At 40.0% G+C, this 230,686-nt stretch carries 218 protein-coding genes and 2 tRNA genes (1 of these 220 cut by a window edge); 107 read left to right on the top strand and 113 right to left on the bottom strand.

Annotated elements, in window-relative coordinates; all coding sequences use genetic code 11:
* The 6 genes from AACZ73_RS13810 to AACZ73_RS13785 all read right to left on the bottom strand — a co-directional run.
* Positions 1-272 carry the beginning of a sodium:solute symporter family protein gene (locus AACZ73_RS13810; RefSeq protein ID WP_339878686.1) on the bottom strand. 1,165 nt of this gene lie to the left of the window's left edge, so only the first 272 of its 1,437 coding nucleotides appear in the window; the start codon lies at positions 270-272; the stop codon falls past the left edge of the window.
* Positions 273-616: 344 nt separating this feature from the next.
* Entirely contained in the window at positions 617-925 is a 309-nt protein-coding gene (locus AACZ73_RS13805) for a hypothetical protein (RefSeq protein WP_339878684.1), read from the bottom strand.
* A 62-nt stretch (positions 926-987) separates the two neighbouring features.
* On the bottom strand, positions 988-1,782 hold the full coding sequence (locus AACZ73_RS13800; RefSeq protein ID WP_339878683.1) for an alpha/beta hydrolase: 795 nt from the start codon (positions 1,780-1,782) through the stop codon (positions 988-990).
* A 390-nt stretch (positions 1,783-2,172) separates the two neighbouring features.
* Positions 2,173-2,922: a succinate dehydrogenase/fumarate reductase iron-sulfur subunit gene (locus AACZ73_RS13795; RefSeq protein WP_339878681.1), complete on the bottom strand. Its 750-nt coding sequence runs from the start codon at positions 2,920-2,922 to the stop codon at positions 2,173-2,175.
* Positions 2,923-2,952: 30 nt separating this feature from the next.
* On the bottom strand, positions 2,953-4,887 hold the full coding sequence (locus AACZ73_RS13790) for a fumarate reductase/succinate dehydrogenase flavoprotein subunit (protein ID WP_339878679.1): 1,935 nt from the start codon (positions 4,885-4,887) through the stop codon (positions 2,953-2,955).
* A 13-nt stretch (positions 4,888-4,900) separates the two neighbouring features.
* Positions 4,901-5,581 (bottom strand): succinate dehydrogenase cytochrome b subunit, encoded by a 681-nt coding sequence (locus AACZ73_RS13785; RefSeq protein WP_339878677.1) that lies wholly within the window; start codon positions 5,579-5,581, stop codon positions 4,901-4,903.
* Between the two features lie 300 nt (positions 5,582-5,881).
* Here AACZ73_RS13785 and AACZ73_RS13780 point away from each other — a divergent pair, with 300 nt between their 5' ends.
* The 3 genes from AACZ73_RS13780 (at position 5,882) to fabD (ending at position 10,043) form a co-directional block, all read left to right on the top strand.
* The gene (locus AACZ73_RS13780) at positions 5,882-8,662 is read left to right on the top strand and encodes a gliding motility-associated C-terminal domain-containing protein (protein WP_339878675.1); all 2,781 of its coding nucleotides are present in this window, start codon (positions 5,882-5,884) and stop codon (positions 8,660-8,662) included.
* Entirely contained in the window at positions 8,659-9,102 is a 444-nt protein-coding gene (locus tag AACZ73_RS13775) for a DCC1-like thiol-disulfide oxidoreductase family protein (RefSeq protein ID WP_339878673.1), read from the top strand. The genes AACZ73_RS13780 and AACZ73_RS13775 overlap by 4 nt, the downstream gene beginning before the upstream one ends.
* Before the next feature lie 65 nt (positions 9,103-9,167).
* Positions 9,168-10,043, top strand: coding sequence for an ACP S-malonyltransferase (gene fabD / locus AACZ73_RS13770; RefSeq protein WP_339878671.1), 876 nt, complete (start codon positions 9,168-9,170; stop codon positions 10,041-10,043).
* Between the two features lie 68 nt (positions 10,044-10,111).
* Here fabD and folK read toward each other — a convergent pair whose 3' ends face one another.
* On the bottom strand, positions 10,112-10,606 hold the full coding sequence (folK, locus tag AACZ73_RS13765; protein WP_339878669.1) for a 2-amino-4-hydroxy-6-hydroxymethyldihydropteridine diphosphokinase: 495 nt from the start codon (positions 10,604-10,606) through the stop codon (positions 10,112-10,114).
* Positions 10,607-10,667: 61 nt separating this feature from the next.
* Here folK and sppA point away from each other — a divergent pair, with 61 nt between their 5' ends.
* The gene (gene sppA, locus AACZ73_RS13760; protein WP_339878668.1) at positions 10,668-12,437 is read left to right on the top strand and encodes a signal peptide peptidase SppA; all 1,770 of its coding nucleotides are present in this window, start codon (positions 10,668-10,670) and stop codon (positions 12,435-12,437) included.
* A gap of 24 nt (positions 12,438-12,461) precedes the next feature.
* Here sppA and AACZ73_RS13755 read toward each other — a convergent pair whose 3' ends face one another.
* Positions 12,462-13,355 (bottom strand): flavin reductase family protein, encoded by an 894-nt coding sequence (locus tag AACZ73_RS13755; protein WP_339878667.1) that lies wholly within the window; start codon positions 13,353-13,355, stop codon positions 12,462-12,464.
* Positions 13,356-13,531: 176 nt separating this feature from the next.
* Between AACZ73_RS13755 and AACZ73_RS13750 the strand changes: the two genes are divergently transcribed.
* Positions 13,532-14,389, top strand: a complete 858-nt coding sequence (locus AACZ73_RS13750) for an endonuclease/exonuclease/phosphatase family protein (RefSeq protein ID WP_339878666.1) — start codon at positions 13,532-13,534, stop codon at positions 14,387-14,389.
* Positions 14,390-14,544: 155 nt separating this feature from the next.
* On the opposite strand, the gene AACZ73_RS13745 is transcribed toward AACZ73_RS13750, so the two are convergent.
* The 12 genes from AACZ73_RS13745 to AACZ73_RS13690 all read right to left on the bottom strand — a co-directional run bounded on the left by AACZ73_RS13745 (position 14,545) and on the right by AACZ73_RS13690 (position 26,131).
* On the bottom strand, positions 14,545-15,744 hold the full coding sequence (locus AACZ73_RS13745) for a phosphoglycerate kinase (RefSeq protein WP_339878664.1): 1,200 nt from the start codon (positions 15,742-15,744) through the stop codon (positions 14,545-14,547).
* Between the two features lie 122 nt (positions 15,745-15,866).
* Positions 15,867-16,832 carry an L-threonylcarbamoyladenylate synthase gene (locus tag AACZ73_RS13740; protein WP_339878662.1) on the bottom strand — a complete coding sequence of 322 codons (966 nt, stop codon included), beginning with the start codon at positions 16,830-16,832 and terminating at the stop codon, positions 15,867-15,869.
* A 1-nt stretch (position 16,833) separates the two neighbouring features.
* Positions 16,834-17,505, bottom strand: coding sequence for a tetratricopeptide repeat protein (locus AACZ73_RS13735; protein WP_339878748.1), 672 nt, complete (start codon positions 17,503-17,505; stop codon positions 16,834-16,836).
* An 83-nt stretch (positions 17,506-17,588) separates the two neighbouring features.
* Positions 17,589-18,026, bottom strand: a complete 438-nt coding sequence (locus AACZ73_RS13730; RefSeq protein ID WP_339878660.1) for a thioesterase family protein — start codon at positions 18,024-18,026, stop codon at positions 17,589-17,591.
* On the bottom strand, positions 18,026-18,577 hold the full coding sequence (locus tag AACZ73_RS13725) for an NUDIX hydrolase (RefSeq protein WP_339878746.1): 552 nt from the start codon (positions 18,575-18,577) through the stop codon (positions 18,026-18,028). Before AACZ73_RS13725 ends, AACZ73_RS13730 begins: the two co-directional genes overlap by 1 nt.
* A complete protein-coding gene (locus AACZ73_RS13720) occupies positions 18,564-19,172 on the bottom strand; it encodes a hypothetical protein (protein WP_339878658.1) in 609 nt (202 codons plus the stop codon). The genes AACZ73_RS13725 and AACZ73_RS13720 overlap by 14 nt, the downstream gene beginning before the upstream one ends.
* Entirely contained in the window at positions 19,165-21,087 is a 1,923-nt protein-coding gene (locus AACZ73_RS13715; protein WP_339878656.1) for an ATP-dependent DNA helicase RecQ, read from the bottom strand. Before AACZ73_RS13715 ends, AACZ73_RS13720 begins: the two co-directional genes overlap by 8 nt.
* Entirely contained in the window at positions 21,088-21,861 is a 774-nt protein-coding gene (locus AACZ73_RS13710; protein WP_339878654.1) for an enoyl-CoA hydratase-related protein, read from the bottom strand. It abuts the gene before it with no gap.
* A gap of 62 nt (positions 21,862-21,923) precedes the next feature.
* Positions 21,924-23,858: a ComEC/Rec2 family competence protein gene (locus tag AACZ73_RS13705; protein WP_339878653.1), complete on the bottom strand. Its 1,935-nt coding sequence runs from the start codon at positions 23,856-23,858 to the stop codon at positions 21,924-21,926.
* A 272-nt stretch (positions 23,859-24,130) separates the two neighbouring features.
* Entirely contained in the window at positions 24,131-24,703 is a 573-nt protein-coding gene (locus AACZ73_RS13700) for a DUF3575 domain-containing protein (protein ID WP_339878652.1), read from the bottom strand.
* A gap of 35 nt (positions 24,704-24,738) precedes the next feature.
* On the bottom strand, positions 24,739-25,173 hold the full coding sequence (locus AACZ73_RS13695) for a GNAT family N-acetyltransferase (protein WP_339878651.1): 435 nt from the start codon (positions 25,171-25,173) through the stop codon (positions 24,739-24,741).
* On the bottom strand, positions 25,142-26,131 hold the full coding sequence (locus tag AACZ73_RS13690; protein ID WP_339878649.1) for a PhoH family protein: 990 nt from the start codon (positions 26,129-26,131) through the stop codon (positions 25,142-25,144). Before AACZ73_RS13690 ends, AACZ73_RS13695 begins: the two co-directional genes overlap by 32 nt.
* Positions 26,132-26,238: 107 nt before the next feature.
* On the opposite strand from AACZ73_RS13690, the gene AACZ73_RS13685 reads away from it, so the two are divergent.
* The 5 genes from AACZ73_RS13685 to AACZ73_RS13665 all read left to right on the top strand — a co-directional run bounded on the left by AACZ73_RS13685 (position 26,239) and on the right by AACZ73_RS13665 (position 30,744).
* The gene (locus tag AACZ73_RS13685) at positions 26,239-27,009 is read left to right on the top strand and encodes an SAM-dependent chlorinase/fluorinase (protein ID WP_339878647.1); all 771 of its coding nucleotides are present in this window, start codon (positions 26,239-26,241) and stop codon (positions 27,007-27,009) included.
* The gene (locus tag AACZ73_RS13680) at positions 27,009-27,308 is read left to right on the top strand and encodes an antibiotic biosynthesis monooxygenase family protein (RefSeq protein ID WP_339878645.1); all 300 of its coding nucleotides are present in this window, start codon (positions 27,009-27,011) and stop codon (positions 27,306-27,308) included. The genes AACZ73_RS13685 and AACZ73_RS13680 overlap by 1 nt, the downstream gene beginning before the upstream one ends.
* A gap of 89 nt (positions 27,309-27,397) precedes the next feature.
* Positions 27,398-27,479 (top strand) — tRNA-Leu (locus tag AACZ73_RS13675).
* Positions 27,480-27,827: 348 nt separating this feature from the next.
* Positions 27,828-29,222, top strand: a complete 1,395-nt coding sequence (locus tag AACZ73_RS13670) for a toll/interleukin-1 receptor domain-containing protein (RefSeq protein WP_339878643.1) — start codon at positions 27,828-27,830, stop codon at positions 29,220-29,222.
* 4 nt (positions 29,223-29,226) lie between these two features.
* Complete coding sequence (locus tag AACZ73_RS13665) at positions 29,227-30,744, top strand: hypothetical protein (RefSeq protein ID WP_339878641.1); 1,518 nt, start codon at positions 29,227-29,229, stop codon at positions 30,742-30,744.
* A gap of 547 nt (positions 30,745-31,291) precedes the next feature.
* Here AACZ73_RS13665 and AACZ73_RS13660 read toward each other — a convergent pair.
* From AACZ73_RS13660 to AACZ73_RS13650, 3 genes are read right to left on the bottom strand one after another with little or no spacing between them, the layout of a single operon-like run.
* Positions 31,292-32,587 carry a TRAP transporter large permease gene (locus tag AACZ73_RS13660; protein ID WP_339878640.1) on the bottom strand — a complete coding sequence of 432 codons (1,296 nt, stop codon included), beginning with the start codon at positions 32,585-32,587 and terminating at the stop codon, positions 31,292-31,294.
* Positions 32,587-33,075 (bottom strand): TRAP transporter small permease, encoded by a 489-nt coding sequence (locus AACZ73_RS13655; protein WP_339878638.1) that lies wholly within the window; start codon positions 33,073-33,075, stop codon positions 32,587-32,589. The genes AACZ73_RS13660 and AACZ73_RS13655 overlap by 1 nt, the downstream gene beginning before the upstream one ends.
* A 23-nt stretch (positions 33,076-33,098) precedes the next feature.
* The gene (locus AACZ73_RS13650; RefSeq protein ID WP_339878636.1) at positions 33,099-34,085 is read right to left on the bottom strand and encodes a TRAP transporter substrate-binding protein; all 987 of its coding nucleotides are present in this window, start codon (positions 34,083-34,085) and stop codon (positions 33,099-33,101) included.
* A gap of 398 nt (positions 34,086-34,483) precedes the next feature.
* Between AACZ73_RS13650 and AACZ73_RS13645 the strand changes: the two genes are divergently transcribed.
* The gene (locus AACZ73_RS13645) at positions 34,484-36,130 is read left to right on the top strand and encodes an altronate dehydratase family protein (protein WP_339878635.1); all 1,647 of its coding nucleotides are present in this window, start codon (positions 34,484-34,486) and stop codon (positions 36,128-36,130) included.
* On the opposite strand, the gene AACZ73_RS13640 is transcribed toward AACZ73_RS13645, so the two are convergent.
* From AACZ73_RS13640 to AACZ73_RS13630, 3 genes are all read right to left on the bottom strand, one after another.
* On the bottom strand, positions 36,127-37,167 hold the full coding sequence (locus AACZ73_RS13640) for a Gfo/Idh/MocA family oxidoreductase (RefSeq protein ID WP_339878634.1): 1,041 nt from the start codon (positions 37,165-37,167) through the stop codon (positions 36,127-36,129). The genes AACZ73_RS13645 and AACZ73_RS13640 overlap by 4 nt on opposite strands.
* The gene (gene yiaK, locus AACZ73_RS13635; protein ID WP_339878633.1) at positions 37,167-38,177 is read right to left on the bottom strand and encodes a 3-dehydro-L-gulonate 2-dehydrogenase; all 1,011 of its coding nucleotides are present in this window, start codon (positions 38,175-38,177) and stop codon (positions 37,167-37,169) included. Before yiaK ends, AACZ73_RS13640 begins: the two co-directional genes overlap by 1 nt.
* Positions 38,178-38,293: 116 nt before the next feature.
* Positions 38,294-38,677 carry a VOC family protein gene (locus AACZ73_RS13630; RefSeq protein ID WP_339878631.1) on the bottom strand — a complete coding sequence of 128 codons (384 nt, stop codon included), beginning with the start codon at positions 38,675-38,677 and terminating at the stop codon, positions 38,294-38,296.
* 373 nt (positions 38,678-39,050) lie between these two features.
* Between AACZ73_RS13630 and AACZ73_RS13625 the strand changes: the two genes are divergently transcribed.
* The 8 genes from AACZ73_RS13625 to AACZ73_RS13590 all read left to right on the top strand — a co-directional run bounded on the left by AACZ73_RS13625 (position 39,051) and on the right by AACZ73_RS13590 (position 50,336).
* A complete protein-coding gene (locus tag AACZ73_RS13625) occupies positions 39,051-42,098 on the top strand; it encodes a TonB-dependent receptor (protein ID WP_339878629.1) in 3,048 nt (1,015 codons plus the stop codon).
* Positions 42,099-42,117: 19 nt separating this feature from the next.
* A complete protein-coding gene (locus tag AACZ73_RS13620) occupies positions 42,118-43,620 on the top strand; it encodes a RagB/SusD family nutrient uptake outer membrane protein (protein ID WP_339878627.1) in 1,503 nt (500 codons plus the stop codon).
* A 67-nt stretch (positions 43,621-43,687) separates the two neighbouring features.
* Positions 43,688-44,860, top strand: coding sequence for a glycoside hydrolase family 88 protein (locus AACZ73_RS13615; protein ID WP_339878625.1), 1,173 nt, complete (start codon positions 43,688-43,690; stop codon positions 44,858-44,860).
* A gap of 39 nt (positions 44,861-44,899) precedes the next feature.
* Complete coding sequence (locus AACZ73_RS13610) at positions 44,900-46,054, top strand: DUF4861 family protein (RefSeq protein WP_339878623.1); 1,155 nt, start codon at positions 44,900-44,902, stop codon at positions 46,052-46,054.
* A gap of 48 nt (positions 46,055-46,102) precedes the next feature.
* A complete protein-coding gene (gene kduI, locus AACZ73_RS13605; protein ID WP_339878621.1) occupies positions 46,103-46,948 on the top strand; it encodes a 5-dehydro-4-deoxy-D-glucuronate isomerase in 846 nt (281 codons plus the stop codon).
* A gap of 93 nt (positions 46,949-47,041) precedes the next feature.
* The gene (locus tag AACZ73_RS13600) at positions 47,042-47,827 is read left to right on the top strand and encodes a gluconate 5-dehydrogenase (protein WP_339878619.1); all 786 of its coding nucleotides are present in this window, start codon (positions 47,042-47,044) and stop codon (positions 47,825-47,827) included.
* Positions 47,828-47,867: 40 nt separating this feature from the next.
* The gene (locus tag AACZ73_RS13595) at positions 47,868-48,902 is read left to right on the top strand and encodes a LacI family DNA-binding transcriptional regulator (RefSeq protein WP_339878617.1); all 1,035 of its coding nucleotides are present in this window, start codon (positions 47,868-47,870) and stop codon (positions 48,900-48,902) included.
* 24 nt (positions 48,903-48,926) lie between these two features.
* Complete coding sequence (locus AACZ73_RS13590) at positions 48,927-50,336, top strand: tagaturonate reductase (RefSeq protein WP_339878616.1); 1,410 nt, start codon at positions 48,927-48,929, stop codon at positions 50,334-50,336.
* Between the two features lie 92 nt (positions 50,337-50,428).
* On the opposite strand, the gene AACZ73_RS13585 is transcribed toward AACZ73_RS13590, so the two are convergent.
* The 9 genes from AACZ73_RS13585 to rpsT form a co-directional block, all read right to left on the bottom strand.
* Positions 50,429-51,568: a glycoside hydrolase family 43 protein gene (locus tag AACZ73_RS13585; RefSeq protein WP_339878615.1), complete on the bottom strand. Its 1,140-nt coding sequence runs from the start codon at positions 51,566-51,568 to the stop codon at positions 50,429-50,431.
* Positions 51,569-51,689: 121 nt separating this feature from the next.
* Positions 51,690-52,439, bottom strand: coding sequence for a zinc-dependent peptidase (locus AACZ73_RS13580; RefSeq protein ID WP_339878614.1), 750 nt, complete (start codon positions 52,437-52,439; stop codon positions 51,690-51,692).
* Positions 52,440-52,524: 85 nt separating this feature from the next.
* Positions 52,525-54,090, bottom strand: a complete 1,566-nt coding sequence (gene rny / locus AACZ73_RS13575; protein ID WP_339878612.1) for a ribonuclease Y — start codon at positions 54,088-54,090, stop codon at positions 52,525-52,527.
* Positions 54,091-54,156: 66 nt separating this feature from the next.
* Complete coding sequence (locus tag AACZ73_RS13570) at positions 54,157-54,441, bottom strand: cell division protein ZapA (RefSeq protein WP_233754250.1); 285 nt, start codon at positions 54,439-54,441, stop codon at positions 54,157-54,159.
* Position 54,442: 1 nt separating this feature from the next.
* Positions 54,443-54,727, bottom strand: a complete 285-nt coding sequence (locus AACZ73_RS13565) for a hypothetical protein (RefSeq protein ID WP_339878611.1) — start codon at positions 54,725-54,727, stop codon at positions 54,443-54,445.
* Between the two features lie 2 nt (positions 54,728-54,729).
* Positions 54,730-57,141: a phenylalanine--tRNA ligase subunit beta gene (gene pheT / locus AACZ73_RS13560; protein ID WP_339878609.1), complete on the bottom strand. Its 2,412-nt coding sequence runs from the start codon at positions 57,139-57,141 to the stop codon at positions 54,730-54,732.
* A gap of 118 nt (positions 57,142-57,259) precedes the next feature.
* Positions 57,260-57,877 (bottom strand): DUF1684 domain-containing protein, encoded by a 618-nt coding sequence (locus AACZ73_RS13555; protein ID WP_339878607.1) that lies wholly within the window; start codon positions 57,875-57,877, stop codon positions 57,260-57,262.
* A 78-nt stretch (positions 57,878-57,955) separates the two neighbouring features.
* Positions 57,956-58,651, bottom strand: coding sequence for a DNA repair protein RadC (gene radC, locus AACZ73_RS13550; RefSeq protein WP_339878606.1), 696 nt, complete (start codon positions 58,649-58,651; stop codon positions 57,956-57,958).
* Positions 58,652-58,748: 97 nt separating this feature from the next.
* Positions 58,749-59,003: a 30S ribosomal protein S20 gene (rpsT, locus tag AACZ73_RS13545; protein ID WP_057937416.1), complete on the bottom strand. Its 255-nt coding sequence runs from the start codon at positions 59,001-59,003 to the stop codon at positions 58,749-58,751.
* Positions 59,004-59,215: 212 nt separating this feature from the next.
* Between rpsT and AACZ73_RS13540 the strand changes: the two genes are divergently transcribed.
* Positions 59,216-60,151, top strand: coding sequence for a zinc dependent phospholipase C family protein (locus AACZ73_RS13540; protein WP_339878605.1), 936 nt, complete (start codon positions 59,216-59,218; stop codon positions 60,149-60,151).
* 105 nt (positions 60,152-60,256) lie between these two features.
* Positions 60,257-60,607 carry a four helix bundle protein gene (locus AACZ73_RS13535; RefSeq protein WP_339878603.1) on the top strand — a complete coding sequence of 117 codons (351 nt, stop codon included), beginning with the start codon at positions 60,257-60,259 and terminating at the stop codon, positions 60,605-60,607.
* 48 nt (positions 60,608-60,655) lie between these two features.
* Here the strand turns inward: AACZ73_RS13535 and AACZ73_RS13530 are convergent, their stop codons facing one another.
* On the bottom strand, positions 60,656-61,978 hold the full coding sequence (locus tag AACZ73_RS13530; RefSeq protein WP_339878601.1) for a pyridoxal phosphate-dependent aminotransferase: 1,323 nt from the start codon (positions 61,976-61,978) through the stop codon (positions 60,656-60,658).
* 372 nt (positions 61,979-62,350) lie between these two features.
* On the opposite strand from AACZ73_RS13530, the gene AACZ73_RS13525 reads away from it, so the two are divergent.
* Positions 62,351-63,565, top strand: coding sequence for a metallophosphoesterase (locus AACZ73_RS13525; protein WP_339878599.1), 1,215 nt, complete (start codon positions 62,351-62,353; stop codon positions 63,563-63,565).
* A gap of 210 nt (positions 63,566-63,775) precedes the next feature.
* Here AACZ73_RS13525 and AACZ73_RS13520 read toward each other — a convergent pair whose 3' ends face one another.
* The 3 genes from AACZ73_RS13520 to AACZ73_RS13510 are packed head-to-tail and all read right to left on the bottom strand — an operon-like array spanning position 63,776 to position 64,662.
* Positions 63,776-64,177: a hypothetical protein gene (locus tag AACZ73_RS13520; RefSeq protein WP_339878597.1), complete on the bottom strand. Its 402-nt coding sequence runs from the start codon at positions 64,175-64,177 to the stop codon at positions 63,776-63,778.
* A gap of 56 nt (positions 64,178-64,233) precedes the next feature.
* Positions 64,234-64,452: a hypothetical protein gene (locus AACZ73_RS13515; protein ID WP_339878595.1), complete on the bottom strand. Its 219-nt coding sequence runs from the start codon at positions 64,450-64,452 to the stop codon at positions 64,234-64,236.
* Positions 64,453-64,476: 24 nt separating this feature from the next.
* Positions 64,477-64,662 carry a hypothetical protein gene (locus AACZ73_RS13510; RefSeq protein WP_339878594.1) on the bottom strand — a complete coding sequence of 62 codons (186 nt, stop codon included), beginning with the start codon at positions 64,660-64,662 and terminating at the stop codon, positions 64,477-64,479.
* A gap of 143 nt (positions 64,663-64,805) precedes the next feature.
* On the opposite strand from AACZ73_RS13510, the gene AACZ73_RS13505 reads away from it, so the two are divergent.
* The 3 genes from AACZ73_RS13505 to AACZ73_RS13495 all read left to right on the top strand — a co-directional run bounded on the left by AACZ73_RS13505 (position 64,806) and on the right by AACZ73_RS13495 (position 68,344).
* Positions 64,806-65,204: a hypothetical protein gene (locus AACZ73_RS13505; protein WP_339878593.1), complete on the top strand. Its 399-nt coding sequence runs from the start codon at positions 64,806-64,808 to the stop codon at positions 65,202-65,204.
* 578 nt (positions 65,205-65,782) lie between these two features.
* Positions 65,783-66,649: a hypothetical protein gene (locus AACZ73_RS13500; protein ID WP_339878591.1), complete on the top strand. Its 867-nt coding sequence runs from the start codon at positions 65,783-65,785 to the stop codon at positions 66,647-66,649.
* 888 nt (positions 66,650-67,537) lie between these two features.
* Positions 67,538-68,344, top strand: a complete 807-nt coding sequence (locus AACZ73_RS13495) for a DUF4393 domain-containing protein (protein WP_339878589.1) — start codon at positions 67,538-67,540, stop codon at positions 68,342-68,344.
* A gap of 283 nt (positions 68,345-68,627) precedes the next feature.
* Here AACZ73_RS13495 and AACZ73_RS13490 read toward each other — a convergent pair whose 3' ends face one another.
* Complete coding sequence (locus tag AACZ73_RS13490; protein ID WP_339878587.1) at positions 68,628-69,050, bottom strand: helix-turn-helix transcriptional regulator; 423 nt, start codon at positions 69,048-69,050, stop codon at positions 68,628-68,630.
* Positions 69,051-69,262: 212 nt separating this feature from the next.
* Here AACZ73_RS13490 and AACZ73_RS13485 point away from each other — a divergent pair, with 212 nt between their 5' ends.
* From AACZ73_RS13485 to AACZ73_RS13455, 7 genes are all read left to right on the top strand, one after another.
* Positions 69,263-69,388, top strand: a complete 126-nt coding sequence (locus AACZ73_RS13485) for a hypothetical protein (RefSeq protein WP_339878585.1) — start codon at positions 69,263-69,265, stop codon at positions 69,386-69,388.
* Between the two features lie 292 nt (positions 69,389-69,680).
* A complete protein-coding gene (locus AACZ73_RS13480; protein WP_339878584.1) occupies positions 69,681-69,941 on the top strand; it encodes a hypothetical protein in 261 nt (86 codons plus the stop codon).
* A 3-nt stretch (positions 69,942-69,944) separates the two neighbouring features.
* Positions 69,945-70,550 (top strand): hypothetical protein, encoded by a 606-nt coding sequence (locus AACZ73_RS13475; protein WP_339878582.1) that lies wholly within the window; start codon positions 69,945-69,947, stop codon positions 70,548-70,550.
* A 3-nt stretch (positions 70,551-70,553) separates the two neighbouring features.
* Positions 70,554-71,525 (top strand): HEPN domain-containing protein, encoded by a 972-nt coding sequence (locus AACZ73_RS13470; RefSeq protein WP_339878580.1) that lies wholly within the window; start codon positions 70,554-70,556, stop codon positions 71,523-71,525.
* A 676-nt stretch (positions 71,526-72,201) separates the two neighbouring features.
* Positions 72,202-72,846, top strand: coding sequence for a DUF6266 family protein (locus tag AACZ73_RS13465; protein WP_339878578.1), 645 nt, complete (start codon positions 72,202-72,204; stop codon positions 72,844-72,846).
* Positions 72,847-73,094: 248 nt separating this feature from the next.
* Entirely contained in the window at positions 73,095-73,430 is a 336-nt protein-coding gene (locus tag AACZ73_RS13460) for a hypothetical protein (RefSeq protein ID WP_339878576.1), read from the top strand.
* Positions 73,431-73,505: 75 nt separating this feature from the next.
* On the top strand, positions 73,506-74,351 hold the full coding sequence (locus tag AACZ73_RS13455) for an HAEPLYID family protein (RefSeq protein ID WP_339878574.1): 846 nt from the start codon (positions 73,506-73,508) through the stop codon (positions 74,349-74,351).
* Between the two features lie 614 nt (positions 74,352-74,965).
* Here AACZ73_RS13455 and ettA read toward each other — a convergent pair.
* Entirely contained in the window at positions 74,966-76,645 is a 1,680-nt protein-coding gene (gene ettA / locus AACZ73_RS13450) for an energy-dependent translational throttle protein EttA (protein WP_339878572.1), read from the bottom strand.
* A 132-nt stretch (positions 76,646-76,777) separates the two neighbouring features.
* On the opposite strand from ettA, the gene AACZ73_RS13445 reads away from it, so the two are divergent.
* A complete protein-coding gene (locus AACZ73_RS13445; RefSeq protein WP_339878570.1) occupies positions 76,778-78,025 on the top strand; it encodes a DUF349 domain-containing protein in 1,248 nt (415 codons plus the stop codon).
* A gap of 76 nt (positions 78,026-78,101) precedes the next feature.
* On the top strand, positions 78,102-78,323 hold the full coding sequence (locus tag AACZ73_RS13440; RefSeq protein WP_024284896.1) for a DUF2795 domain-containing protein: 222 nt from the start codon (positions 78,102-78,104) through the stop codon (positions 78,321-78,323).
* Positions 78,324-78,627: 304 nt separating this feature from the next.
* Here the strand turns inward: AACZ73_RS13440 and AACZ73_RS13435 are convergent, their stop codons facing one another.
* The 5 genes from AACZ73_RS13435 to queA all read right to left on the bottom strand — a co-directional run bounded on the left by AACZ73_RS13435 (position 78,628) and on the right by queA (position 83,331).
* Positions 78,628-79,353 (bottom strand): LytTR family DNA-binding domain-containing protein, encoded by a 726-nt coding sequence (locus AACZ73_RS13435; protein ID WP_339878569.1) that lies wholly within the window; start codon positions 79,351-79,353, stop codon positions 78,628-78,630.
* Complete coding sequence (locus tag AACZ73_RS13430; protein ID WP_339878566.1) at positions 79,350-80,390, bottom strand: histidine kinase; 1,041 nt, start codon at positions 80,388-80,390, stop codon at positions 79,350-79,352. The genes AACZ73_RS13435 and AACZ73_RS13430 overlap by 4 nt, the downstream gene beginning before the upstream one ends.
* 30 nt (positions 80,391-80,420) lie before the next feature.
* The gene (locus tag AACZ73_RS13425; RefSeq protein ID WP_339878565.1) at positions 80,421-81,269 is read right to left on the bottom strand and encodes a DUF5668 domain-containing protein; all 849 of its coding nucleotides are present in this window, start codon (positions 81,267-81,269) and stop codon (positions 80,421-80,423) included.
* 227 nt (positions 81,270-81,496) lie between these two features.
* Entirely contained in the window at positions 81,497-82,180 is a 684-nt protein-coding gene (locus AACZ73_RS13420) for a 2-C-methyl-D-erythritol 4-phosphate cytidylyltransferase (protein WP_339878563.1), read from the bottom strand.
* Between the two features lie 101 nt (positions 82,181-82,281).
* Positions 82,282-83,331, bottom strand: a complete 1,050-nt coding sequence (queA, locus tag AACZ73_RS13415) for a tRNA preQ1(34) S-adenosylmethionine ribosyltransferase-isomerase QueA (protein WP_339878562.1) — start codon at positions 83,329-83,331, stop codon at positions 82,282-82,284.
* Between the two features lie 208 nt (positions 83,332-83,539).
* Here queA and AACZ73_RS13410 point away from each other — a divergent pair, with 208 nt between their 5' ends.
* A complete protein-coding gene (locus AACZ73_RS13410) occupies positions 83,540-84,787 on the top strand; it encodes an ABC transporter permease (RefSeq protein ID WP_339878561.1) in 1,248 nt (415 codons plus the stop codon).
* Positions 84,788-84,868: 81 nt separating this feature from the next.
* Here the strand turns inward: AACZ73_RS13410 and recA are convergent, their stop codons facing one another.
* The gene (recA, locus tag AACZ73_RS13405) at positions 84,869-85,900 is read right to left on the bottom strand and encodes a recombinase RecA (RefSeq protein ID WP_339878560.1); all 1,032 of its coding nucleotides are present in this window, start codon (positions 85,898-85,900) and stop codon (positions 84,869-84,871) included.
* A 180-nt stretch (positions 85,901-86,080) separates the two neighbouring features.
* Here recA and AACZ73_RS13400 point away from each other — a divergent pair, with 180 nt between their 5' ends.
* From AACZ73_RS13400 to tsf, 8 genes are all read left to right on the top strand, one after another.
* A complete protein-coding gene (locus AACZ73_RS13400; RefSeq protein ID WP_339878558.1) occupies positions 86,081-86,872 on the top strand; it encodes a DUF3108 domain-containing protein in 792 nt (263 codons plus the stop codon).
* Positions 86,873-87,023: 151 nt separating this feature from the next.
* Positions 87,024-87,716 (top strand): response regulator transcription factor, encoded by a 693-nt coding sequence (locus tag AACZ73_RS13395; protein ID WP_339878556.1) that lies wholly within the window; start codon positions 87,024-87,026, stop codon positions 87,714-87,716.
* Positions 87,717-88,793, top strand: a complete 1,077-nt coding sequence (locus AACZ73_RS13390; protein ID WP_339878554.1) for an ATP-binding protein — start codon at positions 87,717-87,719, stop codon at positions 88,791-88,793.
* Between the two features lie 79 nt (positions 88,794-88,872).
* Positions 88,873-89,583 (top strand): pseudouridine synthase, encoded by a 711-nt coding sequence (locus AACZ73_RS13385; protein ID WP_339878552.1) that lies wholly within the window; start codon positions 88,873-88,875, stop codon positions 89,581-89,583.
* A gap of 181 nt (positions 89,584-89,764) precedes the next feature.
* Positions 89,765-90,208: a 50S ribosomal protein L13 gene (gene rplM, locus AACZ73_RS13380; RefSeq protein ID WP_111322765.1), complete on the top strand. Its 444-nt coding sequence runs from the start codon at positions 89,765-89,767 to the stop codon at positions 90,206-90,208.
* A gap of 11 nt (positions 90,209-90,219) precedes the next feature.
* Entirely contained in the window at positions 90,220-90,606 is a 387-nt protein-coding gene (gene rpsI, locus AACZ73_RS13375; RefSeq protein WP_339878550.1) for a 30S ribosomal protein S9, read from the top strand.
* Between the two features lie 39 nt (positions 90,607-90,645).
* Positions 90,646-91,407, top strand: a complete 762-nt coding sequence (gene rpsB, locus AACZ73_RS13370; RefSeq protein WP_146920951.1) for a 30S ribosomal protein S2 — start codon at positions 90,646-90,648, stop codon at positions 91,405-91,407.
* A gap of 201 nt (positions 91,408-91,608) precedes the next feature.
* Positions 91,609-92,439, top strand: coding sequence for a translation elongation factor Ts (tsf, locus tag AACZ73_RS13365; protein ID WP_339878549.1), 831 nt, complete (start codon positions 91,609-91,611; stop codon positions 92,437-92,439).
* A gap of 234 nt (positions 92,440-92,673) precedes the next feature.
* On the opposite strand, the gene thiL is transcribed toward tsf, so the two are convergent.
* Positions 92,674-93,702: a thiamine-phosphate kinase gene (gene thiL, locus AACZ73_RS13360; RefSeq protein WP_339878548.1), complete on the bottom strand. Its 1,029-nt coding sequence runs from the start codon at positions 93,700-93,702 to the stop codon at positions 92,674-92,676.
* 246 nt (positions 93,703-93,948) lie between these two features.
* Complete coding sequence (gene mce / locus AACZ73_RS13355; RefSeq protein WP_339878547.1) at positions 93,949-94,350, bottom strand: methylmalonyl-CoA epimerase; 402 nt, start codon at positions 94,348-94,350, stop codon at positions 93,949-93,951.
* Between the two features lie 89 nt (positions 94,351-94,439).
* On the opposite strand from mce, the gene AACZ73_RS13350 reads away from it, so the two are divergent.
* From AACZ73_RS13350 to AACZ73_RS13335, 4 genes are all read left to right on the top strand, one after another.
* Positions 94,440-94,766: an iron-sulfur cluster assembly accessory protein gene (locus tag AACZ73_RS13350; protein WP_339878546.1), complete on the top strand. Its 327-nt coding sequence runs from the start codon at positions 94,440-94,442 to the stop codon at positions 94,764-94,766.
* Positions 94,767-94,873: 107 nt separating this feature from the next.
* Entirely contained in the window at positions 94,874-95,968 is a 1,095-nt protein-coding gene (gcvT, locus tag AACZ73_RS13345; RefSeq protein ID WP_339878545.1) for a glycine cleavage system aminomethyltransferase GcvT, read from the top strand.
* Positions 95,969-96,682, top strand: coding sequence for a 2-phosphosulfolactate phosphatase (locus tag AACZ73_RS13340; RefSeq protein WP_339878544.1), 714 nt, complete (start codon positions 95,969-95,971; stop codon positions 96,680-96,682).
* 185 nt (positions 96,683-96,867) lie between these two features.
* Positions 96,868-98,346 (top strand): alpha-amylase, encoded by a 1,479-nt coding sequence (locus AACZ73_RS13335; RefSeq protein ID WP_339878542.1) that lies wholly within the window; start codon positions 96,868-96,870, stop codon positions 98,344-98,346.
* Positions 98,347-98,509: 163 nt separating this feature from the next.
* Here AACZ73_RS13335 and AACZ73_RS13330 read toward each other — a convergent pair whose 3' ends face one another.
* Entirely contained in the window at positions 98,510-98,848 is a 339-nt protein-coding gene (locus AACZ73_RS13330; RefSeq protein ID WP_339878541.1) for a nucleotide pyrophosphohydrolase, read from the bottom strand.
* A 150-nt stretch (positions 98,849-98,998) separates the two neighbouring features.
* Here AACZ73_RS13330 and AACZ73_RS13325 point away from each other — a divergent pair, with 150 nt between their 5' ends.
* The 3 genes from AACZ73_RS13325 (at position 98,999) to AACZ73_RS13315 (ending at position 102,231) form a co-directional block, all read left to right on the top strand.
* The gene (locus AACZ73_RS13325) at positions 98,999-100,090 is read left to right on the top strand and encodes a VanZ family protein (RefSeq protein WP_339878540.1); all 1,092 of its coding nucleotides are present in this window, start codon (positions 98,999-99,001) and stop codon (positions 100,088-100,090) included.
* Between the two features lie 146 nt (positions 100,091-100,236).
* Complete coding sequence (locus AACZ73_RS13320) at positions 100,237-101,796, top strand: M81 family metallopeptidase (RefSeq protein ID WP_339878538.1); 1,560 nt, start codon at positions 100,237-100,239, stop codon at positions 101,794-101,796.
* A gap of 54 nt (positions 101,797-101,850) precedes the next feature.
* Entirely contained in the window at positions 101,851-102,231 is a 381-nt protein-coding gene (locus AACZ73_RS13315; RefSeq protein ID WP_339878536.1) for a DUF1801 domain-containing protein, read from the top strand.
* On the opposite strand, the gene AACZ73_RS13310 is transcribed toward AACZ73_RS13315, so the two are convergent.
* From AACZ73_RS13310 to AACZ73_RS13300, 3 genes are all read right to left on the bottom strand, one after another.
* Entirely contained in the window at positions 102,228-103,496 is a 1,269-nt protein-coding gene (locus tag AACZ73_RS13310; protein WP_339878534.1) for an aminotransferase class V-fold PLP-dependent enzyme, read from the bottom strand. The genes AACZ73_RS13315 and AACZ73_RS13310 overlap by 4 nt on opposite strands.
* Positions 103,497-103,592: 96 nt before the next feature.
* The gene (locus AACZ73_RS13305; RefSeq protein ID WP_339878532.1) at positions 103,593-103,976 is read right to left on the bottom strand and encodes a PIN domain-containing protein; all 384 of its coding nucleotides are present in this window, start codon (positions 103,974-103,976) and stop codon (positions 103,593-103,595) included.
* Positions 103,973-104,179, bottom strand: a complete 207-nt coding sequence (locus AACZ73_RS13300; RefSeq protein ID WP_339878530.1) for a type II toxin-antitoxin system VapB family antitoxin — start codon at positions 104,177-104,179, stop codon at positions 103,973-103,975. The genes AACZ73_RS13305 and AACZ73_RS13300 overlap by 4 nt, the downstream gene beginning before the upstream one ends.
* Before the next feature lie 121 nt (positions 104,180-104,300).
* On the opposite strand from AACZ73_RS13300, the gene AACZ73_RS13295 reads away from it, so the two are divergent.
* Positions 104,301-104,585, top strand: coding sequence for an RNA polymerase alpha subunit C-terminal domain-containing protein (locus AACZ73_RS13295; protein WP_339878528.1), 285 nt, complete (start codon positions 104,301-104,303; stop codon positions 104,583-104,585).
* A 44-nt stretch (positions 104,586-104,629) separates the two neighbouring features.
* Entirely contained in the window at positions 104,630-107,329 is a 2,700-nt protein-coding gene (locus AACZ73_RS13290) for an alginate lyase family protein (protein WP_339878526.1), read from the top strand.
* Positions 107,330-107,447: 118 nt separating this feature from the next.
* On the opposite strand, the gene AACZ73_RS13285 is transcribed toward AACZ73_RS13290, so the two are convergent.
* The 7 genes from AACZ73_RS13285 to AACZ73_RS13255 all read right to left on the bottom strand — a co-directional run bounded on the left by AACZ73_RS13285 (position 107,448) and on the right by AACZ73_RS13255 (position 112,624).
* Positions 107,448-108,104: a hypothetical protein gene (locus AACZ73_RS13285; RefSeq protein ID WP_339878524.1), complete on the bottom strand. Its 657-nt coding sequence runs from the start codon at positions 108,102-108,104 to the stop codon at positions 107,448-107,450.
* Between the two features lie 229 nt (positions 108,105-108,333).
* Positions 108,334-109,806: an ATP-binding cassette domain-containing protein gene (locus AACZ73_RS13280; protein WP_339878522.1), complete on the bottom strand. Its 1,473-nt coding sequence runs from the start codon at positions 109,804-109,806 to the stop codon at positions 108,334-108,336.
* A gap of 52 nt (positions 109,807-109,858) precedes the next feature.
* Entirely contained in the window at positions 109,859-110,311 is a 453-nt protein-coding gene (gene dtd, locus AACZ73_RS13275) for a D-aminoacyl-tRNA deacylase (protein ID WP_339878520.1), read from the bottom strand.
* Entirely contained in the window at positions 110,308-111,027 is a 720-nt protein-coding gene (locus AACZ73_RS13270; protein ID WP_339878518.1) for an NAD-dependent epimerase/dehydratase family protein, read from the bottom strand. Before AACZ73_RS13270 ends, dtd begins: the two co-directional genes overlap by 4 nt.
* A 7-nt stretch (positions 111,028-111,034) precedes the next feature.
* On the bottom strand, positions 111,035-111,655 hold the full coding sequence (locus AACZ73_RS13265; RefSeq protein WP_339878516.1) for a thioredoxin family protein: 621 nt from the start codon (positions 111,653-111,655) through the stop codon (positions 111,035-111,037).
* A 31-nt stretch (positions 111,656-111,686) separates the two neighbouring features.
* A complete protein-coding gene (locus AACZ73_RS13260; protein WP_339878514.1) occupies positions 111,687-112,100 on the bottom strand; it encodes a DUF1232 domain-containing protein in 414 nt (137 codons plus the stop codon).
* A gap of 2 nt (positions 112,101-112,102) precedes the next feature.
* Positions 112,103-112,624, bottom strand: coding sequence for a hypothetical protein (locus AACZ73_RS13255; RefSeq protein WP_339878512.1), 522 nt, complete (start codon positions 112,622-112,624; stop codon positions 112,103-112,105).
* A gap of 110 nt (positions 112,625-112,734) precedes the next feature.
* Between AACZ73_RS13255 and AACZ73_RS13250 the strand changes: the two genes are divergently transcribed.
* Both AACZ73_RS13250 and AACZ73_RS13245 read left to right on the top strand, forming a co-directional pair.
* Positions 112,735-113,049, top strand: a complete 315-nt coding sequence (locus AACZ73_RS13250) for an iron-sulfur cluster assembly accessory protein (RefSeq protein WP_339878510.1) — start codon at positions 112,735-112,737, stop codon at positions 113,047-113,049.
* Between the two features lie 157 nt (positions 113,050-113,206).
* On the top strand, positions 113,207-113,701 hold the full coding sequence (locus tag AACZ73_RS13245) for a DUF6265 family protein (protein ID WP_339878509.1): 495 nt from the start codon (positions 113,207-113,209) through the stop codon (positions 113,699-113,701).
* Here AACZ73_RS13245 and AACZ73_RS13240 read toward each other — a convergent pair.
* From AACZ73_RS13240 to AACZ73_RS13220, 5 genes are read right to left on the bottom strand one after another with little or no spacing between them, the layout of a single operon-like run.
* Positions 113,698-114,153, bottom strand: coding sequence for a DUF4268 domain-containing protein (locus tag AACZ73_RS13240; RefSeq protein ID WP_339878508.1), 456 nt, complete (start codon positions 114,151-114,153; stop codon positions 113,698-113,700). The two genes, AACZ73_RS13245 and AACZ73_RS13240, sit on opposite strands and share 4 nt — an antisense overlap.
* 2 nt (positions 114,154-114,155) lie before the next feature.
* Positions 114,156-115,019, bottom strand: coding sequence for a ChaN family lipoprotein (locus AACZ73_RS13235; protein ID WP_339878507.1), 864 nt, complete (start codon positions 115,017-115,019; stop codon positions 114,156-114,158).
* On the bottom strand, positions 115,012-115,377 hold the full coding sequence (folB, locus tag AACZ73_RS13230) for a dihydroneopterin aldolase (RefSeq protein WP_339878505.1): 366 nt from the start codon (positions 115,375-115,377) through the stop codon (positions 115,012-115,014). The genes AACZ73_RS13235 and folB overlap by 8 nt, the downstream gene beginning before the upstream one ends.
* Complete coding sequence (locus tag AACZ73_RS13225) at positions 115,377-116,342, bottom strand: DivIVA domain-containing protein (RefSeq protein ID WP_339878504.1); 966 nt, start codon at positions 116,340-116,342, stop codon at positions 115,377-115,379. Before AACZ73_RS13225 ends, folB begins: the two co-directional genes overlap by 1 nt.
* Positions 116,343-116,345: 3 nt before the next feature.
* Positions 116,346-117,260: a WD40 repeat domain-containing protein gene (locus AACZ73_RS13220; protein ID WP_339878502.1), complete on the bottom strand. Its 915-nt coding sequence runs from the start codon at positions 117,258-117,260 to the stop codon at positions 116,346-116,348.
* Between the two features lie 35 nt (positions 117,261-117,295).
* On the opposite strand from AACZ73_RS13220, the gene AACZ73_RS13215 reads away from it, so the two are divergent.
* Positions 117,296-117,925 carry a 4'-phosphopantetheinyl transferase superfamily protein gene (locus AACZ73_RS13215; protein WP_339878500.1) on the top strand — a complete coding sequence of 210 codons (630 nt, stop codon included), beginning with the start codon at positions 117,296-117,298 and terminating at the stop codon, positions 117,923-117,925.
* Positions 117,926-118,044: 119 nt separating this feature from the next.
* Entirely contained in the window at positions 118,045-118,614 is a 570-nt protein-coding gene (locus tag AACZ73_RS13210; RefSeq protein WP_339878498.1) for a redoxin domain-containing protein, read from the top strand.
* On the opposite strand, the gene AACZ73_RS13205 is transcribed toward AACZ73_RS13210, so the two are convergent.
* The 3 genes from AACZ73_RS13205 to AACZ73_RS13195 all read right to left on the bottom strand — a co-directional run bounded on the left by AACZ73_RS13205 (position 118,611) and on the right by AACZ73_RS13195 (position 122,134).
* Complete coding sequence (locus AACZ73_RS13205; RefSeq protein WP_339878496.1) at positions 118,611-119,453, bottom strand: transglutaminase-like domain-containing protein; 843 nt, start codon at positions 119,451-119,453, stop codon at positions 118,611-118,613. The two genes, AACZ73_RS13210 and AACZ73_RS13205, sit on opposite strands and share 4 nt — an antisense overlap.
* A 56-nt stretch (positions 119,454-119,509) precedes the next feature.
* Positions 119,510-121,135, bottom strand: coding sequence for an acyl-CoA carboxylase subunit beta (locus AACZ73_RS13200; RefSeq protein ID WP_339878494.1), 1,626 nt, complete (start codon positions 121,133-121,135; stop codon positions 119,510-119,512).
* Positions 121,136-121,333: 198 nt separating this feature from the next.
* A complete protein-coding gene (locus AACZ73_RS13195; protein ID WP_339878492.1) occupies positions 121,334-122,134 on the bottom strand; it encodes an N-acetylmuramoyl-L-alanine amidase in 801 nt (266 codons plus the stop codon).
* A 118-nt stretch (positions 122,135-122,252) separates the two neighbouring features.
* On the opposite strand from AACZ73_RS13195, the gene AACZ73_RS13190 reads away from it, so the two are divergent.
* A complete protein-coding gene (locus AACZ73_RS13190) occupies positions 122,253-124,931 on the top strand; it encodes a putative LPS assembly protein LptD (protein WP_339878490.1) in 2,679 nt (892 codons plus the stop codon).
* Between the two features lie 69 nt (positions 124,932-125,000).
* Here the strand turns inward: AACZ73_RS13190 and AACZ73_RS13185 are convergent, their stop codons facing one another.
* The gene (locus AACZ73_RS13185) at positions 125,001-126,215 is read right to left on the bottom strand and encodes an arginine deiminase family protein (protein WP_339878489.1); all 1,215 of its coding nucleotides are present in this window, start codon (positions 126,213-126,215) and stop codon (positions 125,001-125,003) included.
* A gap of 264 nt (positions 126,216-126,479) precedes the next feature.
* On the opposite strand from AACZ73_RS13185, the gene AACZ73_RS13180 reads away from it, so the two are divergent.
* From AACZ73_RS13180 to AACZ73_RS13165, 4 genes are all read left to right on the top strand, one after another.
* Positions 126,480-127,220, top strand: coding sequence for a DUF4197 domain-containing protein (locus AACZ73_RS13180; RefSeq protein ID WP_339878488.1), 741 nt, complete (start codon positions 126,480-126,482; stop codon positions 127,218-127,220).
* Between the two features lie 188 nt (positions 127,221-127,408).
* A complete protein-coding gene (locus tag AACZ73_RS13175; RefSeq protein ID WP_339878487.1) occupies positions 127,409-127,846 on the top strand; it encodes a response regulator in 438 nt (145 codons plus the stop codon).
* A gap of 15 nt (positions 127,847-127,861) precedes the next feature.
* On the top strand, positions 127,862-128,461 hold the full coding sequence (locus AACZ73_RS13170; protein ID WP_339878486.1) for a biliverdin-producing heme oxygenase: 600 nt from the start codon (positions 127,862-127,864) through the stop codon (positions 128,459-128,461).
* 4 nt (positions 128,462-128,465) lie between these two features.
* Positions 128,466-130,721, top strand: coding sequence for an ATP-binding protein (locus tag AACZ73_RS13165; protein ID WP_339878484.1), 2,256 nt, complete (start codon positions 128,466-128,468; stop codon positions 130,719-130,721).
* A 163-nt stretch (positions 130,722-130,884) separates the two neighbouring features.
* Here AACZ73_RS13165 and AACZ73_RS13160 read toward each other — a convergent pair whose 3' ends face one another.
* Complete coding sequence (locus AACZ73_RS13160) at positions 130,885-131,271, bottom strand: VOC family protein (protein WP_339878483.1); 387 nt, start codon at positions 131,269-131,271, stop codon at positions 130,885-130,887.
* Positions 131,272-131,539: 268 nt separating this feature from the next.
* Between AACZ73_RS13160 and AACZ73_RS13155 the strand changes: the two genes are divergently transcribed.
* Complete coding sequence (locus AACZ73_RS13155) at positions 131,540-132,136, top strand: HD domain-containing protein (RefSeq protein ID WP_339878482.1); 597 nt, start codon at positions 131,540-131,542, stop codon at positions 132,134-132,136.
* Positions 132,137-132,289: 153 nt separating this feature from the next.
* Here AACZ73_RS13155 and lysS read toward each other — a convergent pair whose 3' ends face one another.
* Together lysS and AACZ73_RS13145 are read right to left on the bottom strand one after the other, a co-directional pair.
* A complete protein-coding gene (gene lysS / locus AACZ73_RS13150; RefSeq protein ID WP_339878481.1) occupies positions 132,290-133,996 on the bottom strand; it encodes a lysine--tRNA ligase in 1,707 nt (568 codons plus the stop codon).
* Between the two features lie 210 nt (positions 133,997-134,206).
* Complete coding sequence (locus AACZ73_RS13145; RefSeq protein WP_339878480.1) at positions 134,207-135,385, bottom strand: proline dehydrogenase family protein; 1,179 nt, start codon at positions 135,383-135,385, stop codon at positions 134,207-134,209.
* A gap of 663 nt (positions 135,386-136,048) precedes the next feature.
* Here AACZ73_RS13145 and AACZ73_RS13140 point away from each other — a divergent pair.
* The 11 genes from AACZ73_RS13140 to AACZ73_RS13090 all read left to right on the top strand — a co-directional run bounded on the left by AACZ73_RS13140 (position 136,049) and on the right by AACZ73_RS13090 (position 148,778).
* Entirely contained in the window at positions 136,049-137,146 is a 1,098-nt protein-coding gene (locus tag AACZ73_RS13140) for a chorismate mutase (RefSeq protein WP_339878479.1), read from the top strand.
* A gap of 90 nt (positions 137,147-137,236) precedes the next feature.
* On the top strand, positions 137,237-138,280 hold the full coding sequence (gene aroB, locus AACZ73_RS13135; RefSeq protein WP_339878477.1) for a 3-dehydroquinate synthase: 1,044 nt from the start codon (positions 137,237-137,239) through the stop codon (positions 138,278-138,280).
* A gap of 26 nt (positions 138,281-138,306) precedes the next feature.
* On the top strand, positions 138,307-139,533 hold the full coding sequence (locus tag AACZ73_RS13130; protein ID WP_339878744.1) for a 3-phosphoshikimate 1-carboxyvinyltransferase: 1,227 nt from the start codon (positions 138,307-138,309) through the stop codon (positions 139,531-139,533).
* Between the two features lie 3 nt (positions 139,534-139,536).
* Complete coding sequence (locus AACZ73_RS13125; protein ID WP_339878475.1) at positions 139,537-140,361, top strand: prephenate dehydratase; 825 nt, start codon at positions 139,537-139,539, stop codon at positions 140,359-140,361.
* Between the two features lie 156 nt (positions 140,362-140,517).
* Complete coding sequence (locus tag AACZ73_RS13120; RefSeq protein ID WP_339878474.1) at positions 140,518-141,663, top strand: aminotransferase class I/II-fold pyridoxal phosphate-dependent enzyme; 1,146 nt, start codon at positions 140,518-140,520, stop codon at positions 141,661-141,663.
* Between the two features lie 111 nt (positions 141,664-141,774).
* The gene (locus AACZ73_RS13115; RefSeq protein ID WP_339878472.1) at positions 141,775-142,623 is read left to right on the top strand and encodes a prephenate dehydrogenase; all 849 of its coding nucleotides are present in this window, start codon (positions 141,775-141,777) and stop codon (positions 142,621-142,623) included.
* Between the two features lie 161 nt (positions 142,624-142,784).
* Positions 142,785-143,051, top strand: coding sequence for a hypothetical protein (locus AACZ73_RS13110; protein ID WP_339878470.1), 267 nt, complete (start codon positions 142,785-142,787; stop codon positions 143,049-143,051).
* A 351-nt stretch (positions 143,052-143,402) separates the two neighbouring features.
* The gene (locus AACZ73_RS13105) at positions 143,403-144,374 is read left to right on the top strand and encodes a galactose oxidase (protein ID WP_339878468.1); all 972 of its coding nucleotides are present in this window, start codon (positions 143,403-143,405) and stop codon (positions 144,372-144,374) included.
* A gap of 153 nt (positions 144,375-144,527) precedes the next feature.
* The gene (locus tag AACZ73_RS13100; protein WP_339878467.1) at positions 144,528-145,226 is read left to right on the top strand and encodes an SIMPL domain-containing protein; all 699 of its coding nucleotides are present in this window, start codon (positions 144,528-144,530) and stop codon (positions 145,224-145,226) included.
* A 132-nt stretch (positions 145,227-145,358) separates the two neighbouring features.
* Positions 145,359-145,940, top strand: coding sequence for a class I SAM-dependent methyltransferase (locus tag AACZ73_RS13095; protein WP_339878465.1), 582 nt, complete (start codon positions 145,359-145,361; stop codon positions 145,938-145,940).
* 312 nt (positions 145,941-146,252) lie between these two features.
* Positions 146,253-148,778, top strand: coding sequence for a phospholipase C, phosphocholine-specific (locus tag AACZ73_RS13090; protein ID WP_339878463.1), 2,526 nt, complete (start codon positions 146,253-146,255; stop codon positions 148,776-148,778).
* A gap of 455 nt (positions 148,779-149,233) precedes the next feature.
* On the opposite strand, the gene AACZ73_RS13085 is transcribed toward AACZ73_RS13090, so the two are convergent.
* Both AACZ73_RS13085 and AACZ73_RS13080 read right to left on the bottom strand, forming a co-directional pair.
* A complete protein-coding gene (locus AACZ73_RS13085; protein WP_339878461.1) occupies positions 149,234-149,368 on the bottom strand; it encodes a hypothetical protein in 135 nt (44 codons plus the stop codon).
* Between the two features lie 23 nt (positions 149,369-149,391).
* The gene (locus tag AACZ73_RS13080) at positions 149,392-151,566 is read right to left on the bottom strand and encodes a radical SAM protein (RefSeq protein ID WP_339878459.1); all 2,175 of its coding nucleotides are present in this window, start codon (positions 151,564-151,566) and stop codon (positions 149,392-149,394) included.
* Positions 151,567-151,796: 230 nt separating this feature from the next.
* On the opposite strand from AACZ73_RS13080, the gene AACZ73_RS13075 reads away from it, so the two are divergent.
* From AACZ73_RS13075 to AACZ73_RS13055, 5 genes are all read left to right on the top strand, one after another.
* A complete protein-coding gene (locus AACZ73_RS13075) occupies positions 151,797-152,684 on the top strand; it encodes a dienelactone hydrolase family protein (RefSeq protein WP_339878457.1) in 888 nt (295 codons plus the stop codon).
* A gap of 72 nt (positions 152,685-152,756) precedes the next feature.
* Positions 152,757-154,094, top strand: coding sequence for a polysaccharide deacetylase family protein (locus tag AACZ73_RS13070; RefSeq protein ID WP_339878456.1), 1,338 nt, complete (start codon positions 152,757-152,759; stop codon positions 154,092-154,094).
* A gap of 132 nt (positions 154,095-154,226) precedes the next feature.
* The gene (locus AACZ73_RS13065) at positions 154,227-155,009 is read left to right on the top strand and encodes an NYN domain-containing protein (protein WP_339878454.1); all 783 of its coding nucleotides are present in this window, start codon (positions 154,227-154,229) and stop codon (positions 155,007-155,009) included.
* Positions 155,010-155,226: 217 nt separating this feature from the next.
* A complete protein-coding gene (locus AACZ73_RS13060) occupies positions 155,227-155,892 on the top strand; it encodes an NAD-dependent epimerase/dehydratase family protein (RefSeq protein ID WP_339878453.1) in 666 nt (221 codons plus the stop codon).
* A gap of 166 nt (positions 155,893-156,058) precedes the next feature.
* On the top strand, positions 156,059-157,576 hold the full coding sequence (locus AACZ73_RS13055) for a M20/M25/M40 family metallo-hydrolase (RefSeq protein ID WP_339878451.1): 1,518 nt from the start codon (positions 156,059-156,061) through the stop codon (positions 157,574-157,576).
* Positions 157,577-157,643: 67 nt separating this feature from the next.
* Here AACZ73_RS13055 and AACZ73_RS13050 read toward each other — a convergent pair whose 3' ends face one another.
* The 7 genes from AACZ73_RS13050 to AACZ73_RS13020 form a co-directional block, all read right to left on the bottom strand.
* Positions 157,644-158,801, bottom strand: a complete 1,158-nt coding sequence (locus tag AACZ73_RS13050; protein WP_339878449.1) for a DUF4221 family protein — start codon at positions 158,799-158,801, stop codon at positions 157,644-157,646.
* A 4-nt stretch (positions 158,802-158,805) separates the two neighbouring features.
* Complete coding sequence (locus AACZ73_RS13045) at positions 158,806-159,960, bottom strand: hypothetical protein (RefSeq protein WP_339878448.1); 1,155 nt, start codon at positions 159,958-159,960, stop codon at positions 158,806-158,808.
* A 50-nt stretch (positions 159,961-160,010) separates the two neighbouring features.
* Positions 160,011-160,892 carry a formate/nitrite transporter family protein gene (locus AACZ73_RS13040; RefSeq protein WP_339878446.1) on the bottom strand — a complete coding sequence of 294 codons (882 nt, stop codon included), beginning with the start codon at positions 160,890-160,892 and terminating at the stop codon, positions 160,011-160,013.
* Positions 160,893-161,147: 255 nt separating this feature from the next.
* Complete coding sequence (locus AACZ73_RS13035) at positions 161,148-161,816, bottom strand: DUF1080 domain-containing protein (RefSeq protein ID WP_339878444.1); 669 nt, start codon at positions 161,814-161,816, stop codon at positions 161,148-161,150.
* Positions 161,817-162,044: 228 nt separating this feature from the next.
* On the bottom strand, positions 162,045-162,440 hold the full coding sequence (locus tag AACZ73_RS13030; protein WP_339878443.1) for a group III truncated hemoglobin: 396 nt from the start codon (positions 162,438-162,440) through the stop codon (positions 162,045-162,047).
* A gap of 4 nt (positions 162,441-162,444) precedes the next feature.
* Positions 162,445-163,689: an ectonucleotide pyrophosphatase/phosphodiesterase gene (locus AACZ73_RS13025; protein WP_339878441.1), complete on the bottom strand. Its 1,245-nt coding sequence runs from the start codon at positions 163,687-163,689 to the stop codon at positions 162,445-162,447.
* A gap of 96 nt (positions 163,690-163,785) precedes the next feature.
* Positions 163,786-164,625 carry an alpha/beta hydrolase gene (locus AACZ73_RS13020; RefSeq protein ID WP_339878439.1) on the bottom strand — a complete coding sequence of 280 codons (840 nt, stop codon included), beginning with the start codon at positions 164,623-164,625 and terminating at the stop codon, positions 163,786-163,788.
* A gap of 238 nt (positions 164,626-164,863) precedes the next feature.
* Here AACZ73_RS13020 and AACZ73_RS13015 point away from each other — a divergent pair, with 238 nt between their 5' ends.
* Positions 164,864-165,520 carry an OmpA family protein gene (locus AACZ73_RS13015; RefSeq protein ID WP_339878438.1) on the top strand — a complete coding sequence of 219 codons (657 nt, stop codon included), beginning with the start codon at positions 164,864-164,866 and terminating at the stop codon, positions 165,518-165,520.
* A 142-nt stretch (positions 165,521-165,662) separates the two neighbouring features.
* Here the strand turns inward: AACZ73_RS13015 and AACZ73_RS13010 are convergent, their stop codons facing one another.
* Positions 165,663-166,589 carry an SGNH/GDSL hydrolase family protein gene (locus AACZ73_RS13010; protein ID WP_339878436.1) on the bottom strand — a complete coding sequence of 309 codons (927 nt, stop codon included), beginning with the start codon at positions 166,587-166,589 and terminating at the stop codon, positions 165,663-165,665.
* A 173-nt stretch (positions 166,590-166,762) separates the two neighbouring features.
* Between AACZ73_RS13010 and AACZ73_RS13005 the strand changes: the two genes are divergently transcribed.
* The 12 genes from AACZ73_RS13005 to AACZ73_RS12950 all read left to right on the top strand — a co-directional run bounded on the left by AACZ73_RS13005 (position 166,763) and on the right by AACZ73_RS12950 (position 178,631).
* On the top strand, positions 166,763-167,632 hold the full coding sequence (locus tag AACZ73_RS13005; RefSeq protein WP_339878435.1) for a DUF808 domain-containing protein: 870 nt from the start codon (positions 166,763-166,765) through the stop codon (positions 167,630-167,632).
* A 274-nt stretch (positions 167,633-167,906) separates the two neighbouring features.
* Positions 167,907-168,536: a nitroreductase family protein gene (locus tag AACZ73_RS13000; RefSeq protein ID WP_339878433.1), complete on the top strand. Its 630-nt coding sequence runs from the start codon at positions 167,907-167,909 to the stop codon at positions 168,534-168,536.
* Positions 168,537-168,616: 80 nt separating this feature from the next.
* On the top strand, positions 168,617-168,970 hold the full coding sequence (locus AACZ73_RS12995; RefSeq protein ID WP_339878431.1) for an MmcQ/YjbR family DNA-binding protein: 354 nt from the start codon (positions 168,617-168,619) through the stop codon (positions 168,968-168,970).
* A gap of 98 nt (positions 168,971-169,068) precedes the next feature.
* On the top strand, positions 169,069-171,369 hold the full coding sequence (locus AACZ73_RS12990) for an FdhF/YdeP family oxidoreductase (RefSeq protein ID WP_339878429.1): 2,301 nt from the start codon (positions 169,069-169,071) through the stop codon (positions 171,367-171,369).
* Positions 171,370-171,644: 275 nt separating this feature from the next.
* On the top strand, positions 171,645-171,857 hold the full coding sequence (locus AACZ73_RS12985; RefSeq protein WP_339878428.1) for a hypothetical protein: 213 nt from the start codon (positions 171,645-171,647) through the stop codon (positions 171,855-171,857).
* Positions 171,854-173,266, top strand: coding sequence for a sodium:solute symporter family protein (locus tag AACZ73_RS12980; RefSeq protein WP_339878426.1), 1,413 nt, complete (start codon positions 171,854-171,856; stop codon positions 173,264-173,266). Before AACZ73_RS12985 ends, AACZ73_RS12980 begins: the two co-directional genes overlap by 4 nt.
* The gene (locus AACZ73_RS12975; RefSeq protein WP_339878424.1) at positions 173,256-174,635 is read left to right on the top strand and encodes a glycosyl hydrolase; all 1,380 of its coding nucleotides are present in this window, start codon (positions 173,256-173,258) and stop codon (positions 174,633-174,635) included. The genes AACZ73_RS12980 and AACZ73_RS12975 overlap by 11 nt, the downstream gene beginning before the upstream one ends.
* A complete protein-coding gene (locus tag AACZ73_RS12970; RefSeq protein ID WP_339878422.1) occupies positions 174,632-176,077 on the top strand; it encodes an NADH:flavin oxidoreductase in 1,446 nt (481 codons plus the stop codon). Before AACZ73_RS12975 ends, AACZ73_RS12970 begins: the two co-directional genes overlap by 4 nt.
* Positions 176,074-176,844, top strand: a complete 771-nt coding sequence (locus tag AACZ73_RS12965; protein WP_339878420.1) for a 3-ketoacyl-ACP reductase — start codon at positions 176,074-176,076, stop codon at positions 176,842-176,844. Before AACZ73_RS12970 ends, AACZ73_RS12965 begins: the two co-directional genes overlap by 4 nt.
* 73 nt (positions 176,845-176,917) lie before the next feature.
* Positions 176,918-177,139 carry a DUF433 domain-containing protein gene (locus AACZ73_RS12960; protein ID WP_339878419.1) on the top strand — a complete coding sequence of 74 codons (222 nt, stop codon included), beginning with the start codon at positions 176,918-176,920 and terminating at the stop codon, positions 177,137-177,139.
* Entirely contained in the window at positions 177,136-177,477 is a 342-nt protein-coding gene (locus AACZ73_RS12955) for a DUF5615 family PIN-like protein (RefSeq protein ID WP_339878417.1), read from the top strand. Before AACZ73_RS12960 ends, AACZ73_RS12955 begins: the two co-directional genes overlap by 4 nt.
* 50 nt (positions 177,478-177,527) lie before the next feature.
* Positions 177,528-178,631 carry a Gfo/Idh/MocA family oxidoreductase gene (locus AACZ73_RS12950; protein WP_339878414.1) on the top strand — a complete coding sequence of 368 codons (1,104 nt, stop codon included), beginning with the start codon at positions 177,528-177,530 and terminating at the stop codon, positions 178,629-178,631.
* 164 nt (positions 178,632-178,795) lie between these two features.
* Here AACZ73_RS12950 and AACZ73_RS12945 read toward each other — a convergent pair whose 3' ends face one another.
* The 5 genes from AACZ73_RS12945 to AACZ73_RS12925 all read right to left on the bottom strand — a co-directional run bounded on the left by AACZ73_RS12945 (position 178,796) and on the right by AACZ73_RS12925 (position 184,714).
* On the bottom strand, positions 178,796-179,611 hold the full coding sequence (locus tag AACZ73_RS12945; RefSeq protein WP_339878412.1) for a DUF1080 domain-containing protein: 816 nt from the start codon (positions 179,609-179,611) through the stop codon (positions 178,796-178,798).
* 79 nt (positions 179,612-179,690) lie between these two features.
* Entirely contained in the window at positions 179,691-180,596 is a 906-nt protein-coding gene (locus tag AACZ73_RS12940; RefSeq protein WP_339878410.1) for a diacylglycerol kinase family protein, read from the bottom strand.
* A gap of 4 nt (positions 180,597-180,600) precedes the next feature.
* Positions 180,601-181,563 (bottom strand): phosphatase domain-containing protein, encoded by a 963-nt coding sequence (locus AACZ73_RS12935; protein ID WP_339878409.1) that lies wholly within the window; start codon positions 181,561-181,563, stop codon positions 180,601-180,603.
* Between the two features lie 107 nt (positions 181,564-181,670).
* Positions 181,671-182,723 (bottom strand): M42 family metallopeptidase, encoded by a 1,053-nt coding sequence (locus AACZ73_RS12930; RefSeq protein ID WP_339878407.1) that lies wholly within the window; start codon positions 182,721-182,723, stop codon positions 181,671-181,673.
* A gap of 107 nt (positions 182,724-182,830) precedes the next feature.
* A complete protein-coding gene (locus AACZ73_RS12925) occupies positions 182,831-184,714 on the bottom strand; it encodes an amidophosphoribosyltransferase (protein WP_339878405.1) in 1,884 nt (627 codons plus the stop codon).
* Between the two features lie 621 nt (positions 184,715-185,335).
* Between AACZ73_RS12925 and AACZ73_RS12920 the strand changes: the two genes are divergently transcribed.
* The gene (locus tag AACZ73_RS12920) at positions 185,336-186,742 is read left to right on the top strand and encodes a sigma-54 dependent transcriptional regulator (protein WP_339878403.1); all 1,407 of its coding nucleotides are present in this window, start codon (positions 185,336-185,338) and stop codon (positions 186,740-186,742) included.
* On the opposite strand, the gene AACZ73_RS12915 is transcribed toward AACZ73_RS12920, so the two are convergent.
* The 7 genes from AACZ73_RS12915 to lepA form a co-directional block, all read right to left on the bottom strand.
* A complete protein-coding gene (locus tag AACZ73_RS12915) occupies positions 186,739-189,267 on the bottom strand; it encodes an ATP-binding protein (RefSeq protein ID WP_339878401.1) in 2,529 nt (842 codons plus the stop codon). The two genes, AACZ73_RS12920 and AACZ73_RS12915, sit on opposite strands and share 4 nt — an antisense overlap.
* A 45-nt stretch (positions 189,268-189,312) precedes the next feature.
* Entirely contained in the window at positions 189,313-189,855 is a 543-nt protein-coding gene (locus AACZ73_RS12910) for a DsrE family protein (protein ID WP_339878399.1), read from the bottom strand.
* A 75-nt stretch (positions 189,856-189,930) separates the two neighbouring features.
* Positions 189,931-190,473: a HEPN family nuclease gene (locus AACZ73_RS12905; protein ID WP_339878397.1), complete on the bottom strand. Its 543-nt coding sequence runs from the start codon at positions 190,471-190,473 to the stop codon at positions 189,931-189,933.
* A 268-nt stretch (positions 190,474-190,741) separates the two neighbouring features.
* A tRNA-Leu gene (locus AACZ73_RS12900) sits at positions 190,742-190,825 on the bottom strand.
* A 127-nt stretch (positions 190,826-190,952) separates the two neighbouring features.
* Positions 190,953-191,837, bottom strand: a complete 885-nt coding sequence (locus AACZ73_RS12895) for a tetrahydrofolate dehydrogenase/cyclohydrolase catalytic domain-containing protein (RefSeq protein ID WP_339878395.1) — start codon at positions 191,835-191,837, stop codon at positions 190,953-190,955.
* A 60-nt stretch (positions 191,838-191,897) separates the two neighbouring features.
* On the bottom strand, positions 191,898-192,260 hold the full coding sequence (locus AACZ73_RS12890; protein WP_339878393.1) for a four helix bundle protein: 363 nt from the start codon (positions 192,258-192,260) through the stop codon (positions 191,898-191,900).
* A 199-nt stretch (positions 192,261-192,459) separates the two neighbouring features.
* Positions 192,460-194,253, bottom strand: coding sequence for a translation elongation factor 4 (gene lepA / locus AACZ73_RS12885; protein WP_339878742.1), 1,794 nt, complete (start codon positions 194,251-194,253; stop codon positions 192,460-192,462).
* Positions 194,254-194,427: 174 nt separating this feature from the next.
* Between lepA and AACZ73_RS12880 the strand changes: the two genes are divergently transcribed.
* Together AACZ73_RS12880 and AACZ73_RS12875 are read left to right on the top strand one after the other, a co-directional pair.
* On the top strand, positions 194,428-194,967 hold the full coding sequence (locus tag AACZ73_RS12880) for a DUF4924 family protein (protein ID WP_339878392.1): 540 nt from the start codon (positions 194,428-194,430) through the stop codon (positions 194,965-194,967).
* A 93-nt stretch (positions 194,968-195,060) separates the two neighbouring features.
* A complete protein-coding gene (locus AACZ73_RS12875) occupies positions 195,061-195,558 on the top strand; it encodes a hypothetical protein (protein WP_339878391.1) in 498 nt (165 codons plus the stop codon).
* Between the two features lie 139 nt (positions 195,559-195,697).
* Here AACZ73_RS12875 and AACZ73_RS12870 read toward each other — a convergent pair whose 3' ends face one another.
* The gene (locus AACZ73_RS12870) at positions 195,698-197,623 is read right to left on the bottom strand and encodes an AAA domain-containing protein (RefSeq protein WP_339878390.1); all 1,926 of its coding nucleotides are present in this window, start codon (positions 197,621-197,623) and stop codon (positions 195,698-195,700) included.
* 62 nt (positions 197,624-197,685) lie between these two features.
* On the opposite strand from AACZ73_RS12870, the gene AACZ73_RS12865 reads away from it, so the two are divergent.
* On the top strand, positions 197,686-198,291 hold the full coding sequence (locus tag AACZ73_RS12865) for an ACP phosphodiesterase (RefSeq protein ID WP_339878388.1): 606 nt from the start codon (positions 197,686-197,688) through the stop codon (positions 198,289-198,291).
* Positions 198,278-198,733, top strand: coding sequence for a hypothetical protein (locus AACZ73_RS12860; protein ID WP_339878386.1), 456 nt, complete (start codon positions 198,278-198,280; stop codon positions 198,731-198,733). The genes AACZ73_RS12865 and AACZ73_RS12860 overlap by 14 nt, the downstream gene beginning before the upstream one ends.
* A gap of 126 nt (positions 198,734-198,859) precedes the next feature.
* Here AACZ73_RS12860 and AACZ73_RS12855 read toward each other — a convergent pair whose 3' ends face one another.
* From AACZ73_RS12855 to AACZ73_RS12835, 5 genes are all read right to left on the bottom strand, one after another.
* Positions 198,860-199,399, bottom strand: a complete 540-nt coding sequence (locus AACZ73_RS12855; protein ID WP_339878384.1) for an inorganic diphosphatase — start codon at positions 199,397-199,399, stop codon at positions 198,860-198,862.
* A 90-nt stretch (positions 199,400-199,489) separates the two neighbouring features.
* Positions 199,490-200,575, bottom strand: coding sequence for a hybrid sensor histidine kinase/response regulator (locus AACZ73_RS12850; RefSeq protein WP_339878382.1), 1,086 nt, complete (start codon positions 200,573-200,575; stop codon positions 199,490-199,492).
* Positions 200,568-202,697 carry a 7TM diverse intracellular signaling domain-containing protein gene (locus tag AACZ73_RS12845; protein ID WP_339878381.1) on the bottom strand — a complete coding sequence of 710 codons (2,130 nt, stop codon included), beginning with the start codon at positions 202,695-202,697 and terminating at the stop codon, positions 200,568-200,570. Before AACZ73_RS12845 ends, AACZ73_RS12850 begins: the two co-directional genes overlap by 8 nt.
* Complete coding sequence (locus AACZ73_RS12840; protein ID WP_339878379.1) at positions 202,694-203,401, bottom strand: hypothetical protein; 708 nt, start codon at positions 203,399-203,401, stop codon at positions 202,694-202,696. Before AACZ73_RS12840 ends, AACZ73_RS12845 begins: the two co-directional genes overlap by 4 nt.
* A complete protein-coding gene (locus AACZ73_RS12835; protein WP_339878378.1) occupies positions 203,385-204,494 on the bottom strand; it encodes a ThiF family adenylyltransferase in 1,110 nt (369 codons plus the stop codon). The genes AACZ73_RS12840 and AACZ73_RS12835 overlap by 17 nt, the downstream gene beginning before the upstream one ends.
* A 503-nt stretch (positions 204,495-204,997) precedes the next feature.
* On the opposite strand from AACZ73_RS12835, the gene AACZ73_RS12830 reads away from it, so the two are divergent.
* Positions 204,998-205,471 carry a response regulator gene (locus tag AACZ73_RS12830; protein ID WP_339878377.1) on the top strand — a complete coding sequence of 158 codons (474 nt, stop codon included), beginning with the start codon at positions 204,998-205,000 and terminating at the stop codon, positions 205,469-205,471.
* Position 205,472: 1 nt separating this feature from the next.
* On the opposite strand, the gene AACZ73_RS12825 is transcribed toward AACZ73_RS12830, so the two are convergent.
* From AACZ73_RS12825 to AACZ73_RS12815, 3 genes are read right to left on the bottom strand one after another with little or no spacing between them, the layout of a single operon-like run.
* Positions 205,473-206,684, bottom strand: coding sequence for an alanine dehydrogenase (locus tag AACZ73_RS12825; RefSeq protein WP_339878375.1), 1,212 nt, complete (start codon positions 206,682-206,684; stop codon positions 205,473-205,475).
* Positions 206,674-207,105 carry a tRNA (adenosine(37)-N6)-threonylcarbamoyltransferase complex ATPase subunit type 1 TsaE gene (tsaE, locus tag AACZ73_RS12820; RefSeq protein WP_339878373.1) on the bottom strand — a complete coding sequence of 144 codons (432 nt, stop codon included), beginning with the start codon at positions 207,103-207,105 and terminating at the stop codon, positions 206,674-206,676. The genes AACZ73_RS12825 and tsaE overlap by 11 nt, the downstream gene beginning before the upstream one ends.
* Positions 207,106-207,113: 8 nt before the next feature.
* On the bottom strand, positions 207,114-208,670 hold the full coding sequence (locus AACZ73_RS12815; RefSeq protein ID WP_339878371.1) for a bifunctional response regulator/alkaline phosphatase family protein: 1,557 nt from the start codon (positions 208,668-208,670) through the stop codon (positions 207,114-207,116).
* Between the two features lie 59 nt (positions 208,671-208,729).
* Here AACZ73_RS12815 and AACZ73_RS12810 point away from each other — a divergent pair, with 59 nt between their 5' ends.
* The 6 genes from AACZ73_RS12810 to AACZ73_RS12785 all read left to right on the top strand — a co-directional run bounded on the left by AACZ73_RS12810 (position 208,730) and on the right by AACZ73_RS12785 (position 214,470).
* Complete coding sequence (locus AACZ73_RS12810; protein WP_339878369.1) at positions 208,730-209,962, top strand: HD domain-containing protein; 1,233 nt, start codon at positions 208,730-208,732, stop codon at positions 209,960-209,962.
* Between the two features lie 17 nt (positions 209,963-209,979).
* Positions 209,980-211,002: a UDP-3-O-(3-hydroxymyristoyl)glucosamine N-acyltransferase gene (lpxD, locus tag AACZ73_RS12805; RefSeq protein ID WP_339878367.1), complete on the top strand. Its 1,023-nt coding sequence runs from the start codon at positions 209,980-209,982 to the stop codon at positions 211,000-211,002.
* Positions 211,003-211,041: 39 nt separating this feature from the next.
* Complete coding sequence (locus AACZ73_RS12800; protein ID WP_339878366.1) at positions 211,042-212,436, top strand: bifunctional UDP-3-O-[3-hydroxymyristoyl] N-acetylglucosamine deacetylase/3-hydroxyacyl-ACP dehydratase; 1,395 nt, start codon at positions 211,042-211,044, stop codon at positions 212,434-212,436.
* The gene (gene lpxA / locus AACZ73_RS12795) at positions 212,433-213,212 is read left to right on the top strand and encodes an acyl-ACP--UDP-N-acetylglucosamine O-acyltransferase (protein WP_339878364.1); all 780 of its coding nucleotides are present in this window, start codon (positions 212,433-212,435) and stop codon (positions 213,210-213,212) included. Before AACZ73_RS12800 ends, lpxA begins: the two co-directional genes overlap by 4 nt.
* A gap of 97 nt (positions 213,213-213,309) precedes the next feature.
* Positions 213,310-213,927 (top strand): ATP-binding cassette domain-containing protein, encoded by a 618-nt coding sequence (locus AACZ73_RS12790; protein ID WP_339878362.1) that lies wholly within the window; start codon positions 213,310-213,312, stop codon positions 213,925-213,927.
* 57 nt (positions 213,928-213,984) lie between these two features.
* Complete coding sequence (locus AACZ73_RS12785) at positions 213,985-214,470, top strand: hypothetical protein (RefSeq protein WP_339878360.1); 486 nt, start codon at positions 213,985-213,987, stop codon at positions 214,468-214,470.
* A gap of 49 nt (positions 214,471-214,519) precedes the next feature.
* Here the strand turns inward: AACZ73_RS12785 and AACZ73_RS12780 are convergent, their stop codons facing one another.
* On the bottom strand, positions 214,520-216,907 hold the full coding sequence (locus tag AACZ73_RS12780) for a Smr/MutS family protein (RefSeq protein WP_339878358.1): 2,388 nt from the start codon (positions 216,905-216,907) through the stop codon (positions 214,520-214,522).
* Positions 216,907-217,257 carry a DUF4296 domain-containing protein gene (locus tag AACZ73_RS12775; protein ID WP_339878356.1) on the bottom strand — a complete coding sequence of 117 codons (351 nt, stop codon included), beginning with the start codon at positions 217,255-217,257 and terminating at the stop codon, positions 216,907-216,909. The genes AACZ73_RS12780 and AACZ73_RS12775 overlap by 1 nt, the downstream gene beginning before the upstream one ends.
* 106 nt (positions 217,258-217,363) lie before the next feature.
* Here AACZ73_RS12775 and AACZ73_RS12770 point away from each other — a divergent pair, with 106 nt between their 5' ends.
* From AACZ73_RS12770 to hemN, 4 genes are all read left to right on the top strand, one after another.
* A complete protein-coding gene (locus AACZ73_RS12770; protein ID WP_339878354.1) occupies positions 217,364-218,242 on the top strand; it encodes a DUF58 domain-containing protein in 879 nt (292 codons plus the stop codon).
* Complete coding sequence (locus AACZ73_RS12765; protein ID WP_339878352.1) at positions 218,235-219,131, top strand: hypothetical protein; 897 nt, start codon at positions 218,235-218,237, stop codon at positions 219,129-219,131. The genes AACZ73_RS12770 and AACZ73_RS12765 overlap by 8 nt, the downstream gene beginning before the upstream one ends.
* On the top strand, positions 219,112-220,155 hold the full coding sequence (locus tag AACZ73_RS12760) for a VWA domain-containing protein (protein ID WP_339878350.1): 1,044 nt from the start codon (positions 219,112-219,114) through the stop codon (positions 220,153-220,155). The genes AACZ73_RS12765 and AACZ73_RS12760 overlap by 20 nt, the downstream gene beginning before the upstream one ends.
* A gap of 117 nt (positions 220,156-220,272) precedes the next feature.
* The gene (gene hemN / locus AACZ73_RS12755; protein ID WP_339878348.1) at positions 220,273-221,631 is read left to right on the top strand and encodes an oxygen-independent coproporphyrinogen III oxidase; all 1,359 of its coding nucleotides are present in this window, start codon (positions 220,273-220,275) and stop codon (positions 221,629-221,631) included.
* On the opposite strand, the gene AACZ73_RS12750 is transcribed toward hemN, so the two are convergent.
* Genes AACZ73_RS12750 through AACZ73_RS12715 form a run of 8 tightly spaced genes read right to left on the bottom strand, consistent with a single transcriptional unit; the run spans position 221,628 to position 230,111 of the window.
* Entirely contained in the window at positions 221,628-222,329 is a 702-nt protein-coding gene (locus tag AACZ73_RS12750) for a sulfite exporter TauE/SafE family protein (RefSeq protein ID WP_339878346.1), read from the bottom strand. The genes hemN and AACZ73_RS12750 overlap by 4 nt on opposite strands.
* A complete protein-coding gene (locus AACZ73_RS12745; protein ID WP_339878345.1) occupies positions 222,330-222,755 on the bottom strand; it encodes a FixH family protein in 426 nt (141 codons plus the stop codon). It lies immediately after the preceding gene.
* A 24-nt stretch (positions 222,756-222,779) separates the two neighbouring features.
* Complete coding sequence (gene ccoG, locus AACZ73_RS12740; protein WP_339878344.1) at positions 222,780-224,192, bottom strand: cytochrome c oxidase accessory protein CcoG; 1,413 nt, start codon at positions 224,190-224,192, stop codon at positions 222,780-222,782.
* A 51-nt stretch (positions 224,193-224,243) separates the two neighbouring features.
* Entirely contained in the window at positions 224,244-225,185 is a 942-nt protein-coding gene (locus tag AACZ73_RS12735) for a cbb3-type cytochrome c oxidase N-terminal domain-containing protein (RefSeq protein WP_339878342.1), read from the bottom strand.
* On the bottom strand, positions 225,182-225,364 hold the full coding sequence (locus AACZ73_RS12730) for a cbb3-type cytochrome c oxidase subunit 3 (RefSeq protein WP_339878340.1): 183 nt from the start codon (positions 225,362-225,364) through the stop codon (positions 225,182-225,184). The genes AACZ73_RS12735 and AACZ73_RS12730 overlap by 4 nt, the downstream gene beginning before the upstream one ends.
* 11 nt (positions 225,365-225,375) lie before the next feature.
* Complete coding sequence (gene ccoN / locus AACZ73_RS12725) at positions 225,376-227,502, bottom strand: cytochrome-c oxidase, cbb3-type subunit I (RefSeq protein WP_339878338.1); 2,127 nt, start codon at positions 227,500-227,502, stop codon at positions 225,376-225,378.
* On the bottom strand, positions 227,495-227,683 hold the full coding sequence (gene ccoS, locus AACZ73_RS12720; protein ID WP_339878336.1) for a cbb3-type cytochrome oxidase assembly protein CcoS: 189 nt from the start codon (positions 227,681-227,683) through the stop codon (positions 227,495-227,497). The genes ccoN and ccoS overlap by 8 nt, the downstream gene beginning before the upstream one ends.
* Position 227,684: 1 nt before the next feature.
* Complete coding sequence (locus AACZ73_RS12715; RefSeq protein ID WP_339878334.1) at positions 227,685-230,111, bottom strand: heavy metal translocating P-type ATPase metal-binding domain-containing protein; 2,427 nt, start codon at positions 230,109-230,111, stop codon at positions 227,685-227,687.
* Between the last annotated feature and the right edge of the window lie 575 nt (positions 230,112-230,686).

Genomic DNA, 230,686 nt, shown 5'->3' with positions numbered 1-230,686 from the left:
AATACAACTGCAGCAAGCCAGGCGCCCAAAAGACCCGTAAAAAGCATCCAGGAACCTGACATTCCCATCACAAATCCTAGTCCACCAAGACCTATGGAAAAGCCTCCTCCTACGTCAGTCGCAACTACCGAAAGACCTATGTGCCAGTGTCCGATGTTCCGGCCACCCACATAGTAATCCTCCTGACCTGAGTTCTTCTTCATGTAAAAATATCCCACTCCCAGCATTGCCAGCATGTAGGCGACAAAGATCCCCAGATCTAAATAACTCATATCGATTTTCTATTTGTAACAAAAGCTTTTTGAAATATAATTTTTCAAAGTTAAGCAAAATGCCTCTTAATCAAAATTTTATTGGGTTAATAGATAAAATTTGACCTTTCAGTACAATTTTGAATTGGAATAGTATAAAAAGTAAAGTTTGATATCAAATTCAGGCACAATAAATTGAAGAATTGAAATCGATACACTTCAGGAGGTTAATATTTGAAGAATAAAAGCAGTATGGTTCCGGTCATAAAATATGACTATTGCCATCCAACTTTTTGACAAATAATTAATACGTTTTCCGTCTTTCTAGTAAACAATGGTTAAGGCGTGATTACTCTGGAAAAAAATTACTTGCTATCCGAAATGCTAATACTGGAGCCATGACAACATGCTCTAAATATCTCAAGGGCTTTGATCGTTTTATTACTTTTTTCATCAGCGATATCGATCAAAGACATAAGTGGGCTTCTCAACGGAAAAGAACTGTGACCCCTATAAGCTGAAACAAAAACTTTCTCATGTATTCTTTCAGCTATTGACTCTTTCCCAACGATACTGAATATCTTTCCATAAACCGGAGGAGCATATTTATCATAGAGCTCAGGAGTTAATTTCTGATTATTTTCTTTAGCCTCTTTATTTTTATCCGGGTTCATAATTGACCAAAAATTACTTTTCTGAATTTACTAGGTTTCTGCTTTTTATACTTAGACAAAACTCACTCCAAAAAAGCATGCAGAATTTGGACAGTTTCATTAGGATGACTCATATGGGGGCAATGCCCATGTGCCTTTAATACTTCTAAAGTATTATTAGGAGTATTTTCATTTATATATTGCCCTACGGACATAGGAGCTAGCATGTCCTCAGAGCATTGAATAGTCAAATTTGCTATTGGAATTAAAGGAAGGTCTTTTCTATTGTCTGATAAAAAGGTCACACGTGCAAACTGCTTAGCGATTACAGGATCAATTAAGCAAAAACTACCCGATAGTTCATTGGCAAGTCCTTCCCCGTTTTGGGTATTCATGATGGATGGAGCCGTTGCTCTCGCCCAAGTTATATAGTCCTCCTCCATCACCTCCATAAGTCCATCGATTGTATCCTGATCAAATGCACTCTCAAAGTTATCCTTGCTGATATAGCATGGGGAAGGACAGATAAATACAAGCTTCTTAAAAATATCTGGTCTTTTGATGGATGCCAGAGCGCCTATCATACAACTCACTGAGTGACCTATAAAGACTGCTTTTTTCAGACCTAATTCATCGCATATCTCAATGATATCAGTAGCGTAACCATCTAATGAAGAATACTTTATTGGATCATAGGATGACAGGTCAGACTTTCCTGCACCTACAAAATCAAGCAGCACAAGCATGTAATCATTTATGAAAAAGTTCTTAATGTAATTCCATGCTTTCTGGTCGCATCCAAATCCATGGGCAAATAAAAGTACGTCGCTTCCATTTCCTATGACAGATACATTGTTTCTTTTCAGGACACTCGTCATATAGTTATTTAGGGCTCATCTTTAAAAGTTTAAAAATACAAAAATCCCTTACTTTTCTTTAACCGTCTGTAACTATCTCTTAAGGGTAAAAATTATATGCCGAAGAATTTACTTCTTTGTGATGAATGTATTTCAGTTGTAAGTCTCTATAATGTCCTCCACTTTATGTAATAAAATAAAATAGGTTCATGGGTAATAAGATTCTAAGTGATTTTCATTATTTGGTATTTAATCTTGAGCATTTTATTTTCTAAAAAAAGATAATTAAGAAAATCACATGTTACTGATTTGACAATTACAGAGATAAACAAATCATTGCGGACACCTCATCCAAAAACCAAAAAAGCCAGCTTTCGCCGGCTTTTTTGGTTTTAAGAATATCTGATTCAATTATACATTCTCACTTTTCAATGAAGCGGAGAAGAATTCTCTGTTCATTTTAGCGATATTTGTCAGGCTGATTCCCTTAGGACATTCTGCTTCGCAGGCACCTGTGTTCGTACAAGCCCCGAAACCTTCGGCATCCATCTGAGCAACCATCTTCTCTGCTCTGGACATGCGCTCCACTTGACCTTGTGGAAGCATCGCCAGCTGAGAGATTTTTGCAGAAGTAAATAGCATCGCTGAAGCATTTTTACATGCTGCCACACAAGCTCCACAACCAATACAAGTGGCAGAATCAAATGCCTCATCAGCAATTCTTTTAGGAATAGGAATTTCGTTGGCATCAGGCACGCCACCTGTATTCACAGATACGTAACCTCCTGCTTGGATTATTCTATCAAAAGAACCGCGATCAACCACCAAATCCTTCACTACCGGAAAAGCAGCAGCTCTCCATGGCTCTATCGTGATGGTATCTCCATCAGAGAAAGAACGCATGTGAAGCTGACAAGTAGTTGTCTGCTTCGGACCATGTGGATGGCCATTGATATAAAGAGAGCACATGCCACAGATACCTTCACGGCAATCGTGATCAAAGTGCACTGGATCCTCTCCTTTGACAGCAAGTTCCTCATTCAAGACATCCATCATCTCTAGGAATGACATGTCAGTGGAAATTCCATCTATAGGATAGGTGACAAAACCGCCTTTATCGCTGGCGTTTTTCTGTCTCCATATTTTTAATGTCAGTTTCATACTTTATAGTTATGAATTAAAGTCTTGAATTTATTTGTAAGATCTCTGAGTCAACTTCACATTTTCAAACACTAGCGGCTCCTTATGTAGAGTTTCTGGGGCATTTTCAGCCATAAACTCCCAAGCTGCTGCGTATGCAAAGTTCTCATCGTCTCTAAGTGCTTCACCTTCCGGAGTCTGGGATTCTGTTCTAAAGTGCCCACCGCAAGACTCATTTCTATTGAGTGCATCGTCTATCATTAATTCACCAAGCTCCAAGAAATCAGCTACTCGACTTGCTTTTTCCAAGGTCTGGTTCAATTCTTCGTTTGCCCCCATCACCTTCACATCATTCCAGAACTCTTTTCTAAGCTCCTGAATCATGCCTTTAGCTTTGGTCAAACCTTCTGCTTTTCTCGCCATACCACAGTATTCCCACATGATATGTCCCAATGCTTTATGGAAGTGATCGACGGTTTTGGTACCGTTGATAGATAATAACTTTTGGATTGCGTCCTTCACTCCTTTTTCTGCTTTCGCAAATTCAGGATGATTGGTGTCCACAGGCGCTGGACCTATTTGTGCCAAGTAGTCCCCGATAGTATAAGGAATTACAAAGTATCCGTCTGCCAAACCTTGCATCAAAGCGGAAGCACCTAATCTGTTTGCTCCGTGGTCTGAGAAGTTTGCCTCACCCAAGGAATAAAGCCCAGGAACGGTGGTAGATAAGTTATAATCAACCCAAAGTCCACCCATAGTATAGTGAACTGCAGGATAAATCTTCATTGGAGTCTGGTAAGGATTCTCACCTGTGATCTGCTGATACATGTCAAATAAGTTGCCGTATCTCGCGCGGATTGCATCTTCGCTGTCACGATTGATCGCATCACGGAAGTCAAGGAAAACTGCCTGACCTGTTTCATTTACCCCTCGACCTTCATCACAAACGTCTTTAGCATTTCTGGAAGCCACATCTCGGGGAACCAAGTTACCGAAGGACGGATATTTTCTTTCCAAATAGTAATCTCTATCCTCTTCCTTGATATCCTTTGGCTTGATCTCTCCTTTACGAAGTTTCTCAGCCGTTTCTTTTGTTTTTGGTACCCATACACGACCGTCGTTTCTCAGGGATTCAGACATCAAGGTCAACTTGGACTGATGATCTCCTGAAACCGGAATGCAAGTTGGGTGAATTTGTGTGTAGCAAGGGTTAGCGAAGTAGGCTCCTTTCTTATGAGCTCTCCATGCTGCGGTCACATTCGATCCCATTGCATTGGTAGATAAGAAAAATACGTTTCCGTATCCTCCAGTACACAGCAGTACCGCATGGGCAGCGTGAGTTTCGATCTTACCTGTGATCAGATTTCTGGTCACTATACCTCTTGCATGACCGTCGATAGTGACGACGTCCATCATTTCGGTACGTGGATAAAGTTTCACTTTGCCATTAGCTACCTGACGGCTCAATGCAGAATAGGCACCCAAAAGCAACTGCTGTCCAGTTTGGCCCCTAGCATAGAAAGTCCTGGAAACCTGAGCTCCACCGAAAGAACGGTTTGCGAGCAATCCCCCATATTCTCTGGCGAAAGGAACACCCTGCGCCACACACTGGTCAATGATATTTACAGATACTTCTGCGAGACGGTATACATTGGCTTCACGGGAACGGTAGTCACCACCCTTGATGGTATCATAGAATAATCTAAAAACCGAGTCGCCGTCATTTTGGTAATTTTTAGCAGCATTGATCCCGCCTTGTGCAGCGATGGAGTGTGCACGACGAGGGCTATCCTGAAAGCAAAAAGCTTTCACTTTGTACCCAAGTTCTGCTAAGGAAGCAGCTGCAGAAGCTCCGGCAAGACCGGTACCTACCACGATTACTTCGTATTTTCTTTTGTTTGCCGGGTTTACCAGCTTACTGTTAAACTTATGTTTAGTCCACTTTTCGGCTAAAGGTCCGATTGGGGATTTTGAATCTAGTATCATAGGGGACTATTGATTAGCTCTGTGTGAAATAGATATAAACTGGCATGCTGGCAAAAAGAATTGGCACCACAATGCAATAGATTTTTCCGATCACCGAGATGGCTGGAGAATATTTCGCATGGTTCAAACCTAGCGTCTGGAATGCACTGGCAAAGCCATGAGAAAGGTGGAAAGCCAGGAAAGCCATTGCTATTACATAGCCGATTACCATCCATATATTTTGGAAAGCGAAATATACAATGCTGTAAAGATCCTTGTATTCTTCTCCTCCATAAGTCACTATCGGAAGATCTCCCCAATGCATCTGAGCCCAGAAGCTTTGCATGTGAACCACGATAAAGATCAAAATGATCGTACCCAAGATTCCCATATTCCGGGAAGAGAAAGTGGTAGAAGGTGGCGTGGAAACGCCATAACCTACCGGGCGTGCTGATTTATTTCTTTTGGTAAGCCAGATGGAAAATATCACGTGGCCGATGATGGAAATATAAGTCAACCAAGAAAGTAGCTTTACTGCGGGGTTGGTGGTCATGAATTTGGCATAAATATTAAATGCCTCCCCACCGTCATCCTTAAACAACAGTAAATTACCCGATACGTGACCTGTCAAAAACAGGATCAGGAAAAGTCCGGTCAATGCCATGATCAGTTTCCTGCCTATTGTGCTACTCAAGGTTTTTGTAACCCAGCTCATACAATTTTTGCGATTAGATTAAAACGAAATCTTTGATTATTACTGCCAAATTTACATGCCGATGAGGTAGCAAACAATCCATTCAAAAACACTTACCTTATTTTAATCGGTTCTAAATAATAACACAGTCAATTCTAAGTTAACTTTCGGTTTAACACACTCTCAACAATTATTGTTTGATTTTGCCGGGTTTTTCTACTTACTTCCATTTATTTCGTATAGGAAGAAAATGAAAGCTAAAACCTTAATAAAGGATAAATTCGTACATTCTATTTCTCCTTACTAATGAACTTGACCAATATGAAGCTGAAAATCACCCTTGGACTTTTTTTAATCTTCCTGGTTGCAGGAATTTCCGAAGCTTGGGCCACGCACATTAGGGCTGGAGAAATTACTGCCGAAAGGGTTTCACCTCAGACTTTAGAGTACGTTATTACCGTAGTCGGTTATACAGACACGAGGTCAACTGTGATTTTTGGCCCTGGAACAATCAATTTTGGAGATGGGAGAATTGTAGATGGCTTGAATACTGAAAGTGAATTTGGTTTTGTAGAAAATGTTGGAAATCAGATTGAGAAAAACACATTCGTAATAAACCATACATTCCAGGGCCCTGGAACTTACACCATCCGCTTTCTTGAGCAAAATCGAAATGATCTAACCTTAAATATGGACAACTCGGTGGACACACCATTTTATGTGGAAACCACTATAACGATTGACCCATTTATAGGAGTAAATAACTCCCCGGTTCTGACCATTCCACCGGTGGATAATGGAGCGGTAAATGTAAGATACATTCACAATCCAGGTGCATATGATCCTGACGGAGACAGCTTAGCTTATGAGTTGACAGTACCAAGACAGCAGTATCAAAGGTTTGTAAATAATTACCGAAGCCCAGCATCAGCTGAATTCAGCACCAGGCAAGAGGATGGTACTACCCCTGCATTTTTAACCTTAGACCCTTTAAATGGAGATTTGGTGTGGGATGCTCCAGGCACTGCAGGTCAGTATAATGTTGCATTTTACATCAAAGAATTCCGAAAACTTAATGGAGAGTGGGTACAGATTGGAAGTGTAGTAAGGGATATGCAGATTATCATTGAAAACTCAAATAACACCAGACCAGAGTTGATTTTACCTCCTGACCTTTGCGTGGTGGCGGGAACGTTGATTGAAGAAGTTATTCAGGGGCAAGATGCCGATGGTGATCCTATCATAATCGAAATCTTTGGTGAACCAATGGAAATAACCACATCACCAGCGACCTACTCTCCGGATAGTTTATACCAGCCTACACCAGGAATTGTAAATTTCAACTGGCAAACTGTATGTAACCATGTACGAGCAAGGGAATATGAGGTTAGGGTAAGAATTTCTGATCAGCCGCGCTCTGGTCCTTCACTCGTGGATATCCAAACCTGGAAGATTAAAGTAGTCGGCCCTCCACCTGTTTTTGATGAAGTAGAACAGATGCCTGGAAGAGTTGTGGAATTGAACTGGGATCCTTATGTATGTGCCAATTCCGCAAATGAGATGCAAATCTGGAGAAGGATCAATTCTAATCCTTACCAACCAGACAGCTGTGAGACTGGCATTCGGCCTGGCTATGAATTGATAGGCACTACAAACATGCAAACTCTGAATTTCATAGACGCTAATGGAGGAGATGGTTTAGCACCCGGAAATACCTATTGCTATAGATTGGTGGCTGCTTATCCTGAGCCGAGATTAGGTGAAAGTATCGTGTCTGATGAAATATGTATTACTATCGACGTGGATGTTCCAATAATCACTAATGTTAGCGTCGAAGAAACTGATCCTACAGCGGGAGAGATATTTGTGAAATGGACCCCACCTTATGATATTGACCCTGTGCAATTCCCGGGCCCATACAGCTATGAGCTTCTTCGAAGTACAGGCTTCACTGGTAATACAGAAATGGTTTCTCTTGGGGTCACTTCAGATACCTTATTCACCGATACTGGTTTAAATACCCAAAACATTGTCTACAATTATGAAGTGGTTCTTCTTGATAGAAACACTAAAATTGACACTTCTTCCAAAGCATCTTCGGTGTGGGTAGAGCCTACGATTATTAATGAGGCTATTGAACTGAACTGGCAATTCACAGTTCCATGGAACAACTCCGTAAGTCAATACGAGCATGAAGTCTACAGAAACAGGACAGATGCCGCGGCTGCAGATGAAGACACTTTTGTGAAAATCGCAGACGTGGATGTAACTACCGAAGGCTTCACCTATTTGGACGATGGCAGCTTCAATGGAGTGCCTCTGAATAAAGAAGTTGAATACTGTTATTATGTGATTACAAAAGGCTCTTACAATGTTGCTGGACTTGTTTATCCTTTGGAAAACAAATCTCAAATCGTCTGTGCCAAACCTGATGACAATAGACTGCCATGCCCACCGGTTTTAACTTTTGAAGGACCTGAATGTTCAGCATACCTGGCAGAGCTCCCTTGTGGTAACAGCACATATGAACACGATTTGAGTTGGACTCCAGATTTCTCGGGAGAATGTGATGACGAATTAAGTGGATACAGATTATACTATACATCTGATGGAGAGGATAGTCAATTTGAATTGATCGCGGAATTATCTTCTTTAAATCTATCCACCACCATTCGTAATCTGGCTACCTACCGCGGATGCTATTACATAACTGCCGTTGACAGATCGGGAAATGAGTCCGAGCCGAGCAATGTTGTCTGTGTGGAAAATTGTCCTAGCTATACCTTACCAAATGCGTTCACTCCAAACGGAGATGGAGCAAATGAAACCTTTATGGCATTTGACAATCCATTTTCACAATGCCCTAGATTTGTTCTAGGAGTTGAGATTTTCATTGTAAATCGTTGGGGTGTAGAAGTATTCTCTTATAACAGTTTGGAATCAACCGAGAATGACATCTATATCAGATGGGATGGAAAAGACAAAAATGGCAATGAGCTACCTGCCGGCACTTATTACTATTCCGGTAACGTCCTATTTGACGTACTTGACCCCGCAGCAGCAGAACGGAGCCTAAAAGGCACAATCCAAATCCTTAAATGACATACTACAAATCCATCATATTCTTTGATGGCGTTTGCAACCTTTGTAATGCTTCCATTAATTTTGTGATCCAAAGAGATAAAAAAAATCACTTTTTAGTGGGAGCTTTACAAGAGGATTTCAGTAGAAAGATTCTCTCAAAGTTTGAGGTAAAAGAAGATTACCTTGACTCACTCGTACTTTTAGAGAGAGGTAAAATCTTTTACAAGAGTACTGCGGCACTGAAAATCGCACGAAATCTCTCAGGATTTTGGCCAGCTTTTTACCCATTAATTTTAATACCAACATTCCTCCGTGATCCGATTTATAATTGGATCGGTAGTAATAGATACCGTTGGTTCGGCAAGAAAGACACTTGCCGCCTCCCTACCCCGAAGGAAAAAGCTAAGTTTCTTTCAGAAGAAACTATATCACAAACTGGAATCAATCTTATTGGCTGAATTCTCTATTGCAGGCCGACTTTGGGAAAAGCATTATATTTGCTCCGAACAATAAACACTAGTAAATGAAGGCATTTGTTTTTCCGGGCCAAGGGGCCCAATTCCCAGGAATGGGAAAAGCACTTTATGAAGAAAATTCCCAAGCAAAAGAATTATTTGAGCAAGCAAATAAAATCTTAGGTTTCCGTATAACAGACATCATGTTTGAGGGAACTGCTGAGGAACTGAAACAAACAAACGTAACTCAACCTGCTGTATTCCTTCATTCGGTGATTTTGGCTAAAACAACTCCTGATTTTGCACCAGATATGGTAGCAGGTCACTCATTGGGAGAGCTATCTGCTTTAGTTGCCAATGGCACACTTGCCTTTGAAGACGGGCTGAAATTGGTTTACCAAAGAGCCCTTGCAATGCAGGAAGCTTGTGAAATCAATCCGTCCACCATGGCAGCAATCTTAGGTCTCCCGGATGAGAAAGTAGAAGAGATATGCGCAAGTTTTACGGAAGAAATTGTCGTGCCGGCAAACTATAACTGTCCCGGTCAATTGGTGATCTCAGGATCTAACAAAGGCATCGAAATCGCCTGTGAAAAAATGAAAGAAGCAGGAGCGAAGCGTGCACTTCCACTTCCTGTAGGTGGTGCATTCCACTCACCACTGATGGAACCTGCCAGGGAAAAATTGCAGACAGCTATCGAAGCAACCACCTTCCATACTCCAAGCTGTCCTGTATACCAAAATGTGAGCACCACAGCTGTAACGGAGGTTTCAGAAATTAAAGCAAATCTAATAGCTCAATTGACCGCTCCAGTTAAATGGACTCAATCCGTTCAAAACATGGTTGCTGATGGTGCTACTGAGTTTGTAGAATGTGGCCCCGGAAAAGTACTTCAAGGTCTAGTTAAAAAAATCCATCCTGAAGCTGAAGTTTCAGGTTTGTAAAATACAAAACCCGCTCACAAGGCGGGTTTTTATTTGTTTAGCTTTTTAATACTATCGAAAACTCCCTATTATCCTTCCCACTCCCGCACTTCAGATTTATCCTTACACTCTTCCAATAATTGCTGATTGCTTTTTCTCAAACTTGGGTGAATAAAGTCAGGTAAAATCTCCACTAATGGAATAAGTACAAACTTCCGTTCTGACAAATATGGGTGAGGGGTTTTCAATTCCGCGGTATCGATCACTTGACCGCCAAAATAAATAATATCAATATCCATCGTCCGATCTCCCCAATGTTCATCTCTTTTTCTTCCAAGATCTAACTCGATTTTCTGAATGAAAGCCAAGATTTCAAAAGGTGAATATGCCGTTTTAATTTCAACAACTTGATTCAAAAAAGGCCCCTTAGCTACTCCTCCCCAAGCTTCCGTCTCATAAACTTTCGACTTTGTTGTCATTTCACCCAATTCTGAAACTGCCATTACAGCCGAAGTTAAAAGCCCATTTCTATCCCCTTTATTTCCTCCTAATATTAAAACTACGTTTTCAAACTTTCTCGGCATAAAATTGCTTTTGTATACATGCCCCAAATTAGGTTATTTTGGGCTTCAAATAATTTAGCTTATGAAATTCTTGGGAAATGTACTAGCGGTGATCGTTGGTCTTTTTGTTTTCAGCATACTAGGTGTGCTTCTTATGTTTGGCTTGATCGGCATAGTAGCCTCCTCAAGCGGAGACAAAGAAGTGACGGTTAGCGAAAACACCGTATTACATTTAGATCTGAACGGTAGGACAATTGTGGAGCGCACCTCCGAAGAAGATTTGGATCTTTCCATATTAGGAAATCCATTCGGGCAGGAAATGACTGCCGGTTTGGTTAATCTTAAAAAGGCTATTGGTGAAGCAAAGACCAATGAAAATATAAAAGGCATTTATTTAAACACAGGTCTTTTAATTGCTGGGCAAGCTAACTTGCTTGAGCTCCGGGAAGCTCTTCTGGATTTTAAAACTTCCGGAAAATTCATCGTTGCTTACGATGAGGCATACACTGAAGGCGGATATTTTGTCGCCTCAGTTGCAGATGAAATCTATCTTAACCCTCTCGGTGGAATCGACTTTAACGGCTTTTCTTCTGAGGGAATTTTCTTTAAGGGACTTTTCGAAAAAGTAGGTGTGAAACCTGAGATCTTCCGTGTAGGAGAATTTAAATCTGCAGTGGAGCCATTTATTCTTGAGAAAAACAGTCCGGAGGCTAGGCTCCAAACTCAATCATTTTTGGACGACATGAACCAGTTTGCTTTGCACGGTGTGTCTGAATCAAGAGGGATCGCCTACGATAGCTTAAAGAAAATCAATGATTTGATGTTGGTCCGCAAGCCAAAAGATGCGGTAACCTATGGACTGGCAACAGATTTACTTTATTTTGATCAAGTACTTTCCAAACTAAAAGAAAAAATAGGAGTGGATGATGACGAGGATATCACCACAATCAATGTGACTGATTTGAACAAAGCTGTAAAATCTAAAAATATCACTTCCTCAAATAGAATAGCAGTAATCATAGCAGAAGGTGAAATCGTCGGAGGAAAAGCCGATGGCGTAATCAGTTCCGAAAAGTTTGCCAAAGAAATCAGAAAGGCAAGGACTGATGATAACATCAAGGCAATTGTACTTCGCGTGAATTCCCCAGGAGGATCTGTAGTCGCTTCGGAAGTGATCTGGAGAGAAATGGCTGAAGCCAAAAAGGCAAAGCCTGTGTATGTATCTATGGGTGAAGTAGCAGCCTCAGGTGGTTATTACATTTCAGCACCAGCTGATACTATCGTAGCACAGCCAAATACTATCACGGGTTCTATTGGGATATTCGGCATGATGTTCAACGCGCAGGAATTGCTAAATGAACATTTGGGAATAACGGTGGACGTGGTAAAAACAGGCGAGCTTTCTGACTTCATGAATCCAACAAGACCTTTGACTGAGGTAGAAAGAAACATAATTCAAAGCACAGTAGAAGATGGCTATGAGACTTTCGTCACCAGAGTATCTGAAGGCAGAGGAATGTCTGCGGAGGCAGTGAAAGAAGTGGCTTCCGGTCGAGTTTGGACAGGCAATCAAGCAAAAGAACGTGGACTCGTGGATGTGCTTGGAGGATTAAATACAACAATTGAAATTGCTGCTAACAGAATTGGTGCAGGAGATGACTATCGAGTAGTTTATTACCCTACTAAAAAACCCTGGTTCGAAACCATTATGGAAGACTTGGGTGAAAATGTACAACTCAAAATCCTTCAGAGTAAATTGGGATCTAACTACAAGCTGTTCCAACAAATAGAGAAACTAAAATCCTATGAAGGTATTCAGGTAAGAATGCCTCAAGAATTCATCATCAAATAAAAAAAGCGGCTTAGGCCGCTTTTTTTATGACTTTTGTAAAAGGATCAACCAAGCTCTTTCCACATCATTTTCATCCAGAGCTTCCTTTGCCAAAAGATGTAAGTGATCTATTAAAGAATCTGGATCATATTTAAATCGAAGTCTCATTTCTTCGATTTCATCGCTTTTTCCAAACTCCGCTATTTCAGCGTCACTTGGAAAAGCTTCAACATTACCAAGTCTACCCAGGTTATTTCCACTTAGAATGGTGCTATTTCTAACATCGTCCGGCATTTGATCAACCCCAATCCCGAGAGTACGCAAAGGCTTAGGAATCTGAAAAAGTGAAGCTCCACTGGCTCGACTGTACCAATTACCTCCAAGACGCGCCACTGCGTCGAGCTTGTTTGGATCTATCACTCCCGCCTCATCAAAAATGGCTTCATTGACATGAGCCACCAATACTTCACAGATTACTATACTTCCTGCTCCACCACTATCTCCGAGAGATTTCACCTCATTCACCTTGCATTCAAAAGACACATGAGCCTCCTTGATCCTTGGCGGCTTCACTTCATTTGATCCGACAGGAGTAAATCCCGCTTTTTCAAACTCGTTCACCCCCTTTTCATATTCAGTACTCGCAAGTGACATTTGTTCTACCATGCCAAAATGAACGATATGGATAACTACTTCAGGCACTTCAAGAATATTTTCAAGGGTATGCTTAGTAGTATTATCCCTCATTCTTCGTAAGGGAGAAAATATCAAAATTGGAGGCTGGGAACTAACTAAATTAAAAAAGCTAAATGGGCTGAGATTTACATTTCCTGCTTTATCGATCGTACTCACAAATGCAATCGGCCTCGGCGCCACAGCTCCTTGCATTAATCCGTAAAATTCTTGGGTACTTAGGTCTTTGGGATAAAAGGTCTTCATGTGCTTTTAATTTGATTTTCAATGGCCACACGCCTGTCCCAATATTTCGGGATGGTCTCTTGCATATTAAGAAATACTCTTCATTGAAAAGTTTTCTCGATGTTCGATTTCATTTGATGAAATTATGACTCAATTTTAAATACTTAAACCATTTTTCAAGAATAAGTTCTGAATTCATGACAAGAACCCTGATAAGTTTATTAAAAACAAGCCTTTTATTGCTGGCTCTAAACCTAGGAATTAATTCGATTTCTGTCGCCCAAACCCATAATTTCGCTACGTTCAACATCCGATACGCCAATCCAAACGATGTAGGAAATCTTTGGGCAGATCGCCTTCCGCATGTGGCAAGCTTGATTCAATTTCATCAAATCGAGCTCGTTGGCGTACAAGAGGCATTAAATAACCAACTCGTGGATCTGACCAAAGAACTTGGCTATTCATATATTGGTGTGGGGCGCGATGATGGAACTGAGAAAGGTGAATATGCAGCAATCCTCTACGATCCGAAGAAGTTTGAAATGCTGGATCAAGGCACTTTTTGGCTTTCACCAACTCCTGAGAAACCAAGCAAGGGCTGGGATGCTGCGCTGAATAGAATCTGTACTTGGGGCAAATTCAAGGATACCAGCGGAAAAACTTTCTATGTTTTCAATAATCACTACGATCACATCGGTCAGCAAGCACGGGAAGAAAGTAGCAAGTTGGTGATGGCACAAGTGTCTTTGATCAACAAAGAAAATGCTCCGGCAATTCTGATGGGAGACTTCAATGTAAAACCTGATAACGCAGCATATTCTACTATCACTTCAAATCCAGATTGGCAAGATGCCAGACTTATTTCTGAAATCCCATCTTATGGCCCTGCAGGCTCATTTACAAGTTTTGACTGGGAGAAAATGCCTGATGGAATCATCGATCACGTGTTTGTAAAAGGTGATATTAAGGTGATTCGTCATGGGATTCTGACTGATAATTATGGAAAAAAATATCCTTCAGATCACTTTCCAGTGTTGGTGGAAGTGGAGTTCTAACTTCTCCCCCACTTCGAAATTCAGCATTCATGGTTTGGAATTTGAATAAAGCCCTGAATAACTTAACAGATGTGCTCTTTGCAGTTTAAAAAGTCAAAAAAAAAACCTTCGGGGTTTTAAAAACTCCGAAGGTCTGAAATAAATGTCTGAAATTCTTAAGGCTCTAATGCCGCAACACCTGGAAGCACTTTGCCTTCCATATGCTCTAGCAATGCTCCACCACCAGTTGATACAAAGGAAACATCATCTCCATATCCAAACTTATTAACCGCAGCTGCAGAGTCACCTCCACCGATTAGAGAATAAGCGCCAGCTTTGGTCGCAGCTACTACTGCTTCAGCAACAGCCTTTGTTCCTTTGTCAAAAGAATCCATTTCGAAAACACCCATTGGGCCATTCCAAAGAATAGTCTTTGAATTTGCTATTACTTCAGAGAACAATTCACGGGATTTTGGTCCGATATCCAAGCCCATCCATCCATCAGGAATTTCGCCTTTGTTAGCCATTCCCTGCTCAGCATCATTTGCAAAAGCCTTAGAAATCACTGTATCAACCGGAAGGATAAGATTAACTCCTTTTGCTTTTGCGGTTTCCATCAGTTCAAGAACGAAATCCATTTTATCAGCTTCAAGTAAAGAATCACCGATTGTTCCACCTTGTGCTTTGGCAAAAGTATAGGACATACCACCACCAATAATCAGGTTATCTACTTTGTTCAGCAATTGCTCGATGATCAAGATCTTGTCAGCGATTTTAGCACCACCCATGATTGCCGTATAAGGTCTCTCAGGATTACCTAGCACTTTGTCTGCATTTTTCAACTCAGAAAGCATCAGGTATCCGCAAACTTTATCATTAAAGAATTGAGCAATAACCGCCGTAGAAGCATGCGCTCTATGTGCTGTGCCGAATGCATCATTTACATAGACATCGCCAAGTTTGGAAAGCTTCTCCGCAAAATCCTTATCTCCTTTTTCTTCTTCCTTGTGGAATCTTAAGTTTTCCAAAAGCAACACTTCACCAGGCTTCAAACCTTCAGCAAGCATTTCAGCTTCCTGACCGATGCAGTCAGGAGAAAATTTCACTGGCCTTTCTAGCGCCTTCTCTAAAGCTAGCACAATGTTTTTAAGAGAAAATTTATCCTCAGGTCCAGATTTTGGTCTACCCAAGTGAGACATCAAGATCACAGATCCGCCATCCTTCAATATTTTATTGATAGTAGGTAGTGCAGCTTGGATACGGGTATCGTCAGTCACATTCAGTTGGTCGTCCAAAGGAACATTGAAATCCACTCTCACGAGCGCCTTCTTGCCTTCAAAACTAAGATTATCTACATTTTTGATTCTAGAGTTCATAGTAAGGTTAATAGCTTTTGATTAATTAAATAGATAAAAATCAGGTGTGAATTTATCAAAGATTACGGCAAAAATCGACTTTCGCCTAGGATCAATTTGTTAAGAAATACTGCAATGGTTAATTACCCCTTCGTTGCAGCACGCTTTAAGCGGTCATTGATGGCTTTTCCCAAGCCTTCCTCAGGCATCAATTCTGCCAAAATCACGGAAGCGTTGGACGCATCCAAAGTTCTCATAGCAGCAAAGAGATTCGTAGCCGCCTCTTTCAAATCTCCCCTAGTACTCAGAGCGATTTGATTTCCTGTTGGAATAGCTGGAAAGGATTGAACTAGAGAAAGTACAGCAAAGTCAATTCCCTCCCTTTTGCGCTCAGCAATCAACTCTTCCAAGTTACCTAATATAAATGGCTTCGTGGGCGCGTAGTGGCTCTCTAAAAGGCCAGGAGATTGAGGATTGGATGAGCTATGGCTTTTGACTGTTACTTTCCCAACAATACGTTCGATTTCCGAAATTTCTAACCCCCCAAGACGATAAATCACAATTTCGTTTTCTTCCATTCCTACTATCGTACTCTCCAACCCTACCCTGCATTTTCCTCCATCCAAAATATAAGAGATCTTGTCTCCCAACTGAGCATCCACGTGAGCAGGAGAAGTAGGGCTGATGTATCCAAAAGGGTTTGCACTTGGCGCAGCTAGGGGGAAATCTAACTGAGAGAGTAATTCTAAAGTCAAGGAATGATCAGGTACGCGAACGGCAACTCGTTCCAAACCCGAAGTAACTATGTCAGGAATAGTATTTTTCCTGGGAAGAAGCAAAGTCAAAGGACCTGGCCAGAATTGCTCAGCAAGTTTTCGGAGAGGATCTGGAATGTCAATTACATAGTTCTCCGCTACTTCAAGAGAAGGAATATGAACAATTAAGGGGTCAAAACTTGGGCGGTTTTTCGTCTCAAAAATCGATGCTACCGCTACAGGATTCAGCGCATTTCCTGCCAAACCATAAACGGTCTCGGTAGGAATAGCAACCAACTCACCTGCATCCAGAACTCTTTTTGCTTGCGATATGTCCTGCCCAATCACTGCCATCTTATTCGCAGAAATCGTCTATCCAAGTTTTAGCTTCAGTGTATCCAAGTTGAAGAGCCATCTTTAGATCTGCGCATCCTACTTCTTTTTCAGATTCTCCCAGAGCGGACATTCTTGTCACGCCAAGTAAATAATAAGCGGCACCATTCTTACCATCTAAATTGATGGCATCAGTCAAGGCTTTCATCGCATTGGCTGGATCATTATTTCCTAAAAGTGCTTTTCCACGGTTGAAGTGGACGAGCGCTTGGTTTGGCTCCACTTGAAGTGCTTTATCAAAGTCCAACAAAGCATCTTCATATTCTTCCAAGCCTAATAAAGCCAAGCCACGGTTGTAGTAAATATCAGTTTGAGATGGATCAAGTAGGGTCGCCATATTGTAATCAGAAACGGCGTTTTTGAAATTCTCCAGCTTCAGATTCGCATTTCCACGATTGAACCATGCCTTGTAGCTAGCTGAATCCGCCTGAATTGAAGCTGTAAAAACAGGAACTGCTTCTTCAAATTTTTCTTCCTGAAAAAGTGCTGCTCCTTTTGCATTCAGAGCCAGTGCATTTTCCGGATTGATCTCAAGCGCTCGGTCAAAAAGAGTGATAGCTCCACTCCAATTTTGAGCATCCATTTGAAGGATTCCTTCTTGTACCAATTCCTCTTCACTTGGGCTACAACCCATCAATCCTGCCAATAGCAAGGTAATTATCCAAAGTTTTTTCACAGCTTAAATTTTGCGCAAAGATAGGGATTGCGTCTTTGAAATCAGGATTTGGGCTGAAGTTTTGCCCTATAGTTTTCCGGAAGCGGCATGGGCTTCATCGTATTCATATCTACTGAGACGAGTATGCATTTACTTTTTGCAAATGTATAATGCTCTCCAGTCTTAGTTTCTCCCACCAAATATTGCTCTAAATCAAAGGAGGAATTTCCAATTCTACTGCATTTCACCAAAGCTGTAAGGGTATCATCTACATGAATTGGCCGGAAATAATCCATTTCAATTCTGCCGACTACACAACCGACTTTCATGATATCCCATTGACAAACTTGCTCCAAATACAAGGCTCTTGCATGCTCGAAGTAATTGAAATAAATACCGTTGTTGACATGCATATAGCCGTCAATATCCGAGAATCTGATTTGAATAGGTAAAGAAAATTCAATCTCACGCTGAAGCTCAGCGGGGTCAAGCCTAATCATCAAAGAAGAATTTCTGATTTACTGGTTTTTTCAAGCATTCTTAAGATGGAAGGATTATAGCCAATCACATCCTGAACTGAATCAAATGCTACCCAAGCCAAAGAAATACTCTCATCACTTTTAATCAATGGCTCATATAAGTCTGCTTCCAAAATGTAGCGCACATCGTAATGAAAATGCTCAGGCACATGTGGACGCTCCGGAATAATATGCTTATCCAAGTCAAAAATCGTTTTATCCACAAACTCCAAACTCTTCAATCCGCTTTCCTCTTCTGCCTCTTTCATGGCAACTTCCAGTAAATCCTCATTTCCATCCGCATGTCCACCCAACTGTAACCATCTGCCAAGTTTGCGGTGAAGTGTAAGCAAAGTATGCGTACGCTTGCGGTTCACTATCCAAGCAGAAGCTGTAAAATGACCTTCCAATCGCTCCCGCCCATAGGCAAGAGGATCCTCGGTCAAATCCAAAAAGTCCTGTATAAAACCAGCCTCCTCTTCGTACGGTGTCCGATATCTTCCTAACTGCTCTCGTAAGTTAATTCTGTCCATCATGAGTTGCTTCAAATAAATGATCAAGAAATTGATCAAACGGTTTGGGGTCCTGGTATAGCCTATCCGAATAAAACGTCGCTAATACCTTGAGGTAATTGGGCTGGTTATTTACGGTGATTTTCTCTATAGCAATATTGCCAAATAACTGAGAAATCAACTCATTCTTTCCAAGTGCTTTGAGGGGAGGTTTGAAATAATACTTGTCAGTGACTTTCACTTGCTCATTTATTTCCTCCATTTTCCGATCCAAACTCACTTGCCGGTATCCCAAAGCTAGAACACGCTGCGCAAAAGCCAAGAAAAGCAACGAAAATGTTTGCTCATCTAACGGATCGTCATAGGTAATCGCAAAGCCTCTGGCATACTTCGAATCCAAAATATGAATTTGTGGACGCTCTTCAATTTGGATAGCTTTGAAATAATAAGACTTTGAAATTCTTGCAACCAGCTCTTTGCCTTCTTTTGAGTTTATCCATTTTTGTGCATCTTCAATCTCCAACTCCTTGTGCACAATATTCTCCTTATGCGTCATCGGAGTCTTTTCCGAAGACTTAAATACTTTGTCAAATAAATCGTCAAGAAAATTACTCATGAGTTGAAATTGCGTAGTTGCCAGACGTCAGTTGTGTAATATATCCCTGATCCTGCAAAATGCGCAATACACGAAGGTTTTTTTGCGAGGCTGGCAGACGAATACTTTCAAAGATCTGCTTTTCTGTTAACTCACCATAAAGGCGTAAAGTTTCTAGAATCTTGTTTTTAAGCTTATTTTCAGCCTTTTTGGGATCTTCCGCCTTTCGGTTTGCTATGCAAACATCACATACTCCACACTGCTCATCCGTATTTTCTCCAAAGTATTCCTGAATAAATTGTGTACGACAAAGCTCATTTTGCTGTCCATAGGCAACCATGCTTTTTGCCTTTTCCAGCGTCAAAGCTCTCCTAAGTTCTATCCTTTTGAAATTGAGAGGCAATTTCCCTGCATCATAGCGCGGAGTTAAAAAAGTAATCTGAGGCTTGTCCTTCCGCTGATCATAGACCATCACTTCCAGTTGCTCCAATTGCTTGAGTGATTTGACCAGTTCATTTTCATAGATATTCAGGGACTTGGCAAGTTTCGCTTCCTGGATTTTGATGTATTCCGAAAAGACGTTTCCGCCATAGGTTCGCATGATGATTTTTACCACTGGGTCCAGCTTTGCATAAGCGATTTGAATATCATACAACCTCGATGGATCTACGGTGAAATGTATTTTCGAAGGAGAATAATAGCTTTCGCTCAACCCAATGAATCCTTCTTCTTCCAATAATTTCAACGCATAAAAAGTCTCCAAAACACCCAATTCATAGGTATTTGCAAATTCATTCCACTCAAAATCAAAGCTGCTCAGCATATTGCTACCGACTGCGATTCTGTAGTAGTTGGCGAGGCATTGATATACACGTTTAACAAAATCAATTGGCGGATAAACCATTTCTGCACGCTTCAAAACCGTTTCGAAATCCTGATTATTTGCCAGCAGAACTCCGTAGGCTTTTTCCCCATCCCGTCCTGCACGACCAGCTTCCTGATAGTAATTTTCCACATTTTCCGGCAAATCACTGTGGATCACTACCCGCACATTTGGCTTATCTATCCCCATCCCAAAAGCATTGGTACTTACCATCACCCGAACTTCATTTTTCATCCATGCCTCCTGTCGCAGAGCTCTGTCCTGCATGGACAATCCCGCATGATAAGCAGAGGCTGGAACTCCAAGTTGCCCGAGAGCCTTAGCAATTTGATGCGTCCCCTGCCGATTTCTCACATACCAAATAGCTGATCCATCAATGCGACTGAGTATTTCCAGTCCCTTTTCAAGTTTGTTCTCTACGAGTCGTACTGAGTAACTGAGATTTTTTCGGGCAAAACTCTGATGGAATTCAGCCGCCTTTTTCATCTCCAACTTCTCCATGATATCCGCACAAACCTGCGGAGTGGCCGATGCTGTCAATGCCAAAACCGGGATTTTCGGGTGATATGGGCGAATCAGAGCAATCTCCAAATAAGGCGGGCGGAAATCATATCCCCATTGAGAAATACAATGCGCTTCATCCACCGCAATCAAATTTATTTTCATCTGCCGGAAACGCTCGACAAAAAGCTCAGCTTTCAGCCGCTCCGGAGAAACGTATAGAAACTTGTAATCTCCATAGATGCAGTTGTCCAGTGTGCGATCAATCTCTCGATAGCTCATACCGGAATAAATCGCAGCAGCCTTAATTCCTTTAGCCTTAAGCGCATCCACCTGATCTTTCATCAAAGCGATCAGCGGACTCACAACCAAGCAAATCCCCTCTTGAGTCAAGGCAGGAATCTGATAGCAAAGTGACTTTCCTCCACCTGTAGGCAAAAGCGCAAGCGTATCCTTCCCAGCCAAAACTGACTCGATGATTTCTTTTTGAACTGGCCGAAAATCAGCATGTCCAAAAACTTTATGAAGAATCTCAGTAGCTCTAGTTAGCATTTACCAGTCTGGCGTAGTTCTATTCAGGAAAGCGGCAATTCCTTTTTTGCAATCAGCATGAGCACGGGCCGAAGCGTTCATTTCAGCGGCAAGATCAAGGGATTTATTTCTAGTGGTTTGATTTAGCTCCCGCAATAGTATTTTAGTTTTCCCCATTGAAAAGGAAGAATTCTGGGTAATTAGTTTTGTAGCGAATTCCATCACATATTTTTCCAAAAACTCAGATGGTTCTACTCCAGTGATCAGGCCTAACTCAGCAGCTTTGCTGGCAGTTATAAACTCTCCAGAAAGTAATAGCTCCTGCGTTTTTGCTGTACCAATTTGCTCTTGTAAGAAAACGGAAACCAAGGCTGGCACGAACCCTATTCTCACTTCAGTATATCCGAAAAGTGCATCAGGCACTGCAAATGCAAAATCACAAACCGTCGCCAAGCCACATCCTCCCGCCAAAGCATGGCCTTGGACTTCAGCGATCACAACCTTAGGAAGGCAATAAATCAAATTGAAAAGTGCCATAAGTCTGCGACTATCCTCCAGATTTTCCTCATAGGAAAAATCCTGAAGTTGCTGCAAATAGGCTAAATCTGCACCTGCACAAAATGCTTTTCCAGTAGATCGAAGCACAATGATTTTCACCTTCTCATTAGCATTCATTTCTTCGAAAGCTTGATGAAGTCCCGCAATCAGTTCTGGACTAAGTGCATTACGCTTATCTGGCCTATTCAGCGTTATGATTCCAATTTTATCGGTGATCTCTGTAAGTACAGCACTCATTTGTATCGCAATTTGGGTTTGGGATCAAGTTAGTTTCAATAGCAGGGTTTGCAAAATCTAACTCAGAAAAGTATTCGGTAGACTAAGGAATCAATAGCTAGTGAATCTGAAATTGGAGAATCGATCCAGCTACCTTCCGACCATAACTGAATGGACCGAGGAGGAATTTTAAAGGTCAGCTTTTTATTCTTTAGGTAAAAAGCAAAATCTGTATTTATAAAACCAACTTCTCCTAAATCATCCTGATAAGCCATTAATGAATTTGGAATCTGTGCCCAATGATTTTGAACCCGATTGGGTTCTACTGAGTAACTTATTTCGTTTTCTTCTAATCCTTGATTCCAAGAATACAATTCTCCTGAAATTGAAACATCGAAAAGCTGAGATTTCTTTCCCTGATAAATAATCAGTTCTTTGGAAGGAACTTTTAACCCCTGATAAAGCTGTGTTCCAGCCCAGAAAAAAAGAAGACTCAACCCCAGCCAAGTCAATTTTCTTTTGGAACCGAACTCCCAAGCTGCAATAATTAAAATCACTCCCCATACCAGAATCATTCCTGAGAAATCCATGGTAAGTCTATCCAATTTTCCACCGGGAATTAATCGAATGGCTTCAGCAATCCAATTTTGTAACCATATCAACCAGCTTAAAACCCAACCCAATACATCACCCAATACTGGAATCCACCCAAACATCATCAAAGGAACACCGACTTGCATGATCACAAAAGCCAGCGGAAGTATCAGCAGATTACCCAGCAAAAAGTAAGTTGGGAAGACATGAAAGTAATAAACAGAAAGAGGGAAAGTGACTAACTGTGCAGCTAGGCTGACGGATGTCAATTGCCAAATGTATTCTAAAACCCTTTTCTTTGGCAACCATAAATTCAAAATCAAAGGCTGTATCATCACTATGCCCAACACTGCCAAATAGGATAATTGAAAGCCTACTTCGAAGATCACATCCGGGTTTATTGTAATCATCAGAATAGCTGAAAAAGCAAGAATATTATAGATCGAAGGGCGACGCTCCCTCATTTGTCCGAATGTCATTAAGGAAAACATCGTGGCCGCACGAACAACCGAAGGTGACAAGCCTGTGAGGAAAGCATACAACCAGATTATTAGAATGACGAAAAGCAAATACATCCTTGCTTTCTCTTTCTTCAACCTGAGCGGCTTCAAAATCACGATAAACAGCGCATAAATAATCCCAACATGAAGACCAGAAACTGCCAGAATATGCATGACTCCAGCCTGAGTGTAAGCTTCCCGGATGGTTGGATCAAGTTCCTTTTTCTGTCCTAAGAGTAAAGCAAGTGTAATTTGTGCTGAGTTCTCGTCTGGAATTTTGGCTTTCAGCATCTCTCCTATCCTGTGCCTCAAATGGACTAAAGAATAATCAAATCCCTTCTTAGAATGATTTTGGATTAGTTGAAAATCCTTTCCCAGAAACTGCCGATAGTAAATTCCTTGCCTAGACAAATATTGCTTGTAATCAAACTCAAAGGGATTCTGAGGACTATCTATTGGCTGAGGTTTTTTGCTTACGAGAAGAATCTGCCCTGGAGCTAATGAAGAATCACTTTGATGATAAATTAAAACTTTTCCATGGGCGTCCTGCCATGTACCATCGATCCGTACAGATTTTACCTCCAATAGATTCTCGAGGGAATTTGGTTTTTCCTGATCGTACACGGTGACTTCAGCTAGGTATGATTCTGCTTGTAAAATATCTGGGCTGAAATCCGAATGCACATGTTTATTCTGAACCAATAGTGCTCCAAAAGCAATCAATGCAAGGTAAGCCAATGGGCTGACTTCAGTTGTAGATTTTCTTTTTGACTGGATAGAAACAACTATCACATATCCTAGCCAAAGCATGCCCAGAATAATTGTCAGGGTTCTGACATCAGGAGACCATTCTGATTGGCCTAAGAAAATCCCTACTAAAACAAATGGCAGATACCTTAAAAATGGAAAGTCAGCAAATCTCATCTTTAAAAAATTAAAGAATTAATTTACTTAATTTTTAAATCAAATGTATAATTCTGTGCTAGACCTTCTTACATAAAAAAAGAGCCCTAATGGGCTCTATTAAATATTACAATTTCAAATAAATAGAATATCCGGTTTCCTACCTGTTGAAAGGCCAAAGCAATCTAGGATATATTAAATTTTATAATTGAGGTCAATTTCAGTCTTCTTAATAAATAAGCAAAGAATCTAAGCCTACTTGTATCATTGCGGATAATCATATAAATGAATTATCAGAATCTATATCCAAGATTAAATCCTGCATTTAATTCTATTCCGCTAAAGCGGTCTGTGACATCGTCGCTGAAGTTTCTTCCTACGCTTGCGAATGGTCCGAATGCAAAATTCTGAGACAATTCCCACTTATATCCAGCTCCTGCGCCTATGATAAAAGCGGTCATATCCGTTGTAATTATATCAGTTCCATTAGGTTCTTCAAAATCACCAAATCTTACTTTAGCCAATGGGAAAATAAAAAACCTACCGTTGCTACCATTTCCAAAATAGAAATTCATGGATGCCTGAAGAGAGTTTGTTTTATATTTCTTCCCTTTATTCTCGTTATTGAATCCAAAACGGTCATTGATAAAACCTTTAAATTCCAAGGAATGATCATCACTCAAGTAACGCTCATATCCCACTTCAACAGATCCGAACCATATCAACGTGACAAAATTGACGTGAATTTCGTTTGAAAATCCCCCGGTCATTGGGCTATTAGCGTTGCTACTTGAGATTACTTCTTGGCCAAAGCTTGTGGCAGCCAATCCAAGAATCAGAGTAAGTGTAAAAATTGATTTTTTCATATTTCTATAATTAGTTGGTTAATAAGCGGCAATACTCAAGCCAATTGCATTTTATAGTGCATAATATTACACTCTTCAAATATATCTCCTACTTTATTAAAACCAAATTTCGAATAAAGTGGAACAGCTGACAGCTGAGCATGTAGGTATTTTAATTTGCCTGTGGATTCTTCATATTCATTAATATCCTTTAGCACCGCAGCAACCAAAGCTTGCCCCACTCCTTTCCCACGGGCTTCCTCCAATACCGCAAAGCGTTCCAACTTAATTCCCTTAGGAGTAAATCTCCACCTTGCCGTTCCCACCGGTTTATTGTCAAGACTTGCCAGAAAATGTGAGCACTGACTTTCAAATTCATCGTATTCATCCCGGGCATCAACTCCCTGCTCAACCACAAAAACCTGCTCCCTGATCCAGTAAGCAGATTTTAACTGCTCATCATGGGTTATTTTTTCTACCTGCAGACTCATCTTTTTGTAATTCTCTTTGATAATGATCTTTCTCGTAAGCTTCAATGATTGATTTTACAAGCCTATGTCTGATTACATCCTTGCCACTGAGGTTTACTATACCGATTCCTTTCACATCCTTCAGGATTTTCAATGCTTCCGCCAATCCACTTTTTTGCCTTACCGGCAAATCAACCTGTGTCTGATCTCCCGTAATGATCACTTTCGAATTTGGCCCCATTCGGGTCAAAAACATCTTAATTTGCTCATTTGTGGTGTTCTGCGCCTCATCAAGCAACACAAATGCATCATGAAGAGTCCTACCTCGCATGTATGCCAGTGGAGCAATTTCTATAACTCGGGTTTCCTGGTAATATTTTAGCTTCTCTGGCGGCACCATATCCTGAAGTGCATCATAGATTGGCCTTAAGTATGGATCCAATTTTTCCTGAAGATCTCCGGGTAAAAAGCCAAGGTTTTCACCAGCCTCCACAGCTGGCCTCGTGATAATGATCCGTTTAACTTCTCTGTTTTTCAAAGCCCGGACAGCCAGCGCCACAGCTATGTACGTTTTACCCGTACCAGCTGGACCCAAGGCAAAAACCAAATCATTCTGCATGGCTGATTCTACCAGCTTTCTTTGATTGGCTGACTTAGGCTTAATAACTATACCCTTGTTGCCAAATACGATTACTTGATCACGATTGGCTTCTTCGAAAGGAACGCCCTCTACTTCGAGGTAATCTTTTACATTTTCCGGGGTGATATGACCAAAGCGATCCACATGCTCCAGCAGAAGATTAAGCACGTCGTTAATTCTCAGAATCTCAGGCGCTCCACCTTGAATTCGGATCTCATTACCTCGGGAGATTATTTTACTTTGGGGAAAGGCAGCGGCAATTTGCCTGATATTCTCATTGGCTTCGCCTAAAAATTCTGCCAAGGGAACATTTTCTAATGTGATTACTTTTTCGACCAAACTCTTATTATTGATTAGATTATCCTTGAAGGTAGAAGAATAAAATTTCTATTTTTGTTCCAACCCCTCCTAAACAAAAGTACATAAATTTTAATTGACTTGCTTCTATGGCATTGGTGACATTCCTCTCAGATTTTGGGGACAAAGATTACTACGTACCGGCAGTAAAAGCTAAAATGCTCGCCGTAAATCCACAGTTAAACATCATCGATATTTCTCATAATATCGAGACATTTGATATAGCTCATGCAGCATTTGTATTGCGATCGACTTTCAGGGAATTCCCAAAAGGGACCGTGCATCTGGTATCTCTAAACACGACAGGGAGTATCACCCATGGATATATTGGTGTGAAGCTGGAGGAGCATATTTTTATTGGGCCGAATAATGGAATATTAAGCTTATTGGCAGATCATGATCCCGGCATTCTGGTTCAATTTGCAGATATCCATTTGAAAGATTCTACATTCCCTACGAAAGATATTTTGGCACCCATCGCTGCGAAGGTAGCAAGTGGTGCTGCAATCCATGATTTTGGCGGACCTCTGAAAAACTTCCGCAAGCTGATGTCCCGTCACCCAAAGGCCACGCGAGAGCATATTATAGGACATGTATTGCGTGTGGATCGCTATGGCAATCTTATTACTAATGTGAATAAAGAGGTTTTTGACAAATTGAATCCAGGCAAATTCACCATAGAATTCGGTAGAGAGTCTGTGGCAAAATTACACAGTGGATACGATCAGGTGGAGCCTGGAGATTGCTTCGCTTTCTTCAACAGTGTCAATCTATTGGAAATTGGGATCAATCATGGTCATGGAGGAGATTTACTTGGATTGAAATACGATAGTGTTGTTTATGTGACTTTTCATCCTTGATGCTGATTCGCATAGTAAGAATGACTTTCCAACCAGAAAGGGTAGCTGATTTTCTGCAAAACTTTCATGCAAATAAGAAATCTATCCGCAATTTTCCCGGATGTCATCACTTAGAACTTTGGCAAGACGAAAATGACAAAAATATTTTCCTGACTCACAGTCACTGGGAAAGCGAAGAAAAGCTGAATCAATACCGTGACTCTGAGCTTTTTAAAACCGTTTGGACATCTACAAAATTACTCTTTTCAGAAAAACCCGTGGCTTTCAGTTTAAAAAAGATAGAAGATGTGGAAAAATGAGTTTGTAGAAAAAAGATTCTTTCCTCATATTTGCATCCCGTTACGCAAGTGACGGAGCCAAGTCAGGTGAAAGGCCAGACTTACCGAATGCCCAGATGGCGGAATCGGTAGACGCGTTGGTCTCAAACACCAATGCCGCAAGGCGTGCCGGTTCGACTCCGGCTCTGGGTACAAAAGCTCGCTGCAAAGCGGGCTTTTTATTTTTAATTTCCCCAGACTTTTAATTGCTTTTTCATCGGACCTAAATCAACTCTCAATTTTCTCTCGGTTCCTCCAAACCATAAAGCCTTGCAAGTTGAAAGAAAAATGTTAAGGAGATGATCCAAAGAATACTTAAAGAAAAGCTTATTAACAGCTTGAGAAACATGATCGGCCAATCCAATAAAAATCGTTGTGCAAATAATCAGAACTCGTAGTTTAAACGATTGGACTAATGTATGTTAACATTCGCTATTTATCCACTAGTAAGTTTACTAAAAGATTAAGTAGTATCTTAGTTCATAATCCCTTTAATCAATAATGAGAGACACAATTTTTATCAGCCACGCCACCCCTGAAGACAACGAATTTACAATTTGGTTAGCATCGAGACTTGAATTACTTGGGTATAAGGTATGGATAGATAAAAAAGAACTTTTGGGTGGCGAGACTTTTTGGGAAACCATTGAATCCGCGATAAAGATAAATGCCACTAAATTCTTACTTGTTTACTCTAAACATATTTGTTATCCGAACAGTACGGAAATAAAAGCGGGAATTCAAAAGGAAATTGATTTTGCGAGGTCGGTGATGGCTGACGATAACTTAAATGATTTCTTTATAATTCTTCATATGGATGATACTGGTTACGATCTTTTTCCAGGTTCAAGAGATCTCAACCAGATTGCGTTTAGCGAAAATTGGGCAGAAGGTCTGACTGTTTTACAAAAAAAATTGATTAGGGATAATGTAGTTAAAGCCAATTTTCATGACATGGATGAAGCTGCTACATGGTATCTAAATAATTATATTGTAAAAAATCCGATCGTTGAAAAAAAGGAATTGTATTATACGAACTGGTGGAGCGTAAAGTCACTACCAACTTCATTTTTTATTTTGAGATTCACAAATGAAAAGCAGGCTTCGACTGTAGCATCTTTGAATGATGGATGTTTGTTAGTTCAAGATTCTAATTGCATTACAACATTTAATAAAGATCTTAAAGTAGACATAAAAGATAATTTTGGGACGACTCAGATAAAGCCGGTAGATATATTTGAAATAAAAATAGGTGATCTTATTCTGGGTTATGAAAAGGAGAGTTTCCCCTCTCACCGAGACGCAGAAAATCATTTAAAAAAACTATTTAAACGATCGTTGCATAGTTATTTCAAAAGTAAAAAGATGTTTTGGTATGACATGTCTAATAAGAATCTTGCATATTACCATACGTATTCAAGTCTTCCGACTTCTAAAGTTAAATTTGACTTTCCGTATCGCGCAGATGTTAAATCAAAAACCAAAAATCTCATAGGAAAACATTTAGATGTTGGAAAATGGCATTTTGCTGTTTCTGCGAAAACCGCACTAGCTCCTTTTGTTGGATTTCATTTGAAAAGTCATATAATATTTAGCAAAAGTGGATATCAAGCTATTGAAAATAAAGACATACAGCATTCACATCGTCGAAAAAAAGGAAAGCTAATGTTTAATGAAGAGTGGCGTGATCTTTTATTGGCGTTTATGAAAAGTATTGAAAATAGCGATGGAAATATCATTTTGAGCACAAGCACCGAAACCGATATAATAATGAAACCAAGTGTTGAAACGTTTTGGTCAGATTTCGGCTATATCGACCCTAAAGATTGGAAACGACAAGAACTTTTTGTACAGCCAGACCGAGACGATATGGATGAAGAGCCTGAATTAGAATAGTGATATGATATTAGAACCTGAATTGTTTTTCATAATCGAACCTGAACTTTCTTTCGGCCATAATCAGCGAACGGCTGACCCAAGAGACGGTCTAATGTTATTTGGCCCACATGATAGTGAGCGAATTAAGGGGCAAATAAACATTGGTATTATTGGTTGTTTAACTCAACGTGAACGGCTTAAATCTTACCTTAAAAGGATTCATCAGGCAGTGGGATCAGCTGACCCTGACATTGCAAGGCCATTTTTTCCTGGTTTAGAAGCCGCGTTTGGAGTTCATATTAATTTTGACAACCTCATCGAGATTAATGTAAATGAAGGTGAGGTAACTAAATATCTGCAATATTCAGACGGCCATCAACGAGTACATAACTTATCGAACTTGTTTGCAGATGAGCTTATCAAATATCATCAACAAGAAGAACGACCTGTCAACGTGTGGTTTGTAATTATACAGGACGACATTTTCAAATTTGGTCGACCAAAGTCCAAAATACCTAAGTCCCCTCAAAACATTAGGCTAGGTTTGAAGAAGAAAGAACGTAACACATCCGCACCTTTTTTATTCGACTTTTTTAATGATTTGCAAGAGGCCTATGACTACGAGGTCAATTTTCATAATCAAATAAAAGCCAAATTATTAAATGATAAAATTGTAACCCAAATTTTAAGAGAAAGTACAATTGCTTATCAAGAAATATGGGAAGATGAAAAGAAAATTTCACAACAACGCATATTTGATAGTGCTAAAGCCTGGAATATAGCTACAACATTATACTATAAAAATGGCGGGCTACCATGGCGCCTTGGCGATATAAGGGAAGATGTATGTTATCTTGGTCTAGTCTATAAAAAATTAAATGACGATCCTCAAAACCGAAGTGCTTGTTGTGCTGCACAAATGTTTATTGACTCGGGAGACGGAATGGTATTCAGGGGCAATATAGGAGATTGGTACAATCCTGATACAAAAGAATTCCATATTACCAAAGACGATGCTGCAGATATGATTAGTCAGTCCTTAGAAGCTTTTAAAGATAAATTAGGTAAGGGAAATTATCCAAAAGAAGTTTTCATCCACGCTAAAACCCTTTTTGATGATGACGAATGGTCTGGTTTCACTCAAATGGCGGCAGGAAGATCGCAAATTATTGGTGTTCGTATCCAAAGTACGAGCCAGTTTAAGCTCTACCGGGATCACTCATTTTGCGTGCCTAGAGGCATGGCTATGAAAACAGAAACCCATAAGGCATATTTATGGACAAAGGGATTCATACCTCGCTTACAAACTCAAGTCGGTTTAGAGACCCCTAATCCTATACTAATTGAAATAACCCGCGGATCAGCAGAAATACAACAGGTTTGCAAAGACGTACTCGCCTTAACCAAATTAAATTACAATGCTTGTATTTTTGCCGATGGCCAACCAGTAACCTTACGCTTCGCCGACTCAATTGGTGAAGTGCTTACGGCCGGAAAAAATGTAACTACTGCAATTTTGCCTTTTAAACACTACGTATAATCCACTAATTTTATCCAAAGAAGTGTTTTTTCATTTTATCATTTTTTTGATTCAAGTAGTCTGACGAAGGTTTCTAACATTCATCAAACCACCTAATACTTGCTGTCATCTTATAAAATCTTTAACTTTTAAATCTTGAACTATTGTCTCAATTACCCGCAAATATGCTCTGAAACGCTGAAAATATCCCGGCCCTCCTAAAAAAGGCCCACATTCATGCAAGCCTTTCAGATTTCATAATTCTAATTTCAAACTTTAAGTCCTCCTTCAAAATATCCATTGGAGGCTGATTGATTATATTCTTACCATTGAGCCAGCCTAGGACAATCTTCAAACCAGTAATGGATAAGTAAAGTAACTAAGCTTCTATCCAAGCCCCTCGGAAATGGAAAATTGAAACGAATTCACTAAGCAACCAAGTAGTCCCCAAAGACAGTAAAATCCCTGACAGCGACGCTAAACTCAGAGATGTTGAATACCAATATTTTAGTAGCAATACTGAAAAATGCCATAAACTTAATCAAATAGCTGATACCCCCTAAATTTCTTACACCCCAAATACTCTTGGAAGCCAAAGTGTGATTTCCGGGAAAAGCATAATTAATATCAATGCCAAAATCATTGCAAAATAGAATGGAAGCATAGGCTTCATGATCTTCTGAATGGTAGTGTTTGCCACTCCCACTCCAATAAATAGTATAGAGCCCACTGGGGGAGTACAAAGTCCAATACACAGGTTAAGCACCATCATGATACCAAAGTGGACTGGATCTACTCCCAAGGCTGTCACCACAGGTAGGAATATAGGAGTGAATATCAATACCGCCGGGGTCATATCCATAAAAATCCCCACAAAAAGTAGCAGCAAATTGATCATTATCAGGATGATAAAAATATTATCACTCAATCCCAGAAGTGCATTGGAGATATTTTGAGGAATTTCCTCGCTGGACATCACCCAAGACATCGCCATGGAAGTGGCGATCAAAAGCATCACTACTGCTGTAGTCTCTGCTGATTTCAACAAGACTGAAGGCAGGTCTTTTACTTTCAATTCTCTATAAATCATGGACAATACCAAGGAGTAAACCACCGCAATAGCAGAAGCTTCAGTCGCAGTGAATACTCCCCCGATAATCCCACCTATTACGACAATAAGAAGGAATAAACTTGGAACTGCCTCCCAGAACGTTTTCAAAATCAGACTCAATGAAGAGCTTTCACCTGCAGGAAGTTTATGAATTCTTATCATAATTGCCGCTGTGACCATAAGCATCAGCCCAACCAAGAGACCTGGCAAATAACCTGCAACAAACAAAGCTGCCACAGATACTCCACCTGATGCAAGAGAATACACTATCAATACATTGGAAGGGGGAATGATCAATCCTGTGGTGGAAGAAGTAATATTCACTGCCGCTCCAAGTTCTTTTGGATACCCTTCTTTCTCCATCCTTTTACCCAAAATACCGCCCATTGAAGAGGCAGCTGCCACAGCCGAACCTGCAATCGCCCCCATTAACATCGCTGCAATGATGTTCACGTGAAGCAATCCTCCCCGCATTCTGCCTGTCAAGGCTTTTGCAAATTCTATCAGTCGATTGGCTATCCCTCCCCGGTTCATCAATTCTCCTGCAAGAATGAAAAAAGGAATTGCCAATAAGGAAAAACTGTCCAAACCTGTCCCCATACGCTGGGCGATGGTCGTGATTGCCGGCATAGTCTGCACTGTTACCATTAGGGTTAGCATGCTGGAAAGTCCAAGACTCCAAGCCACTGGAACGCCTATTCCTAGAAAAAACACGAAAGAAAGTACTAATACTAATACGCTTAAAACCTCCATTACACAGCAGATTTAACAGTGGTCAAAAATTTAATTGAGACTAACTGGTAATAAATAACCAATAGCCCGCTAAAAGGGATTATTCCATAAATATATGCCAGAGGAATCTGGAGAACTGCTGATTTTTGCTCTAGGATAAAAGTCAAGTATACAAGATTTGAGCCTCCAATCACCATTACCACCAGTCCAAAAATCAGAATGCAGGAATTGATCAAAATCATCAATTTATCCTGCGCTTTTTCTTCCAGTTTGGTGAGGAGAATATCTATGGCCAAATGCTCATTTTTACCCGCTACGTAAGCAGCTCCAAGCATACCTACCCAGATCAACATATAGCGTGAAAGTTCGTCTGTAAATGAACTTGGATTTTGAAAAATGTAACGGGAGACCACCTGCCATGTGACATTAAGTACCATTAACGCCATCAAAACAACTAGGAAATGGGCTATCCATTTGTCCAGATTTAGCTTGGTTTGGGGTGAAAACATAGGTTGATACTTTGGGTTAAGTATTATTTAACTGCGCGGATTTGCTCCACAATTTTATAAATTTCTGGTTGCTGTACCTGGAGATCAGAATACATGGACTCCACAGCTTCCCTAAAAGGCTCCTTATCAGGATAGGTAATGGTTACTCCTGCCTTTTTCATTTCACTCAATGATTCCTCTGTAGACTCTGCCCATACTTTATACTCGTATACAGCAGATTCATCAGCCGCTTCCTGAAGCCACTGTTGCTCCTCTTTATTCAGGCTTTCCCATACTTTGGTACTTACTATCATCACATCAGGAAGTGCAGTATGCTCATCTATACTGTAAAACTTGCACACCTCATAATGCTTGGAAGTATAGAGACTCGGTGCATTATTTTCCGCACCATCTACTATTCCTTGCTGCAATGCAGTGTAAAGTTCCCCATAGGAAACTGGAGTGGGTGAACCTCCAAGACTTTTTACCATGTTGGAAGCAGTATTGCTTTCCATTACCCTGATTTTTAATCCCGAAAGATCCGCAGGCGTTTCTACCGGCTTTGTTTTAGTATAAAAACTACGTTTGCCAGCATCATAGTAGCAGAGACCTCTCAATAAATATTTCTGAGGATCTAGCAAAAGCTTTTTGCCTATCTCCCCGTTCAAAACTGCTAACTGATGTGCATCATCCCTGAAAAGATATGGCATCCCAAAAACCTGCATGGTCGGAGCAAAACCTTCCAATGCCGCTGAAGACACTTTTGTCATGCCCAAACTTCCTATCTGTAGTAATTCTACAAGCTCACGCTCACTACCCAACTGTTGATTTGGGTAAACTTTTACCACCAATTTCCCTCCTGATTTTTCTTCTACTTTCTTCGCTAAAAAAAGCATGGATTCATGAACAGGGTGTGTTATCCCAAGCCCATGACCAAGTTTGATGATTCTTTTTTCGCTGGTGGACTGGCACGAAAAAAAGACCATTACTGCGGCACAAAAGGAAATTAGTTGAAGTATTTTGATTTTCATCTGCATATTAACTTTGTCATTTCAATTTCAGATGGAATCTCGCAAGGTAGATAGTCGCTCCAATGTATGACGTTTTTCGTCATGCTCGATTTCATGGGTTTATTGAACGTAAAAACATACTATACAATAATAGGTGTTTCTAAGCTTATATGTTAGGTTGATTTACGGAATCGATTTAGTCTTTCTGATTAATGGTATATCTAGCCTAAGAATAGAATTGAAGTTATTAAAATAAAAATCCCGCTAACTCATAACTCTAGTTTGAGAATGGAATCTTTTGATTTTGCCCAGCTTATAAGAGTTTCATTTTTTACTAACCATTTCCGTTATTGCGTAAGAATAATTTGAATTGCGCAATCGATTGCGCAATCGATTGCGCAATATAATGATAATTTCCAATGAACCATAAAACGTTACAAATTCATCCCAAAGACAATGTTTTGGTCGCTTTGCAGGACCTAATTTCCGGTGATACTGTCGAACATAAAGACTTAAAAATCATTCTCAAGGACAATGTTCCTGCAAAACACAAATTCGCTATCAACGACTTAACCAAGGGCGAGCAGGTCTACATGTATGGAGGAATTGTAGGCAAAACTCTTTCAAATATTCCCTCCGGAGGAGTTCTTAGCACCCAAAACGTAACTCACGAAGCGGAGGATTTTGGTAAAAAATCTGGCGATTATCAATGGGATGCTCCTGACATCAGCAAATTCAAGGACAAAAGTTTTATGGGTTATCACCGTCCCGATGGACAGGTAGGAACAGGAAATTATTGGTTGGTCATTCCGATGGTTTTCTGCGAAAATAGAAACGTGGATATCATCAAAGATGCTTTTCTGGAGGAGCTTGGTTTTGGTAAGCCAAATCCATTTAAAAAGATGGTTAGAGAAATGGCCAGCCTCTATAAGTCCGGACAAAAGGATTCTTTCGATACTGTCGCTGTTGAGATATTTGCAGAAAAAGCTGAAGAGAAACTTTTTGAAAATATAGACGGAATTAAATTCCTAAATCATCAAGTGGGTTGTGGCGGCACAAGAACTGACTCTCAAGCTCTGTGTGCTCTTATAGCTGGCTATATCAATAATCCAAATGTAGCTGGGGCAACAATCTTAAGCTTAGGCTGCCAAAATGCTCAGTCTTCTTTTATGGAGGAAAAGCTTCGCCTAATCAATCCAGATTTCAAAAAGCCTTTGATCATTCTGGAACAGCAAGTAGAGGGAACTGAGCAGCAGATGCTCACCCGAGCAATCAAGGAAACATTTATTGGAATGGCTGATGCGAATACTCAAACACGTCAACAAGCTCCTTTGAGCAAATTGGTTGTGGGCTTGGAGTGTGGTGGATCGGATGGATTCTCCGGAATCTCAGCAAATCCTGCTGTAGGGTATGCCGCTGATTTGATAGTTGCATTGGGTGGAACAGCCATACTTTCTGAATTCCCAGAGCTTTGCGGAGTGGAGCAAGAGCTGATTAACAGATGTGTATCTGATGAAAAGGCTGAACGTTTTTCCACATTGATGCGGCTGTATGCCGCTGCTGCTGAAGCTTCAGGTTCCGGCTTTGACATGAATCCAAGCCCAGGGAATATCAAAGACGGTCTGATCACTGATGCAATGAAATCTTCCGGCGCCGCCAAAAAAGGTGGTACTTCTCCAGTAACCGATGTACTCGATTATGGAGAATACGTAAATACACCGGGTTTAAATTTGCTTTGTACCCCTGGAAATGATGTAGAAAGTACAACTGCAATGGCCGGTGCCGGCGCAAATATGATCCTTTTCACGACAGGCCTGGGCACTCCTACAGGAAATCCGGTAACTCCTGTAATCAAAGTTTCCTCCAATCACAAGCTAGCCGAGCGTATGCCTGATATCATAGATATTAATACAGGATTTGTGATTTCCGGAGAGAAAAACATCCAGCAAATGGGCGAAGAAATCCTCGAGAAAGTAATCAAAGTAGCCAGCGGAGAAGAAAAGTCGAAAGCAATGATTCTCGGCCAAGATGACTTTATCCCTTGGAAAAGAGGTGTTTCGCTTTAGGCATGATCTATAAAAGGGAGTTCTACTTCCTTTTCTAGTTCTGAAGACTTATAAATGGCTCGGATCAATTCAACTGATTTCCGGGCCATATTTCCTTCTACCAATACCGGTTCATTATTTTCTACAGCATGTAGATAATGCTCCCATTGAGCTTTGTGAAGCGTATGGCCAATTGCCATAGGATCAGCTGCCCCAGAACCAGAATTAGTATCAGCAATAATTGGCTCAGGCTCTTCTCCTTGAATACTCCATTGAGTCAGTTTTCCGGCTTCCAAAACGGCGCTTCCACATTTTCCAAAAATCTCCAATCGCTCAGGTAAGCCTGGATATAAAGCCGTCGAAGCCGTAATATTTCCCAAGGCTTTATTCTCAAAAGTCACCAAAGCTGCCCCCAGATCTTCTCCTTCTATAGGATGTAGCGAGGTTTTTACTTTTGCAAACACACACTTCACATCACCCATTATATCGAGTAACAAATCAAAAGTGTGAATCCCCTGATTCATAAACGCTCCGCCTCCATCTCCTTCCAGCGTTCCTTTCCATGGGCTATTACTGTAATATTCAGGAGCTCTGTACCAATTCACATGAGCATTTCCCATTAGAAGTTTCCCAAACCTGCCTTCCTGGACCGCTGCTTTGAGTTTTAAATAATCCGATGAAAATCGATTTTGGAAAATCACCCCAAGCTTCACTCCATTTTCTTCACAAGCATCGATCAACTGATCTGCTCTAATCAAATTGATTTCAATAGGCTTTTCTATCAACAAGTGCTTTCCCGCTTTAGCCGCTAGTAAACCAGCCTCCATGTGATTTCCGCTTGCGGTGCATATGCATACAATGTCGAGCTCTGGATGTGTCAAAAAAGCGGAAACATCGGAGTAAGTATCAACCCCGAATTTGTCCTTGGCAACTTTTGCCCGATCGGGTGAACTACTGCAAAGTGCTACCAATTCCGCATTTTCGATTTCCTTGATCGCATCTGCATGCTTGCCTGTTATTGCACCTGTTCCAACTATTCCTATTTTAAATTTTCGCATTATTTTAATTCATTTTGAAGCTCGTCCCAAAGTTTTTCAGAGATCGGAACTCCATTTTTTAGATTTTTATTTCGGGTTTCCAACGTGTTTTCTCCTGGGAATCTGACTGATTTCCCGTCAAAAGTCGATGAGTTTTTCAGGTCTTCAATCAGCGCATCAGCTTTAGTTTCCATCCATTCTGTGAGCTCAAGTTTAGCTGGATCGAAGCAAAGAAAAACCTGCGAAACAGCACTTTCATGTCCAGACTTTCCCACTTCAAATGAAGCATTTCCTCCAGAAAGAACAGCTGCCAACAAATCCAACACCATACTAAGACCTGAGCCTTTCCAAAGTCCAATCGGCAATCCCAAATGATTATTAATTACTGTTCCTGGGTCCTTAGTTAGATTTCCATTATCATCAAATCCGGCTTCAAAGGACATCTGCTCACCTTTATCTTTTGCTATGCTAAGCTTTCCGTAGGCAAATTGTGTAAAAGCCATATCAAGAACTACTGGTCCTTTTTCCCTAGGAACCGCGATGACCAGGGGATTATTTCCAACTTTTGGTTCACTCCCGCCCCAAGCAGGCATATTGGGAATGGTATTGGTGAAGCAAATCCCAATACATCCAGCTTCCACAGCCTGCCAACCGAAATTCCCACCACGCATCCAGTGGTTGGTGTTTTGCAGCGTGACACAGCTGATTCCAAATTCCTTGGAAAGTTTGACGGCTCGGTTCATAGCAAAGTCAGCATTAAGATTACCCACACCTTGCTGCCCGTCCCAGCGCTCAAACATCGCCAATTGACTTAATGCAATGGGTTCCTTGTCAGGAAAGACCAACCCTTTTTTGATAAAGTCCAGAAAAAGGAAAAAGCGATTTACGCCATGTGAGCGTACTCCATCCAGATCAGCTTTGGCAAAAAGTAAACCACATCGCTCTGCCCGCTCTTCTGAAAATCCGTATTGAAGCAATATTTCTTTCAGAGTATTACTAATCTGTTCGAAGGGAATTAAAAGATCGGCCATTGAAAAGTTGGATTCTAAGAGTGATATCCCCTAAGATAAAATCAATGATTCACTTTTGGCTGTTTTGTTAAAAAAACTATTAATTGATCCAAGGCAAAAATGCCGTGAGTAATCAATCAGATCATTGGCGTAGTTCTTTTACACAGCTGCAAACAAATACCCCAGGGATCTCGCAACATTACAAGATGTGATCCATCAGGTAAAACATCATCTGAAACCTCAGTAGCACCTGCTTCTAACAATCTATTTTTATCAGCTATAGGGTCATCTGAAACCAAAGCTAAATGAACTGTCAATGGATGAAATTTATCAAAATCCAAGGTTTGCCCTTTTGGGTTTGTATAGATTTCCAGCATTACTGTACCACTATCATCTGCCAAAAAAGTCATAAATGGAGATTCAACCATTTTCTTTTTTACTGTAAGACCCAGATGCTCTTCGTACCAAAGAGAAGTTGATGTAGCGTCCGGGACATTGAGAGCAAAGTGTTCAAATTTCATAAAAGAATTTTAGAGTAATAGTATTTATAGCATTCTGCAAAGTTGCGATTTACTGACAAACCTTTTTTGCAAAACATTAAAACTGAAGTTGTATCAAAACTAACAATTGTTAAATAAATAATGATGCAACCTGGTAATTAGTAAAGAGGACATAATTGTCATAATTTTTTAGACAATCGATTGTATGATTATTAAATTTTTTAGAAAACAATTATTCAATAATTGAAGTGAAAAACTTACAATTAGACTTCTATAAACCTATAAACCATTGATTTTTAAAATTAATCGATAAAAATTTTGAGAGAATAAGTTTTATACTTAAAATGCAATCGATTGCACATTAATTTAACATCAAAACCCAAAATCATTTAATATGAAGAAACTTTTAACCCCAGAAAAGAATCGATTCCTATGGGCATTTATTCTTATGATGCTTGTGAGTGCGGGTGCACTTGTCGCCCAAAGCAAGTCAGTTTCAGGCACAGTCACTTCTGACTCAGGGGAGACAATGCCCGGTGTCAGTATCGTGATAAAAGGAACGACTGTAGGCACTACTACCGATATAGATGGAAACTATACCATATCCACAAGTGAAGGCTCAACTTTAGTATTCTCATTCATAGGAATGAAATCAAAGGAGGTAATGGTAAATTCATCTAATGTTTACAATGTTGTATTGGAAACAGACATTTCACAGCTAGATGAAGTATTGGTTGTAGGATATGGAACAACAAAGAAAAGTGATTTGACTGGGTCCGTATCCTCAGTGAAAGCCCAGGAACTTACCGCTTTTCCTGTAGCAAATGCTACACAGGCACTCCAGGGACGTGCAGCAGGTGTAAGTGTACAAGCAAATAACGGAGATCCGGGGGGAGCACTCAAGGTGCGTATCCGTGGTGGTAATTCTATAAATGCAAGTAGTGATCCTCTTTATGTAGTAGATGGATTTATCGGAGGAACACTACCTCCATCTGAGGACATTCAGTCTATTGAAGTATTGAAAGATGCGTCCGCCACAGCGATTTACGGATCTAGAGGTGCAAATGGCGTGATAATGGTAACCACCAAAAAGGGAACAGTTGGAAAAGCGAAGGTTGACTTTAACACTTCCTATTCCTCACAGAAAGAAATTAACAGACTAGATCTACTTAATGCTGATCAATTTTTAGACTATACCCGGGAAGTTATCCCAGACTATGTAGATCATGGAGCCGACACAGATTGGCAAGACCAAATTTTTAGAACAGGGGGAATTCAAAACTATCAACTTTCCGTATCTGGAGGATCTGATAAAACAAATTATTACGTTTCCGGATCCTTTTTTGACCAAGATGGAGTCATTATAGGTTCAGACTTCAAGAGATATGCAGTAACAAGTAATTTAAATTTCAATGTTTCGGAAAAAATTACTGTCGGCCTAAATCTTCTTGCTAGAAGAACTGGAAGAAATGGTGTCGTGACACAAGAAGGCTCTGCAGGTGCCGGTGGGGCTGGTGTTGTTGGTTCGTCGCTTAGATTTATGCCTGATCTTCCTGTTACCAATGAGGACGGAAGTTTTACTTTGGCCTCAATAGGAGACCCAATTGATAATCCATATGCAGTGGCAACCCAAAGAGAAGAAGAAACACTCGCAGATCTTTTGCAGGGAAATCTTTTCATCAACTATGACATTACAGAAGCACTGTCTTTCAAAACTACGCTCGGCGTAAAAACTGATAATTACAGAACCGGTGTTTTTGTACCTACCACTCTCTATGCTGGTAGGAATGTAAATGGTGACGCTACTATAAGCTCAGGAAAAAACACAGATATCATCAATGAAAACTACCTGACTTATAATTGGAAAATCAATCCAACTAATACGCTGACAGCGCTAGGAGGATATTCTATTCAAAAGTCCACTGACAATTATTGGGCTGCAGGATCTCAATCATTCATTACAAACTCAGTTTCTTTCTGGAATCTAGGTGGAGGAGCAGTTCCAAAAATCCCTAGTTCTTCTTTTTCGGAAACGCAGATCGCTTCTGTATTTGGCAGAATTAATTACTCATTTAACAGTAAGTATCTGCTCACATTTAATGCACGATATGACGGATCTTCCAATTTCAGTAAGAACAACAAATGGGCATTTTTTCCATCCGGTGCTTTTGCCTGGAACATGAAGGATGAAAATTTCATGCAAAACGTCGACTTCATCTCTGATTTCAAATTGAGAACAAGTTATGGCTTGACAGGTAATCAGGCAATTTCACCTTATCAGACCCTTGCCAGATTCTCTACATCATACACTATCATTGATGGTGTTCCTGTAAATGCGGTAAGGCCAACAACTGTTGCTAACGATGATTTGACCTGGGAAACAACCCGGCAGTTTGACTTAGGAGCTGATATCTCATTCTTTGAAAACAGGCTAAATATTACAGCAGATTATTATAGAAGTGTTACTTCTGACCTGTTGTTCTCTGTGCCGCTTCCTTCCTATTCAGGCTACTCAAGCCAATTGCAAAATCTAGGTAAAGTTGAAAATAAAGGCTTTGAATTTGCACTAAACACGGTGAATACAACAGGTGCATTCCAATGGAATACCGGATTCAACATTTCTTTCAACAGGAACAAAGTATTAGAACTTCCTGACGGAAATGACATTCTATATGGCTCAGGGCCAGGACATTTGATTGGCCTAGGACAAACTCAAATTCTCCGCGTAGGTGAACCTGTCGGTAGTTTTTATGGATGGGTTTATGATGGAGTTTATCAGGAAGGTGATGATTTCCTGCCGGGAGGTGGATTTGAGCAGGTAGCAGGTGGTGAAAAATTCCGGGACATTGATGGGGAAAAAGATGCAAACGGACAACTTACCGGGAATCCTGATGGTACACTTAACTCAGATGACAGAACGGTGATTGGAAATGGACAAGCAAAGTTCATTTGGGGATTGAACAATGACTTCAGTTTCAAAGGATTTGATTTAAACATTTTCTTCCAAGGATCTCAAGGAAATAAAATCCTGAGCTACACACTTTTGGAAATCGAGACGTTGTCTGGATCTAATAATTCAACTACTCGCGCATTAGACAGATGGACTCCTTCCAACACAGATACAGACGTTCCTAAACGTACCCTCAGCCGCTCTCAACGAGTATCAACACGATGGATTTACGACGGTAGTTATGCTCGATTAAAAAACATCTCATTGGGTTATACCTTCCCATCTACAGTTTCAGATAAAATATCTGTATCGCGAATTAAGCTTTATGTAAGCGCGCAGAACCTTCTGACGTTTACAAAATATCCAGGATTTGACCCTGAAGTGAACTACAGTTCTTCTGGAAGTACCAATTCCAACAGAAACTTAGGTTTGGACTACGCCAGCTATCCAAATGCTAAATCATATACTGTAGGTCTAAACATTAGCTTCTAATCATCCTAACATCAAAATCATGAAAACGACAAAAAATATAATTTTAGCTGTTTGGTTGATGCTATCTGTTTCAGCCTGTGCAGATCTGAATGAAAAACCTATCGGTGTTTTTGCGCCTGAGACCTTTTTCAAAACCCCAAAAGATGTAGAAACTGCTGTCTTGGGAGCTTACGGAGTGATCGCTTCGGAAAATCTCTTTGGAAGACAATTTATCTGTGCACTGCAATTCCGTGGTGACATGGTAGACATTGGTAATCGTGCCACTTCAGCAGAACGAATCCAAGTCAATGATTTCAACATGGATTCCAATAATGGAATGGTTGGAAAGTTTTGGCCGCAATGGTTTCAAGCAATCAATGCTGCCAACTCGGCCGAAGCAGGAGGAATGAGCCTGGGGCTTTCGGATGAGGAGATTAATCCTTTGATTGCCGAAGCCAAATTCATCAGGGCATTTTCCTATTACCACTTGGTGAGAATGTTCGGTGATTTGCCTTACATCAATTTTGCAGTTACGGATCCTTCAAGTCTAAAGACTGTTTCTAAAACTTCAGAAGCAGAGATTTATGCAGGTATTATCGCTGATCTCGAATTTGCCAAGCAGTGGCTACCAGATACACATAAGAATAATATACGTACCCGTCCTACCGCAGGCACTGCGGCATCCTATCTCGCTTCTGTTCACTTGACTTTAGGTGAATACCAGGAGGCATATAATGAAGCAAAATTTGTTATAGACAACAAAGCGTTATTTGGATATGAATTGGAGACGGACTTCGAAGACAATTTCAAAGGCTCTATTGCAAATTCCCTAAAGGAGACCATTTTCGCTTTTGACTTCCTTGGTCAACAAAATGTCGGAGGAAATAACGATGACTCTCTGGTGCCGATGATATTAGTGCTTAATCTTACAGGAGGCTATGGTGTTTCAGTTCCAAGTATGAATGTATATGAGGAATGGGACGATAGGGATTACAGGAAAAAAGTAAGTTTTATTGACACACTGACTATTGACGGTGTAGCACATCCTTACACTGATTTCTCCACTCAGAGACCACATATTGGGAAGTGGGCAAGAGATTTCGGCAATGGTAATGCCATCGGGCGATACTCTGATCATAACTTTTCCGATTTTAGATATGCAGAGGTTTTGTTGATCGCTGCGGAAGCATTGGGTGAAATAAATGGTCCAAATGAAGAAGCTGCTGGCTATTTAAACCAGATTCGGGCGAGAGCCAGAAACTGGAATGGAGTTCAATCCGATTTTCCTGCCGATGTAGCTCCTAGTATGAGCAAATCCGAATTCATTGATTTGGTAATGGAAGACAGAAGATTGGAACTGGCATTTGAGTGGAAAAGATGGTATGATATAAAGCGAAGAGATCTGGGCGCGGAGGTTTTTACAGGTCCAAACAGTCTTGAGCCACACCCGAATTTTGACCCTAGTCGGGATTACCTGATGCCACTTCCTGCTTCCGAATTGAGAATCAATCCGAACTTGTCTCCAAACAATCCTGGTTATTAATTCTTATTTTGTAAAAATGGATCGACGAACGAATTCGTCGATCCTATTTTCCACAAATCCCGAGTCAATGAAACATTTATTATTTCTTTGCTTAGGCATATGCCTTTTAGCTACTAGCTGTAAATCAACCGCAGATTTAAGCGTATCCAAGACCATGAATACTGCGGAATCCCAACTTAAATACAGTCTGAAAAACCATACCGATAAGTCAACATACCCACGGTCAGTTAATGCTGACGGAAGTTTGCATGCAGTTTCTTCGAAAGATTGGACCAGTGGATTTTATCCAGGAAGCATGTGGTATATGTATTCTTATACCCAGGATCAAAAATGGGCTGACTCCGCTGCAGCCTGGAATGCAGGTTTGGAAAGTGCCAAATTTCACACTCATACTCATGATCTTGGTTTTGTGTTGTATTGCTCATTTGGTAATGGCTTAAAACTTACCGAAAATCCAAAATATGCTCAAATTCTGTTGCAGGGATCCCAGACCTTGATTAAAAGATTTGACCCTAAAGTTGGAAGTATACGCTCTTGGGACTTTGGATCCTGGGAATATCCTGTGATTATCGATAATATGATGAACCTGGAAATGCTATTTTGGGCTACCAAATACAGTGGAGATACTAAATTCTACGATGTGGCTGTAAAACATGCGGAAACCACTTTGAAAAATCATTTTCGACCGGACAACAGCAGCGTGCATGTGGTAGATTATGATAAGACTTCAGGCAATGTAAAAGCGAAAAAAACGCATCAGGGTTATTCTGACGAGTCCGCTTGGGCAAGAGGGCAGGCCTGGGGCTTATATGGATTTACTGTGGTATACAGAGAGACAGGTGACAAAAAATATCTGGAGCAAGCGGAAAAAATCGCAGACTTCTTTTTAAATCATCCAAACCTGCCAGAAGACATGGTTCCTTATTGGGATTTCAACGCACCTGATATTCCTAATACCCCCAGAGATGCTTCTGCTGCGGCAATAGCAGCTTCTGGATTACTTGAGCTTGGAAGATATTCTGCTAAGGGCTCTACTTACTTTGATGCGGCAGAAAAAATTCTCACAAGTCTCAGTAGTCCTGCCTATTTAGCTAAGCCAGGCACTAATCAAGGGTTTATCCTGAAGCACAGCACTGGGCATATGCCTAACAAATCCGAAATAGATGTGCCGATCAATTATGCAGATTATTATTTTCTAGAGGCATTGCTAAGGTACAATATGCTTAACCCTGAGAAGTAAAGTCCAACCCTACTTTTAGGCATCCAATAATTCCATATTATGATCTTTCAACTTATACTAAATGCCTTTCTGGTAATTTCAGCTGATCCTACCTTCACTGTAGAAAACAAACTGGATTTCCGGAGAAAAGAAGTAGTCAGTATATCTATGACCCAACTTGAAGAATTGTTGGATGAAAAATTCGACACTTCTTCCCTTCATATAAAGGAGACCAAATCAAATCTGACAGTGCTGACACAGTGGGTAGATTCTGACCTGGATGGCCACTTAGATGAGCTACTCTTTCTCGCAGAAGTGAATGGAAATGAAACCAAAAGTTACACCCTGACTTCAAATGCCGAACCTGCTAGTTCTGATATCAGCACATTTGGCCGATTTGTACCTGAACGAATTGATGACTTTGCCTGGGAAAATGACAAGGTAGCTTTTCGCACCTATGGCCCTGAGGCGCAACGACTGACAGATGAAAAACTTCCCGGCGGTACGCTTACAAGCGGAATTGATGCTTGGCTTAAACGTGTGGATTATCCCATCATAGATAAATGGTATAAGAAATATGTAGATGGTGGGAGTTATCACAATGACTCGGGAGAAGGATATGATCCCTATCATGTAGGTGATAGCCGAGGAATCGGAGGAATCGGAGTTTTGATCGAGGATTCATTGTATGTTTCTAAGAATTTTACCACTTATAAACTTATAGCAAATGGTCCTTTACGGACAATTTTCGAATTGAGTTACGCACCATGGAAAGCAGGTGAGGCAACTATTCAGGAGACAAAAAGGATTTCTCTAGATTTGGGATCTCAACTTTATCACATGGAAGTGAAATTGAAAAGTGACAAATCCTTACCTAACGTAACAACTGGTATTACCCTCCACAGTGGAAATGGTGAAGTGAATTCTGACCCTGAGGCTGGATGGATTAGCTATTGGGAAACCATAGATGATGCCAAGCTAGGTATTGGAATAGTTGCGAGTAATACAGATATCGATCGATTATTCGAGTTCAGGACTGAATCCAAGGAACAAAGTCATCTATATATGGTTTTCAAACCAAAGGAAAAAATCAGCTTTTACGCAGGTTTTGGATGGGAAAAAGCTAACGAATTCTCTTCTCTTTCTGACTGGAATAAGTACCTCATGAATTTTTCTAAAACACTTGAATCTCCCTTTATTTTAAAACTTGATTAAATAATTATTTAGTACTGCTTTGCCAGACTAATATAACCACCCTTACTTATGCAAAACCAATCTTATTTTATTCAGCATGCCGTTAGTCCGCGTGAGTTTAAAAGTATGGATACAGATCAATTGAGAGAATCTTTTTTGATGGAAAATCTATTCATAGAAGATCAAATAAACATGAATTATACACACTATGATCGTATGATTGTGGGAGGTGTAGTACCTATCAGCAAAGACTTAACACTGGAAACTATAACACCTCTAAAATCTGATTACTTTCTTGAACGTAGAGAATTGGGGATTATAAACATAGGTAAAACGGGAGAAGTCATAGCAGATGGAGTGAGCTATACCTTGGAAAATAAGGAAGCGCTTTACTTGGGAAGAGGCACAAAGTCAGTCACTTTCAAATCTGGAAATTCTACAGATCAGCCAATATTTTATTTTAATTCTGCCCCGGCTCATACCACTTATCCATCAAAAAAAATCAGTGAGCAAGAAGCAGAAAAGGTAGTAATAGGTTCTCTTGAAACATCCAATCATCGTAAAATCCGAAAGCTGATTGTGAATAGTGTTGTTAAAACCTGCCAACTTCAAATGGGCCTTACCGAACTCAAAGAAGGGAGCGTATGGAACACACTTCCAGCGCATACTCATGATCGAAGAATGGAAGCGTACCTGTATTTTGATCTTCCAGAAGATCAGATGGTTTGCCACTTTATTGGAGAGCCCCAGCAAACCAGACATATTTGGATGAAAAATCAACAAGCTGTTTTGTCTCCACCATGGTCTATTCACAGTGGAGCCGGCACTTCCAATTATACTTTTATTTGGGGAATGGCTGGAGAAAATCTCGATTATGGAGACATGGATGTGGTCGCACCTTCAGAATTAAGATAAAATTAAAACAAGGTTTGCCTATCCATAGAAAGATATAGGTATGAATAAAACCAGGCGAAATCCACATTGCCTTTGAAAACCAAATCACAAAACATGAAACCTAATTTCGAACTAAAAGGCAAAATTGCTTTCGTAACGGGAGCAACACACGGGCTTGGTATGGCTATGGCAAAAGCCCTCGCCCATCAAGGGGCTACTTTGGTCATCAACGGTCATACACCTTCTAAGATGGAAGCAGCACTAAAGGATTATGCTGCCGAAAATATAAAAGCTCATTCCTATTTATTTGATGTAAGTGATGCAAAAGCTGTGGATGCAGCCATCACTAAAATCGAAGAGGAAGTTGGTAATATTGATATTTTGGTAAATAATGCTGGTATGATCCAGCGGGTGCCAGCTCTAGAAATGGCGCCGGAAGACTTTCGGAAAGTTGTTGACATTGACTTGGTGTCACCGTTCATAGTTTCCCAGAGAGTTGCCAAAACCATGGTGAAAAATGGCAGTGGGAAAATCATAAACATTTGCTCTATGATGAGTGAACTTGGCCGAAATACAGTAAGTGCCTATGCGGCAGCCAAAGGTGGTTTGAAAATGCTAACCAGAAACTTGGCCACCGAATGGGCTAAATACAACATTCAAGTCAACGGCATAGGACCAGGTTATTTTGCGACTGAGCAGACTGCTCCGATCCGGGTAGATGGACATCCTTTCAACGATTTCATTGTCAATAGAACTCCGGCGGGAAGATGGGGAGACCCTGACGACCTTGGAGGAACAGTAGTTTTTTTAGCCAGTCCGGCGAGTGATTTCATTAATGGTCAGATCATCTATGTAGACGGGGGTATTTTGGCAACTATAGGAAAGCCAATTGGAGAATAGTTATTTTAGCTGCTGCAATCGTAAACCCAACCTATAGGCAATGAAAAACGGTAAAGCCACCATTCATGACATAGCTGAAAAGCTACAGGTAACTGCCTCTACAGTTTCGAGAGCATTAAATAACAATCCCAGAATCTCTGAAGCCACAAAGAAAAAAGTATTAAAAGCTGCAAAAGAACTGAATTACCAGCCGAATAACATTGCTTCAGCGCTAAGAAGCGGTCGAAGCAAATTAATAGGCGTAGTAGTTCCAACTGCGAATAGAAACTTTTTCTCCTCGGTCATCCGAGGGATAGAGGAAATTGCCAATTCATTGAATTATAAGGTGGTCATTTCCCAGTCATACGATGACTACGAAAAGGAAATGCAAACTATTGAAGCTCTGCTAAATGTACAGGTAGACGGTGTTATTGCATCCATAGGAAAGACGACTGAAAACGTAGATCATTTCAAAAAGATATTAAAAAAGGGAATTCCATTGGTATTGTTTGATCGAGTGACGAATGAGCTTGATGTTAGCCAAGTTGTAATTGACGATTATTATGGGGCATTTCAGGCAACTGAGCATTTGATAGAACAAGGATGCAGGAGAATCATACATTTTACCAGTTCCCAAAACATCAATATCTACAAAGAGCGCAAAAGAGGTTATGAAGATGCCTTACTGGAACACGGAATTCCTTTGGATTCAGAATTGATTCGATTTAGTAAGCTTCAGCTGGAAGATGGGCGGGCATCCATGCAGGAAGTCATTGATGCAAAAATCCCTTTTGACGCAGTATTCTCAGCCTCAGATTATTCTATCATGGGAGCTATGCAGGTATTGAAAGAGAATGGATACAAGCTTCCTCAAGACGTAAAGTTAGTTGGCTTCGGAGACGAGCCTTTCACCTCCTTCACTGAACCAACACTGACTACAGTCAACCAAAAAAGTATTCCGATGGGAAATATCACAGCGGAAACATTTTTTGAAATTCTAAATCAAAAGGACCAAACCAATATAATTTCCAAAAAAACGATTCTAAAACCAGAACTAATCATCAGGAATTCCTCCTTAAATATTCAGAAGATCTAACACCCTTTACACACGCTACTTTTCATGCAACTTCTATCCAAAACTGCTCTACCTCATACTTCTCCAAGACCTGTCAAGATTCTTCAATTTGGAAATGGAAATTTCCTTCGTGGATTTACAGATTGGATGGTAGAAAAGTCAAACCAAGCTGAAGTATTTGATGGTGATATACACATTGTGCAAGTCCATAGCAAGTCTGCAAATAATCCAATGAAAGACCAAGATTGTCTTTTTCATGTGATAGAACAAGGCTTAAAAAATGGAGAATTGGTACAGGAATCCACCCTTGTCACCTGTGTAGCAGGAATTACAAATGTGTTTGAAGATTATGAGGAATACCTGAAACTCGGAGAAAATCCGGACCTACGATTTGTAGTATCTAATACCACGGAAGCAGGAATTGTTTTTGACCAAACTGATCACTCAGCAGACAGTATTTCTAAAACTTTCCCTGGGAAACTTACAGCATTGCTTTACCATCGATTCAAAACTTTCGATGGGGATGCTTCAAAAGGCCTGATTTTCCTCCCCTGCGAATTGATTGAAGGAAACGGAGATGCACTAAAGGAATGCATACAGAAATACATTTTATTCTGGAAGTTGCCGGCAGAGTTTTCTGAGTGGATTGATTGGAAAAATATTTTCTGCAACACGCTAGTAGATAGAATTGTCCCTGGTTTCCCAAAAGGATCGATTGAAGAAATTCAGGAGAAACTCGGCTACAAAGACAATATGGCTGTGATGGTGGAGCCTTATCACTTTTGGGCCATAGAAGGGGCTGACACTGTGAAAAAAGAATTCGCATTGGATAAAGCGGGTCTCAATGTGAAATTTGTGGATAACCTCGCTCCTTTCCGTACCCAAAAAGTAAGAATCCTCAATGGCGGTCATACTTCTATGGTGCCTTATGCATATCTGAAAGGCCTAAGAACTGTAAGAGAAGCTGTGGAAAACCCGGAAATCGGAGCTTTTTTGAAAGAAGCGATTTACGAGGAGATCATTCCCACACTTGACATGCCTCAGAAGGAATTGGAGCAATTTGCAAATGATGTATTAGAGCGGTTCGCCAATCCATTTATTGTGCATGAATTAAAGTCCATCGCGCTAAATAGTATTTCCAAATTCAAGGTCCGTGTTCTTCCTTCACTACTTGCTTACTATGAGTTGAAAAAAGTTTGGCCAGAAAAACTTACATTATCTTTCGCCGCGCTATTGGTATTCTATAAAGGAAATTACAATGGAGTCGAAACTCCAGTAAACGACAACCCAACGATTATTTCAGAATTCAATGCAGCTTGGAAGCTTGGTTCTACTAAGGAAACTGTAGAGAAACTATTGAGTGAGAGATCCTATTGGGGAGAAGACCTGAGGAATTACGATGGACTGGTGGAAGCTGTATCTGAATCAGTAGACCAACTTTTACAAGCTAAGTAGGCTCAAATAAGATTATCAGATTCAAATCTGTTTATATAAAAAGAAAAAGGGAAAGCAATAGTATGCTTTCCCTTTTTCTTAATGGGCAATCCTTATAAAGGCATAACCTGCGGGGTAGTTGTTGGTCCATGGACCACTAAAGTGCCGTCAGGTTTGATTTCCATTTTATCGAGAAATACTACCCGCTCTTGTCCTGATTCCTTCGTACGACCATGATAAACACAATACATGTCTCCATTATCCATGAAAACAATGTTATTGTGTCCAGTGCCAGTCACCTCGCCACCTTTGTGCGTATTGAGTTCCAAAACCGGATTATTTTCCGCTTTGGTAAAAGGACCTAATGGACTCTTGGAAGTTGCATATCCAACGGCATAATTTTCACCAGCGTAATAGTTGCTAGAATACATCATGTAATAAGTGTCTTCATGCTTAAATATCACAGACCCTTCAGTCCATCTTCTGTTTATTTCCTGCTTGGTAACTGACCTGCTTTCCCACTCGGATTGCGCATCATCCATTTTCACAGGCGGGCGAAGGCATAAAACAGGCTCGCCAATTACCCCCGAGAAATCAGGTTTAAGCTCAACTCCGTAAACCCAGCTTTCTTCGATCTCCTCATACCAGCCTTTCTCTTTGGCCCAGTCTGCTACTTCACTTTCCACAGGATGCTTGTAGCATGCTCTTGAATAATAGAGGTAATATTTCCCGTCCTCCCAATAAACATTCGCATCAATAATAGGATAGCCAGGATCAAAAATAGGCTTGTCGTACATCTCTGTAAAAGGTCCAGTCGGGCTATCAGACTCTGCCACTCCAATCATGAAATTCTCCTCTTCGTTCGTTGGATTCACCTTCCATTGGGCGCTAAAAAACATGTAATATTTCTCTTCAATTTTATAGACTTCCGGAGCCCAGAAGAATTTACTTGCCCAGCTATCTTCGGTATTTCCCTGATAGACCTGACCTTCAAATTTCCAATCAATCAAGTTTTCGGATGAATAAGCAGCAAAACCATCTTTTGCTCCCCCTCCGGTTCCGTACATATAGTATTTCCCATCCCCGTCATTCAGTATAAATGGATCTCCAAATGCTACATCCAAGGGATTGGAATATGTTTCCTTATCCAAATCAAATGTGGATTCCTCCTGCTTTGTTTCCTTGGGCGTGCAAGATCCTAAACCGATCAAACTCAACATTACGACCCCAACATACTTAAGCGAACTTCTCATGTAGCAATACTTTTTTAGTTTTCTAAACTACCAAAGTACATTCTTTTGCTAAAAAGGAATTGATTCTAGATAAGAAAGCAGGGAAAAAGATCAAAATGGATTTTAAGATTTCAAATGAATTTCAAATTGCAACTCTGATCCAAACCCTAGGATCTTGGCGCATCAATCTCACCAATGCCCCATATAGCTCGGGATGATAATCAAAAAATTCATGAGGCTTTTCGAAGAACGTTTCCAAAGCAACCGCGAAAAACTCATCATCATCAAAGCCGGCACTTGATCTGAAAACGGTTTGGTCTCCGACTTTTATTTTTTGGATTTCTTCATTGGCGAGTACTTGGAAAGACCGATAAACCTCCGGGTTGAAGAATTCACATTCATCGTTATAGTAAATCTGATTTTCCAGTTTGAGGGCATGGGCGACCTCATGAATACCAAGATTTACTCCATCTTTCTCGTTTTTCATCCCATCCAGAAAACAATTCCATGACATGGCAATAATCCCATGCCTTGGGTTAACCTCACCTCGATGGTACTTCTGGGAAATGGTGCTGTAATATGTATCTGGGTATATCAGGATTTTATCGAAATGACGAAGACGAATGTCATCCCAGCCAAAAGTTACCATCACGATGGTTGCTCCGATTAGTAATTTCATTTCTGGAGTAACAACCCGTATCTCAGACCTACCTATAAACGATTTGGAGGTAAGAATCACTTGAAGCTTCTCCCTAAATTCCTTTTTGTGCTTTTCTGAAAGCCTGGCGTAATACGGAAACTTTTGTTGCAGAATCTCAATTTCAAATTCAGTCAATCGAACCTTACTAAACAATATTCGAAGTTCCTCTATCAAACTTGCGAGGCTGTTCATCCTATACAATGGTATCATAAGCATAAAATAGAAAGGGCAGCTACCAAGTTAGTAACTGCCCTCAAAATAAGAATTAATACTTACGTTATCTAGCGTAATTTACTGACCTCATTTCTCTGATTACAGTAATCTTGATCTGTCCAGGATACTGCATTTCCTTTTCTATTTTCTGAGAAATATCAAAAGAAAGCTTACCTGCTGTAGAATCATCTACGTTATCTGCATCTACTAAAACCCGAAGTTCACGACCTGCCTGCATAGCAAAGCATTTATTCACCCCGTCAAAGCTCAAAGCAAGCTCCTCAAGGTCTTTCAGACGCTTGATGTAACTATCCATCACTTCGCGTCTTGCGCCTGGTCTAGCGCCTGATATCGCATCAGAAGCCTGTACAATCGGCGAGATCATGGAAGTCATTTCAATTTCATCGTGGTGAGCTCCAATTGCATTGCAAATCTCAGGATGCTCTTTGTATCGCTTCGCAAGCTCCATACCCAATACTGCGTGGGGGAGTTCCTGCTCCTCATGCCATACTTTTCCAATATCGTGAAGCAAACCTGCACGCTTCGCCATCTTCGCATTCAAGCCCATCTCAGCAGCCATGGTAGCACAAAGCTTGGCCACTTCTCTTGAGTGCTGCAATAGGTTCTGACCGTAAGAAGATCTATATCTCATACGTCCCACCATTCTGATCAACTCAGGATGGAGACCGTGAATACCTAGATCTATACAAGTCCTTTCGCCAATCTCGACGATTTCCTCTTCTATATTCTTTTCAGTTTTCGCAACAACTTCTTCAATTCTCGCTGGGTGAATACGTCCATCCTGCACCAATCTATGAAGGGAAAGTCTAGCTACCTCTCTTCTTACCGGATCAAAACCGGAAATAATAATTGCTTCTGGCGTGTCATCAACGACAATCTCCACTCCTGTAGCTGCTTCCAGCGCACGGATGTTTCTTCCTTCCCTACCTATGATTTTACCTTTGATGTCGTCACTTTCAATGTTGAATACAGACACACAGTTTTCAACAGCATGCTCAGTTGCTGTACGCTGTATGGTATCCAAAACGATCTTCTTCGCCTGCTTGGTAGCTGTAAGTTTTGCCTCGTCAAGGATGTCTTTGATCTGGGAAGACGCTCTGGAATTAGCTTCCTCGGTAAGCATAGTTACCAATTGATCACGAGCTTCTTCACGGGTAAGATTAGCAACTTTTTCAAGGTCTGCAATACGCTGATTCGTTACGCGATCAAGCTCCTCCTTTTTAACTTTTACAGAATGTAGTTGAGCACTAAGATTTTCAGATTTGCTATCTAATTCAGCTTCTTTTCTCTTCACTTGCTCCAATTCCTTGGAAACCTGCTGCTCTCTTTGTTTAACCTTATTCTCGTTGGTGATGATAATATTCTTCTTATTATTCATCTCCTCATCAAACTCAGATTTCAGCTTGAGGTACTTTTCTTTTGCTTCTAGAATTCTGTCTTTCTTGATAGACTCTGCATTTATCTCTGCTTCTCTGAGCATGGATTTCACACGCTCGCGAGTCTCTTCTTCTAATTTTGCGTTTTTATTCTTTATTAATGCGCCAGCAATAGCGGCTCCTGCACCAGTCCCAACAAGGGCTGCGAGGACAATATATAGTATGTCTCCCATAGGTATTTTGGATATAATTAGACCTTGGGGAATCTGAAAAATCTCCTGATTTTGTGTTATAAATAATTATAGCGCCTTAGCTAATAAAGCGTTAATATGAGAAATACTGGATTTAATATGCTCGGAATCTTCCGTGTTAACTTGGTTAGTTTCTAACGATTCCACCATGCAATCGAAGGCTACCATCGCCAGCAAATCCTGGTTATCGTCCAGTCCGTACTCCTCTTTATACTTTCTTAATTTTTCATTTATCAGCTTGCCAGCATGGCGGATTTTGGACTCATCCTCGATCTTCACGCGCATAGGATATTCTCTATCCCCTATTTTCAATCTGATGGCAAGTGTCTCCATATTACTCAGATAAGTAGGTGATTAAATGATCGATCTCTTGTATATAATTATTGATTAGGTCACTCATTTCAGTTGACTGTTCCGGATTCACCGGTTGGTTGTCTACAATGTTACTAATTTTAATTTTATTTTTAAAATGTTCGATTTCCTGCTCCTTTTTATCCAAAGCAGTACTTACTTCAGATAATTTTTGCTTCAATTGCTGGTTTTCCTCACTGATCTCAAGCAATTTACTACTCGCCTGTAGCGCGAGTTTCTCTAATTTTTGCAGTTCCTCCTGAATCATTTCTATGTTCTTATCAAAGCACCTACCTCTTTCTCAAAGGCTTGAATCAATTTACTCATAGTTTTGTCAATTACCTTATCAGTTAACGTATTTTCCTGATCCTGTAAGTGAAAACTTAATGCATATGCCTTTTTGCCAGCATCAATTTTATCACCTTGGTACACATCAAAAACTCCAATTCTTTTCAATAATTTTCCACCAAACTTCGTGGCTACCGTTTTCACCTGATCATAGCTCACCGTTTTGTCTATCACCAAGGAAAGGTCTCTGCGAACTTCAGGGAATTTTGAGATCTCCTCAAACTTCTTCAAACCTGTAGCTTTTTTGCACAGCAGATCCCAGTTCAAATCCGCAAACCACACTTCTTGTCTTACTTCCGCTTGCTTCAAAATCTTATCATCCACGAGACCTATTGTCGCCAATTCCTTCTGACCAAGCATGATTTTCAAACCATATGCATAAGGCGCGGTTTCAATCATAGAAAGATCGCCTGCCTGCACATTCAGCTTTTCCAAAATAGCTTCAACCGTCGAATAAATGTCTGCGAAAGCAAATGATTTGGTTGGCTCCAACCAGCTTTCGGCAGTCTTTTTTCCCGTAAGAAAAAGAGAAAGTCTTCTGCTTTCTGAATATCCTCCCTCAGCCTTATGATAAACGGTGCCAAATTCAAAGTATTTCAAATCGGTCTGACGACGGTTTATATTTCTGGCTAAAACCTCCAGCCCGGAGTAAAGCAAACTTTGACGCATCACATCCAGATCCTCGCTAAGCTTGTTGTAAATAACAACATTGTCTTTTGGATCAAGGAAGCCCGATTTCTCCGCATAAGTCGACTTGGTCAAGCTATTGGTAATCATCTCGTAGTAACCCTGACCAGTCAATATCTCAGTAAGGCGATATTGCAGCTTGTTCAAATCCTTCACAGGATGCTCCGCGAGGTAATCCGTTCTTAGGTTTTCGGAAAGCTCCACATTGTGGAAACCGTAGATTCTTAAAATCTCTTCGATGATATCGGCTTCCCGAGTTACATCCACTCTATATGGCTTGGCAGTGGCGGTAAAGCCCTCTGCCGTTTCATTTTCCACTTTGATCTCCAGGCTTTCCAAGATAGATTTCACCTGAGTAGGCTCAATTTTCTTTCCAATCAGACGATTGATATGACCGTAATTCACATCAATCATAAAATCCTCGATCGGCTCAGGATAGATATCAATCAGCTCAGAGCTCACTTTTCCTCCCGCGATCTCCTGAAGTAACTTAACCGCCATTTTCAGCGCATAAACTGGCATATTAGGATCAGTCCCTCTTTCGAAACGGAAAGAAGCGTCTGTTTTCAAGCCATGAAACTGGGATCCTTTTCTGACGATATCCGGAGAAAAATAAGCAGACTCCAGGAAAATGGAAGTGGTGCTATCTGAAACTCCAGAATCTTCTCCACCAAAAACCCCAGCGATACAAAGTCCACCTTTTGGATCTTTAATCATCAATTCTTCACCGGAAAGCTTGCGCTTCTTTTCGTCTAAAGTCACAAATTCTGTGTCCTTCGGAAGTTTGCCAACGATGATTTTTCCTTCGGAAATTTTCTCTGCATCAAAAGCGTGAAGAGGCTGACCCAAATCATGTAAAATGAAATTGGTGATATCCACCACATTATTGATTGGCTCCAAATCCAATGCCTTCAGGAAATTCTGAAGCCAAGCCGGAGAAGGCCCAACTTTCAGGTCTGTAATCACCACTCCGGCATATCGTGGGCAATCAGCAGTGTTTTCAACTTCCACCTCAATCACAGGACCGGAAGTTTCTACTTTCAATTCAGGTGCAGCATCGATTACTAAATCCTTTCCCAAGAGTGCCTTCAAATCTCTCGCAACTCCTAAGTGGGAAGCTGCATCAGCACGGTTCGGCGTTAAACCGATTTCCAACACCTGATCCTGACCAATCTCAATGAATTCAGAAGCCGGAGTACCATTTGGCAGGTCCGTATCCAAAACCATAATCCCGGCATGGCTGGACCCTAGGCCTAACTCATCCTCAGCACAGATCATCCCTTCGGAAACCTCGCCTCTGATCTTTGCTTTTTTAATCTGGAATGAATCTCCTTCAGATGGAAAAAGTGTAGCTCCAACTGTTGCAACCAACACCTTCTGCCCTTTGGCCACATTTGGTGCTCCGCAAACAATCGGTGAAATTCCAGTTCCAATATCTACGGTGGTAATGCTTAATTTATCAGCATTAGGATGCTTTTCGCAAGTCAACACCTCTCCAATCACAATACCTTCAAGACCTCCTTTGACTGAAACAAATTCTTCAATTCCCTCCACTTCCAAACCAGACTGCGTCAGCAAGGCGCCGATTTCCTCTGCAGATTCGGTATGAGGGATATATTTTTTTAATCGATTTATCGAGATTTTCATTCGTAGTACTAGATAAAGCAAATCAGAATTGACCTGCGTGATAAACAAAAGGGGTTCGAAAACCCCATTTTATTCAATAATGCGTACAAATTTAAGAGATTTGAGCTAGTCAGAAAGGCTATTTCCCGTAATTTTTCTCACCAACTGGAATTGGGATGTCCAGTAAATTTTCTTTAGGTGGCAGCGGGCAGCCATAATCTGGATTATAGGCACAATATGGATTGTATGCCAGATTGAAATCAATGGTGATGCTATTCTTCCCATCCTGCCGGGCGTTGATATATCGTCCTCCTCCATAGGTCTCAACAGCACTGGTTTCATCGGCAAAGGCCAAAAAGAAATTACGCTTGTCCGGTTCATTCATCGCCTGGAGCAGCAAGAGTTTCTCAGTCTTACCATTCAGTTCAAATTCAGCCCAGGAGTGCTCTATGTATTTCTCCTTTGTCCCATCCGTAAGCGGGACCTCTCTTACCTTCCTGTCTTCTATCGCCACCATCCGTGCCTTCACCTTGTAGTTTGGGTCGATTGGATAAAAATTCAATTTGGTAAAAGAAGCCTTCTGTTCATCAGTAAGTGGGGATTCAAAGTTGAACCGGATAAACTTAAACTGTCTTTCCCGCTCAGCCTCTATTTTTTCAATGTAATCTTCAGGAGATTCAGCACTCGTCAAAGTGTAAACGACCGCAGCAAAAACCACCACTGAGATAATCAGAAGTATAATTGTATTGTTTTTCATGTCTCAATAATTTTCCACTCAAAGGTGAACTAGCCTATAGAGAATTCACCTGGTTTAAACAGGATGTTTCCTGATTAATTAGAGAATGCCGTCATCGGCGAAGCTAAAGTAGCCACTATCTGTAAAAATCACATGGTCAAGTATAGGCAAATCTAATTCTCTACCTACTTTGACCAAACGCTGAGTCAGCCGCTTGTCTTGTTCAGAGGGGCTTAAATTACCACTAGGATGATTATGAACTAATATTATTGACTGAGCCAGGTGCTCCAAGGCTATTTTGAAAACGATTTTAGGATCTACAACTGTTCCTGCAGTACCACCTTGGGACACTAGGTACTTCTTCATCACCTGATTGCCTCTATTCAATAAAATCAAATAAAAATACTCAACCTGCTCATCAAGTAACTCTGGGCGCATCAGATCATAAATATCCTGCGAACTGCTAATCTTAGGCTTTACCACAGGTTCAGAATCCTTCCTTCTACGAGCCAATTCCATCGCAGCAATGATAGAGATGGCTTTTGCTTCCCCTATTCCCTTAAATTTCTTCAAATCCTGAATTGAGAGTTTTGCCAAAGCCCGAAGGTCATAATTCACATTAGCAAGAATATGCTTCGATAGATCCACTGCGCTGACTGAAGGAGTGCCTGAGCCAATCAGGATTGCAATGAGTTCGGCATCTGTTAAGGCTGACCTCCCTTTGAGGAGTAGTTTTTCTCTTGGGCGATCTTCTTCTGCGAGTTGGGAAATTTTGATAGAGGAGTAAGTATCCATAGTGCTCAATTAAAAAATGATCTATGAATTTAAATACTTAAGAGGACAAAAAAAACCCTGACAAGCAGGGTTTTAGAGAAATAAAAATCTTAGAGAATTAACCTAGAGCAGAAACGAACTTGGCCAATCTTGATTTTTTGTTACTTGCGTTGTTCTTATGAATCACATTCTTCTTAGCCAACTTGTCCAACATAGAAGATACTTTCTTGTAAAGCTCAGAAGCTTCTACTTTATCAGTAGTTGCTTTCAATCTTTTGATGAAAGTTCTAGTTGTTTTAGCCTGATATCTGTTTCTCAAACGCTTAGCTTCGTTAGCACGAATTCTCTTCAGAGCTGATTTGTGATTTGCCATATCTTGATATTAATTGAATTTCTTTACGTGTCCCTATCCTGAATCGGAGTGCAAAGTTATTGTATTTTATTAAATCTGCCAAAGGAATTTTAAACATTCCCCATCAAAGCAGCCATTTTCAAATCCAATAATTTGGCAAAACCTTCGATTGCTGGGCAAATATACCGATTATCCGACCATTTATCTGCCAAAGATTTTGATTATTTTTAGATATGAGAATTTTTCTAATCTTGATATTTGCCATTTTTTTAATTTTTGAAACAGCATTTACCTGGGGTTTCTATGCACATTCCTTGATAAATAGACTGGCGGTGTTTTCTCTCCCCGAAGAAATGATTGGTTTTTACAAACCTCAAATACAATACATTACTGAAAATGCAGTAAACCCAGACCGCAGACGATATGCAGTGGAAGGAGAAGCAGAAAAGCACTACATAGACTTGGACATTTATGGAGATTCAGCTTTGCAAATTCTCCCTAAATACTGGAATGAAGCCGTTGAAAAATTCTCAGAAGACAGCTTGAGAATGAACGGAATCGGACCTTGGTCTGCCTATTTCACCTTTTTAAATCTCACCAAAGCTTTCGAAGCCAAAAACTCAGCGGCTATCCTCAGACTGTCCGCAGACTTGGGTCATTACATAGGTGATTTGAATGTGCCGCTCCATACCACGGTGAACTATAATGGACAGCTTACAGATCAAGTTGGTATCCATGGATTCTGGGAAAGTCGGATTCCCGAGCTTCAGGCAAAAGATTATCCACTTTGGGTTGGGCAGGCGGAGTATGTAGAAAAACCGCAATTGGCACTTTGGGATGCCGTCGCCGCTGCACATGCACAAGTTGACAGCGTGTTGGCTATTGAAAGAGACCTAACGAAAAACTTCTCTCCTGATCAGAAATACAGCTATGAGGAGAGAAACAATCTAACTGTTCGCGTTTACTCCAGAGAATTCACTGAAGCCTACGCTCTTGCATTGAATAGCCAGATCGAGCGACAAATGAAAAAATCCATTAGGATGATCGCCGACTTTTGGTTCACCGCCTGGGTAAATGCCGGGCAACCTGATTTATCTACTTTTTCAAAGGAATCGGGCGAGGAGGAAGTTATTGTTCCAGATTCAATGATTAAAGTGAGAGATCATTGAAAATCAGAAGGATGAAATTAAAAAGCTTAAAGTTTTCGCTAATTAGTATTTGAAGACTATGAAAATCAGAAATATGAATTTTGAAATCTAAAAATGTAAACCATCATGGATAAAGACTTGAAGCAAAGAACAAAAGCATTTGCTTTGGAAATTATAAAGCTTGTTTCAGAACTCCCCAAAAACACAGTTGGGTTTGAACTTGGAAAACAAATTGTCAGATCTGGGACCTCGATAGGAGCAAATTATAGATCCTCTCAGCGAGGTCGCTCGAGAGCTGAATTCATTTCCAAGTTATCAGTAGTTCAAGAGGAAGCTGATGAAACAATCTTTTGGCTTGAACTGATTTCTGAATCAGGAACTTCTCATGAAGAAAGGATAAAGCCACTTCATAGAGAAGCCTGCGAGTTAACTGCAATTTTCACCACAATGGTCCTCAACGCCAAGAGAAACTCTTAACGTTGAATAGCTCAGGTTTTTAGATTTTTCACTTCAGCATTCAGACTTTTAATTTGATACTTCCACTTCCGACCTCAAATACCTCCTAATCGCTGTCCCCAGTCTTCTAAACGTATTCTTAAATACTTCCTCATTCTCCTCCAAAAGTGTGACTCGGAAACCTCTCAAATCTGAGCAGAAAGAGGAAATAGGAACCACGCAAATCTGCTCGGCTGCCAATAAATTATAAACAAAGCGCTTATCCAAAGGCATGTTTTTCTCTTCCAGCCATGAATCCAGCAAACTTTGTAATTTCTGATCTTCAATCGGAAGAAACTGATCTTCTTTCAATACTCCCTCCTCAAATACAATGGTATTATAAAAAGCTCCTTGGGTTGGGTTAAACTTTATTCCCGGAATATCCCCCAAGATTTCACTCATCCACTCACTTCGCTTGCCGATTTGGGCATTTGCCTCTTCCCTGTACTTGAAATAAGCTGGATGCTTCATGATTTTCGGGATAGCTAGTTGTGGTAAAATAGTAGAGCAAACCTCTATCATTTTGGCATTTTCCAGCGTCTGGCAAAGCTTGGAGAATTCTTTGGATGATTCCCGATTGTAAAATTCCATCCAGCCACAGCGTGAACCTGGCCATGGGAATTCCTTGGAGATTCCTTTCAATGAAATTGCAGGTCTGTCTCCGATTACCTCAGCCAATGGAACAGCTGTAATTCCGTTATAGGTGATATTCTGATAAATCTCATCGGTGATGAGCAGTAGATTAAACTCCTCAGCAATTTTCACAAAAGCCTCCAAAACCTCCCTTGGATACACCATCCCTGTTGGATTATCAGGATTGATAATCAAGATTCCAACGATTGATGGATTATAACGGACCTTCAAATACAAATCCTCCATATCCGGAAGCCACTGATTATCAGGATCAAGTTTGTAGGTGATAGGGGCAGCATTGGCATGAGCAGCTTCAGCAGAACTATGGGTACTATAGGCAGGAGATGGACCGATAATTCTTGCCGTAGGGATCAAAAATTGATACAGCTTTGCGATAGCGTCGCCCAAGCCATTGAAGAATAAAATATCCTCGGCTGTGATTTGGGTACCTCCCCTTTCATTATTTAGATCAGCAAGAAACTTACGTGTTTCCAGCACTCCTTTAGAATCGGCATAGCCGTAAGTTTTATCCTCTTTCAATAAATCAGCGATAATCTCTTTCATCCAATCAGGCACATGATTGCTCTTTTGGATAGGATCACCGATATTTTCCCAAGTCATAGAATAGCCCAAGGCTTCCACTTGACGCGCTTTCTTCACAATACCGCGAATCTCATAGGTCAATTCTTCCGCTCCGGGTCTAAGGAGTAGCTGTCTCATAGGTTCGATGGGCTTAATTCCAACTATTTCGGGTGCAAAGAAACAAAAAAGGGAAAGGAAAGTGGATTTACCCGATAAAAAAAGAAATAGAATTTGGGTATCATCTTAGGTCAAGCTTCATTTCCTTAGGAAGTATTCCTGGGTTATTAAGTCAAATAACGGAGTTGGATCTTATTGATAACTCAGTTATTTCAAGAAATCAGACCTAAGAACTCCCCTTTCTTTAGATACCTGAGAAATTTTAAGTAAAATTCTTTAATCTGTTTACCCAAACAGGCATATACTACGTAGAAGGTTAATCTATTCTGCCCTTGCTTATATAGTATTCGGCAAATCATCTTACAATTCCCCGTTCAATAAAATACTCCTCTATTGTTACGTATTGCAATTCTCCTAGTCTTTGTATTCCTTATCGACTGGTATTCCTATCAAGCATTCTCGACATTATTCCCAGAGCAAAACTGGATTAAGATCAGCTTTTGGATCTTCTCAATTTCAGTATACCTTTTTGTCGCCTACGGTTTTCTGACCTTCAGCCGTAGTAGTCCTACTCCCAACTTTGGAAGGGTTATTTCCTTGCTCGTACTGTCCTTGATTCCAAAGTTGATCATTCTGGCATTTCTATTTGGAGAGGATCTCGTTCGGTTCTTAAGTGGAACCTATCAATCCCTTACCGGAAACCGGGAAGGTGATTTTCTAGCTGATCGCCGGAAGTTTATCAGTCAAACTGCATTGGTACTTTCCGCAATTCCTTTTTTAGGAATATTGCATGGCGTATTAATAGGCAAATATAGATACAGGGTAGTAAATCACACCCTGGAATTTGACGACCTACCCGAGGAGTTTGATGGCTTTACGATTACGCAGATTTCAGATATCCATTCCGGAAGTTTTGACAATAAAAAGAAATTAGAATACGGCATTGATCTTATCAATCAGCAAACATCTGATGTCATCCTATTTACTGGCGATCTGGTAAACAACCAAGCGACAGAAATGGAACCTTGGATTGATACTTTCAAGAAGCTGAAGGCACCTATGGGGATCTACTCCATTTTAGGCAATCATGACTACGGGGATTATGTTTCCTGGCCAAGCAGGGAGGCCAAAGCAGCCAATATGCAGCGCCTGTACGAAATCCAAAAAGAATTGGGTTTTACACTCTTGCGTAATGAAAATGTGAAGCTTGAAAAAGAAGGCGCAAGCATTGACCTGATTGGGATAGAGAATTGGGGAAAAGGATTTGGTCAATATGGAGACCTAAAGAAAGCTACATCAAATCTCAGTGATCAAAGCTTTAAAATCCTGATGAGCCACGACCCTTCTCATTTTGATGAGCAGGTGAAAAATTTCTCCCAATTTATCCATCTCACCTTGAGTGGACATACCCATGGAATGCAGTTTGGGATCGAAATTCCAGGTTTTATTAAATGGAGCCCGGTATCCCTCCGTTATCCTAAATGGGCAGGTTTATACGAGGAACTAGGTCGCTACTTACATGTCAACCGTGGCTTTGGATTCGTGGCTTTCCCGGGACGAGTGGGAATCTGGCCGGAAATTACGGTGTTGAAGTTGAAGAGGAAGTAGTGATGTTGGCTGGAGGGAATTTTTCAGAAAATAGTTTATATTAAAAAGTATGCTTTTGACTGGACATACAAGCCAATTCTAAATTGTTATATTATGAGGGTGGAATTACAAATTTCACTCAGTGCCTGTTTGCACTTCAAAGAATCAGGGAGGAAACTACACGCAGCAGGAAATTTTGGGGTACAATTATCTAAATCATTTCCTTAAATTTCAATTTTGAGATTTAGGTTGTTTGTTGAAAAAAATAACTCCCCATAAGACATAAGTCAATAATATTGCCATTACCACTAAACTGAAATAACCTTCGTACTTAAACTCAACTAGATCTAGCCACATAACCATAAGAATCATGAAAAGAATCGAGCCAGTCATCCTTAACGGCTTTGCTATTTTGACATTTTCCTCAAATTGATTAAATCTTTTCATACTTTTTTGATTACTTTCTGTTGGTATAGTTCTGAGATACTTTAATAATGCATAGTTAAAACCTGCTGCCATACATAAAACAGCAAGCATTGGTAAAATATTCATACCACTTGAATTAAAATAGACAAATGCTATAATTGCAATAGACCAAAGCGGTATAAGAATTTTTAAATATTTAATATTCATTAGTGTCCGTTTAAAACCAAGCGACTTAACGTTAAGATCGCTTGGCGTTGATAGATTTAACAACCCTCATATATAGCTATACCTGCAGCCGCAGAAACGGAGGCTACCGCTTGCAAACCAGCACCGGTCATTAATACCCCCATAAATGCAACTGGAGCAAAAAAAGCAGTTGCTCCAAGAGCTGCAGTCGCAACAATACCTCCAATGCATTGTGTAGCATTATTCATTTTTCCTCCACTTACCATCTGCATTTTTTCAATACTTAACTCTTTCATATTCTTATAATTTAAAGTTAAAAATTAATTGCAGATTTTTACGAGTAAGTAGCCCGCTACTTGAATGTGAACCTTGGCTTTGGATCCTTGGTCTTCCCTAGTCGGGTTGGTATATGGCCTGAACTTATTGTATTGAAGTTGAATAGCAGTAACTCCAGCTTTATTGATTAAAAACCCCAAGAGTCCGCTTGACAAGATCGACGAAATCATTAATTTGGTTACAACACCCGTAAAGAAGACCTTTTGCCAATTTCGATATAGATCCAATAAAGTGGATTAATGGGATTTATAGAGATGTTGGCGGTTATATAAAGCACCTATCTGGACCACACCTATTGACTTAAACCATATTTATGAGAAACCTAACTATTTTACCTCTTGCCTTATTATTGAGTATGCTCATCTTGGGGTGTGAAAAGGAGGACGAAAAAATCCAAACATCCATACTTAAAATGAAATGGATAGAGGCTTATGAAGAGAAGACTTCGGAAGAAATTGAAATTTTCCGCCCCGGTGATTACAATGATTTTCCTGCAAGCAGGTATAGACAAGTTTTCGTTTTTGATGATAATGGAGAAATTAAATATAGAGTGTTAGGTGCTAATGATGCTCATTATATGGCAAAAGGAAGTTGGGAGTACAATGAAAAAACAAAAATCCTAAAAATTTACAATACGGATTTGGAGAAAATATATGAATTTGAGATTATTGAACTAACCAATCAAGTGCTAAAAATAAAAGCAAACACCTAACTATATAATATATTTTTCTACTTGGGTGCAGGATTGTGAAATTGAAAGTCTAAATGCTAAAGTGAAAAGTCTAAAATTGAAAGTCAGAAGCCTGAAGTAAAAAGTCTGAAAAAAAAATACAAACTGGTATGCTCCCGATATACATCGTGTTTGTAACTCTTAACCGATTTCTTTGGCTTTCTAATCCGATTTTTTTTGGAAGGAGATGGTTTTTGAGAATATAGATCTCCCGATAAAGCTTCGCGATTTTATCCACCTTTATTATCGGCACTCGATGCTGGAAAAGGATTTTGAAGGTTAAAATTCTCATCTAAAAAGAGGATACAAAAAATACCCTGTACTGGGTATAGGAACTAAAGGTTTTGATGCCGTTCTTAAAGTTTTGTTGGATTATCGGAACTGAAAGACTTCATTTTTCAATAACATCTATTGATCCGTCAACAAAAGTTTGTTGTCATTTTGCTGTCTCATTTTTATTTTAAATAACTGATAAACAAAACATTAAAAGCAGAATAGAATTAATATATATATGATATATACGCAATTGTATTTTTACAAGTGTTAGCATCAATTAAAGAATGAAAGCACCAGGATATTTTACAAATAAGCCTCAATTCAAGATAATAGGAGAGTTACGAAAGACATTAGGCTTTTATGATTCAATTCCAACTACTATTGAATTAGTCATTAATGACTATGTAGATAAATGTAAGATTAAAGGAGTTACTCCAGAAAATGAACTCAATACAGTAGCCAAAAACTTTACAGTAAAGAATCACAATATCCAAAGTCTTGATTCTTCCCGTCAACACATCTATAACTTCTATATTCTATCTGTCTTCAATGTCGCTGATTCATTTTTCAGAGATCTAAAAAAGCTGATGATCAAATTGAACTCTATCCAAAACTGGAAAACAAAAAGTGGTAGAAAAGACTTGGACGCATTTAATCAAGTCATTGAGAATTGTAAATCTAAAGACGGTTCGACTTTAAAGTCTAAACCTGAATTTCACCTAATAAACTATTACAGATTACACCGAAATTCGGTTGTCCACAGGGTCTTTAAGAAAGAAAATCAATTTTCCGAGTCCGATAAGTATTATGACAAATATGTCCTCCCAAACGTCAACTATCATAAGACCACTTATAACTTGGATGCTCCTAATAAAAGCGATTCAATTAATTTACATGATTTCTTGATCTATACAAGGGCTATAAAGTACTATAACAACCTTATAAATGATGCTTGTTATAACTTAACTGAAAGTAATCTTGTGGATTTTGCATTAAGTGATGAAGCATTGACGAAAAAACTGAAGGGTTTTGACAAAGCAAGCGATAAGAAAAAACAGAAGCCTCTCAAAAATTTACTACAGCAGTATTTTAAGTTAGAGCAATGTCCAGAATTCGACTCTTTCTATAGAAATTACCTAATGAACGCTTAAAGCAAGAACTAAAAAAATGATAGGAAAGGAAAAAAGGAAACAGCTTTTTGATGTTTATTCCGCTCAACTTCAAAGTCTGATTGATCAAGGCTTATTCGACTTAGAGTTGCAGTTCGAACAAACATTTATTTGTCCTACTTGCTTACTCCAATTTTCAAAAGATGACCTTGATGTAACCAAAGAGAATTTCCTAACTCTTTAAGACATTACACCTAAATCTCTAGGTGGAAAAACGAATACTCTTTCTTGCAAGAAATGTAACAACTCATTTGGTCATGAGATTTATTTTTATTTAACTGAATACTCAATGAACTACACATCCATTCCTTTCTTTTAAATACAGGTTCAAAAGTAACCGTTACTCATAACGAGATTCAAGTTCAAGGAACTGTGAAAGTGGATGACAACGGTAAAATAACTATTATTCATCTTGAGAAGGTTAAGTAGCAGCAGACAGGATTTAGCCTAAAATATATGTCATTTGAAGAGACGTAATATTTTATAAGTAAAACCAGTCAAAAAATGTGTGTTGAATTCATGAGAAAAAGAAATAAGTAAAAAACTGTTGCAATCAAGTAGACGGCCGTGAGCCATAAGCCTAGGATGCGCCTCTCACTTAGCTTCGGGTAATAGCCTGTCCAGATTATTATTGGGAACTCCAGCGCTTAATGGACTTCACCCATTTGAACGACCATCTTTTTCGTCTATATTCACCATTCAAGGCACACAACGATTAATAGCAAATCGAGGTTTTGGAATTAACAATAGTAATTTTAGAAAACAAGTAAGTAAAGATTAAGCCAACAAGTCCAAGGAGTAAATTCCTATACTTGAAATAATAGAGACCGTTGGGTGTAATTTTTTTAGATATCAAAAATTTCAAACTATATGGACGAACAAAGTAAAGTAAATGCAATTGTCAACATTGGACAAATGAAGGTCGTCGAAAAAGCTTACGACGATTTAATAGGTCCACCTGCAAAAAATGTAGGCACTGCATTGAGTACGATAATCGATTTAGGAAATACTGTTCTATGGCCAATCAAATGGGTAAATGAAAGAACAAGAATTTACTTTCAGGCTAATTTAAAAAAGTATGAAGAAAGACTGAATAATATTCCAGAAAAATATATAACCGAAGTACCGACAGAAATTTCAATGCCGGTTTTACAAAGATTTACTTATGTTTCAAATGAAGAACTTAGTAATGCCTTTGTGAAACTATTGACATCTGCGTCGTCAATAGAAACTATAAGTAAAGCACATCCCGGCTTTATATATCTCATAGATAGACTCTCCCCTGACGAAGCCAGAATTCTTACTTATTTAAAAAATAAGAAAGACATACCACGTATCGACATTGTTTTTCATGAAGACCCTTCGAAATCAACTTTTGTGCATATAGCTTTAAATGTCACATCTTTGCAAAAAGCGGTAAATCTCGACAATCCTCAAAATATTGACCTTTACTTCGATAATTTAGTCAGTTTAGGATTGATAAGGCTTGTTGATTGGTATCACACTAATTTAGAGGAGGAATACAAAGAACTTGAGAATTCCATGAAAGAAATTATCCAAGAGTACAAAAAGGAAGGTGTTGAAGACAAAGTATTCGATAAGCAAATTACAATAGAAAAGCAAATGTATTTGGTTAGTGAATATGGGCAAATGTTTTTAGATGCTTCTATTGACTAAACTATGCCCAACAGGCGGTATGGCAATATGGCGGTAGTAATACTTCTGTTAAACATTTGTGCAAAGCTTAATGGCAGGAATACTATTGAATTTTGTGCTAAAAATCCACCAGACAGCCAAGCCATATCCGCTGCAGATAATTTTAGAAACCCCGTTTTAGGGTAGTCAGATCAATTATCTAGGCGTAGTCCCGTAAAGTGGCCGGGAGTATGAACGTTTTATTATCCTATAGAATAAATATTTTTAGTATAATCAAAAAACTTCGAGGTCAACAGAAAGGCCCCTACTTCTCCAACATCTTTTGCATAATCTCCACCTTCTCTCGCTCCGATTCTAAAAGGCGCTCATAAAGCTTTTTGTTTTCTTCCAATGCTTCTACCCACTTGTCTATTGGGTTTATGGCACATTCGATATTTACTGTATTTTTATTGCCTGGAGCATTAATCCCTGCACTATCATTAAAAGTATTATTGAATATCTGAATTGCCACTTCTTCTGAAAAACTCTTAATCGCTTCAGCAGGCACTTTTAAAATCTCAGCCACCTGTCGAAGTAACTCATCCTCCACTTCTTCTTTTTGCTCAAGCAAGCTGATTTTCTTCTGGGACCAGTCTTCCCCTAGCTCAAATGCCAAGGCCTCCTGTTTGATTCCCATCATTTCCCTGAATCGCTTGATATTTCTGCCGTGGTGGATCTTTTCGTTCATAGGTGAAGTGTTTAGAAAGGGAAATTAAGGATTTCTGACGAATTGACTAAACTAAAATATTCTGTTGGATGATTATATCCAAGTATGTCCGCACGAATCAAGACATTTGCTGTCTCTAATTCTTACACCAACTCGGCCTTTATTGACGCGGCGGCGTAAAAATTATTGTAGCGATCAGGTTTGGCCAGCCCCCTACTATATCGGCCATGCCTATGGCATTTACTGGAATTCTAGATCGACCATGTTTTCCAGCCATTGAAATGGCTGGCTATAGGATCGTCCATGCCTACGGCATTGGAATGGAAACCTTCATTAATCCAGATCTCAATCCCGAATGAACGGTTCTAAAAAATATCAATCCTTTCTATTTCAAGAATCTTATTTAGGAGTTCCGTAGGAACGACTCATCTCTTAGCCAGAGGTTTTAACCTCTGGAAATAAAAGAAACAGAGTTTTTTCAAAGTCCCATAGGGACGGTCAATAAAATTTATTCAATCCTATGGCATGCCTGCCTTCCATTTGCCTAGGTCTGAATATTTTATTCAAAACCCTTTCTAAACTATTCCCTTTAAGAATACCCTATCCCATTGATATTCATCAACTTGAATCCATCAAAAAATAAAAAACCACATGGAATTCAATATACACCTTCATCTTTCCGACATCTACTACTCCCCTATTTCATTGGGGGAGTCTATTTCCTCTATTCTTCAATCAAACCCATCCCTGACCTTGGAATATTTGCTCCAAGCCCTCGAAATCAACCGGGCACTGATTGCAGCAATGAACAAAGACTGGGCCTCAGAGTCTGAAATGTACAGCACTGTTCAGGCTTTGGTCAACAAACAGAAAGAACTGGAATATCAGGTCAGCCAATTACTAAATCCCTAAACAATGGAAAACACCTTTAGTACTTGCCGAAAAGCCTTTCGATCCAGCAACCAGCATCAGGCATTTGTCACATTAAAAGACCTCTTTCAGAATATCGGTGACATCTCATATTGGACCAGAAAAATTCAGGAGATACAGTGGGCTGTTTTTGATCATGAAATTGACTTTGAGAAGTGCCCTCCAGACTCCATGATCTATTCCGGTCAACTCACCCTGAAAATCATTTATTCAAGAATTCACTTACAAGAATTCCCAGAAATCCAAAAGAAAGACTTAGTCTGGGAACACATGGCTGATAGCTGGATACAAAGTATGTTTAAAAAACAATCTGAAAATTTAACAATGCTTCAATTAATGGAGCACTTGCCTAAGGCTCTATCGGCTGAAGAAGTATTAAACCCTTCTGCTTTTCTTCGAAAATTTTACCTCAAACACTCACTTAAAAAATGGATCAGACGCTGGAATCAGTTCCGTGAAATGGCCTTTTATAGCTATTCCATCTTTGATGGAGACGAAGGTGAATACCTGGAAGACTTCAACTACTTTCTCAAGCTGACAGAGGCTTGTTATCTGATCCATTCAAGATATTCTCCCATCCAAACCAATTGACCTATGTTCCAACTTAATTTCAAACACAGTCCCGAAGAAATTTTCGACTCTTATTATGATGAAGATATCAATGCTTACCTCTGGGAAATGCATCAAAGCTGGTTGCTGGAAATAGCAAAGCGGGATCTTACACACCTGGAAATCAGCAATAGACTATACTTTTTTGAATTGCTTATCACTCAGGTAAGCAAGCAAATGGAGCTGTTTAACGCCAGATTCAATCGCTCCATGGATGAAAAAAACCAAGAGCTCTGCAAGGCATTGGAGTTACTTATCCAGCCCAAAGCCATTTATTGGAAGAAAGGAAATGATTTCGCGGACTTCTACTTACTCCTTCCTAATCTATCACCGGATCAGCACGAGGAGGTAGAAAAGACCATGGGATTCCTAAGTAGCTTCTCCTCTGAATTTCACATTCATAGCATTGCCTGTAGCTATCTGTCCAGCCATCTAGAAGAAGGAACCCCATACTTTTGGAGGGAGTTTTCCCAAAGTCAGCCAGTCTATCAATCGCCGGATTTCAAAGGACTTCCCGAACTTTCAAAAGCGACATGGACAGAGATCCAACAAAAGGCACTGATCCGCTATGATTCAGGCATGAAAAAAGCAGAGGAATTGATGAAGCAAGCCCAGTCCTGTTTGACAGAAATGAAAATAATCCTAATGCATGAGGCTGCCGAACTATCCCTGCGAACTATCCTGCAGGCCTGGGAAATGATAGAAAAGAAAACTCATGAAATACGCGTCTTACTCCGCTATGCCGGAAAATACATCCCAGAGCTTACGCGTTTGTTTCAGTCTGAGGAAGAGATAATCCTATTAAATCTTCTTGATAAGTCCTATTCACCATCCAGATGCAAACCCCAATTCAATTGCTGTACATCCGCAATAGAAGAGATGAATGGGATGGTGGAGCAGATCCTAAAACTATGCTTAATAGAAAGAGAGAAATTTACCAGTGAACAATTGAATTGAAACCATCCTTTTTAGCATCTGCTTTAAGCCACACTCTCTGGCAGTTCTGACTTGTTAATGAGTCAGTCAGCGGGTCAGTCCGAGTAAGAAAAATTTAGAATTTATAGAAGACAGATGACGGTGTCAGCCTGAGCGAAGTCCAAGGCACTCTTAAAGTAAGTGAAGTTATTGTCCTCGTACCTTCAGACTTCCGTCTTCCGGGTGCTCGGACTGACTTGATTTTCGATAAAAAATACAATCCGTAATTGGTAGAGAATTAGAAGTCAGGCTGAGTAGAGAATCTACTTATGGGACTTCCTCATGGATCACAGGATTTTTAGCTATTCAGGCTCCTTGACGATTTTCAGGAGCAACCCTGAACCTATACGGTAGGATTTATAATTTTTTGGCCAAGCTTCGAGCTTACATCCTAGATATTTAATAGGATTCGAAGAGCGAGAACATTTTTGTTAAGCCCTCCACTAAGTCCCAATCAGTCAAAACCTTATCAAAAAGTATAGAGGAGCAGGACTTTATACAGGGTTTATCCAAGGTTTATACAGGATTTATATATGATTAACCTGCTTTTGCCTTGTAAAAATGTTGTTAAAAGAATGTCTAGTAGCTACTTAATCATTTGATTTTTAACCATTTATTATTACTTTGTCTATAGTTCAACTTTTAAACTAAAATACGTATGGCTACTCTTTCAGATTCCAGTGTAATTCAGCCTCAAGGAAAAGTGGGAGGTTTTACTTTTTACAAGCTCAATGGTAAAATCATCATGAGAAGTTTGCCCCGGGCTCCTCATAAAAACGGAACCAACCCCACTCCTCTTCAAAAAGTATATCAAAACCGCCTGGCAGAAGTAAATGATTATCTCCGACCTCTTTCCCGGGTTTTGGATTTTGGATATCAGAATTATCTAGACCAAAAAACCGGAGTGAATTTGGCGCACACTAATGTATCCACCAAGGGGTATAATCATAAGGCTAATCCACGAATAAACCCTGCCTTTTTACAAATCAGCAGGGGAAGTCTTTTGGGAGCTGAATCCCCTTTGGCGGTACGTACCGCAGATGGAATTACAATTTCATGGAAAGACAACTCAGTGGAAGGAAACGCCAGTGAAGGAGACAGTGTGATGATCCTATTGAACCAGCCGGAATTACAAAAGCATATCTGGATAAAAGAGGCTGGCAGAAGAAGAGACTTGCAAGCGTTGGCTCCACTTGAGGGTGAAAATTCGGAAAAGGAATGGGAAGTGTACTTAACTTTTTACAGACCTCTGAACAACAAAAAACTAGTGATATCTGATTCTATGTATTTGGGGAGAAGTTAAGAATATGGTACCCCAGCAGTTTCTTAAATGAAACTTGATTGAATTTTAAGCAGTATAAAATGATTGCCCGATAGAAACTTGTTACCAAAACTTCTTGACTAATTTATTTAGAACAAACTAAAGTATGCCAGCTGGATAAGTCAAGTTTCTGGGTATCCCGCAAAAATATACTCAGAAAAGTTAGTTAATTTTGCCCTGTGATCTGTCGGTTATTACATAGCAGTTTCCTAAGGTTTTTTTGGGGGTTGATGGGCTTGTACCTCTTCAACCTCAGTGTAGACACGTCAGATCCAAATCCAAGACACATTCCGGAAGATCTATCCATCAACGACCAGGAAAGCATGGTAGAATTGGTCGCAGAGCAAATCTTGGGTATGGAGGATGCTTTTGAGGAGTTTGATGATACTGATTCGGAAGATCAAACCTCCAAGAAGAATCTGAAACCTGATTTTCTTAAATTTTTCTCTTCCACGCCCAAACCTGTCGACAATCTTATCCCGATCAGGCTTCATCATTTTTCTAAGTATGAGGCAGTATTAAGCGGAGGGTATACTAGCATCAGCAGTCCTCCACCTAAATGGTGATTTGAATTTCTTTACAAAACCTGTCTGATTTTCTGTCAGGGTTAATTCAAACGAAAAAACACAATCACATTTAGTATGAAATATTTCTGGTTGCCAATAGTACTATTGGCCATGACCTCCCTTGCCCACGCCCAAAACACTGAAGCTGAACTGGACAGCATATATATTCAGGAAGTAGAAACAAAAAAATCTCCACCTAAAGTACTCCATGCCGAACCCCTTTATATAGATTTGATCCGGGATTTGGGAGCAAGAAAAGGAGAGAAGGAATGGAACCTTGGATTGGGACTTACTGATAATTTAAACTTTGACAGTTACGAAGCCTTAATCGAGTATGAATGGGCTCCTATCAACCGGTTAGGTTTGGAGGTCGAATTGCCTTTTACATTCTACTCACATTTTAAAAACACCGAACGAGATTCGATACCTGCCAACCGCCTAAACAGTTTGAAACTTGCGGCGCAGTGGTCCTTTTACGTGAATGAAAAAATTGCAACTTCCATGGCAATAGGATATATAAACGAATTTGAACTATCTGACTTCAAGAGCTTTGGAAATCCCATGATAGTAGGAAATGTTTACAATCCATTTCTGGTTGCAGCGAAAAGATGGGGAAGAAACTTTCATTCATTAATCTATACAGGGCCGATGATTGCCAGGCATTTTGAAACCAAGGAGGTTCATGTGAGTTATGATTTAAACACCAGCTTTCATTACATGATCCCTGGAACAAGGAACTTCATTGGATTTGAATTCAATAAGATTTTTGAAAAGGGAGATTTTGATATGACTATTCGTCCCCAAATGCGGGTAGGAATCACTGATCATTTGATGGTTGGCATCGTGGCAGGAATCCCTGTCAATCGTGAAAATGAGCGCCTGAGTTCTTTTGTCCGATTAATCTGGGAACCCAAAAATTAGATTTAGTACAGACAACCTTTGAGGTTTATATTAACCTCGAAGGTTTTTTTGATTTAACCGCAGAGGTCGCTGAGTGGCTCGCAAAGATGAAAAGATTCAGGTTGCAGTCTCAGTATAAGCATTATATGGTATTTGGTCTTGACTGAATTTTGATAGACGAAAAGTAACTTATGTGTCCCTGCACTGTAAATCACAACCTGTTCATCATCAATCAACTGTGCATCTTTTAACCACTTAGACTCACCAGACCCCTCTCATTCGCAAGAAACTTGATAAATTCACCCTGCCAATTGTACACCTAGGCTTATAGCATCTTCCTCCTATTTAAAACTAGAAGTTGGTCTTAATCGAAGTCCACTTCATCTCATTCAACAAAACCTATAAAAAATAAAAACCTCATCCAAGCCTGATAATCAAGTTTGAAAGAGGTTTTATGATTTTTAAACAATTATTTACGACTACCCGTCGACTTCGCTCAGGGTGACAATGTCAAGCTTATTAACCGAGTAACTAGCTCTTCAGCTTTTTTACTTCAGCTTTCTGATTTAATACTTCAGCCTACCTGAACACTGCCACTGTCAACTTTTAAGACTTCTGAATTTAGCTTTCAGACTTTATTTAAGGTTTTTGTATCGAATCCTCTTCGGCTCCACATCACCCAATCTTTTCTTCTTATTCTCCTCGTAATCTGAGAAGTTTCCTTCAAACCATACTACCTGAGAGTCTCCTTCAAAGGCCAAAATATGCGTGCAGATTCTATCCAAGAACCATCTGTCGTGGGAGATGACTACTGCACAGCCACCGAAGTTTTCTAAAGCTTCTTCCAGCGCTCTCAGTGTATTCACATCCAAGTCGTTGGTAGGCTCATCGAGAAGCAATAGGTTTCCGCCTTCTTTCAGCGTCAACGCCAAGTGAACCCGGTTACGCTCTCCTCCGGAAAGTACTCCAACTTTTTTCTCCTGATCGCCACCTCCGAAGTTAAATTTGGAAACATAGGCTCTGGAATTCACTTCCTTATTTCCAAGTTTCATCAGTTCATTTCCTTCGGAAATGGTTTGGTAAACCGTCTTATTTGGGTCCAGAATATCATGTCCCTGATCCACATAAGCCAATTGCACAGTCTCTCCTACTTCGAAATTACCTGCATCCGGTTTTTCCTGTCCGGTAATCAATTTGAAAAGCGTTGACTTACCCGCACCGTTTGGCCCGATCACGCCGACGATACCACCCTGTGGCAAAGCAAAAGTCAAGTTTTCGAATAGAAGTTTATCTCCATAAGCTTTAGAAACGCCATTCACTTCGATCACTTTCGCTCCCAATCTTGGCCCAGGAGGAATAAACAATTCTAGTTTTGCTTCTTTTTCCTTAGACTCCTCACCTACCAGTTTATCATAGGCACTTAGACGCGCCTTACCTTTAGCCTGACGCGCTTTTGGAGACATTCGGATCCACTCCAGTTCGCGCTCCAAAGTCTTCTGTCGTTTGGATTCTGTTTTCTCCTCCTGCTTCAATCTATTTTGCTTCTGATCCAGCCAGGAAGAATAATTCCCTTTCCATGGAATACCTTCGCCCCGATCCAACTCCAGAATCCAGCCTGCAACATTATCCAGGAAATACCTATCGTGTGTTACCGCAATCACGGTTCCTTTGTAATTCTGCAAATGTTGCTCCAGCCAATGCACAGATTCCGCATCAAGGTGGTTGGTAGGTTCATCGAGTAATAGCACATCCGGCTCCTGCAAAAGCAATCTACAAAGAGCCACTCGTCTCTTTTCCCCTCCGGAAAGGTTAGCTACGTTGGCATCACTAGGAGGAAGTCGAAGCGCGTCCATTGCTTTCTCCAACATCGTGTCCAATTCCCATGCGTTGGCAGCGTCTAGCTTGGTCTGAACTTCACCTTGCTTTTCGATCAAGTCATTCATCGCATCAGGATCTTCCATCAAAGCCGGATCCATAAATTTCTCATTGATTGCTTCGAATTCCTTTAGCAAAGCAACAGTCTCAGAAACTGCTTCTTCTACTACTTCTTTGACAGTTTTGGTAGGATCTAATTTTGGTTCCTGCTCCAACATTCCCACGGTATATCCAGGTGACCACACTACCTCACCTTGGAATTCCTTGTCAATTCCGGCAATGATTTTCAGTAGTGAAGATTTACCTGATCCATTCAAACCTAGAACCCCGATTTTGGCTCCATAAAAAAATGAGAGATAAATATCTTTAAGAACTTTTTTCTGTGGCGGGTAGATTTTTGAAACTCCTGCCATGGAAAAGATGATTTTTTCTGAACTCATGCGTTATATTTTTACTTTAAAGTTGCACTTAAAGATCAAAGATGGCAAAAAAACCGCTTTCTTAGGATAAGTGCTTTTGAATTAATTAATTTGCGGAAAATCGAAAACCGCCAACTAACCTACTGTATAACAATGGAACATCCGTATGGATATATCAAAGAAAATAAAGTCTATTTAAAAGGTTTTTTGGGTCAGCAAGACCGGGTGATCGGTGAGGTAAAAGAAGATGAAGTTTCTACACTAAACTATTTTGAGGATCGATTCAAACAACTCAAGGAAAAAGTAGAAAAGCTCAAAAATGACATTCAGGAAAACCAGAATAAAGGTTCCTTCCTGATGAAACTTATACACCTCAGGGAATCACTTATGCAATCTGATGCACTGGGTGATTTTGAAGCATTAATCAACGAACTAAGCGAACAAGAAGAATATCTAAACGAAATAATACAGGTAAACCGCAGCAAAAACCTTGAAGTAAAGAAAGCTTTAATTCTCGAAGCTGAGGAGAGAAAAGATGACACTGACTGGAAGGAAACCACAGAGTTCTACAAGGAACTCAAATTACGATGGATTAAGACAGGACCAGTTGACAAGGAAAACCAAGAAGAAGTAGAGAATACATTCAATGCCTTAGTACAACACTTCTTCGAAAACAGGAGACATTTCTTCGAAGGTCTGGCACTGCAGGCTGAGGAGAATATCAAAGTTTACGAAGCATTGGTCGTGCAGGCTAGGGAAGCGCATGATTTTCCGGATGCCAAAATTGCTTTTGACATCTCCAAGAAAATCCAACGGCAATGGAAAGAAGCTGGCAAAGTACCTGCAGAAAAAAGACAGCCGCTGTGGGATGAATTCTCCAGACTCAACAACCGTATATTCTCCAGATATAAGAGAACTCTTCAGACTGGGCCACAAATGAATCCGCGGGAACTCATGCGGAAGATAGAGACTTTGACAGATGAGATTAAAATCCTTGCAGGCAAACCCACTTCTTATACCCTAGTCGGAAGGGCAAAGGAAATTCAGGAAGAATGGCGAAAACTTCCTCAGCGCAAACCTAGGGAAGCAAATTTGATCGTAAGATCTTTCCAGTTCTTCTCTGATATCGTTTTTGAAAAGGCATTTCTTGAAAAACTGGTTCACGGTAAATATTCTGATTATGATGAGAAGCCCGAAGCGGAACAAATTCAGATAAAAACTGCTTTATTGAAAGATTTATTGAAAAGAGATCAGACTGAGCTGGAGGCGGCACAAAACAATACGGAGAACTTCCGCGTACAGTCAGCTGATTTTGATATAATGATGAAGAAAAAATTATTTGCGGTGAAGAGAAAAGTAGATGTGAAAAATTATATTTTGAAACAACTTTCTTTTAAATAGAAATACACCGCTGAATATTTGAAAAAAAGAATAATTTTGCAACCCTTAACTCCGGAACTCCTTTAAAATAAACATTATGTACTGGACACTCGAATTAGCATCCTATTTAGAGGACGCACCCTGGCCAGCCACCAAGGATGAATTAATTGATTATGCCATCCGATCCGGCGCACCAATGGAAGTAGTAGAAAACTTACAAGAATTAGAAGACGATGGGGAACCCTATGAGACCATCGAAGAGATTTGGCCTGATTACCCAACCAAAGACGACTTCTTCTTCAACGAAGACGAATATTAAATGCAAAAGGCCCTGAATGATCGGGGCTTTTTCTTTTTTGTAACCTGGACTATTTTAACCACAGAGGACGCAGAGATCTCGCAGAGAACGCTGTATTTAATTAATAGGTCCTACCACGAATTTAATAGAAGTCTTTCAATGAAAAACGAATTGGTTCAAGTCTCATGACTTGGACCTTAATCATTGCAGTCTTCAGACTGCCTTTCATTGATCATGCTTTTTTTACAGCAGTCTGAAGACTGGATTAAAAAAGGCACAGGTCTGAAGACTCCTTGCGCCAACCACTGCAACTGTTCACTGAAAACTATAAGCCCAAAACCTGTCTCAGCTTGGAATAGCCTGTCTTACTCACTGGCACTTTTTCTCCGCCGCGAAGTAGCACAAGGTAATTATCCCGCTCGTAGGGCTCAATTTTGGTAATCTCATTCAAGTTGACCAAGTAAGATCTATGAACTCTGGCAAATCTGGCTGGATCCAACGCTTCCTCCAGTGACTTCATGGTCATTTTCTTCAGGTATTTGCCAGTAGCCGTGTGAATCGCGATGTAATCGTCTTCGGCTTCGAAAAAATTCACTTCATGGGTAGGAATGATTTTGATCTCATTCTTCACACGTACCACCAATCTATTTCGCTTTTCTGCCAATTCATTCATTCGCTGACCTGATTCATTTTTCGCTCCCTGCTGAGCCAGGAACCTTTCTATTGCTTGAATAAAACGCTCCTGAGAAAAAGGCTTCAGCAAGTAGTCTATAGCCATAGCATCGAAAGCCTGTAAAGCGAACTGGTCAAAGGCCGTGGTAAATATCACTGCCGGTGGCTCATCAAGTAATTCCAACATTTCGAATCCGGTGATTTTCGGCATCTGGACATCCAAAAAAATCAGATCAGGTTCATGTTCCTGTATTGACTTCAGTCCCTGAAAACCATTTTGGCAAATACCCAGAATCTCAAACTGTGGAAAATTGGCTAAAAACTCCTGCACAATACCAGCCGCCAAGGGTTCGTCATCTATGATTAAAGTTTTGATCATTTCAGTTGGGGGATTTTTAAAATTACAGTAAAAAGTGAATCCGCGGATTTAGATTCTAAAAGGTCCTTTCTTCCGAAAAGCAAAAACAGCCGGCGATCTACTGAGCTCAACCCAAAACCAGTTCCTTTTGGCGCAGCAACTTCAGGATCAAATGGATTGTCGATTTTCAGCTTCAGGTAATTTTGTTCCTTAAATGCGTGCAAAGTGATTTTCACATCCTCCGTGATGCCATACAATCCATGTTTGATGGCATTTTCAAGTAGAGGCTGAATCAGCAACTGAGGTAAATGCATTTGCTTCACATCGTCTTCTATATCAAATTCTATTTCCAGTCGATGACCAAATCTGACGCGTTCAATGTCGAGGTACATTTTCAGGTAACTTAACTCTTCCTCCAAGCTCATCCATTGCTGGTGGTCCTTGCGAATTGTGCCCCTTAGAAAATCAGAAAGTTGAAGCACCATTTCTCTAGCTTTCTGAGGTTGAGAAACTGTCAATGCGCTAATTGAATTGAGACTATTGAAAAGAAAGTGTGGCTGTAGTTGCTGACGAAGCTGGGACAATTCAGCCTCTTTGGAAAGCTCATTCATCATAATCTCCCGCTTTTGTGCTTCATCCTGCTGCTCTAACTTGGATACTACAATTGCGATTAATGCCACCAGGACCTCCGCCAAACCCAAAATCACCCAGCGAAGGTAAAAATGATTTTTAAGGAAAATCTTATACGATTCCTGATCAGAATAAATCCACTTCAACAAAAACTGATGACAAAATACTGCAAGCAAACTATATAAAAGAGGTAATCCCAACAGCAACCAATTGTTACTTCCTTTTGGGATATAAAAACCAAATACCCGATCAAGCATATTTATCCCCAGAGAGAAAAACAATGCAAAAATCAAAGCATCTACAATCGCTATAGATTGATCAATTCCATAAAAAAGAAGTAATCCAGACGTAGCAAGGAACCAGATTACTCCGGCTCCTTGGACTATCCAATTACTTTTAGAAGGGTTTGAAAATGCTTTCGAAAACAAACGACTTGGGGTTTTATATAAGGGATCTCGTTAATAAGATTTAATTTCCAAACCTCCGAAGAAAACTGTTCCTCTAATTATCAACACTTTATCGGAATCTACTTCAGACTGACGATACACTCGCTTGTCTTCCACTCCCGCAGCTATGTTGGTCACTTCTACACGCACATCCCAATGCGGAGGCACCACCAACTTGATAGCTCCAAATATCACATCGACTTGAAGAGTTATCATTCCGGAGAAATCAGCCTGTGTCAGGTCAAGATCGATCCCACCAAATGCAGCAGTTAACTTTCCTCCTTGGAAATTCTTCGTAAGCATTCTCTTATTTATCCCACTCATGATAGAGTCTATGGAAACACTATCTGAATAACTGGTTCCTGAGACTCCTGACATACCTGCGTATGATTTTGCCCCTGAAGAATAATTGGAGGAAGCGGTCTTCTCGCCTTTATTATATTCCTCCCCTATTTTAATCTCCTCACTGGTCGCCAGGGGAGTTTTGGATCTAGCCCTGATTTTTTCCTGAATATCTTCTAAGACTTGTTGCTCTCTGCGCTTCTTCGTAATCAGGTAAATACCAACCATGATCAGCGCTATAGGAAATACAAAACGCTGCAAACCGAAATTAAAATCAAATTCCCGTTCCAGCAAAAAGAACATACCTAATCCCAGCATCAATACCCCAAAAAAGCTTTTGAATTCGTGCTTTACCAAAGTAATCACACCTATGGCGATCAATATCATCGGCCACGAGAGTAGCCAATCCGGATAAAAAACATCCAATTTCCTAAGTAAAATCAGGACACCCACTGCGAGGATAATAAATCCGAAGATCATCCCTCCGTCATTATTATGGTTAATGCGATTTCGTTTCATCTGCGTATATTTTTTTTTTTAAAAGTCAGATGGAATCTTACATAGTTAGTGATCATTTCATGACATGACACCTGAAGTATGTTCGATCTCATCATTCTGCTTGTTTAAATGATGTTCGAAAATACTGAGCACATGCACATCCTGAAATATACAAAAGGTCAAGCCTCTCAAAAAGTCGGTAAAGCACACAAAAAAGTCGGTAAAATATCCTCTTAAAATTTCATCGATTAGGAAAACTTCTTAGTGGCAATAAACTCCGCATAATCCATATCTTCAGGAGTTGTGATCTTGATATTTTCGGTATTCCCGGAAATTAAGGTCACTTGCCACCCTTGGTTTTCATAGACAGTAGCATCATCGGTAAATTGCTGAAGCTCGGTGACCGCGAATGCTTTCTTGATTTTATCAACCTGGAAAGTCTGGGGGGTTTGCACCAAACGGAAGTTTTGCCTCTCCTGATAAAATGATTTTCCATCATCCGTGAGCTTTCTAATAGAGTCTTTCAAAGCCATCACAGTAATAGCACTCCCTTCCCGCTCTGCCACCTTATAGCTTTCCAAGATTACTTTTGGATCCACGAATGGCCTTACTCCATCGTGAATAGCTACTAGCTTGGTATCAGGATTTAGCGAATCCAAACCATTTCGGACAGACTGAAATCTTGAATTTCCGCCGGCTACTACACGATGTGGAACAGAGAATTTATATTCATTACAGAGTCTTTCCCAGTAGGAAAAATCATTTGATGGCAAAACAAGTATCAAATCAATAGCAGGATCTATTTGATAAAAAACAGAAAGTGTGCGCATCAATACCGGCTGTCCGGCAACAGGTAGATACTGCTTGGCAACTGGCCCACCCATTCTTGTACCTCTGCCTCCTGCTACCAGGATAGCTGCTTTATTTGTCATACTAATTTTCCGCAAAAGTAAGGATTCCAATACCCTCAGGTTTTACCGCAAAGTTATATCTGTGTGAAAATAAAAAAAGCTCCTTTTCGGAGCTTTCAGTATTAAAGGATCAACATCGCGTCTCCGTAAGAGAAGAATCGATATTTCTCTTTGATGGCTTCTTTGTAAGCTTTCATCACCAGATCATATCCTCCGAACGCTGCTGCTGTCATAAGCAAAGTAGATTCTGGAAGGTGGAAATTGGTAATCAATGAATTTGCAATTTTGAAATCGTAAGGAGGAATAATAAACTTATCTGTCCATCCACTACTAGCTTTTAGGCGACCATTTGCTGTCACTGAAGATTCGATAGTTTTCAGGGAAGTCGTCCCTACTGCCACTACACGTTTTTTGGCATCTAAAGATCTATTGACCATCTCCACAGTTTTGTCTGGAATCTCATAGTTTTCAGAATCCATTTTGTGCTTGGTCAGGTCCTCTACGTCTACCTGGCGGAAAGTACCTAAGCCTACATGAAGAGTAATAGGAGCCACATCTACACCCTGAAGTTCTAGACGCTTCAGCAAATGTGGGGTAAAATGCAATCCTGCTGTTGGAGCTGCTACTGCACCTACGTTTTTAGCAAATACCGTTTGATATCTATCTTTATCTTCAGCTTCTACTTTTCTTTCGATAAATTCCTTCAATAGAGGAGTTTCACCTAACGTATCTATTGTCTTATGGAATTCTTCTTCCGTTCCATCAAACAAGAAACGGATAGTACGCCCTCTGGACGTTGTATTGTCAATCACCTCAGCTACTAGATCTGAATCCCCAAAGTAAAGCTTATTCCCTACTCTGATTTTTCGGGCAGGGTCTACCAAAACATCCCAAAGCTTCAACTCAGCATTTAATTCTCTTAACAGAAATACTTCGATTTCAGCACCGGTTTTTTCTTTGTTTCCGTATAGTCTTGCAGGAAAAACTTTTGTATCATTGGTAACAAAGACATCACCATCACCGAAGTATTCGGTGATATCTTTAAAAATTCTGTGTTCAATTTTTCCCGTATCCCGATGTAAAACCATCAATCTGGATTCATCCCGATTGGCTGCTGGATAATGGGCTACTAGTTTTTTTGGAACGTCAAATTTGAAATCCGATAATTTCATATGTTTATTATTTGTCTTTTAAAGGCCATATGGAATCTTGCATGGCTGATAATCATACCCGTATATGTCGTTTCCGACATGCTCGATTTCATAGATTAATTTTAGATGTCTTGAGTGATTTAGAATAACTCTAAAAAATGCAAAGATACTAACAATATCAGGCAATTTCAGCTAACTTAACAAATTGTTTTAAACCAACTAAATAGGCATGCTCTTTTTCAAACTAACATGGGAAAGTTTTCGCTTTGCGATTTCAGCTTTGAAAACCAATCTGACTCGGACTATATTATCCCTTTTGGGGGTTACAGTAGGTATTTTTGCAATTATAGCAGTATTCACCTTGGTGGATTCCTTGGAAAATAATATAAAGTCTTCCTTTTCTTTTCTTGGCACAAATGTGATGAGGGTAGACAGGTTTCCATTTGCCAATGGCCCACAGGATTATCCTTGGTGGAAGTATTTCCGTCGTCCGCCGGGTACCGTGGCTGAATATGAATTCCTTCAGGAAAGACTAACAGCCGCTGAAGCAGTGACTATATCTGCCTCAGCAAATACCACGGTGAAAGCGGGGAGTAATGCCTACCAGGGAATGTCTCTCACAGGTGCAGTCTACTCGTATCAGGATGTATATGAAATATCCTTGGAAGAAGGTCGCTATTTTACACAGTCAGAGATCAATGCTTCCAGAAACTTTGCCATCATAGGAAGAGAAATCGCCAACACACTTTACCCACAGCAGGAAGTGATAGGTAAGCCTATAAAAATAAAAGGAATGAAATTCACCGTAATAGGTGTATTTGAAGAAGAGGGTGAAGGGTTGTTCGACGCCCCGTCCAAAGACGAAGCCTGTCTGATTCCTTATGGTGCGTTTAGCAAAATGTATTACACCGGAAGGAATGGCATGGAGCCAACCATCGCTGTCAAAGGCTTGGAAACAGATATTGGATTGGTCACTTTGGAAAATGAAATGACTGGACTCTTACGCGCTAAAAGAGGCCTGAGACCACGAGACGAAGACAATTTTGCATTGAATAAAACAGAGTTTATTCAAAATGCCATCGGATCAATTTTCGATGTAATTTCTGTCGCAGGTTGGGTTATTGGAGGATTTTCTATTCTCGTTGGCGGGTTTGGAATAGCAAATATCATGTTTGTATCTGTTAGAGAACGGACTAATATAATTGGAATCCAAAAATCATTGGGAGCAAAAAATTATTTTATCCTATTCCAGTTTCTTTTTGAATCGGTCTGCCTAAGCCTGATTGGAGGAATCACAGGGATTTTTATAGTCTTCTTGCTGAGTTTTATACAGCTAGGCAGTCTGGAAATAGTACTTTCTTTCAGCAATATCATGCTGGGATTGGGAGTTTCCACTATTATAGGAGTTGTTTCCGGAATAGTTCCAGCTACACTTGCTGCACGGATGGATCCTGTAGAGGCAATTAGAACTACATAATTGATTTTTATGAAACAAAAAAAACAGGTTGCTCTATCACTGAGCAACCTGTTTTTGTTTCCATAAGTAAAATTCTAGAAACTATTCTTTTTCAGCAACTTCGATTACGCCTTTTGAAGATAGTCCCGAGGCGGACTTAATCTTAACTTCCAGTTCTTCCATCAATTCGGGATTATCCAGAAGAAGAACTTTCACCGATTCTCTCCCTTGGCCTAATTTCTCGCCATTATAAGAGAACCAAGAGCCAGCTTTTTTGATAATATCCAGTTCTACGCCCAAGTCTATGATCTCCCCTACTTTGGAAATCCCTTGCCCATACATGATGTCGAACTCTACAACTTTGAAAGGAGGTGCAACCTTGTTTTTCACCACTTTCACCTTGGTTCTATTACCCAAAATATTATCTGCGCTTTCCTTGATTTGACCAATTCTACGGATATCCAATCTCACAGAAGCGTAAAACTTCAATGCATTACCTCCAGTAGTAGTCTCAGGGTTTCCAAACATTACCCCAATCTTCTCACGAAGTTGGTTGATAAAAATACAGGCACAACCGGTTTTATTAATTGCTCCAGTCAGCTTACGTAAAGCCTGGGACATTAACCTAGCCTGTAACCCCATTTTACTGTCACCCATATCCCCTTCCAATTCTCCCTTTGGCACCAAAGCAGCCACAGAATCTATCACGATGATATCTATCGCTCCTGAGCGAATCAAATGCTCGGCAATTTCTAACGCTTGCTCACCATTGTCGGGCTGGGAAATCAATAGATTCTCAGTATCAATACCCAGTTTCTCAGCATAACCCTTGTCAAACGCATGTTCGGCATCGATAAAAGCTGCCAAGCCTCCAGCTTTTTGAGCCTCAGCAATACAATGAAGAGTCAAGGTCGTTTTACCGGAAGATTCCGGTCCATATATTTCGATTACTCTACCACGTGGTATACCTCCAATGCCCAGAGCAATATCCAAACCCAAAGAACCTGTAGATATAGCTGGGATATCCACCACTTTATTGTCACTTAGCTTCATCACAGTTCCTTTTCCATAAGTTTTATCCAACTTATCGATGGTCAGCTGCAAGGCCTTTAATTTTTCAGCGTTGTTACTCATATATTTTGAATTTGTAAAATCAATTGTTTAGTGAAAGTAAATAATCAACAGACCATTACCAAGGTGGGCACATCTATTGTTTTGGGATACTAAATTCGTAATTTTAATCGCCTTTCGGCACGTTTTTTCGTAATACCTAAAGAATACTGCCCATTTCGTCAGGTATTGTCAATAAAATTTATGAAAAGAATCTTCGGATCGCTTATTCTACTAATTCTCTTCTCCCTATCAGATCTATCAGCCCAAGATCTGCCAGGCAATCCCGCCTTTACTTTTGGTGAGGAATTGTCTTTTGAAGTATCCTACGGATGGCTAAATCTGGCAGATGCAAAAATGCAAATTTCCAAAAGAGCCCAACAACAAAATGAAAAACCGCATTATAAAATAGATGTATTCGGTAAAACTAAAGGTGCTGCAACTATTTTCGGAAAGGTAAATGATAATTGGGGAACTTACTTAGACGTACAAACAAACTTACCTACTGTCTCCTATAGGCACATTGAGGAAGGTAAATACAGAAAGCACGAGTTTGTTCATTTCGATCAAAAGAATAAGAAAGCTACCATGAAGCTTTTTGATAAGGAAAATAAGAATATAAAGGAGACAAAGGATTTTGATCTCCCTGGACAAGTGCAGGATTTGGTCAGTGGATTCTATTACCTAAGGTCTCAGGATTTACGGGATTTGGAACAAGGAGAAATGATAGAAATCCGAGGTTTCTTTGATAAAGAAATATATAACATAAAGTTAATCTACGAGGGTACTGAAACCCTCGATACTAATCTAGGAAAGAAAGAAACTTATATATTCTCTCCACAACTACCCAAAAACAAATTGTTTCGGGGGGAATTCCCTGTGAAGGTGTGGGTCACAAAGGATCAGAACAAAATCCCAGTGAAAATCAAAGCCAACCTCTTTATCGGCTCGCTTAATTTGGACATCACTTCTGCGAAGGGGCTTAAAAACAACTAATTTAAAAGCTAATAACATAGCGGTAACATAGTGGATCTATCACCTGATAATATCCTACTTTTAGCTGAAGTGTTGGATGATTGACAATCTTTTATTTGGCAGCAATCCTTAAATATTCCTTAATTTTAAGCCAAACATTAAGAAATCACTGATGAGCGATAAGCAAAAAATCAAAGTTCTGGTAGTTGACGACGAACCTGATATTGTTGAAATCCTGAAATACAATCTCCAGAAAGAAGGTTACGAAGTAGCTACTGCGGAGGACGGACTAAAAGCAGTCAAGACAGCTGCAAAATTCCTACCTGATGTGATCCTACTTGATATCATGATGCCCAATCAGGATGGAGTAGAAACCTGCCTACAGATCCGACAGATTCCCGAGCTTAAAAATACGTTCATAATTTTTCTTACTGCTCGGATGGAAGAGTACTCTGAGGTCGCAGCTTTTGATGTGGGGGCGGATGATTACATTACCAAGCCTATCAAGCCAAGAGCGCTGATGAGTAGGATTTCCGCTTTATTCAGAAGAGAATCTAAAAAAGAACAGGAACAGGTTCAGATTAAAATCAGGGATTTAGTAATTGACCGCGGAAGTTATACAATAGACAAAGCCGGAAAAACCATTACGCTGCCCAAGAAAGAGTTTGAGCTTTTGTATTTCCTTGCCAAAAATCCTAATATCGTTTTCAGTAGAGATGAACTTCTTCAAAATATCTGGGGCGCTGATGTATTTGTATTAGCCAGAACAGTGGATGTGCATATCAGAAAAGTGCGTGAGAAAATCGGAGAAGACTACATCACTACGGTGAAAGGTGTAGGCTATAAATTCGAACTAGGGCAATAAATGTTTACCACATCCAGGGGAATTTCTTTGATATTGGCTTTAGCTATCTCAGCTCTGGTTGCAGCATTTTTATCTTTAATGGACGGATCTACCCCATTGCTGCTCTTTGTAGCATGGGGAGTATCTTTCTCCTCCGCATACTTACTTATTTCTTTTATGCTGGAATTCCTGATTTTTAAGGAAATAGGTGACATCTATTCCCTTTTGGAAAAGATCCAGCGAAAAGACCTTTCCGAAATCAGTGAAAAAGGAAGAAAAAGTTCGATTTCACCATTAAGAAAAATTAATAAGGTCATCAATTCCTATGCGATAGCAAGGCAGAAGGAAATAGAGACACTTCAGAAAAATGCCGAATTCAGAAGAGAGTTTATTGCCGATATTTCACATGAGCTAAAAACGCCGATTTTCGCAACCCAAGGATACATTCACACCTTACTTGACGGAGCCATAGATGATAAACAAGTCCGCATGCGCTTTTTAAAAAGGGCAGCCAAAAGCCTTGACTCACTGGACGTTTTGGTACAAGATCTCCTGACGCTGAATCAGATGGAGAGCGGCGTGATAAAATTTAATTTCACCGAATTTGACCTCAAAGAACTTCTGGAAGAAGTAATGGAGGAATTGGAGCATAAAGCTTCCAAGCGTGATATCAATGTGGAGTTCCAAGTAGAACCCAATAAGCACTATTTGACAAATGGTGACAGACAGAAAATTTACAGGGTCTGTCAGAACCTAATATTCAATGCCATGAAATACAATCATAATGGCGGAGATGTGCGGATTACGCTTCGGACACTGAAAAACACTATTCAGGTAGACATCAAAGATGATGGACAGGGGATACCTCCTGAAGATCTAAAGCGCATTTTTGAGCGTTTTTACAGAGTAGAAAAAAGCCGTTCAAAAGAGAAAGGTGGTACTGGATTAGGACTAGCGATAGTGAAACATATTCTGGAAGGACACAAAAGCAAGATTTCTGTGAGTTCTACGGTAGGAAAAGGATCAATTTTTAGTTTTTCGCTGCCACTGGTAAAAAGTGAGTCACCTGAAGAGAGACTTAAAGTTGTAACTCACTAAGAATAAAACTCAGAGAAGTTTTTTACCCATTCTTTTTTACCTACTTTTGCAGCCTCAATTGAAAGAGGCAGGACAATCCATGAAGAAAGTAGATTTTGATAATCTTATTCTGTTTGAAAACGAGGATTACCTGGTAATCAATAAACCGCCGTACCTATCCAGCTTAGACGATAGACATGAGGCGCAGAACATCCTAGACCTTGCCAAGGCACACACCCCCGATGCCCAACTGTGTCACAGATTGGACAAGGAAACTTCAGGATGTCTAGTGATTGCCAAGAATCCAGTGGCTTACAGGCATTTGGCCATGCAGTTTGAAAGCAGAAAAGTAAACAAAGTCTATCATGCTGTGGTGGAAGGGATCAAGGAATTCAGCAATGAGCTGGTGGACCGAAATCTCTTAGCCAACAACAAAGGAATCGCCAAAGTAAGTAAGGATGGCAAGCCAGCGCAGACGATTTTCAATACATTGAAAACCTACTACGCACATACGCTAGTCGAGTGCAAACCCATCACGGGGAGACTGCATCAGATAAGGGTTCATTTGGCTTATTTAAAATCGCCCATATGTGGCGATACCTTATATGGAGGCAATCCTTTATATCTTTCTTCTATCAAGCGTCGCTTCAATTTAAAAAAAGAGACAGAGGAATTACCAATTATGCAGCGGGTGTCGCTACATGCTTATTCGATTGGATTTAAGGGTCTTGACGATATAGAAATATTCGTAAACGCGCCTTATCCTAAGGATTTCAAGGTTTTGATCAATCAACTGGAGAAAACCAGTTAGATAAAATCCATCGAAAAAGAGTAAAAATTGACCCGTTTTAGGAGGTAGTAAAACGCTAAGCCTGTGAAAATTAGGACTTAGTATTGGAAATATTTTGCATCGAAAATAAAATACTCCTATCTTTGTGTCCCTTTTTGAGGGTGAAATAAATTTAACAAGCTAAATATTAAACAGTTACACAGTGGATACTTTGAGCTATAAGACCGTATCAGCCAATGCCGCAACTGTAGAAAAGCAATGGGTGGTAGTGGATGCCCAAGCTGCAGTTTTAGGTAGATTGGCTAGTGAGGTAGCGAAAATCTTAAGAGGTAAGACGAAGCCAAGCTTCACTCCTCACGTTGATTGTGGTGACAACGTCATCGTAATCAACACAGACAAAATCAGACTAACCGGTGACAAGTGGGACTCCAAAGTTTATGTGAGACACACAGGTTATCCAGGAGGACAGCGTATTTCTACCCCAAGATTATTGAAGGACAAATCTTCAACAATCTTGATCGAGAAAGCTGTTAGAGGCATGTTGCCGAAAAACAGATTGGGAAGAAAATTATACGGCAACTTGTACGTGTATGAAGGATCTGAGCATCCGCATGCAGCGCAGCAGCCTAAAACTATCACTCTTTAATCGTCTATTTCATGGAAATGATCAACAAAATCGGTAGAAGAAAAACCTCCGTAGCCAGAATTTACATGGCTCCAGGAAATGGTACAATCACCGTAAACAATCGTTCTTTGGAAGTTTACTTCCCATTTGATCTACACCAGATCGTTGTGAAGCAGCCACTTGCCCTTGTAGGCGTGGACGGCAACTACGACATCCAGATCAATGTAGACGGAGGAGGAATCAAAGGTCAGGCAGAAGCAGCCCGTATGGCTATCTCCAGAGCTTTGTGCGAATTCGACGCGGAACATAGAACTGCCTTGAAAAAAGAAGGTTTCCTTACACGTGACCCTAGAATGGTGGAACGTAAGAAGCCAGGACGTAGAAAAGCAAGAAGAAAATTCCAGTTCTCTAAACGTTAATCTGGAGATTCTTCCTTAATAAGAAAAACACATTTTATAATGGCAAAATTAGAATATAAAGACTTACTAGATGCTGGTGTTCATTTCGGACACTTGACGAGAAAGTGGGATCCAAGAATGTCTCCATATATTTTCATGGAGAGAAATGGTATCCACATTATCGATCTTAATAAAACGCTTGTATGCCTCGACGAAGCATCTAACGCAATCAAGCAAATCGTACGCTCAGGCAAAAAAGTGATGTTCGTTGCGACTAAAAAGCAAGCGAAAGATCTTGTAGCTGCTGAAGCGAAAAGACTCAACATGCCCTTCGTAACCGAAAGATGGTTAGGCGGTATGATGACAAACTTCGCGACTATCCGTAAATCATTGAAGAAAATGTCTGGCTTGGACAAATTGATGAAAGAGGAAGCTTATAAGAACCTTGCGAAGAAAGAGCGTTTGATGGTTTCCCGTCAGAAAGACAAAATGGAAGATGTTCTTGGCGGTATCGCTGACTTGAGCAGACTACCTGCTGCACTTTTCATCGTGGACATCAAAAGAGAACACATTGCAATTGCTGAAGCAAAAAAGCTTGGTATCCCTGTTTTCGCATTAGTTGATACGAACTCTAACCCAAATGAGGTAGATTTCCCAATCCCAGCTAATGACGATGCTTTCAAGTCCGTTTCTTTACTAGTTAAAGCGTTCGGTGCAGCTATCGAAGAAGGTCTTTCAGAACGTAAGAAAGACAAAGAAGAGGCTAAACTTTCTGAAGAGGAAGAAGCTAAGAAAGCTGTGGACGCTGAAACAAAAGAATAATCCACAACTTGATTTGAAATAAATTAAAAATTGAACATCAAGTTTCGGCTTATGTTCAATTTTTTTGTTTTATCCTATCCTTCAAGGTGCTGGTCACCAAGAAGTAACTATAATTATTCCTTGCGTGACAGACTTTGTGAATTGATCTGACCCCAAGGTTCCAAAAGAATTTATCCCGTTTTATTTTAAACTGATAACACAATGGCAATTACTGCACAAGAAGTAAACAAATTGAGACAAATGACCGGTGCCGGTATGATGGATTGCAAAAAAGCACTTACCGAATCAGAAGGTGATTTCGAAAAGGCTGTAGACATCCTCAGAAAGAAAGGTCAAAAGGTATCTGCTTCCAGAGCCGATCGTGAGACTAAAGAAGGTGTAGCTGTAACTAAAGTGTCTGAAAATGGCGATAAAGGTGTACTACTAACTTTGACTTGCGAAACTGACTTTGTTGCTAAAAATGATGGCTTTGTAACTTTTGCAAATGAGTTGCTTGACCTTGCTGTAGAAAAAGGAGCTTCCTCTGTAGAAGAGCTTTACGCACTTCCTTTCGAGAACCTTACTGTTGCCGAAAAGATCGTTGAGATGACTGGTAAAATCGGTGAAAAAATCGAAGTTTCTCATTTCGAAATCATCGAAGCCGAAGCAGTAGTTGCTTACATTCACTCCAACGGTAAACTAGGTGTATTGGTAGGATTGACCAACACTAGCGGAACTGACGTAGAAGAAGCTGGAAAAGATGTAGCGATGCAAATTGCTGCTATGAATCCAGTGGCTTTGGATAAAGACGGCGTTGATTCTTCTGTAGTAGAAAGAGAAATCGAAGTTGGAAAAGAGCAAGCAAGAGCTGAAGGTAAGCCTGAAGAAATGCTTGAGAAAATCGCTCTTGGTAAACTAAACAAGTTCTACAAAGAGAACACGCTTCTTAGCCAATCTTTCGTAAAAGACAGCAACAAAACTATTGCTCAATACCTTGATAGCGTAAGCAAAGGATTGACTGTATCTGCATTCAAAAGAGTATCTATCGGTTAATCCGAAAAGATTCTTAACCATAAAAAAGCCTCTTCAATTGATTTTGAAGAGGTTTTTTATCATATAGCTATATTTTTTTATGCTCATAGAGATTAGACCCAGAGAAGGCAATAAGCGACTTAATAGATAATAAACAGTCGCATCACTGGTACTTCGGTCATCCGTCATCGGTCTTCTGACGGGTTGAGCGAGGAATTTAAGCTATTGGCATAATTGCCGACACTAATATTTTAATCAGAAATGCTTCCAGCCTTGAGCTTTGATCTGTACGGCAGTACCACTTTTTGTAACCAAATACTTGCCTTCTTCAGCCTTGCTGATGTGACCGATGAAATGGATATCCGGATGCTTTTCCAGCTTCGCAAAATCTTTTTGATCGATGGTAAACAGTAACTCGTAATCCTCTCCCCCATTCATTACACAGGTGATCGGATCAAGATTCAATTCCACAGCTGTGTCAAAAGTTTGCTTATCGATTGGCAGCTTATCTTCATAGATTGTTGCTCCTACTCCTGATGCTTTACAGATATGAAAAATTTCAGAGGCCAAGCCATCAGAAATATCCATCATGCTTGTAGGCACTACCTGCATTTCCCGAAGCTCATGAATGATATCCACACGGGCATCAGGCTTCAATTGACGAGCAGTAACTAGCGCGTATTTTCCTAAATCAGGCTTCATATCAGGATTAGCTAGAAAAACTTCCTTTTCACGCTCTAAAATTTGTAATCCCACCAAGGCAGCCCCAAGATCACCTGTCACACAAAGAATGTCATTTTCCTTTGCGCCAGACCTATACGAAATCTGCTCAGGCTTTGCTTCGCCTATTGCTGTAACAGAGATCGCTAGACCGCTTCTGGAAGCCGTAGTGTCACCCCCAATCAAATCCACACCATAATGTTCACATGCTGCATGAATACCTTCATAGAGCGCATCAATCGACTCTACGGAGAATCTATTAGATAAAGCTATACTAACTGTGATTTGCTTAGGTACAGCATTCATAGCTGCCACGTCAGACACATTCACCGCAACTGCTTTGAAACCCAAGTGAGGCAATGGCGCATAGGATAAGTCGAAATGAACGCCTTCCATCAATAGATCAGTCGTCACAACTTTGACCATGTCACCTGCTTCAATCACCGCAGCATCGTCACCAATACCCTTGAGTGTGCTGGAGTTTTTGATAATTACTTTTTCATTAAGATGATCGATCAATCCGAATTCACCTAAATCACTTATTTCTGTTCTTTTTTCTGACATGCTTTTTATATCCTCCCGACAGTGCGAAAAGGCGCTATTTTAATTTTTGCATTAACTAATACTCTCGAGCATTTTAGATTTACGAAGTATGAATTATGAGGTTCTCAGTAGTGTAGGGTTGCTTCTCCAAACTTTATCACTTTACAACCTTACAACGTTCCTACTTTACAACCCAAAACGTTCTCGGCACTGAATTTTCCAATCTTCCAATCAAAAATATCGAATGATGAATGTTGCATAAAGAAGTCAATCTCTCTCCTGACACAATTCAATCAAAACACCATTTGTGCTCCTAGGATGCAAAAATACCACTAATTTATTGTCTGCACCCAGTTTCGGCGTTTCATTCAGTATTTCAAAGCCTTCAGCTTTCAATCGCTGAACCTCAGCATCGATATCCTCCACTTCAAATGCGATATGATGAACCCCCTCTGACTTTTTTTCAAGGTATTTGGCTATTGGACTGACTGAATCAGTTGCCTGAAGCAGTTCCACCTTCGTTTCTCCAACCTGAAAAAAGGAAGTTGCCACTTTTTCCCCATCTACTTCTTCAGTCTTGAAATGTTCTTTACCCAGTATCTTAGCAAAAAGCTTATTCGAATTCTCCAGATCCTTGACGGCTATTCCAATATGCTCGATTTTCCTCATGTTTAAATTTGCTATATTTGCAGTGAATCATTTTGGGAGACCTACTGTTTTCCCATTACTTCAACTTAAGACAAAGTAATAAAAAAGATATGATAATCGTTTCTGACAAAGCCAAAGAGCGAATCCTAGAGCTCAAAAAAGAGGAAGGACGCTCAGAAAATGAAAATATTCGTGTATCGGTGAAAGGTGGTGGCTGCTCAGGTCTAATGTACGATTTAGGCTTTGATGGCGCTCAGGTGGAAACTGACCACGTATTTGAAGATAAAGGAGTAAAAATCCTGGTAGATAGAAAAAGCTTACTTTACCTAGCTGGAACTACATTAGAATTCACGGATGGATTAAACGGAAAAGGTTTCCAATTTGTAAATCCAAATGCCAGCAGAACCTGTGGATGCGGTGAAAGCTTCTCTGTATAAGCTAAAACTTTATATAAAAAATGGAAGGCAACCCTATCAGGTTGCCTTTTTTAGTACAATTTTCACCTCAATCCTTACCTTTGCCCACTAGAAATTTAACCCAGATTATGGAAGAGCAAATCAAAAAAATCCAACTTAATGACTTGCACATTGCCCTTGGCGGTAAAATGGTGCCTTTTGCAGGATATAACATGCCTGTGCGTTACAGTTCTGATAATGAAGAACACCTTTGTGTAAGAAACGGCGTTGGTGTATTTGATGTATCCCATATGGGCGAATTTATGGTAGAAGGTCCCGAAGCTCTGAACCTAATCCAAAAAGTAACTTCAAACGATGCTTCCAAAATCGTCAATGGACAGGCACAATATTCTTGCTTTCCAAATTCTAAAGGAGGTATTGTAGATGATTTGATCGTTTACAAGTTTGAAGATGAGAAGTATATGCTGGTTGTAAATGCATCAAATATTGATAAAGATTGGGCTTGGGTAAATCAGCAAAACACCATGGGTGCTAAGCTTACCAACATCTCCGATGAGATCTCTCTTTTTGCTATTCAAGGCCCGAAAGCTATCGAAGCGGTACAGGCATTGACTCCTGTAAATCTTTCAGAAATCAAGTTTTATCATTTCACTGTAGGCGAATTTGCCGGAGTTCAGGATGTGATTATCTCCGGTACAGGTTATACTGGTGCTGGCGGATTTGAAATTTATGTGAAAAACGAAGATGCTGAGAAAGTTTGGAATGCTGTATTCGAAGCTGGAAAAGATTTTGATATCAAACCAATCGGTCTTGGTGCTAGAGATACACTCCGTATGGAAATGGGCTACTGTCTATATGGAAATGACATCACAGACACTACTTCACCTATAGAAGCTGGACTAGGTTGGATCACCAAATTCACCAAGGACTTCACTAATTCCGAAGCTCTAAAAGCACAGAAAGAAGCTGGCGTGTCAAAGAAATTGGTTGGCTTTATTATGCAGGAAAGAGGTATTCCAAGAGCTCATTACCCTATCGTAGATGCTTCAGGAGAGGTAATCGGAGAAGTAACTTCGGGTACTCAATCTCCAAGTATGGGAGTTGGTATTGGGCTAGGATATGTAAAAACAGAATTCAGCAAACCTGGAACTGAGATTTTCATCCAAGTGAGAAACAAGAACCTTAAAGCAGAAGTGGAAAAACTTCCACTGTTGAAAAAATAAATGAGGCAAGTAGAAATATGCTTCAGTCCTGAACTGATTCATTTGCATGAGTTGCAAGGGAAAATTGTTGTAGTAGTCGATATATTCCGTGCCACCTCCACTATGGTGGCTGCTTTGGCAAATGGAATCTCTGAGATAAAAACCTGCGCTGATCTTGAAGAATGCAGAGCAATGGCTTCCTTAGGCTATCTAATAGCAGGAGAAAGAAATGGGATTACTGCCGAAGGTTTTCAGCTGGGAAATTCACCCCTAGCCTATCTTTCGCAAAATTATCAGAACCAAAAGTTGGCCATGACTACCACCAATGGCACTTTGGCCATTTCAAAATCAACTGGTGCAGATGAGATTCTGATTGGCGCTTTTCCTAATCTACAAGCTACTGTAGGCTACATTCAATCTCGCGATAAAGATGTGCTGATTCACTGCGCTGGATGGAAAGGAAAATTCAACTTGGAAGATTCACTTTATGCTGGCGCCTTAGTGAAAGCTCTGGAAGCTACTCACGAAGCTGAGGATGATGCAGCCATAGCCATGAAATCACTTTATGAGAAAGAAGGCCATGATTTGAAAGGATTTTTGTCACAGGCTTCACACGCGAAGCGGCTGCAAAACCACAATATTGATTCTGATATTGATTTTTGTCTAACTCCAGATCTTTTTTCCCTAGTAGGAAAAATAGAAAGTGACACCTTAGTTGCAGTCGACAAATGGTAAATCCATGATTTAGAATAATCTACAACACAAAAACCCGATACTAATGGTATCGGGTTTTTGTGGTTTTTAAGGGCTATATTTTCCCCATTTTGAATCACAAAATCCCGTTTAAAAATTGTTTAAACCATCTTAGGATTTTGGCGTTTACCGATTAATCTTAACCACTAACTAACCAACTTTTGAATATGAAAAATGGAACTATGATCCAATTTTTCCATTGGTATTCTCCGGAAGACACCCTTTGGAAAGAAGTAAAAGAAAAGGCAGAATATCTAGGGAATCTGGGAATAACAAGCGTCTGGCTTCCGCCTGCTTCTAAAGGTGAGCAAGGTGGGATGAGCGTAGGATATGACACCTATGACTTATTTGATCTTGGAGAATTTGATCAAAAAGGCTCTGTCAGGACGAAATACGGCACAAAGGATGAATTTATTGAAGCTACAAAAGCACTTCACGACAGAGGCGTTCAGGTAATCGTAGATTTTGTCTTTAATCATAAGGCTGGAGGAGATGAATCAGAACTGATGCAAGCTGTAAAAGTCAATGAGGATAACCGACTGGAAAACGTCTCGGAACCTTATGAGATCGAATCATTTACCCGATTTACGTTTCCAGGCAGAAATGGTAAATACTCTGATTTTATCTGGGACAAACATTGCTTTAGCGGGGTAGATTACGATCATCGGAATCAGGAGCATGGTGTTTTCAATCTCTTGAGTGAGTATGGAGATGACTGGGAGGAGATGATCGATGACGAAAAAGGGAATTATGATTTTCTGATGTTTTGTGATATTGAATTCAGAAATCCAGCTGTTCGTGAAGAGCTCTTAAAGTATGCCACTTGGCTTCACGAACTCACCTATTACGATGGTGTGCGTTTGGACGCTGTAAAACACATACCCCCACACTATTTTAAAGAATTCCTATACTTACTTCGGGAGCGTACAGGTAAAGAAATTTTTGCTGTGGGTGAATACTGGGCTCCAGGTCACTTAGAATTGCTAACACGTTATTCAGAGGCTACGGATGGGACGATGAGTTTGTTTGATTCGGCTTTACACCACACTTTTCACCATGCTTCGAATTCAGGAAGTGAATTTGACTTACGAGAAATATTTGATGATTCTCTTGTAGCAAATAATCCAGAGCTTGCCGTAACGCTTGTGGACAATCACGATACACAGCCGCTTCAGTCGCTTGAAGCACCGGTGGAATCCTGGTTTAAACCTTTAGCTTATGCGCTGATTTTGCTCCGTGAAGATGGATATCCATGTGTTTTCTATCCGGATCTGTTTGGTGCAAGCTATTGGGACAAGGGTCAAGACGGGAAAGATTACGAGATTTTCATCAATCGAGTAGAGGAACTAGAACCTATGCTCTATGCACGTAAAGATTTTGCATTCGGAGTACAACGAGATTATTTTGAAAGTGGCAATGCCATCGGGTGGACTAGAGAGGGAAATGAAGAGCATAGTGGCTGTGCTGTAGTCATGTCAAACGGTGATGGAGCTACCATTTCCATGGAGGTAGGAGCTAGATATGCTGGAAGAAACTTTAAAGATATGCTAGGTAAAATCCAAGATGAAGTCACGGTAAATGATTCCGGTTGGGCAGACTTTCACTGTGCACCTGGCTCAGTCTCTGTCTGGACTGAAGTAAATTAATCATATGAGGCTGTCCTACAATGTTAGACAGCCTCATTTTTTATGATAGAACAAATTTCGATATCCGTAATATTTATATATAACCAATAAAAGAGTGTAAAATTGATTCACTCACTTAAAAAGTTAATTTACCAGTAGTCTCAAATGGAGATAGGATAGAGTACTATTTCAACTTTTCGTTATTCTTATGTCGATCGATGTCCCGAATATTTTTCTTTTCAAAGTTTTTCTTCATGGCTTCGGTTAAGTCCACGCCAGTTTGATTAGCCAGGCAAATCAGAACCCAAAGAACATCCGCCATTTCATCACCCAGATCCTTTCCTTTGTCTGATTCCTTGAACGATTGCTCCCCATAGGTTCTTGACATGATTCTGGCTAATTCACCCACTTCTTCCATCAGGATAGTCATATTGGTAAGTTCATTAAAATATCGAACTCCTACTGTCTTGATCCATTGATCAACTTGCTCCTGAGCTTCTGAAATTGTGATTTCCGTTTTCATAATAATTCAACCCTTTTCATTAAAATTAACATTCAAATAGGATTATTCTTGCCATATCGCCAAATTAAAGGCTCGGTTATTGCAAAAAACATTTTCATATTGAGTCTATGATTTTCCAGCTCTAAAGACAAGCAAAAAAGAACATTCTGTATGAATCAGTATTTGGAAGCCATCCGAATTTCCTTTTTTTATTTTCCTTTGGTAGCACTGTTGAGTATAGTACCCTATGCTTATTTTCAATATAAGAAAATAGGCTATGTTCAATTCAATAGAAGTTTAGTGTTTTACATTTTCGCATTTTATGCGATGACTGCATTTTTTATCACAATTCTTCCGCTTCCTGAAGTCAGTGCGGATTTTTGCAATAATAGAAGAGGTAGATTAATTCCGAGCTTTTTCCCTTTTAGATTTTTAAAGATGTTGACAAGGGAATTAAGAGGCAATATTTCACTTTTCAGCATTGTGAAGAGTCCAACTCTGATGGTTACCGCATTCAATGTTTTGCTACTTATGCCACTTGGGTTTTTTCTGAGATATCTATTCCAAATTAAAAATATTGGAGTAGCAACTATGATAGGATTCCTTGTGTCTCTATTCTATGAAATCACTCAGTTGACGGCTCTCTACGGATTATATCCTTGCAGATACCGCCAGTTTGAAGTGGATGATTTGATTACAAATACTTTTGGTTGTTTTATAGGTTTTTTAATTGCCAGATACTCTAATCTTTTACCAAACATTTCGAGTAAACCTCTGTTGAATCGGACGGAAGTCACCTTGACACAGCGGTTTTTGGCAATTTTTGTTGACTCATTACTCGTCATTTTCTTTACTTCCTATGTTATCGAAGGATTGTCCCAAAACATCTGGTTACAATCATTAATGAAAGTTGGAACGATTGTTTTCTATTTTATTTTCGTGAGCAAAATAACCAATGGGCAGACTTTTGGCAAAAAGTTACTTGGTATTCGAATCGTCCGAATGGATGGAACTAGACTTACTTACAAAGATTTAATAGCCCGATACAGTGTCTTTTTGATACTGCCTTTTTTTGTAGGTGAAGTATCAAAATTCCTTTTGGATACACGTTTTGATGATAAGGTGTATTTATTTTTATACTTGCTCTTTCTGGCTATCTGGTTCTTTGGAACAGTCATGGTGACGTTCATAAGGAAGGACCATAGAGGTTGGTTGGATAGATTTGCGCACACGACTCAAGTCCTTGCGAAACAGGATGATTAATGCTACAGAGCCTTACTATATTTTTTAGAATTATATAAATACCATTCTTAAAAATTTTATGTAATGTTTCATGATGTTCGTTAAATTCATGGACTCAATTAGGACAGATTTACTTTCGCTCAGATAATACCATTGATTTAGTCTTCATGAAATACTACCTATCCCTTCTATTTATTCTTTTAATTGCTGTTTCTTGTTTACCCAAAGAAGAAACTAAACCACTTCCTAGGATAGCTATCGCAGGATTAGCGATTGAGTCAAGCACTTTTTCACCAGCTACCAGTGACGTAGCTGCTTTCCGAACTAGGGAAGGGATGGACATCTTCAACTATTACCCTTTCTTGGATTCAGCTTCAGCAGATCGAGAAAGAGCCGAGTGGTTCCCAACTCTACGTGGACATGCCATTCCCGGCGGTATTGTTACTAGAGAAGCATATGAGGAGTTGGTAGGCAAAACACTAGATATGCTGAAAGAAAATCTTCCCTACGACGGACTTTTCTTCGATATCCATGGAGCGATGAGTGTGGTAGGATTAGATGATCCAGAAGGGGATTTTATTGTCCGAGTTCGTGAGGTAGTAGGCCCCGAAACCTTGATTTCCACTTCCATGGATTTACATGGAAATGTCTCTTGGAGACTGGCTGAAAACACAGATTTGATTACTTGCTACAGAATGGCTCCACATGAGGATGCTTTGGAATCAAAACAGCGGGCTGTAGAAAATATGCTTGATCGCTTGGAAAGTGGCAAAGGAAAACCAGCCTTCAAAGCTTGGATTCCCGTCCCGATTTTGCTTCCCGGCGAAAAGACTAGTACCAGAATCGATCCGGGGAAAAGCCTTTATGCGAAAGTGGACCCTATGACCAAAAAACAAGGTGTGATCGATGCGGCAATTTGGATAGGTTATGCTTGGGCAGATGAGCCTAGAAATCATGCGGTGGTAATGGTGACAGGTGATGATGAAAAAGCAGTAACAGAGTCAGCGGAAGAATTGGCACAAAGCTTTTGGGATGTGCGGAATGAATTTGAAATTGTAGCGCCTGTTGCACCATTGAAGGAGAGTTTGGATATGGCGATCGCCTCTGACAAAAAGCCTTTCATGATTTCTGATATGGGCGACAACCCAACTGCAGGTGGTGCAGGGGATGTGACTTGGACTTTGACAGAAATCCTGAAGCGCCCGGAGTTCAAATCTGAAAATGGCCCTACGTTGATTTATGCTTCTATCCCAGGCCCTGAGTTTGTGGAGAAGGCAATCGCTGCAGGAGTGGGAGGAAAAGTGGAAGGAACGGCTGGAGCCGCAATTGATGATCGATTTGCACCACCTGTTATGCTCAAAGGAACTGTGGAAGCAATCAAAGAAGGAGACGGAGCTGCAGAAGTAGAAGTAGTGGTGAAAGTTGGTTCCGTTCATGTGATCGTCACTAAAAAGCGCAAACCTTATCACAATGAAAATGATTTCACAGATCTTGGTTTGAAGCCAAGGGAAGCAGATATCGTAGTAGTGAAAATCGGATATCTAGTACCTGAGCTCTATGATATGAGAGCAGACTGGATCATGGCCTTGACACCGGGCGGAGTTGATCAGGATTTGGAGCGACTAGGCTATAAGCGTATTAATCGGCCAATGTTCCCTCTTGATAAGGATATGGCAGACCCGGATTTGAAAGCTAAATTAGTGCCTGCAGCTAATAAGCTCGACTGATGTGTACTGAGAAAACTCTTAAATATTGTGTTTAACATCTAAAATCTCAATAATATGATGAACGCAAAACCATCTTCCGTAGAGGAATATCTTAGCTGGTGCTCTCCAGAAGTGAGGGAAAAGCTCCAGCAGATGCGTGAGACAATCTTAAAAGCAATTCCAAAATCCAAAGAGGTAATCAGCTACAGCATGCCTGCTTATAGAACCACCGAAGTGTTGGTTTATTTTGCAGCAGCGAAAAAGCATATCGGCTTCTACCCTACTAACAGTGGGGTAAGCGAATTTAAAAAGGAGCTAAAGAATTACGTGACATCCAAAGGAGCCATACAATTTCCTCTGGACAAACCTTTACCGCTTGAATTAATCGCAGCCATCTGCCAGTTCCGATATTTAGAAGCAGAGGTAAAAGTGGAGAAGAAAAATAAAAAGTCTTAGCCCAGAACCTTTTCAGTAGCTTCAAGAAAACTGTCTATTTCGACTTTACTATTATAAATATGAGCTGAAATCCGAATTGCATCCAGCTTACTTTCTGGAACTTGGCGAATCCTAAATCCTGCTTTACTTATTAAACCAGCAGCCTCTTGGTAGTTCATTTTCTTCGGTTTGAATGTGACCATACTGATTCGGGATTCTGGTTCTGCAGGACTTAAAATTTCAAGCATGGAACTCATTTCGGATAGCCCATCAAACAAATATTGATTTAGCTCCCGTATTCGGGTTTCTATTTTCTGCTTCCCTATTTCTTTGTGAAAATCCGCAGCCGCAACAGCTCCTCTCATAATCGGCAAACTCTGACTTCCATAGTCAAAACGATGGGCTGTTGGTACATATCCCTTAAACTCTGGTGGATTCTGGTACAAATCCCAACCTAAATCAGAATATGCACCTACTTGATAGGCCTGCACTTGGTCCAAAACACTCTCTCTAACATATAGAAATCCGGTTCCATTTGGACCCAAAACCCACTTATGGTAACTGCTCGCATACATATCACAGCCCAAATCATGAAGATCAAGATCGAAAGTACCTGCTCCATGTGCACCATCAATAGCTGTAAATATTCCTTTACTTCTGGCAAAAGCGGAAATTTCTTTGATTGGAAAAACTAACCCAGTTGTGCACGTGATGTGAGGAATCGCAATCACCTTGGTTTTAGAAGTCACCAAGGTTTTAATTAAGTCTAGGTTTTCTGCTTGAGTAGCTTTGGGTTCAAAAGGCTTTAAGACTATCCCATGCAATTTTGCCCGGTTCAACCAAGGCAACGCATTTCCTACATGCTCGTGCAAAGTAATGATCACCTCATCTCCAGCTTTCAGCGGAAGTCCCCAACACATAATATTAATCCCCTCAGTTGTATTATGAGTAAGAGAAATCTCAGAAGTTTTGATTCCCACAAAAGCTGCCAATTTCTCACGTTCGGGCTCTATATGACCATATTCACCAGATGTATTAGTGTCAACAAAGGAATTTTGCAAAGCATCCAATACCACTTGAGGTGAAGGCCCAAAAGTTCCATTATTCATGTAAACTCTACTGTCCTTCAGAGGAAATTTCTTTCTGAGCTCAGCCCAGAATTCTTCCCCCACCAGAGAAGGGGTAATAGATTTCGTAGAGGTTTCCTCTGGAGAATTGAATGAAACCAAGCCTGGAATCGCTATTCCTGCACTGAGTTTCTGGATAAATGATCTTCTACTATTCATAAGGTCGGTGGCTATCTTTATGAGTTAGGAAATGATCTCCAATAATTCAAAGAAAATCCTATTAGGGAGTAATAAATCGGGTTGGTCGGAAAATGACTAAGGCTGATAAAGCCTTCTTTCACCTAAAAAACTTATGATTTTCTTATCCAAAGTCCATATTTGCAAATCAAACTTTTCGGCGGCATGAATGATAACTGCATCTACTAAGCCTATTCCACGATTGATCAAACCTGCTTTTCTGGAAAAAATACCTGACTCGAAAATCAAACCCGGCTGATCCAAAAGCTTCAGTTGGCGATAAAAATCTGTTATCAAATTCAGTTCTCTAGTTGTCTTCACTCCCTGAAGCAGTTCTGCAAAGATCAACTCTAAAGAATAAATTTCGCCATCTTCCATCAAAGCAATCATGGGAAGGAAATAATCTCGATTTCCTTTCAAAAATTCTATCCAAACAGAAGTATCAATTAAGACTGACTTCATTGTCGATTGATATCTCTCAATTGATCTGCTCCGTATGTGAATTCTAAAGGCTCAGCGACAATTTGATCAGACAGTTCAAGTAACTTTTTGCGGGACAAGTAATCGCGAAGCGCTATCCTCAAGGCTTCGGTGACGTTCTTTGCTCCGGAGATTTCGATCACATCTTTGATCAACTCATCTTCAATTAATGCAATGACTTTCATGAGTTTATAATTTATTTAAAAATACGAAGGCTTATCGTATTATGTTAATTTCAATAGAAAAAACCAGATTTCTATTGAGAAAAAATAAAGAAGGGTTTTACTTGTAAAAAAACAGTACGATATGCCACTTAAAACCTGTGACAAAGGTCATCAATTCTATAAAACCAGCGATTGCCCCACATGCCCGATCTGTGAAAAGGATAGAAAACCCACAGAAGGCTTTTTATCCAAACTGCCAGCTCCAGCTCGAAGGGCACTAGAGTCAAAGCAAATTAACTCACTAGAAAAGCTAGCCACATTTACCGAAAAAGAAATCCTCTCTCTTCATGGTATGGGAAAAAGCTCTATTCCAAAACTAAAAGATGCCATGGACAAAAAGGGGTTGACTTTCAAAACCCCGGATTAAATTGCATTTTAAAGTTCTCGTTACAATTATCCCTAAAACCCAAAATGATTCAGTACATCCTTTTTCTGCTTTTTGCATTCAGCTTACTTTTTAATCAGTCGAAACCTGAGATTTCGGAAACTGACTATCTCGCAAAAGAACGAGCAAGGGTTATTCAACTAGCAGACAAATATGCTAGCGAAAAACCAATTACAGTCACGGCAGAAAGTAGCCCAAGATCTGCAGGTGGGATACATGATTTCTATTCCGAAGGAGATTATTGGTGGCCAGACCCAGACAATCTAGATGGACCATATATTCAGCGTGATGGCCTGACCAATCCTGACAATTTCACAGCGCATCGTGAAGCGATGATTCGCTTCAGCCAGATTTCTGGAGCACTGGCTTCAGCCTATTTGGTAACCAAAGATGAAAAGTATGTCACAGCTTTGGCTCCGCATCTGAGAGCTTGGTTTATTGATGAAGCCACGAAGATGAACCCAAACTTGCTCTATGCGCAAGCGATTGAAGGCAAAGTAACGGGTAGAGGAATTGGAATCATCGACACCATTCAACTCATGGAAGTGGCCAAAGCAATCGAATCAGTGGAAGATTCAGAAGTGATTTCTGATTCGGACATAAAGCAGATGAAAGATTGGTTTTCGGAATATTTGAATTGGATAACTACTCATCCATACGGGATAGATGAGCGTGATCATGGAAACAATCACAGTGTATGTTGGGCGATGCAGGCAGCAGTTTTTGCGGAGCTTGTCGGCAACCAAGAAGTATTAGACTATTGTAAAAACATGTATAAAACGGTGCTGCTTCCTGATCAAATGGCAAACGATGGAAGTTTCCCACTGGAACTCAAACGTACAAAACCTTATGGGTATTCTCTTTTCACTTTAGATGCCATGGCAACGCTTTGCCAAGTATATGCGGACGATTCCGAAAACCTATTTAGCTACCAAACACCAGAAGGGAAATCGTTGGAAAAAGGGATTTCATTCCTCTACCCTTTTGTGGAAAACAAGGATTCCTGGCCCTACCAAAAAGATGTGATGTACTGGGACAAATGGCCTGTTCGACATACTTTTCTGCTTTTCGGAGGACTTGCTTATGGTCAGGAAAAATACCTTGAGCTATGGAATTCACTTGATGCTGATTTTGACACTCCAGAAGTCATTCGAAATATGCCGGTTCGATTCCCTATTCTTTGGCTTTCTGATCAAGAAAAAGAAACCATTGGGGAGTTAGACGCTAAATTAATTTCGGATGCAGCCGCAAAAATAATAGCTACCGGGGTAGTGAATTACAGTGACTTTGGAGCCAAAGGAGATGGCAAAACAGATGACATGCAGGCAATCATTTCTGCGCATGAATTCGCCAATGAACATGATTTAAACGTGATAGCGGATGATGGAGCAAGCTATTACATTGGAGGAAAGGCTCGTACAGCCATCATCCAAACTGATACCGACTTTGGTACAGCATCCTTCTTGATTGACGATAGAAATGTGGAAAATAGAACTGCTCCTGTTTTCTTGGTAAGCTCAAGCCTAGAATCTTATAAACTTGATGGCATCACTTCACTGAAGAGAAATCAGGAGAAAATTGACATCACTTTGCCAGGTTCTGCGTTGATCACTGTCACCAATTCAAACAAGATGCGGTATATCCGATATGGGCTAAATCAAAACAATGGCGCTCCTCAAACAGATATTTTTCTGGTAGACAAAAATGGAAATGTGGATCAGGATGCTCCTATTATTTGGGATTTTGATCAAATCACAGAGATCACAGCTCTTCCCATTGATGAGAAAACCCTGACTATTTCTGGAGGATTTTTTACCACCATTGCCAATCAGGAGGAATCGAAATACAACTATTACAGCCGAAATATCTCCATACAGCGATCCAATGTTATTGTGGATTCATTGGAGCATCGCGTCATTGAAGAAGGAGATCAAGGAGCTCCATACAGTGGATTTCTAAATATATCCAACTGCACAAACGTAACCGTTAAAAACACCATCTTGACAGGTCATAAAACCTACTCAACCATAGGAAATGCGGGGAAACCTGTAACTATGGGAACCTATGACATCATAGTGAACCGAGCTCTGAATGTATCCTTTGTCAACTGTACTCAGACAAATGACATCGATAACAATGTTTATTGGGGAATAATGGGCTCAAATTACTCGAAGAATCTGCTTTTCGATAAATGTGTCTTTTCCCGTTTCGATGCTCACATGGGCGTTGCTAATGCCACCATCCGAAACTCTACGCTAGGGCACATGGGTATCAATGTGATCGGAACTGGGACATTCACTGTAGAAAACTCCACTATTAGAGGAAGAAGTCTAATCAATCTCCGGTCCGACTATGGTAGCACTTGGGAAGGAAAACTAATTATCCGCAACAGTACATTCATTCCAAATGGAGGAAAAAGCTACAGCGCTTCACTGATCAATGGATATAATTCCGGTCAGCATGATTTCGGCTACACCGCTTATATGCCGGAGCAAATCATTATCGAAAACCTAAAAATCGACGACTCCAATCATCCCGAAGACTATCAAGGGCCTGCTATTTTCGGGGATTTCAATTCAGAAAGAACAGATGATTCCTACGAAGAAAAGTTTCCTTATGTATTAACCAAAGAAGTGACGCTTAAGAACGTGACAACTTCGAGTGGAAAGAAATTGAGAGTAAGTGAAAATGAGACCATGTTCAAGGGGGTGAAGATTAAAATTTAAACAAAAATTTCAAGCCTTACTTCCCTAACAATAAATCAGTTTAACATTAGGTTAATTGAGGTTTTTTCAATCAGAATTTACTACTCAAAAACGAAAAGCTTCTGAATCAAAAACCTCATTACCAAGCAGGGCCGAAATACCACTTTACAGTGAATTGGATCTGGCCTGACATATCAACAACAGTAATTCGTTTATCTATAATATTATTCCCGTCCACCTCTGAATTTGTAGTAACCAGTAATACAAATTCCAATGCGAAATCCCAATCACCGTTTAAATTTGTGCTAATACCTGTCCTTACTGGTACATAAGGAATCAAATCACTTTCTTTGGATTTGATAATTTCTCCTTCTTCCAGCAAGTCATTCAAAACTAAACCGTTTTTTAAAACCTCCTGATTTCTTTGAGCATACATAACCCCAAAACCAGCTCCAGCATAAAATTGTAACGAGGACATCATCATGCCAGCGGAATTAGGGTTGGTGGTAAATACGGGCATTACGTCAGCAAAGTAGCCTTGTCCTTTAAAAGCAAATGCCTGATCCTTATTCCCCCATTTGACCATCTGCTTCGGCAATTCCAGATAATATTGTCCAGAATTTAGGAGCTGAAGTCCCACAGATCCCCTCAATCCTATATACTCATTTAATTGTTTATTAATCGAGAGAGTGATAGCGGGCTGAACCTTAAATTTAAATTCTCGGTAAATGCCAGAATTATCTGAATAAAGTAAGGCTGGACCTATCCCTAAAGAAAGATGATCTCCTTGAGCCATTACTGATTGACTTAGGCAAATAATAAAAAGGGCTATTGTAATTTTTTTAATCATACTTCACATCTCTAATACTTAAATTCAAACGCTAAATTATGTATTTAAAATTAATTCCTAAAGCAAACTAAATTCAACGAACATCCTATGCAACACAATCTATTTTTATATCCCCGCTGATTAATCTTTCCCTATTAATAGCTATCATATACGGAAAATAATGTCTCCAAGATGATTACTTACTTAATTCAATCACCTTCTCAACAGCGTCTGGCACATCCTCAGCGTAGTGGCTGACATAAACAACCGTGATAGTGCTTCGCACACAGATTTGCTGCACAGTATCTTTAAACAGTCTACGCTGAAACTCATCCATTCCTTGCGAAGCTTCATCGAGGATAAGCAATTTGGGTTGCTTAATCAATGCTCTAGCAAGTAATGTCCAACGTTGGTTTTCCAGAGAAAGTCGGTTAATAGGAATGTTTGCAAAGCTTTCCAAATGAAAAAGTTTTATCCAAGATTCAGCCAATACTTCCTGCTCGGCTGTTACTTTTTTAAATAAGCCCATTGTATCAAAAAGCCCCGAAAGGATGACTTTGCGGCAGGTTTGGTTGTTAGGAAAGAATCGGCTAAGCTCAGGAGCTACAAAACCAGTGGGCCGCTTCACATCCCAAATACTCTCTCCAGTTCCCCGTTTCCTTCCAAAAAGCCATAGATTTTGAGAATAGGCCTGTGGATTTTCCCCGATCAGCAAACTGATCAAAGTAGATTTCCCAGAACCATTGGGGCCTTTCAGCAACCACCGCTCGCCGGATCTCACTTCCCAGTTGAGATTTGTCAGAATCTGCTTTTCCCCGTATTTGATATTGAGGTTTTCCAGACGAATCACCTCGGTGTTTTCATTAGGTCTTTTTGGTAGCAGGGAATCTAATAATCCCCAATCGTAAGAGAGATTTTGCTCATGTTTGGTAGTCATACGAAAGTCAGCTACTTCCCAAACATTCCCAATTCCTTTTCCACTTAACTTGGCTACATGAGTAATTCCTTCAGGGATTTCATTAGCCGATGTGGTCAACAAGACTTGCACTCCTCTGGAAATTATAACTTTCAAAATCTCCCCAAACTCTGCCCTGCTTTTGACATCTAACCCAGTCATGGGCTGATCCATCAGGTAAATTTTCGGCTGACGCATAAGCCCCAAGCCTAGCGCCAATCGTCGGGTTTCCCCATTGGAAAGCAAGAGCAAAGACTTGTCCAGCAACTTCTCTAAATGCAATAATTCAGAAACATTTTCCAAGGTCCATGGCCCTTCAACTTTTGCTTTTACTTCCAATAAATATTCCTGGACAGTGGCTGTATCTTCAGATTCTGAGGAGTTGAATCGCTGCTGAAAATAGAAGTTTTGCTGATTGGATTTATTGCGAATTTCGTAGCGCTGAGAAACGTAGGCTATCAGGTCACGGAAAGAGTTGATCTCACCAGAATTGGTTTTCCTCACCGTATATTCCTGTACAAAAGGCCGATGAATCTCGCCTTTTGGAACCACGCAATTGCCTCGGATGGTCTCAATAAAAGCTGTCATATCTGCCCCAGAAGTACCAATGATTGCCCATTGCTGACCTTCTTCCCATCTGAAATCCAGAGATTCAAAAATTTGTTTTCCTTTGGTAAGAACTTGGGCCGAATGGATATTGAGAAGAGTTTGCAAAATGTGTGGATTGGAAGATTATAAAATTGGAAGATCTAAAAATTACTATTCTTTACATCCTATTTTTACTATCAATCAAAATAGTCACTGGGCCATCATTTACCAGGGCAACTTTCATGTCTGCACCAAATTCCCCAGTTCCAATTGCTTTCCCTAAATCCGCTTCTAATGTTTGGATCATCTGCTCATACAATGGTATGGCAATATCCGGTCTCGCAGCTTTTATATAAGAAGGTCGATTCCCCTTTTTTGTGCTGGCATGAAGTGTAAACTGCGATATCAACAAAATCTCTCCGTTGATATCCAGCAAGCTTTTATTCATCACTTCATTTTCATCTGGAAATATGCGGAGATTGAGGATTTTTTTTGAAAGCCAAGCAATATCCTCCTGATTGTCCGACTCTTCAATTCCCACCAAAATCATCAAGCCGGTTCCGATTTCAGCTTTTACTTTCTCACCAATTTTAACGGATGCCTCAGATACTCTTTGAATAACCACTATCATTTACTTAGGTCTTGCATTTCTCCAGAGGAGATGATTTCTACAGAATTTGATTTTTGAGTCAGCGCTGTTTTTACTAAAGCTTTGGCAACCTGATAATCATAGATTGGGCGAATATTCTTAAACAGCTTTAACCAAATCAAAGGCTTCATCACCACCTGGGCAACTTGCTCTCCAAATCGAAACTCATTTCTGTTGCCCATCAATAAAGAGGGCCTGAATAAACCGATATAGCTAAATCCGATTGTCTTGAGATCTTCTTCGGTTTTACCTTTTGTTTGACTATAAAAAATCGAGGATTTCGCATCAGCACCCGAGGAGGAAACATAAAGGAATTTGGATGTTCCCAAAGTTTTTGCCCACTTGGCAAAATCAATCACCAAATCATGATCAATAGCAAAAAACTTCTCCTTTGATCCTGCTTGTTTAATGGTAGTGCCTAGTGCGGAAAACGCGTGTATTTCTGCCGTTTTCTTATTCAGCTCATCGATCAGAGGAAAATACTCTCCGCTTAAACTCTGTTCGGCAATTTTAGCTTCCCAGTCCCAGCTTTCAATTTTCGCGATGTCACCTTCTATCTGAACAAGCTTTTGTTGCTTTATAGCGAGCTTTCTCCGTCCAATACTCAGGACATAATCATATTCTTCACTTTTAAAAAGTTGGTGAAGAATAGCCTTTCCTACAAGACCAGAACCTCCGGATATCAGTGCGATTCGCATAGTTTATTTATAAAGTTGAAGCAATCAGCGGGATCAATTCCTCTGACATTGTTTTGTTTTTATCCCGTGCATACCAAAGATGCGTTCCGTCAGCAAACTCCTTGGAAGTAATGTTTTGAGGATCGAGCTTGTAAGCTTTCAGTCGATTTTGAAGAAATTCCGGTCTAGGTCCCCAGACGAAAAGCTCTTTACTCAAATCCCCAGTTAAGCCAATCAAAATTGGAATTGATCGAGCTCCCTCGGTAAGATAAGCATCCATGAGTGTAGGATTCTCATCACGCAAAACAAATTTTAATTCAATAAGAGGATTCAATTCAGCCAGTTTAGCCATCAATGGTATACTTTGAGCTGCATCTCCACACCAAGCTTCAGTGATCACCAGCCATATTTGGGGAGAAGCAATTGATCTAACTACTTTCTCCAGTTCCGGAGAAACCTTTGCCGTTTTATCCCAGCGATTCATTCGCTGCACATTCATCTTAGTATAATCAAGATAGCTCTCGGGGTGATTGATTCCAGTAGTCTTATTTTCAGCCAAAAGCTGATCAATCATTTCTCGATATTCTGAATATGTCTGAGCCGAATCAATTAGCTCAGAAGAAATCAATGATGTTTGTTGGTCTAGCATTTTCTGTGATTTTGAAAGCTAACAGACCTATTTAGCCTTGAGTTCTCTCCCAATCCAGAAAATCTTCAATCTCATCCTTTACTTTAGCATAAATTGCTAAAACAACACTTAAATCATCCGCAAAACCAAAGAATCCCAAAAAGTCAGGAATGATATCAATGGGAGAAACAAAATAAACGAGTGCCAATAAAACCAGACCAAGGGTACTATTGGTCATCTTATGCACTCCACTAAAATGCGCTTTGATCATTCGAATGAAAACAGATACGGGCTCAATGAGTTTCTTCACGCGGGGGTTATCTCCTACACTCGAAATTTTATTTCCAACCCCAGCGATTAGCTCTGAGACTTTTTCTTTCTGCTTAGCGAGCGCATCTACTTTCTTACCAAAAAGTGCTTTGGCATTATCGATCGTTGCGGAAGTTTTAGACTTGAAGTTGCTCATGATCAAAAGTAAATCTGAATCTCTGATTTTATTTGTTTCAACGCATATCCGATCGGATCGTTCTTTCTATCTAGCGCTTGCGCAAAAATAGCCTTGGCCATATCTACCCCAGTAGCTTCCTCATTGAGGATTTGCCTACTCTGGTTGATAATCGTGGTCACTTCTTCAACCGCTCTCTTAACGGCTTCCCAAGTTTCCTCAGAAAAATATACCTGCTGGGAAAAGTTATGGTTGAATTCCTCCCGAACTTCTGCCAACAAAATCGAATGCAATTCCCCGGATGTTAGCCCTCCCGGATTGGATCTTCTCACCAGATTATTTGGGGTGATGCGCTCCAGGAAAAGGCAAATTCGCTCTGCTGCCTGCAATCTTATTGGGAGAATAGTCTGCGAATTCTGTGTTTTCAGCTCTACCAGCGTCTTTTCCCTTTCCTTCGAAAGAAAAGAAACGACCACTAGATACATGCCATACAGGACTATGCCTGCCGGCAAAAGAATTTTCAATAAATCGGATACATATTCCATTTTTAGGGATTAAACTCGAATTTGCACAAATTATCCTCCTAAGATAGCCTCAGGGGAATGTAAATTTGTATTCTCGCGAACCAATTCCCTGCCAAAATCATTTTCATCACATGATAATCCCAATCAAGATCACAGAAAAGGCCGAAGCCGAGATCAAAAATATCATGACCAATAAAAACATACCTACCGATTACCATCTGCGGGTAGGTGTAAAAGGTGGTGGATGTGGAGGAATGTCTTATGCTTTAGGCTTTGATAAACCAAAGGAGGAAGATCAGAAATTTGAATTGGCGGGAATTCCAGTTTTGATTGAGAAAAAGCACTACATGTTTCTGATGGGAATGCAGATAGATTTTTTTGAAGGCGACGAGGCAAGAGGATTTACGTTCGTGAATCCCGAGATCCCGAAACGTCACGATGTTTAATTTTCATTTTTTAACAGCGAAGGACACGAAGGTTTCGCAGAGAACGCAATTGAAAAAGTTGTTCTGCTTCTCCAGAAGCTGGAATAATATAGCTCTTCATAATCGTAACATTATCCTCAGAATTTTTAATAAATTCATACAGAACAAAACCTTTTCTATGAAAAAGTCAATACTCTCCTTCATTCTACTTTTTATATGTTCAATAGCTTTTTCTCAGGTGAAGCAACTCGAAAAAGATCAAGAGCCAGGTAAAGGAAATGTATCTGAATTGGATTGGCTGGAAGGTTTCTGGACAGGAACTGGATTCGGTGGCGAATGCGAGGAAGTCTGGATGCCTGCAGTCGATGGAAATATGATTGGTACTTTCCGTTTTTGGAGCGAGGGCAAACTTATTTTTTCAGAATTCATGAACATCGTCCAGGATGGGGAGACTTTTTCATTGAAACTCAAACACTTCAATGCTGACCTTTCTCCCTGGGAAGAAAAAGACAAATGGATTACATTTCGATTGGTAGGAACTGAGGAAAACACCGTGTATTTCCACGGTCTAACCATGAAGCGAGTTGGCGATGAGATCAACCTCTGGCTAGCCTTAACTGAAGATGGAGTTCGTACAATTGAGGAATTGAAGTACGTGAAGCGGGAGTTTTAACTCTCAAAACCTGGCTTCACATTACTCCAAAATTCATCCAAGGCGATGATTCTGGGCTTTAGAAATGATATTATCTCTGGCCAATCTGCTTCATTCATCACATTTACGGCTGGTAAAATTTTTTCTATTCTGGAAACCAACTGCCCAAACTCATTCTCTTGGTGCAACTTCCAACTCCATTCTTCGCCTACCTTGACCTCCAGCATTTTTTTAAACTGAGCAAATTGATCAAAATACAACTCCTGCAACTCTTCATCGTGATGACCTAATTCGATCCCAATAGAGGCGAAATCGCGCTCTGCTTTCATCCGAAAATAGATGTTCCTAACACCTGTTTTGTAATTCGGCCAATTGATTCTCCTTCCTTCCGCATTTGGAATTGGTTTCATGTATTGCCCAAAAGCAATCCAAAACTCCGAACGGATTCTCGATGTTTCAGCTTTGTTGTACAAGATTAATAGGTAGTATGGCTGTCGCTAGGTAAGACAAGGATAATTTCACCGGCTTTTGCATTTTTATCATCTAGTTTATCCAATTGATCCTGTGTAACCATGTGGATATCTAAAATTTTCAGATCTGGAAACTCTCTTTTCAAATACCATAAAATACCCTCTCCGTCCTTGGTATGGTATGAACCATTGATATGATAGATCTGCTTTCCTCCACGAATAGGCTCAAAAAGTGATTCTGCCATTGTCGCATCTTTCAAAGCCTGAGCTTGAATCATAAATTCCGAATTGCCCGGCGCGCCATGCATCATATCCTTCATGGCAACGTAGCCTGGCATGCTCATATCTACCTCAATTGGCAGTTCTGCAAAATAATTTTTAGCCTGAGGTGAAAGTGAATCCAAGGCTCCTAAACCAGCCTTACTGACTAGAGAAGCATACTTTCTTGGAACATTCGTGGCAATAAACCTTAAGCCTTTCTCCTTCGCGTAGCGCAAAACAGGGCGGTAATCCGTGTTGTAATTCTTCCAAAGATTCGCCTCAGCTTCGAAATTGCTTTCGGTAATTTGACCTGAAAACCACTCGTCCAAGTTCAACTGATCTTCTCGCTCAAAAATCTCTGATCCTACTACCAAATCAGGATTCTGAGTTTGCAATCCCTTCAGCACCTGCAATTGTAACCAGTGCCCAATACTGTTATTGTGAAGCTCCCCAATGAAAACTGCATCTACCTCATTAGCAACTTTGAGTACATCCTTCAGATCTATTTTTTTGCCTTTGTTAGTAAAAAACTGATACGCCTCACCCTGCGCATTGATTGTTACTATTGACCAAAAAATCAATAAAATCGCAAATAAGGATTTACGCATAATCTTCAGGATATTGAATTTGCACGGAAGAGAAGCTTACCAATCCCCCAAGTGCAGGGTGATGTTTTTTAAGCGTTAATCTGATTTTGGTGGTTCTGGGATAAGCTTCCAAAATATCGGTCACGATCATATGCCCCAAATGTTCGAGCAGTTTAACCTTCACATCCATTCTTGCTTTAATGAGTTTATACAATTTGGAATAATCCACAGTTGCACTCAAATCATCATGTAGCATAGCTTCCCTGAACTCAGTTTCCAATTCAAGATCCAGCGTAAAGCGATTTCCAAGTATAGATTCCTCCGGATATGCTCCGTGATAAGCATGAAATTCAATCCCTTCGAGACTTACTTTTCCCATTAGTCAAACTGGTCAAAAAATGACCCTGATTCATTCTTAGGATGAGCTGGATACTGGGGAGATCTTGCTTGGGAAGTTCTTGGTTCTTCAAATGGCTTCTTTTCCTTAGCTTCCTCCATTTCCTCGATATCCTCATCCAAGACCTCATCCTCCAATTCCATCTTAGTATCTTCAAGTTCCAATTCTTCCTCAGCATCCTCTTCGATTTCCATTTGCAAATCAGGAGTTGAATCATGATCCTCTAGTTCCAAATCTTCTTCTATTGACTCCATCTCATCCATAGGACTTTCTTCAAATTGCTCCTCTTCCTGTTCCTCTTCTTCATATCCAAGATTCCCTAGGTTTGCAAAAGTAAAAGTCTGCGATCTGCTCAACTCATCTATAGCCCGAGCATGTGCTTTTGCATCTATTCTTGTATAATGGGCGTCTGATAGATCTATTTGATTTAAGGCATCCTGTGCAATCCTCTTGAGGCTCTTCACCATATTTTCACGCTGCTCTGCCAGACCTTCATATGATCTGACTAGTCCCTGCATACTTTCTCTAAGCTCCACAATTGTTTCCTTTGCTTTGGCCTCCGCAGCTCCTATAATAGCCGCTGCTTGGTCTTCAGCTTGTTTTCTGGAATCGGCCACTAGCTTATCGATGTGCTTCGTAGCATTTTCAGCTGTTTCGTTAGCATCAGCAATGATCAGATCGGCTGCTTCATTTGCCTCCACTATAATGGATGCCCCAGTATCTTCAGCTGTTTTCAGGGTGCGAAAGAGTGATTCTTCCACATCTTTCAGACGCTTTGCTTCAGCTTCTGTATGCTGCAGCTTAGTCTTAAGCTCCATATTTTCCTTATGCAAAGCATCTACTACTTCAGAGATTTCATCTAAAAACAGCGTTACATCTTTTTTTTCATATCCTCTGAATCCTACTTCAAAGGTTTTTTGCCGAATGGCTGCTGGTGTGATCTTCATAACTTAATTTGCTTCAATTTGCCAAATAGAAATAGTCCGGTCATCTGACACAGAAATTACATTGCCCTGATAGCTACTCCAAATAACTTTATTTATTGAAGTACCATGGCCTGCATTTCTTGCTTTGTCTATAACCTTGCGGAGTTTCTTTTCACCTACATCCCAAATCTTAATTGACTTGTCCATGGAGCAGGTGACAAGGAGATTGCCGTCCTCCTTGAAATATAAATAATTAATGGCATACATATGTGCCACGATGTTTTCTTCTAATGAATAGCTTTCCGCTTCCCAAAATTTTAACTGGGCGTCCCTCCCTGCACTGACCAACATAGACTCATCAGGTGAATATGATAGTGCAAATACTGAATTGGTGTGCCCGGTTAAATTAGCAATTGGGCGGAAATTATCTGATAAGTCCAATATCTTAACGGTATGGTCACTCAATCCTAAAGCCAGATGGCGTCTGTCTTTTGCCAAAGACATCACGCGTATACTCTTATCACTCAGTTTGATATGCTTTTTGACCGTTTTAGAATTGATATCAACCACAATTAGCACTCCGTCTCCTGTTCCTATGTAAGCTTCGTCCCCGAAGATTTTGATATCAAAGATCGACTGATCAGTTAGCTTAAGAGACCATGCTTTCTTTCCTTCATTTAGGTCTATTACATGAATTCCTTCAAAATTATGCCCAATGAAAAGCAAGTTACGAATCGGGTCAGTAGTAAGCGCATAGACTGAATGCGGTAGTCTTGCAATCAATTTACCATCCTTCGGATGGTCAAGATCCCATTCCACCACCATTCCATCCCCCGCACCGGTATAAAAAAATCGGGGATCACAGCCCTCAGTCAATGCATAGATACAGTCATTGTGCCCTGTTAGTGTTTGTAATTTATTAACTTCTATTTTTGACATATATTGGACGGAGACTTTGGGTGCCCTTCTGGCCTATGCAGACAAAAATAGAAAAAATTGATTCTTCCTCGGCCTTGGCCATCAAGATTATCGAAACTCAGGATGAAAATGAATTGGATTTCCTCAGCTTTCGGGAAAAGCTAGCCTATGCAAATATTTCCCATCATGAAAAAAAAAGGGAGTGGGCTACGGCGCGAATGGCTATCCGGGATGCCTTGGATGTTTTGCATGTGCCCTATCCTGGATTTTTCAAAGATGAACATGGCAAATCTCAAGCTATGAACGGACATGGATTTATATCGCTTTCTCACACGATGGGCTATGCAGGAGCAATCTATCATCGGGATAACCCAGTAGGGATTGATATGGATCTGATCCGGGATAAAATCCTGAGGATTGGATTTCGGTTTTTGGATCAATCTGAATTAGACTTCCTGGAAAAAGATCCCTTACATTACACCATGGCTTGGTCGGCTAAAGAATCCATTTTTAAATGTCAGGGAAAACGCGGTGTTTCCTTCCGAGAGAATATTTTGCTGGACCCATTCGATTCCAACACCGGGATCATCAAAGGAAAAGTTCGTGGCACGGATTTTACTGATCATCATTATACAGTACAAGTTCGTGTGATTTCGGACGTTGTACTTACCTACACTATCTGGTAAATGAAATGATCCTGCTACAGACAGGGTTAACATTAGGAAAAAGACAAAGTAGCCGCCTTCCTTGAAAGTCCTTAAGCCTGCCAAGATTAATTGGGAGGACTAGAAAAAAACTATAACATATGAAAAAACTCAACATATTAATCCTAATACTCCTATTTGCTACTTATTCACTTTCCGCTCAAAGCCTGGAAACGATCAATCTTACGGATGCCGTCACCGGCAAAGTAATTAATATACAGTCACAGGTAAAAGGAAAAGGATTAATTCTGATTTTTCACAGCCTGGCTTGCCCCTTTGCCAAAATGTATGAATCGCGCTTGGTCGCATTGCGCACTAAATATCAAAGTCAGGGATTTACATTTATTTTGGTCAACCCGGAAGTCAGCACTAATGAGGATGACAAAACTGCGATGCGTAACTACATTGATCAATCTGATATCAACACTCCTTATTTGATCGATGAAAAACAGGCACTCACCAAACACTTTAATGTTACCAAAATCCCGGAAGTTATCTTCCTTTCTCCGGAAGGAAAGGTAAACTATAGAGGAGCACTTGACAATAACCCTCAGGCAGAAACGGCTGTATCCGCTCACTACTTGGATAGAGCAATTGATTCTATCTTAAAAGGGGAGGCACCGACACCTGAACAGGCCAGAGCAGTAGGCTGCAACGTCAAGACTTATTAAGCGTTCAACAGCTCTATCAATTCTTTGATTTCCTCGACTTTATCCGATTCACCGAGTTTCTCAAAAGCATTTTCCAAGTTTCTGAACATTCTTATCATCATTTGCAAATGCCCGCAAGGCTCAAAGTATTCTGGCTTTGGCTCTATTTTCAACTGCTCCAAATAATTAAAAATATCCTTTCTGCTAAATATCAACCCCTTGTTAAAGGCATTGATGTAAAAGGTAACATCCGCAGATTTATAAGTAAGTACAAACAGGTTGGGAAGATTAACCCCATAAATCGGCAAGCCCAGCTTCTTTGCTACTAGCAAATAGATAGAGCACAAGGTCAGTGGATTTCCACGCTTTGAATCCAATACCGAAGAAAGCATGCTATTGGCAGGAGAGTGAAAATTCTTGCTATTGGCAGAAAAACGGAGCGTATTGAACAAGACATTGTTAATGGCACGCACCTGTTCGTAAGGAGTCAAATCACTTTTAAAAGCAGTCCAGACATCGAAATAAATCTGATGCATTTCTGCATTTAGCTTTGCATATTCGAGATCCGGATATTGATAAGTATTGATGATCCAAAGTCCGGTAAGCAAATCCCGATCATCCGTATCTCTCCAGTCTATCAGCCTTTCTTTCAAGAGAGAAAACTGTAAGTCATGTACCAACTCCTCGATCTCTTTCTGAATATCCGGATTAAAACTATTCTCCCATTTTTTCTCTAAAAAAGGAATAATGTCATTGCCCAGAGAAATAATCCGATCACGAACGTGCATTCTTACTTCTCGATCAGAATCATCCAATAAGGATACCAAGGCATTTAATTCTCCAGGTGTCAACTCACTCATAGTCAAAAGGCTGCGGATAATGGGCTAAAACTGTAAAATAAGATACTAAATTCATCCTAAGTTTGGATCACTCCTACATTAAATCTTTCAGTTTTTGGAGCATGATTTGCAGCTTCTATTCCCATACTGATCACTTTCCTGGTCTCTGTAGGATTAATTACTCCATCTACCCAAAGTCTGGAAGCAGCATAATATGGACTGAGTTCCTCATTGTATTTGGAAGTGATTTCATCAAGCAATTCTTTCTCATCCTCAGGTGTTATTTCCAGTCCTTTTTTCTTCAATCCTGCAACTTTGATCTGAAGTAAGGTATTTGCCGCCGCCGCACCCGACATCACTGCCATCTGAGCAGTAGGCCAGGAATAGATCAAGCGGGGATCATATGCTTTGCCACACATGGCATAATTACCTGCTCCGTAAGAATTGCCAAGTATAAAAGTGAATTTTGGAACGACTGAATTTGCCATGGCATTTACCATTTTGGCGCCGTCCTTAATAATCCCCCCATGCTCTGCTTTGCTCCCTACCATAAACCCACTGACGTCCTGCAAAAAAACAAGTGGGATTTTACGCTGGTTGCAATTCATGATAAACCGTGCAGCTTTGTCTGCCGAGTCAGAATAAATCACTCCTCCCATCTGCATTTCACCCTTGGCAGTTTTGACGATCTTCCTCTGATTCGCTACTATTCCCACTGCCCAGCCATCGATTCTCGCAGTGCCACAAATCAATGTTTTGCCGTAGTCTTCCTTGTATTCATCAAAGTCTCCAGCGTCCACAAGTCCTTTCACAATCTGGAGCATATCATAAGGTTTCACTCGCTCAGTCGGAAATGACGCTATCAGTTCTTGATCGGTTAATCCTGGCTTCTTTACATCAATCCTGTCAAAACCAGCAGTAGGATTATGACCTATTTTATCAAAAATCTTTCGGATCGCGTCCAGGCAATCCTGATCTGTGTCGTATTTATTATCCGTCACACCAGAGATTTCACTGTGTGTAGTCGCTCCACCAAGTGTTTCATTATCAATCGTCTCACCGATTGCTGATTTCACCAAATAGGATCCTGCCAAGAAAATAGAACCTGTTTTGTCCACTATCATAGCTTCGTCAGACATAATCGGCAAGTAGGCGCCCCCAGCCACACAGCTCCCCATGATCGCGGCAACTTGTATAATTCCCATCGCAGACATTTGTGCATTGTTTCGGAATTGTCTTCCAAAATGCTCTTTGTCCGGGAAGATCTCATTTTGCATAGGGAGAAAAACTCCTGCGCTATCTACCAGATAAATCACAGGAATTCGATTTTCCATGGCTATTTCCTGAGCACGAAGATTTTTCTTGGCTGTCATGGGAAACCATGCACCTGCCTTCACGGTCGCGTCATTGGCGACAATCATGCACATTCTCCCGCTCACATAGCCAATTCCTGTGACCACGCCACCGGATGGGCAACCTCCCTCCTCCTGATACATGCCATCGGCGACAAAAGCCCCAACTTCTAAAAAATCAGTGTTCTCATCACGCAAATAATCAATTCGCTCACGGGCTGTGAGCTTCCCTTTTGCATGCTCTTTTTCTATTCTCTTGGCACCTCCACCCAGTTTTACCTGCTCGTATTTCTCTCGTAATTCCTCAAGTAAATTGTCCATGGACGGGCTGGAATTTCCTGTAGTCGGCATCGTTAGTCAAATTTGGGTTAAGATTCAAAAACCAACTATCAGTTAGAATGGTTTATCCTAAGTTAAAAAAACAATTGTGAAGTCCGGAATTGGGTAAGTAAGTAAAGGAAAGTATCCAGTCGTATTCACATTGTTTAAAGAAAAAGCCCTTTTCTGACGAAAAGGGCGGATGTTAATTAATTGTAATTTGCTTTAAAATTAATTTGACTCAACAGCTTCTTTATAATCACGGATGGATCTATAAATTGCTGAAGCCATATACTCCTTGCCTTGTTGACTCATAAGGAATTGCTCCTCTGTTGAATTAGACAAAAATCCCAATTCTACTAAAACTGAGGGCATGGACGGGGTCCAAAGCACATAGAAAGGACCTTGCTTTACTCCACGACTTTTTCTCCCTACTCTTTCTCTAAACTGGGTCTCTACGTTATCTGCTAATGTCACTGAGTTTTCGAAGTGTACTTTTGACATCAAATTAAACATCATGTAGGACTCTGGGGAAGCAGGGTCAAACCCTTCATAGTTTTCCTCGTAATTGTCCTCCAGAAGGATTACAGAATTTTCGCGTTTAACTATATCAAAGTTTGCGTCAAAATGCTTGGTACCCATCACAAAGGTTTCAGTACCATACGCAGATTTATTTGCCGCAGAATTGGAATGAATTGATACAAATAAGTCTGCCTTGTTATTATTAGCGATCATAGGTCGATCTTTCAAGGCCGGAAAGCTGTCATCTTTCCTAGTATAAACTACTTCAACATCTGGAAGATTTTCCTTAATGTACTTACCAACCAAAAGTGTGACAGCAAGATTGATGTCTTTCTCCTTCGACCTAGACCCCAGATTACCAGGATCTTTACCACCATGACCTGCATCAAGCACGATTTTTTTCATCCGAAACATCGGCATCATTGAATCGTTAGTGATAAATCCACCAAATAAGAAGGGAATACATAAAATTAAACTAAGGAGAATTTTTTTGTTTTTGGACCGTTCCATGAGGGCAATAAAATTAACTTTACACGAAATTTCACTCAAATTAAATAAAGCGTAAGCAACAGTGCAGGGATTCAGGCTCTTTTTATTTTGCTTTTATGGGCTATTGATTGTTCCGCTGGTGGCGACTGCGCAAGACCCTATTCGCAAAGTTGATGAAAAGCCTTTGACGCTTCCCGATACGCTGATGCCGCCTTCGCTAGACTTAGCAGCATTAGACACTTTGCCTAATTCCACTGATACGCTCGCGTTATCTGATTCGACAAAAATTATGCCTAGGAGTGATATCTCCACAGATATCACCTACTATGGAGAAGATAGTATAGTTTCCGATTTTACAGAAAACAAAGTTTATCTCTACAACCAAGCTTGGTTCGAGTACGGTACAATGAGATTGGAAGCAGACCTTATTGTCATAGACTGGAAAAACTCAGAGCTTTATGCTTCCGGAGTTACGGATAGTTTAGGGAATGTAACCGGAAATCCATTTTTCAAGGATGGGAACGCATCGTATGAAATCCGTAAGGAAATGCGGTACAACTTTAAAACCCAAAAAGCCATCATCAAGGATGTGGTCACCGAACAGCAAGATGGTATTTTGCGAGGGGAAACGATTAAAAAATTAGAGGACGGAAGTGTTTACTTAGCAAATGGCTACTACTCTACCTGTACGCTAGCTACTCCACATTACCATGTAGCGGCCAATAAAATCAAATCTGTGCACAATGGACAAATTGTAGCAGGACCTTTCAACCTGTATTTTAACGGCATCCCCACACCCCTAGGACTGCCTTTTGGAATACTTCCCAACACACCTGAAGAAAAGGCGTCAGGTATTATTTTCCCTTCCTATGGACAGGAACAAAAGAGAGGATTATATCTGCGTGATTTGGGCTACTATTTTGCAATCAACGATTATATCCATGCGAGAGTGACCGGGGATATTTATTCAAACGGCGGATATGGGCTCAAATCACAGGCTGTCTATAAAAAACGCTATCGATTTGGCGGATCATTCAATATTGACTTCCAGAAATTTAAATCTCCGGAAACCGAATTAAACCCTGTCGATTACAATACCTTCCGTATTCAATGGTCTCATACACCTGTATCCCGTGGTAATAGTAATTTTTCTGCTTCGGTAAACGCAGGTTCCACCAGCTATTTCAACAATATCATCAACCCGAATAGCTACACCAACAATGTAACTTCCGATCTATCTTCGAATATAAACTACACCAAGACTTTTACCGGAACGCCTTTCTCTATGTCAGCAAGTATGAGGCATTCCCAAAGTGTGCAGACAGGTGAAGTACAACTCAGTTTGCCGACCATGAACGTGAGTATGAATCGGCAAAGCCCGTTCAAAAACGCAAAATTTGAGCCGCTGAAAACCTTCTATGTGGGATATACACTGGACCTGCAGAACACTATTACCAATAAGGTGGAACAAAATTTCGGTGTAGATCCAGATTTGGTGGAAAATCTTGATGAACCGGATTTAGTAAAATTTACTCCATCCAACTTTGTTTATCTGCTCGAAAACGCAAATAACGGGGTGAGAAACAGGATTCCGGTAAGTTCTAATTTCACACTCTTCAAATATTTCACAGGTACAGCTTCTGCCAACTTAACTGAACTTTGGTATCTCAAAAGAATTAATTACTTCTATAATCCTGAAGAAGAGCGGGTAGACAAAATTCTGGAAGATGGCTTTAACCGGGTGACTTTCTATTCTACATCGTTTAGCATGGCCACTAACATCTATGGCTACTTTGATTTCAAAAAAGGGAAAATCAAAACAATTCGGCAGCATATTCAGCCTTCAGTTGGCTTCAACTTCACTCCGGATTTTTCAGATCCTTCGTTTGGCTACTATCAGAACGTCCGGATAAATGAAGAAGGGGACACCCGTATATATTCCAGGCATGCAAACTTTTCTTATGGTGGTGCCCCATTGGGAGAAAGCAGATCCATGAGTTTCAATATCCGTAGTGTGTTGGAAGCCAAAATCCTGAACAAAGAAGACTCCACTGGTGATAATCCCACCAAGAAGATCTCCCTGTTAGAAAACATTGATTTGGCTTCCAACTATAATTTTGCGGCTGACTCTTTTGCACTTGCTCCTATACGCATCAGTGCAAGGACCAGTTTTTTTGACAGAAAACTATCTGTAAATATGAGTTCTACGCTGGATCCCTATGCCACTCGACCATTTATCACCACAAATGGAACACCATCAATCCGATCTATAAATGAATATGCCTGGAAAAATGGTCAGGGAATAGGCACTATTAGAAGTGCTTCACTGAACATGAATGCTTCCATAAATCCCAGCAATGCCCAAAATCCAGCTGAGGTCCGGGATGAAATAACGAGCGAATTTATGCAGCAGGGAGGCATAATGAATGAATTTGTAGAAAGTGAGATAAATCGGATTGCCACTGACCCAAGCCAATACATAGATTGGGATATTCCATGGAATTTATCATTCGGATACGTTCTTTCATACAGCAAGCAGGTAACAGGGAGAAAGAATATTACGCAGACGATCAGTATGAACGGAGATTTTTCATTGTCTGAAAAGTGGAAAATGACCTTCAACACAGGTTTTGATGCTCAGACAAAAGAGCTTACCCAAACTATGATCAGTATAGCTAGAGATTTGCACTGCTGGCAGATGAATGTCAGTTGGATTCCTTTCGGCAGATTCACATCTTACAATATTGATATCCGTGTGAAATCGACGATTCTTCAGGATTTGAAAGTATCGAGAAGAAGATCATTCTTTGACAACTAGAGAAGCTGAGAAGTTTAAAGTTTGAATTCGAAAAGAGGAATAATTAGAATTTTTTCTTCCAAATTTCCACTACACCCGCGACCTGCTTATCGGCATAGTCATACACCTTGGTCCTCCTAGACCCCGAGAAAGCTCAGAGGAAGGAATTTCCAATACTTCAACCCCCATATTCCTCAAAGCTCTATTAGTATGGATGTTTCGGTTGTATGATATTACTCTGCGTGGACCGATCGCAAAGACATTTGCTCCATCAAACCACTGTTCACGCATCGCATAGTCAGGATTTCCATTTGCAGTATGCAAAATTTCGAGATGAGGAATTTCCCTCTCCAAAACAGTTAGCAAGGACTCCTTAAGTACTTCACGCTTGATGTGTACTTTTCCATCCTTAATCTCCTTCAGCGTAAAGAGTGATGTCTGTAATACAGCGTTCATCGCATCTGGATAAGTCAAAACTAAGTTTTCATCCAAAATAGTAAACACCGTATCTAAGTGCATAAACTGTCTTTTATTAGGCAAATGAACTTCATAAACGCGTTCCACAGTCCCTTCAGCCAGCATTGCCTTAGCTGCATGGTAGATCGCCTTTTCATCAGTCCGCTCCGAATTGCCGATCGCTACAGCTTTATGAGACAATATTATAACATCTCCCCCTTCAATACTTGGAGGATTGTCATGTGTAGCCACTGGATAGAGTTTATTGATATTTTCTTTGAAATCAGGATGGTTTTCAAAAACAGTCCTAAGCAAATCCGCTTCTCGCTGTCTTCCTTCCATTCGCATACTTGAAAAGATAATTCCTCCAGGAGTGAGAGCCATAGGATCTCTCTGAAAATATAAGTTAGGGCACGGAGATATGACAAATGCGAATTCCATTAATTCTCCTGCATTGAGGTTGGGAATTTTCTTTCTTAATTCATGAACCTTCAGTCCAGCTGTAAGGATCCCTGCACACTCTGCTGTGGAATATCTAACCAGAATTGCCTCAGCCAGATGAACCATTCCCGAGCGTTTTAAAGATTCCTTCAGGAGGTTAAGCAAGACTTCCTGATCATAAAGCACCCGTATCAGCAACTCGCGCAATTGATAGACATGAGCCCCAGTAGATTCTTTGATCAAATTGGAAAAAGTGTCATGCTCCCGCTGCAAAGCTTCAAGATAGGGCACATCATCAAAAAGGAGAAATTCTTTATTGTAAGGAGTGAGCCTGTCAATTTCCTTTCCTGGTCTATGCATCAAAACAGCCTTGAGTGTGCCGAATTCTGAATTAAGTCTGAGATTCATTTCATTAACATATTATCATCCATTTTAATTAATAATTATCATATCTCAAAAAATTGAACGTAGTTATTAATAAAATGAAAAATTTCAGCTTTACTTCTTCTTGGATTACTACTTTAAGTTTTCTGCTCAAATCCGCCAAACAAAGTGATGATGAAAGCAGTGAATCAAAATTTTTAATTGCTGTTTGATCATTGTTTAATTATCAACGAAAACAAATTTGGGTATCATTGTTGAAAGTAAAGAACTCCAACCAAGCTACTTCCTATGAAATTTCAACAATCCAAATACAAAAAGCTATCTATTTCATTCATTCTACTTAGCGTACTTTTTCTTGGAGGATGTGATACGCTAAGTCAGATAAGTAAATCCCTGGATCTAGGCACTCCTACAGATTCAGAGATTAATTCCGGCTTGAAACAAGCCTTAGAATATGGTACGAGCTACGCTTCAGGGGAACTATCCAAGGAGGATGGCTATTTCGGAAATATCGCAGTGAAGATATTATTTCCTGATGAAGCAAAAAAAGTAGAGAATACACTCCGATCCTTAGGTTTAGGATCTGTTTGTGATCAAGTGATATTGAGTGTTAATCGAGCAGCTGAAGATGCTGCCAAAGAGGCAAAGCCAATATTTGTAGATGCCATCAAGCAAATGACAATTACAGATGTGAAAAACATTCTGCTAGGTCAAAATGATGCTGCTACTCAATATTTCGAAGGCAAAACCACAAGTTCCCTAGAGTCTAAATTTAAACCTGTCATTCAATCCAGTCTTGATAAAGTAGGTGCTACAAAATATTGGAGTGACTTGATTACCAAATACAACAAGGTGCCACTTGTCACGCCTATAGAAGCTGACTTATCTACCTACGTAACAAAGAAAGCGATTGATGGTCTCTTCCATGAAATCGCTATAGAAGAATTGAAAATCCGGGAATCAGCAGCAGCTAGAAGCACATTTTTATTACAAAAAGTATTCGGGTATGCGGAAAAACAAGGTTCATGATAATTGATTAAGTCCCCTTATCTAAACTTGTGACAAATCAGAAACCGAACAATTAATATTCGATTTTCTGTCCAAAATTATCTCTAATCTTTAATGCACAGACCATCAGTCAAATTTCGCATTACCTCAATATTATTTGTGGTATATTTGCGAATTCAACACTAGCTAGTTGTGCTGCCAATTTATATATGAACGAGAAGCTAACAATATTTTATACTGACGATGACATTGATGACTTGGAGTTTTTCAAGACTATCGTGAATATGATAACTGAAGACTATGCTGTTGTAACTCATATGGATGGGCATCAATTGTTGCAAGCACTTGATAACCCTCCGCCAAATCCATACTTGCTTTTTCTGGATATCAATATGCCTGGAATGAATGGTCTGGAAATCCTTCAGACTGTAAGGAAATCTGAGAAACATTCTGGCCTTCCAATTATTATGTTTTCTACAACAAGGGATGAATTCATCATTCGGAAAACACGTGAATTAGGAGCTAATTTTTATATCCCTAAAGCAAGTAGTTTCAAAGACCTGCGTAAATCAATTGAACATTCGCTTCAAATAAATTGGAGTAGTTTCATCGCTGACCAAAGTAATTACTTGTACAATTTTAATTGACCGTATTAATATTGTATGAGTGCCCAAGTTTTGACCTCTTTTTTACCACAAAGACTCAAAGAAGCTACTTCTGAGCTCCATCAGGACCTGGAAAGCTTGTCTATTTCCAAATCCATCCTCAAGGCAGATGTGACTTCTGAGGAATATCTCAAGTATCTTGATCTGATGCATGACATCATCTATTCGGTGGAGTCAACCCTATTTCCTTTACTCCATGATTATGTCCCAGATTTGGAAGACCGGAAGAAAGCCAGATGGATTGAGCAGGATTTTAGTCAATTAAGCTACCCAAAACATACTTCCATTAATGTACTGGAGGGAATGGAAAACATCTCTGTAGGTTTTGCTTTAGGAATGCTCTATGTGCTGGAGGGATCCACATTGGGAGGAAGAATTATATCAAAACACATATTGAAAACACTTGGATATGATTTCCATACTGGAGCTGCCTATTTTAATGGATATGGTGATCAAACGGGTGCATATTGGAAAAATTTTTTGGCAGTTTTAGTAGCCCACGAAAAAACCCACAACACTAGTGGTGAGATTATTGAGGGAGCAGTTTTTGCATTTCAAAAAATCAAGAATCATTTTATAGCAAATACCAGCAGATAGTTTTATGAAGTTAAAGGACATTGTAAACAGGGATATAGTCAATCTTACCAACTGTGAGCAGGAACCCATTCATATTCCCGGAAGTATTCAGCCCCATGGATTTCTCATCGGATTAGACATAAATTCACTCGTAATAGATTATTGCAGCGCCAATTCATCCGAGTTCATTGGAATCAGTTACATAGACATATTGGGGAAATCCTTCCCCGAAATCTTCGGCGAAAAAGCCAAATTAGATTTACAGGAATATATATCCAAAGATAAAATGTTGTCTTCTCTGTTGTTGAGAACAACCCTTCTTGGAAAGGATTTTCTTTGCACTGTTCACAAAAGCGACTCAACATTTATTTTGGAAGCTGAGCCTGTAAATAAGATCACTAAGCTACCAAACGAAGTATACGATAATACTTCCCAATTCCTTTCCTACATGCACACCACGCATAGCCTTAAAGATCTATGTAGTTTGGTGGCCAAAGGAACCCGGGACATCACCGGTTATGACCGGGTGATGGTATATCGGTTTGACAGCAATTACAACGGTGAGGTGATTGCAGAAAGCTGCCGTGAGGACTTGGAGCCTTTCTTAGGGCTGCACTACCCACATACGGATATTCCACCGCAGGCTAGGGAGCTCTACATGAGAAATCTTCTTAGGATGATCACCGATATTGATTATACTCCAGTGCCTATATATACGATAGATGACCAGCAAGAGAAAAACCTCGATCTCAGTCTTTCTATTTTGCGTAGCACTTCTCCTATTCACGTGCAGTATCTGCACAATATGGGCGTAGGCGCCACATTGACTATTTCCCTTATTTACAAACAGAAACTATGGGGACTGATCGCGTGTCATCATTATTCTCCGAAAAATCTGACACCTGAATTACGGCTTGCTGCTCAGCTTCAAGGGCATTTTATTACTTCGCAGATTGATTTAAGGCAATCAAATGAAGAATACGAAGTATCAAGAAAAGTCAATGCAGCTTTTGACATATTGAATGCATTTGAGATTTCTGATGATCCAGAGTCATTTAATCATTTTATTGAACAACCCGAACTTCTGAAGATTTGTAATGCCAGCGGCGTATCGCTGTTTTTTGAAGGCAAAGTTTACAAAAATGGAAACACTCCTTCAGATCAGGAGATCATGTTTTTATCAAATTACTTCGGTAGTATATCTGATCATACCAGTTATAGCACGAACAAAATGGTGGATTTGCTTCCAGATCATAGAGCAGTTTGCGAAAATACTGCTGGAGCAATCTATCATTCATTGGATATTGAGGGAAACAATTCAATTATCTGGTACAGACCCGAAACAAAAACCGAGGTCAACTGGGCAGGTGATCCGAATAAGTCAATTATACTTGACGAAAAAGGTCTTTCTCCAAGAAATTCATTTAAACTTTGGAAGGAATTCGTGGATTGCACCAGTAAGCCGTGGCTTCAGCCCGAACTGGATACTGCTGCAGCTTATGCAAATGGCCTTCAGAGACAGATTAACCTGATTAAAATAACGAAGGAAGAACAAAAATACCGAAAGCTAAGTGAGATGCTCAAGGAGGCAAATGCCGAACTGGAAAACATGAACTGGATTAGTTCTCATGACCTTCAGGAGCCACTTCGCAAGATGCAGCTGATCTCTTCCCATTTGTTGTTCGAAGATAAAGTGTCTGATACTGTACATCACTCGCTCAAGCGACTTAATTTCTCAGCAGAACGAATGCGCACTTTGCTTCAGGATATTTTGAAATACACTCGCCTGAAATATTCTGAGGATGATTTTGAAACTGTAGATCTTAATGAATTGGTAAACGAAGTGGGAAATGAACTAAGCGATGATTCTGAATTTATTACAATTGAGACAGAAAATCTTCCTGAGGTAAAAGGAATTCCATTTTTCCTTAAGCAGCTTTTTTCCAACCTTATTTCAAATTCAATCAAATATGCCAAAGCTGAGGTACCTACCAAAATTTCTATCTCAGGACACAACAAGCCCGTTCCATATCCTGACGGTTCAGATGATTTGCACCATTTGATTATATTGAAGGACAACGGAATTGGTTTTGATCAGAAGCATGCAGAGTCCATATTCAACGTGTTTACCCGTTTGCACCGCTCTAATGAGTATAGTGGATCTGGAGTAGGTCTTGCTTTGTGCAAAAAAATCATGCAGAACCATCGCGGATACATTAGTGCCAGTAGTACACCAGGCCAGGGAACAGAAATAAGCCTATATTTCCCTATTGAACAATAGTTCAAATGAGTAAGGGAGTCAATTCCTACTCATTTGAATATATTGTAGTATTTTAAAACCGTTATTATACCTGAAAATCATCGGTTTCAATTAAGTGAAGTGTTACGGGAAAGGATAAATGCTACTCAGAGAACTTGAAAAGCACTCAGCCGCCTTTTTCAATTCAACTCATCTGGGTACTTACTGCCCAGTAATTGCCGGCACAATCATAAAATGATCCTCTAGTATCAGGATCATTTTCTTTATTAACAGGTTTCTCAATTACTTCACAGCCAATTTCAATGGCTTTGTACAAAGTCGAGAACACATCCGGCACATACATGTGAAGCATGGTTTTGTTTGGCGGATATGCCGAGGTAGCGTTGCTAATCATGATCACTGAGTCATCCACCTTTAACTCAGCATGCATAATGGAACCATCTGGACGATCATATCTTCTCAGTTCTTCTGCACCGAAAATCGCTTTAAGCTGATCAATTAATTTAGGCGCATCATCGACGATCAAATAAGGTGAAAGTGAATTGTAAGCTTCAGGTTTGTAAGGATTCATTTTTTAAGGGAAATTAGCTCGAAATTCAATTTACAGAAGAAGATCAACTGATCCTACTACGAGTAAAATCAAAACTAGGCTGAAAGGAAATTGCGCTAATCTGGGAATCAATAAAGGGATGATACCTAGCCGAAAGTTTTTGGAGCTGGAGAAGTATATTCGATAGATAGCCACAGTATTCGGACCTAATTGCGAAGGGATTGACCATATATATTCGACTAGAAAACCTTCGATTAGGCGATATGAACTTTAAAATAACTGACTAACAATGAATACCGAGAATTTATTAAAACAAGTAAACTTCATCAAAGAAATAGATAAGTTGAAATACATTCAGCGTAAAACTAGGTTATTTAACAGTGATAGACATGAAAATGATGCTGAGCATAGTTGGCATTTAGCCATGATGACGATTGTTTTGGCGGAGCATTCTGACAAACCTATTGACGTGCTCAAAGTTGTAAAAATGGTCTTGATTCATGACATCGTTGAAATTGATGCCGGTGATACCTTTATTTATGACAGTGTAAAAAACCATACCAATACAGAGGAAGAATTAATTGCCGCTAAGCGCATATTTGGGCTTTTACCCAGAGAGCAGGCAGCGGAATTCATTGCCATTTGGGAGGAGTTTGAAGAGGGCTTGACAGATGAAGCGAAATTTGCTAAATCTATGGACAGGTTTGAGCCATTATTACAAAACACATCAAACGAAGGTGGAACATGGGCAGAATATGATGTTCCGTACGAAAAAGTGTATCAAAAGAAAAAAGTAATCAAAGAGGGTTCGACTTCAATATGGAACTACGCCGAGAATCTAATTAATGAAAGTGTGGAGAAAGGGATATTAAAGAAAACTGTTTAAATAATTTTCTACTGTTTTTATCTAATTGGATTTATAGCGGGTTTATTGACTTAAGTTGAAAGGTTTTACCATAAAACTAACATGCGCTAAAAAGTATCCCACAAAAAAAAACCGAGCTTCACAGCCCGGTTTTTACTTTTATATCAAGTTGGATTAGTCGACAAGTGATACTGTGATCGAATCACCCTCTTTAGTCACTTTAGCAACTCCCTTGCCTGTAAGGCCTTTCATTGCCACATCCCATTTCTTCCCGCTAAGTCCAGCTTTCCCTTTTAGATCGGCAATAGCCACTGGAGATTCCGCTTTAAGTAATTCGAATATGCCTTTTTCTTCCTCAGTCATTTCCACCTGCTTTTTCTCAGGTCTCATCTGAGGAAAAAATAATACTTCTTGGATGGTAGTATTATTAGTCATCAACATAGTCAGACGATCGATACCGATACCCAACCCTGAGGTCGGAGGCATGCCATATTCCAAGGCACGAAGGAAGTCTTCGTCCATCGCCATCGCCTCGTCATCACCACGCTCAGCCAGTTTCAACTGATCCTCAAAGCGCTCACGCTGATCGATAGGATCGTTTAGCTCGGTGTAGGCATTTCCGATTTCCTTACCATTTACAAACAATTCAAATCGCTCCACCAAACCTGGCTCGGTTCTATGCTTTTTCGCCAACGGAGTCATCTCTATCGGATAATCCGTGATGTAGGTAGGCTGGATCAAATGTGACTCAACTTTCTCAGAGAAAATCTCATCAACCAATCTACCTTTACCCATAGTCGCGTCAGTCTCTATGCCCATTTCAGCACAAACCTTGAGAAGACCTTCCTCATCCATCTTACTCACGTCCACGCCAGTATACTCTTTAATGGAATCGTACATGGTCAATCTTCTATAAGGACCGGCAAATTCAATCTCATTATTGCCTACCTTAATCTTGGTTTTTCCGTGAATAGCTTCTGTCACCTGCTCTATCATTTCCTCTACCATTCCCATCATCCAGATGTAGTCTTTGTAGGCCACATAGATTTCCATCGAAGTGAACTCTGGATTGTGTGTACGGTCCATGCCTTCATTTCTGAACATTTTCCCAAATTCATAAACCCCATCAAATCCACCTACGATCAATCTCTTCAGGTATAGCTCATTCGCTATTCTCAGGAATAGCGGCATATCCAAGGTATTGTGATGCGTATCAAATGGACGTGCAGCAGCTCCACCATGCACAGCTTGCAGGATTGGAGTCTCTACTTCCAGCCATCCATGATCGTCGAAATAGCGACGCATTTGCGTGATGATTTTTGAGCGTGTGATGAAAGTTTTCTTCACTTCAGGGTTCACTGTCAAGTCCACATAGCGCTGGCGGTATCTCATCTCAGGATCAGTAAATCCATCGTGTACATTGCCATCCTCGTCCCGCTTCACCACAGGAAGTGGCTTTACCGACTTCGAAAGCACAGTCATTTCCGTCACGTGAAGAGAAATCTCTCCTGTCTGCGTAGTAAAAATATAGCCTTTCAAGCCTAGAAAATCGCCGATTCCCAAAAGCTTCTTGAAAACTGAATTATATAAAGTTTTGTCTTCGCCTTCACAGATATCATCACGGCGAACATAAAATTGTAGTCTGCCAGTAGAATCCTGAATCTCGCCAAACGAAGCTGAACCCATAATTCTACGGCTCATCAGACGACCTGCTATAGAAATGCTCTTGTAGTCATTCTTGCGATTTTCATAGTTACGATGAATATCCTCCGCAGTGACATTGATAGGAAAAGCCTCAGCTGGATAGGGATTGATTCCTAGCTTCATCAGTTCTTCCCGATCTTTACGTCTTTCTATTTCCTGTTCGCTCAAAAGTTGCATTGTATTGATTTGAGATTTGTTGTCTATATTATTGTTGGGTGTCAGATGACCGATGCCCGATGTAAGCAGCAACTTTACAATCTTTCATCGTTTTACCTCACACTATTTATTATTATTTAATCTTCTGGGCTTCGACTCCGCTCAGCCTGACAACACTTTAGATACTGGACCTAATAATATTTTCGACTGATAACTGAGAATGCCAACTGATCACTTACTTTTCTTTCTTCTCTCTATTTCCTTCTTAATCAGCATAAACTCCCTACTGCTTTGTCCTGCAATACTGGAATTTTCAGAAGCTCTACGAATCAGGTAAGGCATTACTTTTTCCACAGGCCCGTAAGGAACATATTTCAACACACGATAACCAGCATCCGCTAGGTTAAAGGAGATGTTATCACTCATTCCATAGAGCTGCGCAAAGAAAACCCGGTCAGAGTTTTTGTCTATTTCATGCTTATCGATAAGATCAACTACTAGATGGTTACTTGCTTCATTGTGCGATCCACTGACTAAATACACACTGTTCGCTAGGCAAAACTCTACACCGAGATTGTAGTCCTTATCAGTTGCCGATTTGCTCGGTTGGATAGGACTTGGATAACCCATTTCATCTGCGCGCTTCGCTTCCTTTTCCATATATGCACCACGAACCAGTTTAGCTCCCAGTAAATATCCTGCCCCTCTAGATACAGCTTCGGCGGCCTTCAAGCGCTCAAGCATGTCGTGTCGATACATCTGATAAGTATTGTATACGATGCAGCTTTCCCTGTTATACTTCTCCATGGCTTCGTAAGCCAAGTCATCAATCACATCCTGAAACCAGGACTCCTCCGCATCGACCAATATTTTTATTCCTTTTTGATAAGCCGCACTACACAATTGATCAACTCGGTTTTTCATACGCTCGAAAGCAAGACGTTCTTCTTTCGAAAGTTTCTCTCCAGCCTGCATTTTGGTCATAATCTGATAATCACCTAATCCAGTCACTTTGAAAACCGCAAATGGCATAGAATCCTGATTCTCTGCTTTCTCGATAGTTTTCAAAATCTCTGCACAAGTCATATCAAAACTCGCTTCATCACCTTCTCCTTCTACTGAATAATCCAGTGTACTTTCTACACCGTATTCAGCTAATTTGCTTGCCGCATCGGAACTTTCTGAGATTGTTTCCCCTCCACAAAAGTGGCCAAACATCGTTTGCTTCATTATCCCTTTGATTGGCAGATGAAGCTTAAAGCCGATATTGGTCAAAGCAATTCCTATATCAGAAACCAATTTATTATTCAACATGGCAAAAACCAGGTACATTTTCCTGAGTTCTGCATTACTTTTTGAGGCGAAGGCAACCTTTAAGTTCTCAAAAGAAATATTGGGTTTGGCGGGCATATTCCAGAAATAAAGCTGCAAAGATATCAAAAAAACTGCTTTTGGGTTCCTTTTGTTATGATAATTGAATCGTGAAAAGTAACTGAAAAGCAGACATCAGTGAAGAGATATCTGAGATAGGCAAAAACATATTGGATTTCTTTGGTAATGGATTGCAGTCTCACATTATTCCTTAAACCAACATCCTTTCCCGTAAAACACAGCTAACATTTTTAAATTATTCCAAAAAAAATTTTCCAAATATTTCGATATGTTTTTAAAAATTAAACAAAATATAATTCCGAAAGATATCATATTTCATTTCCCGTTTAGAAAAATTCAATGAATCACCTGAATCTTTGCCGATTAAATAATACTCCGAATAAAAATTAATTTTGATTTTAAAAATCACCACTTTACATTTGGCACATGTTAAACACAGCAACGACATATTTTAGCTTCTTTTACTTTTACTTTCGAAGACAAAATCGAATCGGAGTTGTGTATTGCCTAGCCTAAAACTAAAAAGAAAATATAACACATAAAGCCCGATTCGAAAGAGTCGGGCTTTTTTCATTTAAAGCTCAGTAATTATGAAATCGAGCATGACGAAAAACATCACAAAGTGCGATGATATAAACCATGTGAGATTCCATGTGACCATTGAAAATAAATAACAAACACATGAAACAACACTTGCAAATCAAAGACTGGGGCCTAGGACTTACAGGCCCAACCATCATCGCAGGACCTTGCTCCGCAGAGACTCCAGAGCAAATCGAGCAGATTTGTATCGAGATGAAGGAAAACAATGTAATTCCGTCTATGTTCCGTGCCGGAATATGGAAGCCAAGAACTAGACCAGGAAGCTTCGAAGGTATCGGTGAAGAAGGACTGAAGTGGATGGAGATCGTCCGTCATCACCTGAATATCCCTATCACGGTTGAAGTTGGAAATGCAGCTCACGCTGAAATCGCCCTTAGAAACAATGTGGACGTAGTTTGGGTAGGCGCTAGAACTACTGTAAACCCATTTGCAGTACAGGAAATTGCTGACGCATTAGCAGGTTCTGATATACCAGTGATGGTGAAAAACCCAATGAACCCTGATCTTGACCTTTGGATGGGAGCTTTGGAAAGATTCCATGCTGTTGGACTTACTAAGCTGGCTGCAATTCACAGAGGATTCTCTGATGCATACGATAAGAGATACAGAAACAAGCCAAACTGGTCTATGCCAATGCATTTGAAACGTGTTTGGACTGGAATGGAAGTAATCAACGACCCTTCTCACATCGTGGGTAAAAGAGACGGAATCCTTGAAATCTCGCAAAAGGCGATGAACTTCGGATTGGACGGACTAATGATCGAGACGCACCATGACCCAGACAAAGCTTGGTCTGATGCTAAGCAGCAGGTAACTCCAGCTCGTCTAAAAGAGATTCTTTCAGCTATCGATTTCAAAAAACCATTGGAATCTGAGCAACCAAGCGAAAGACTGAATGATCTGAGAAGAGCGGTAGATCACTTGGACGATCAATTACTGGACATCCTACAAGAAAGATTTGCTGTGATCGACCAAATCGGCGCACACAAAAGAGAACATAACCTTTCCGTATTTCAATCTGATCGCTGGAAGGAAGTAATGGAAGGACGTACCGCAAAGGGAGTATCAAAAAACCTGAGCGAAAAATTTATGAGAGAGTTGCTTTATTGCATCCATGAGGAATCCGTGAAGCGCCAGGAAAAGCAGCTTAGAGAAGCTGATCCAGTAAAAAAGTAAATTCATAATCACTGAGCTATTTAAATTCTGAGGGGAATATTTCTCCTCAGAATTTTCTCCCAATTTTAGACTCAGTAAACTTCCTGCTTCGTGAACTCTATTATCTTTTCTGAAAACGCATCTGTGGATTTGACCGCCGTACTTGGCGAGCTCAACTTCTCGAGTCTTTTTATTTTAACAGATGAAAACACCAAGGAACATTGCCTACCCTTGGTTGAAGAAGTTTTCCCTTCAAATAGCACTTTTTTCACCATTGATTCCGGTGAAAAGAATAAGACCATTGCTACCTGCATGCAAATCTGGGCAGCGATGACTGAAGCCCACATTGACAGAAAAGCACTTTTCCTGAATATCGGGGGCGGTGTTTTGGGAGATATGGGTGGCTTTTGCGCCAGCATATATAAAAGAGGCATACGCTTCATAAACATGCCCACTACCCTACTTTCGCAAGTGGACGCGAGTGTGGGAGGAAAATTGGGAGTAGATTTCGAAGGCTTAAAAAATCACCTAGGCGTATTCAATGAGCCCGAAACTGTGATTGTTGCTTCCGAATTCCTAAAAACTTTACCTCAACAAGAGCTAAGATCTGGCTTTGCCGAAATCATAAAGCACGGATTGATACGGGACAAGAACTATTTCGAAAGTCTGGATTTTGAAAACTGGAGCAATTCCTATTGGACTCCGCTGATCCATCACTCTGTAGAGATCAAAAAAGCTGTAGTCAAAGAAGATCCTAAAGAAGCTGGCTTACGCAAAATCTTGAATTTTGGACACACGATAGGCCATGCACTTGAAACATACTTTTTGGATGGACCTAGACATTTATTACATGGAGAAGCCATCGCAGTCGGAATGATTTGCGAAGCCTGGCTCTCACACAAGAAATTAAAGCTTTCATTGGCAGAAGTGGAGCAGATTCAAGCTGCCTTTTTGAAAGTATATGGCAAGGTAGAAATCCTGGAAACTGACCTTCCAGCTGTTCTTGACTTCTGCCTGCAAGACAAGAAAAACGAAGGCAAAGAATTGATGTTTTCTTTGCTAAATGCTATTGGCGATTGCACCTATAATATCCCAATCACCCGCGATGAAATCCGGGAGGCGATCTATTATTATCAAAATTTACCTCAGACCTAATTACCAATATTGTGAATACTGAAACCATGGAAACCATTCATCTGGCCCAAAAATCAGATTTTTCGTCTACCCATATCCCACTTCCTTCTTCGAAAAGCGAATCCAATCGAGTGCTAATAATTGATGCACTTACGGAAGGTGAAAACAAGATAAGCAACCTTGCTGAGGCTCGTGATACGCAGACAATGATCAGTTTGCTTAAGAAAAACCCTCCAGTCTATGATGTTTTGGATGCTGGGACTACCATGCGATTTTTAACAGCCTATGCTGCGATCACCAACCAAAACAAAGTGATGACAGGAACTCCGCGTATGTGTGAGCGCCCGATCGGAATTTTGGTAGATGCACTGAGGACTGTAGGAGCTGAAATCCATTATTTAGGAGTGGAAGGCTATCCGCCGATGGCGGTTCATGGACTTTCAGAGCAAAAAAGTGATAAAGTTAAAATCCGAGGGGACGTTTCCAGCCAATATATTTCTGCGATGCTAATGATAGCACCTTTGTTACCAAAGGGATTAGAACTTGAATTGGAAGGAAAAGTTGGTTCTCGCTCTTATATAGAAATGACCTTAGATTCCATGTATCAATTTGGGATCAATTTCACCTGGGTTGATAATAAAATCACCGTCCCGCATCAAGTTTATAAATCCACAACATTCGCTGTAGAAAGCGACTGGTCAGGTGCTGGATATTGGTTTAGCTTATTGGCATGCGCTGATTCCGGTGAGCTTTTTCTTTCTGGATTGAAAGAAAACAGTCTCCAGGGAGATTCTGCAGTAGTGGAAATCATGGGGCAGCTAGGGGTTAAAAGCACGTTTAAGGATGGTGGGGTTTTATTGCAAAAACAGCCAGTAAAAGGATTGACTACTTGGGATTTCACGCATTGTCCGGACTTGGCTCAGACTATCGCAGTGACTTGTGCGATCTTAGGACAAAACGCGACCTTCACCGGATTGGAAAGTTTGAAAATTAAGGAAACAGACAGAATTTATGCCTTGCAGCAGGAATTGGCAAAGTTCAATGCAGACTTAAAGGAAGTCAAACCGGAAGTTTATCAAGTGATTCCATCTGTGACCATGCCTACTGATGTAAAAATTCACACCTACGATGACCACAGAATGGCAATGGCATTTATGCCTTTGATCACCAAAACCAGAGTGAGCATTGAAGATCCATCTGTGGTTAATAAATCTTACCCAAGCTTCTGGAAACATTGCCAGCTTGCGGGTATTTCCATTCTCAGCCAGTCTTAATATATGAGCAAGCTAAAAATAGCTATCCAAGGAGTACTTGGATCTTTTCATCATCAGGTTGCTTTGCGCAATTTTGGCAACGACATAGAAATACTAGATTTCACCACTTTTGAGCCAGTTGCTCGTGCTGTGTCAAATGAGGATGCTGACTTTGCTGTGATGGCGATTGAGAATTCCATTGCCGGAGCGATTTTGCCTAACTATGATTTAATTGATCGCTATGGATTGAGTATTCGTGACGAATATTACCTTCCTATTGGACATCAATTTATGGCACTTCCTGGACAAACAATTCAGGAAATAACTGAAGTTCGCTCCCACCCTATGGCTCTTTTGCAGTGCAAGGCTTTTTTTGCGCAGCATCCACATATCGCACTAAAAGAAGATACCGATACGGCTTCTGTAGCGCGTGATATCGCTGAAGGAAATTGGAAAGGTGTCGCAGCAATCGCATCCAGCATCGCAGCCGAGATCTATGGAATGGAAATCCTTGCACCGGATATTCAGACTGTGAAAAGCAATTTCACTCGATTTATTATTCTTCAGAAAGAATCTGTAAAACCAGCGAGCGAAGCGAATAAAGCATCCATAAAAGTTACCATCCAAAACCAAAAAGGTGGATTGGCGAAATTGCTGACTTTGATTTCTGAAAATGGAATTGATTTAAGTAAAATTCAATCCATTCCAGTGATCGAAAAACCATGGGAATATGCATTTTTCATCGACTTGGTTTTTGAAGATCATACCGTCTTCACTCAGACAATTGAAGAAATTCGAGCTAGCTTTGGTGAAGTGAAAATTTTTGGGGAATACCTAAGTAGGAAATAATAATATGACTATCCGTATTGATACAAATAGCTAAAATTTCCTTGCTGACCAAGCCCGATGACCGAAGTACTCTCAAAGCTAGTGTTAAACAAATCCTATAATGCTTTAGTCTCTTTACAAGTAAAAAAGCAGAAATACATAATTAAGAATAGATAAATGAAGGGCTTTGCAGATCGAGTGAGTAGTGTAGAGGAATATTACTTTTCCTCCAAACTGCGTGAGGTGAATCAGATGATTGCTGATGGAAAACCTATCATTAACCTAGGGATTGGGAGCCCGGATTTGGCTCCTGACAAACTTGTGATAGATGCGCTGAAAAACACAGCTGACAATTCCCAAGCTCATGGTTACCAAAATTATCAGGGAATTCCGCAGCTTCGAACTTCCATTGCCTCCTTTTATTCAAGGGAGTATGGCGTCACATTAGACCCAAACAAAGAAATTCTCCCTATGATGGGGTCCAAAGAAGGAATCATGCATCTCAGTATGACGTTTTTGAATCCAGGCGATGAGGTTTTGATACCAAATCCAGGTTATCCTACTTATACATCTGTCACAAATTTACTTGGAGCTACTCCAGTTTTCTACGGAATTGACCTGACGAAATCGGGCCGACCTAACTTAGAAGAATATGAAAATCAGGATCTAAGTAAGGTGAAACTTATGTGGATTAACTATCCTCATATGCCTACTGGCGCTCCTGGAAGCAAAGCTATTTTACAGGAATTGGTAGCTTTTGCTAAAAAGCATCAGATCGTCTTGCTTCATGACAATCCTTACAGTCACATTTTGACCAAAGAGCCAATCAGCATTTTGTCTATTCCTGGAGCTAAGGATGTTGCGATGGAATTGAATTCTTTGAGCAAAGCATTCAATATGCCTGGCTGGCGTGTAGGAATGCTTGTAGGTCGGGAAGATTGGATTGCAAAAGTATTGAAAGTGAAAAGCAATATGGATTCCGGGATGTTTTTGGGAATTCAGAAAGGTGCTATTGCAGCTTTAAATTTAGGGGAAAGTTGGTTTTCTGATATTGAAAGCACTTATCAAAGCCGCAGAAAACTGGTCTGGAAATTGGCAGATAAGCTTAACCTAAGCTATGATACTAATGCAGCAGGGCTATTTGTCTGGTGCCAAGTGCCTGAAGGAAAGACTGCCGATCAAATCGTGGACGAATTACTCTACGAGAGAAACATATTCATTACTCCTGGAAAAATCTTTGGATCAGCTGGAGAAGGCTACGTTCGCTTTTCGCTTTGTATGCCTGAGTTTAAAATCTTGGAAGCTATAAACCGGATTAAATAAATTTACCGATGACGGGTAACCGACGACACGAATTCGCTAGTGTTGCCCAAATCCTATGATGCTTTTATCTTTTTGGATAGAAGAGCAAAGCATTATTCTAAACTACTAACTATGAAAAAAATACACATTGTAGGTCTAGGACTTCTGGGAGGCTCTTTTGCCTTGGCTGCTAAGGAAAAATTCTCTGATCTTTTGATTACAGGCACTGATGCAAATGAGAAAAATTTGCAGGATGCTTTGAGTCTTGGGATCATTCAGGAGGCAAAAGAATCAGCAGATCCTGACACTGATATTATTATTTTGGCAACTCCTGCCGACAAATTAAACGATCTTTTGCTAAAAACCCTTGATCAAGTAGGTGAAGACACTTTGGTTTTTGATGTGGGATCTACAAAAGCAAAACTCTGTTCTTTAGTTACAGATCATCCCAAAAGAAAGCAATACCTAGCTGCTCACCCAATTGCAGGGACTGAGTATTCGGGACCAAAAGCAGCTTTTAAGGATTTGCTTGACCGCAAAGTGATGATCATCTGTGAGCTTGAACAAACTGATCTTAGTCTGAAAGAAAAGGCTTATGAGCTATTTGATGTGCTGAATCTGAAATTGAGATTTATGGATCCCGAGGAGCACGACCGCCACTTGGCTTTTGTATCGCATCTCTCTCACATTTCCTCATTTATGTTGGGTAAAACTGTCCTTCAAAAAATGGAAGACGAGAAAAACATCTTCGATATGGCAGGTTCAGGATTTGCATCTACCGTCCGTCTCGCCAAGTCAAGTCCTGCTATGTGGGCTCCGATTCTGACAGAAAACAAAGACAATATCTTATCTGCCCTAGACGGTTATATTTCCAATTTGACTGCATTCCGTGATAAAATTGCCGCAAGTGATGGACAAGGCTTATCAGATGACATGAAAGAAATTAACAAAATCGGAGATATCCTGGATTTGGAAAAGTAAGTCAACACCGGATTTTTGAAATCTGATTTCACTATTTAAAAGCGCCATTTGTTTAGATAAGCAGATGGTGTTTTTTATTTTATAGAAAAACTCATTAGCTATTAGTATACCAAATTATTGAAGGGTTTCTCAACTTTCACTCGCTAATCCAGTATATTTATATGCCTTTAAGTACACCAAAAACTAAGATAATGACACTTCAATATATCCAAGACAAAGAAGGAAAAACTACTGGAGTTATAATTCCTATTGAAGAATGGGAGTCATTGAAAGAAAAGTATTCTGAATTGCAAGAAGCTGACAGTCCATCCGATTTAGCGTCATGGCAAAAGAACATTATAGATGAGCGAATTGCTGATTATTATGATGATCCAAAAAATGTAAGTGATTTTGACAAAACACTGAACGAAATTGAAAAGAGTTTATGAGTTTCATTTTTGTCAACAGTCCTAAAGTCTACTCTGACATTAGAAATGCTGTTGCTTATTATAATGAAATTAACCCAAAACTAGCCAAACAATTTTTATCCAGAATACGCGAAGCTAAATCTCGAATAGCTCAATCTCCCGAAGCATTTCAGATAAAGTACAATGAAGCAAGGACAATTCTATTACATCAGTTCCCCTACCACATTCACTACCTAGTTGATTCCACAAAAAACAGAATTGTCATTCTTGCTATCATTCATTCTTATCAAAACCCACAAGATTATACACTCAGATAAGATTAATTGTATTTGAATCCTTATTTTTATTCTAACCAAACATATTTCGATCGCTATGAAGCACTTTTTTATAATTACACTTTTGCTCTTGACTACAGCCGCATTTTCTCAATCATCAGATCACTGGACGGCAGTAGAACCAACAAACTATCCCTTACCACGTCATGAAAATTCATTCGTGGAAGACAATGGAAAGTTCTATCTCCTTGGTGGCAGAGGCGTCAAGCCAATCGAAGAATACGACCCAAAGTCCAATACCTGGAAAACGTTGGCCATGGCTCCGATGGAGTTCCATCACTTTCAGGCAATTTCTTTCAAAAACGAAATCTATGTGATCGGAGCTTTGACAGGAGGATATCCTCACGAAACTCCTTTGACGCATTTCCTGATTTTCAACCCAAAAACTAATACTTGGAGGGAGGGTGCTGAGATTCCGGAGGACAGAAGAAGAGGTTCTGCAGGAGTGTTGACTCGCGGAGATAAAATCTACATGGTTTGCGGAATTGTAGACGGTCACTATGCCGACTTTGTCCCGTGGTTTGATGAGTATGACACAAAAACGGGAGAATGGACAGTTCTTCCAGACGCTCCAAGACCAAGAGATCACTTTGGAGCTGTGTTAGTCGATGACAAAGTCTATGCATCCGGTGGGAGAACTTCGCATGCCGAGATTGGAAAAGTATTGGACTTGGTGATTCCAGAAGTGGATTTCTTCGACTTTAAGACGAAGGAGTGGAATACCGTTGAAGCAGGATTACCTACTCCGAGAGGGGGAACTTCTTCGATAGGAAAAGGCCCTTATTTATTGGTCATGAATGGAGAAAGCACTGTCCAAGAAGCTTCGCATTCTGAAGTAGAGGTACTTGATACGCGTACTGGAAACTGGTCTAAACTGCCAAATCTTATTCAGGGAAGACACGGAACGGGTGTGGTCTACTACAAAGGCAAACTCCACGTAGCTGCCGGCAGTGCGAAAAGAGGCGGAGGACCTGAATTAAATACAATGGAAGTATTGGAATGGAAGTAGAGAAATCTGATTTCCGATTTGAAAATTGAGATTTTAGTAATGGCTACTTAATTTTTAATTACAGTTCCCTTAATTTCTCTTAATAGAAATAATTATGTCTAAAGCTGGCTTCGATTTTGAACAATCAGAAGCAGAACTAAACCAATCACACAAATGAAAAATTATTTAACTCTACTATTTGCATTAATGCTGGTAGTGCCTGTTTTTGCCCAGGACAACATGACTGTTCCTCTAATAGAAGTGGAAGGATTTAGCGAGAAAAGGGTAGCACCAGATGAAGCCAGTTTTCAGATCAACCTGGAAGAAAAGGCCATGAAAGTAAGTGACGCAGTCTCTGTTTTAAACAAAAAGACGCAAATGCTGGCTGATGCTTTAAAAAATGCCAAAATCAAAGATTACAAATTGATTGCAGACAATTATTCAGTAGACGTTAATCGAATTTATAGAAGTGGTACATCGCGGGATTCTGGCTATGTAGCGCATCAATCCCTTAGAGTAGTCACCAGCAGTAAGAATGAGGATTTACAGAAGATAGTAGAGGCCATTCAGAAATCCGGAGATATGAGTTTTAATTTGAATTTTCAGATTTCCGAGGCTACAAGAAAGTCGCTGGAGGATAAATTACTTACCGTAGCATTGAAGAATGCAGAAAGTAGAGCTCAATTTATCGCCGAGACCTTAGGTATTAAATCAATACGTGTTCATAGAGTATCGCTAGAGTCCCAGCCAGTTACTTATGCTTATGCCAAAATGGAAATGATGCGTACGAGCGCCGATGCAGTAGCGCCTCCACTGCTCAATCCCGATGATCAAAGCATTCAAAAAAGAGTTTACGTAAAATATACTTACTAATTGAAAGGCCTCTAACGAGGCTTTTTTAATTATTAGGCTATATAAATTAACAAACAGTCGATCGCACTCTCCGCATTTTATGGAGAAATTTGGGATTGCTACCTACTTATTTTTAAATGAAAATATACATAAATGAAACAATCAGATATTAGAATAAAACCTGCCTCCCATCCATCCATAGAGGCCAAATGTCAGGAGATAGGATTTACCATGCCCTCTGATCTTTATATCGGAACACTCCTCAAAACCTTGATAGCCAGTAAACCTGCCGGAAATTTCCTTGAACTAGGTACAGGAATAGGATTATCACTTTCTTGGATGGTCGATGGCTTGGATAAATTCGGCAAAATCATATCTATAGATAATGACCCTGAGCTCACAGGCATAGTCAGTGCAATTTTTGAGCAGGATCCAAGGGTAAAAATCTTATGTCAGGATGGGGCTGAATTCATCAAGACTTTCGAGGGGGACAAATTTGACCTTATTTTCGCTGATGCCTGGCCAGGAAAATATAGTGAGTTGGATGAAACACTTTCCATGCTGAAAGTTGGCGGCATGTATGTCATCGATGATATGGATCCTCAACCTAATTGGCCGGAAGGACATGCAGAAAAAGCCAAAATTTTAGTTGAGCTATTGGAAAATCGAACCGATTTTACACTTACGAAAATGAACTGGTCAACAGGAATTATTTTGATGACAAAGCTGAAGTAAAAAGGCTCATTGATGCTGATGACAATTTTCAATTAGTTATCCGCGATTTGACGAAGCTTACAATTTTACCTAAACGTCACCTGCTAAAAAAACTTGGCCGCATTCTCTCAACCTTGTTTTTTTGACTCTAGAATGTCTTCCATTTTACATTTTTTCATAAAAATGAAATTACATAACAATTACTCAAGCAATGCTAAGCCTCTGATCTAGTTTAATTTATAGACTTTCACTAAAAATCATAACAAAAAGGAAATCACAGAAACCTTCTGCCAAAACAGAAAAGTCCCTATAATTAAATCACAAATCAGTGTTATGAACGATTCAAGAAGAGAATTTTTAAAGAAAGCAGCTTTGGTAACTGGTGGTGCAAGTATCTGGAGCTCCATGCCAATGGCAGTACAGCGTGCCATGGCGATTCCTGCTGCTCCGGGAACGACTTTTTACGACGCCGAGCACGTAGTAATGCTAATGCAGGAAAACAGATCATTCGATCACTGTTTTGGTACCATGAAAGGTGTACGTGGCTTTAATGATCCACGGGCGATTACTCTTCCAGATCAAAATCCTGTTTGGCTGCAACCGGATATAAATGGAAACCGATTTGCACCTTTTCGCTTTGACATCAAAGACACCAAAGCAACATGGATGAGCGGAACGCCGCATTCTTGGGAAAATCAAGTGGACGCAAGAAATGAAGGAAAATACAATGGCTGGATTGAGGCAAAGAGACCTGAAAAAGAATATTACGATCTTCCCCTCACGATGGGATTTTATAGCCGAGAAGATTTACCTTTCTATTATGCATTAGCAGATGCATTCACGGTATGCGATCAGCACTTTTGCGCAGCACTGACAGGAACTACTACAAATAGAAGTTATTTTTGGACGGGTAAAACCCATGGAGAAGATGGCGAAAAAGCCAAAGTCCGTAATGGAGAATTAACTTATACAAAAGAAGGTAGCTGGAGAACATTCCCGGAATTGCTGGAAGAAAACAATGTTTCTTGGAAAGTCTATCAAAACGAACTGAGCATTTCTACTGAATTACAAGGTGAAGCGGAATCTCTTTTGGCAAACTTCACAGACAATAACCTGGAATGGTTTTCACAATTCGGTGTTCGTTTCCACCCTGAGCATTACCTTTTTCTTCAGAAACGGGCAAAGGAACTTCCTTCTGAAATTTCCAAATTGAAGGTGAATATAGCCAGCTCTCCTGCCAATGTATCAGCCCTGCAAAAAGAATTGAAAGAAAAGGAAAATAGCTTGGCTTATCTCGATGTATACCTAAAAAAGTGGAATGCTGAAGAATTTGAAAAGCTCTCGGACAAATCAAAAAATCTTCATAAAAAGGCTTTCCAAACAAATGCAGAAGATCCTTATTTCCACCAAACCGAAAAACTATCCTACCAGGAAAATGGAGAAGACCGTGAAACTTTGATTCCAAAAGGAGACATTCTCCACCAATTCCGTAAAGATGTAAAAGAAGGCACTTTGCCGACAGTTACTTGGTTAGTAGCTCCGCAGAAATTTTCTGATCACCCAAGCGCGCCTTGGTATGGTGCATGGTATGCCTCGGAGGTAATGAATATTTTGACCGAAGATCCAGAGGTGTGGAAGAAGACCATTTTCATCATCAATTACGATGAGAACGATGGCTATTTTGATCACATCCCTCCTTTCGTCCCGCCAAATCCAAACGAGCCTAATGGAAAAATGTCTGAAGGACTTTCCAGTGTAGGAGAATTTGTGACTGCAGAGGAAGAATTAAGAGAAGGATTTAAGGCCAATGAAGCGAGAACCAGCCCAGTTGGATTGGGATATAGAGTGCCTCTGATTATAGCCTCACCTTGGTCGCGCGGCGGATGGGTAAATTCTGAAGTTTGTGACATTACTTCCACTATTCAATTTTTGGAAACTTTCCTTACCAAGAAGACCGGCAAGAAAATCGAAGAAACAAATATTAGCTCTTGGAGAAGAACAGTCAGCGGAGATTTAACATCGGCATTCCGTCCTTACAATGATGAGAAAATTAAACATGCTGAGCCCGTAAATCAGGAGGAATTTGTGAAGCAGATTTACAATGCTAAATTCAAAAATGTCCCTACTAATTTCATAAAGCTTTCGGAAGAAGAAGCTAAAAAAGAAGCGTCTAACCAAGCAAATTCATCTGTTTTCCCAATTCAGGAACCTGGCACTAAGCCCTCCAACGGATTGAAATACGACTTGCATGCGGACGGGAAAATCAGTTCTGACGGGAAAAATTTCATCATTACTTTCACATCATCTCAGGAAATTTTCGGGAAAGAAGCCCTAGGTTCGGGATTTAATGTATATGCTCCTGGCAACTATCTCAACTCCAAATCTAAAATTTTTGAGCCGGTAAAAATCTGGGCTTTCGCTGTAAAATCTGGAGACACTATTTCTTATGAATGGCCAATTTCAGAATTTGAAAATGGGCAATATCACCTTCGTGTCTATGGACCAAATGGATTCTATCGGGAATTTAAAGGTAAGTCTCCACAAAAAAACTTGGACGTCAGTGCAAAAGCAGTTTTAAATAACAACAAAGCCAGTGATGAACTTTTGTTTATAATAAAAAATACCTCTTCATCTAACTTGACATTGAAGGCTAAAGATGATGTTTATCTAAAAACAAACAAAGAAATAAAGCTGGCTGCAGGCGCTGAAACAAGCCTTAAAGTGGATACGAAAAAGTACAAAGGATGGTATCAGGTTACTTTTGAAGAAAAAGATCAGGATCTGAAAATAACCTATGCCGGAAGATTGGAATCAGGCAAAGACAGCATTTCAGATCCAAATATGGGGAGAGTAATCTAGTGCTAAAATCTGTTAGCTACATTGCCCCATTAGCAAATAGATAACTACGAATACCAGAATAGTTCCTAGGCATCCTCCGCCTAGTTTATAGGCTCCGTAGCCTGCGATTAATCCTTTGAAAAGATTGTTCATGTCGGGGAAATTATATGGTTAAATTGTTTGTCGGATCATCAATTCACAAGTTGTGCCACAGCAATTATTATTTTGAATGATCCATTCGAATCACTCTAATTCGCCGCTTGGTACATAGAAATCTATTTTCAAATAATACCGCTGAGTAAAAAATATCCCGATTTGAGATTACAATCGCTCGCCCAAATCGAGTGGGATTTGTAGTTCTAATCTGAGTAATACAAACTTCAAACTCACAAAAGTGAAACGCTAATGTAGGCTCCGCAAACCCGTAATTTCAAACTGAGCGAAGTCGTAATATTAGGCTAAGCTAATTCGGAATGTCAGGCTAAGCAAAGTGGAAATCTCAAGCTGAGTGAAGTGGGAATGTCAGGCTGAGCGAAGTCGAAGCCTGATTTATAATTGTCCTCGACTTCGCTCGGACTGACATGATTTCCAATAAAATCATAGTATGTCATTGATAGCAAAATTGGGATGTTTCCTAAAAAACCAACAATCCATGCTCTCTCAGGATTTCCCAGACTTCTGATTCCAACATCTCTTCAAAGTCGCCAAATTGAGATTCATAGCTTTCCCGGATTGGCTTTAGGGTATTTAGCTTTTGGTTATAACCCACTGTATTTAGAAGTTCAGCAACCCAGATCCCCAAATTAAGCGGTAGCTCCATGGCGAAGTCTTCTTTTTTCCCTGAAAAAATCAACTCCGCAAGCTCATCCTCTTCGAAAACCTGCAGCTCAGGCTGCGCTCCTATCCAAAGAATTCTGTTTCGATCTTTATATTCTGGAGCTGGCTCGTTATTGATTTCTTGAGCTATGTAATTCTTAGAAATAGTAGTTTTTGGTACCTTGGCTTCAAACCAATCCTGAAGCGGTACATCGAAACAGACTCCATGCATGTAATTGAAAAGTGATTTGCGTAAGCCCTCGCTAAAAATCTCATGATCCGCTCCCGTAGGATCATCATGAGGCAAATCATTATTTGCAAAAGTACCTTCCACAGGCATGAGATTAACTGCTCCAAAAGACTTTGGATCCAGCCCAACTGGGCTATGTGCAGTCATGGCAAATCGATGCCAGAAACCGGATTGGATCACTCCCGCTTGAATTAGCTGACGAACCATTTCCAAGGAATCAATTGTTTCCTGAGCAGTTTGGGTTGGAAAACCATACATCAAATACGCATGAACCATGATTCCTGATTGGGTGAAATGGTTGGTTACCTGGGCGACTTGAGAGACTGTCACTCCCTTTTTGATCATTTCCCGCAAGCGATCAGAGGCGACTTCCAAACCGCCAGAAACCGCAATACATCCAGAAGCTCTCAGAAGCCGGCACAGGTCTGCGGTAAAACTGCTTTCAAAACGAATATTCGTCCACCAAACCACAGAGAGTTCTCTGCGAAGAATCTCAATTGCCAGATCCCGCATCAAAGCAGGTGGTGCCGCCTCATCCACAAAATGAAACCCATTTTCGCCAGTCTGAGCGATAATCTCCTCGATACGATCGCATAAAATCGATGCAGTGATCGGTTCATACCTCCCGATGTAATCCAGCGACACGTCGCAAAAGGTGCATTTTCCCCAGTAGCAACCATGTGCCAGTGTCATCTTATTCCAACGACCATCCGACCAAAGTCTATGCATTGGGTTTGCCACTTCAATCACAGAGAGGTAATCCCGAATCAGCAAATCGCTGTAATCCGGCGTACCCACTTCTCGCTGAGCCACATCTTTTACTGCATGATTATTACAAAAAGTCACTTGACCGTCAACTCGGGTAAAGGTTCGCTTCAGCTCAGCAACCGGTATCTTCCCATCCAGATGATCGAGCAACAGCCGAATTGGAGCTTCTCCATCATCCAGTACAATAAAGTCCATGTAATCAAAAACCCGAGGTTCCTTTAGCGAGCGCAACTCCGTATTTGGATATCCTCCTCCCATCCAAAGTACCAAGTTTGGATGATGCTTTTTCAGGTATTGCCCGCATTTGAAAGCCCCGTAAAGATTTCCTGGGAAAGGCACTGAAAAGGCAACAGAAGTAGGCTGGTACTGCTGTATCTTTTGCTCCAGTAAATCACAAAGTAAGTCATCGATCAAACCGGAAGGTTGATTCAGTGCTTCCTGCATCTCATCATAAGTATTGGCGGACATGCCCAAGCGCTCAGCATAGCGGCTAAAGCCGAAATGAGGATCTATCTGTTCCGAGATCAAATCACCGATATCTTCCAGATAAAGAGTCGCGAAATACCGGGCTTTATCCCGAATCCCAAGCGTACCAAAAGCCCATTCCAGATCATCCAATTGCTCGAAGCGACTGGCCTCAGGCAGGTAATCTCCCTCAGCAATTCTATAAGCCAGCGTAGGATTTCTATCCTGTAGAAAAGCAATCACAGGATCTATGGTTTGCAAGTAATTAGCTTTCAATCGCACAATACGTGCAGCATTGTCCGACAAATCTGCCTGATTAGCTTCAATCTCTGCAAAAATCTTGGTTAATCCTGCCTTGGAAAAAAGTTGCAAAATCACCTCTATTCCTAGATCAACCTGATTGGATGCCACTCCGATTTGATTCATATAGCCTTTCAGATAAGCCGTAGCCGGATAAGGCGTATTAAGCTGGGTAAAAGGCGGGGTGATGAATAGAACTTTTGAAGCCAAGGGAATAGTCAATGATTTGTGCGTGCAAGTTCGGAAGAATAAAAGGAAGTTGGAAGTGGGGAGAGGAAGTTGGGAAGTTGGAGGTTGGAAGTTGTCAGTTGTCAGTGCTTGATTCTTTGTACTTGGTACTTGGTACTTTGTACTTGAAAGCGTCTAAAGAATTACACGAGTGAATTTATTTACTTCATGCAATTCAGTAAATTACACTACAACCCACAAAACCAATAACAATGAAGGAATTAAGAAAAGAAGACATAGACCAAGGCGTATTTGATCTATACGATGCTTATGCACACAACAAACTTGAGCGAAGACAATTCATAGAAAAACTTTCCGCTTATGCCGTAGGAGGCGTAACTGTTGCCGCGCTTATGAGTGCAATGATGCCAAATTATGAAGACACCCGTACCATCAAAGCAGATGATCCTCGCTTGGAATCAAACTACATCACTTACGATTCTCCAAAAGGTGGAGGCAAGATCAAGGGATTGCTTTCTACTCCTGCCGGAATGAAAGGTAAAGTACCTGGAGTGGTGGTTGTGCATGAGAACCGAGGCCTGAATCCATACATAGAAGATGTGGGAAGAAGAACTGCTGTAGCGGGTTTTATCTCTTTGGCTCCTGATGCGCTCACTCCACTCGGAGGGTATCCCGGCAATGACGATGAAGGTCGTGAAATGCAGAGCAAACGAGATCGGGATGAAATGCTGGAGGACTTTATCGCTGCTTACGAGTATTTAAAGGCACATCCAGACTGCAATGGCAAAATCGGTGTGGTAGGATTCTGCTTCGGAGGCTGGATCTCAAATATGATGGCGGTTCGAATTCCAACTCTGGATGCCTCTGTTCCTTTTTATGGAGGTCAACCCTCTGCAGAAGAAGCCGCAAAAATCAAAGCTCCTCTAATGCTACAATTTGCAGGACTGGACGAGCGGGTAAATGCCGGCTGGCCAGCGTATGAAAAAGCCCTGAATGAAAATAATGTGGAAAATCAGGCTTTCATCTATCCAGATGTAAATCACGGATTCCACAATAACACCACACCTCGCTACGATGAGGCTGCTGCAACTTTAGCTTGGGATAGGACGATTAGTTTCTTTAAAGAGAAGTTGGGGTAAGGATTTTGAAATATTATTAGGAGCGCTGAAAAGCGCTTCTTTTTTTTCTCAGAAAAACAAGACTAAAAATAAATGAAACTATTACCATCCCAAGGAAGTCTCTTTGCTGTCTTATTTCTCGCTGCTTCATGCGCTAATCCAGTTAAAGACTGGTCTGCCCAGACAGAAATTACAAAGTGGCCAGATGGAAAGAATGGTGCAATTTCCATCACCTATGATGATGGGATCATCAATCAATTGACCGTCGCAAAACCAATAATGGATAGTTTGGATCTGCCAGGGACATTTTTCATTATTACCGGAAAAGTGGAGGGGTCTGCAAAAGGGCGGTTTATAGGTAGAGAACCGGAAACCATCATTTCGGAAACGGCAACTATCAAAACTGATTCTACCAATTTCTTCGAAAGAGCTTCCTTGATTGCTTTCACAGGAACCACTGAGGCAGAGGAATATCATGCGAATGTAGGGTCATTGTTCGAAGCCGGAAAAGTTTCAGAGGCTTATCTGCTTCTCGACGAAGGCTATGAAAAAATAAGAAATGGCCGTTTGAAAGATACGGAAGATGTGGTTTTTCATAACAACCCAGTTGACACCACTACTTGGGAGCAATATAAATCATACGAAAAGCAAGGACATGAAATCTCCTCACATACAGTCACTCATCCTAGACTAGCAGTGCTGGATGAAGCAAACATTCGTTATGAATTAGAGCAAAGTAAAGCTGACTTAGCGAAGTTTATGGGTGCGAAAGCGACCTTTTCAGCGGAAGGCCCATATGGCACTGAGAATGAAAGAGTCATGGAGTACGCTCATAAAATCTATCCTGCTTTAAGAAACAGAATGCCTGAAGAATGGTTGGAAGAAATAAATAGAGGAAGTCAAAAGCAACCTGGAAACACTGATAAAGAATATGTCCAATGGCAAAGAGGTGCAATTAGCACTACGGGTATTGATCAGATGAAAGCCTGGACAGACACAGTGAATGCACATGACAACATTTGGCTAGTGCTGGTGATTCACGGAGTTGAAGATTACGGTTGGGAGCCGCTGAAAAGAGAAGAGTTGGTCCAATACTTTGGTGATGTTAAAGAAAATGAGGATTCTGTTTGGGTTGCCACTTTTGGCGATGTCACCAAATACTTAAGAGAAAGAAAAGCAGCTCAAATTAAATCTGAATTGGAGGGGGATACTATTATGATCAAATTAAGCTCAGACTTGGATGCTGCTGTTTATGACATTCCGTTGACGCTTAAAACATACCTTCCCGAAGGCTGGGAAGGTGTTCGTTTGAGCCAAAATGAAAGAGATATCAATCTTAAAATAATGTCTGATTCTAATGGGAGTTATGTATCGTATTCTATTCCCAGCTCCGAAACTGAAGTCCAACTTGTGAAATTGGAAGGGAATTGATAAAAAATTACACACTATTTCATAAGACTCCGAAGGTTCCAGAACATTCCATTACCCTCTCTTTTTCCTGCCAATCCCCAAGCTCGGCTTACTAATTGCTAACTTATGGGCTAATACATTATATTTTTATACATGCAAAACAATAAATTCAACATCGCCGTCCTCATTGACGGGGATAATGCACAAGCAAAATTAATCAAGGAAATTCTCGAAGAGGTTTCCAAATACGGCAAAGCCACCATCCGGAGAATCTACGGGGACTGGACCACGCCACATATGAATAGCTGGAAAGAGATGATCAACCTGCATTCTTTCAGCCCGATCCAAAAATTTTCCTACACTACCGGCAAGAACTCCACTGATAGCTCCATGATCATAGATGCGATGGACATCCTTCATAGCGGAAGCGTGGACGGTTTTTGCATCGTATCCTCCGATTCTGATTACACAGGTTTGGCAAAGAGAATTCGGGAAGAAGGAATGTTTGTGATGGGAATAGGTCGCAGGATCACCCCAAAAGCCTTTGTGCAGTCCTGTGAGATTTTCACCTATGCTGAGAATCTTTTGCCAGAAGAAAAACCAAAAGCAACAGGTAAAAAAGTGGATAAATCCCAGGTCAGTACCACCAGAAAAAATGTGGTAGTAAATGAGGAAATCAAAAAGGAACTTCCTGAAAAAGAAGCTGCGGAACTTGATCTGAGTATAATCGATAAAGCTTTTGAAATTTCTTCCGATGAGGAAGAGGAAATCCACATTGCCAAGATCGGGGCATCGCTGAGAAAGATTGACCCCAGTTTCGATCCAAGATCCTATGGCTTCCGAAACCTTACGGAGTTATTCAAGAATTTGGATAAATATGTAGTAGTAAAAAACCTGGTGAATGGATTGAATTACCCGCTGGTGAAGTTGAAATGACAGATGCGGGGTGACCGGTGCCGGGTGACGTATGTAGCTTGAATGCTAGTGTTAAGCATTTTATATAGTGCTTTGATTTCATTTACTAGAAAAAATAGAACTTCAAAGAAATGGTTAACTGCTACTTTGAAGCCACACAGGACATCGGACACCAGTCACCGGACAAATGCCATAGAGTTATTGCGTTATCAGGCATAATTAAGAACAGTCATAAAATATGAAAATCATCATCACAGGTACCACAGGGATGGTTGGCGAAGGGGTAATGCAGCGATGCCTTGAGAATCCCAAAGTTGAAAAGATATTGGCTATCAGCCGCAAGCCGAATGGCCATCAGCATCCCAAATTGGAGGAGCTGATTCATGCCGATTTCACTGACCTTGGCGCTGTGGAAGCTCAACTTTCCGGCTACGATGCCTGCTTTTTCTGTGCAGGAATTTCTTCCGTGGGTGTCAGCAAGGAGGACTATGAGAAAATTACCTACGATTTGACCTTAAGCTTTGCGCAGACTTTGGCGAAGCTTAATCCTCAAATGACTTTCACCTACGTCTCAGGACAGGGAACTGATAGTACTGAGAAGGGAAAAAGTCACTGGGCAAGGGTAAAGGGTAAAACCGAAAATGACCTGAAGAAGCTTTCTTTCAAACAGGTTTTTGCCTATCGTCCCGGTGGCATGAAGCCAATGGAAGGAGCCAAGCATGTACTTTCTTGGTATAAATTCTTTGCCTGGATGTATCCTATCGGAAGAAAACTCTACCCAAATGGATTCAATACACTGGCGGAAGTAGGTGATTCCATGGTGAATGTCAGCCTTTACGGTTATGACAAATTCATATTAAATGGTAAGGAGATTACCCAGACTGCCGAGCAAACAAAAGGCTAAATCTTAACTGATGAATCTCTTCTCCTCTTTCCTTCCAATAATGAGCATATAGCATTCAGGCTTTTAAAGCCTATGTGGATAATATTGTGATTTTATTTCAATCATTTCTTTGACATTTTTCATTTATGGATGAGTTTCAGTACTTTTTAATTCTTTACTGACACCTATGAAAAAACTTCTATTCCTGCCCCTCCTGATTTTGGGAATTTCTGCCTTTAGCCAATCACTAACCCAAGCAGAACTTGAAAAACTAACAAATGAAAATTGGCAACATGGTTTAGACATTTTACAGGAGATTGTCAGTATACCAAATGATGCGGCTTACCCTGAGCAAATAGAAGTTAACATTGCTTGGTGCGAAAAGGAATTTGGAGAAAGGGGATGGCATTCAGAAAAACTAGAAACAAATGGAATCCCTTTGCTTCTTGTATCAAAATCGCAACCTAATGCCACTAAAAATGCACTTTTTTACTTCCACGTAGATGGTCAGTCAGTAGACACCAGCAAGTGGCTGCAACCCAACCCCTATCTTCCTGTTTTAAAATCCCTGGATGCCAACAGTGATTGGCAGATAATCCCTTCAGAAAATCTCCAAACAGATTACAATCCTGAATGGAGGCTTTTTGGGAGATCTACCTCAGATGACAAAGGGCCAATTGCTATGTTTCTTACTGGATGGGATGCTCTAGTAAAAGCAGGTATTTCCCCTGATTATAACATCAAGATTATCTTGGATTTTGAAGAAGAACAAGGTTCTCCGAATCTGCCTCAAGCAGTTTTGGACCATAAAGAAAAGTTAAAAGCTGATCTGATGCTGATCATGGATGGACCAAGACATACCAGCAATGAACCTACGCTAAGCTATGGCGCAAGAGGAATCTCTCAGATGACCCTGACTACTTTCGGCCCAAAACTCCCTCAGCACAGCGGGCATTATGGAAACTATGCTCCTAACGCAGCTTTTCTTCTTTCGCAGCTTTTAGCTTCCATGAAAGATGAAAACGGCGTAGTGGTAATACCCAGCTTTTACGAAGGAATAAATCTATCCGAATCAGAAATGGAAATCCTAGCTCAGGTACCCGATGATGAGCAGGCTATCCAAAAGAAACTGGGAATAGGTAGGACAGATCAGGTAGGTCAAAGCTATCAGGAAAGCATTCAATATCCCTCACTGAACATCCGTGGAATGGAGTCAGCTTGGGTAGGCAAAGAGGCAAGAACGATTGTACCGGCTACTGCCTTAGCAGAAATCGATGTGAGGTTAGTTCCGGAATCAGATCCAGAACGTTTATTTTCCCTTATCAAAAAGCATATCGAGGATCAGGGCTTCCATATACTTGATCATGATCCAACTGATGAGGAGCGAATGAAGTATCCTAAGATCGTGAAGATGATTTATTCTATTTCCTATCAGGCATTTCGTACTCCGATGGACTCTGAAACGGGTGCATGGCTGAGAGCTGCTATGAATCGAGCATTCGGAAAAGATCCAGTGCAGATTAGGATCTCTGGAGGATCTATTCCCATTTCTCCTTTTGTGGATGCACTGGGAATACCTGCAGTTACCATTCCTACGGTGAACGCAGACAATAATCAACACAGTCCTAATGAAAACATCAGACTGGGGAATTACAAGGAAGGAATTACGACTGTGATGGCAATACTCACCCAATCTTTAAAATGAGAAGGGTTCTAGATTAGAAACTTAGAAATAATCTGTGTAACATTATTCCGGTTGGCTAAAAGGGAGTTTACTCCACTTCCTTTAGCTTAAACACCTCAAAGCTCATCAGGTCTTCCTCACTATTGGGATTTTCAGGATGATTGATGGAGATAAAAAGCCCGTCTTTGCTCACAAAAGAATTATTTGGATAGTAGGTATTTTCAGGCATAAGCGTTTCTCCCAGCACGTTCAAGTCTTTATCCAAAATCATCACGGCAAACTTCCGAGGAAATCTCCTCAACTGAGTGATTTCCTCTTCATTTTGTACTTCTACTTTAGGAAAAACAAAGCGGTAAAAAACTCCTCTATATTCGTCATACAAAAGACGCTCGTAGCGATCTGAGGCATACACATATTTCATCGTTTTAAAACCATCCGTCGCCTCATTAAAACTAGGAAAGCTTTGATCTATATACTTGCTTTTAGCAGCTACAGTCTTTAAAAATTTTCCATCTAAGTCAGAAACATAAAGGTCATGATCTGCCACAAGGGAGTAAACCAGATTCTCACCATCAGAAGCCATACTAAATTCCAGAAGTTTTGAACCAGAAGCATTGTAGCCAGCAGGCCAAGTAATAGGAAGTAGATTCACTTCTGAATTCTCAAGATCAATAGTATAGCTAAATGACTTAGTCGCCAGCGTATCATCCGGAATAGTTCTCAGGTCTCCTTCAAACTTTGTGTTTACCAGCAACTTATTCCCCCGTAAAATTGGAGTGTAATTGTAATGGGCATTATGAACAAAAGCGGCCAAATAGTTAAAGGGAGGTTCATAGTTATAATTTGCTTTAATTGCCCCACTCGTATCTGTCAGTTGAAGACTATATAATGGATATCCAAACAGAAAAATACTATCCATAGCCTGCACATGGATTCCCAAAATACTTGGTACTGCCTCTGGACCATCTTCTTCAAAAATTATTTTCTTCTCCAGCGATTTTGAATCTAGATTATACAACTGAATTTCATTATTCATCATATTCAATTTGAATAACCAGCTTCCATTTTTATCCTGAAAATGGACCAATCCATCACTTACATTCGAAGTCTGGTCATCTATAGTCAGGGAAACAAGTTCTCCCTCAGATACCAATTCCTGCGGGGTGGTAATTTCCTTAGAATTGGAGTTACAGCTTTGTAAAAGTATAGTCACTAAAAAAAGTGTAATGTAGTAGTTCTTTCTCATAGACCTAATTTAGAAGTTTCAACTTGTAATAAACAACTAAATCGTCTTCTGTTTCAAAAAAATCTGGATGTTTTAGTGCTAAAACTTCTTCTTCCTCGGTCAAAATAGTGGTAAATATTAGCCCTTTCGGAACGGGAATATCATTTTGAAGCAAGTTAAACTCAGCGTCAAATACGGCGACATAGTACTGTTTCAATTTTTCCAATTCTCTCCGTCCCGAAGCTTCATCTCGATCCACCTGCCTAGCCAATTCCTCTGGAATACCCTTATGGTAAATCACTAGAATCTTATCCTTTGCTCTGTAGATTTCACGTATGGTACCCGGAAAATTATACTTGGTTATTTCACTGTATTCTACTTCCTGTTTGAATGAAACACCAATAGATTTCACGGCATCATCCACTTGAAGCGTTACTTCCCTGTCAAAAATCACTTCTCCCTCTTCTTCCTTATAAACCCAGTATTTCATTTCATTCCTGAAATAAAGAATCCATTCTTTATCCGATCTGATAACTGTCGGAAACATCCAAAAATAGAAGTTCCCATCGCTATACATTGAATTGGGAGGAAAAGGCATGGTCTCCCGATCAACATTCGAAACTGTATCGATTACTTCTAAAATAGGCTGACCATAAATTCCTTCAAATATGCTTGTCATTGATTCGTCTGTGACCACCTCAGCACGTTCTGGACGGATAAATGCAATCGCATCACCCAAAGGATAAATCGCATCCCCGGACAATCCATTGATATAGAAATAATCAAACGGCAGTTTATACTTCCAAATTCTATTTCCATCAAAATCGTATCTAAAGAAACCCTGATTCACTATATGAAATTCTATCTCCCCATCCCTAAGGCCAACTGGATTGATATATCCATTTAGCGCATTAGGTCCATCAGAAGGGAAGTTAATAGTTGATGTGACCAGCCCGCCTCTATCTAAAATCAGGAATTCCAAATCACGATTTCCTTTAGCTAAATAACTTTGACTAGCTGAATCCAAATCTATTATCCACAAACTCCCTAAGTAATCAATCTGAAGAGAATCGATGATTTCAAAGCTGTAGTTAGGTGATTTTATTGTACTTGAATTATCTTTTTGGCTACAGGAAAAATGAGCTAGCACTACAATTAAGGGAAGTAAAAGTCTTTGCATCCCTCAATATAAATAGCTCAAACTAACTAGCTAAGTTAATTTACCTTAACTCAATTTTTGGAACCGATATTAAAGACGAAGGCTCTATATTTCAATAACGCCACGAAGATCGCACCGCCAAAGGCATTGCCCATCAGCGCGGTACTCTGGAAACTGAGGTAATCCAAAACAGAGATTGCCGGCGAACTGATCATTCCCGAGAACACTTCCACACTACCGATTATGCTATGATGCAGGCCGGCAAATGACATAACGGCTGTGATCATGTAGATCATCACAATTCTACTGATCGTATCTCTGGACGAGGCTAGCAACCAAGAAAGTAAACCCATCATCCAGCCCGCTATTATTGCACTGACAAAAATAACGTGAATCTCAGTTCGGAGGGTATGCAGGGCTATCACCTCCACTACCTCATGATTGAAAATCTCCAAGTGTGGACCCAACCAAAGTAAAATCGCGGAAATAACATATCCCCCGACCATGTTACCAGCAATCACAATACCCCAAAGCCTTAGCATACTTACGGCAGACCTCTTTTTGTTAAGAACAGGTAGAGTCAATAAAGCTGTTTGCTCTGTGAATAGGATACTTTGTCCTAGTACAACCATGATAAACCCAAGCGGGTAAACTAAGGAAATCACCCGGATGATAGAGTGAGAATCCATCTTCCCCATAAGGAAAAAGTAGAGTGTACATAACATCAAGTAACTGAAGCCAATCTCCAAACCAGCGGTAAGTGAACTTGTAAACAGGCTGGTCGTTCGCTTATCATAGACCTCAAGTGCATCTATAATCTGATCCCTTAGAATTTCACCATGAGTTTTGGCTGAATCTCTGCTTTTTGATTTAGAGTTCTTGAGTTCAGTATCAATTTCGTTCTGCAGCTCTTTGGCAACCTGCTCCTCAGTTTTTTCTTTTTTCCAAGCCATTCATTAGGTGATTATTACAATCCGCTTACTTAAATTATAAGGATTGTTTTAGAGCAAAAAATGTGTCTGCTAAAAAACAATTAGTATGCGTAGTCAATCCACAACTAAAAAAATGACTCAGAGGTTCTATATGCAGTCAAAATAGTAAAACCAAAATAGTCTGTCACCCTTAAAAATATCAAAGGATCATAAGCTATAAATTGCCCAGAATGGAATTTCAATATTCCCCCTAAACAAAAAGATCGGGAATCCCGGTTAAAGTTCTGTCAGCAAGATATTTTTGAATTCCACCTCGGCACCTTCCGCCTGCAAAGCAATTTTTCCACGTGTGGCCGTTGCATTAAATCCGTCATTGACAAGATCACCATTTAACCATACAGTTACTTTGTCACCATCACAGGTAATCTTAATGTGGTTCCATTCGCCAAGAGGTTTTTCCGAGTCATCCGTTAGATTTTTGATTCTACGCTCCTTGTTTCCGTTTACACCCCAATTCTCCTTTGGACCTCTCCTAGTTTCCATATCCTCCACTTCGATATTTTGTTGTATACACCAAAAATCCCCGGCATTGCTGTGCATCAATTGGACCTCAATAGACTTCGGAAACATCCCGTACAATGCCCGAGGTGTAGACGCATGAACTAATATTCCACAGTTCCCAGGCTTTCCAGCAAATCTATAATCAAGTTCTAGCGTGTAATTGTCATACTCCTCATATGTCATCAAATGGCCTTCCGGTGTACCCAAACTTACTAATAGCCCATCTCTGATGATAAATGGAATTCTCAGTGAACTATCTGCTTCCAAATCCGGAACGTCCATATACCATCCAAAAAGGCTTTTGCCATCAAAAAGATTTTTGGTTTGACTTTGGGCGAAAAAAGCAATGGAAATAAAAAACAGGAGGATGGTAATTCTTTTCATGATTTCGGGATAATGTTAAATATTCATTAAGCTAAAAATAATCCTCGAATTCTCATGATTTACTTCCTGCATTCCCTGCAAACTGATCACTGAGTCGGGACTTTGTTCACTGAGAATGAAAACTGACATAGCGAGCTTGGTTCAAATCTCCCGAACAGGACAAATGTCACTGCAGCCTGAGGGCTTTTGCTAACTGAGACTCTGTTCACTGAGACTAAAAACTGCCCACTACTTAACTCTCGCTTCCCAGATTCTCGTAAAAAGCATATGCGCCATTCGCCGTGCATGTTCTTTAGCATAATCCGCAGTTTCCCCTTCAAAATATCGATCCAACGTCTGAAACCAGAGTTCAAGCCAATTTCCAAAATGTGCCTGTTCTATGCTATTGTCCACTTCAGCATCCACATTTCTGTGAACTTTCACTGGGTTGAATTTCCCGGCACCAGGACCAGTTTGTAGCAAGATCATTTCCCAGAAATCACTCAAATGAATCAGATGCGTATCCCAATCCTTCACAACTCCATTAAAGATCGGCCCCAGCGTGTCATGTTGACGAATTTGATCATAAAATCGCCTAACTAAAAAATCCACTTCCTTCCTCGATCTAATATCTATCTTATCCATTATGTTATCTCAATATAGGCTCCAGCACTTCCAATCTACCATCAATATTTTCCGGAGCTGGAAGGTCAAGGATCTTACATATTAAGGGATACACATGGATATTCTGAAAAGTTTCAATTTTTAATCCTGATTTGAAAGCGGGGCCATTAGCGTAGAAGATCGCGTGCATGTCTTTGTAAGCAGTGCTAAAACCGTGCTCACCAAATCTATCCGTATCTAGCCTTTCCATATTTGCCTGCATTCGTGTCAAAGTCGTTTCCCAAGCTAGATAATAGTCACGGTCAGCTATGATCAAAATATCGCCTATTCTGTCCTTATACATCAAATCCTGATAATTTTCCTTATCGTCTACATCTGTGATATGAATCGGCAAGTCTGATTTCTCCAAGGTTTTAATCACCTGCTCTTTATCCTCAGGATTCTCTAAATAAATGTGAGCCAATGCTCCATTATTTACGATTCTTGCAGGAATCCCTTTGGTCAGTTCAGTTAGATTTAGGAAGTGATCTGGCGTCACCTCCATCATACCATGATCCGAGACGACAATTACATTGATATTCAAATCATAGCTTTTTAAGCCCTCAAAAAGTGCCCCTAATTCATGATCAAGTTTCATCAAAGTTTCCGAAAGCTTTTCATCATTTGTCGGTCCATAGCGATGGCCTGTATCGTCCATATCTGAAAAATACATGGTAATCAACCTCGGACGCTTTTCTTCAGGCATTTCCAACCATTTGAAAACTTCAGTGACTCGTGTCAGATTACTTACATTCCCATCATAATCATAATAGTAGCTCGGCCTAACTCCCTGCACATTTGCTTCCGATCCCACAAAGAAATAACTCGCGGCAATCATATCATTTTGCTCTGCAAGCACCCAAAGTGGTGTTCCTCCATACCAACTCCCATCCTGAACCAATTCCTTTTTACTGATTGCGTAGGTCTGATCTTTCTCCGGATCGTAAAAAGAATTATCCACCAAACCATGATGCTCAGGTTTCAAGCCCGTGGCTATCGTGTAGTGATTTGGGAAAGTCTTGCTAGGAAAGGAAGGCATCATACTTTCTGCAGCAACTCCACCCTCTATAAAACTGGTGAGATTCTCAGGCTGGAATCGTTCCACATAATCGTATCTAAAACCATCCAGTGATATTAAAATGACGATTGGCTCTTGACTTTCTTCCTGGGAAAAAGCAATGGAAGGAATAGATAAAGCCGTAAACAAAAGCAGGGAATAGAATTTTTTCATTGCAAAATCTTTACTTAAAAGTACTTGCTCCAGCCTTTCCAAGCAATCCAGCCATCATTAATAACATTGTGATTAATTAAGATGCCTAAAGGATTTTTACTTTTTGAAATAGGCATGATCCTCCAACCAATCTTTCAATCGGTCCGGCCAATGATTGATACTTACAAATTCAGACCGAGAGCCCATATTAAATGCATGCTCATCTTTTGAATACAAATGCATTTCTACATCTGCACCAGCTTTACGGTATGCTAACATAGTATCTACAATAGTGCTTGAGCAACATTCATCATTATTTGCAGCAACAAGGAAAATCGGTGGTGCATCTTTAGCTACTACCATCGGAGTACCCAGCGGTCCTGGGTAAATCTGAATCTGGAAATTTGGCTGAGCAGCGAATCGCTCTATAGGATCGCTTGCATTAGCATTACCAGGATTAGCATCATAGGCAACCCAGTTGACTACCTCTCCGCCCGCTGAAAAACCCATGATACCAATTCGATCCGGATCCACTCCCCAATTCTCGGCATTTGCCCTCACCATTCTCATCGCCCGGATTACATCTTGGGTAGGATGCTGTTCTGTATAAGGCGATTCTTCTTCCCGGAAAAGACGATATTTTAAAACTCCAACAGTAACTCCTAGCTCATTGAGAAATTTGGCAGGAGCAACTCCCTCTCCATTATAGCCTAGATTTCTAAATCCACCTCCTGGACAAACTAGAATAAAGCTACCATCTGGTTTTTCAGGTTTGAATAGTGTGATACTTGGGTTATGAATATTTCTCACCCACCAGTCCTGTGCGAGTTCGGGTTCGTCCTTTCGATCTTCAAATCCTGGAGCGCCTCCCTCCCATAGAAATATCTTCTCTCCCGTTTGCTGAGCGATTAGTATACTCGGTAAGAATAGCACTACTAAAAAAAATAATTTCTTCATCATCATACTAGGAATTTTGGGGTTTTGGTCTTCAAACATAAATGTAAGGAATCTAACTACCAGAATTGCGATGAATGTAAATGAAACCGCCTGTTACATTTCCTCATAATCGGGAATATTTTCCCGCGCAGTTAATAGATAAACATAACCACCAGCCCCCAAGCCGTGTTGGTACATCAATTGAACTATATAGTGGATCAATAAAAATAATGATATGAAAACGACCAACAAATTTTTAATGGCAGCCTTAATAGCATCTACTACTTTGGGTGCTGTAAGTTGTAAATCGAGTAATGCAGTTAAAGGTGGCGCCATCGGTGGCGCAGCAGGCGGAGTTCTGGGAGGAGTGATTGCCGGTAAAAATAATACGGCAGTAGGTGTCTTGATAGGATCTGCCATTGGAGGTTCCGCAGGAGCTATAATAGGAAATCAAATGGATAAGGCCGCGGATGAATTACAAAGAGATCTCGAAGGCGCAACTGTGGAGCGTGTAGGCGAAGGAATAAAAATCACATTCGACTCGGGATTGATGTTTCCGGTGGACAAATCTGATCTGAGCGATGTATCTAAAGAAAACCTGACTGAACTAGCTGAAACACTAAAAAAATACGCAGAGACGAATGTGCTAGTTGAAGGGCATACAGATAGCACTGGTGCTGATGATTATAACATGGAGCTTTCACGTAAAAGAGCCTATTCAGTAGAAGATTTTTTGACTGAAAATGGTATTGATAAAAGCAGAATGGAGATCATGGCTTACGGAGAAATGCAACCTATTGCAACTAATGAAACTGAAGCAGGACGTCAGGAAAACAGAAGAGTAGAGGTAGCTATCTATGCAAATAAGAAGATGCAAAAAATGGCTGAACGAGGTGAAATTGGAGAAGTAAATTAAAATTCCATTCAATCACTCATAAATTCGAAAGGCGACCAATGGTCGCCTTTTTTTTATATCCTAATATCCGAAAGTCAATTCGCTCATATTACCGGAATGAGCAAAAATTTTTGATAACTTAAATTATAACAGTCAGATATTACTAATTCAAAAGTGCTTGAATCATCCCCTCAATTTCTAATGCCTTTTCCTGAGCCTCTTCTAATGGCAGACCTTCAGCCAATCCTGGACGTAAATGCCCGGTGGACGTAAGCCAAGCATCCCGCAGCAAAGCTTGGCGCTGGGTAATCAAACTCAGAATTTCTTTCCCTTTAGGAAAAGATGCGACGGCTTTATGGATATCCGGAAAGTCCTTTACTTCGGATTCTCCCAAGAAAAGTAAAATCTCCTTAGCCATCAACCAGTGACCCGTTTTACCCGGATGAATACCATCATTTGCCAAGAAAAATTCGCTATCCAATTCACGCTGGTCTTCTAAATATTTTCGCATCGGCCAATGCGTATCAATAACTTTCCAATCATCTGTATACCTTTTGGATAGCAACCAATCCGAGTAATTATCCAACACATTGGAATAAGCTTCACCCTTTTTCGGGTCGTAGACTGGAGGTGTCAGAAAAATAGCTTCGGCATCAATTTCCATGATTTTGGCATCAAGCCATTCCATTCCATCCTGATATTTCTGGAATCTCCCCTCGTCAAGTGGCAGGTAAATTCCATCATTCATTCCATAATTCACAAAAACTAAATCAGGTTTCAACTGTCCAAAAACCCGGTCGAGTCGTTCATGCAAGTCTGGTCGCGAAAAAGCTCCCCCGGCATGATTATCCTCAGATAGCCCCGAAACAGTCTCACTTGGTAAACCTACATTGATCCATTCCAACTCTTGATCTGGATGCTTTAGTCTAAAATATGTTTCTACATAGCTAATGTACTGGCCTGAGTAGGTGATACTATTTCCCAAAAAGACAATTCTATTGACATTGTGCGGGAGGTGGGATTCATTCTGTGCATATGCCGAGAAATTAGATAGCAGTGAAATAAAAATTACAAGTAAACCTCTTTCCATTACTTATCCTTTGGTATAAAACATGTATAAAATTCTAAGTTAACCAGTTTCTCAAGTACTAACGTAAAATCCCAGTCTTGAAATATTCATTTGTTCACATCGCCGGAGCAAAGTATATTCACCTGCAATTGTGGGAAATCACCAATATTTTTCAAATAATTAGATCATAATAAATGGCTTCAGGAATATTTGCATTGTTAGATGACGTCGCTACACTGATGGATGATGTGGCAGTAATGAGTAAAGTAGCAGCTAAGAAAACAGCTGGTATTTTAGGAGATGACTTGGCCGTAAATGCTGAAAAAGCTTCGGGATTTGTCTCAGACCGGGAAATCCCAGTACTTTGGGCTATTACAAAAGGATCCCTCATCAATAAAGCGATTATTCTTCCTTTTGCATTTTTGCTAAGCGCTTTCGTCCCTGCAGTCATCACTTACATTCTATTACTTGGAGGACTCTACCTTGCTTATGAAGGTGCTGAAAAGGTTTACGAATATATTTTCCCCCATAAACATCCAAAAAAAGTGATCCTTGCAGAGGACCTTACTGAAGAACAAATTCTTGCTAAAGAGAAGGAAAAGATAAAATCCGCTATAGTTACTGACTTTATTCTCTCTGTGGAGATTGTAATTATCGCACTCGGTACTGTAGTCAATGAACCAATTCTAGAGCAAATTATCGTGGTATCAGTAATTTCTATGCTTGCCACAGTTGGTGTATATGGAATTGTGGCGTTGATCGTCCGAATGGATGAGTTTGGCTACAAATTAATTGCTTTAAACGAGCAGGAAGACAGCTTTTCTGACAAGGTGGGCTTAGTTCTAGTTAACGCTCTCCCAAAAATAATTAAGGGAATGGGGATCGTAGGTACAATAGCCTTACTCCTGGTTTCCGGAGGAATTTTCGTTCACAACGTCGAATTTTTCCATCATCTATTACCCGCTGTCCCTTCCATCATCAAAGAATTTGTCTTAGGCTTGATTATAGGTTTTGCTGTTTTCGGGATCATTTCGTTAGGAAAAAAGCTTTTCAAAAAGAAGTAGAAAGGTTTATAAAGATTTTACATCATTACCAGGACCCGCTTTTTAATCTGCTAAGTAATCTTGGTGCTTTTGATAAGCTTATACTTTCATCAACTTCATTTAAGCTTCGCATCAACCAGCTAATAAATTTCAGCATGATAAATTAATATAAATCAAAAAATTTACATGTATATACATTTATTTTCTAAACATTGAACTTTAAGAATCTAAGCTTGTTTGGTAATTACTGCTTCTGAGTGATAGCTCAGGAGTTATAAAACTGAATCAAGCTATTATGCAAGTATTAGAAAAATTGAACTGGCGATATGCCACCAAATCAATGAACGGAACACCGGTTCCGCAGGAAAAAGTAGATTATATCCTGGAAGCTATTAGACTTTCGGCTTCATCTTCAGGATTACAACCTTATGAAATCTTGGTTGTCACTGATCAGGAGGTAAAGGAAAAAATCAAACCTATTGCCTGGGGGCAAAGTCAAATCACTGATGCTTCGCATGTATTGGTATTTGCCGCTTGGGACAATTACACCGCCGATCGTATTAACAGTGTATTCGATTACAACAACGAGCAGAGAAATCTACCCGCTTCCGTAACTGATGATTATAGAAATAAGCTGCTGAATTTATACGGCGCACAAACCCCTCAGCAAAACTTCACTCATGCAGCAAAGCAAGCCTACATTGCATTAGGTACCGCATTGATTGCAGCAGCTGAGCAGGAAGTAGATTCCACTCCTATGGAAGGTTTTGATCCAGTAGCCTTAGACGAAATCCTGGATCTTAAATCAAAAGGGCTTCGAAGTGTAGTTATTTTGCCACTAGGCTATAGAAATGAAGAAGGCGATTGGCTATTAAAAATGAAGAAAGTACGTACTCCCAAAGAGAAATTCATAACAGTTGTCTAACTGTAAAGATCTTCGGATTAACGAAACGGATTGGGTGAGCACTCAATCCGTTTTTTTATTTTAAGTCAGGAATTGTAAACTTGGATAAAGTAAGTAACCCTTTTGATATGATTTACCCAGAAGATTTCTCAGCCATGGCCCTATCCTTTCCTGGAACTGAACAGGCTCCCCATTTTGAAAGAATGGCTTTCCGGGTTGTGAAAAAACGCATTTTTGCTACGCTAGATTTTAAAAGTAATACTGCGAACCTGATGCTTAACCTTGCTGAACAAGCCAGTTTTTCCGAATTCGTTCCTGAAGGAATTTTTCCATTACCTAATAAATGGGGACAAAAAGGCTGGACAACTTTTGACCTTAGAGTTGTTTCTAAGGAAGTGTTACAAGAGGCTTTATTATCTGCGTATTCTGACATTATTGGGCCAAAATCAAAGTAGCCCGTCAAAGAAAGATTCAATCACTCTCCCTTTCTGTAAACATTTTGACCTTCATCTTTCTTTTACTTTAAGAAAATGAATCAAAGAACTGCCGCTTTATGTCTTCATCTGCGAGGAAAAACATTGAAATTCTAAGCTCTAAAAAATTCACCGGAATAGAGCTCAAAAAACCTGCGACCTATGCTGCTGGATTTATTGGGGTGAAAGTAGCGCTACAGCACACCTTTAAGGAAATGGGAGCTATAAAGTCATTGCAGACACTTTCTCACATGAATCAAAAAGATGGTTTCGACTGTCCTGGTTGCGCATGGCCAGATCCTGAGCATAGATCTAAAGTGGCAGAATATTGCGAAAACGGCGCAAAAGCCTTGGCGGAAGAAGCAACTTCAGAAATTGTAGACAATGCTTTTTTCTCAAATTATTCGGTGCAGGAAATCTCCCAATGGTCGGACTTCAAAATTGGGAAAAGTGGACGGTTAGTCGCTCCCATGATCCTAAAACCGGGATCGAATCATTACGAAGAAATAACTTGGGAAGACGCATTTAGAGTGATTGCGGACCATCTTCATGCATTGGAGAATCCCGATCAAGCGATATTTTACACTTCAGGAAGATCAAGCAATGAAGCTGCATTTTTATATGGACTTTTCGCTAGAGCATTTGGCACGAATAACATGCCTGACTGCTCCAATATGTGCCATGAATCGAGTGGAATCGGACTTTCCGAAACATTAGGAATTGGCAAAGGCTCAGTAAAATTGGAGGATTTTGACAAAGCCGAAGTAGTGATGATAATGGGGCAAAACCCAGGAACAAACCATCCAAGAATGCTTTCTGCACTGGAAAAATGCAAAGCTAATGGTGGCAAAATAATTAGTATAAACCCGCTGCAGGAAGCTGGTCTGATCAGATTCCGAAACCCTCAGGAAATAAGCGGAATGCTACTTAATGGCCATGGTTTGACAGATATTTATCTACAGGTAAAAATCAATCAGGATGTGGCACTTTTAAAACTGATTGAGAAAAAGCTTGCTGCGATAGACAAAGAGAACGCAACTGTTTTTGACCATGCTTTTATAGAAAAATACACCGAAGGATACGAATCTCTTTTAGCTCATTTGGACAAACACTCCGAGCAGGAATTACTTGAACTATGTGGAGTTAAAGAGAAATTGATTGACGAAGCTGTTGCCCTTTTAGCTAAAAAAAGTAAAATCATCATCTGCTGGGCGATGGGCTTGACACAGCACAAAAACGGTGTGGAAAACATCAAGGAATGCGTCAATCTACTTTTGCTCAAAGGAAGCCTTGGCAAACCTGGCGCGGGAACCTGTCCCGTTCGGGGTCACAGTAATGTGCAGGGAGATCGCAGTGTAGGGATCATGCATTATGTCTCAAAAGAATTAAATGCAGCGATCAAAAACACATTTGGATTCGATGCTCCTGATCATGCGGGAGTCGATGTAGTAAAAGCTATTCCAGCCATGTATGAGGGCATAGCAAAGATTTTTGTTGGCTTGGGTGGCAATTTTGCATCGGCCGCATCCGATACTGAATACACTGCCAAAGCTCTTCAGAACTGTGACCTAACCGTCCAGATCAGCACCAAGCTTAATCGAAGTCATTTGATTACAGGAAAGATTGCGTTGATTTTACCTACGCTTGGAAGATCAGATAAGGATTTAAAAGATGGAAAGCAACGCCATTTCACTGTGGAGAATAGCATGGGAGTTGTCCATCAATCTAAGGGATTTCTCGATCCGATTTCGGATGATATTAAAAGCGAACCTGAAATAGTTGCTGGAATTGCTTCCGCTTATTTCAAAGGAAACCATCCCGTAAAATGGAAGTTGTTAGGTTCAAATTATGAGTTGCTGAGAGAGAAACTAGGCGAGGTGATCTCAAGCTTCAAGGACATGAATAGCAAGTCAGAAGGATCCGGATACTACTTGCCTAATAATGTGAGGGAGCTGGATTTCAGCAAACTCCCGAATCAAAAAGCACAATTCAGCAATACTGAACTCCCCATCCACAACCTCAAAGAAAACGAGTATCTACTGATGAGTATCCGTTCACATGATCAGTTCAACACAACGATTTATGGTTTGAACGATCGCTACAGAGGAATTCATAATGAGCGCCGAGTGATTTTTATGAATGAAGCTGATATGGCTCGGGAGAATTTCAAAAAAATGGATGTGGTGAATATCATGAGCAATTATGAAGGGCAAGAGAGGAAAGTCTTTCAGTTTCTAGTTGTCCCATACAATATTCCTCAGGGAAATTTGGCAGCCTATTTCCCTGAAATTAATCCCCTCGTGCCAATTCAGGAATATGCCGACAAAAGCAATACGCCAATTAGCAAGTCAATAAGGGTGAGTTTGGAGAAAGCTGGTTGAATTTATTAAGAGCCATCAATTTCTGGAATTGAACTTTGATAACTCTCCTCAAAAAGGAAGTCGGAGGATTTTTACTTAAAAGCCAGACTTTATTAAACACATCTACCTATTGTATTTACATAGTATTACTTACTCAATTTTATGGAATCCTTTTCGTAACAAATCACAACCAGCAATCTACTACAGGTTAGAATTAAAGAAGATAATTACTATTTTAAGCCGAACTTAAAATGATTTTTAGGTAAAACCCGAATTATCCAAAATAATCCTAACGTATGAAATCCAAACAATGGAAACAATTGGTGCTCGCTGTGATTGTATTGACAGTTGGCTCATATCTTTTTCTTTTTAAAGACGGAAAGCTTGATCCCACTTTGGCAAATGTGCCTTTCGTTTTTTGGTCGGGTTTCCTAATCACAGTGCTGGTTGTATTTGCAACATTTATTGCTTCAAAAGTATTTCCATTTGAAGATCCGAAGAAGCAATGATTGGATGGTTAGTATTCTTTTTCACCTTGTTCCTGGCGATGCTAGGATATGCATCTTATAGATCCTACAACAAAGAGAGAACCTCCGACGACTTTATTTTCGCAGGTTCAAATATTGGTACCATATTAGGGTTTTTGACCTTTTCAGCAGCATTATTCTCTGCTTTCACCTTTATGGGAATGCCGGATTTCTTCCGAACTCATGGTGTTGGCGCCTGGATTTTCCTGGCATTATCAGACGCGCTGATGGTCTTTTTCCTGATTTGGTTTGGATATGCTTTGCGAAAGCGGGCAACTATAAATGGATATAAAGGAGTCGCAGGACTAATGAAATCCTGCTATGAAAATTCCTTCGCTGGCTATCTGGTATTCGCCAGTGCATTCCTCTTTTTGATTCCTTATGTAGCCATTCAGATCCGCGGAATCTCCATCTTTCTGGACGCCGCTTTCCCTGACATGTTTCCTTATTGGGCATGGTCGGTTTTTTTGGTTGTCATCATGTTGATCTACTCGGAGATCGGCGGCCTAAAAGCCATAGTCTATAGCGATGCAATCCAAGGAGTGATTATGCTCACCGTAATCTGGATTATTGGCGTGACTTGCTTGCAAATGAGCGGAGGAATGGAAGCTGGTTTGGCAAAAGTATCTGAAACCAATCCCGACCTTCTTACTCTTCCTGGCCCAAAAGGCTTATTCACTTCGCCATTTCTAATTGCCTCAGCCATTGCGATTGTGCTTATTCCAGTTTCACAGCCACAATTCACTACCAGATTGGTGGTGATGAAAAGCTTGAAATCTGTTCACAGAATGGCTTATGCAGTTGGTATTTTCGCTATTCTGGTGATTTTACCCACAGCATTTATTGGGCTTTATGGAGCGATAAAATATCCTGATGCCAGTACTGCAGATTTCTTGACAAACGCGCTTCTCTTTGATCAGGCGGTACCAGTTGCAGCGCTCGCTGTGGTAGGTTTATTTGCGGCTTGTCTTTCTACTACCAATGCGCAAATCTTTGCCTTAGGCACGGAATTACGCTCCCTTCTTTCTGGGTCTGATAAATCCAACATGCGTATCACCAAGATTTCCATTTTGCTTTTCTCCATGATCGTTTTGGTGTTTTCTACCTATATGAGTGATGAACTGGTGCTATTAGCGAGAGTAAGTTTCGCAGGTACATCAATGATTGCTCCAGTGGTTTTGGGAGCGGTTATATTCAAAAATCCACCCAAAGAACTTATCTGGATTTCTATGCTAGCGCTGGTTACATTCTTATTATCTCTAATCGGAATTGTACCAAGTGTCATCGCAGGTTACCCTCTGGATTTCTTAATGTATTGCGTACTCTTTGTTTTAACTTTTACAGTGATGCTACGCCATCATTTGTCTCAAAAAACAAATCATGAAGCTTGATTCAACTATTTCAATTAATGACTTGGAAGCAGCCCTCAATAGATTTTGGGAGCTTTCCGGAAAAAAAATAAATCTGATCGAAAACTCTTTCGACACTGCGAATGGCGCTCCTGTTTTCACAGAAAAAGGGAAATATGTCACTCGAGGGTGGACAGAATGGACTCAAGGATTCCAATACGGATCGGCAATCCTGCAATTTGATGCGACGGGTGATGAGCACTTTTTGAAAATCGGTAGGGATAATACCTTGAATAAAATGGCTCCTCACCTTACGCATACCGGCGTGCATGACCATGGTTTCAATAATGTGAGTACCTACGGAAATCTACTTCGCCTGATCGAAGAAGGAAAAATCGAAGGTGCTGATTGGGAGAAAAACTTCTATCAACTTGCGCTAAAAGTAAGTGGAGCTGTGCAGGCAATGCGCTGGACAAATACGACTGACGGAGGCTACATTTATTCATTTAATGGCCCGCATTCACTTTTCGTGGACACGATTCGTTCATGTCGTGCTTTGGTAGTTTCACATGGCTTGGGACACGTTTTGCAGGGTGAAAATGACAAACGAATTTCACTTATCCAGCGGGCGATTCAGCACATTTTGAGTACCGTCAAGTATTCTATTTTCTACGGAAATGGCAGAGACACTTATGATATTTCAGGTAGAACCGCTCACGAGATTATCTTCAACACGAACGATGGTAATTACCGATGTCCTAATTCCCAGCAAGGCTATACGGGCTTCAGCACCTGGACGCGGGGTTTAGCTTGGGCAATCTGCGGATTGGGTGAAACGCTGGAAATTTTGGATAGTATTGATGAAAGAGACTATTCATCGGTTATCTCGAAAGCAGATCTTATCTCAGAATTAAAAAAAGCTGCAATTGCTACAACTGACTTTTACCTAGCAAATACTCCTACAGACGGCATTCCTTATTGGGATACTGGAGCACCAAATTTGCATAAAATGGGTGATTACCTAAACGTAAAATCAGATCCCTTCAATGCCTATGAGCCAATCGACTCTTCAGCTGCCTGCATTGCTGCACAAGGATTTATCCGGATCGGAAACTGGCTGAAAAGCTTGGATCCTGATCGATCAGAAAAGTACATTCAAGCAGGAATTCAGATAGCTAAAAACCTATTCTCTGAGCCTTACCTTTCTACAGATCCAGAGCATCAGGGTTTGATTTTGCATTCCATTTATCATCAACCAAACGGCTGGGATCATCGCCCGGATCCTACAAAAGCTCCATACGGAGAATCTTGCATGTGGGGAGATTACCATGCTCGAGAATTGGCGCTATTACTTCAGCGCATGCAAAAAGGCGAAAATTATTACAGCTTCTTTAACTGTGTAAGCCAATGAGCACTGGAAAATACAAACCTCAATACCCAAGAGTTGCCCAACTGAAAACAGGAGATCAACTTCGAGATCATCTTGCTAAGGAAGGTATAGCAATGGGTTTTGATGAAGAGTTGAAAACGGGTAGAAATTCTCCTTTTGCCAAAGGCCACACCACCAGGGCAGGAAATACCATAGGAAATGCCTTTTGCATCCTTCCGATGGAAGGTTGGGATGGCACAACCGATGGCAAACCCACAGAGCTAACCAAGAGACGCTGGAAAAACTTTGCGATCTCTGGAGCCAAATTACTTTGGGGCTGCGAAGCAGTTGCTGTACAAACAGCCGGAAGAGCAAACCCAAATCAACTCATGATCAATGAGCAAAATCTCGGTGATTTTGAGGAGCTATATAAAATGGTCGAATCGGAGCACGAGACAGCTTTTGGAAATGCAGATGATTTGCTTACTGGCTTGCAACTCACACATTCGGGCAGGTTTTGCAAGCCAAATAGCAAAACTAAAATGGAGCCTAAGATCCTCTATTCCCATCCGATTTTGAATAAGAAATTTGGCCTTGCCGAAGATTATCCGCTAATGACTGATGGAGAAATCTCTGAACTGATCGATGCCTATGTAATCGCAGCTGTACGGGCTCAGAAGGCAAGATTCAAATTTGTCGACATCAAGCATTGCCATGGTTATTTGGGACATGAGTTCTTGAGTGCCTATGATCGGGAGGGAAAATATGGAAAGTCTTTAGATAACAGAACTAGATTTATCCGGGAGATCGTAGCAGGAATCAGAGCAGAAGCGCCAGCACTGGAAATCGGAGTTCGTATGAGTATTTTTGACTGGATGCCTTTCAAACAAGGTCCAGATGGAACTGGAATCCCTGCCACAGACAGTCCATACAAATATGCTTTTGGCGGTGACGAATCAGGAATTGGCGAAAATCTATCTGAGTCTTTTGAGTTTTTAAAAGAATTAGAGAAACTAGATATAGAGCTGCTTTGTACGACAGCAGGTAGTCCATATTACAATCCACACATTCAGCGCCCTGCCCTTTTCCCTCCTTCAGATGGCTATATGCCTCCAGAAGACCCCCTTCATGGGGTGGCGCGACAAATCGCTGCTGTAAGCGAAGTGAAGAACGCTTTTCCAAGTTTTTATGCTGTGGGTTCCGGCTATTCTTATTTGCAAGAGTGGCTACCAAATGTCGCTCAAAATGTATTAGATACAGGAAAAGCAGATTCCATTGGCTTAGGTAGAATGGTACTCAGTTACCCGGAATTACCAGCAGACGTTTTGGAAGGAACTCCGATGAAGCGGGCAAAAATTTGTCGCACTTTCTCGGATTGTACTACTGCACCAAGAAACGGAATGATTTCTGGTTGTTTTCCATTGGATCCTTTTTACAAAAAAATGGAAATACACGAAACACTTAAAACTATCAAAGCATCATGAGTCGAGTAGCATTAGTCACCGGTGGATCACGAGGAATTGGTTTGGGCATAGCGCGAAAACTTGCAGAAGCTGGAATCAACCTAGCGATCAATGGTGTACGCGAGGAAGCGAATGTACGAGAAGCTTTGGAAGAACTGAAAGGCTATGGTGTCCGGGTAGAATATCTTCAAGGGAACATTGCTTCCGGTGAGGACCGAAGAGCGATTGTTGAAGGCTTGTTAGCGAAATTTGGTAAAATCGATATTCTGGTCAACAATGCCGGAGTGGCTCCAAGAACTAGAAGTGATTTCTTCGACGTGACTGAAGAAGACTATGATCATCTGATGGAGATCAATCAAAAAGGCACTTTTTTCTTGACGCAGGCTATTGCAAAATGGATGGCAGATTTGAAGAGAACTAACCCTGAATCGCAAATTTCAATCGTGAACATAACGTCTATTTCCGCTACTGTTGCTTCCACTACTCGTGCTTCTTATTGCATGTCCAAGTCTGCCCTATCTATGCTTTCCAAAGTTTTGACTGTGAAAATGGCAGAGTTTAATATCCCCGTTTATGAAATTCGCCCAGGTGTAATCGAAACGGATATGATCGAAAAAGTACGTGAAACATACCATCAGGGAGTGAAAAACGGGATGACACTAGAGCGAAGAATGGGAGTTCCTGAGGATATTGGCAAAGTAGTCGCTGCCTTAGTGAACGGTGATCTTCCCTATTCCACAGGTCAGGTAATTTGTGTGGATGGAGGAATGACTATTTCTAGGATGTAAAGAGGAATATTAGCCAATAACAACAAGAATATAATTTCGTAGACATTGTTAACTGATTTTACGACATTTAGCTATGGAACTTAATAAGTATATCGAAATCAATCCCAACAAGCGTTTTGGAAAACCATCGATAATAGGTACCAGAATTTCGGTAGCTGATGTATTAAACTGGTTGGCAAACGGGATGACCAAAGAAGAAATCATTTCTGATTTCCCTGAATTATCTGAAGAAAGTATCAATGCATGTTTATTTTTTGCAGCAACAAGAGAAAAACAACTCGGGATTGCATCATGAAAGTCTTGTTCGATCAGAACATTTCTTTCAAAATTGTAAAAAGGCTATCAGATATATATCCTGAAGCAAAACATGTACGAGAACTAGGAATTGAAAATTTCACAGATCATGAAATTTGGGGATATGCTAAACGAGAAGATTTTACCATTGTCACATTCGATGCTGATTTCTATCATTTTTCACTTATCTGGAACCATCCTCCAAAAATCATCTGGATTCGCTCCATCAATCAAACTACAAGCATGATTGAATCTCTTTTGCGAAAACATCATAGAGATTTAGAACTTTTTAAGGCTGACGAATCGCTATCTTGTCTCGAACTAATTGGCAATTCATAATTTCTAAAACTACTTCATTTTAAAAGCTTAAATTCTCAAACTACCAACCCATGAAAACCCATTTCTTCCTCAGTTTCTTTTTAGTAGTACTTTTAAGTATAAACTCATTTGCCCAGCAGAAGCGAACCAAAATCGGAGTAGCAGGACTCACACATGGACATGTTGGTTGGATTCTAAATGCAAAAGATCGCGGAGATTTAGAGATTGTAGGAATCGCAGAACCCAACAGAGAACTAGCAAAGCGACTGACAGAGCAGCATGGGATATCAATGGATCTGGTTTTTGATACCATGGAAGAAATGCTTGATAAAACCAACCCTGAGGCTGTTACCGCTTTCGGAAATATATATGATCATCTCTCTGTAGTTGAGGCATGTGCACCTAGAGGCATTCATGTGATGGTGGAAAAGCCTCTGGCAGTAAGTTTAGAGCACGCTAAAAAAATGAAGGCTTTAGCTGAAAAGCACAATATTCATCTTATCACAAACTACGAGACGACTTGGTATCCGAGCACCTTCAAAGCATATGAAATCTTGCAAAGTGGAGAAGTAGGAGATCTTCGCAAAGTAGTAGTTCGCGACGGTCACAAAGGACCAAAAAAAATAGGTGTGAGTAATGAATTCCTGGAATGGCTAACAGACCCAAAACTCAATGGCGGGGGAGCAATAATAGATTTTGGATGTTACGGTGCAAATCTGGTGACCTGGCTAGAAAGTGGAAAACGACCTAAATCTGTCACTGCCGTGACGCAGCAACTACAGCCGGAAAACAATCCAAAAGTAGATGACGAAGGAACTATAATCCTGAATTACGACGATTCACAAGCGATTATTCAAGCTTCATGGAACTGGCCAATCGGCAGAAAAGATATGGAGATTTACGGTCTTACTGGCGCAATCTATGCCGATAATCCAACAGATGTGCGTGTACTAAATGCTGAAGGCTATTCCGGATTTGAAGAAACTGAATACAAGCTGAAATATGAAAACACTCCTTTCGAAGACCCTTTCACGTTATTCCTAGCGGTTATTAACGGCGATCTTGTCCTTGACGAGTATGCTTTACCATCTTTAGAGAATAATATGATTGTGGTAGAAATTCTCTCTGCAGCTGTGGAAAGTGCCAGGACTGGCAAGACGGTTTATTTGAAGTGATGGAGGCGGGAAGTTGGGGAGTTAGGAAGCTGGAGGTTTTCTTGTTTATGAGACTGCTATCTGTATAAAAAAGCCGTTCGTGAGGACACGAACGGCTGCAAATTATTATTTCTTGACTCTTGATTCTAAAATCTTGCTACTTACGTTTAGGTACTAGCTACTTTTTAAAGCTCCTTAATCTTCAAATTCTTAAATATCACTCCCTGACCCTCGCTCTGTAATCCAATATATCCATCGGTCAGCGCTTTACCATCTTCCTTGTATTTAGGATCAAAATTATTTGCAACTCCACCGCCAATCTGAGGCTTAGTGTATTGTAAAACAGTATCTCCATTTACCATGTGAATAACCAATGAATCACCGTATACAATGAGATCAGCCTTTACCCATTCATTCCATTTAAAAGTTGGGGATGAAGAATTGATGCAATGCCGTGGATCTTTTTCACCTTCAAAAAACACATCAGTTCCAGGTGAGCACATATTCCCAGTTGGTCTAGGAACGCCTTCTTCTTCCTCAGCCAGCATTTGCCACTCCACTGAAATAGGCCAATCCTGTTCTTTTAAAATAGTTTCGGGAGCTTGGGAATGGAACATCACACCGCTGTTTCTATAAGTATAGCTCGCTGCATCTTCCAGCCACTGGTCAGTAAATCTATATTCCCAAGTCATATGAAAAGATGAAAATGGCTTCTCATAAAACAAATGTCCATAACGGTCATTGAAACCTTCTTTATAGTCGTCGTAATTAACTTCTATAGCTCCGTCTATAACCCGAAAGGTGTTTTGATAATTATCTCCTGACTCATGATGAAAAATTTTAGGAGTCCATCCTTTTAGGTTTTTCCCATTAAACATTTCAATCCATTCTGAATCAGACTCTTCTATCACTTGGACTTCTGACTGTTGAACATCTTTTTTCTCAGAACAGGATATTAAGATTGTCCCTAAAATGGACGCTAAAATGACTTTTTTAAACATGGAGGTAAAAATTGATTTTAAAAGATAAAGTAAGTTAATGATTTCCTACTTCTTAAAAACCGAATTTGGATAAGTGTCCTCATTCTCCTGAAGCATGGCATTGTGCAAAGGATTTTCCTGTAAGAAACTTAAAAGCATGTTTATCTATTTTGGCGGAGACCTTCTCTGGACTTTTCATCATCTCCCCATCAATCTGAAATTCTGCACCTTCCAGATTAATAATTTCGCAGCTTGTGACACTCCATGAATTTATCCCTTCCAGTTCGTGAAGATCGCCTTTTACAAATCCAATCGTCATTTTCAGATAGTGTTCAACGGTTTCGGGATTTATGGAAATTACTTCAAATTTACCATCGTCCATGATACCATTGCAATTCACAATAGCTCCTGTACCATATCTATCTCCATTGGCTATAACAATCATTTTGGCCGAGAGATCAATCGTTTCCCCATCGATCTTCAATTGAAAATTCATGGATTCGGTACCGAATATTTCGCCTAAAGAGTGTTTTACATACCCAAGCATTCCCCTAGAGTCATCCTTCTCAAATTTCTGGATCAAATTGGCATTGATTCCAAAATCAGCTAGATGCAGGCAAAGCTCACCATCGATATCAATAGCATCTATATTATGCACATCAAAGATTTTAATCGCTTCCCAAGCTTCTTCCAGTGTATCAATTCCCATACATTTTGCCAGACCATTTGCAGATCCAAGAGGAGCAATCACTAAAGGTACGGTTAGTCCGCGCAGACTTTTTGCCACCAACTTCACAGTACCATCTCCACCTCCGACTATTACCAGATCAGGTTTTAAATTCTCAAATTGAAGTTTGATGAGTTCAGAATCGTCTTCTCCTGTAGTCTCTACAATTTTAACTTGGTAATCTGAGAGTTTCTCCTCAACCACTTCATCCAATTCCTCTCTACTCAATCCATTTTTACCGGAGGCAGGATTGAAAACAAACAAACAGCTTTTGCGCATATAATTATATTATCATTTCTTTTTCGGCTATAGCGATAGCTTCGTCCGAGGTTTCCACAAAGTGAAAATGTTCCATATTAATCAAGTCCGATAATTTCTGCTTTCTCTCATCGTCCAACACATCGACTAATCGAATAAATACCCCCCTAATTCTTCGTGGGTGGCTTTGGAGTATTTGCGCATAAATCTCGGGATCCTGCTGTCCGCTATCCCCTATCAGATAAAAAGACATATCAGGATACATACCGAAAATCAACTCAATTTTATCAAGCTTGTGTTGGTGATCTCCTCCACCTGATTTCCAAATATTTCTTAGGTTAATATGTTTGTCCTTTAGTAAAATCGGACCATTTGGTATATGTCGGAATTTCATGAAATCCCTGATCAAATCAAATAGGGACCAATCACTGCTGGAGACATAAAATATGGGTAATTGCCCGTTCTCAGTAAGTTTTTTATAAAAATCAGACACCCCAGGTAATGGCCTTCTAGTGAAAGCATTTTTCGAGATTGATAGCCAAAATTTCTTTCCAATATCTGTAGAATGAGAAATAATGACGGTATCATCAATATCTGAAATCACTCCGGTCGGACCAGAATAATGGTTCACTTCGAGCTTAGCTACTTGTGATTTTTTGGAAACTGGCTCTAGTACTTTAAATGTAACAATTTCCTTTGATCCTTCATTGGGCTGGTAATCCCCAATACGTAACTCGAAAACCCCATTCTCATCCGTGGAAATCACATAACTAACTTCCTGAAATTTGATCTCTACTTTAGCAGAAGGGATAGATGACCCGGAATACCGCTTTATAGAAGCAAGGATGTTTTTAAGCCAATTGTTGCGGGAGGAAGGTCTCTTGTCTGTATAGGCACTAATTACTCTGCCTTTCAGAAAAACTTCTTTATTGTTTCCAAAAGCCAAAAAAGGTTCAACAATGATTTTATCCCTTTTTACAAATTTCATGAAAAATTATACTGATTATATTCATCAATTAAGGCAAAAATTAGGCATAACCAGCATCAAAATAAAAAATCAGCCCTTTAAACAAAATATCCAAAGGGCTAATCTGGTCAGTGCTGCCAATCGTATTCATCAATCTGCTCCAGGCAAGCCTTTAGCAAAGCAATAGAATCCGCTATATCTTTCTTATGAGCCATTTCGATCACTTGATGCAAATGTCTCGTCGGGATAGAAATCGCGCCTGCTATCGCCCCCTGTTTACCCATTCGCTGTACTCCAGCAGTATCTGTTCCGCCCGCCACAAGTATTTCAGGTTGCCAAGAGATCGCAGACTTGTCAGCTGTTTGCTTCATAAATTCCACCATACGATAATCACAAATCGTCATCGCATCCATGATTTTTATTGCTGTGCCTTTTCCAAGTTCGGTGACTTTTTCATGGGCTTGCGCTCCCGGCACATCAAATGCAATAGTGGTATCCAAGGCAATTCCAAAATCGGGATTGATTCCATGGGCAGCCACATTTGCCCCGCGTAAACCTACTTCTTCCTGAACTGTAAAAGTTGCATAGACATCGTAAGCAGGATTTTCAAGTTGTTTCAATGTCTCAATTAGGATAAATACTGCCACTCTATTATCGATGGATTTGCAATTAACACAATCACCCATCTCAATCAATTCCCGATCTCTGGTGACAGGATTGCCCACTGTAACCAATTTTTCCACTTCTCCCTTAGGCATACCCATGTCGATAAAAAAGTCAGTTGTCTTAGGCAGTTTGGTTCTTTCCTCTGCAGACATCACGTGAATAGGCTTACTTCCCATCACTCCTACCAAATCTTTTTTTCCATGTACGATTACGCGCTGGGCAGTAAGTGTTTTAGGATCAAATCCACCTAAAGTATGGAATCTCAAAAAACCATTATCATCAATATGAGTAACTATAAAGCCGATCTCATCCATATGGGCAGCTACCATCACTCGCTTTCCATCGGGATTTCTCTGCCCCTTCTTAATGGCAATCACATTACCTATGTTATCTACTTTAACCTCGTCAGCCAGTGGCGTAACCAAGTCAATTACCAAATCTCTAACTCTTTTCTCAAAACCTGGAGCTCCTGCGATTTCGCAGATTTCCGTTAAAAGGCCTACGTTTATATCCATTTTATATTTTTTTCTTCTTGGGTGAAATTAAGAATTTGAAGTTATTGGCACTAAAAAAGGCACAGAGAATATATTCCTGTGCCTTTGATTATAGAGTTATAATATTTTTAGTATGCTCTCACAGTTTTGCCTTCCATGTAATTCACAAATGACTTGTTCACCACTCTCATTCCTCCAGTTGTCGGATAGTTCCCAGTGAAATACCAATCTCCTAGATGATCAGGACAGCATTTATGAAGGTTATCCACTGTTTGGTAGATGACTTTCACTTCAGCTTTGATGTCTTCATTTGTAACGATTTCTGAGATTTTCTCAGATATTTCATCATCGGTAAAGGAATTATAAATGCCTTTGACAAAGTTTTCTGTAGAATAAGGAAAAGCGACACAAGAATCATAAACCTGATCAAGTGTATTATCAATTTTTCTTTCTTTAAGCAAAGCTAGCGCTGCTCTAAAAGCAATAAACTCCTTCATTTTTGACATGTCTATGCCATAGCAATCTGGGAATCTAATCTGAGGAGCAGAAGAAACTATGATGATACGCTTTGGATTCAATTTATCCAGCGTAGTCAAAATACTTTTCTCCAGCGTAGTACCCCGAACAATACTATCATCTATCACCACCAAAGTATCAATGCCTGATTTGATTACTTCATAGGTAGTATCATACACATTCGCTACTATAGTGTCACGATCTTCGTCATTCGTAATGAAAGTTCGCAGCTTCACATCTTTGCTTACGAGTTTTTCCACTCTCGGCCGGAAATTCAACAATTCATCTAAATCTCCCATGTGAGGCTTCCCATCCACAAAGACCTCTCTTCTTTTGGCAGCCAAATAATCCTCCAAACCTTCTATCATACCCAAGAAGGCTGTTTCAGCAGTATTCGGAATATAAGAAAAGACGGTGTTTTTCAGATCAAAGTCTATTGCTTTTAAAATCTGCGGTATCAATGCTTTACCAAGATTTTTCCGCTCTTGATAGATATTAGGGTCAGTGCCTCTGGAGAAATAAATACGCTCAAATGAGCAAGACTTTTTCTCCCTTGCAGGCATGATTTCCGATTCAGCATAAGAGCCATCTTTATTGATCACTAGGGCATGACCAGGCTGAATCTCTTTGATGGAATTGAAATTTATATTGAAAGCGGATTTGATAGCAGGCTTTTCGGAGGCAACCACGATCACTTCATCATCAGCATAATAATAAGCAGGACGGATACCTGAAGGATCTCTTACCACAAAGGAAGAACCATTTCCTACTATACCAGCCATAGCATATCCTCCATCAAAATCTCTACATGACCTTCGGAGAATTCTAGCCATATCCAATTCATCCTCTATTACTTGAGTAATCTGTTCATTGGAGAATTGATGCTTGTACTTATCAAAAATACGCTGATTCTCTTCATCCAAGAAGTGGCCGATTTTCTCCATCACAGTGACAGTATCGGTTTTTTCTTTTGGATGCTGACCTAGTTGTACAAGCTTATCAAAAAGCTCCTCCACATTGGTCATGTTGAAGTTTCCGGCCATTACTAGGTTACGGCTTCTCCAGTTATTTTGCTTTAAAAAAGGGTGACAAGTCTCAATTGAATTTTCTCCATGAGTTCCGTATCTCAAGTGTCCAAGCCAAACTTCCCCTGTAAAGGCAATATTTTCCTTTAACCAGTTTCCATCAGAAAGCGCATCATGGCCTCCGATTTTCTTCGCTTTTTTGTACTTACGGTTGATCTTGTCAAAGATGTAATTTACTGCCGAAGGTTCGATGGATCTATATCTGCTAATATATCTCGTTCCTGGCTTGGTGTCAATTTTTACATTGGCTACACCCGCACCATCCTGACCTCTATTTATTTGTTTTTGCATCAGGACATAGAGCCTATTAGAGGCAAAAGCCGCTGTCCCATATTTATCGATGTAATATTGGGCAGGTTTTCGCAATCTAATCATTGCTATGCCGCATTCGTGTTTGATAGCGTCACTCATAGAGTCTGGCAAATGTTATTTTGAAGAATCAAAGGTAGTTGTTTTTTGAAGATATTTTTGGCAAAATAAGTTCTCTTTGCTTCCTAAAAATTTGGCAAATATTATCTCTTTTGATCTATCTCAAATTCCCCACCATGAATTTTATATTATTTTGAATCAACAAATTGCCCGAATGCTCCACATTAAATTCTACCGCTTTTCTTCAAAATGCACCCTATTTCCTATTAATCACAGTTGGCACAGTGATAGATGCTAATCTAGCTGAAGGATTTATTAATTCTTTTCTCCGATTCTCTCCAAGTATCATAAAACTTATAGAGTGAATTTAAATTTTAAAGAATCCAGAGAATTAACCAAAATTAATAGGAATCAATAACTCTCTGAAAATCACAAAAAGAATTACGATTACTGATTTTAAGAAATTTTGAAACAGGAGAATTACCTCGATCTATAGATAGTTTTCCATATAAATCATTACCGGCCTAGAGTCCGAATCCAAAATTATTAGAAAAATTTCCTTGAAGGAAAATTAAGAATAGTTGCTCAATCCCTTAAGTCAAAACGCACTGGACAGTTGTCTGGTGCTTTTTTTGTTAATTGCATTTCCAAAGAGAGTAAATCATGAAGAATATATTATTAGTAGAAGATGATCTGACATATTCAAGGATAGTTAAAACCTTTCTTGAGAAAAATGGATTTACTGTTCAGACTGCCATCAAGGTCAAAGAAGCACAACAATTATTTAGCAATTCAAAATTTGATTTGATCATAGCGGATTTCAGGCTGCCTGATGGGACTGGAATGGAGCTATTACAATGGTCAAAAAGTAATTACCCACAAACTCAGGTGATCCTGATCACACATTATTCGGATATTCGAATTGCGATCAAGGCTATGAAACTTGGGGCTTTTGAATACATTACCAAGCCTATCAACCCTGATGAGCTTTTGGCAACAGTTAAAGAATCCCTTTCAACCCAAATACCGCAGGTTTTTTCTCCTGAAGTTGCACCGGACACTTCTAGTTCTGCACAAAACAGTATTTCCAAAAGTAGTTATGTAGTTGGCGGTTCTGCTGAAGCGGATAAGCTGGAAAAGCACATCCAATTGGTAGCGCCAACTGACTTGAGCGTGCTTGTTCTTGGCGAGACTGGAACAGGGAAAGAATTTATCTCCAGAAGGATCCACGATCTATCTGCTAGGAAAGACGGACCATTTATCGCGATTGATTGTGGTGCTTTACCAAAAGAGCTAGCGGGAAGCGAGTTATTCGGGCATGTAAAAGGTGCGTTCACAGGAGCACTGGATAATAAGACCGGTCACTTCGAAATGGCAAATGGAGGAACTATCTTCCTGGATGAAATCGGTAATCTGGGCTATGAAGTACAAGTTCAGCTACTAAGAGCTATACAGGAAAGAACTATCCGTAAAATTGGCGGAAACAAAGAAATACAGATTGATGTCCGGATCATTGCAGCCACAAATGACAATTTGATTTCTCTTGCTGGAGATGGCAGTTTCAGGGAAGATTTGTACCATAGATTGAACGAATTCACCTTAAGTGCTATCCCGCTTCGTAATAGAAAAGAAGATCTGGAAGATTTTGCGGATCAATTCCTGGAAGAAAGCAATGAAAGGCTTGGTAAAATTGTGAAAGGTTTTTCACCAGAGGTATGGGAAATATTCCTGGGGTATGACTGGCCAGGTAATCTTCGTGAATTACGTAATATAATTAAGCGTGCAGTACTTTTGACATCTGGATCTTATGTGGAGAAAGAATCACTTCCAGTAGATCTCTATGAGCCTCTCTCCAGCAACTCAGGAATGCGAGGATCAAATCAATCCTTTTCCGGAACGACTGATCTTCCATCACCTAAAGATTATAAATCACACTGGGTGGAGCAGGAAAAAGAATTAATTCAGAAAGTGCTGATGGACACTAAATTTAACAAATCTAAAACTGCAAGAATATTAAATATGGACCGTAAGACTCTCTATAGCAAAATGGAGAAATACGGTCTGGATTAATTTAATTCCTCAACCGTTTTAAAACTAGTCTCGGAAAGTGCTAACAGTAAGATATTGATTTCCTTGTCCAACTGATTCAGCGTTTCGCCGAGACCATTTTTGTTTCCTATTTTAAGATTATTTTCCACCCTTCGGGCGATGTGTCCTGCGGAACTTTTTATCTGGCCCAGACGACTTCCTAGCTGATGGCAGATTTCTAAAATTTGATCGTAATTATTGTTCAGACGAGCTCTCCTCAACTTTTCCATATCTTTTCGGGTCTCGACAATAAGTTCGCGCACGATGTCCTGAAGCAGTGCCTCGTCACCCATACAGAATCTTGAAAGATCATTCAGTTGGAAAAGACTACCCTCCGATTCGCCTATTTGCTGGTCAGCAGGAGTGTCCCTGAATACATGATCTGGAAAAAACTTACCTAATATCTCTATTAAAACACGCTCCTGAAAAGGTTTGAAAATAATATCGGTGAATCCATTTTCCAACATTTTATCCCGCTCTTCGACAAAAACATTCGCAGTCATTGCAACTACAGGAATATCCTTGTATTTATCCATATTGCGCAGTTTTCTTACTACATCAAACCCTGAAAATTCAGGCATTTGTATGTCCAAAATCACAAGATCAAAATCAACCTCCTCAAACTCATCCCTAAACTTAGTGCCTCCGGTATATGCGGTGATTGTGGCGCCGAAGTAGCTCAAGATAGTTTCCAAATATCTGATTCCTACTTTATCATCATCAACCAGAAGGATATTTAATCCTGTCAGATCCAAGGAAACAATTTCGTCTGGATTAATTTCCTCCTTCAATGATTCTGTGCAAACCATAGGCAGTTGTACCAACATGGTTGTCCCCCTATGCTCTACACTGGAAACCTTTATCTCACCCTTCATCAGCGAAACCAGTCTTTGCACAATAGCCAATCCTAAACCAGTACCTCCATATCTTCTGGAAATTGATGTATCAGCTTGATCAAATTCTCTAAATACCTTTTCCAGAACTTCTGGCGACATCCCAATACCTGTGTCCCTAATTTCCACAGATAGTAGGTCTTTCACCCACCTCACATTTACACAAATTGACCCCTCTGAGGTGAATTTGAATGAATTGCTGAGTAGGTTATTAAGTATTTGCTTAAGCCTAAGTTGATCTCCGATCAACCATTTATCTTCAGGAAGATCTAAAGACCACTCAAAATCAACTTTCTTCTCTACTGCCTGGAGTTCGAAGAAACTCTGTAAAGAACTGAAAAGTGACTCAGGATCAAATGGATGCGCATCTAATTTCAACTTTCCTGCTTCCAGCTTAGAGAAATCCAGTACTTCATCCACAATTTCCATTAAAGTATCAGAAGCAAAGCCTATCATCCTTAAATGAGATTGCTGACCAGAGTCAAGTTCGGATTTTTCCAAAACAGATCGGTAGCCTTGAATCACATGTAGTGGGTTTCTGATTTCGTGGCTCATATTTGCAAGAAACTCCTGCTTAGATCTAGCCAGTTGCTCAGATTTCTTTCTTGAAAGCTCAAGATTTTCCTGATATTTTTTAGTCACTTTAATCTCTTTCAGGATAGAATAGACCATTATACCAGCTCCAATCAATGCCAAAATAACAATCATGATCAGTATGTAAGTCATGTCTACAGTAAGATTGTAAGCATAACTGTTTTGTGCCTCCGATTTATCCAGAGCACGTTGTTGAAGCGTGGTAACTAGGTTTTGAATTGTATTAATGATCTTAATTTGACTGACGGATATGTCAGCTTCCATCTTCGCAAGCCTTTGTCTTTGAATGGACTCTTCTCTGTTGACTTTATTCAAAGTCCCCTTAATATTGTATAATACGCTATCTAAGGTCTGAACTTGGGGTAATTTTGGATCCCGGAGATTTTGCTTTTGCAAATCACGTAAGTATGCAATTGACTTATCGTCTTCCTTTACAATTATTTTCTTTTGAAAATCGTCGCCGAATTTTGCTTCCTGACGGGAAGCAACTTCCTGCTGTAGTTCGTTGAAAAGATAATCTTTAGGGTTTATTTTCTCGATAGGCTGCAGCTCCTGTATAGCTGCACGTCTCCGAATTCCTAGCTCTACTTTACTTATAGCCTCTTGGTTGTAATTTCGATTTGCAAGGCTTGTCTTGACATTATATAGGCTTTCATAACCTTGAACAAGCGTGTCCAAATTTGTTTGAACGCTATGTATATAGGCATTTTCAAGTGAGTCTTCTGCCAAAGAGGATAATTCCCGCAACTTTTCCCTCAAAGAATTAATACTTGTGTCTTGGACTCTAAAATCCTTATCAATTCTGGAATGATCGACTTGGGTGATGTGTATAAACTCAGCTTGGAGGTCATTTAGGAGGTTTAGTCTCTGATTTGGCGCCGCCAAATCCTTCATCGTTTCTAATAGCTTATTTTGGGTAAAATAAGTTAGTCCTGCCATTCCTATTAGGAAAACAGCAGCTATCAGGAAGCCTGTAATGACTTTACCAGCTGTATTGGAATTTGGGGATATTTTATTCATCAAAAACACATTACCCCAGGAACCAATAATTATTCCAAACGGGGATTAAAACTTTAAGACGGTATAACCTTTTGGTGCATAAGTAGTCACAGTGGTCAAAGCCGAAAGTGCCACATTTGCGCCGACATACAAATCAGATTTTTCTAAATCTCTAGCACGCATTGATTGGCCGCATACCAGGATTTCTACTCCAGCTTCTTGCAGCGCTTTATATACCGCAATATTTGGGTTATCGGAATTGTAACGTTTCTGATAGACTTCATTGTTCATCACAGTGGCAATCGCACCACCATGCACCACTACTTTCACATGCATTCGCTCTTTGGTAACCCCAGCAAGACCATGCAAATTCATCATCCTCGCAACATTATCTACCCAGCGGCTTACCTCGGCATTGTCCTCAGCAGCCGTAGAAAGATCTACTAATATATAAAAATCTAAGCTTCCATCGGGCTTTTCCGATGCATCTGGCACCTCATAAATTCCTCCAAACCCCTTCACCAGAGGGAATTGCGCTTCTTGGGAAAATGAAAACTGAGAAACTAAAAGAATAAAGGCAAAGATAGCTGAAGCAAATAATGGTTTCATAAGTCTGTAATTAGTTCGAAAATGTAAGGAAATATAAGGGAGGAAGGATGCCGATGGTGGAAAAAGGAAACCTCCTTAAGAATTTTTATCATTCCTCTCAACTTCTTGTAAATACCCAATATATCTCCTAAAAATATTTTGAAGCTGCTCTAAAAAAAATCCCATACCACTAATTGGGACAACTATTTCACATACTCTTGAACTACTTTCATTTTTATCTAAAAAAATCACAGATACATTAGGTTCAAACGTCACTCTACCATGTGCAACAGCATTTCGCATATGCCTTACAAAGTCAATAGACTTTGAATCAGACTCATAACTAGAGTTGGCTTTTAGTTTAATCAGATCAATAAATTTATTCAAATTATCAAACTCAGCAGGAAATTGATTCTCTAATAATTGTTTAGGCAACACCAACATTGCACATAAAGTCATAAGTAATGCACCTTGATTATCCACTTTTATTTTCTTTAAAGAATCTTTAATAAATGGATCTCCAAATTTCATTTGCTCATAATAGCTTGAATCCAAAAAATCATTATTTTTCAACTCAATCAACAAAACGGTAGTAAAATGAGCCTGAAGGAGTAAATTATCTTCTTGGGAAAGAGTCATAATTATAAATCTTAAATTCAATTACAATATAGGCTTAGTTGCTTTTATATGGATACTTTTTAGGTTTCTCACAATAGGTAAATCCCAGATATCTAAATTTTTGTGTAGATATTCTAACTGAGTTGAAGCTTCTGGAGAAGCAGGAAAACTTTGTAACCTCTGCGAAAAACTCCGCGTCCACTGCGGTTTAAAAAACAACAAGACCTTCGAGGTTTCAAAAACCTTAAAGGTCACAAAAAAAGCCCTGAATTGCTTCAGAGCTTCCTTGTGCGCACGAGAAGATTCGAACTTCCACACTACTTAAAGCACCAGCCCCTCAAGCTGGCGTGTCTACCAGTTTCACCACGTGCGCGGTTAACAGTCTGCAAAAGTATCAGACTTGCCTATTCCAAACAAACCCGACGCAAACCTTTTGCATTTATTTTCTTTGGGATTCCTCAAACGCCTCTGTTAGTATTTTCACCAACAGAAACACATTATCATCCGTAAACTTTCTTCTCAGCTGACAAGAGCGTATTGTAAAGTAAAGATGCAATCGTCATCGGCCCTACTCCACCAGGTACCGGCGTGATCGCAGAAGAGATTTCCGCCACTTCTTCAAACTTCACATCTCCAACCAATCTGAAACCTGACTTCTTGCTTTCATCTTCGATTCTGTGGATTCCCACGTCAATTACCACAGCGCCTGGCTTCACCATATCTGCAGTTACGAAATGAGGCTTTCCTAAAGCTACGATCAGAATATCAGCAGTTTTAGCGATCTCTGGAAGATTAGCAGTTCGGCTATGTGTCAAAGTCACGGTAGCATTTCCAGGATAGCCATTTCTTGCCATCAGGATACTCATCGGACTTCCCACGATATGAGATCTACCGATCACCACGCAATGCTTGCCTGAGGTCTCGATATTGTATCTCTTCAGCAATTCTACGATCCCATAAGGAGTTGCCGCAACGTAAGCAGGCCAGTTCAAAGCCATACGTCCAACGTTTGCTGGAGTAAATCCATCTACATCTTTCTCGGGCTTGATCTTATTGGTTACTTTCTCAACAGAGATATGCTTAGGAAGCGGAAGCTGAACGATCAATCCATCGATATCAGCATTCTCATTAATATCCTCCACCACTTTTAACAATTCATCTTCGGAGACATTATCCTCCAGTCTTACCAAAGTTGATTCAAAACCACATTCTCCACAGGCTTTCACTTTTGCATTCACGTAGGTCTGGCTCGCTCCATCACTTCCCACAAGAATAGCTGCCAAATGAGGTGTTTTGCCTCCTTCAGCTTTTATTTCCGCCACTCGGGCAGCGATTTCGGATTTGATTTGCGATGAGGTGAGTTTTCCGTCGATGAGAATTGCCATATTTTATTATTTACGGATTCAAACTTCGAAAATCAACATTCGAAGTTCGCCATTCATTATTCAATTATTATTTCTTTCAGCTGTTCCAACACTTTTTACAAATATTGAAATTAACTGGTTGCATTCATTCTGTATAACTTCAATTGCATTTTGATCAAGATGAAGTTTAGCTTTTTCAACAATCTTAATAGCAACTCCACTTTCCCTTAGCTCTTTCAAAACTATTTTCATTTTATGGATAAAGTCCTTTCGGGATTCTCCTGACTGTGCTTCTCCATAATTCAAATCAGTCGATGTTCCACTTCTAAGAAGCTGATTCGCCATGTGATTTCCTGCTTTTGAGTTGACCATGGAATCGGTAAAAGATATAATAGCAGCAGCGAAATCTATTAATCGCTCCTCTAAATCATACTTTCTTTCCATTATACCCAAGTATAGTGTTGAATTCTAATACTTCATTATTTGAAATTCTTCATTCTAAATTCGAAATTTAAACCATCAATGGTTGAAGTACCGTTGACCCCCACTTCATTATTCGAACTTCATCATTCTTCATTTGAAATTAAATTAATAATGAATGTCGAATGATGAATACTGAATTTCGAAGTTTTAATAAGCGGTATTAATCCAGCTTCAGCACCGCCATAAATGCTTCCTGAGGCACCTCTACGTTTCCGACTTGTCTCATTCGCTTCTTACCTTTTTTCTGCTTTTCAAGCAATTTACGCTTACGGGAAATATCACCTCCATAACACTTCGCCAACACGTTTTTACGCATTGCCTTTACTGTTTCTCTAGCTATAATTTTCTGCCCGATTGCCGCTTGGATAGCGATTTCAAACATTTGACGTGGAACGAGTTCCTTCAGTTTCTCACAAAGTCTTCTGCCCCAATCGTACGCTTTATCTCTGTGAACTACCGCTGACAAGGCATCAACAGGCTCGCCATTTAGCATCACATCCAATCTCACCATGTGCGAGATCTCGTATCCTTTTAACTCATAATCCAACGAAGCATACCCTCTAGATATGGTTTTCAATTTATCGAAGAAGTCAAAAACAATCTCCGCCAATGGCATATCGAAAGTCAATTCCACACGCTCAGCAGTAAGGTAAACCTGGTTTTTGATCTGACCACGCTTGTCCATACAAAGCGTAATTACTGCACCAACATATTCTGCGGCAGTGATGATAGAGGCTTTCACATAAGGCTCTTCAATATGCTTCATCCGGGTTGGATCAGGCATATCGGAAGGTGCATTAATGATCTGATAGGTATCGTTTGTCATGAGTGCTTTGAACTGTACCGAAGGCACTGTCGTGATCACAGTCATGTCAAATTCCCGCTCCAAACGCTCCTGGATAATCTCCATGTGGAGCATTCCCAAAAATCCACAACGGAATCCAAAGCCCAAAGCCATGGATGTTTCAGGCTCCCAAACTAGCGAAGCATCGTTCAGTTGAAGCTTCTCCATGGAATAGCGTAGCTCTTCGTAGTCCGTAGTCTCCACAGGATAAATACCTGCGAAAACCATAGGTTTTACGTTTTCAAAACCCTGAATAGCTTTATCACATGGTCTTTTGATGTGCGTGATTGTATCACCCACTTTGATTTCTTTGGCAACTTTCACCCCAGAGATCAGGTAACCTACGTTGCCGGCGCTCATGGTTCGTTGTGGAATTTGGTTTAAGCCCAAAATCCCGATTTCATCTGCCTCGTATTCCTTTCCAGTGTTGACAAATTTGATCTTGTCTCCTTTGCTGAAGGTACCGTTGAAAATTCTGAAGATTACCTCCACGCCTCGGAATGGATTGTAAACCGAGTCAAAAATCATCGCTTGAAGAGGTGCATCCGGATCTCCTTTAGGAGCTGGGATTCTAGTCACCACAGCTTTCAGGATATCGTCAATACCAATACCTGTTTTGCCGGAGGCCAAAATAATATCTTCTCTATCGCAACCGATCAAATCAATCACCTCATCAGCAACGGATTCTGGATCAGCTCCTGGAAGGTCAATTTTGTTTAGTACAGGGATGATTTCTAGGTCATGACCCAAGGCCAAGTATAAGTTGGAAATCGTCTGAGCTTCAATTCCTTGGGAAGCATCCACAATCAGCAAAGCACCTTCGCAGGCCGCTATAGATCGGGAGACCTCGTATGAAAAATCCACGTGACCGGGGGTGTCAATCAGGTTGAGCGTATAAATTTCACCTTCATGAGTATATTTCATTTGGATCGCATGAGACTTGATCGTGATGCCACGCTCCCGCTCTAGATCCATATTATCCAACAACTGGTTTTGCATATCGCGATCTGCGACCGTATCAGTTTGCTGTAATAGTCTATCCGCCAAAGTACTCTTCCCATGATCAATATGGGCTATAATACAGAAATTCCTTATTTTTTGCATATCCATTCTGCCCGCAAAAGTAGTAAATAAGTAGGAGATAAGAGAATTTTCAAACTCAATGATCAAGTTTCAAATTCAATATTCAAAATAGCAATCCTCCAATAGTTCTCCTGAAAATTGAAAATTGGTAATTGAAAACTGAAAATTTCTCGAACTTTGCACTTTCAAAAACCCAGTAAAATGCAGTCTGTAGCCGAAAACAAGAAGTCAAACAACATCGCCGAATACATCATCTACATGTACCAAATGGAGGATCTGATCAGATCCTACCAAGGAAATCCTGATGAAATCAAAACCTTCGTAGTAGAGAAATATCCAGTTTCTGAGGATGAGAAAAAGCAAATAGCTGATTGGTATTTAGGTCTTCTAGATAAAATGAAAGCTCAGAATATTTTGGGAAAAGGGCATTTGGAAGAATTGAATAATCTTGTTTCTGAGCTGGCTCAAATCCACTGGAACCTACTAAAAGCTGATCCTACATACTTTGAAGCCTATAAAAAAGCCAAACCATTTATTATTGAAGCTGTAATGCAGGCCGAAGGCCAGGATCTGGGAAATGAAATTCAAATCTGCCTAAATGGGGTTTACGGTCTTTTGCTTTGTCGCCTTCTAGGTAAAAAAGTATCCGATGAGCAATTGAAATCAGCTGATGCCTTTGGGGATATTCTTAGCACGCTGAGCTATCATTTTAAAGTGAAGAATACGATTTCGAAGAATTAGAACTGGATTGAAAAATTTGAAAATTTCCTCCCAACTACTCAATCAAAACAGTTACAATCAGCTTTGATAGACAAACCAAACAGATAGGATACTTTGAAACGAAAAATAAAACAAATACTCACATTTATTTTCGTGACACTTTTAATAACTTCTTGTGACAAGATAACTCCCGCTGGTTTCTGGACAGATTTTCATAAAGACCTGATGTTAACAAAAAATAGTGACCAAGGACCCTGGGGAGGACATAGGGAAATAACTTGGAAAAGTGAAGCTAACGGTACCTTTACTGATAAAGCATTAATTGAATTTGCTGATAAAAATGGCTGGAAGCTTATAGACAGCACATCATTTTCAGTAGATACCTTGACCGAAAAAACCTTTTCTAAATTAAAAAGTGACGACTATTCCTTAGATATTTTAAACGAAAACATTTTACCAAAACTCAAAACAAAGGATAATAGAGTATTTGTTTTTAAAACGAATTGGTTAGAAGTTGAACCAGGAAATGCTCGTGAATCCTTTGAAAATGGCTTTGCAATACTAAACTCAGACGGGACAGAATTGAAAATATTTCACTTATGGGGAGATTAATATTTTATCAATAATCAGCTCATAGTTAAAGTAGATTGTTTATATAAGAGACCATAGCTACGAACAAGGCAGAAATTATTTTTCTTCACCTTGTAATCGAAATCGAATTTTCAGGGTGTTTAACAGAATTTTCAAATCTTCATAAAAACTCCCACACACTTCTATATCCCTCATTTTTCTCAAAATACTGAAGTAATTGATCAAAGAATGGGTTTTGGGCTAAAGTGCTGCTATCGCCAATCAGTACCAGTTTTCTCTTTGCCCGCGTCAAAGCAACATTCATCCTGCGAGTATCTGCAAGAAAACCAATCTCCCCTTTTTCATTGGACCGAGTAAGGGAAATCATCATCAGATCACGCTCCTGACCCTGGAAACCATCCACCGTATCGATCGTAATCACATCAGAAAAAGCTCGCAGATTTGGATATTCAAAACCTTCGAAAATCAAAGATCGAAGCAAACGAACCTGTGCTCCATAGGGAGCAATCAGACCAATAGTCCAGCCTTCTTGCTTAAAGTCCGAAATCCCAATTCTTTTAACAATCTCATTCAGATAGCGGCAAGCAAAAGCAGCTTCTTCGGGATTGCATGTACTCAAGCTGTCTTGTTCCTTTTGATCAGTAAATCCTGCACCGGCTGTATCAATCCATTCCAAGGCACTACTCTCACCAGGAAAAGTATGGGAGTTTGTATTCTCGGCAGCATGAAGTTCTCCTTTATAGAACTGCTCATTGGAGAATCCCATAATTGCTTCCGGCATTCGGTATTGCACTTGTAGCATTTGTGAAGTATGAGGCTTCCGGGCGATCACTTTTTCAAATAAGGTCTCAGACAACCCTTCCTGAGCCGCCTGAAAAGACTTTATTGTAGGCGGAAGCTGGCAATGATCTCCTGCAAAAACTACTTTCTTGGCCTTCAAAATTGGAATCCAAGTTGCCGCCTCCAGTCCCTGAGCTGCTTCATCGATAAAGACCACATCAAACTCCATCCCTTTCAAATTGTAAGATGATGCACCTACAAGTGTGCTGGCAAAAACCTTTGTCCTCTGAAAAATATCGTATTGAATGTATTCTTCCAGAGATTTGGATGCCTCCCTGAGTCGGGAAACTTCCGCATACATCAGCTTTCTTTGCGCACGTTCTTCAGGACCAAAATTGCGCTTGTATTGCTTGGCCAATTTCAGGTATTGGTCAGTTTCTTTTCTAAGCTTTTTTAAATCACGGTAACTCGGATGGTAAGCTGTTTTGGCATCCAAAGTCTGATTCAGAATCTTCTCCTCCACTCTAGCCGGATGACCAAGACGCAAGGTTTCAATCCCTCGATCGATCAGCTTTTCTACCAAAAGATCCACCGCGGCATTACTTGGTGCACAGACTAAAATCGATTCTCCGGCGATCACCGAATCTTGTATCGCTTCGATCAATGTTGTCGTCTTTCCAGTTCCCGGAGGTCCGTGAACGACCGCCACATCTTTGGCATTTGCTATCAGTTCACAAGCTTTGTTTTGGGAAAAATTGAAATTGGGTTTTGTGTAAATCTGCTTTTCAGAAAACTGGGGCGATTTTTCACCCAGCAGAATTTCCTTTAACTCATCTACCCGCTTGTTTTCAGAAGAAATCACTTTTTTCAGTGCAAACTCCATTTCCCGATAGCTCGCTTCATCAAAAAGAAGGTCCACCCCAAGCTTCCCTCCATCCATCCATTCTGGCAATTCATCTGCTTGCAAAGTGACGGCCATGGTATTTTGTCTGACAAAATTTATGACACCGTTTACCTGATTCTCAGTAGCATTATAGTATTCATGAGTACTGAAAAAGGAAACTGATTTACCCGAATTAAACGACGACGCATAACTCGCGTCCGAGCGCTCCACCTCCACGATAAGGCGTTCTCCCATTCCGATTTTACTCTTTTTGAGTTGAATCGGGTGCCAAGTAATTCCTGCTTTTTTCTTCTCAGCAAGCGAAGTATTCAGGAATTTCTGTTTGTATTGGGCGAGATCTTCCTGCCATTCCAGTTTTAAAAGTTTCAGTCCTTTCTTTAATTCCTCAGTGACTTTGTCCATCAATCCGTATTTTAGACGAAACTAATCAAAACCGCTCGAGTTTTCCCAACTCAACATTGCCTATGAACTACCTAGCCCATGCTTATCTTTCTTTTGGTCAGGATGAAGTGCTTGTGGGTAATTTTATTGGTGATTTTGTGAAGGGAAAAATGATGAGTGGCTTCCCTCAAGGCGTTCAAAATGGAATTAAGCTACATCGTGAAATTGATTTGTTTACAGATACTCATCCATTAGTAAGAGCAGGACAGAGCTATTTGAGGCCAACATTCAGACATTACTCCACCGTGATTACGGACATTTATTTTGATTATTTCTTGGCAAAAAACTGGGCAAAATACAGCAGCATCCCTCTGGAAAATTTTATCCAAAACACATTTGTCACACTGAGACACCATCGGCAACTTTTCCCTGATCGCTTCGCAAACATGTTTCAATGGATGGAAAAAGACAATTGGTTGTTGAAATACCGAGAAATAGACGGGATTAAGCAAACACTTACCGGAATGTCCCGAAGAACTCGCTTCGATTCTAAAATGGATGTAGCCCACCTGGCTCTAATAGAGAAAGAAGCAGAATTTGAGGTGATTTTCTTCGCTTTCTTCAAGGATTTGGAGACTTTTGCACGAGAGAAATTAATAGAAATTCGAGATTCCAATGCTGGTCATTAAACCAAAAGTATCCACCTACATTTCTTTGAGCCTAGTTTTGCTCATCCTTATTTCTGGCTTAGTATTCATCCTTAGGGACTTTGCCTACAAAGGAAGTTTTGGAATCTGGTTCTATTTGAGTGCCTGCTCGCTGATTACGTTAGTGATTTTGATGCTACTGGTGAAAATGCTGGCGGGATACCGGTTCATCACAGCAGGAAGAGATCAGATCATTGTCAAATTACCTCTGAGAGGTTACACGAAAACCTATCCAGTCAGTCAAATTTTAGCTTGGGAAGAGGAAGTAGTTATGGCGAATAAAAAAGAGTTTCGCCAAGTAACTATCGCATTTTCAGATAAACAATCCATTTCTGTTTCTAACCACGAGCATGAAGCCTATAAAGATCTAATAGCATATTTGGCTAAAAAAGCGAGTAAGCAAAAAATCAAAAGTAAGAAGTAGGAATTCAGAAATCTGTAGTGAAAAATCTTATCACTAGACAAAGCATATAATCGCGATCTCACATAAACCTTTGTGACCACAGCAGTGAAAAACGAAAAAAGCCTGAGATGATCTCAGGCTTTCATTTTATTTTCTAGTGCGGAAGTTTTGATCATATAGCGCAACGCTCTCTTTGATGATTCTCATTGCATCTTCTTTACCGAGAAAGTCTTCAACTTTCACTTCCTTATTTTCCAGCTTTTTATAATCCTCAAAGAATCTGTGAATTTCCTTCATGAGGTGCGGTGGTAGGTTATCAATATCCTCTATGTAATTCACGGACTGGTCACCTGCAGCTACCGCAATAATCTTATCATCTGCTTCACCACCATCAACCATTCTCATCACGCCAATCACCTTAGCTTCTACTAAGCACATAGAAGGAATGTCTATCTGTGAGATGATTAGAATATCCAAAGGATCATGATCTTCACAAAAAGTTTGTGGAATAAATCCATAGTTTGCAGGATAGTGAACTGCTGAGAAAAGCACTCGGTCTAGCATCAGCATTCCGGTCTTCTTATCCAGCTCGTATTTTCCTTTACTACCTTTAGGTATTTCAATTACTCCTGTTACGAATTCAGGGGCATTTTTCCCAATGTTGACGTCATGCCAGGGATTAATCATAATGTATTTAATTAGTTGATAAAAAGTTTAGCTTATAACAAAGCAAGCACAAAGATACATTTTAGTATGAAAGTCCAGAGGAACCTGTCATTATTTCATGCTCGGCAAAGTTACTTTGAAAGTTGTCCCTTCTCCAAATACCGACTCCAAATCAATTTTTCCACCCATTTGCTCCACAGCTTCTTTGACCATATAAAGTCCCAAACCAGTGCCCACATTCTTTTGAGTTGCCCGGGAAAATAAGTTAAACACATCAGGGTGATGCTTCTCCTCTATACCGATTCCATTGTCAATTAATGTAATTACTGCGCTCGCTTCGGATACATCTATATTCAGACTTATTTTATTTTCACCTTGATCCCCCTTTTGAAATTGCACTGAATTACTAAACAAATTATTTAGTATTACGCGAATTTTTGAATCGTCGGAGTAAAATGAATGCTCTTGATTAATGTGAATATCAATTCGGATATGCTCGATGTTGAACTTCTCGTTATAAGCAACAAGCTGCTGATTTACTATTTCCTTAAAATTGATTTTGGCTATTTTATTGTCAATTTTAGTTGACCGATAGAAGTCCAACATTTTGAAAATAAAGTCATCCAACTTATCCGTAGCACTGTCTATCATATCAAAATACTCTAATGCATCAGGATCCTTAAGTTCCATTTTTGCCAATTTGGATACCCCAGAAATACTCATTAACGGCCCTCTTAACTCATGGGATAAACTATAAACGAATTGATTCATCTCCGAATGAAGTTTCTTGAGTTTAAGATTTTTGTCTTTAAGCTCACGCCGCATAAAATAAATATCAGCAGCATTCTTAATAGAGTTCTTTATCTGCTCAATATTCCAAGGTTTGTCAATAAACCGATAAACTTCCCCTTTATTGATAGCATCTATCACAGATGCTATGTCGGAATAGCCTGTTAGTAATATTCGGATAGGGTCAGGATTAAACTTTACAAGTTCCTCAAAGAACTCTGTACCAGTCATGCCTGGCATTCTTTGATCAGCAATTACCACATGAACTTCTTCTTCCTTGGCAATTTTTAATCCTTCTTCAGCATCAATAGCAGTAAAAATCTTAAAGTCTTTTCTGAGGGTGGCTCTGAATGACTTTAGGTTATTATCTTCATCATCGATATAGAGTACATGAATTTTATCATTCATAGCGTTTGGCGCTTTGGTGAATAGGAAGAGTGATTTTAAATAGAGTTCCCTGATCCTCCTCAGAAATTACTTCAAGAGTTCCCTTATGATTTTCAATTATAGAATAAACAATTGAAAGCCCCAAACCTGTACCTTTTCCGACAGCTTTTGTAGTGAAGAAAGGTTCAAAAATTCTTTGCTTGACATGTTCTGGCATCCCCGGTCCGTTATCTTCAATTTCTATCGTGACAAAATCTTGAGATGCTTTTGTACTGATCGTAATTTTAGGATCTTTAATAGTATCTATTCTATCTCCTAATGCCTGAACTGCATTGTTGATAATATTCATGAATACCTGATTGATTTTTCCTGCCAGGCATTCTACCATAGGCAACTCACCAAACTCTCTAATAACCCGGATTTTACCTGGTATGGTGCTATTCAAAAGAATAATAGTACTATTAATCCCATCGTGAATATCCACTTTTTTGACATCCTGTTCGTCCACGCGGGAGAATATGCGAAGTCCCTTTACTATTTCTACAGTACGCTTCGCCCCGTCGTCCATTCCTTTTAGAAGCTGATCCACTTCCCCAAGGACATAGTCTAATTCTAAATCCTCCTCAAGATCCTTTGCCTTCTTCTTTGAATTTTCAGTGAATTCCTTCTCTCCGGTTTCTCGATAAAATTCAATAACCTCCATAATGTCTTTGATATCTCTTTTTAGAGGGGTAATGTTAGAACTGACAAAATTGATGGGGTTATTTATTTCGTGGGCAATTCCCGCAGTCAGTTGACCAAGAGACGCCATTTTTTCTTGGTTTACTAGTTGACTCTGCGTATTCTGCAAATTCCTTAATGCTTGCTCAAGTTCATCAGTTCTTATCTTAACTTTATCCTCAAGCATGCTATTCTGTTGCTTTATTAGCTCCTCATTCTCGTGAAGAACACGAAGCCTTTCAATTTGTTCGTCTTCTTTTTCTTTTTTCAGAATATTAATCCTATCTGCAAGCGCAAGTGAAAGTATTATAGCTTCTAAAGCTGTCCCAATTAACATCGGTAAGTTTGAAAACGAACCGAAGTTTATTAGACCTAGATTTTGAAAAACAAACAACAAAAGACCAAAGAGAAAAAAGATCCACGCTGCTAAAAAGTAAAAAGCCGGGCGATATCCCCTCCTCGCCATAATTATACCTGTACTCACAAAAAAAACTACAACCAATAAAGCCCCTAAATCTGTAAATGAATAGCTTAGCGAAACAAAACCAAACACTCTGACAACCGAGCTGATTGTATATACCAAAAAAATTAAGTTTAACCCTTTATTAATTAATGGAAGGTGCTTTTTAGTCTGTAGAAAATATCTTAAAAACAGGACTCCAAAAATACCAGATAAAGATGAAAATACTATTAAACTGTTTTCGTATAAGATAGAATTTTGAAAGAATATAAAGAAATAGCTATATCCTAAAATAGAAAGTTGAACCGCAGCTATAAACAATATATATAAACAATAAAAAAAATACACTTTATCCTTGACTGAAAAATACAATAACAGATTATATAAAAATAAGGCAATCATAATACCTACATAAATGCTCACAAGTGAAATTATAGTGGTATATTTATGATAGAATTCATCCACTTCACTTACTGCTACAGAAAAAGCAATTGGTTCTGTAGAAAATATTTTCAGATAATAGGTTTCGCTCTCCTCTATCTTTTCTTTAAAAATAGGAAATGGGTAAGTAAAGGGGTTTCCTTTCCCAAGATGCTCTTTGAATAATCTGTTTTCCTGCTTAATAGACTCCCCTTTTGCAACTTTATATAACTCTACTATACGGAAAGTGGGATTTCTAACCTCAATAATAGATTCTTCACCATTTTTTGCAAAATCGGTAAGATCAAGTTTAGCCCAAACCGTATCCGCTAAAAACCCTAGAGAAGCATTTTTAATAGGTTTCTCTTGTGTGGTTTCTAACGGTTGAAATTCACCATTTTCTACGTAAAAAAAACTTATATTTTTTACCTCATACTCCTCGTTAAAAAAACTAGAACGAAGTAGAATTATTGACAATATAACTACTGCAACTAATAAAGATACACCTAAATATAAACCTCGGGTTCTAGGATTTCCTTTCATATTATAGTGAGGTCACTTATGTTCAAATCGAAATGAATTTCCAAAGATCCTTTAGGACTCTCATCCAATAATATTTGATTCGGATTATTTCTTAAATTATCAATAAACTCCTTTTCTACTGCAACTGAATAAGGCAAATTCATCACATCTTGAATTTCCATAATAGTAGCTACAAGCCCTTCCTTAGGATACAGGAAAGAGCCATTATCTCCTAATCCATGAATTATTTCAAATCCAACAGATTGTGAATTCTTGACAGTATAAGGTGAGCAAAATGCCATTAAACTCTTTAATCCTAAAAATGAGGTAATCGCAACTCCAATTCTTATAAGGTAAATACTTCCAAGTCCGTATCCAGATACCTCCCTAGAGTTCCATAGACCACAATATTCTGCCACTTCCAAATCCTTATACTTTTTCATGTACTCTATAATCTTGACATCCTTTTCCAAAATAGCACCCTCTAATGGAAGTGGGAAATTTTGATTGCGGAGCTGGATTCTTCCTCCACCCAGAACCCTGTTTTCTCCATCCATTGATTCTACTAGAAGAAGATAAACATTAGGGTTGCTGACCCATGATCTATCTGCAGATGTCACTTTAGTCACACCGTAAGATTCTAAGACATTAAAGTGGCCTGCAATGTATTTTTCGGTTTCTTCCGGAGAAGAAACAGCTCTAACCACCCTAATTCTTACCTTCATGACCTTCTACCAAAAATTCATCTAAATCCACATATATTCGCCCAGAATACGAAATCTGAGAACATAGGATATTTTTTGAAAAATAGGCACACATCGCTCCACCCATTACCACTGAGGAGGCTAGTTGAGGCCAAGTTGTTATGCTTTTACCCATTTCTCCTATACTGAATTTCGCCTTTTCAGATAATTTTTCGAAATCCAAAATAGACATCATCATGTGACCTCGATTCTGTTCCAAAACATCTAGCAACTGGCTTTCAGCACCAAACTTCGCAAGCATTCCGTGAAAAATAGGAAGATCGTGCTCCATATCAAAGCGCTCCATATCTATCATGCCGCGATCGCTTGTGTCCATCAAAACAGGTATTTTAAGCTGTTTAGCTTTAATTCTACTCTTAATTTTCATGTCAAGACTATCACATTCTTCAATCAACAAATCCAGCTGTCCATCCTTTGTGAAAAAATCGTCGATATTTCCATCATGAATCCCTTCACTATAGAGCACGACATTTAAATAAGGGTCTATTTCTGCAATTTCACGAGCTACAATAATAGATTTCTTAATCCCAATATTAAATACTCCCGTCCTAATCCTATTTAGATTACTGAGTTCCAGTGTATCGAAATCAGCTAATCTGAGCTCACCAAATCCTCTCTCCATTGCCAAGGTCAACGCAACGCTCTGTCCAACAGAGAGACCAATTACTCCAATTTTCTTCTTTGAAAGCGCTTTTTGCTCCTCCTCTGTTATTTTATATTTATTCCTCACTGTTCGTACAGCTGCATATTCTTCCTCAGGGAGTAAATGGACCAAAGATTTTCTCCACGGATAATAAACCCAGTTTCCATAGTTGAAGGAGCTTTCAGCACCAAAAAATTCTGAAATCGCTTCGTCAAGTTCAATTTTGCTAAACTTCCTTTGTGGATTTCTTAATTTGATCAAATCTCCAACTTGGGAATTAATCTCATCAAAGACAAAAATTGAAGAATCATTTATAAATTCTTGTAGAACCTTTTCCGAATCTCCTCCTGAATTACTTATAATCAGAGGTTTATATTGTTCTTCATAGGAAACGTCCATTTGTAGTGACATCGAAATTTACTTGTTAGATTTTACTATTATGGGTGAAATATTTTTTCTAAAATGGAATAAATCAACGTACAATCTTTGAATAAATAAGTTTGATTTCAACTGATTATCGCATTTAATAGACAAGTCTCTTTTAATTCACCGTGGTTTTCAGCATGTTAATTAAAACTTTAACATGATTCATTTAAGATAACTACCAGTGTATTTTCAATAGACAAGGATAGCGAAAAAAGACTTAATTATAATATGAAAATTAAAAACATGTATTTTACTATCAAAATAATTGGAATCAATTAAAAATGATTCTCTCACTTATAGAAAATTTAGTCAGAAATATTAGAGTTTTAATTTAACCCAAGATTTTAATTAAAAACAATCAATTTATAATGTACTTGTATATTTCTAAAAATAAAGCAACCTTAACATTGCATTAAAAAATTCATGTCATTTTAGAAAATGAATTCATAATCGTGCAGACTTATGCAATTTTTTTAGATTTTTGTACAATGGAAGATAAATCTACAGAAAAAATACGGATTCTCTATTTGGATGACGAAGAGAATAATCTTCAGGCTTTTAAGGCCACTTTCAGAAGAGATTATAAGATATTTCTAGCTATATCAGCTGAAGAGGGGCGTGAGATTCTTTCAAAAGAAGAAATAGATATAATTATTACAGATCAGCGGATGCCTGAAGAAACAGGAGTCGAATTCTTGGCTTCTATTATACCAATTCATCCGGAGCCAATTCGCATATTGTTAACTGGTTACACAGACATTCAGGCTGTTATTGATTCAATCAACAAAGGGCAGGTTTATCATTATCTGACTAAACCTTGGGAGGAAGATTATTTGAGGACTGTGATCAAAAATGCTTTCGAGATCTATACTCTTCGTAAAGAAAACATTAAACTTACCCAGGAATTGATAAAATCCAACGATCAGTTGGAGTTCCTTTTAAGGCAAAATCTGCTTTCATAAATTAATACCTAGCAGCTAGTAAAAGCTGCAATTCTTTATGGCTGATGCCAAACTTTCTACCCAAATAGGCATTTGTCAAACTACCTCTATAAGTATACACTCCCCTCAAAAACCACTTGTAATTAAATATCATTTCTTCAGCACCTCCCAGATCCGCTATCTGTAGAATAATAGGAGTAAAAATGTTGCTGAGAGAATATGAAGCTGTTCTTGCTACACGGGATGCAATGTTTGGAACACAATAATGAATGATATCGTGAACGCGAAAAACAGGATCGTCATGGGTAGTCAATCTTCCTGTCTCGATACATCCCCCCTGATCAATAGCCACATCGATAACAATACTTCCGTGCATCATATTGGCCACCATTTCTTCAGTAACGACAATTTTATTTCTACCCTTCTCAGCCCTTAATGCTCCAATCACAACATCCGCTTCGGAAAGAGCCTGGGTCAAGCTAAAATTATCAATCGTAGAAGTATAGATTTGCTGGCCAAGCAGCTGCTTCAGCCTTCTGAGTTTATAGATATGATTGTCAAATACTTTAATATTTGCGCCCAGTCCCAGAGCTGTTCTGGCTGCATATTCTGCCACAGTTCCAGCGCCTATAATTACAACTTGAGTTGGAGGAACTCCGGTAACGCCCCCCATAATTAAACCCTTGCCATTATTTTCGCTTGAAAGATATTCTGCTGCGATCAGCATGACTGTGCTCCCAGCAATCTCTGACATCGCTCTCACTACAGGCATACCTCCTACCTTATCTTCCAAATATTCAAAAGCCACCGCAGTTATTTTCTTTCTATTGAGCGTTTGGATGAAGTCCTGATCCTGTCTTTCTAGTTGAAGAGCGGAAATCAAACAGCTTCCCGGGGTCATGTATTCTAACTCCTCTTGAGTCGGAGGATCGATTTTAAGAACAATATCCGACTCAAAAACTTCCTTTTTACTATAACATACTTTTGCCCCAGCATCTGAGAAGTCCTGATCGGTAAACTTTGAATGCAAACCTGCATTTGACTCTACCACAATGCTTATCCCGTTATTGGAAAGCAATCCTACAGATTCAGGAGTAATCACTATTCTTTTTTCCTGAGTCGAGGTCTCTTTAGGTATTCCTACTACCAAAGAATAATCACTCTTTCTCACTTTAGATGGTGATTCTTTCGGGATCAGCCCCACTGCAGCAAGTTGGTCTATTTCAGATGGCATCTTTGATATGTTGAAGGTTCAGGGTTCTTTGTGTTTCGGAATCAGCTTGAATTCTAATCAGAAAGAATTTCTCAGGCAAAAATGGAAAAATTTTTTCAGCCCATTCTAACCAGCAATAATTCCCACTATAAAAATACTCTTCTATTCCGATATCCAAGGCTTCGGTGGGATTATCCATTCTATAAAAGTCAAAATGATAAAAAACTTCTCCATCCTGATTTTCATAGTGATTGACAATCCCGAAAGTAGGGCTGCTAACTTGATCCCTAACCGAAAAAGCCCTGGATAGGGCTTTGATTAGCGTAGTCTTTCCTGCCCCCATCTCTCCCTGAAAAACCCACACTTTTTCTCCCCCTGCAGTTTCGATAACTACTTCCGCAGCTTTTTCAATCTCACTGAGTTGGTACGTAAACTGTGTCAAATGCTCAATTATTTTGGTGATAGATGCACGATCGGAATGATCATTTCCTCCAAAGATACGCCTCCATGTTGGAATGTATCCTTATAAAAGTTCACATAATAATTGTAATTGTTCGGGTATGCAAAGAAATAATCCTCCACAGCAAAGACATAGGTTGAAGACACGTTCAGCCTGGGAAGCTTAGCATCTTCTGGTTTTTTTATTTCAAAAACCTTCCCTGCTTCAAAATTCAGATTTTTCCCTTGCTTGTAGCGCAAGTTTGTAGTTACATTTTTATCTCCGATTATTCTGTAAGGTTTGTTTACTCGTTTGGTCCCATGATCTGTTGTAATAATAACCTCAGCCCCGGCATCATGGATTTTTTTCAGCAATTCAAATAAGGATGAATGCTCAAACCAACTGGTAGTCAAAGATCTGTAAGCAGATTCGTCTGGGGCTAATTCCCGGATCATTTTCATGTCTGTTCTTGCATGAGAGACCATGTCGACAAAGTTATAAACCAGCACGTTTAAATCGTTTTGAAGAAAAGTATGGAATTGCTCCAATACCGCCTTACCCTGATGCGTCTGTATTATTTTATTGTAACTTGACTTAATCGGCATTCTGCTTTTCTCCAAGTTGATCTTCAGCCATTCTTCCTCAAAATTGTTTTTCCCCTCATCAGAATCCTCATCTTCCCAGAATTCTGGATGAAATCTAGCCATATCCATCGGCATCATTCCGCTGAAGAGCGCATTCCGAGCGAAGGCAGTGGTGGTTGGCAGAATACTATAATAGGTATCCTTGTCTTTTATGTTGAAATAAGGAGAAATTATAGATTCTATATCTTCCCACTGGTCTAATCTGAAATTATCTATCACAATAAAGAAAAGAGGTTTACTCTCCTTGACGTGTGGAAAAACCTTCTTTTTCATCACTTGATGAGAAAGCAATGGTTTTTCTTGATTTTTCTCATTCATCCAATCGATGTAATTGTCTTTGATGAATTTGGAGAAATTAGAGTTAGCCTCAATTTTCTGTGATTCGAGAACTGGAAGCATGTTTTTGTTCTCGGTGTCGTCAATCTGCATTTCCCAATATGTCAACTTTCGATAGATATCTGCCCAGTCCTGATGATCTTCAGCGTCGCCAAAAGCCATACTGATATTCATAAAATCCTGCTGGTAACTCTGAGTAGTCCGCTCGTCTATTAACTGTTTATTCTGAAGAAGTTTTTTTACCGAAAGCAAAATCTGGCTGGGATTGATCGGCTTAATGAGGTAATCGGCAATCTTCCCTCCGATTGCGTCATCCATGATATGCTCTTCTTCACTTTTGGTGATCATCACCACAGGCACCTGAGGCTTGATTTGTTTGATTTGCTGGAGAGTTTCTAGTCCAGTCATCCCTGGCATCATTTCATCCAGAAATATCACATCAAAATTTTTCTGCTCCACTTCCTCTATGGCATCCACACCGGAGTTGACAGTGGTAATGGCATAGCCTTTTTGTTCTAGAAAAAGAATATGTGGTTTGAGCAAGTCGATTTCATCGTCCGCCCAGAGTATGTTGAATTTTTGAGTCATTACAGGTTCCGTTTCTTTTAAAATTATAATTACTTTTGAGGCAAACAAAGAAGGCCTCCTTGAAAAGCCAGAAGATACTAAACGACCCGGTTTACGGATTTATCACGATCCCAAGCGAGTTGATTTTTACGATTATTGACCACCCTTACTTCCAACGATTGCGGAGAATAAAACAGCTGGGTCTGACTGACTTTGTCTATCCCGGCGCTCTCCACACACGATTTCATCACGCGATTGGGGCAATGCACTTGATGAGCATTACACTAGACAATCTACGAATAAAAGGCACTGAAATCACAGATGAGGAGTATGAGGCCGCTTTAATCGCCATTCTTTTGCATGACGTAGGGCATGGACCTTTTTCACATGCTTTAGAATACAGCTTACTAAAGGGCGTACCCCATGAAGAGATTTCTCTTTTGATTATTGAACTCCTTAATGAGGAGTTTGGTGGCAAACTGGACCTTTCTTTAAGAATATTTAAGAATCAATATCAGCGTAAATTCTTCCATCAACTAGTTTCCAGCCAGTTAGATATTGACCGTTTGGACTATTTACAACGTGATTGTTTTTTCACAGGAGTATCCGAAGGCACCATCGGAGCGGACCGTATCATCAAAATGATGGATGTGAAAAATGATCAGGTAGTAATCGAGGAAAAAGGAATTTATTCTATTGAAAATTTCCTAAGTGCGCGCAGACTGATGTACTGGCAAGTTTACCTGCATAAAACTACAGTCAGCGCAGAGAAAATGCTAATCAAACTAATCCAAAGGGCAAAATTTCTACGACAATCAGGATATCGTTTCACCGTGACTGATGAATTTGATTACTTCTTGGAAAATGACCCAACCTTATCTGATTTCCGAACTAATCCAGATCTTTTGCGCTTGTTCCTCGAAATGGATGATTTGGACATTTGGGGAGCAATCAAGCTATGGAAAAAACATCCCGATTATGTGCTCAGAAATATTTCGCAGATGTTTTTGACTCGAAACCTCTTCAAGATCAGCCTTACCAATGAGGCTTTTTCCCCTGATGAAATCAAACAATTGAAGGAGAAAACGATTATAAAACTTCAGATTCCAAGCGATGACTTGGACTATTTCTTTTGTCACGGAGCTGTGAGTAACTATGGATATTTGGCCAAGGATAGAATTAACATTCTTACAAAAAAAGGAAAGGTTATTGATGTAGCTCAGGCCGCTGACCTCCCAAATATCAAAGTCATGAGTAAAATCGTGGAGAAGCATTATGTATGTAAGGCCAAAAGCCTAAATTTAAATTATTAACACCGTTTATATTGTTTATGGAATTTACCCTCGGACAAGTTGCTGCAATCCTACAGGGCACAGTAGAAGGTGATGAAAACCAAAAAGTTTCTAGATTGGATAAGATCCAAGAAGGGAAACCGGGAGGTATAAGTTTTTTAGCAAACGAAAAATACACTCAATTCATCTATGACACAGAAGCAACAGCCGTAATTGTATCCAAAAGTTTTGTAGCTACTAAAGCTCTGAAAACCAATTTAATCAGGGTTGAAGATGCTTACAATGGGTTTACCCAGCTTTTGGAAGCATACGCAATGATGATGAAAAGTAGTGTGGTGGGCATCGAAGAACCTTCTTATATTGATGCTAGTTCTCACATTGGTGGACAATCATACCGAGCTGCTTTCTCTTACATCGGAAAAAACTGTAAGATCGGAGATTCAGTCAAAATTTATAGCCATGCACACATAGGAGATAGAGTGCAGATAGGTGACAACACCATCATCCACGCCGGTGTAAAAATTTGTGCTGATACAGTAATTGGCAGCAACTGTGAAATCCATCCTGGGGCAGTAATAGGTTCTGACGGTTTTGGATTTGCACCACAACAAGACGGCACTTATAGGCCGATTCCACAAATCGGCAATGTAATCATAGAGGACAATGTTAGCATTGGCGCCAACAGTACAATTGACTGTGCTACAATGGGCTCCACTACAATTAAAAAAGGCGCGAAGATTGACAACTTGGTTCAGATCGCACATAATGTAATCATAGGTGAAAACACCGTAGTCGCTTCCCAAACAGGAATATCTGGCTCTACCATAATAGGAAAAAATTGCATAATCGCAGGTAAAGCGGGCATTGTAGGACACATTACCATAGCGGATAATACTACAATAGGTGCTAACACCGGAATAAGTAAATCAATTACAAAACCTGGGAGCACCTTATTCGGATACATGGCGATGGATGGGAAGAATTTCTTAAAGTCCTATTCCATCTTCAAAAAGCTAGACACAATAGAAGACCGCATAAGAGAACTAGAAAAAAAGCAGTAAATTTGCTGCCTTTAGCTTGCTGAACGGTTCAAAAATCAGATGAAAGTAAAACAACACACCATTAAAAAACAGGTGGAATTATCCGGAGTGGGTCTCCATACCGGAGTCATTTCTAATATGACATTTCTCCCTGCACCCCCCAATCACGGATATAAGTTTCAGCGCATTGACCTGGAAGGCAGTCCAACTGTGGATGCAGATTGCGATTTGGTAGTAGATGTTTCCAGAGGTACCACCTTGGAGCAAAATGGAGCACGCGTTTATACAGTTGAACATGTTTTGGCGGCGCTGGTTGGTTTAGAAATCGATAATGTTCTTATCCAGTTGGATGGACCGGAACCGCCTATCATGGATGGATCTTCGATCCAGTTCATAGAAGTTTTGGAAGATGCAGGACTTGAAGAGCAAAATGCATTACGCAGATTCTATGAAGTTCAGGAAAGCATCCAGTACAAAGATTCTGCCCGTGAAGTAGAAATGGTAGCATTGCCTACTGATAACTATCGGGTAACCGTCATGGTGGATTATAACTCTCCAGTTTTGGGTAGCCAGCATGCTTCGATTACGGACATAGGTCAATTCAGATCAGAGATAGCCTCTTGCCGCACTTTCTGCTTTTTGCATGAACTAGAGATGCTTTATAACTCAAATTTGATCAAAGGTGGGGATTTGAATAATGCCATCGTGGTAGTGGATAGAATTGTTGAAGAAAGAGAATTAGTGCATCTAGCAAAGATGTTCAACAAACCAAAAGTCGAGGTTAAGAAAGAAGGTATTTTAAATAATGTGGACTTACGTTATAAAAATGAGCCAGCTAGACACAAATTATTGGATGTAGTTGGTGATTTGGCATTGGTAGGCCGACCTTTGAAAGCACAAATAATGGCAGCCAGACCAGGTCATGCTGCTAATGTTGCTTTTGCAAAAAAAATAAAGCGAGCTATGGAGAAGTCCTCCACTTCTCATATTCCCTACTACGATCCACGCCTACCTCCGGTGATGGATATCAACCAGATCAGCAACATTTTGCCTCATAGATATCCTATGCAGCTTTTGGATAAGATTATCTATATGGATAGCAATGTGGTAGCTGGAGTGAAAAATGTTACTATGAACGAACCATTCTTTATGGGTCATTTTCCAGGTAATCCGGTAATGCCAGGAGTATTACAAGTAGAAGCTATGGCTCAGACAGGAGGAATATTAGTATTGAGTACAGTGGATGATCCGGAAAATTACTGGACTTATTTTCTGGGAATCGAAAACTGTAAATTCAGAAAAATGGTTCTTCCTGGTGATACTCTAATTTTTAAATGTGAACTTTTGGCCCCGATAAGAAGAGGTATTGCAAAAATGCGTGGTGAAGCTTATGTCGGAAATACGTTAGTATGTGAGGCCGTAATGACAGCAAGCATAACCCGAAAAGAATCATGATCAGCCCTTTAGCCCATATAGATCCAAAAGCAACAATAGGCAAAAATGTACATATCGACCCTTTCTCTATGATAGGTGAGAATGTAACTATTGGCGATAACACTTGGATTGGGCCTAACGTCACTATCTTTTCCGGTGCCACCATCGGTAAGAATTGCAAGATTTTCCCAGGGGCTGTGATTGCTGGAATTCCTCAGGATCTAAAATTCCAAGGTGAAGATTCCACTGTTTTGATAGGTGATAACACTACGATTAGAGAGTGTGTCACGATCAGTCGGGGCACTGTAGAGAAACAGACTACTGTCATCGGTAGCCATTGTCTACTAATGGCTTATGTACATGTAGCACATGACTGTGTGATCGGAAGCCATGTAATTATTGCTAATTCGGTACAAATCGCGGGTCACGTCTCCATCGATGATTGGGCAATTGTTGGTGGATCCAGTGCTGTTCATCAGTTTGTGAAAATAGGAATGCATGCAATGGTTTCAGGTGGTTCTTTGGTAAGAAAAGATGTACCACCCTTTACCAAAGCTGCTCGTGAACCACTTTCTTACGCAGGTGTGAATTCACTTGGCCTTAGAAGAAGGGGCTTCTCGAGTGAGTCTATTTCCCATATTCAGGAAGTATATCGCTACCTTTTTCTCAACAGCATGAATAATAGCCGTGCATTGGAGGAAATCGAAGTTAATCTCCCTGCTACAAAAGAAAGAGATGAAATTCTCAATTTCATCCGCTCGTCTGAACGTGGTGTAATGAAAGGTTACATTAACTAACTATGCTGAAATCGAGCATTACGTATTCATCACATACTTGGAAGAATATTAGGATTGCGAAATTTCATGTAACCGTCAAACAGCAAATTATCGACCCATGAAAATCCACTTAGAAGAAGCCTCAAAACGCTTCCAATACGAATGGATTTTTAAGAATCTAAGCCTTGAGCTTTCTCAAGGAAACTCACTTGCTATTACTGGAAGTAATGGATCTGGAAAATCCACGTTATTAAAATGTTTGAGTGGTGCTATTCCAATTACTTCCGGAAAAATAGAATACAAATTGGGAGAAAAATCGATTCCAGAAAGTGATTGGTTCTCGCATCTGAGTATATCGGCGCCTTATATGGAAGTTCCAGAGGAATTTAGTTTAGAGGAATTGCTCAACTTTCATTTCAAGTTCAAAAATCCGCTGGCAGGCATTTCCAATAAGGAAATTATCGATATTCTTTACCTGACTCAGCATAGTTCAAAACTTGTTGGGCAATTTTCCTCAGGCATGAAGCAAAGGTTAAAACTGGGATTGGCTCTTTTTTCTGATGTGCCTTTTATTCTTCTTGACGAGCCTACTTCTAACTTGGATAAAAAAGGAATCGAATGGTATCAGGAAATGATGGCTCATTATGCTCAAGGTAGGATTTTAGTGATTTGCTCCAACGAGCCAAGAGAATATGAATTTTGCGAGCAAATAATTGCTTTGGAGGATTTTAAGTAAATATTTGACTAAAACACAATACTTATCTTTAATTTAATAGGTGCAAGTTCTTCAAATATGAAATCAATCCTTTATAAATTATTCATTCTGGTAGTAGGAATGATCGCAATCCAAAGTTGTGGAGGTGAAGATCCAGAACCCAGGCCAGTAAAAACACCTGAAGAACTTGCCATTGAAGAATTGACAGGAGACGGAATGCAGGCTTGGGGAATTGACGGAGGAGGCTCAGTGGAGCGGGATGGAGCGGTGATCACTGACAATTATGCAGAGTTTGAGCTGGTAATGAGTTCAACCTCTTCCAAATTATACACTTCGAAAAATAATAATGATCTTTTTGACTCCGCTGGTACATGGTCGTTTGCCGGAACTAACTTCGACAAATTCATTCTTTCCGGCACAAAACCCGCTGCGGATAGAGAAATTTCATTTACTCAAGCTGGCGAAAATCTAAAACTTACTTTTACAATTCCGGCTCCCGGAGCTAGAATCAATGGAATACATGCAGTAGCTGGTAGTTATACTTTTAACTTGATAAAGCAGTAATACTTATATAACCCCATATGAAAAAGGGAAGTCTGTGCTTCCCTTTTTTCTAATTTAAGGTAACCAATGTCACCCCCGCACCTCCACGGTCTGCGTGCTCATCCTCCATATGCCTGACTTGGCCCATCTCTCTTAGGAAATTACGTGTCAAATCACGAAGTATTCCATTTCCTTTTCCATGAACTATCCTTAAATCCTTTAATCCAAGCATATGACCTTCATCAATAAATAGCTGGATTAAAGGAAGTATCTCTTCTCCCCTTTTCCCTCTAATATCAAGATTAGGAGAATAATCCATCATCTTCTCCGTGGTATTATACCCACTTCGGGACACTGAGGATTTTTTCTCTTTTTTGGCTTCGCCTTGGGAAATTTTTTCAAGTCTTGAAAGTTTCACTTTCGATTTCAGTTCCCCAATCGATACTTCAATCTCATTTCCTTTAACCTGAAGAACTTCCGCTATTGCCCCATTATCTTTTACTCTCACCCAATCTCCCTCTGTGATTCTCCCTCCCAACACTTTGATTTCAGGGCTTTTCACAACTTCCTTCTCCGGTTTGACTTTCTCCTTGAACTCCTCAAATTCCTTACGAACCTGCTTAGTAGCCTCCTTTTCAGCTTTACCTTCCTTAATTTCTCTAATAGTAGCTTCTATTTTCTTATTTGCCTGATCTAGCAATTGTTTCGCTTCTTGCTTAGCATCCTGTAAGTAGCCCTTTTTAGTCGATTCCATGGTCTCCTTCAGATCATTGTATTCCTGAAGTCTGGTTTTCAGCAGTCGCTCTTTAGCTTTTACATCTGCCAGCAGTGTGGCGTACTGGTTTTTCTCATTTTCCACCTGGGTGAGCAATCTATCATAGCGAACACGGTCCTCCCCTATTTGCTCTTTAGCATACTTCAAAATTTCCTTAGGGATACCAATTTTGGAGGCAATCTCCAAAGCGAATGAAGAACCTGGCTTACCAATCTCAAGCTGATAAAGTGGCTCCAGTTTGTCCACATCGTATCGCATTGCCCCATTTACCATGCCTTGGTTTTTATTGGCGATCTGCTTCAGGTTTCCATAATGCGTAGTAATAACTCCATAGGCACCGAGTTTATTAAGCGCCAAAAGAATGGATTCGGCAATCGCACCACCAAACTGTGGCTCTGTACCAGTACCAAATTCATCGATAAAAAGTATGGTTTTCTTATTTGCAAAAAGCGAGAAATGCTTCATGCTCATCAAGTGCGAGCTATAAGTACTCAGGTCATTTTCCAGGTTTTGTTCATCCCCAATATCAATAAAGAAATTGTCAAATAGCGAACTCTTGGAATCTGGATGAACGGGAATCAAAATCCCACACTGAAGCATGTATTGAATGAGGGCGACAGTTTTCAAAGTAACTGACTTTCCACCTGCATTAGGGCCAGAAATCACCAGAAGACGTTCATGGCCACTCAGTTTTACATCAAGTGGAACAATGCTTTTTCCTTGGGACTTAAGCGCCATTTCCAAAAGTGGATGCCTGGCTTTAGTCCAAGTCAATTGTCTTTCCTTAGTGATTTCTGGTCTACAGCTATCTGTCTTCTGGGCAAACCTGGCTTTAGCACGAATAAAGTCCATCAAACCCAAGAAATTAGTAGCCTTTCTTAGAGCAGGAATAGCAGGTCTGACTTTATCAGTCAATTGCGTGAGAATCTTTATTATCTCCCTACGCTCCATGTATTCCAGATCCCTGATCTCGTTATTAATATCCAAAGCCTCTTCTGGCTCCATAAATACAGTTTGTCCTGTTGCAGATTCATCATGAATGAATCCTCGGAGCTTACGCTTATTCTCAGCCGCAATAGGAATCACTAACCTGCCGGAGCGAACAGTAATTGCAGAATCTTCTGTAGTAAGTCCTTTAGCTTTAGCTTCTTTGAAAACCCGATCCATTACCTTTCTCAAGCGACCTTCCTCGTATAAAATCTGAGTTCGAATGAGTTGCAATTCCCTGCTTGCATTAATGCGCATCTTGCCTTTTTCATCTATGATTAGCTCAATCGCTTTAAGCAAGCTCATATCCAAATCTATCAAGAGTCCCAGCAATTGACTTAAAACAGGATACTCCTCCTCTCTTTTCTGAAAGAAAGTAATACAGCCTCTAAGCGTCTCCAGAGATAGTTTTATTTCATGAAAATCCTCCAAATCAAGAAAAGCATTTTCCAATTTAGCTTTCTCTAAATATGGATTTAGGTTTGTGAAATTGGATGAAGGGAATAGGTCTCCTGAAATCAAAATCTGACGGAATTCTTCCGTCTGATCAAGCAGCCTAGTGACTAGATTGTAATCAGAAGAGAACGTCAGGCGATCTACGTACTGCTGACCAAGTGGAGAAGTACACTCCGTTTTCAACAGCTCCTTGATCTTTATGAAATTTATTTTTTGTTCGAGATTACGTGGGTATAGCATTAGAATTGGTCTAGAACTCCTCCAGAAGATTCTCTGACTACTAAAGAATCGACTACTCGGGAATATATTTGCTCCATTTCAGCAGGATCTTGGAGATAATAGAGCATGCTTTGTGTAAAAACTGAATCACTTACCTCATGCTTGAGGAAAACATCTTTTTCAAGCAGATTATATAGCACCTTAGAAGAGTCATAAGCAACAGGCATAGCACTCGTAATACCCTCAGTAAGATGTATATCAATCAGCACCTCTACCATCTTATCTTCAGATAGCAAATCAGTTGGCTTATTACCAGATCCACAACTTGAAAGACATAAGATGTAAAAGCTTAGTATTAGGAATCTTTTCACAGTCCAAAATTAGGTTTTTTTAACGGAAAATCTCCCCACCCTTCATGTAACTCAAATTTTATAATTCAGCTTAGAAGCATAACTTAGGCCGTTCAAATCACCACTCATGAACGAATTATTCAGCAAGCTCAGAAAATACGAAATCATGATCCGAAAGGTGGCCAATAATCACCTGCAAGGAGAGTACCAGTCGCTATTCAAAGGCTCAGGATTGGAGTTTGACGATCTGCGTCCTTACCAGTACGGTGATGACATTCGTACGATAGAGTGGAAAGTATCTGCTAAGGGACACGGAACATTTGTGAAAACGTTTCGCGAAGACAAAGAACAATCTGTTTTTTTTCTTTTAGACATAAGCGGAAGCCAGGATATTGGTCAGCCAGGTAATAAGAAAATTGATCAAGGAAAGATAATTGCTGGTGTATTGACTTTAGCAGCTGTTTTTGAGGGCAGTCAAGTAGGTTTGATCAGTTACTCGGACCAAAAGGAAAAATTAATTTTACCATCAAAGGGTAGCAAGCAGGGTGTGAAAATGATTCGAGGAATTTTTGACCATGAAAACAATTCCCTTAAAACGGATCTGAACTCCATGTTTATGTTTGCATTGAACCTCATCAAGAAAAGGGCAGTGATCGTAATCATTTCCGATTTCATTGATGATGGCTACGAGCGGCCATTTCGAGCACTAGCTGAACGACATGATGTGGTCGCTATTCAACTTACAGACCCAAGAGAGTCAGCATTGCCTTCTTTAGGAATTATTCCAGTCTTTGATAAAGAAAAGGGGAAAACTACTTGGGTGAATACGGCATTTGGAAGCTTTTCTAAAAAAATAGCAGATACCTTTACTTCTGAACGGGAAAACTTGAAGGATATTTGCAAAAAAAATCAAATAAACTACCTGACTATAGATACCACCCAGGATATAGTTGGGCCGCTTTTAGAGCTATTTAAGTACCGAAACAAAAGCATGAAACGTGGTTAAAACGCTCAAAATCTTTTTATTTATTCTATTACCATTTCTGAGCAATGCTCAGCAGATAAAAGTGGATGCATATTTCATGCAAGATTCCGCTAAGCTTGGTGAGCGGGTAGGATATGTATTGAAAGCAACTTATCCAGAATCAGCACAGATAATATTTCCTGATTCTACCTTCGACTTTTCTCCGCTGGTTTTACTCGAGAAGAAGACATTCATTTCCAATACTCAGGATAGCATTACCCAGGATAGCACAATCTATTACGTGTCAAATTTCTCGTTGGATCCTAGCTCTTATCTAACTTTGCCCGTCTATGAACTGGCAAGGTATGATAGCGTAGTGCACTATCCTTTAGAGGCAGAATTGAAACTTAAGCTCACGTTAGATAGTATTCCTGAGCAGCTGGTTTTCCAGCAGAATAACATTTACCAACCGCTTGAAAAGTCCTTCAACTGGATTATCATAGGTATAATCCTCGGTGGAATTCTTCTTTTGTTAGGCCTGCTCTACTTTTTCTTCGCAGACAAAGTTCAGGAATACTGGAATGAAAGAAGAGAAAAAAGGCGATGGTCTCAATTTGAAAAACGATGGAAAACCCAGACTGCCCTACTTACGCAAAACCCTTCTATTGAATCAGCAGACGAAGTCATTGGACTTTGGAAAGGCTATATGGAGAGTATCACCAAGCTTCCTATAAAGGAATGGACATCAAGTGAGATCGGTGAGCGATTGAATAATCTTAAGATCTTCAAGGCGCTTCGTACTATTGATTTGATCATTTATGCAGGAGAGTCTTCTAAGAGTGAGGAAGCGACAAACTATTTATTAGAAGTGGCAAGAGAGAAATACCAGGAAAAACAAACCAAAATCAAGCATGAGAGAGCAGTTGTCTGAATTCTTTAGCTGGTCATGGTTTCAGCCTGAGACCTTCAAAAGTTACGAATGGGAAAATCCGATTTTGCTGAATTTAATCTGGATTATTCCGGTTTTCATACTACTCAGAACCTTCGTGAAATTTCTGAAAAATCCGGTGCTGGAACTTTCGCTTCCAAAACGCATCGCGAATAACAATCCTTGGACTTATTTACGCTTAATTCCAGCTGGTTTCTTCTATCTTTTCCTGATCATGCTAGTCGTCGCTTTAGCCCGACCACAGCGGAGCAATGAGCGTGTCGAGCAATATACCGAGGGTATAGACATCATGCTTGTAATGGATATTTCAGAGTCCATGGATCTCCAGGACTTTACTCCAAACCGTCTAGAAGCCGCCAAAGCAACCGCAATTGACTTTATCAATGGACGTGTCGGAGACAGAATCGGAATGGTAGTATTTGCCGGGGAAGCCTATTCATTGGCACCGCTAACCAATGACTATGAATTGCTAACCGACCTTGTTAAAGAAATATCCTTCAGCATGATGGAAGCCAAGGGTACTGCAATAGGTTCGGCTTTGGCAGCTGGTACAAATAGGATGAAAGAATCTGAATCAGCATCCAAAGTGATGATACTTTTAAGTGATGGAGAAAGTAATGCTGGAAATGTTGATCCACTTTTTGCAGCGAATCTGGCTTCTGCATTAGATATTAAGATTTACACAATTGCCATGGGTAAAGATGGCTTGGTCCCATACGGAACAGACTTCTTTGGCAGACCACAGATGGTAGAGAGTTATCTGGATGAATCAACGCTTCGTGAAATAGCCAAAGTAGGAAATGGTGAATTTTATCGAGCAGCAGACGGCGGAACCTTAGCTTCCATATTCGATAGAATTGATACGCTGGAAAAGACGGAGGTAATTGAAAATCGCTACAAGGAAACTGCTGATTACTATCGAATCTATCTTTTCTGGGGATTGATGTTATTCTTTGTTTGGTTAGCTCTGAAAAGCAGTTTCTTGAACAACTTCCTGCTGGATTAAGCGTGTTATAAAGGCTGATAGAAAACAGATTTATCCTGATTTTTGTCACTTTTATCACTTCCAGAAATCATCTATCGGTATAACAGCTCAGACTAGATTTGCAGAAAATAATTTCCTATGCAAATCCATGCTGAGTTAGTTAAGAAATACAATAGCCAAGCGCCGCGATATACTTCCTATCCTACTGTGCCTTTGTGGGAAAACAACTTGAATGAACGGGATTGGGAAGATCTAGTACAAAAGGCATTTCAAGACTTCGGAGATAAGGAAGGTATATCGATTTACATACATTTACCATTTTGTGAAAGCTTGTGCACCTATTGTGGTTGCAACAAGAGAATTACTAAAAACTACGGAGTAACAGCACCTTACATTCAGGCACTTTTAGCGGAATGGAAAAAATACACTTCCCTTTTTACAGGTAAGCCTAAGATTGCGGGAATTCACTTAGGTGGAGGAACGCCAACTTTTTTTGATCCATCCGATCTGGAAATCCTGCTCTCTTCAATACTTTCAGGAGCTGATGTCCTCCCACATTCAGAATTTAGCTTCGAGGGCCATCCAAATAATACCAGCTTTGCTCACCTCAAAACCCTCGCTGATTTAGGCTTCGATCGTGTCAGCTACGGTATTCAGGATTTTGATACTAAAGTACAGGCAGCAATTCATAGAATACAGCCATTTGAGAAGGTAAAAAAGGCAACTGATTCGGCGAGAATTTTGGGCTATTCATCTATTAATTTTGATTTAATCTATGGCTTGCCTCATCAAACGTTGGAAACCTTAAAGTATACTTTCAGCAAGGTTGAAGAGTTGAGGCCAGATCGAATTGCATTCTATAGTTATGCCCACTTACCAAGTGCGTTTTCAGCACAAAAGAGTTTTGAGGAATTCCTTCCTTCAGCGAGCGAAAAAAGTAAGCTGTATGAATTTGGAAAAAAACGTCTAGTAAAAATGGGGTATGAAGAGGTAGGTATGGATCACTTTGCCCTTCCATCGGACCCGCTGACTTTAGCCAAACAGGATGGATCGCTCCATAGAAACTTCATGGGCTACACAACCTTGCAATCCAAACTTCTGATTGGATTGGGAGCAAGTAGTATAAGCGATGTTTATTATGCTTATGCCCAAAATGAAAAACGAGTAGAAGAATACCAATCCAATGTGCTAAATGGCAACTGGACTATTCGAAAAGGACACCAGCTAACAGATCTGGACATCCATATGAGGGCTATTCTTTTAAATTTAATTTGCAAAAAACAAGCAGAAGTACCCACTGAAATTTGGGAAGAATTAAAGAACACTCAATTGCAGAATCTTAAAGACATGGAAAGTGATGGGCTTATCTCGATAGATTCTAATACGATAAAAGTGACCGAAAAAGGAAGAAGGTTCATTAGGAACATTTGCTCACAATTTGACCTCCGATTGGCAGAAAACAAGGCAAAAAAAGTCTTATTCAGCAAGACGATTTAAGGACACATTGTAATCTCAATTTGCTTTGATCCATAATCAAAGACCTGAAGATCTGGACTAAACATCATCCCTAAACCTAAGCCACGAAAAATAAAAAGAAGTCCTATTAGTACTCCTAAGTATGGAATTGCTTTCTGAAATTTTTGTCTCATTTGAACTGAGACTAAAGATCCCGAATACATTAAAACCAGTAAAAGTGGGATGGTTCCTATTCCGAAAAAGAACATATAAGTAGCTCCTAACACTGGGCTCTGCAACCCTAAAGCTGCTACCAAAGCCATATAGACCATTCCACAGGGAAGGAGGCCATTTGCCAAGCCGGTACCAAAAAAAGCGAACGACCCTCCTGCTTTGAGGAATCGATTCAACTGCCTTTTCACCCAAATCACTATACCTGATAGTGCAGGAATGGTCATGAACTGATCTGCCTTTTTATAGCTAAGTGCCAAAATCAGAATAAGCAATCCCATGGCTATAGAAAACCACTGCTGAACACCGACCAAAGAAAGAGAAAAACCTATGCTTCCTATTGCTAAACCTAACAATGCATAGGTGACGCTTCGCCCAAGATTATAAAGTATTTTGTGATGGAAAAATGAAACATTCTTTTTTCCACCCACTGCCAGCGCAATTGGCCCGCACATTCCAACACAGTGAAATGAGCCTAGAAAACCAAGAAGAAAGGCAGTCCAAAGCATTTAAATAGTGATTTTTTTCTCCTGATAACGATCTACTCCATTTTCAGTCCAATTAAGCTGGACTTTCCAATACCCAGATTTAAGTTCTTTCAAAGGAATCTGAGTTATTCCTGAATGAGTTACATCCAATTGAATTTCCTGATCTAAGGAAGAATCAGAAGGGCGGAAAAGTTGCAATGAGCCTTTTGTACCATTCGGAAGATCAAGTTCTATGACTTTGGATTGAGCATCAAACGAAATCACTTCTCGGTCTAAATCGTCTGCAGATTTAGATTCATCGATCCTGTCTTGATATTTTATCTCCTCCTCGTAGTAATTTTCTGTTACTAATTCTATACCGTCCATGCGTACGGATATCACCACCATGGTCATAATCAGTGCGACAAAGCCTATAATTGTAAGTATTATCCCTTTTCCCCAATCCATAATTCCTCTGATTTTAATGTAACCTTACTCGATCGGTGCTGTGAAATTCGTTTTGATACGATCAATCTCCTCACCCAAATGAAGAACAGAAAGTTCGACTTTTTCTTGATTTACTTTGACCTCATCCAGGTGTCTTACCAGAAAAAATCTACCCTCATATTTAGACTGAGGTTCCAATATCAAGCGCTGCTCTCCTACCACCTCTACATCTATCCCTTCCTTCAAGGATTCAAGTGACACTTCCTGCTGATCGTATGTTTTATTGATCAAGGTAATCTGATAGAGGTTAGTCACCATTCCGTCTTCCCGCATTTGATAAGTCATTCCAGGGAAACGCGTAACCGTGGCGCCAATATCATTACGTGTCACCAGTAAGCTGACAAAAGCTATTATTAAAAGCACAAGAACAACAATATAAGATTTAACTCTATTTGTAAGCAGCTTCTGAAAACCTTGTTTTATACTGTTTTCTGACGCATATCGGATCAAGCCTGTTGGTCGCTCTACTTTCACCATGACCTCATCACAGGCGTCAATGCAGGCAGTACAATTCACGCATTCCATCTGTATGCCATTGCGGATATCTATCCCCGTAGGACAAACCTGAACACAAAGATTACAATCTACACAGTCTCCTTTATCCCCATTCTCGGTAGGATTCTTTCGAATTGGCGCTCTTGGCTCCCCTCGAACGTAATCATACATCACGTTAATGGAATTATTGTCCAGCATCACACCTTGAAGGCGTCCATAGGGACATACCACCAAGCAAGCTTGCTCACGAAACCATGTAAATACAAACATGAAAATCCCTGAGAAAGCCAAAAGCCCTATAAATCCAGACATATGGGCTGAAGGCGGTGAGGACACAATGTTGATCACCTCATCTATACCGATCAAGTAAGCCATTACCAAATGGCCAATCAATAAAGAGATTATAGCAAAAACGCTAATCTTGATAGTTTTCTTGACGATCTTTTCTTGATTCCAAGGCTGAGCATTAAGAGTTCTTTGCTGATTAGCGTCTCCTTCGATGAAGTACTCAATCTTGCGAAAGACCATTTCCATAAATAACGTCTGAGGGCAGGCCCATCCGCACCACACTCTACCAAAAGCTACAGTGAAGAGTATGACAAAGACGAAGAAAATCAGCAATAGAAAAATAAGCAAATAGGTGTCCTGAGGCCAGAATACTGCTCCAAAAATGATGAATTTACGTTCGAAAATATTGAATAAAAGCCAAGGTCTTCCATCTACTTTAATAAATGGTCCTGAGAATAAAATAGCCAGTAATACCCAGGATAAGTAGGTTCGGTATTTATAAAAATACCCTTTGACTTTCTTAGGATAAACCCAATTCCGCTTCCCATCATCTTGGACAGTAGCCAGCGAATCTCTGAATGTGTCAGGATTTAAATGGGGATTCTTTTTTGCCATGATTGTAGGCTGATTTCTACCGGGAATCTGATGATCCCCGGTACTATGAACTTATTCTGCAATAGCAGTAGTATCTGAAGCAACCGTTGATTCATCACCTTCAGCCTCGGACTTTTCTGTAGCAGCGCTTTCATCATCTCCTGAGTACAATTCTCCCTGAGGATCTTTTGGAGTCGCAGGGCTCGTACCCTGAAGGGTGAGTATATAACTTGCTACATCTTGTATTTCTTTAGGGCTCAACTGATCTTCCCAAGGCACCATTCCTTTTTCAATCATGCCATATTTGATCACTTTGAAGAGATCTTTGATGTCTCCGCCGTGTAGCCAGTACTGATCAGTTAGGTTTGGACCTACTCCACCTCCTCCGTCTGCAGCATGGCATGCAGCACAATTTGCTGTGAATATTGCATTCCCTGCACTTAATGCTGCACCAGAGTCATCTACTACGACATTGGTTTCATCAATTGAAGCTAGCAAACTTACGCCGCGTGCTTCTGCTTCTATGGCTGCTATACGGACCTCCTCTTCATATTCTTCCACTCCAGTTTTACCGAAACCAAGTACTGTGTAATAACTGAAATACGAGATAGCAATAATGATTGTGCCCAAAAACACATATTGAAGCCAAGGAGGCATAAAGTTGTCAAGCTCCTGAATTCCATCATAAGAATGATCTGTCATTAGCTTGTCTTTTTCTTGCTCTTCTTCAATATCACCGGTAACAAATCGCTGCTTAAATGAATCCCACCAACTTGGTTCATTTACCAATTCTGGATTTTCCTTACGGAAAACAGCTGAGATAAATGACATCAAGTATATCATCAGAATCAGGAGTAAAATAATAACTCCTATTACGGCGCCTATGATAATCAATAGTGCCATCTGATTAGAATCCATTGCTCCAAACCCTCCTGACACAGCTTCATTCTGCGCCAATACTGGGCTAGACATCAAACTTCCCAACAGGGCAAAAAAGGTTAAGTATTTTTTCATGGCTGTTTGTCGTTTAATTCATTATCATCCATAGGCAAAGAACTCATATGGTCGATTACCTCCTTCGGAACGCGAATTGTCCAAATCGTGATTCCAATAAAAAAGAGGACAAATATCACGAGTGAAACCACTGGGAACACCTCTACATTTTCGATTGATCTTAATACTTCTTTGTACATGATTCCTCCGGTTAGTTAGATGATGAAACTTTGATATCTGTACCCAATCGCTGCAAATAAGCAATCAGTGCAACTATTTCGGTGTTTGGCATGACGGCAATGCCTGCATCTTTCAAGCCGGTAGCAATTCCTGCTGCCTGAGCCTCCAAATCTGCTACTGCTTGCTGATCATACCCTTCAGGATACGGAACGCCAAGCTTTTGCATAGTTCTTATTTTTGCAGGCAAATCTGAATAATCCAGTTCGTTAGTTTTTAACCATGGATATGGTGGCATCAATGAGCCTGGAGACATACTTCGAGGGTCTTCCATATGGAAATAATGCCAGCTGTCTGGATATTTCTTTCCTACTCTATGCAAGTCTGGACCAGTTCTCTTAGACCCCCAAAGGAATGGTCTGTCATATACAAATTCACCGGCTTTAGAATATTCCCCATAGCGCTCTGTCTCAAATCTAAATGGCCTGATCATCTGAGAGTGACAGCCTACACAACCATTTTTAATATAAATATCTCTTCCTTCAAGCTCAAGAGCTGTGTAAGGCTTCACCGAACTGATAGTCGGAACATTAGATTTCACCAAAATGGTTGGCACTATTTCCACGACCCCACCAATTAGGATGGCAACTGTCGCTAGTATCGCAAAGAAAACAGGTTTTCTTTCCCATGCTCGATGCCAGAATTCCCCTTTAGGATTATAGCTTTTTGCCAAAGCAGGCGCAGAATCTTCTTCTGTTTCTTGAAATACTCCTTGCTGGGCAGTTTTAAACATATTGTACATCAGCAAAATTGCTCCGCTCAGGTACATCAATCCTCCGAATGCCCGAAGCATATACATTGGCACTAACTCCACTACAGTCTGCAAGAAATTGCCATAAGCCAATTTACCCATCTCATCAAATTCTCGCAGCATGAGAAACTGAGTCAAAGCAGCTACATACATTGGTAACGCATAGAAAATGATCCCCATTACGCCTAGCCAAAAGTGAATATTCGCAAGTTTGGTGGAAAACAGTGTGGTCTTAAATAGTCTAGGCCACATCCAATAAAGCATCCCAAATGTCAAGAAACCGTTCCATCCTAGGCCGCCTATATGAACATGGGCGATAATCCAATCTGTGTAGTGTGCAATTGCACTTACATTTTTAAAGGAAAGCATTGGGCCTTCAAATGTTGCCATACCATAAGCAGTGATGGCGACTACCATGAATTTCAAAACAGGATCATTCGTTACTTTATCCCAAGCTCCCCGCAATGTCAATAATCCATTTACCATACCTCCCCAGGATGGTGCTAATAACATCACCGAGAAAACAGTTCCTAATACTTGCGCCCATTCAGGGAGTGAAGTGTAAAGCAAGTGGTGCGGACCAGCCCACATGTATAGGAAGATCAAGGACCAAAAGTGTATGATAGAGAGTTTATAAGAATAAACGGGTCTATTAGCAGCTTTTGGAAGGAAGTAATACATCAATCCAAGGAAAGGAGTAGTAAGGAAAAATGCCACTGCATTGTGACCATACCACCACTGCACCAATGCATCCTGAACACCAGCATAAGCGGAGTAGCTTTTCAAAAAAGAAACCGGCAATGCTAGTGAATTGACAATATGAAGAACAGCTACTGTGATAAATGAAGCTAAGTAAAACCAAATAGCGACATACATATGACGTTCCCTGCGGGTCAGAATAGTTCCGATCATATTGACCCCAAAAGCTACCCACACCACAGCAATGGCAATATCAATTGGCCACTCTAATTCGGCATATTCCTTAGAAGTCGTGAGCCCTAAAGGCAATGTCAGAACCGCTGCAAGAATAATTAATTGCCAACCATAGAAGTGAAACCAGCTCAGTGACTTATTCCACATCGGAGCTTTCAGCAAGCGCGGCATGGAATAGTATACCCCAGCAAAGATTGCATTTCCCACAAAAGCGAAGATTACAGCATTGGTATGCAGTGGCCTAATTCGCCCAAAAGTCGTATAGGGATTACCCAGATTGGCTTCAGGTAAGAAGAGCTGTACCGCCGCAAGAACTCCGACGAGCATCCCTATTACGCCCCAGATAATTGTTGCAGCTCCAAAGTACTTGACAATTTTGTTGTCATATTGGAACCTCTCCAGCGTAGTGTCATTCATAGGATTTAGGTTTTGATGGTTGATCTTTTTTTGGTTTTTTCGAATTGTTTTCGAAGAGAATCCTTATCGAAGGAGTATAATTATCATCAAATTGGCCATCCTTCATCGCTCTAAAAAAGAGGAAGAGAAATGTACTTGCCAGTATCAGACTGATTGCGATTAATAGAAAAATAACCTCCATATTAAATAAATTTTGAAGGTAACAGCCCTTTCTTCCAGGCCACAAAATTGGTGGTCAAGGTTGTAAAAACGACCACAGAAATACTACTTAAGGGCATCAAAATCGCACAAATCACAGGACTTAACAGTCCCTGGACAGCAAGCCCTAATCCAACTAAGTTGTACAATAGACTTAAAACAAAGCTTGCCTTTATAATGAGTCTACTGGATTTTGCAAAACTCAAAAAGCCTGGGATTTTCCCAAAAACGGCTGAGTCCATGATTGCATCACTGGCTGGAGAGAAGTGAGAAACACGATCTGACAATGCAACACCTACCTCACTCTCCTGCAACGCTCCTGCATCATTTAACCCATCTCCTAGCATAAGTGTGCAGTGAGAACGATTTAGTGCCCGTAGGTAATAAAGCTTATCAGTTGGACTTTGCTTAAAATTAAAGTTAATCTCTCGACCAAGCTTTTCCTCCAAGTAAGTTTGCTCATGAGGATAATCCCCTGATAATACATGAAGATCATAATCATCCTTAAGTTGATTGACGACTTCTTCTGCCTTTTCTCTTAGCCCAGATTCAATTTGGAAATAACCTAGTTCCTGTCCTTCAACAGTTAAGTAGACTACATTACCTTTTTGACTATCGATTTTATTTGTGAAGCCAGTAAACTCAGCTGAGCCCAGTCTAAAATATTGATTCTTGAAAATAGCTTCAATTCCAGCCCCCTTAACTTCTGTTACCTCCTCAAGTGATAATCCAGCTTGATTACCTAACCAACTATTGATTCTATTACTGAGTGGATGAGAGGAACGCTCCACCATTGATTTCAATATACTTCTACTGTCTTCAGACAGAAGCTCTCCCTGATAATTTATGTTGGCGTCGGAAGGATCAGTAAGTGTCCCTGTTTTATCAAAAACTACAGTATCGATCAAAGCTAGTCGCTCAACCACAGCCGCATTTTTTAGATAAAATTTACTTTTCCCAAAAATTCTTAGCGTATTTCCTAAAGTGAAAGGTGTGGACATAGCCAAAGCACATGGACAAGCCACTATTAGCACTGAAGCAAAAACTTTGATGGCTGTAGAAAAGTCGAGAAACGACCAATACGCAAAAGCCAGAGTTGCGATCAACAGAATAGACCATGTAAAGACTGAGCTGATTTTATTAGACAAAGGCTCCAGTAGTTTCTTGTTACCTTTTTCAAAAGACTCATTATTCCACAAATCAGTGAGATATCCTTGAGAAGGCAACTTTTGTACGGTTAATAAAATAGCATCTCCTTTTTGACGCCCACCTGCATAAACCAATTCACCTTTTAGCTTGGGAACAGGCACTTCTTCACCTGTCACAAAGCTGAAATCTATACTTGCTTTAGTACTTAATAAAAGTGCATCCGCTGGAATTAACTCTTCATCCCTAACCAAAATCACATCTCCTACTTTCAGGCTTGACAATGGAACAACGTTTTCTTGATCCTTTACTATTCTGGTAACTGCTATAGGAAAATAAGACTTGTAATCCCTATCAAACTCCAGTGTAGAAAAGGTTTTTTGCTGGTAGATCTTGCCTAATAGTAAAAAAAACAATAGCCCACCAAGGCTATCCATATAGCCTGATTGGTGAAAAGCGAATATTTCCCAAAGGGAATAAACAAAAAGCGAAATAATCCCAAGTACTATTGGGACATCCATATTGATCTGTTTTTGCTTAATCGAATTCCATGCAGAGCGGTAGTAGTCACTTGCAGAGTAAGCTACGACTGGAATGGCCAGAATTACATTTAGATAGCTGAAGAGCCCTCGAAAAGAAGAGTCAATCAATTCTGCTTCAGTAAAATATTCAGGTATGCTAAAAAGCATCATATTTCCAAAGCAAAAACCGGCAACAGCAAGACGCTGAATTAGACGCTTATCGATTCCTGATTCAGGTTTTTCATCAAGATTAGAAAGGTTAATTTTAGGTTCATAGCCTATGGTAGAGAGTAGATTTACTAGCTCTTTGATAGAAATCTTATTATGAAGAATTTTAATCTGAACTTTCTTTTTAATAAAATCAACTCGACTATAAAAAACACCTGAATTAATTTGACTTAGATTTTCCAGTAGCCAAATGCATGATGAGCAATGGATAGCTGGGATGTTAAAAGTGATATGACTTTCAGTTTGATTACTGAAATCAAGGAGACGATTCGCAGTATCCTGATCATCTAGGTAATCAAACCGATTAGATTGAAATTTCTTGCTCTTCTGGCTTTGTCCAGGATGACTTTCAATATCATAATAAGAACAAAGATCATTCTCAGACAGAACTTCATAAACCAACTTACATCCCTGGCAACAAAAGTTTCTTTCCTGCGAAACAATCACCATGTCATTACAATCTTCACCGCAGTGAAAGCATTTCATTTTGCTTGTAGAAGAGACATTTGGAATCATTACTCTTATTTTAAAGAGTTAGTAAATCAAAAAGTCATCGATGGTCTTTAGTAGAGCAGTTATATAGACTTATAGAATACTGAAGCCCTTATGATTGACAATCCAATTATGTCACGAAAGTAGCGCTTTGAGCAAGCGATACACCTGAGTAAAAACAGGGAAAAAGCTGACATAAATCAGCTTATTACTAAAAAACAGACAGACTAAAACGTAGTAAAATGATTCCAGAAAAGAAGGCTCTGGATTTATGAGAAAGAAACAACAGAGGCCTTTAAAAATCATGTTGGAATTGCAGGGAAGATAAGCATGTCAATTAATGATATACACACTATCTCTCTAAACTATCTAACTAAATTGAAAAGCTTGATGTATAAAAGTGTATCATTTAGAAGCCTAAAAACCGATGCTAATTAAGGGTTTATTTACTTAGCAATAAGAGGGACGAAATGAAACTTGAAAAAGTGAACAACAAACTCTAGAAAAGGAATAACCTTAAACGCGAAAAAGCCAGCTGTTTAAGGCTGGCTTTGGAATAAATGAGGCGGCGACCTACTCTCCCGGGTGTAACCCCAGTA

Origin of the sequence: uncultured Algoriphagus sp., assembly GCF_963974835.1 — a bacterium.
Lineage (GTDB): Bacteria > Bacteroidota > Bacteroidia > Cytophagales > Cyclobacteriaceae > Algoriphagus.
Note: the sequence above shows the minus strand (reverse complement) of the source record. Positions and strands in the feature narration are given on the sequence as shown.

Excerpts from the sequence above, each read along its gene's own strand:
- AACZ73_RS13805 (WP_339878684.1), bottom strand. The coding sequence starts at position 925 with ATGAACCCGGATAAAAATAAAGAGGCTAAAGAAAATAATCAGAAATTA.
- AACZ73_RS13800 (WP_339878683.1), bottom strand. The coding sequence starts at position 1,782 with ATGACGAGTGTCCTGAAAAGAAACAATGTATCTGTCATAGGAAATGGA.
- AACZ73_RS13795 (WP_339878681.1), bottom strand. The coding sequence starts at position 2,922 with ATGAAACTGACATTAAAAATATGGAGACAGAAAAACGCCAGCGATAAA.
- AACZ73_RS13790 (WP_339878679.1), bottom strand. The coding sequence starts at position 4,887 with ATGATACTAGATTCAAAATCCCCAATCGGACCTTTAGCCGAAAAGTGG.
- AACZ73_RS13785 (WP_339878677.1), bottom strand. The coding sequence starts at position 5,581 with ATGAGCTGGGTTACAAAAACCTTGAGTAGCACAATAGGCAGGAAACTG.
- AACZ73_RS13780 (WP_339878675.1), top strand. The coding sequence starts at position 5,882 with ATGAAGCTGAAAATCACCCTTGGACTTTTTTTAATCTTCCTGGTTGCA.
- AACZ73_RS13775 (WP_339878673.1), top strand. The coding sequence starts at position 8,659 with ATGACATACTACAAATCCATCATATTCTTTGATGGCGTTTGCAACCTT.
- fabD (WP_339878671.1), top strand. The coding sequence starts at position 9,168 with ATGAAGGCATTTGTTTTTCCGGGCCAAGGGGCCCAATTCCCAGGAATG.
- folK (WP_339878669.1), bottom strand. The coding sequence starts at position 10,606 with ATGCCGAGAAAGTTTGAAAACGTAGTTTTAATATTAGGAGGAAATAAA.
- sppA (WP_339878668.1), top strand. The coding sequence starts at position 10,668 with ATGAAATTCTTGGGAAATGTACTAGCGGTGATCGTTGGTCTTTTTGTT.
- AACZ73_RS13755 (WP_339878667.1), bottom strand. The coding sequence starts at position 13,355 with ATGAAGACCTTTTATCCCAAAGACCTAAGTACCCAAGAATTTTACGGA.
- AACZ73_RS13750 (WP_339878666.1), top strand. The coding sequence starts at position 13,532 with ATGACAAGAACCCTGATAAGTTTATTAAAAACAAGCCTTTTATTGCTG.
- AACZ73_RS13745 (WP_339878664.1), bottom strand. The coding sequence starts at position 15,744 with ATGAACTCTAGAATCAAAAATGTAGATAATCTTAGTTTTGAAGGCAAG.
- AACZ73_RS13740 (WP_339878662.1), bottom strand. The coding sequence starts at position 16,832 with ATGGCAGTGATTGGGCAGGACATATCGCAAGCAAAAAGAGTTCTGGAT.
- AACZ73_RS13735 (WP_339878748.1), bottom strand. The coding sequence starts at position 17,505 with ATGGGTTGTAGCCCAAGTGAAGAGGAATTGGTACAAGAAGGAATCCTT.
- AACZ73_RS13730 (WP_339878660.1), bottom strand. The coding sequence starts at position 18,026 with ATGATTAGGCTTGACCCCGCTGAGCTTCAGCGTGAGATTGAATTTTCT.
- AACZ73_RS13725 (WP_339878746.1), bottom strand. The coding sequence starts at position 18,577 with ATGGACAGAATTAACTTACGAGAGCAGTTAGGAAGATATCGGACACCG.
- AACZ73_RS13720 (WP_339878658.1), bottom strand. The coding sequence starts at position 19,172 with ATGAGTAATTTTCTTGACGATTTATTTGACAAAGTATTTAAGTCTTCG.
- AACZ73_RS13715 (WP_339878656.1), bottom strand. The coding sequence starts at position 21,087 with ATGCTAACTAGAGCTACTGAGATTCTTCATAAAGTTTTTGGACATGCT.
- AACZ73_RS13710 (WP_339878654.1), bottom strand. The coding sequence starts at position 21,861 with ATGAGTGCTGTACTTACAGAGATCACCGATAAAATTGGAATCATAACG.
- AACZ73_RS13705 (WP_339878653.1), bottom strand. The coding sequence starts at position 23,858 with ATGAGATTTGCTGACTTTCCATTTTTAAGGTATCTGCCATTTGTTTTA.
- AACZ73_RS13700 (WP_339878652.1), bottom strand. The coding sequence starts at position 24,703 with ATGAAAAAATCAATTTTTACACTTACTCTGATTCTTGGATTGGCTGCC.
- AACZ73_RS13695 (WP_339878651.1), bottom strand. The coding sequence starts at position 25,173 with ATGAGTCTGCAGGTAGAAAAAATAACCCATGATGAGCAGTTAAAATCT.
- AACZ73_RS13685 (WP_339878647.1), top strand. The coding sequence starts at position 26,239 with ATGGCATTGGTGACATTCCTCTCAGATTTTGGGGACAAAGATTACTAC.
- AACZ73_RS13680 (WP_339878645.1), top strand. The coding sequence starts at position 27,009 with ATGCTGATTCGCATAGTAAGAATGACTTTCCAACCAGAAAGGGTAGCT.
- AACZ73_RS13670 (WP_339878643.1), top strand. The coding sequence starts at position 27,828 with ATGAGAGACACAATTTTTATCAGCCACGCCACCCCTGAAGACAACGAA.
- AACZ73_RS13665 (WP_339878641.1), top strand. The coding sequence starts at position 29,227 with ATGATATTAGAACCTGAATTGTTTTTCATAATCGAACCTGAACTTTCT.
- AACZ73_RS13660 (WP_339878640.1), bottom strand. The coding sequence starts at position 32,587 with ATGGAGGTTTTAAGCGTATTAGTATTAGTACTTTCTTTCGTGTTTTTT.
- AACZ73_RS13655 (WP_339878638.1), bottom strand. The coding sequence starts at position 33,075 with ATGTTTTCACCCCAAACCAAGCTAAATCTGGACAAATGGATAGCCCAT.
- AACZ73_RS13650 (WP_339878636.1), bottom strand. The coding sequence starts at position 34,085 with ATGAAAATCAAAATACTTCAACTAATTTCCTTTTGTGCCGCAGTAATG.
- AACZ73_RS13645 (WP_339878635.1), top strand. The coding sequence starts at position 34,484 with ATGAACCATAAAACGTTACAAATTCATCCCAAAGACAATGTTTTGGTC.
- AACZ73_RS13640 (WP_339878634.1), bottom strand. The coding sequence starts at position 37,167 with ATGCGAAAATTTAAAATAGGAATAGTTGGAACAGGTGCAATAACAGGC.
- yiaK (WP_339878633.1), bottom strand. The coding sequence starts at position 38,177 with ATGGCCGATCTTTTAATTCCCTTCGAACAGATTAGTAATACTCTGAAA.
- AACZ73_RS13630 (WP_339878631.1), bottom strand. The coding sequence starts at position 38,677 with ATGAAATTTGAACACTTTGCTCTCAATGTCCCGGACGCTACATCAACT.
- AACZ73_RS13625 (WP_339878629.1), top strand. The coding sequence starts at position 39,051 with ATGAAGAAACTTTTAACCCCAGAAAAGAATCGATTCCTATGGGCATTT.
- AACZ73_RS13620 (WP_339878627.1), top strand. The coding sequence starts at position 42,118 with ATGAAAACGACAAAAAATATAATTTTAGCTGTTTGGTTGATGCTATCT.
- AACZ73_RS13615 (WP_339878625.1), top strand. The coding sequence starts at position 43,688 with ATGAAACATTTATTATTTCTTTGCTTAGGCATATGCCTTTTAGCTACT.
- AACZ73_RS13610 (WP_339878623.1), top strand. The coding sequence starts at position 44,900 with ATGATCTTTCAACTTATACTAAATGCCTTTCTGGTAATTTCAGCTGAT.
- kduI (WP_339878621.1), top strand. The coding sequence starts at position 46,103 with ATGCAAAACCAATCTTATTTTATTCAGCATGCCGTTAGTCCGCGTGAG.
- AACZ73_RS13600 (WP_339878619.1), top strand. The coding sequence starts at position 47,042 with ATGAAACCTAATTTCGAACTAAAAGGCAAAATTGCTTTCGTAACGGGA.
- AACZ73_RS13595 (WP_339878617.1), top strand. The coding sequence starts at position 47,868 with ATGAAAAACGGTAAAGCCACCATTCATGACATAGCTGAAAAGCTACAG.
- AACZ73_RS13590 (WP_339878616.1), top strand. The coding sequence starts at position 48,927 with ATGCAACTTCTATCCAAAACTGCTCTACCTCATACTTCTCCAAGACCT.
- AACZ73_RS13585 (WP_339878615.1), bottom strand. The coding sequence starts at position 51,568 with ATGAGAAGTTCGCTTAAGTATGTTGGGGTCGTAATGTTGAGTTTGATC.
- AACZ73_RS13580 (WP_339878614.1), bottom strand. The coding sequence starts at position 52,439 with ATGAACAGCCTCGCAAGTTTGATAGAGGAACTTCGAATATTGTTTAGT.
- rny (WP_339878612.1), bottom strand. The coding sequence starts at position 54,090 with ATGGGAGACATACTATATATTGTCCTCGCAGCCCTTGTTGGGACTGGT.
- AACZ73_RS13570 (WP_233754250.1), bottom strand. The coding sequence starts at position 54,441 with ATGGAGACACTTGCCATCAGATTGAAAATAGGGGATAGAGAATATCCT.
- AACZ73_RS13565 (WP_339878611.1), bottom strand. The coding sequence starts at position 54,727 with ATGATTCAGGAGGAACTGCAAAAATTAGAGAAACTCGCGCTACAGGCG.
- pheT (WP_339878609.1), bottom strand. The coding sequence starts at position 57,141 with ATGAAAATCTCGATAAATCGATTAAAAAAATATATCCCTCATACCGAA.
- AACZ73_RS13555 (WP_339878607.1), bottom strand. The coding sequence starts at position 57,877 with ATGAAAAACAATACAATTATACTTCTGATTATCTCAGTGGTGGTTTTT.
- radC (WP_339878606.1), bottom strand. The coding sequence starts at position 58,651 with ATGGATACTTACTCCTCTATCAAAATTTCCCAACTCGCAGAAGAAGAT.
- rpsT (WP_057937416.1), bottom strand. The coding sequence starts at position 59,003 with ATGGCAAATCACAAATCAGCTCTGAAGAGAATTCGTGCTAACGAAGCT.
- AACZ73_RS13540 (WP_339878605.1), top strand. The coding sequence starts at position 59,216 with ATGAGAATTTTTCTAATCTTGATATTTGCCATTTTTTTAATTTTTGAA.
- AACZ73_RS13535 (WP_339878603.1), top strand. The coding sequence starts at position 60,257 with ATGGATAAAGACTTGAAGCAAAGAACAAAAGCATTTGCTTTGGAAATT.
- AACZ73_RS13530 (WP_339878601.1), bottom strand. The coding sequence starts at position 61,978 with ATGAGACAGCTACTCCTTAGACCCGGAGCGGAAGAATTGACCTATGAG.
- AACZ73_RS13520 (WP_339878597.1), bottom strand. The coding sequence starts at position 64,177 with ATGAATATTAAATATTTAAAAATTCTTATACCGCTTTGGTCTATTGCA.
- AACZ73_RS13515 (WP_339878595.1), bottom strand. The coding sequence starts at position 64,452 with ATGAAAGAGTTAAGTATTGAAAAAATGCAGATGGTAAGTGGAGGAAAA.
- AACZ73_RS13510 (WP_339878594.1), bottom strand. The coding sequence starts at position 64,662 with ATGATTTCGTCGATCTTGTCAAGCGGACTCTTGGGGTTTTTAATCAAT.
- AACZ73_RS13505 (WP_339878593.1), top strand. The coding sequence starts at position 64,806 with ATGAGAAACCTAACTATTTTACCTCTTGCCTTATTATTGAGTATGCTC.
- AACZ73_RS13500 (WP_339878591.1), top strand. The coding sequence starts at position 65,783 with ATGAAAGCACCAGGATATTTTACAAATAAGCCTCAATTCAAGATAATA.
- AACZ73_RS13495 (WP_339878589.1), top strand. The coding sequence starts at position 67,538 with ATGGACGAACAAAGTAAAGTAAATGCAATTGTCAACATTGGACAAATG.
- AACZ73_RS13490 (WP_339878587.1), bottom strand. The coding sequence starts at position 69,050 with ATGAACGAAAAGATCCACCACGGCAGAAATATCAAGCGATTCAGGGAA.
- AACZ73_RS13485 (WP_339878585.1), top strand. The coding sequence starts at position 69,263 with ATGGCATTTACTGGAATTCTAGATCGACCATGTTTTCCAGCCATTGAA.
- AACZ73_RS13480 (WP_339878584.1), top strand. The coding sequence starts at position 69,681 with ATGGAATTCAATATACACCTTCATCTTTCCGACATCTACTACTCCCCT.
- AACZ73_RS13475 (WP_339878582.1), top strand. The coding sequence starts at position 69,945 with ATGGAAAACACCTTTAGTACTTGCCGAAAAGCCTTTCGATCCAGCAAC.
- AACZ73_RS13470 (WP_339878580.1), top strand. The coding sequence starts at position 70,554 with ATGTTCCAACTTAATTTCAAACACAGTCCCGAAGAAATTTTCGACTCT.
- AACZ73_RS13465 (WP_339878578.1), top strand. The coding sequence starts at position 72,202 with ATGGCTACTCTTTCAGATTCCAGTGTAATTCAGCCTCAAGGAAAAGTG.
- AACZ73_RS13460 (WP_339878576.1), top strand. The coding sequence starts at position 73,095 with ATGGGCTTGTACCTCTTCAACCTCAGTGTAGACACGTCAGATCCAAAT.
- AACZ73_RS13455 (WP_339878574.1), top strand. The coding sequence starts at position 73,506 with ATGAAATATTTCTGGTTGCCAATAGTACTATTGGCCATGACCTCCCTT.
- ettA (WP_339878572.1), bottom strand. The coding sequence starts at position 76,645 with ATGAGTTCAGAAAAAATCATCTTTTCCATGGCAGGAGTTTCAAAAATC.
- AACZ73_RS13445 (WP_339878570.1), top strand. The coding sequence starts at position 76,778 with ATGGAACATCCGTATGGATATATCAAAGAAAATAAAGTCTATTTAAAA.
- AACZ73_RS13440 (WP_024284896.1), top strand. The coding sequence starts at position 78,102 with ATGTACTGGACACTCGAATTAGCATCCTATTTAGAGGACGCACCCTGG.
- AACZ73_RS13435 (WP_339878569.1), bottom strand. The coding sequence starts at position 79,353 with ATGATCAAAACTTTAATCATAGATGACGAACCCTTGGCGGCTGGTATT.
- AACZ73_RS13425 (WP_339878565.1), bottom strand. The coding sequence starts at position 81,269 with ATGAAACGAAATCGCATTAACCATAATAATGACGGAGGGATGATCTTC.
- AACZ73_RS13420 (WP_339878563.1), bottom strand. The coding sequence starts at position 82,180 with ATGACAAATAAAGCAGCTATCCTGGTAGCAGGAGGCAGAGGTACAAGA.
- queA (WP_339878562.1), bottom strand. The coding sequence starts at position 83,331 with ATGAAATTATCGGATTTCAAATTTGACGTTCCAAAAAAACTAGTAGCC.
- AACZ73_RS13410 (WP_339878561.1), top strand. The coding sequence starts at position 83,540 with ATGCTCTTTTTCAAACTAACATGGGAAAGTTTTCGCTTTGCGATTTCA.
- recA (WP_339878560.1), bottom strand. The coding sequence starts at position 85,900 with ATGAGTAACAACGCTGAAAAATTAAAGGCCTTGCAGCTGACCATCGAT.
- AACZ73_RS13400 (WP_339878558.1), top strand. The coding sequence starts at position 86,081 with ATGAAAAGAATCTTCGGATCGCTTATTCTACTAATTCTCTTCTCCCTA.
- AACZ73_RS13395 (WP_339878556.1), top strand. The coding sequence starts at position 87,024 with ATGAGCGATAAGCAAAAAATCAAAGTTCTGGTAGTTGACGACGAACCT.
- AACZ73_RS13390 (WP_339878554.1), top strand. The coding sequence starts at position 87,717 with ATGTTTACCACATCCAGGGGAATTTCTTTGATATTGGCTTTAGCTATC.
- AACZ73_RS13385 (WP_339878552.1), top strand. The coding sequence starts at position 88,873 with ATGAAGAAAGTAGATTTTGATAATCTTATTCTGTTTGAAAACGAGGAT.
- rpsI (WP_339878550.1), top strand. The coding sequence starts at position 90,220 with ATGGAAATGATCAACAAAATCGGTAGAAGAAAAACCTCCGTAGCCAGA.
- rpsB (WP_146920951.1), top strand. The coding sequence starts at position 90,646 with ATGGCAAAATTAGAATATAAAGACTTACTAGATGCTGGTGTTCATTTC.
- tsf (WP_339878549.1), top strand. The coding sequence starts at position 91,609 with ATGGCAATTACTGCACAAGAAGTAAACAAATTGAGACAAATGACCGGT.
- thiL (WP_339878548.1), bottom strand. The coding sequence starts at position 93,702 with ATGTCAGAAAAAAGAACAGAAATAAGTGATTTAGGTGAATTCGGATTG.
- mce (WP_339878547.1), bottom strand. The coding sequence starts at position 94,350 with ATGAGGAAAATCGAGCATATTGGAATAGCCGTCAAGGATCTGGAGAAT.
- AACZ73_RS13350 (WP_339878546.1), top strand. The coding sequence starts at position 94,440 with ATGATAATCGTTTCTGACAAAGCCAAAGAGCGAATCCTAGAGCTCAAA.
- gcvT (WP_339878545.1), top strand. The coding sequence starts at position 94,874 with ATGGAAGAGCAAATCAAAAAAATCCAACTTAATGACTTGCACATTGCC.
- AACZ73_RS13340 (WP_339878544.1), top strand. The coding sequence starts at position 95,969 with ATGAGGCAAGTAGAAATATGCTTCAGTCCTGAACTGATTCATTTGCAT.
- AACZ73_RS13335 (WP_339878542.1), top strand. The coding sequence starts at position 96,868 with ATGAAAAATGGAACTATGATCCAATTTTTCCATTGGTATTCTCCGGAA.
- AACZ73_RS13330 (WP_339878541.1), bottom strand. The coding sequence starts at position 98,848 with ATGAAAACGGAAATCACAATTTCAGAAGCTCAGGAGCAAGTTGATCAA.
- AACZ73_RS13325 (WP_339878540.1), top strand. The coding sequence starts at position 98,999 with ATGAATCAGTATTTGGAAGCCATCCGAATTTCCTTTTTTTATTTTCCT.
- AACZ73_RS13320 (WP_339878538.1), top strand. The coding sequence starts at position 100,237 with ATGAAATACTACCTATCCCTTCTATTTATTCTTTTAATTGCTGTTTCT.
- AACZ73_RS13315 (WP_339878536.1), top strand. The coding sequence starts at position 101,851 with ATGATGAACGCAAAACCATCTTCCGTAGAGGAATATCTTAGCTGGTGC.
- AACZ73_RS13310 (WP_339878534.1), bottom strand. The coding sequence starts at position 103,496 with ATGAATAGTAGAAGATCATTTATCCAGAAACTCAGTGCAGGAATAGCG.
- AACZ73_RS13305 (WP_339878532.1), bottom strand. The coding sequence starts at position 103,976 with ATGAAGTCAGTCTTAATTGATACTTCTGTTTGGATAGAATTTTTGAAA.
- AACZ73_RS13300 (WP_339878530.1), bottom strand. The coding sequence starts at position 104,179 with ATGAAAGTCATTGCATTAATTGAAGATGAGTTGATCAAAGATGTGATC.
- AACZ73_RS13295 (WP_339878528.1), top strand. The coding sequence starts at position 104,301 with ATGCCACTTAAAACCTGTGACAAAGGTCATCAATTCTATAAAACCAGC.
- AACZ73_RS13290 (WP_339878526.1), top strand. The coding sequence starts at position 104,630 with ATGATTCAGTACATCCTTTTTCTGCTTTTTGCATTCAGCTTACTTTTT.
- AACZ73_RS13285 (WP_339878524.1), bottom strand. The coding sequence starts at position 108,104 with ATGGCTCAAGGAGATCATCTTTCTTTAGGGATAGGTCCAGCCTTACTT.
- dtd (WP_339878520.1), bottom strand. The coding sequence starts at position 110,311 with ATGATAGTGGTTATTCAAAGAGTATCTGAGGCATCCGTTAAAATTGGT.
- AACZ73_RS13270 (WP_339878518.1), bottom strand. The coding sequence starts at position 111,027 with ATGCGAATCGCACTGATATCCGGAGGTTCTGGTCTTGTAGGAAAGGCT.
- AACZ73_RS13265 (WP_339878516.1), bottom strand. The coding sequence starts at position 111,655 with ATGCTAGACCAACAAACATCATTGATTTCTTCTGAGCTAATTGATTCG.
- AACZ73_RS13260 (WP_339878514.1), bottom strand. The coding sequence starts at position 112,100 with ATGAGCAACTTCAAGTCTAAAACTTCCGCAACGATCGATAATGCCAAA.
- AACZ73_RS13255 (WP_339878512.1), bottom strand. The coding sequence starts at position 112,624 with ATGGAATATGTATCCGATTTATTGAAAATTCTTTTGCCGGCAGGCATA.
- AACZ73_RS13250 (WP_339878510.1), top strand. The coding sequence starts at position 112,735 with ATGATAATCCCAATCAAGATCACAGAAAAGGCCGAAGCCGAGATCAAA.
- AACZ73_RS13245 (WP_339878509.1), top strand. The coding sequence starts at position 113,207 with ATGAAAAAGTCAATACTCTCCTTCATTCTACTTTTTATATGTTCAATA.
- AACZ73_RS13235 (WP_339878507.1), bottom strand. The coding sequence starts at position 115,019 with ATGCGTAAATCCTTATTTGCGATTTTATTGATTTTTTGGTCAATAGTA.
- folB (WP_339878505.1), bottom strand. The coding sequence starts at position 115,377 with ATGGGAAAAGTAAGTCTCGAAGGGATTGAATTTCATGCTTATCACGGA.
- AACZ73_RS13225 (WP_339878504.1), bottom strand. The coding sequence starts at position 116,342 with ATGAAGATCACACCAGCAGCCATTCGGCAAAAAACCTTTGAAGTAGGA.
- AACZ73_RS13220 (WP_339878502.1), bottom strand. The coding sequence starts at position 117,260 with ATGTCAAAAATAGAAGTTAATAAATTACAAACACTAACAGGGCACAAT.
- AACZ73_RS13215 (WP_339878500.1), top strand. The coding sequence starts at position 117,296 with ATGCAGACAAAAATAGAAAAAATTGATTCTTCCTCGGCCTTGGCCATC.
- AACZ73_RS13210 (WP_339878498.1), top strand. The coding sequence starts at position 118,045 with ATGAAAAAACTCAACATATTAATCCTAATACTCCTATTTGCTACTTAT.
- AACZ73_RS13205 (WP_339878496.1), bottom strand. The coding sequence starts at position 119,453 with ATGAGTGAGTTGACACCTGGAGAATTAAATGCCTTGGTATCCTTATTG.
- AACZ73_RS13200 (WP_339878494.1), bottom strand. The coding sequence starts at position 121,135 with ATGCCGACTACAGGAAATTCCAGCCCGTCCATGGACAATTTACTTGAG.
- AACZ73_RS13195 (WP_339878492.1), bottom strand. The coding sequence starts at position 122,134 with ATGGAACGGTCCAAAAACAAAAAAATTCTCCTTAGTTTAATTTTATGT.
- AACZ73_RS13185 (WP_339878489.1), bottom strand. The coding sequence starts at position 126,215 with ATGAATCTCAGACTTAATTCAGAATTCGGCACACTCAAGGCTGTTTTG.
- AACZ73_RS13180 (WP_339878488.1), top strand. The coding sequence starts at position 126,480 with ATGAAATTTCAACAATCCAAATACAAAAAGCTATCTATTTCATTCATT.
- AACZ73_RS13175 (WP_339878487.1), top strand. The coding sequence starts at position 127,409 with ATGAACGAGAAGCTAACAATATTTTATACTGACGATGACATTGATGAC.
- AACZ73_RS13170 (WP_339878486.1), top strand. The coding sequence starts at position 127,862 with ATGAGTGCCCAAGTTTTGACCTCTTTTTTACCACAAAGACTCAAAGAA.
- AACZ73_RS13165 (WP_339878484.1), top strand. The coding sequence starts at position 128,466 with ATGAAGTTAAAGGACATTGTAAACAGGGATATAGTCAATCTTACCAAC.
- AACZ73_RS13160 (WP_339878483.1), bottom strand. The coding sequence starts at position 131,271 with ATGAATCCTTACAAACCTGAAGCTTACAATTCACTTTCACCTTATTTG.
- AACZ73_RS13155 (WP_339878482.1), top strand. The coding sequence starts at position 131,540 with ATGAATACCGAGAATTTATTAAAACAAGTAAACTTCATCAAAGAAATA.
- lysS (WP_339878481.1), bottom strand. The coding sequence starts at position 133,996 with ATGCAACTTTTGAGCGAACAGGAAATAGAAAGACGTAAAGATCGGGAA.
- AACZ73_RS13145 (WP_339878480.1), bottom strand. The coding sequence starts at position 135,385 with ATGCCCGCCAAACCCAATATTTCTTTTGAGAACTTAAAGGTTGCCTTC.
- AACZ73_RS13140 (WP_339878479.1), top strand. The coding sequence starts at position 136,049 with ATGAAACAACACTTGCAAATCAAAGACTGGGGCCTAGGACTTACAGGC.
- AACZ73_RS13130 (WP_339878744.1), top strand. The coding sequence starts at position 138,307 with ATGGAAACCATTCATCTGGCCCAAAAATCAGATTTTTCGTCTACCCAT.
- AACZ73_RS13125 (WP_339878475.1), top strand. The coding sequence starts at position 139,537 with ATGAGCAAGCTAAAAATAGCTATCCAAGGAGTACTTGGATCTTTTCAT.
- AACZ73_RS13120 (WP_339878474.1), top strand. The coding sequence starts at position 140,518 with ATGAAGGGCTTTGCAGATCGAGTGAGTAGTGTAGAGGAATATTACTTT.
- AACZ73_RS13115 (WP_339878472.1), top strand. The coding sequence starts at position 141,775 with ATGAAAAAAATACACATTGTAGGTCTAGGACTTCTGGGAGGCTCTTTT.
- AACZ73_RS13110 (WP_339878470.1), top strand. The coding sequence starts at position 142,785 with ATGCCTTTAAGTACACCAAAAACTAAGATAATGACACTTCAATATATC.
- AACZ73_RS13105 (WP_339878468.1), top strand. The coding sequence starts at position 143,403 with ATGAAGCACTTTTTTATAATTACACTTTTGCTCTTGACTACAGCCGCA.
- AACZ73_RS13100 (WP_339878467.1), top strand. The coding sequence starts at position 144,528 with ATGAAAAATTATTTAACTCTACTATTTGCATTAATGCTGGTAGTGCCT.
- AACZ73_RS13095 (WP_339878465.1), top strand. The coding sequence starts at position 145,359 with ATGAAACAATCAGATATTAGAATAAAACCTGCCTCCCATCCATCCATA.
- AACZ73_RS13090 (WP_339878463.1), top strand. The coding sequence starts at position 146,253 with ATGAACGATTCAAGAAGAGAATTTTTAAAGAAAGCAGCTTTGGTAACT.
- AACZ73_RS13085 (WP_339878461.1), bottom strand. The coding sequence starts at position 149,368 with ATGACATACTATGATTTTATTGGAAATCATGTCAGTCCGAGCGAAGTC.
- AACZ73_RS13075 (WP_339878457.1), top strand. The coding sequence starts at position 151,797 with ATGAAGGAATTAAGAAAAGAAGACATAGACCAAGGCGTATTTGATCTA.
- AACZ73_RS13070 (WP_339878456.1), top strand. The coding sequence starts at position 152,757 with ATGAAACTATTACCATCCCAAGGAAGTCTCTTTGCTGTCTTATTTCTC.
- AACZ73_RS13065 (WP_339878454.1), top strand. The coding sequence starts at position 154,227 with ATGCAAAACAATAAATTCAACATCGCCGTCCTCATTGACGGGGATAAT.
- AACZ73_RS13060 (WP_339878453.1), top strand. The coding sequence starts at position 155,227 with ATGAAAATCATCATCACAGGTACCACAGGGATGGTTGGCGAAGGGGTA.
- AACZ73_RS13055 (WP_339878451.1), top strand. The coding sequence starts at position 156,059 with ATGAAAAAACTTCTATTCCTGCCCCTCCTGATTTTGGGAATTTCTGCC.
- AACZ73_RS13050 (WP_339878449.1), bottom strand. The coding sequence starts at position 158,801 with ATGAGAAAGAACTACTACATTACACTTTTTTTAGTGACTATACTTTTA.
- AACZ73_RS13045 (WP_339878448.1), bottom strand. The coding sequence starts at position 159,960 with ATGCAAAGACTTTTACTTCCCTTAATTGTAGTGCTAGCTCATTTTTCC.
- AACZ73_RS13040 (WP_339878446.1), bottom strand. The coding sequence starts at position 160,892 with ATGGCTTGGAAAAAAGAAAAAACTGAGGAGCAGGTTGCCAAAGAGCTG.
- AACZ73_RS13035 (WP_339878444.1), bottom strand. The coding sequence starts at position 161,816 with ATGAAAAGAATTACCATCCTCCTGTTTTTTATTTCCATTGCTTTTTTC.
- AACZ73_RS13030 (WP_339878443.1), bottom strand. The coding sequence starts at position 162,440 with ATGGATAAGATAGATATTAGATCGAGGAAGGAAGTGGATTTTTTAGTT.
- AACZ73_RS13025 (WP_339878441.1), bottom strand. The coding sequence starts at position 163,689 with ATGAAAAAATTCTATTCCCTGCTTTTGTTTACGGCTTTATCTATTCCT.
- AACZ73_RS13020 (WP_339878439.1), bottom strand. The coding sequence starts at position 164,625 with ATGAAGAAATTATTTTTTTTAGTAGTGCTATTCTTACCGAGTATACTA.
- AACZ73_RS13015 (WP_339878438.1), top strand. The coding sequence starts at position 164,864 with ATGGCAGCCTTAATAGCATCTACTACTTTGGGTGCTGTAAGTTGTAAA.
- AACZ73_RS13010 (WP_339878436.1), bottom strand. The coding sequence starts at position 166,589 with ATGGAAAGAGGTTTACTTGTAATTTTTATTTCACTGCTATCTAATTTC.
- AACZ73_RS13005 (WP_339878435.1), top strand. The coding sequence starts at position 166,763 with ATGGCTTCAGGAATATTTGCATTGTTAGATGACGTCGCTACACTGATG.
- AACZ73_RS13000 (WP_339878433.1), top strand. The coding sequence starts at position 167,907 with ATGCAAGTATTAGAAAAATTGAACTGGCGATATGCCACCAAATCAATG.
- AACZ73_RS12990 (WP_339878429.1), top strand. The coding sequence starts at position 169,069 with ATGTCTTCATCTGCGAGGAAAAACATTGAAATTCTAAGCTCTAAAAAA.
- AACZ73_RS12985 (WP_339878428.1), top strand. The coding sequence starts at position 171,645 with ATGAAATCCAAACAATGGAAACAATTGGTGCTCGCTGTGATTGTATTG.
- AACZ73_RS12980 (WP_339878426.1), top strand. The coding sequence starts at position 171,854 with ATGATTGGATGGTTAGTATTCTTTTTCACCTTGTTCCTGGCGATGCTA.
- AACZ73_RS12975 (WP_339878424.1), top strand. The coding sequence starts at position 173,256 with ATGAAGCTTGATTCAACTATTTCAATTAATGACTTGGAAGCAGCCCTC.
- AACZ73_RS12970 (WP_339878422.1), top strand. The coding sequence starts at position 174,632 with ATGAGCACTGGAAAATACAAACCTCAATACCCAAGAGTTGCCCAACTG.
- AACZ73_RS12965 (WP_339878420.1), top strand. The coding sequence starts at position 176,074 with ATGAGTCGAGTAGCATTAGTCACCGGTGGATCACGAGGAATTGGTTTG.
- AACZ73_RS12960 (WP_339878419.1), top strand. The coding sequence starts at position 176,918 with ATGGAACTTAATAAGTATATCGAAATCAATCCCAACAAGCGTTTTGGA.
- AACZ73_RS12955 (WP_339878417.1), top strand. The coding sequence starts at position 177,136 with ATGAAAGTCTTGTTCGATCAGAACATTTCTTTCAAAATTGTAAAAAGG.
- AACZ73_RS12950 (WP_339878414.1), top strand. The coding sequence starts at position 177,528 with ATGAAAACCCATTTCTTCCTCAGTTTCTTTTTAGTAGTACTTTTAAGT.
- AACZ73_RS12945 (WP_339878412.1), bottom strand. The coding sequence starts at position 179,611 with ATGTTTAAAAAAGTCATTTTAGCGTCCATTTTAGGGACAATCTTAATA.
- AACZ73_RS12940 (WP_339878410.1), bottom strand. The coding sequence starts at position 180,596 with ATGCGCAAAAGCTGTTTGTTTGTTTTCAATCCTGCCTCCGGTAAAAAT.
- AACZ73_RS12935 (WP_339878409.1), bottom strand. The coding sequence starts at position 181,563 with ATGAAATTTGTAAAAAGGGATAAAATCATTGTTGAACCTTTTTTGGCT.
- AACZ73_RS12930 (WP_339878407.1), bottom strand. The coding sequence starts at position 182,723 with ATGGATATAAACGTAGGCCTTTTAACGGAAATCTGCGAAATCGCAGGA.
- AACZ73_RS12925 (WP_339878405.1), bottom strand. The coding sequence starts at position 184,714 with ATGAGTGACGCTATCAAACACGAATGCGGCATAGCAATGATTAGATTG.
- AACZ73_RS12920 (WP_339878403.1), top strand. The coding sequence starts at position 185,336 with ATGAAGAATATATTATTAGTAGAAGATGATCTGACATATTCAAGGATA.
- AACZ73_RS12915 (WP_339878401.1), bottom strand. The coding sequence starts at position 189,267 with ATGAATAAAATATCCCCAAATTCCAATACAGCTGGTAAAGTCATTACA.
- AACZ73_RS12910 (WP_339878399.1), bottom strand. The coding sequence starts at position 189,855 with ATGAAACCATTATTTGCTTCAGCTATCTTTGCCTTTATTCTTTTAGTT.
- AACZ73_RS12905 (WP_339878397.1), bottom strand. The coding sequence starts at position 190,473 with ATGACTCTTTCCCAAGAAGATAATTTACTCCTTCAGGCTCATTTTACT.
- AACZ73_RS12895 (WP_339878395.1), bottom strand. The coding sequence starts at position 191,837 with ATGGCAATTCTCATCGACGGAAAACTCACCTCATCGCAAATCAAATCC.
- AACZ73_RS12890 (WP_339878393.1), bottom strand. The coding sequence starts at position 192,260 with ATGGAAAGAAAGTATGATTTAGAGGAGCGATTAATAGATTTCGCTGCT.
- lepA (WP_339878742.1), bottom strand. The coding sequence starts at position 194,253 with ATGGATATGCAAAAAATAAGGAATTTCTGTATTATAGCCCATATTGAT.
- AACZ73_RS12880 (WP_339878392.1), top strand. The coding sequence starts at position 194,428 with ATGCAGTCTGTAGCCGAAAACAAGAAGTCAAACAACATCGCCGAATAC.
- AACZ73_RS12870 (WP_339878390.1), bottom strand. The coding sequence starts at position 197,623 with ATGGACAAAGTCACTGAGGAATTAAAGAAAGGACTGAAACTTTTAAAA.
- AACZ73_RS12865 (WP_339878388.1), top strand. The coding sequence starts at position 197,686 with ATGAACTACCTAGCCCATGCTTATCTTTCTTTTGGTCAGGATGAAGTG.
- AACZ73_RS12860 (WP_339878386.1), top strand. The coding sequence starts at position 198,278 with ATGCTGGTCATTAAACCAAAAGTATCCACCTACATTTCTTTGAGCCTA.
- AACZ73_RS12855 (WP_339878384.1), bottom strand. The coding sequence starts at position 199,399 with ATGATTAATCCCTGGCATGACGTCAACATTGGGAAAAATGCCCCTGAA.
- AACZ73_RS12850 (WP_339878382.1), bottom strand. The coding sequence starts at position 200,575 with ATGAATGATAAAATTCATGTACTCTATATCGATGATGAAGATAATAAC.
- AACZ73_RS12845 (WP_339878381.1), bottom strand. The coding sequence starts at position 202,697 with ATGAAAGGAAATCCTAGAACCCGAGGTTTATATTTAGGTGTATCTTTA.
- AACZ73_RS12840 (WP_339878379.1), bottom strand. The coding sequence starts at position 203,401 with ATGAAGGTAAGAATTAGGGTGGTTAGAGCTGTTTCTTCTCCGGAAGAA.
- AACZ73_RS12835 (WP_339878378.1), bottom strand. The coding sequence starts at position 204,494 with ATGTCACTACAAATGGACGTTTCCTATGAAGAACAATATAAACCTCTG.
- AACZ73_RS12830 (WP_339878377.1), top strand. The coding sequence starts at position 204,998 with ATGGAAGATAAATCTACAGAAAAAATACGGATTCTCTATTTGGATGAC.
- AACZ73_RS12825 (WP_339878375.1), bottom strand. The coding sequence starts at position 206,684 with ATGCCATCTGAAATAGACCAACTTGCTGCAGTGGGGCTGATCCCGAAA.
- AACZ73_RS12815 (WP_339878371.1), bottom strand. The coding sequence starts at position 208,670 with ATGACTCAAAAATTCAACATACTCTGGGCGGACGATGAAATCGACTTG.
- lpxD (WP_339878367.1), top strand. The coding sequence starts at position 209,980 with ATGGAATTTACCCTCGGACAAGTTGCTGCAATCCTACAGGGCACAGTA.
- AACZ73_RS12800 (WP_339878366.1), top strand. The coding sequence starts at position 211,042 with ATGAAAGTAAAACAACACACCATTAAAAAACAGGTGGAATTATCCGGA.
- lpxA (WP_339878364.1), top strand. The coding sequence starts at position 212,433 with ATGATCAGCCCTTTAGCCCATATAGATCCAAAAGCAACAATAGGCAAA.
- AACZ73_RS12790 (WP_339878362.1), top strand. The coding sequence starts at position 213,310 with ATGAAAATCCACTTAGAAGAAGCCTCAAAACGCTTCCAATACGAATGG.
- AACZ73_RS12785 (WP_339878360.1), top strand. The coding sequence starts at position 213,985 with ATGAAATCAATCCTTTATAAATTATTCATTCTGGTAGTAGGAATGATC.
- AACZ73_RS12780 (WP_339878358.1), bottom strand. The coding sequence starts at position 216,907 with ATGCTATACCCACGTAATCTCGAACAAAAAATAAATTTCATAAAGATC.
- AACZ73_RS12770 (WP_339878354.1), top strand. The coding sequence starts at position 217,364 with ATGAACGAATTATTCAGCAAGCTCAGAAAATACGAAATCATGATCCGA.
- AACZ73_RS12760 (WP_339878350.1), top strand. The coding sequence starts at position 219,112 with ATGAGAGAGCAGTTGTCTGAATTCTTTAGCTGGTCATGGTTTCAGCCT.
- hemN (WP_339878348.1), top strand. The coding sequence starts at position 220,273 with ATGCAAATCCATGCTGAGTTAGTTAAGAAATACAATAGCCAAGCGCCG.
- AACZ73_RS12750 (WP_339878346.1), bottom strand. The coding sequence starts at position 222,329 with ATGCTTTGGACTGCCTTTCTTCTTGGTTTTCTAGGCTCATTTCACTGT.
- AACZ73_RS12745 (WP_339878345.1), bottom strand. The coding sequence starts at position 222,755 with ATGGATTGGGGAAAAGGGATAATACTTACAATTATAGGCTTTGTCGCA.
- ccoG (WP_339878344.1), bottom strand. The coding sequence starts at position 224,192 with ATGGCAAAAAAGAATCCCCATTTAAATCCTGACACATTCAGAGATTCG.
- AACZ73_RS12735 (WP_339878342.1), bottom strand. The coding sequence starts at position 225,185 with ATGAAAAAATACTTAACCTTTTTTGCCCTGTTGGGAAGTTTGATGTCT.
- AACZ73_RS12730 (WP_339878340.1), bottom strand. The coding sequence starts at position 225,364 with ATGTACAAAGAAGTATTAAGATCAATCGAAAATGTAGAGGTGTTCCCA.
- ccoN (WP_339878338.1), bottom strand. The coding sequence starts at position 227,502 with ATGAATGACACTACGCTGGAGAGGTTCCAATATGACAACAAAATTGTC.
- ccoS (WP_339878336.1), bottom strand. The coding sequence starts at position 227,683 with ATGGAGGTTATTTTTCTATTAATCGCAATCAGTCTGATACTGGCAAGT.
- AACZ73_RS12715 (WP_339878334.1), bottom strand. The coding sequence starts at position 230,111 with ATGATTCCAAATGTCTCTTCTACAAGCAAAATGAAATGCTTTCACTGC.